The sequence below is a fragment of the Angustibacter sp. McL0619 genome (assembly GCF_049994355.1).
In the GTDB taxonomy this organism is placed as follows: Bacteria; Actinomycetota; Actinomycetes; order Actinomycetales; family Angustibacteraceae; genus Angustibacter.
Map to the genome: position 1 here is coordinate 2039083 of NZ_CP188257.1, position 229040 is coordinate 2268122.

At 71.5% G+C, this 229040-nt stretch carries 210 protein-coding genes, 4 tRNA genes, 2 pseudogenes and 1 riboswitch (2 of these 217 only partly in view); of the genes and pseudogenes, 150 read left to right on the forward strand and 66 right to left on the reverse strand.

Translation table 11 applies throughout. From position 1 onward, the window contains the following. On the reverse strand, positions 1-626 hold the 5' portion of the coding sequence (locus tag ACPPVT_RS09440) for a hypothetical protein (protein WP_426566734.1). It extends 277 nt beyond the left edge of the window; the window shows 626 of its 903 coding nt (coding positions 1-626); the start codon lies at positions 624-626; its stop codon lies beyond the left edge, outside the window. A 217-nt stretch (positions 627-843) separates the two neighbouring features. Between ACPPVT_RS09440 and ACPPVT_RS09445 the strand changes: the two genes are divergently transcribed. Continuing rightward, entirely contained in the window at positions 844-2232 is a 1389-nt protein-coding gene (locus ACPPVT_RS09445; protein ID WP_426566735.1) for a hypothetical protein, read from the forward strand. Here ACPPVT_RS09445 and ACPPVT_RS09450 read toward each other — a convergent pair. From ACPPVT_RS09450 to ACPPVT_RS09460, 3 genes are all read right to left on the reverse strand, one after another. Then, on the reverse strand, positions 2229-4274 hold the full coding sequence (locus tag ACPPVT_RS09450; protein WP_426566736.1) for an MDR family MFS transporter: 2046 nt from the start codon (positions 4272-4274) through the stop codon (positions 2229-2231). The two genes, ACPPVT_RS09445 and ACPPVT_RS09450, sit on opposite strands and share 4 nt — an antisense overlap. Before the next feature lie 161 nt (positions 4275-4435). Next, complete coding sequence (locus ACPPVT_RS09455; protein ID WP_426566737.1) at positions 4436-6595, reverse strand: 3-hydroxyacyl-CoA dehydrogenase NAD-binding domain-containing protein; 2160 nt, start codon at positions 6593-6595, stop codon at positions 4436-4438. Further along, positions 6595-7827: a thiolase family protein gene (locus ACPPVT_RS09460; protein WP_426566738.1), complete on the reverse strand. Its 1233-nt coding sequence runs from the start codon at positions 7825-7827 to the stop codon at positions 6595-6597. Before ACPPVT_RS09460 ends, ACPPVT_RS09455 begins: the two co-directional genes overlap by 1 nt. A gap of 143 nt (positions 7828-7970) precedes the next feature. Here ACPPVT_RS09460 and ACPPVT_RS09465 point away from each other — a divergent pair, with 143 nt between their 5' ends. Continuing rightward, a complete protein-coding gene (locus tag ACPPVT_RS09465; protein WP_426566739.1) occupies positions 7971-9404 on the forward strand; it encodes a protoporphyrinogen/coproporphyrinogen oxidase in 1434 nt (477 codons plus the stop codon). Between the two features lie 34 nt (positions 9405-9438). Here the strand turns inward: ACPPVT_RS09465 and ACPPVT_RS09470 are convergent, their stop codons facing one another. The 3 genes from ACPPVT_RS09470 to ACPPVT_RS09480 all read right to left on the reverse strand — a co-directional run bounded on the left by ACPPVT_RS09470 (position 9439) and on the right by ACPPVT_RS09480 (position 12087). Further along, positions 9439-10698, reverse strand: coding sequence for a ribonuclease D (locus ACPPVT_RS09470; RefSeq protein WP_426566740.1), 1260 nt, complete (start codon positions 10696-10698; stop codon positions 9439-9441). A gap of 40 nt (positions 10699-10738) precedes the next feature. Beyond that, positions 10739-11341, reverse strand: coding sequence for a response regulator transcription factor (locus ACPPVT_RS09475; protein ID WP_426566741.1), 603 nt, complete (start codon positions 11339-11341; stop codon positions 10739-10741). A gap of 155 nt (positions 11342-11496) precedes the next feature. Then, entirely contained in the window at positions 11497-12087 is a 591-nt protein-coding gene (locus ACPPVT_RS09480) for a DUF3000 domain-containing protein (protein ID WP_426566742.1), read from the reverse strand. A 66-nt stretch (positions 12088-12153) separates the two neighbouring features. On the opposite strand from ACPPVT_RS09480, the gene ACPPVT_RS09485 reads away from it, so the two are divergent. Beyond that, the gene (locus ACPPVT_RS09485) at positions 12154-12987 is read left to right on the forward strand and encodes an EamA family transporter (RefSeq protein WP_426566743.1); all 834 of its coding nucleotides are present in this window, start codon (positions 12154-12156) and stop codon (positions 12985-12987) included. Between the two features lie 25 nt (positions 12988-13012). Next, the gene (gene hemE, locus ACPPVT_RS09490; RefSeq protein ID WP_426566744.1) at positions 13013-14086 is read left to right on the forward strand and encodes a uroporphyrinogen decarboxylase; all 1074 of its coding nucleotides are present in this window, start codon (positions 13013-13015) and stop codon (positions 14084-14086) included. On the opposite strand, the gene ACPPVT_RS09495 is transcribed toward hemE, so the two are convergent. Beyond that, positions 14071-15069, reverse strand: coding sequence for a DUF4349 domain-containing protein (locus tag ACPPVT_RS09495; RefSeq protein WP_426566745.1), 999 nt, complete (start codon positions 15067-15069; stop codon positions 14071-14073). The genes hemE and ACPPVT_RS09495 overlap by 16 nt on opposite strands. 124 nt (positions 15070-15193) lie before the next feature. Here ACPPVT_RS09495 and hemG point away from each other — a divergent pair, with 124 nt between their 5' ends. Together hemG and hemQ are read left to right on the forward strand one after the other, a co-directional pair. Next, complete coding sequence (gene hemG / locus ACPPVT_RS09500) at positions 15194-16606, forward strand: protoporphyrinogen oxidase (RefSeq protein WP_426566746.1); 1413 nt, start codon at positions 15194-15196, stop codon at positions 16604-16606. Next, positions 16603-17307: a hydrogen peroxide-dependent heme synthase gene (gene hemQ / locus ACPPVT_RS09505; protein WP_426566747.1), complete on the forward strand. Its 705-nt coding sequence runs from the start codon at positions 16603-16605 to the stop codon at positions 17305-17307. Before hemG ends, hemQ begins: the two co-directional genes overlap by 4 nt. Positions 17308-17310: 3 nt before the next feature. On the opposite strand, the gene msrB is transcribed toward hemQ, so the two are convergent. Together msrB and ACPPVT_RS09515 are read right to left on the reverse strand one after the other, a co-directional pair. Beyond that, positions 17311-17730: a peptide-methionine (R)-S-oxide reductase MsrB gene (gene msrB / locus ACPPVT_RS09510; protein WP_426566748.1), complete on the reverse strand. Its 420-nt coding sequence runs from the start codon at positions 17728-17730 to the stop codon at positions 17311-17313. Between the two features lie 108 nt (positions 17731-17838). Further along, positions 17839-20214 (reverse strand): lamin tail domain-containing protein, encoded by a 2376-nt coding sequence (locus tag ACPPVT_RS09515; RefSeq protein WP_426566749.1) that lies wholly within the window; start codon positions 20212-20214, stop codon positions 17839-17841. Positions 20215-20316: 102 nt separating this feature from the next. Between ACPPVT_RS09515 and ligD the strand changes: the two genes are divergently transcribed. Together ligD and ACPPVT_RS09525 are read left to right on the forward strand one after the other, a co-directional pair. Further along, entirely contained in the window at positions 20317-21357 is a 1041-nt protein-coding gene (gene ligD / locus ACPPVT_RS09520; RefSeq protein ID WP_426566750.1) for a non-homologous end-joining DNA ligase, read from the forward strand. 4 nt (positions 21358-21361) lie between these two features. Then, on the forward strand, positions 21362-21952 hold the full coding sequence (locus tag ACPPVT_RS09525; RefSeq protein ID WP_426566751.1) for a YdeI/OmpD-associated family protein: 591 nt from the start codon (positions 21362-21364) through the stop codon (positions 21950-21952). 43 nt (positions 21953-21995) lie between these two features. Here ACPPVT_RS09525 and ACPPVT_RS09530 read toward each other — a convergent pair whose 3' ends face one another. Further along, positions 21996-22511, reverse strand: a complete 516-nt coding sequence (locus ACPPVT_RS09530; RefSeq protein WP_426566752.1) for a hypothetical protein — start codon at positions 22509-22511, stop codon at positions 21996-21998. A gap of 64 nt (positions 22512-22575) precedes the next feature. Here ACPPVT_RS09530 and ACPPVT_RS09535 point away from each other — a divergent pair, with 64 nt between their 5' ends. Genes ACPPVT_RS09535 through ACPPVT_RS09545 form a run of 3 tightly spaced genes read left to right on the forward strand, consistent with a single transcriptional unit; the run spans position 22576 to position 25307 of the window. Continuing rightward, positions 22576-23649, forward strand: coding sequence for an ATP-dependent DNA ligase (locus tag ACPPVT_RS09535; RefSeq protein ID WP_426566753.1), 1074 nt, complete (start codon positions 22576-22578; stop codon positions 23647-23649). Positions 23650-23697: 48 nt separating this feature from the next. Then, positions 23698-24096, forward strand: coding sequence for a DoxX family protein (locus ACPPVT_RS09540; RefSeq protein ID WP_426566754.1), 399 nt, complete (start codon positions 23698-23700; stop codon positions 24094-24096). After that, a complete protein-coding gene (locus ACPPVT_RS09545; RefSeq protein WP_426566755.1) occupies positions 24093-25307 on the forward strand; it encodes an alpha/beta hydrolase in 1215 nt (404 codons plus the stop codon). The genes ACPPVT_RS09540 and ACPPVT_RS09545 overlap by 4 nt, the downstream gene beginning before the upstream one ends. A 55-nt stretch (positions 25308-25362) precedes the next feature. Here ACPPVT_RS09545 and ACPPVT_RS09550 read toward each other — a convergent pair whose 3' ends face one another. Next, positions 25363-26094: a pyrimidine reductase family protein gene (locus ACPPVT_RS09550; RefSeq protein ID WP_426566756.1), complete on the reverse strand. Its 732-nt coding sequence runs from the start codon at positions 26092-26094 to the stop codon at positions 25363-25365. 40 nt (positions 26095-26134) lie between these two features. Between ACPPVT_RS09550 and zapE the strand changes: the two genes are divergently transcribed. Beyond that, positions 26135-27160, forward strand: coding sequence for a cell division protein ZapE (gene zapE, locus ACPPVT_RS09555; protein ID WP_426566757.1), 1026 nt, complete (start codon positions 26135-26137; stop codon positions 27158-27160). On the opposite strand, the gene treZ is transcribed toward zapE, so the two are convergent. Beyond that, complete coding sequence (treZ, locus tag ACPPVT_RS09560; RefSeq protein ID WP_426566758.1) at positions 27157-28929, reverse strand: malto-oligosyltrehalose trehalohydrolase; 1773 nt, start codon at positions 28927-28929, stop codon at positions 27157-27159. The genes zapE and treZ overlap by 4 nt on opposite strands. 65 nt (positions 28930-28994) lie before the next feature. Between treZ and ACPPVT_RS09565 the strand changes: the two genes are divergently transcribed. Then, a complete protein-coding gene (locus ACPPVT_RS09565; protein WP_426566759.1) occupies positions 28995-29864 on the forward strand; it encodes a PPK2 family polyphosphate kinase in 870 nt (289 codons plus the stop codon). A gap of 85 nt (positions 29865-29949) precedes the next feature. On the opposite strand, the gene ACPPVT_RS09570 is transcribed toward ACPPVT_RS09565, so the two are convergent. From ACPPVT_RS09570 to ACPPVT_RS09585, 4 genes are all read right to left on the reverse strand, one after another. After that, positions 29950-30906, reverse strand: a complete 957-nt coding sequence (locus tag ACPPVT_RS09570) for a hypothetical protein (protein WP_426566760.1) — start codon at positions 30904-30906, stop codon at positions 29950-29952. 184 nt (positions 30907-31090) lie between these two features. After that, positions 31091-33565, reverse strand: coding sequence for a malto-oligosyltrehalose synthase (gene treY / locus ACPPVT_RS09575; RefSeq protein WP_426566761.1), 2475 nt, complete (start codon positions 33563-33565; stop codon positions 31091-31093). Then, on the reverse strand, positions 33562-35727 hold the full coding sequence (gene glgX, locus ACPPVT_RS09580) for a glycogen debranching protein GlgX (protein ID WP_426566762.1): 2166 nt from the start codon (positions 35725-35727) through the stop codon (positions 33562-33564). Before glgX ends, treY begins: the two co-directional genes overlap by 4 nt. A 142-nt stretch (positions 35728-35869) precedes the next feature. Next, the gene (locus ACPPVT_RS09585) at positions 35870-37507 is read right to left on the reverse strand and encodes an acyl-CoA dehydrogenase family protein (protein ID WP_426566763.1); all 1638 of its coding nucleotides are present in this window, start codon (positions 37505-37507) and stop codon (positions 35870-35872) included. A 70-nt stretch (positions 37508-37577) separates the two neighbouring features. Between ACPPVT_RS09585 and ACPPVT_RS09590 the strand changes: the two genes are divergently transcribed. The 5 genes from ACPPVT_RS09590 (at position 37578) to ACPPVT_RS09610 (ending at position 40329) form a co-directional block, all read left to right on the forward strand. Then, positions 37578-38711, forward strand: a complete 1134-nt coding sequence (locus tag ACPPVT_RS09590; RefSeq protein ID WP_426566764.1) for a YihY/virulence factor BrkB family protein — start codon at positions 37578-37580, stop codon at positions 38709-38711. 177 nt (positions 38712-38888) lie between these two features. Then, on the forward strand, positions 38889-40022 hold the full coding sequence (gene rsgA / locus ACPPVT_RS09595; RefSeq protein WP_426566765.1) for a ribosome small subunit-dependent GTPase A: 1134 nt from the start codon (positions 38889-38891) through the stop codon (positions 40020-40022). Positions 40023-40093: 71 nt separating this feature from the next. Next, a tRNA-Gly gene (locus tag ACPPVT_RS09600) sits at positions 40094-40166 on the forward strand. A 19-nt stretch (positions 40167-40185) separates the two neighbouring features. Next, a tRNA-Cys gene (locus tag ACPPVT_RS09605) sits at positions 40186-40256 on the forward strand. 1 nt (position 40257) lies between these two features. Then, positions 40258-40329 (forward strand) — tRNA-Val (locus ACPPVT_RS09610). Positions 40330-40564: 235 nt separating this feature from the next. Here ACPPVT_RS09610 and ACPPVT_RS09615 read toward each other — a convergent pair. Next, entirely contained in the window at positions 40565-41437 is an 873-nt protein-coding gene (locus ACPPVT_RS09615; RefSeq protein WP_426561340.1) for an IS3 family transposase, read from the reverse strand. Then, the gene (locus ACPPVT_RS09620) at positions 41437-41730 is read right to left on the reverse strand and encodes a transposase (RefSeq protein WP_426561342.1); all 294 of its coding nucleotides are present in this window, start codon (positions 41728-41730) and stop codon (positions 41437-41439) included. Before ACPPVT_RS09620 ends, ACPPVT_RS09615 begins: the two co-directional genes overlap by 1 nt. 654 nt (positions 41731-42384) lie before the next feature. Here ACPPVT_RS09620 and ACPPVT_RS09625 point away from each other — a divergent pair. Further along, complete coding sequence (locus ACPPVT_RS09625) at positions 42385-45288, forward strand: BTAD domain-containing putative transcriptional regulator (RefSeq protein WP_426566766.1); 2904 nt, start codon at positions 42385-42387, stop codon at positions 45286-45288. Between the two features lie 320 nt (positions 45289-45608). On the opposite strand, the pseudogene ACPPVT_RS09630 reads toward ACPPVT_RS09625, so the two are convergent. Further along, positions 45609-45802: pseudogene (locus ACPPVT_RS09630) on the reverse strand (ATP-binding protein); the annotation flags it as partial. Positions 45803-45814: 12 nt separating this feature from the next. On the opposite strand from ACPPVT_RS09630, the gene ACPPVT_RS09635 reads away from it, so the two are divergent. Together ACPPVT_RS09635 and ACPPVT_RS09640 are read left to right on the forward strand one after the other, a co-directional pair. After that, positions 45815-46072: a peptidoglycan-binding domain-containing protein gene (locus tag ACPPVT_RS09635; protein ID WP_426567112.1), complete on the forward strand. Its 258-nt coding sequence runs from the start codon at positions 45815-45817 to the stop codon at positions 46070-46072. A 136-nt stretch (positions 46073-46208) separates the two neighbouring features. Further along, positions 46209-47042 carry a trypsin-like serine protease gene (locus ACPPVT_RS09640; RefSeq protein ID WP_426566767.1) on the forward strand — a complete coding sequence of 278 codons (834 nt, stop codon included), beginning with the start codon at positions 46209-46211 and terminating at the stop codon, positions 47040-47042. Between the two features lie 454 nt (positions 47043-47496). On the opposite strand, the gene ACPPVT_RS09645 is transcribed toward ACPPVT_RS09640, so the two are convergent. Then, positions 47497-47811 (reverse strand): tyrosine-type recombinase/integrase, encoded by a 315-nt coding sequence (locus ACPPVT_RS09645; protein ID WP_426566768.1) that lies wholly within the window; start codon positions 47809-47811, stop codon positions 47497-47499. A 115-nt stretch (positions 47812-47926) separates the two neighbouring features. On the opposite strand from ACPPVT_RS09645, the gene ACPPVT_RS09650 reads away from it, so the two are divergent. After that, entirely contained in the window at positions 47927-48481 is a 555-nt protein-coding gene (locus tag ACPPVT_RS09650; RefSeq protein ID WP_426566769.1) for a hypothetical protein, read from the forward strand. 41 nt (positions 48482-48522) lie between these two features. On the opposite strand, the gene ACPPVT_RS09655 is transcribed toward ACPPVT_RS09650, so the two are convergent. The 4 genes from ACPPVT_RS09655 to ACPPVT_RS09670 form a co-directional block, all read right to left on the reverse strand. Next, positions 48523-49317, reverse strand: a complete 795-nt coding sequence (locus tag ACPPVT_RS09655; RefSeq protein ID WP_426566770.1) for an FAD:protein FMN transferase — start codon at positions 49315-49317, stop codon at positions 48523-48525. Continuing rightward, positions 49304-49801 carry a DUF2231 domain-containing protein gene (locus tag ACPPVT_RS09660; RefSeq protein ID WP_426566771.1) on the reverse strand — a complete coding sequence of 166 codons (498 nt, stop codon included), beginning with the start codon at positions 49799-49801 and terminating at the stop codon, positions 49304-49306. Before ACPPVT_RS09660 ends, ACPPVT_RS09655 begins: the two co-directional genes overlap by 14 nt. 107 nt (positions 49802-49908) lie before the next feature. Then, positions 49909-51132: a sensor histidine kinase gene (locus ACPPVT_RS09665; RefSeq protein WP_426566772.1), complete on the reverse strand. Its 1224-nt coding sequence runs from the start codon at positions 51130-51132 to the stop codon at positions 49909-49911. Then, a complete protein-coding gene (locus tag ACPPVT_RS09670) occupies positions 51129-51818 on the reverse strand; it encodes a response regulator transcription factor (protein ID WP_426566773.1) in 690 nt (229 codons plus the stop codon). Before ACPPVT_RS09670 ends, ACPPVT_RS09665 begins: the two co-directional genes overlap by 4 nt. A gap of 155 nt (positions 51819-51973) precedes the next feature. On the opposite strand from ACPPVT_RS09670, the gene ACPPVT_RS09675 reads away from it, so the two are divergent. Beyond that, the gene (locus tag ACPPVT_RS09675; RefSeq protein ID WP_426566774.1) at positions 51974-53437 is read left to right on the forward strand and encodes a ferredoxin reductase family protein; all 1464 of its coding nucleotides are present in this window, start codon (positions 51974-51976) and stop codon (positions 53435-53437) included. Continuing rightward, positions 53434-53931: an FMN-binding protein gene (locus ACPPVT_RS09680; protein ID WP_426566775.1), complete on the forward strand. Its 498-nt coding sequence runs from the start codon at positions 53434-53436 to the stop codon at positions 53929-53931. Before ACPPVT_RS09675 ends, ACPPVT_RS09680 begins: the two co-directional genes overlap by 4 nt. A 219-nt stretch (positions 53932-54150) precedes the next feature. On the opposite strand, the gene ACPPVT_RS09685 is transcribed toward ACPPVT_RS09680, so the two are convergent. Together ACPPVT_RS09685 and ACPPVT_RS09690 are read right to left on the reverse strand one after the other, a co-directional pair. After that, positions 54151-54600, reverse strand: a complete 450-nt coding sequence (locus tag ACPPVT_RS09685) for a hypothetical protein (protein WP_426566776.1) — start codon at positions 54598-54600, stop codon at positions 54151-54153. A 373-nt stretch (positions 54601-54973) separates the two neighbouring features. Then, positions 54974-55945, reverse strand: a complete 972-nt coding sequence (locus ACPPVT_RS09690; RefSeq protein WP_426566777.1) for a universal stress protein — start codon at positions 55943-55945, stop codon at positions 54974-54976. Between the two features lie 192 nt (positions 55946-56137). On the opposite strand from ACPPVT_RS09690, the gene ACPPVT_RS09695 reads away from it, so the two are divergent. The 3 genes from ACPPVT_RS09695 to ACPPVT_RS09705 all read left to right on the forward strand — a co-directional run bounded on the left by ACPPVT_RS09695 (position 56138) and on the right by ACPPVT_RS09705 (position 57999). Next, complete coding sequence (locus tag ACPPVT_RS09695; RefSeq protein ID WP_426566778.1) at positions 56138-57106, forward strand: universal stress protein; 969 nt, start codon at positions 56138-56140, stop codon at positions 57104-57106. Positions 57107-57277: 171 nt separating this feature from the next. Then, positions 57278-57754, forward strand: a complete 477-nt coding sequence (locus ACPPVT_RS09700; protein WP_426566779.1) for a pyridoxamine 5'-phosphate oxidase family protein — start codon at positions 57278-57280, stop codon at positions 57752-57754. Between the two features lie 44 nt (positions 57755-57798). After that, entirely contained in the window at positions 57799-57999 is a 201-nt protein-coding gene (locus ACPPVT_RS09705; protein ID WP_426566780.1) for an SHOCT domain-containing protein, read from the forward strand. A 34-nt stretch (positions 58000-58033) separates the two neighbouring features. On the opposite strand, the gene ppk2 is transcribed toward ACPPVT_RS09705, so the two are convergent. Next, on the reverse strand, positions 58034-58858 hold the full coding sequence (gene ppk2, locus ACPPVT_RS09710; protein ID WP_426566781.1) for a polyphosphate kinase 2: 825 nt from the start codon (positions 58856-58858) through the stop codon (positions 58034-58036). Positions 58859-59155: 297 nt separating this feature from the next. Between ppk2 and ACPPVT_RS09715 the strand changes: the two genes are divergently transcribed. The 4 genes from ACPPVT_RS09715 (at position 59156) to ACPPVT_RS09730 (ending at position 63101) form a co-directional block, all read left to right on the forward strand. Continuing rightward, positions 59156-60169: an aldo/keto reductase gene (locus ACPPVT_RS09715; protein WP_426566782.1), complete on the forward strand. Its 1014-nt coding sequence runs from the start codon at positions 59156-59158 to the stop codon at positions 60167-60169. Between the two features lie 5 nt (positions 60170-60174). Then, a complete protein-coding gene (locus ACPPVT_RS09720; RefSeq protein ID WP_426566783.1) occupies positions 60175-60825 on the forward strand; it encodes an NADPH-dependent F420 reductase in 651 nt (216 codons plus the stop codon). A 9-nt stretch (positions 60826-60834) separates the two neighbouring features. Further along, the gene (locus ACPPVT_RS09725; RefSeq protein ID WP_426566784.1) at positions 60835-62550 is read left to right on the forward strand and encodes a SpoIIE family protein phosphatase; all 1716 of its coding nucleotides are present in this window, start codon (positions 60835-60837) and stop codon (positions 62548-62550) included. 158 nt (positions 62551-62708) lie between these two features. Continuing rightward, a complete protein-coding gene (locus tag ACPPVT_RS09730; RefSeq protein ID WP_426566785.1) occupies positions 62709-63101 on the forward strand; it encodes an SHOCT domain-containing protein in 393 nt (130 codons plus the stop codon). Between the two features lie 61 nt (positions 63102-63162). Here ACPPVT_RS09730 and ACPPVT_RS09735 read toward each other — a convergent pair whose 3' ends face one another. From ACPPVT_RS09735 to ACPPVT_RS09755, 5 genes are all read right to left on the reverse strand, one after another. Further along, on the reverse strand, positions 63163-65529 hold the full coding sequence (locus ACPPVT_RS09735) for a sulfatase-like hydrolase/transferase (RefSeq protein ID WP_426566786.1): 2367 nt from the start codon (positions 65527-65529) through the stop codon (positions 63163-63165). 101 nt (positions 65530-65630) lie between these two features. Beyond that, on the reverse strand, positions 65631-67907 hold the full coding sequence (locus ACPPVT_RS09740) for a transglutaminase-like domain-containing protein (RefSeq protein ID WP_426566787.1): 2277 nt from the start codon (positions 67905-67907) through the stop codon (positions 65631-65633). Further along, on the reverse strand, positions 67904-69052 hold the full coding sequence (locus tag ACPPVT_RS09745) for a DUF58 domain-containing protein (RefSeq protein WP_426566788.1): 1149 nt from the start codon (positions 69050-69052) through the stop codon (positions 67904-67906). Before ACPPVT_RS09745 ends, ACPPVT_RS09740 begins: the two co-directional genes overlap by 4 nt. Before the next feature lie 3 nt (positions 69053-69055). Continuing rightward, positions 69056-70048, reverse strand: coding sequence for an AAA family ATPase (locus ACPPVT_RS09750; RefSeq protein WP_426566789.1), 993 nt, complete (start codon positions 70046-70048; stop codon positions 69056-69058). 63 nt (positions 70049-70111) lie between these two features. Then, positions 70112-72718, reverse strand: coding sequence for an InlB B-repeat-containing protein (locus ACPPVT_RS09755; protein ID WP_426566790.1), 2607 nt, complete (start codon positions 72716-72718; stop codon positions 70112-70114). Positions 72719-72915: 197 nt separating this feature from the next. On the opposite strand from ACPPVT_RS09755, the gene ACPPVT_RS09760 reads away from it, so the two are divergent. The 6 genes from ACPPVT_RS09760 to ACPPVT_RS09785 all read left to right on the forward strand — a co-directional run bounded on the left by ACPPVT_RS09760 (position 72916) and on the right by ACPPVT_RS09785 (position 78125). Further along, positions 72916-74328 (forward strand): Hsp70 family protein, encoded by a 1413-nt coding sequence (locus ACPPVT_RS09760; RefSeq protein WP_426566791.1) that lies wholly within the window; start codon positions 72916-72918, stop codon positions 74326-74328. A gap of 42 nt (positions 74329-74370) precedes the next feature. Beyond that, positions 74371-74712, forward strand: a complete 342-nt coding sequence (locus ACPPVT_RS09765) for an MmcQ/YjbR family DNA-binding protein (RefSeq protein ID WP_426566792.1) — start codon at positions 74371-74373, stop codon at positions 74710-74712. Positions 74713-74795: 83 nt separating this feature from the next. Continuing rightward, complete coding sequence (locus ACPPVT_RS09770; RefSeq protein ID WP_426566793.1) at positions 74796-75698, forward strand: neprosin family prolyl endopeptidase; 903 nt, start codon at positions 74796-74798, stop codon at positions 75696-75698. 35 nt (positions 75699-75733) lie between these two features. Next, the gene (locus ACPPVT_RS09775; protein WP_426566794.1) at positions 75734-76213 is read left to right on the forward strand and encodes a GNAT family N-acetyltransferase; all 480 of its coding nucleotides are present in this window, start codon (positions 75734-75736) and stop codon (positions 76211-76213) included. Between the two features lie 14 nt (positions 76214-76227). Next, positions 76228-77250: a chorismate-binding protein gene (locus tag ACPPVT_RS09780; protein ID WP_426567113.1), complete on the forward strand. Its 1023-nt coding sequence runs from the start codon at positions 76228-76230 to the stop codon at positions 77248-77250. A gap of 23 nt (positions 77251-77273) precedes the next feature. After that, positions 77274-78125: an aminotransferase class IV gene (locus tag ACPPVT_RS09785; protein WP_426566795.1), complete on the forward strand. Its 852-nt coding sequence runs from the start codon at positions 77274-77276 to the stop codon at positions 78123-78125. A 22-nt stretch (positions 78126-78147) separates the two neighbouring features. On the opposite strand, the gene ACPPVT_RS09790 is transcribed toward ACPPVT_RS09785, so the two are convergent. Next, positions 78148-78561 (reverse strand): SsgA family sporulation/cell division regulator, encoded by a 414-nt coding sequence (locus ACPPVT_RS09790; protein WP_426566796.1) that lies wholly within the window; start codon positions 78559-78561, stop codon positions 78148-78150. A 351-nt stretch (positions 78562-78912) separates the two neighbouring features. Here ACPPVT_RS09790 and ACPPVT_RS09795 point away from each other — a divergent pair, with 351 nt between their 5' ends. The 6 genes from ACPPVT_RS09795 to ACPPVT_RS09820 all read left to right on the forward strand — a co-directional run bounded on the left by ACPPVT_RS09795 (position 78913) and on the right by ACPPVT_RS09820 (position 84338). Then, entirely contained in the window at positions 78913-79371 is a 459-nt protein-coding gene (locus ACPPVT_RS09795) for a TIGR02611 family protein (protein ID WP_426566797.1), read from the forward strand. Positions 79372-79451: 80 nt separating this feature from the next. Next, a tRNA-Val gene (locus ACPPVT_RS09800) sits at positions 79452-79523 on the forward strand. Between the two features lie 65 nt (positions 79524-79588). Beyond that, positions 79589-80221 (forward strand): MOSC N-terminal beta barrel domain-containing protein, encoded by a 633-nt coding sequence (locus tag ACPPVT_RS09805; RefSeq protein WP_426566798.1) that lies wholly within the window; start codon positions 79589-79591, stop codon positions 80219-80221. A 108-nt stretch (positions 80222-80329) separates the two neighbouring features. After that, the gene (thrS, locus tag ACPPVT_RS09810) at positions 80330-82318 is read left to right on the forward strand and encodes a threonine--tRNA ligase (RefSeq protein ID WP_426566799.1); all 1989 of its coding nucleotides are present in this window, start codon (positions 80330-80332) and stop codon (positions 82316-82318) included. Continuing rightward, complete coding sequence (locus ACPPVT_RS09815) at positions 82315-82884, forward strand: HIT family protein (protein WP_426566800.1); 570 nt, start codon at positions 82315-82317, stop codon at positions 82882-82884. The genes thrS and ACPPVT_RS09815 overlap by 4 nt, the downstream gene beginning before the upstream one ends. 77 nt (positions 82885-82961) lie before the next feature. Then, positions 82962-84338, forward strand: coding sequence for a DUF222 domain-containing protein (locus tag ACPPVT_RS09820; protein WP_426566801.1), 1377 nt, complete (start codon positions 82962-82964; stop codon positions 84336-84338). 159 nt (positions 84339-84497) lie between these two features. Here the strand turns inward: ACPPVT_RS09820 and ACPPVT_RS09825 are convergent, their stop codons facing one another. From ACPPVT_RS09825 to ACPPVT_RS09850, 6 genes are all read right to left on the reverse strand, one after another. Then, a complete protein-coding gene (locus ACPPVT_RS09825; RefSeq protein WP_426566802.1) occupies positions 84498-85001 on the reverse strand; it encodes a hypothetical protein in 504 nt (167 codons plus the stop codon). Positions 85002-85109: 108 nt separating this feature from the next. Further along, complete coding sequence (locus tag ACPPVT_RS09830; protein ID WP_426566803.1) at positions 85110-85997, reverse strand: hypothetical protein; 888 nt, start codon at positions 85995-85997, stop codon at positions 85110-85112. A 26-nt stretch (positions 85998-86023) separates the two neighbouring features. Then, the gene (locus ACPPVT_RS09835; RefSeq protein WP_426566804.1) at positions 86024-86536 is read right to left on the reverse strand and encodes a hypothetical protein; all 513 of its coding nucleotides are present in this window, start codon (positions 86534-86536) and stop codon (positions 86024-86026) included. After that, positions 86517-87401, reverse strand: coding sequence for an MFS transporter permease (locus ACPPVT_RS09840; RefSeq protein WP_426566805.1), 885 nt, complete (start codon positions 87399-87401; stop codon positions 86517-86519). The genes ACPPVT_RS09835 and ACPPVT_RS09840 overlap by 20 nt, the downstream gene beginning before the upstream one ends. 34 nt (positions 87402-87435) lie before the next feature. Further along, positions 87436-87948: a hypothetical protein gene (locus tag ACPPVT_RS09845; RefSeq protein ID WP_426566806.1), complete on the reverse strand. Its 513-nt coding sequence runs from the start codon at positions 87946-87948 to the stop codon at positions 87436-87438. A gap of 9 nt (positions 87949-87957) precedes the next feature. Next, a complete protein-coding gene (locus tag ACPPVT_RS09850) occupies positions 87958-90126 on the reverse strand; it encodes an elongation factor G-like protein EF-G2 (protein ID WP_426566807.1) in 2169 nt (722 codons plus the stop codon). 111 nt (positions 90127-90237) lie between these two features. On the opposite strand from ACPPVT_RS09850, the gene pgsA reads away from it, so the two are divergent. The 5 genes from pgsA (at position 90238) to pdxS (ending at position 94592) form a co-directional block, all read left to right on the forward strand. Next, on the forward strand, positions 90238-90864 hold the full coding sequence (pgsA, locus tag ACPPVT_RS09855) for a phosphatidylinositol phosphate synthase (RefSeq protein ID WP_426566808.1): 627 nt from the start codon (positions 90238-90240) through the stop codon (positions 90862-90864). Beyond that, on the forward strand, positions 90861-91862 hold the full coding sequence (locus ACPPVT_RS09860) for a phosphatidylinositol mannoside acyltransferase (protein ID WP_426566809.1): 1002 nt from the start codon (positions 90861-90863) through the stop codon (positions 91860-91862). Before pgsA ends, ACPPVT_RS09860 begins: the two co-directional genes overlap by 4 nt. After that, positions 91859-92989, forward strand: a complete 1131-nt coding sequence (locus tag ACPPVT_RS09865) for a glycosyltransferase family 4 protein (protein WP_426566810.1) — start codon at positions 91859-91861, stop codon at positions 92987-92989. The genes ACPPVT_RS09860 and ACPPVT_RS09865 overlap by 4 nt, the downstream gene beginning before the upstream one ends. Further along, positions 92986-93573: a hypothetical protein gene (locus tag ACPPVT_RS09870; protein WP_426566811.1), complete on the forward strand. Its 588-nt coding sequence runs from the start codon at positions 92986-92988 to the stop codon at positions 93571-93573. The genes ACPPVT_RS09865 and ACPPVT_RS09870 overlap by 4 nt, the downstream gene beginning before the upstream one ends. A 170-nt stretch (positions 93574-93743) precedes the next feature. Then, a complete protein-coding gene (gene pdxS / locus ACPPVT_RS09875; RefSeq protein WP_426567114.1) occupies positions 93744-94592 on the forward strand; it encodes a pyridoxal 5'-phosphate synthase lyase subunit PdxS in 849 nt (282 codons plus the stop codon). A gap of 24 nt (positions 94593-94616) precedes the next feature. Here the strand turns inward: pdxS and kynU are convergent, their stop codons facing one another. Further along, positions 94617-96449, reverse strand: coding sequence for a kynureninase (kynU, locus tag ACPPVT_RS09880; protein WP_426566812.1), 1833 nt, complete (start codon positions 96447-96449; stop codon positions 94617-94619). A gap of 109 nt (positions 96450-96558) precedes the next feature. On the opposite strand from kynU, the gene pdxT reads away from it, so the two are divergent. Then, the gene (gene pdxT / locus ACPPVT_RS09885) at positions 96559-97167 is read left to right on the forward strand and encodes a pyridoxal 5'-phosphate synthase glutaminase subunit PdxT (RefSeq protein ID WP_426566813.1); all 609 of its coding nucleotides are present in this window, start codon (positions 96559-96561) and stop codon (positions 97165-97167) included. Continuing rightward, a complete protein-coding gene (locus tag ACPPVT_RS09890; protein WP_426566814.1) occupies positions 97164-97928 on the forward strand; it encodes a YebC/PmpR family DNA-binding transcriptional regulator in 765 nt (254 codons plus the stop codon). Before pdxT ends, ACPPVT_RS09890 begins: the two co-directional genes overlap by 4 nt. Here the strand turns inward: ACPPVT_RS09890 and ACPPVT_RS09895 are convergent. Next, on the reverse strand, positions 97925-98089 hold the full coding sequence (locus ACPPVT_RS09895; RefSeq protein ID WP_426566815.1) for a hypothetical protein: 165 nt from the start codon (positions 98087-98089) through the stop codon (positions 97925-97927). The genes ACPPVT_RS09890 and ACPPVT_RS09895 overlap by 4 nt on opposite strands. A gap of 132 nt (positions 98090-98221) precedes the next feature. Between ACPPVT_RS09895 and ruvC the strand changes: the two genes are divergently transcribed. The 8 genes from ruvC (at position 98222) to ACPPVT_RS09935 (ending at position 107037) form a co-directional block, all read left to right on the forward strand. Beyond that, complete coding sequence (gene ruvC / locus ACPPVT_RS09900; protein WP_426566816.1) at positions 98222-98761, forward strand: crossover junction endodeoxyribonuclease RuvC; 540 nt, start codon at positions 98222-98224, stop codon at positions 98759-98761. Beyond that, positions 98758-99363: a Holliday junction branch migration protein RuvA gene (ruvA, locus tag ACPPVT_RS09905; RefSeq protein ID WP_426566817.1), complete on the forward strand. Its 606-nt coding sequence runs from the start codon at positions 98758-98760 to the stop codon at positions 99361-99363. The genes ruvC and ruvA overlap by 4 nt, the downstream gene beginning before the upstream one ends. Beyond that, the gene (gene ruvB / locus ACPPVT_RS09910; RefSeq protein ID WP_426566818.1) at positions 99360-100493 is read left to right on the forward strand and encodes a Holliday junction branch migration DNA helicase RuvB; all 1134 of its coding nucleotides are present in this window, start codon (positions 99360-99362) and stop codon (positions 100491-100493) included. Before ruvA ends, ruvB begins: the two co-directional genes overlap by 4 nt. A gap of 155 nt (positions 100494-100648) precedes the next feature. Further along, entirely contained in the window at positions 100649-101011 is a 363-nt protein-coding gene (gene yajC, locus ACPPVT_RS09915; RefSeq protein WP_426566819.1) for a preprotein translocase subunit YajC, read from the forward strand. Between the two features lie 9 nt (positions 101012-101020). Next, on the forward strand, positions 101021-102784 hold the full coding sequence (gene secD, locus ACPPVT_RS09920; RefSeq protein ID WP_426566820.1) for a protein translocase subunit SecD: 1764 nt from the start codon (positions 101021-101023) through the stop codon (positions 102782-102784). Further along, a complete protein-coding gene (gene secF / locus ACPPVT_RS09925; protein ID WP_426566821.1) occupies positions 102784-103977 on the forward strand; it encodes a protein translocase subunit SecF in 1194 nt (397 codons plus the stop codon). Before secD ends, secF begins: the two co-directional genes overlap by 1 nt. Then, positions 103974-104507: an adenine phosphoribosyltransferase gene (locus tag ACPPVT_RS09930; protein WP_426566822.1), complete on the forward strand. Its 534-nt coding sequence runs from the start codon at positions 103974-103976 to the stop codon at positions 104505-104507. Before secF ends, ACPPVT_RS09930 begins: the two co-directional genes overlap by 4 nt. Positions 104508-104763: 256 nt before the next feature. Beyond that, a complete protein-coding gene (locus ACPPVT_RS09935; RefSeq protein ID WP_426567115.1) occupies positions 104764-107037 on the forward strand; it encodes a RelA/SpoT family protein in 2274 nt (757 codons plus the stop codon). A gap of 45 nt (positions 107038-107082) precedes the next feature. Here ACPPVT_RS09935 and ACPPVT_RS09940 read toward each other — a convergent pair whose 3' ends face one another. Together ACPPVT_RS09940 and ACPPVT_RS09945 are read right to left on the reverse strand one after the other, a co-directional pair. After that, entirely contained in the window at positions 107083-108729 is a 1647-nt protein-coding gene (locus ACPPVT_RS09940) for a DUF349 domain-containing protein (RefSeq protein ID WP_426566823.1), read from the reverse strand. Continuing rightward, positions 108726-109514, reverse strand: coding sequence for a peptidylprolyl isomerase (locus tag ACPPVT_RS09945; protein WP_426566824.1), 789 nt, complete (start codon positions 109512-109514; stop codon positions 108726-108728). The genes ACPPVT_RS09940 and ACPPVT_RS09945 overlap by 4 nt, the downstream gene beginning before the upstream one ends. A 130-nt stretch (positions 109515-109644) precedes the next feature. Between ACPPVT_RS09945 and ACPPVT_RS09950 the strand changes: the two genes are divergently transcribed. From ACPPVT_RS09950 to ACPPVT_RS09960, 3 genes are read left to right on the forward strand one after another with little or no spacing between them, the layout of a single operon-like run. Then, positions 109645-110349 carry an MBL fold metallo-hydrolase gene (locus ACPPVT_RS09950; RefSeq protein WP_426566825.1) on the forward strand — a complete coding sequence of 235 codons (705 nt, stop codon included), beginning with the start codon at positions 109645-109647 and terminating at the stop codon, positions 110347-110349. A 43-nt stretch (positions 110350-110392) separates the two neighbouring features. After that, positions 110393-111748, forward strand: coding sequence for a histidine--tRNA ligase (gene hisS, locus ACPPVT_RS09955; RefSeq protein WP_426566826.1), 1356 nt, complete (start codon positions 110393-110395; stop codon positions 111746-111748). Beyond that, on the forward strand, positions 111749-112735 hold the full coding sequence (locus ACPPVT_RS09960) for an aldo/keto reductase (RefSeq protein WP_426566827.1): 987 nt from the start codon (positions 111749-111751) through the stop codon (positions 112733-112735). A gap of 1 nt (position 112736) precedes the next feature. On the opposite strand, the gene ACPPVT_RS09965 is transcribed toward ACPPVT_RS09960, so the two are convergent. Next, positions 112737-113432, reverse strand: coding sequence for a PilZ domain-containing protein (locus ACPPVT_RS09965; RefSeq protein WP_426566828.1), 696 nt, complete (start codon positions 113430-113432; stop codon positions 112737-112739). A gap of 189 nt (positions 113433-113621) precedes the next feature. Between ACPPVT_RS09965 and aspS the strand changes: the two genes are divergently transcribed. Continuing rightward, positions 113622-115445 carry an aspartate--tRNA ligase gene (gene aspS / locus ACPPVT_RS09970; protein ID WP_426566829.1) on the forward strand — a complete coding sequence of 608 codons (1824 nt, stop codon included), beginning with the start codon at positions 113622-113624 and terminating at the stop codon, positions 115443-115445. 24 nt (positions 115446-115469) lie between these two features. Here aspS and ACPPVT_RS09975 read toward each other — a convergent pair whose 3' ends face one another. After that, positions 115470-118301, reverse strand: a complete 2832-nt coding sequence (locus tag ACPPVT_RS09975) for an ATP-binding protein (RefSeq protein ID WP_426566830.1) — start codon at positions 118299-118301, stop codon at positions 115470-115472. Between the two features lie 139 nt (positions 118302-118440). Between ACPPVT_RS09975 and ACPPVT_RS09980 the strand changes: the two genes are divergently transcribed. Both ACPPVT_RS09980 and ACPPVT_RS09985 read left to right on the forward strand, forming a co-directional pair. Continuing rightward, the gene (locus ACPPVT_RS09980) at positions 118441-119280 is read left to right on the forward strand and encodes a class I SAM-dependent methyltransferase (protein ID WP_426566831.1); all 840 of its coding nucleotides are present in this window, start codon (positions 118441-118443) and stop codon (positions 119278-119280) included. A 3-nt stretch (positions 119281-119283) separates the two neighbouring features. Continuing rightward, positions 119284-120666 carry an aminotransferase class V-fold PLP-dependent enzyme gene (locus tag ACPPVT_RS09985; protein ID WP_426566832.1) on the forward strand — a complete coding sequence of 461 codons (1383 nt, stop codon included), beginning with the start codon at positions 119284-119286 and terminating at the stop codon, positions 120664-120666. On the opposite strand, the gene ACPPVT_RS09990 is transcribed toward ACPPVT_RS09985, so the two are convergent. From ACPPVT_RS09990 to ACPPVT_RS10005, 4 genes are read right to left on the reverse strand one after another with little or no spacing between them, the layout of a single operon-like run. Next, on the reverse strand, positions 120626-121363 hold the full coding sequence (locus ACPPVT_RS09990; RefSeq protein ID WP_426566833.1) for a GNAT family N-acetyltransferase: 738 nt from the start codon (positions 121361-121363) through the stop codon (positions 120626-120628). The two genes, ACPPVT_RS09985 and ACPPVT_RS09990, sit on opposite strands and share 41 nt — an antisense overlap. Then, a complete protein-coding gene (locus ACPPVT_RS09995; protein WP_426566834.1) occupies positions 121363-123573 on the reverse strand; it encodes an MMPL family transporter in 2211 nt (736 codons plus the stop codon). The genes ACPPVT_RS09990 and ACPPVT_RS09995 overlap by 1 nt, the downstream gene beginning before the upstream one ends. A 38-nt stretch (positions 123574-123611) precedes the next feature. Beyond that, positions 123612-125087 (reverse strand): ATP-binding protein, encoded by a 1476-nt coding sequence (locus ACPPVT_RS10000; protein ID WP_426566835.1) that lies wholly within the window; start codon positions 125085-125087, stop codon positions 123612-123614. Position 125088: 1 nt separating this feature from the next. Next, complete coding sequence (locus tag ACPPVT_RS10005; protein WP_426566836.1) at positions 125089-126783, reverse strand: FAD-dependent oxidoreductase; 1695 nt, start codon at positions 126781-126783, stop codon at positions 125089-125091. A 66-nt stretch (positions 126784-126849) separates the two neighbouring features. Between ACPPVT_RS10005 and ACPPVT_RS10010 the strand changes: the two genes are divergently transcribed. Further along, positions 126850-128181 carry a replication-associated recombination protein A gene (locus tag ACPPVT_RS10010; protein WP_426566837.1) on the forward strand — a complete coding sequence of 444 codons (1332 nt, stop codon included), beginning with the start codon at positions 126850-126852 and terminating at the stop codon, positions 128179-128181. Here ACPPVT_RS10010 and ACPPVT_RS10015 read toward each other — a convergent pair. Further along, a complete protein-coding gene (locus ACPPVT_RS10015) occupies positions 128140-128991 on the reverse strand; it encodes a hypothetical protein (RefSeq protein ID WP_426566838.1) in 852 nt (283 codons plus the stop codon). The two genes, ACPPVT_RS10010 and ACPPVT_RS10015, sit on opposite strands and share 42 nt — an antisense overlap. A gap of 86 nt (positions 128992-129077) precedes the next feature. Between ACPPVT_RS10015 and rpsD the strand changes: the two genes are divergently transcribed. The 26 genes from rpsD (at position 129078) to ACPPVT_RS10145 (ending at position 155513) form a co-directional block, all read left to right on the forward strand. Further along, positions 129078-129701: a 30S ribosomal protein S4 gene (rpsD, locus tag ACPPVT_RS10020; RefSeq protein WP_426566839.1), complete on the forward strand. Its 624-nt coding sequence runs from the start codon at positions 129078-129080 to the stop codon at positions 129699-129701. A 109-nt stretch (positions 129702-129810) separates the two neighbouring features. Further along, a complete protein-coding gene (locus ACPPVT_RS10025) occupies positions 129811-130191 on the forward strand; it encodes a DUF948 domain-containing protein (protein WP_426566840.1) in 381 nt (126 codons plus the stop codon). 6 nt (positions 130192-130197) lie between these two features. Further along, the gene (locus ACPPVT_RS10030; RefSeq protein ID WP_426566841.1) at positions 130198-130548 is read left to right on the forward strand and encodes a hypothetical protein; all 351 of its coding nucleotides are present in this window, start codon (positions 130198-130200) and stop codon (positions 130546-130548) included. A gap of 102 nt (positions 130549-130650) precedes the next feature. Continuing rightward, positions 130651-133326, forward strand: a complete 2676-nt coding sequence (alaS, locus tag ACPPVT_RS10035; RefSeq protein ID WP_426566842.1) for an alanine--tRNA ligase — start codon at positions 130651-130653, stop codon at positions 133324-133326. Between the two features lie 13 nt (positions 133327-133339). Beyond that, positions 133340-133873 carry a Holliday junction resolvase RuvX gene (gene ruvX / locus ACPPVT_RS10040; protein ID WP_426566843.1) on the forward strand — a complete coding sequence of 178 codons (534 nt, stop codon included), beginning with the start codon at positions 133340-133342 and terminating at the stop codon, positions 133871-133873. Between the two features lie 48 nt (positions 133874-133921). Further along, the gene (gene mltG / locus ACPPVT_RS10045; RefSeq protein ID WP_426566844.1) at positions 133922-135109 is read left to right on the forward strand and encodes an endolytic transglycosylase MltG; all 1188 of its coding nucleotides are present in this window, start codon (positions 133922-133924) and stop codon (positions 135107-135109) included. 10 nt (positions 135110-135119) lie between these two features. After that, positions 135120-135956 carry a shikimate dehydrogenase gene (locus ACPPVT_RS10050; protein WP_426566845.1) on the forward strand — a complete coding sequence of 279 codons (837 nt, stop codon included), beginning with the start codon at positions 135120-135122 and terminating at the stop codon, positions 135954-135956. 135 nt (positions 135957-136091) lie between these two features. After that, positions 136092-137756 (forward strand): GspE/PulE family protein, encoded by a 1665-nt coding sequence (locus ACPPVT_RS10055; RefSeq protein ID WP_426566846.1) that lies wholly within the window; start codon positions 136092-136094, stop codon positions 137754-137756. Between the two features lie 102 nt (positions 137757-137858). Continuing rightward, a complete protein-coding gene (locus ACPPVT_RS10060; protein WP_426566847.1) occupies positions 137859-139184 on the forward strand; it encodes a type IV pilus twitching motility protein PilT in 1326 nt (441 codons plus the stop codon). An 11-nt stretch (positions 139185-139195) separates the two neighbouring features. Beyond that, positions 139196-140416 carry a type II secretion system F family protein gene (locus ACPPVT_RS10065; protein WP_426566848.1) on the forward strand — a complete coding sequence of 407 codons (1221 nt, stop codon included), beginning with the start codon at positions 139196-139198 and terminating at the stop codon, positions 140414-140416. A gap of 178 nt (positions 140417-140594) precedes the next feature. Then, positions 140595-141053, forward strand: a complete 459-nt coding sequence (locus ACPPVT_RS10070) for a type II secretion system protein (RefSeq protein WP_426566849.1) — start codon at positions 140595-140597, stop codon at positions 141051-141053. 193 nt (positions 141054-141246) lie between these two features. Beyond that, positions 141247-141663 carry a type II secretion system protein gene (locus ACPPVT_RS10075; RefSeq protein ID WP_426566850.1) on the forward strand — a complete coding sequence of 139 codons (417 nt, stop codon included), beginning with the start codon at positions 141247-141249 and terminating at the stop codon, positions 141661-141663. Beyond that, positions 141657-143003, forward strand: a complete 1347-nt coding sequence (locus ACPPVT_RS10080) for a type IV pilus modification PilV family protein (protein ID WP_426566851.1) — start codon at positions 141657-141659, stop codon at positions 143001-143003. The genes ACPPVT_RS10075 and ACPPVT_RS10080 overlap by 7 nt, the downstream gene beginning before the upstream one ends. Next, positions 143003-143707, forward strand: coding sequence for a PulJ/GspJ family protein (locus tag ACPPVT_RS10085; RefSeq protein ID WP_426566852.1), 705 nt, complete (start codon positions 143003-143005; stop codon positions 143705-143707). Before ACPPVT_RS10080 ends, ACPPVT_RS10085 begins: the two co-directional genes overlap by 1 nt. 1 nt (position 143708) lies before the next feature. Next, positions 143709-145481: a hypothetical protein gene (locus tag ACPPVT_RS10090; RefSeq protein WP_426566853.1), complete on the forward strand. Its 1773-nt coding sequence runs from the start codon at positions 143709-143711 to the stop codon at positions 145479-145481. 73 nt (positions 145482-145554) lie between these two features. Next, positions 145555-146337 (forward strand): prepilin peptidase, encoded by a 783-nt coding sequence (locus ACPPVT_RS10095; protein WP_426566854.1) that lies wholly within the window; start codon positions 145555-145557, stop codon positions 146335-146337. Positions 146338-146433: 96 nt separating this feature from the next. Then, a complete protein-coding gene (gene pilM, locus ACPPVT_RS10100; protein WP_426566855.1) occupies positions 146434-147492 on the forward strand; it encodes a type IV pilus assembly protein PilM in 1059 nt (352 codons plus the stop codon). Then, positions 147489-148181 carry a PilN domain-containing protein gene (locus ACPPVT_RS10105; protein WP_426566856.1) on the forward strand — a complete coding sequence of 231 codons (693 nt, stop codon included), beginning with the start codon at positions 147489-147491 and terminating at the stop codon, positions 148179-148181. Before pilM ends, ACPPVT_RS10105 begins: the two co-directional genes overlap by 4 nt. Positions 148182-148184: 3 nt before the next feature. Then, a complete protein-coding gene (pilO, locus tag ACPPVT_RS10110) occupies positions 148185-148838 on the forward strand; it encodes a type 4a pilus biogenesis protein PilO (RefSeq protein WP_426566857.1) in 654 nt (217 codons plus the stop codon). Between the two features lie 11 nt (positions 148839-148849). Next, on the forward strand, positions 148850-149581 hold the full coding sequence (locus ACPPVT_RS10115) for a hypothetical protein (protein ID WP_426566858.1): 732 nt from the start codon (positions 148850-148852) through the stop codon (positions 149579-149581). Positions 149582-149669: 88 nt separating this feature from the next. Further along, positions 149670-150893 carry a chorismate synthase gene (gene aroC / locus ACPPVT_RS10120; protein WP_426566859.1) on the forward strand — a complete coding sequence of 408 codons (1224 nt, stop codon included), beginning with the start codon at positions 149670-149672 and terminating at the stop codon, positions 150891-150893. Further along, positions 150890-151417 (forward strand): shikimate kinase, encoded by a 528-nt coding sequence (locus tag ACPPVT_RS10125; RefSeq protein WP_426566860.1) that lies wholly within the window; start codon positions 150890-150892, stop codon positions 151415-151417. The genes aroC and ACPPVT_RS10125 overlap by 4 nt, the downstream gene beginning before the upstream one ends. Then, positions 151414-152505, forward strand: a complete 1092-nt coding sequence (aroB, locus tag ACPPVT_RS10130) for a 3-dehydroquinate synthase (RefSeq protein ID WP_426566861.1) — start codon at positions 151414-151416, stop codon at positions 152503-152505. Before ACPPVT_RS10125 ends, aroB begins: the two co-directional genes overlap by 4 nt. Positions 152506-152577: 72 nt before the next feature. Then, positions 152578-153138, forward strand: a complete 561-nt coding sequence (gene efp / locus ACPPVT_RS10135) for an elongation factor P (protein WP_426566862.1) — start codon at positions 152578-152580, stop codon at positions 153136-153138. A gap of 6 nt (positions 153139-153144) precedes the next feature. Continuing rightward, positions 153145-153555 carry a transcription antitermination factor NusB gene (gene nusB / locus ACPPVT_RS10140; protein ID WP_426566863.1) on the forward strand — a complete coding sequence of 137 codons (411 nt, stop codon included), beginning with the start codon at positions 153145-153147 and terminating at the stop codon, positions 153553-153555. Between the two features lie 92 nt (positions 153556-153647). Then, positions 153648-155513 (forward strand): CehA/McbA family metallohydrolase, encoded by a 1866-nt coding sequence (locus ACPPVT_RS10145; protein WP_426566864.1) that lies wholly within the window; start codon positions 153648-153650, stop codon positions 155511-155513. Between the two features lie 7 nt (positions 155514-155520). Here the strand turns inward: ACPPVT_RS10145 and ACPPVT_RS10150 are convergent, their stop codons facing one another. After that, the gene (locus ACPPVT_RS10150; protein WP_426566865.1) at positions 155521-156027 is read right to left on the reverse strand and encodes a transcriptional regulator; all 507 of its coding nucleotides are present in this window, start codon (positions 156025-156027) and stop codon (positions 155521-155523) included. 224 nt (positions 156028-156251) lie between these two features. Between ACPPVT_RS10150 and pyrR the strand changes: the two genes are divergently transcribed. The 14 genes from pyrR to metK all read left to right on the forward strand — a co-directional run bounded on the left by pyrR (position 156252) and on the right by metK (position 170618). Then, positions 156252-156824, forward strand: a complete 573-nt coding sequence (pyrR, locus tag ACPPVT_RS10155) for a bifunctional pyr operon transcriptional regulator/uracil phosphoribosyltransferase PyrR (RefSeq protein WP_426566866.1) — start codon at positions 156252-156254, stop codon at positions 156822-156824. Then, complete coding sequence (locus tag ACPPVT_RS10160) at positions 156821-157792, forward strand: aspartate carbamoyltransferase catalytic subunit (protein ID WP_426566867.1); 972 nt, start codon at positions 156821-156823, stop codon at positions 157790-157792. Before pyrR ends, ACPPVT_RS10160 begins: the two co-directional genes overlap by 4 nt. Next, positions 157789-159093 (forward strand): dihydroorotase, encoded by a 1305-nt coding sequence (locus tag ACPPVT_RS10165; protein ID WP_426566868.1) that lies wholly within the window; start codon positions 157789-157791, stop codon positions 159091-159093. Before ACPPVT_RS10160 ends, ACPPVT_RS10165 begins: the two co-directional genes overlap by 4 nt. Beyond that, positions 159090-159617 (forward strand): hypothetical protein, encoded by a 528-nt coding sequence (locus ACPPVT_RS10170; RefSeq protein WP_426566869.1) that lies wholly within the window; start codon positions 159090-159092, stop codon positions 159615-159617. The genes ACPPVT_RS10165 and ACPPVT_RS10170 overlap by 4 nt, the downstream gene beginning before the upstream one ends. After that, the gene (gene carA / locus ACPPVT_RS10175) at positions 159614-160744 is read left to right on the forward strand and encodes a glutamine-hydrolyzing carbamoyl-phosphate synthase small subunit (protein WP_426566870.1); all 1131 of its coding nucleotides are present in this window, start codon (positions 159614-159616) and stop codon (positions 160742-160744) included. The genes ACPPVT_RS10170 and carA overlap by 4 nt, the downstream gene beginning before the upstream one ends. Further along, on the forward strand, positions 160744-164031 hold the full coding sequence (gene carB, locus ACPPVT_RS10180; RefSeq protein WP_426566871.1) for a carbamoyl-phosphate synthase large subunit: 3288 nt from the start codon (positions 160744-160746) through the stop codon (positions 164029-164031). The genes carA and carB overlap by 1 nt, the downstream gene beginning before the upstream one ends. Next, positions 164028-164924: a dihydroorotate dehydrogenase electron transfer subunit gene (locus ACPPVT_RS10185; RefSeq protein ID WP_426566872.1), complete on the forward strand. Its 897-nt coding sequence runs from the start codon at positions 164028-164030 to the stop codon at positions 164922-164924. The genes carB and ACPPVT_RS10185 overlap by 4 nt, the downstream gene beginning before the upstream one ends. Continuing rightward, positions 164924-165895, forward strand: coding sequence for a dihydroorotate dehydrogenase (locus ACPPVT_RS10190; RefSeq protein ID WP_426566873.1), 972 nt, complete (start codon positions 164924-164926; stop codon positions 165893-165895). The genes ACPPVT_RS10185 and ACPPVT_RS10190 overlap by 1 nt, the downstream gene beginning before the upstream one ends. A gap of 5 nt (positions 165896-165900) precedes the next feature. Beyond that, on the forward strand, positions 165901-166749 hold the full coding sequence (pyrF, locus tag ACPPVT_RS10195; RefSeq protein WP_426566874.1) for an orotidine-5'-phosphate decarboxylase: 849 nt from the start codon (positions 165901-165903) through the stop codon (positions 166747-166749). A 145-nt stretch (positions 166750-166894) separates the two neighbouring features. After that, the gene (gene mihF / locus ACPPVT_RS10200; RefSeq protein WP_426566875.1) at positions 166895-167215 is read left to right on the forward strand and encodes an integration host factor, actinobacterial type; all 321 of its coding nucleotides are present in this window, start codon (positions 166895-166897) and stop codon (positions 167213-167215) included. Next, positions 167212-167781, forward strand: coding sequence for a guanylate kinase (gmk, locus tag ACPPVT_RS10205; RefSeq protein WP_426566876.1), 570 nt, complete (start codon positions 167212-167214; stop codon positions 167779-167781). Before mihF ends, gmk begins: the two co-directional genes overlap by 4 nt. 48 nt (positions 167782-167829) lie before the next feature. Further along, entirely contained in the window at positions 167830-168093 is a 264-nt protein-coding gene (rpoZ, locus tag ACPPVT_RS10210; RefSeq protein WP_426566877.1) for a DNA-directed RNA polymerase subunit omega, read from the forward strand. A gap of 1 nt (position 168094) precedes the next feature. Continuing rightward, entirely contained in the window at positions 168095-169342 is a 1248-nt protein-coding gene (coaBC, locus tag ACPPVT_RS10215; RefSeq protein WP_426567116.1) for a bifunctional phosphopantothenoylcysteine decarboxylase/phosphopantothenate--cysteine ligase CoaBC, read from the forward strand. Positions 169343-169412: 70 nt separating this feature from the next. Beyond that, complete coding sequence (metK, locus tag ACPPVT_RS10220) at positions 169413-170618, forward strand: methionine adenosyltransferase (protein WP_426566878.1); 1206 nt, start codon at positions 169413-169415, stop codon at positions 170616-170618. Positions 170619-170646: 28 nt separating this feature from the next. Here metK and ACPPVT_RS10225 read toward each other — a convergent pair whose 3' ends face one another. Then, the gene (locus tag ACPPVT_RS10225) at positions 170647-171021 is read right to left on the reverse strand and encodes a VOC family protein (RefSeq protein WP_426567117.1); all 375 of its coding nucleotides are present in this window, start codon (positions 171019-171021) and stop codon (positions 170647-170649) included. 116 nt (positions 171022-171137) lie between these two features. Here ACPPVT_RS10225 and ACPPVT_RS10230 point away from each other — a divergent pair, with 116 nt between their 5' ends. Then, positions 171138-172130 (forward strand): helix-turn-helix transcriptional regulator, encoded by a 993-nt coding sequence (locus ACPPVT_RS10230; protein WP_426566879.1) that lies wholly within the window; start codon positions 171138-171140, stop codon positions 172128-172130. Continuing rightward, on the forward strand, positions 172127-174286 hold the full coding sequence (locus ACPPVT_RS10235) for a primosomal protein N' (protein ID WP_426566880.1): 2160 nt from the start codon (positions 172127-172129) through the stop codon (positions 174284-174286). Before ACPPVT_RS10230 ends, ACPPVT_RS10235 begins: the two co-directional genes overlap by 4 nt. 3 nt (positions 174287-174289) lie before the next feature. On the opposite strand, the gene ACPPVT_RS10240 is transcribed toward ACPPVT_RS10235, so the two are convergent. Then, a complete protein-coding gene (locus tag ACPPVT_RS10240; protein ID WP_426566881.1) occupies positions 174290-174511 on the reverse strand; it encodes a hypothetical protein in 222 nt (73 codons plus the stop codon). Between the two features lie 118 nt (positions 174512-174629). On the opposite strand from ACPPVT_RS10240, the gene def reads away from it, so the two are divergent. From def to ACPPVT_RS10255, 3 genes are read left to right on the forward strand one after another with little or no spacing between them, the layout of a single operon-like run. Further along, a complete protein-coding gene (gene def, locus ACPPVT_RS10245; RefSeq protein ID WP_426566882.1) occupies positions 174630-175175 on the forward strand; it encodes a peptide deformylase in 546 nt (181 codons plus the stop codon). Between the two features lie 4 nt (positions 175176-175179). Then, positions 175180-176118 carry a methionyl-tRNA formyltransferase gene (gene fmt / locus ACPPVT_RS10250; protein ID WP_426566883.1) on the forward strand — a complete coding sequence of 313 codons (939 nt, stop codon included), beginning with the start codon at positions 175180-175182 and terminating at the stop codon, positions 176116-176118. Continuing rightward, on the forward strand, positions 176115-177539 hold the full coding sequence (locus tag ACPPVT_RS10255; RefSeq protein WP_426566884.1) for an RsmB/NOP family class I SAM-dependent RNA methyltransferase: 1425 nt from the start codon (positions 176115-176117) through the stop codon (positions 177537-177539). The genes fmt and ACPPVT_RS10255 overlap by 4 nt, the downstream gene beginning before the upstream one ends. Here the strand turns inward: ACPPVT_RS10255 and ACPPVT_RS10260 are convergent. Beyond that, complete coding sequence (locus ACPPVT_RS10260) at positions 177480-178775, reverse strand: MFS transporter (RefSeq protein WP_426566885.1); 1296 nt, start codon at positions 178773-178775, stop codon at positions 177480-177482. The genes ACPPVT_RS10255 and ACPPVT_RS10260 overlap by 60 nt on opposite strands. A gap of 102 nt (positions 178776-178877) precedes the next feature. Between ACPPVT_RS10260 and rpe the strand changes: the two genes are divergently transcribed. The 13 genes from rpe to ACPPVT_RS10325 all read left to right on the forward strand — a co-directional run bounded on the left by rpe (position 178878) and on the right by ACPPVT_RS10325 (position 188285). Beyond that, positions 178878-179561 carry a ribulose-phosphate 3-epimerase gene (gene rpe / locus ACPPVT_RS10265; RefSeq protein WP_426566886.1) on the forward strand — a complete coding sequence of 228 codons (684 nt, stop codon included), beginning with the start codon at positions 178878-178880 and terminating at the stop codon, positions 179559-179561. 20 nt (positions 179562-179581) lie between these two features. After that, a riboswitch (FMN riboswitch) is annotated at positions 179582-179710 on the forward strand. A gap of 138 nt (positions 179711-179848) precedes the next feature. Next, a complete protein-coding gene (ribD, locus tag ACPPVT_RS10270; RefSeq protein WP_426566887.1) occupies positions 179849-180916 on the forward strand; it encodes a bifunctional diaminohydroxyphosphoribosylaminopyrimidine deaminase/5-amino-6-(5-phosphoribosylamino)uracil reductase RibD in 1068 nt (355 codons plus the stop codon). Then, the gene (locus ACPPVT_RS10275) at positions 180917-181543 is read left to right on the forward strand and encodes a riboflavin synthase (protein ID WP_426566888.1); all 627 of its coding nucleotides are present in this window, start codon (positions 180917-180919) and stop codon (positions 181541-181543) included. Further along, a complete protein-coding gene (gene pnuC, locus ACPPVT_RS10280; protein WP_426566889.1) occupies positions 181540-182250 on the forward strand; it encodes a nicotinamide riboside transporter PnuC in 711 nt (236 codons plus the stop codon). Before ACPPVT_RS10275 ends, pnuC begins: the two co-directional genes overlap by 4 nt. After that, positions 182247-183569, forward strand: a complete 1323-nt coding sequence (gene ribA, locus ACPPVT_RS10285) for a GTP cyclohydrolase II (RefSeq protein ID WP_426566890.1) — start codon at positions 182247-182249, stop codon at positions 183567-183569. The genes pnuC and ribA overlap by 4 nt, the downstream gene beginning before the upstream one ends. Further along, complete coding sequence (gene ribH / locus ACPPVT_RS10290) at positions 183566-184063, forward strand: 6,7-dimethyl-8-ribityllumazine synthase (protein WP_426566891.1); 498 nt, start codon at positions 183566-183568, stop codon at positions 184061-184063. The genes ribA and ribH overlap by 4 nt, the downstream gene beginning before the upstream one ends. A 6-nt stretch (positions 184064-184069) precedes the next feature. Next, positions 184070-184333 carry a phosphoribosyl-ATP diphosphatase gene (locus ACPPVT_RS10295; RefSeq protein WP_426566892.1) on the forward strand — a complete coding sequence of 88 codons (264 nt, stop codon included), beginning with the start codon at positions 184070-184072 and terminating at the stop codon, positions 184331-184333. A 66-nt stretch (positions 184334-184399) separates the two neighbouring features. Next, on the forward strand, positions 184400-185245 hold the full coding sequence (gene hisG / locus ACPPVT_RS10300) for an ATP phosphoribosyltransferase (protein WP_426566893.1): 846 nt from the start codon (positions 184400-184402) through the stop codon (positions 185243-185245). A gap of 4 nt (positions 185246-185249) precedes the next feature. Then, positions 185250-185732: a PH domain-containing protein gene (locus ACPPVT_RS10305; protein WP_426566894.1), complete on the forward strand. Its 483-nt coding sequence runs from the start codon at positions 185250-185252 to the stop codon at positions 185730-185732. Beyond that, positions 185729-186295, forward strand: a complete 567-nt coding sequence (locus ACPPVT_RS10310; RefSeq protein ID WP_426566895.1) for a nucleotidyltransferase family protein — start codon at positions 185729-185731, stop codon at positions 186293-186295. The genes ACPPVT_RS10305 and ACPPVT_RS10310 overlap by 4 nt, the downstream gene beginning before the upstream one ends. Before the next feature lie 35 nt (positions 186296-186330). Further along, positions 186331-187020: a DUF5701 family protein gene (locus ACPPVT_RS10315; RefSeq protein WP_426566896.1), complete on the forward strand. Its 690-nt coding sequence runs from the start codon at positions 186331-186333 to the stop codon at positions 187018-187020. 72 nt (positions 187021-187092) lie between these two features. Then, positions 187093-187596 carry a sigma-70 family RNA polymerase sigma factor gene (locus ACPPVT_RS10320; protein ID WP_426566897.1) on the forward strand — a complete coding sequence of 168 codons (504 nt, stop codon included), beginning with the start codon at positions 187093-187095 and terminating at the stop codon, positions 187594-187596. Continuing rightward, on the forward strand, positions 187593-188285 hold the full coding sequence (locus tag ACPPVT_RS10325) for an anti-sigma factor family protein (RefSeq protein WP_426566898.1): 693 nt from the start codon (positions 187593-187595) through the stop codon (positions 188283-188285). Before ACPPVT_RS10320 ends, ACPPVT_RS10325 begins: the two co-directional genes overlap by 4 nt. Before the next feature lie 29 nt (positions 188286-188314). On the opposite strand, the gene ACPPVT_RS10330 is transcribed toward ACPPVT_RS10325, so the two are convergent. The 7 genes from ACPPVT_RS10330 to ACPPVT_RS10360 are packed head-to-tail and all read right to left on the reverse strand — an operon-like array spanning position 188315 to position 196498. Further along, complete coding sequence (locus ACPPVT_RS10330; protein ID WP_426566899.1) at positions 188315-188899, reverse strand: DUF6529 family protein; 585 nt, start codon at positions 188897-188899, stop codon at positions 188315-188317. 33 nt (positions 188900-188932) lie between these two features. Further along, positions 188933-190372 (reverse strand): M28 family metallopeptidase, encoded by a 1440-nt coding sequence (locus ACPPVT_RS10335; RefSeq protein WP_426566900.1) that lies wholly within the window; start codon positions 190370-190372, stop codon positions 188933-188935. A gap of 44 nt (positions 190373-190416) precedes the next feature. After that, positions 190417-191640: a CynX/NimT family MFS transporter gene (locus ACPPVT_RS10340; RefSeq protein ID WP_426566901.1), complete on the reverse strand. Its 1224-nt coding sequence runs from the start codon at positions 191638-191640 to the stop codon at positions 190417-190419. Then, positions 191637-192737, reverse strand: a complete 1101-nt coding sequence (locus ACPPVT_RS10345) for an FUSC family protein (RefSeq protein WP_426566902.1) — start codon at positions 192735-192737, stop codon at positions 191637-191639. The genes ACPPVT_RS10340 and ACPPVT_RS10345 overlap by 4 nt, the downstream gene beginning before the upstream one ends. 22 nt (positions 192738-192759) lie before the next feature. Beyond that, positions 192760-194187: a DUF1116 domain-containing protein gene (locus ACPPVT_RS10350; RefSeq protein ID WP_426566903.1), complete on the reverse strand. Its 1428-nt coding sequence runs from the start codon at positions 194185-194187 to the stop codon at positions 192760-192762. Next, a complete protein-coding gene (locus ACPPVT_RS10355) occupies positions 194184-195695 on the reverse strand; it encodes an FdrA family protein (RefSeq protein ID WP_426566904.1) in 1512 nt (503 codons plus the stop codon). Before ACPPVT_RS10355 ends, ACPPVT_RS10350 begins: the two co-directional genes overlap by 4 nt. Then, complete coding sequence (locus ACPPVT_RS10360; protein ID WP_426566905.1) at positions 195692-196498, reverse strand: DUF2877 domain-containing protein; 807 nt, start codon at positions 196496-196498, stop codon at positions 195692-195694. Before ACPPVT_RS10360 ends, ACPPVT_RS10355 begins: the two co-directional genes overlap by 4 nt. Positions 196499-196533: 35 nt before the next feature. On the opposite strand from ACPPVT_RS10360, the gene ACPPVT_RS10365 reads away from it, so the two are divergent. The 9 genes from ACPPVT_RS10365 to ACPPVT_RS10405 all read left to right on the forward strand — a co-directional run bounded on the left by ACPPVT_RS10365 (position 196534) and on the right by ACPPVT_RS10405 (position 209240). Continuing rightward, positions 196534-198177 (forward strand): PucR family transcriptional regulator, encoded by a 1644-nt coding sequence (locus tag ACPPVT_RS10365; RefSeq protein WP_426566906.1) that lies wholly within the window; start codon positions 196534-196536, stop codon positions 198175-198177. A 154-nt stretch (positions 198178-198331) separates the two neighbouring features. Then, positions 198332-199792: a uracil-xanthine permease family protein gene (locus ACPPVT_RS10370; RefSeq protein ID WP_426566907.1), complete on the forward strand. Its 1461-nt coding sequence runs from the start codon at positions 198332-198334 to the stop codon at positions 199790-199792. A 51-nt stretch (positions 199793-199843) separates the two neighbouring features. Next, entirely contained in the window at positions 199844-200695 is an 852-nt protein-coding gene (locus tag ACPPVT_RS10375; RefSeq protein WP_426566908.1) for an FAD binding domain-containing protein, read from the forward strand. A gap of 28 nt (positions 200696-200723) precedes the next feature. Beyond that, positions 200724-201203 carry a (2Fe-2S)-binding protein gene (locus ACPPVT_RS10380; protein ID WP_426567118.1) on the forward strand — a complete coding sequence of 160 codons (480 nt, stop codon included), beginning with the start codon at positions 200724-200726 and terminating at the stop codon, positions 201201-201203. Next, entirely contained in the window at positions 201200-203635 is a 2436-nt protein-coding gene (cutA, locus tag ACPPVT_RS10385) for an aerobic carbon-monoxide dehydrogenase large subunit (protein WP_426566909.1), read from the forward strand. The genes ACPPVT_RS10380 and cutA overlap by 4 nt, the downstream gene beginning before the upstream one ends. Beyond that, entirely contained in the window at positions 203635-204279 is a 645-nt protein-coding gene (locus tag ACPPVT_RS10390; protein ID WP_426566910.1) for an SRPBCC family protein, read from the forward strand. Before cutA ends, ACPPVT_RS10390 begins: the two co-directional genes overlap by 1 nt. A 1-nt stretch (position 204280) precedes the next feature. Further along, complete coding sequence (locus ACPPVT_RS10395) at positions 204281-205219, forward strand: carbon-nitrogen hydrolase family protein (protein WP_426566911.1); 939 nt, start codon at positions 204281-204283, stop codon at positions 205217-205219. Beyond that, positions 205216-207315 carry a hydantoinase/oxoprolinase family protein gene (locus tag ACPPVT_RS10400; RefSeq protein WP_426566912.1) on the forward strand — a complete coding sequence of 700 codons (2100 nt, stop codon included), beginning with the start codon at positions 205216-205218 and terminating at the stop codon, positions 207313-207315. The genes ACPPVT_RS10395 and ACPPVT_RS10400 overlap by 4 nt, the downstream gene beginning before the upstream one ends. Then, complete coding sequence (locus ACPPVT_RS10405) at positions 207312-209240, forward strand: hydantoinase B/oxoprolinase family protein (protein WP_426566913.1); 1929 nt, start codon at positions 207312-207314, stop codon at positions 209238-209240. The genes ACPPVT_RS10400 and ACPPVT_RS10405 overlap by 4 nt, the downstream gene beginning before the upstream one ends. Here ACPPVT_RS10405 and ACPPVT_RS10410 read toward each other — a convergent pair whose 3' ends face one another. Continuing rightward, on the reverse strand, positions 209241-210095 hold the full coding sequence (locus tag ACPPVT_RS10410) for an alpha/beta hydrolase (protein ID WP_426566914.1): 855 nt from the start codon (positions 210093-210095) through the stop codon (positions 209241-209243). A gap of 242 nt (positions 210096-210337) precedes the next feature. Between ACPPVT_RS10410 and ACPPVT_RS10415 the strand changes: the two genes are divergently transcribed. Then, positions 210338-211111 (forward strand): DUF4184 family protein, encoded by a 774-nt coding sequence (locus ACPPVT_RS10415; protein ID WP_426566915.1) that lies wholly within the window; start codon positions 210338-210340, stop codon positions 211109-211111. Here ACPPVT_RS10415 and ACPPVT_RS10420 read toward each other — a convergent pair. Further along, the gene (locus ACPPVT_RS10420) at positions 211108-211716 is read right to left on the reverse strand and encodes a dephospho-CoA kinase (protein WP_426566916.1); all 609 of its coding nucleotides are present in this window, start codon (positions 211714-211716) and stop codon (positions 211108-211110) included. The genes ACPPVT_RS10415 and ACPPVT_RS10420 overlap by 4 nt on opposite strands. Positions 211717-211765: 49 nt before the next feature. Between ACPPVT_RS10420 and ACPPVT_RS10425 the strand changes: the two genes are divergently transcribed. The 4 genes from ACPPVT_RS10425 to hisF all read left to right on the forward strand — a co-directional run bounded on the left by ACPPVT_RS10425 (position 211766) and on the right by hisF (position 215972). Further along, positions 211766-213013, forward strand: coding sequence for a CaiB/BaiF CoA transferase family protein (locus ACPPVT_RS10425; RefSeq protein ID WP_426566917.1), 1248 nt, complete (start codon positions 211766-211768; stop codon positions 213011-213013). Positions 213014-213094: 81 nt separating this feature from the next. Then, entirely contained in the window at positions 213095-214048 is a 954-nt protein-coding gene (locus tag ACPPVT_RS10430; RefSeq protein ID WP_426566918.1) for a carbamate kinase, read from the forward strand. Positions 214049-214052: 4 nt separating this feature from the next. After that, on the forward strand, positions 214053-215192 hold the full coding sequence (locus tag ACPPVT_RS10435) for a ring-opening amidohydrolase (protein ID WP_426566919.1): 1140 nt from the start codon (positions 214053-214055) through the stop codon (positions 215190-215192). Positions 215193-215201: 9 nt separating this feature from the next. After that, positions 215202-215972: an imidazole glycerol phosphate synthase subunit HisF gene (gene hisF / locus ACPPVT_RS10440; protein ID WP_426566920.1), complete on the forward strand. Its 771-nt coding sequence runs from the start codon at positions 215202-215204 to the stop codon at positions 215970-215972. Between the two features lie 8 nt (positions 215973-215980). Here hisF and ACPPVT_RS10445 read toward each other — a convergent pair whose 3' ends face one another. Next, on the reverse strand, positions 215981-216613 hold the full coding sequence (locus tag ACPPVT_RS10445) for a TIGR03085 family metal-binding protein (RefSeq protein WP_426566921.1): 633 nt from the start codon (positions 216611-216613) through the stop codon (positions 215981-215983). A 79-nt stretch (positions 216614-216692) separates the two neighbouring features. Between ACPPVT_RS10445 and ACPPVT_RS10450 the strand changes: the two genes are divergently transcribed. After that, on the forward strand, positions 216693-218519 hold the full coding sequence (locus ACPPVT_RS10450) for an ABC transporter ATP-binding protein (protein ID WP_426566922.1): 1827 nt from the start codon (positions 216693-216695) through the stop codon (positions 218517-218519). Beyond that, a complete protein-coding gene (locus tag ACPPVT_RS10455) occupies positions 218516-220315 on the forward strand; it encodes an ABC transporter ATP-binding protein (RefSeq protein WP_426566923.1) in 1800 nt (599 codons plus the stop codon). Before ACPPVT_RS10450 ends, ACPPVT_RS10455 begins: the two co-directional genes overlap by 4 nt. Positions 220316-220318: 3 nt before the next feature. Here the strand turns inward: ACPPVT_RS10455 and ACPPVT_RS10460 are convergent, their stop codons facing one another. Further along, positions 220319-220837 (reverse strand): DinB family protein, encoded by a 519-nt coding sequence (locus ACPPVT_RS10460; RefSeq protein ID WP_426566924.1) that lies wholly within the window; start codon positions 220835-220837, stop codon positions 220319-220321. A 15-nt stretch (positions 220838-220852) separates the two neighbouring features. Here ACPPVT_RS10460 and hisI point away from each other — a divergent pair, with 15 nt between their 5' ends. From hisI to gltB, 11 genes and pseudogenes are all read left to right on the forward strand, one after another. Beyond that, positions 220853-221233, forward strand: coding sequence for a phosphoribosyl-AMP cyclohydrolase (hisI, locus tag ACPPVT_RS10465; protein WP_426566925.1), 381 nt, complete (start codon positions 220853-220855; stop codon positions 221231-221233). Beyond that, entirely contained in the window at positions 221230-222771 is a 1542-nt protein-coding gene (locus ACPPVT_RS10470; protein WP_426566926.1) for an anthranilate synthase component I, read from the forward strand. The genes hisI and ACPPVT_RS10470 overlap by 4 nt, the downstream gene beginning before the upstream one ends. After that, complete coding sequence (locus ACPPVT_RS10475; RefSeq protein ID WP_426566927.1) at positions 222768-223364, forward strand: Trp biosynthesis-associated membrane protein; 597 nt, start codon at positions 222768-222770, stop codon at positions 223362-223364. The genes ACPPVT_RS10470 and ACPPVT_RS10475 overlap by 4 nt, the downstream gene beginning before the upstream one ends. A gap of 59 nt (positions 223365-223423) precedes the next feature. Then, on the forward strand, positions 223424-223660 hold the full coding sequence (locus tag ACPPVT_RS10480) for an HGxxPAAW family protein (RefSeq protein ID WP_426566928.1): 237 nt from the start codon (positions 223424-223426) through the stop codon (positions 223658-223660). Positions 223661-223664: 4 nt separating this feature from the next. Next, positions 223665-224096, forward strand: a complete 432-nt coding sequence (locus ACPPVT_RS10485; protein WP_426566929.1) for a DUF2752 domain-containing protein — start codon at positions 223665-223667, stop codon at positions 224094-224096. 69 nt (positions 224097-224165) lie between these two features. After that, a complete protein-coding gene (locus ACPPVT_RS10490) occupies positions 224166-224780 on the forward strand; it encodes an RDD family protein (protein ID WP_426566930.1) in 615 nt (204 codons plus the stop codon). 128 nt (positions 224781-224908) lie between these two features. Continuing rightward, on the forward strand, positions 224909-225718 hold the full coding sequence (gene trpC / locus ACPPVT_RS10495; RefSeq protein WP_426567119.1) for an indole-3-glycerol phosphate synthase TrpC: 810 nt from the start codon (positions 224909-224911) through the stop codon (positions 225716-225718). 30 nt (positions 225719-225748) lie between these two features. Continuing rightward, positions 225749-226999, forward strand: coding sequence for a tryptophan synthase subunit beta (trpB, locus tag ACPPVT_RS10500; RefSeq protein WP_426566931.1), 1251 nt, complete (start codon positions 225749-225751; stop codon positions 226997-226999). Continuing rightward, the gene (gene trpA / locus ACPPVT_RS10505; RefSeq protein WP_426566932.1) at positions 226996-227817 is read left to right on the forward strand and encodes a tryptophan synthase subunit alpha; all 822 of its coding nucleotides are present in this window, start codon (positions 226996-226998) and stop codon (positions 227815-227817) included. Before trpB ends, trpA begins: the two co-directional genes overlap by 4 nt. Next, positions 227814-228626, forward strand: a pseudogene (gene lgt / locus ACPPVT_RS10510) (prolipoprotein diacylglyceryl transferase); the annotation flags it as partial. The gene trpA and the pseudogene lgt, both read left to right, overlap by 4 nt. Before the next feature lie 219 nt (positions 228627-228845). Next, on the forward strand, positions 228846-229040 hold the beginning of the coding sequence (gene gltB, locus ACPPVT_RS10515) for a glutamate synthase large subunit (protein WP_426566933.1). The gene runs 4377 nt beyond the window's last position; only the first 195 of its 4572 coding nucleotides appear in the window; it begins with the start codon at positions 228846-228848; its stop codon lies off the right edge, out of view.

Below are 229040 nucleotides of genomic sequence, written 5' to 3' on the forward strand. Positions count from 1 at the left end.
TGCTTGCGCAGCCAGTGCCCGCTGAGCAGGGTCAGCACGTCGCAGCCGCCGAGCGGCTTGAGGATGCCGCCGCCGTCGGTCTGCAGGCGGTCGGCGGCCAGGACGGCCATCTCCTCGCGATGCTTGGCGATGGCCTTCCACCACGGGCGCGTGTCGATGCCGGCAGCCGTGGCGGCACTCGCGGGCAGCGGCACCGCAAGCTGCTCGTGGTGCTCGGCGTCGGGTGGACGGCGCAGCCCGATCCCGACGTGCAGCACACCACCGAGGACCCGCTCGACGACCCAGTCCTGCCCGGGGTGCAGCGGGTGCCCGACGGGCAGCGCCAGTGCGACGGCCCGGCTCGGCTTGGCGTGCGCACCGCCGTGCAGGGCGGGTAGCTGAGCGAGCGTCACGTAGGCGTTCAGCCAGTCCCGCAGACGCAGCCGGCCGGTCAGCGACTCGGGGTCGGCGCCGTCCACGGCCAGGGCCAGGTCGTGCCAGCCGACCGACGTCCAGGCGTTGCGCTCGTCCCACTGCGAGCCGACGACGACGCCGTCCTCGCGGGGCTCCAGCGGGATGTCGTGCAGGACGCTCGCCGCCAACGTGCCGCGGCGCAGCTTGGCCACGTCCTCCGGCGGGTTCTGCACGGGACAACGGTAGAGGGCGCCGCTGCCGCGGACCACACCGAGGTGCACTGCTGTGACTGGTGGGACGCAGATACCGCCGATCGGCGCACCGCCGCGCCGGCCCGCAGCGGCCGGTGACCGTGCGTGACCGGCGACTCGACCGGCCGCGGCTGGGCCGAGCGGGTACTGCTTCGGGCAGTCGGCCGTGCGGGCCACCGACGGCACCTATCGTTCCTGCGTGAGTGCGAGGGCGCGCGGCGGGCGGTTCGTCGCAGGTGTGGTGGCCGTCGTCGTGCTGCTGGCCGGTTGTACGACCGGGGTGGTGCTGCACCTGCGCCGAGACAGCGACAACCGGGCAGCGTCGCGTCGCGCGGACGCCACGGTGCGCGGCGAAGCGGCGGCAGCCGGCCTCGCGCAGGCCCGGGACAGCGAGCTGCAGAAGCTCCTGGACCGGCACGCGGCCGCCGTCCTGGCCCACGACCAGCAGGCGTTCCTGGCCGACATCGACCCGGCGGCGAGCGAGTTCCGGACCCGGCAGGAGGCGATCTTCCGCGGGCTGCGGCGCGTCCCGTTCCAGGCCTTCGGCTACCGGCTGGTGCCGAACCGGACGTATACCGTGCGGGCGATCACGCAGCGTTGGGGTCCGACCGCGTACGTCGCCGCGGTCGTGGCGACCCACCGGTTGCGTGGGTTCGACACCGGCGACGCGGCCGAGGCGATGGCGTTCACGGTGGTGCACCGCGACCAGGGCTGGGCGCTGGTCGCCGACGACGAGGTGGACGGCTCGCTGCCGGCCCAGGCGCACTCAGCGCCATGGGACGTGGGCGAGGTCTCGGTGGCCCAGGGCAAGCACTCGGTGGTGATCGGCGACGTCCGGGACCGGGCGACGCTGCCCGCGGTGGCGCGTCGCGCCGACGCCGCGGCTGCCGCGGTGGGCAAGGTCTGGCCTGCGGGTGCGGGCCGCTGGCCCGGCTCGGTCGTCGTGTACAGCGCCCGCAACCAGAAGGTGATGTCGACGTACCTGAGCGGCACGCAGGACCCGGCCGCCCGGCCCGCCGCGCTCGCTGTGCCGGTGCTGGACGGCTTCTCCTGGTTCGACTCGCTGACCAAGGCCCCCAAGCAGGTCGGGATGCGCGTCGTGGTCGACGGTGCGGCGTCCAAGGCCGAGGACGACGAGCTGCTGCGGCACGAGGTGACCCACGTGGCGACGACCGCCATCGAAGGCACCGGCACGCCGACCTGGCTGGTCGAGGGGATCGCCGAGTACACGGCCTGGCACCTGACGGGCCTGCGAGACGCCCTGGTGCGGTACGGGGTGGACGAGACGAGCCACCAGGCGCTGGAGAAGCACCGCTACACGTTCACGCTGCCGTATTCGGTCCAGTTCTACGACGATGCGGACACGGTCGACGGCAACTACACCGCCGGCACGCTGGCCTGCGCCTACGTCCGCGAGCGGTGGGGCCAGAAGACCCTGTTCCGGCTGCACGCGAAGCTGTCCCGCTCGGTCGACCCGCTGGACGAGGCGGACAGCCAGGACAAGGTCTTCCGGTCCGTGCTGGGCATCTCCCGCGCGCAGTTCGAGCGGGACGCCGGGAAGGCTATCCAGCAGCGCTGGTTCGGCTAGGCCCCGGCGGCCAGGGCGGGCTGCCGGCGGCTCACCTGGGTCGCGTACTCGTCCAGCAGCTGGTCCGACATGCGCCGCAGCGCCGTGTCGAGCAGCTCGATGTCGGCGGCCGACGGACGGTCCGTCGAGGTGCGCAGCCGGCTCAGCAGCCAGGACTTGAGCTCGGAGCTGAACAGCTCCCACTCACGTTCCGCGCTCTCGGTGACCTGCCAGCTGCTGGGGTCGCCGGTGAGGTAACCGGCGTTCTGGGTCTGCACGAAGGCCGGCAGCAGCACGCTCGCGGGCACGTTCGTGTGCGCCGCGATCGTGTCCAGGTCGGTCGGGACGCTGTGCCGCCCGCGCAGTAGCACCTGGGCCACGCACCAGGTCTCGGCGCCGCCCAGCGCCGTCCCGGAGGCGACCCGGATGGCGGGCAGCTCGCGCTGGCCCTCGCGGCCCATCAGCCGGGCCAGGACGACCTCCAGCGTGCGTTCGGAGTCGGACCCCTCGGCCATGCCGAACCCTTCGCCCAGGTCGCTCGCCCCGGCGCGCGCGGCGTCGCGCAGCGGCACGACCGGCAGGAACAGCGCGAGCACGAACGCGACGATGCCGACCGGAGCGGCGTACAGGAACACGGAGTGCAGGACGTCTGCGTACGCGCTGACCACCGGCGCGATCGCCTCGGCGGGTTGGCTGTGCAGCACGGCGGGGGAGGAGACGGACTCCGGTGGCAAGCCGGAGGCGGCGATCGCCGGGGGCAGCGCCGTCTCCAGCCGACTGGCGTAGATGGCACCGAAGACCGCGGCGCCGAACGAGCTGCCGAGAGTGCGGAAGAACGTCACCCCGGACGTCGCGACGCCGAGGTCGGCGTAGTCCGCCGTGTTCTGCACGATGATTGTCAGGATCTGCATGCACAGGCCCAGACCGACGCCGAGCACCACCATGAACAGCGAGATCCGCGGGAAGCCGGTGTTCTCGTCCATCGTGGACATCAGCAGCAGACCGATCGTGAACAGCGCGGAGCCGGTGACCGGGAAGATCTTGTACTTCCCGGTGCGACCGACGATGGTGCCGGACGCGATGGACGCCGCGAGCAACCCGAGCACGAGCGGAAGCATGCGCAGGCCGGACGACGTCGCCGAGACCCCGTGCACGTACTGCAGGTACGTCGGCAGGAAGGTCATCGCGCCGAGCATGGCGAAGCCGACGACGAAGGCGATCACCGACGACATCGAGAACACGGCGCTCTTGAACAGGTGCAGTGGCAGCATCGGTTCTCTGGCCCGGCGTTCGGCGTAGACGAACGCGACGATGCCCAGGGCCGAGGCCACGAACAGCCCGACGATGAACGGTGACGTCCAGTCGAACTGGGTACCGCCCAGGCTTGTCGCCAGGGTCAGTCCACCGGCGCCGACGGAGATGGCGGCGATGCCGGCGTAGTCGATGGACGGCTTGCCGGCCGCCCGGGTCGACGGCATCGTCTTGGCGGCGATCGCGATCACCAGGATCCCGATCGGCAGGTTGATCAGGAAGCACCAGTGCCACGACAGGTGGTCGGTGAACAGCCCGCCGAGCAGCGGCCCGATCACGGTGGTGACACCGAAGACCGCTCCGAGCGCGCCCTGGTACTTGCCGCGCTCGCGCAGCGGGACGACGTCCGCGATCAGCGCGGTCGCGGTCACCATCAGGCCGCCGGCCCCGACGCCCTGGACCGCGCGCCAGGCCACGAGCCAGCTCATCGTGTGTGCGAGCGCGCACATCGCGGACGCTCCGACGAAGATCCCGGCGCTCAGCTGGAAGATCAGCTTGCGTCCGAACAGGTCGCCGAACTTGCCGGCCAGCACCACCGCGATGGTGTCGGTCAGCAGGTAGGCGGTGACCACCCAGGACACGTGGGCGCCGCCGCCGAGGTCGCCGACGATGGTCGGCAGCGCCGTCGACACGATGGTCTGGTCCAGCGCGGCCAGCAGCATGCCGAGCATGATGGTGGCGAACACGACGTTGATCTGGCGCCGGGTCAGCGTGGGGGCGACGGCGGACGGCGGGGATACCTGGGTGGCCACGGCGCGACTCCTCAGCGCCCCGACCCCTCCCGGGAGGCCCCCGGCTCACGCGAGGCATCACGCAGTATGCCGCGCCGCCTGGTCGCCAGCATCGTGAGGTGACGCAGATGGGGCACCTGGCGCGTGCCAGCTGCCCCATCTGTGCCCAGTGAACGCCTGATTCAGGCGGGCACGCTGGCGACGCCAGTCGCCAGGAACCGCCCGCCCGCTGCCCGCTCGGCGACGCCGGAGCGGTCCAGCAGCGGCGTCAGCCCGCCGTTCCAGAAAGAGAACCCGGCACCGGTGATCATCGCCAGGTCGAGGTCCTGCGGGGCAGCGACGACACCCTCGTCGAGCATCCGTCGCGCCTCGTCCGCCAGCGCGGTCAGCACCTGCTCGCGCACCTGCTCACGGGTCAGCACGACGGGCTCCGCGGGCTGCTCGAGCAGCGCGGCGACCTCGGGGTCCAGGCTGGGCTTGGGGCCGTCCCAGACGTAGAAGCCCGGCTTGCCGGCGGCGACGACCCGGCGCAGGTTCTCGGAGACGTAGAACCGGTCGGGGAACGCCCCGGCCAGCGTCTCGGAGTTGTGCAGCGCGATGGCCGGGCCGACCAGGGCCAGCAGCACGAACGGCGGCATCGGCGCCAGACCTGCGAACGCGCTGTCCGCGACCTCCAGCGGCGTGCCCTGGTCGGTCACCCGCCCGACCTCGCCCATGAACCGGCCGAGCAGCCGGTTCACGATGAAGGACGGCGAGTCCTTGACCAGGATCGAGGTCTTGCGCAGCGTCTTGCCGGTGGCGAACGCGGTGGCCAGCGTGGCGTCGTCCGTCTGCTCGCCGCGGACGATCTCCAGCAGCGGCATGATCGCCACCGGGTTGAAGAAGTGGAACCCGACGACCCGCTCGGGGTGCTCGAGCTCGGCCGCCATCTCGGTGATGGACAGCGACGAGGTGTTGGTGGCCAGCACGCACTCGGCCGAGACGATCGCCTCGACCTCGGCGAACACCTGCTGCTTGACCGACAGCTGCTCGAACACCGCCTCGATCACGAAGTCGGCGTCCGCGAAGCCGTCCTTGGACGTCGAGCCCGCGACCAGGGCCTTGAGCCTGTTCGCTTTGTCCGGGCCGATCCGCTGCTTGGCCAGCAGCCCGTCTATCTCGCGGTGCACGTAGCCGACGCCCTTGTCCACCCGCGACTGGTCCAGGTCGGTCATCACGACCGGCACCTCGAGCCGCTGCGCGAACAGCAGGGCCAGCTGGCTGGCCATCAGCCCGGCGCCGACGATGCCCACCTTGGTGACGGGGCGGGCCAGGCTCTTGTCGGGCGCGCCGGCCGGCCGCTTGGCCCGGCCCTGCACGAGGTTGAACGAGTACACACCGGCCCGGAACTCGTCGCTCATGATCAGGTCGGCCAGCGCGTCGTCCTCGGCCGCGAACCCGGCGTCCCGGTCGGCGGTGCGCGCCTGGCGAAGGATCTCCAGTGCGCGGTACGGCGCCGGCGCTGCGCCGCCGGTCTTCAGGTCGACGAAGCCCTTCGCGGCGGCGAGCGCCGCCTCCCAGACCTGCTCGTCACGGTCCACCTCGGCCCGTTCGACGACCACGTCGGCGCGGACGACGGAGCCGGCCCAGCGCAGCGACTGCTCGAGGAAGTCGGCCGGCTCGAACATGGCGTCGGCGATGCCCAGCCTGAAGGCCTGCGGCCCCTTGAGCATCCGGTTGGTGTTCAGCGGGTTCTCGATGACGACCTTGAGGGCGTCGGCCGGCCCGATCAGGTTGGGCAGCAGGTAGTTGCCGCCCCAGCCCGGGACCAGGCCGAGGAACGTCTCGGGAAGGGCGAGGGCAGGGACGCCGGCCGAGATCGTCCGGTAGGTGCAGTGCAGTGCGACCTCCAGCCCGCCGCCCATCACCGCGCCGTTGACGAACGCGAACGACGGCACGGCGAGCTCGCCGAGACGGCGCAGCGTGTCGTGGCCGAACCGTGCGATGGTCACTGCCTGCTCGCGGTCGCGTAGCGCGCCGACGTCCTTGAGGTCGGCGCCGACGGCGAAGATGAACGGCTTGCCGGTGATGCCCACCGCGGCGATCTCGCCGGCATCGGCGCGCGTCGTCACCGCGTCCAGGGCGGCCGAGAGGTTGAGCAGTCCGCGTGGGCCGAGCGTGGTCGGCTTGGTGTGGTCGAAGCCGTTGTCCATGGTGATCAGGGCGAGCGTGCCGGCTCCGCCGGGCAGGTCGACGTCGCGCACGTGGAAGGACGTGACGCGCTCGTCAGAGCCGCCCTCGGCCAGGACGCGGACGTCGGCCCGCACCTGGGTGGTGTCGTGGCCGGAGGTGGTGGTGGTCATCAGGCTGCCGCTCCCTCGGTCGTGACGTCCTTGCCGTAATCAGCGTGGTGCGGGTTCTCCCAGATCACGGCTCCGCCCATGCCGATCCCGATGCACATCGCGGTCAGGCCGTAACGGACCTGCGGGTTCTCCTCGAACTGGCGGGCCAGCTGGGTCATCAGCCGGACGCCGGACGAGGCCAGCGGATGCCCGGTGGCGATGGCGCCGCCGTACTGGTTGACCCGGGGATCGTCGTCGGCGATGCCGAAGTGGTCCAGGAACGCGAGCACCTGGACCGCGAAGGCCTCGTTCAGCTCGAACAGGCCGATGTCCTCGATGGTCAGGTCGGCCTGCTTGAGGGCCTTCTCGGTGGCCGGCACCGGGCCGATCCCCATCACCTCGGGCTCGACGCCGACGAAGGAGTAGGCGACCAGGCGCATCCGGGCCGGCAGGCCGAGCTCGTCGGCGGTGTCGGCGGAGGCGAGGATGCATGCGGTGGCGCCGTCGTTCAGCCCGGCGGCGTTGCCCGCGGTGACCCGGCCGTGCGGGCGGAACGGGGTCTTCAGCGCGGCCAGCTCCGCCATCGTGGTGCCGGGACGTGGCGGCTCGTCGGCCGTCGACAGCCCCCAGCCGAGCTCGTCGTGACGCGTCGCGACCGGCACCAGGTCGGGCTGGATCTTGTTGTCCGCGTAGGCCTTCGCCAGCTTGTCCTGGCTGCCGACGGCGAACGCGTCCGAGCGCTCCTTGGTGATCTCCGGGAACCGGTCGTGCAGGTTCTCGGCCGTCGAGCCCATCACCAGGGCGGACGGGTCGACCAGCTTCTCGGCGACGATCCGCGGGTTGGGGTCGACGCCTTCGCCCATCGGGTGGTGGCCCATGTGCTCGACGCCGCCGGCGATCACCACGTCGTACGCGCCGAAAGCGATGCCGGACGCCGTCGTGGTGACCGCGGTCATCGCGCCTGCGCACATCCGGTCGATCGAGAAGCCGGGCACGGTCTTCGGCAGCCCGGAAAGCAGCGCGGCCAGGCGCCCGATGGTCAGCCCCTGGTCGCCGATCTGGGTGGTGGCGGCGATGGCGACGTCGTCCACCCGCTCCGGCGGAAGCTGGGGGTTGCGCCGGACCAGCTCGCGGATGCAGTTGATGACCAGGTCGTCCGCGCGGGTCTGCGCGTAGACACCCCTCTGGCCGGCCTTGCCGAACGGGGTGCGGACACCATCGACGAAGACGACGTCGCGAAGAGCGCGGGGCACGGTTCCTCCCAAGCGGGATGGGGTGGCGGCGCCCGAGTGGGCGGACGCCGGGCTGTCTGGTCGATGCTACTCGCCGGTAACCTGGCGCGTCACCCGGCCCCGTGTGACACCACTCACCCCAGGTGGCTCTAGTCTGACGCGTCATGGCTTCGCCGGGGGCAGACACCCAGTCCGTCGACCTCGTGGTGCTGGGTGCCGGCATCTCGGGGCTGACTGCCGCACGCCGTGCCGCAGCCGCCGGGATGTCGGTTCTGGTGCTCGAGCCGGAGGACCAGGTCGGCGGCCGATCGGCCAGCTTCGACGTCGGCGGGGTGCAGGTCGACGTGGGGGCGCGCCGGCTGCCCTCCACCCTGGATGCCGACCTGCTCGACGACCTGCGCGACCTGCTCGGCGATGACCTGCAGATCCGCCCCCAACGCGGTCGGCTGCGGGTGGCCGGGCAGTGGATCAGCTACCCGCTGCGGGCCAGCGACCTGGCGGCCCGGATGCCGCGCCGGCTGACCCTCAGTGGGGCACGCGGGGCGACCCGGACGCCGGCCCGCCGTCGCCACGAGGAGACGTACCAGGGCGTCCTGCGCACCGGCCTCGGTCCGGCCCTGTACGACGCCGTGTACGGGCCCCTCGCCCGCAAGCTCTACGGCCTGGACGGCGACCAGCTCGACCCGGAGCAGGCGCACCGGCTGCTCACCTCCGAGCGTCCGTCCCGGCTCGGCGGTCAACGGCTGCTGCGCGCCCGCGCCCGGCGCGACGTGGCCAGCCCGGCGACGTTCCTCTACCCGCGTGGCGGGTTCGGCCAGATCCCGGTCGCACTGGCCCGGGCCGCTGAGCAGGACGGCGCGAGGATCGTCACCAAGGCTCCGGTCCGCACCCTGCACGCCCGCACCGACGGTGTGCGGCTGCACTGGGACGGCGGCGAGGTGCACGCCGCACAGGCGTTCTCGACGGTGCCGCTGACCGACCTGGGCCGGGTCGCCCGGCCGGCGCCGTCGGCGGAGGTGGTCGCCGACGCCGCGGGCCTGACCTACCGGTCCATGATCATCGTCTACCTGGTGCACGAGGGCGGCCGGTGGACCTCCTACGACACGCACTACGTGCCCAGCCTGGACACGCCCGTCGCGCGGATCAGCGAGCCGACGAACTTCCGCACCAACCCCGAGGACCCGGCGGACCGCTCGGTGATCTGCGCCGAGATCCCGTGCGCCAACGGGGACGACGTGTGGCAGGCGCCGGACGACGTCCTGGCCGACACGGTGATCTCCGCGATCTCGGCGCTCGGCCTGCCAGCGGTCCGGCTCGGTGGGGTCCGGGTCAAACGGATCGCCAAGGTCTACCCGGTCTACGCCTTGGGGTACCAGAGCCGGCTGGCCGGGTTCAGCGGGTGGGCCGAGCGGCTCGCGCACGTGACGGCGTTCGGCCGGGTCGGGCTGTTCGTCCAGGACGACACCCACCACGCGCTGCGGATGGGCTGGGACGCGGCCGACTGCCTACGCCTCGGCGACGACGGCCCGGCCCTGAACCACGTGGCGTGGCAGGCGGCGCGAGACCGGTTCCGCCAGCGCGAGACCGAGCAGGACTGACCGCTCGTCGGTCGGCTGCTCAGCCGTCCTCTGCTCAGCCGTCCGCTGCGGTGTCCGGCTGCGACGCGTCACCGGCGCGCTTGGTCAGGGCCTCGCGCAGGATCGGTCCGACCAGCTCGACCTGCCACGGCCGCGCCCGCAGCTCGGCCAGCCGCTGGTCCAGCTCGGCGTCCGGCGACGGGGTCCACAGCACGCGGCGAACGGTGTCCGGGGTCATCAGGTTCTCCGCCGGGACGGCGAGCCGCTCGGACAGCTCGGCGATGCCCGCGCGGGCGAACGACAGCCTGGCGGCGGCGTCCGGGTCTCGGTCCGGCCACGCCCGCGGCGGCGGCGGGGCGTCGCTGGGCAAGGACTGCAGCGGCAGGTCGCCCTCGTCGGTCCGGCGCCCGCGGGCCAGCGCCTCCAGCCAGCGCTTGCCGTTGCGCCGTGCCGCCGGCCCGGTGAAGCCCGGGAGCGCGACGAGCTCCTCCATGGTCCGTGGGCCGGCGGTCACCGCGGCGACCATCGCGGCGTCCGGCAGCACCCGACCGGGGGAGATGTCCCGCTGGCGCGCCAGGGCGTCCCGGCTGTTCCACAGCTCGCGAAGCATCGCCAGCTGCCGTCGGCTGCGCAGCTTGTGCGTGCCGCTGGTGCGCCGCCAGGGGTCGACCCTGGCCGGCGTGGGCGGCGCCTCGACGAGCGCCTGGAACTCCTGCTCGGCCCAGTCCAGCTTGCCCTGTTCGGCGAGCAGCCCTGCGACCGCGTCGCGCAGGTCCACGAGCACCTCGACGTCCAGCGCGGCATAGCGCAGCCAGTCCTGCGGCAGCGGCCGGGTGGACCAGTCCACCGCAGAGTGCTCCTTGGCCAGCGTCAGCCCGAGCAGCTCCTCGACCACGGACCCGAGCCCGACGCGAGCCAGGCCGGCCAACCGGGCGCCGAGCTCGGTGTCGAACAGCCGGGCGGGTCGCATGCCCACCTCGGCCAGGCAGGGCAGGTCCTGCGAGGCGGCGTGCAACACCCATTCGACGTCGTGCAGCGCCTCGTCGACCGGGGACAGGTCCGGGCAGGCGGCCGGGTCGATGAGCCAGGTCCCCGAGCCGGCCCGCCGCAGCTGCACCAGGTACGCGGCCTGGCCGTATCGGTAACCGGAGGCCCGCTCGGCATCGACGGCCACCGGCCCGCCGCCCTCGGACAATGCCTGTGCCGCCTGCACCAGGCCGCGCTCGGTGGTGACGACGTCAGGGACGCCGTCGCGGGGCTCCACGAGAGGTGTGGGGGCGGCGGCTTCGGTCACAGGTGCCACCGTACGCGTCAAGGAAGTGGCAGTCAGTGACCGCCAGGCCGATCGGCTTCGACTAGTGGATCACGCCAGCGCGAAGGGACAGCATGACCATCTCCGCGCGGTCCCCGGTGCCCACCTTGCGGGCGATCCGGGCCAGGTGGCTCTTGACGGTCAGCGCGGACAGCCCGAGGGCGGCACCGATCTCCTTGTTGGAGCGGCCGTTGGCCACGTGCTGAAGCACCTCGACCTCGCGCTCGGACAGCTGCTCGGCCAAGCCGCTGGAGCCGTGGTCGTGCGAGCTCGCAGCCGGACGACCGGAGACCAGGAAGCAGCGCACGCCCGAGGTCAGTGCGCCACGGACGGTGTACGCGTCGTCCATCGTCGAGACGACGACACCGCGCTGCCAGCCGAGCGCCCGCAGGTCACGCAGCAGGGCGACGCCCGAGCCGTCCGGCAGGGCGACGTCGGTGACGCACAGTGCGTGCGGTCCGAGCAGGCGCGCACGACGGCGAGCCTCCTCGATGGTGCCGGCCTGGACGACGTCACGCGCACCCAGGGAGCGCATCATCCGGCTGACGGTGTCGCGCGGACCCTGCGGCCCGATCACCACCAGCGCGGCGAAGCGACCAGGACGGGCCAGGGGGATGCCTGCAACACGCTCGGCGACCGCAGCCACTAGCGCCTCCTTGATCCGCCTGCACCGGTTCGACCGGTCGGCACACTGGTTTCCCGACGTCGGTTACATCGGCAGGAGGCCCGCGGTCCTGAACCAGAACCCGGAAAGTGGTGCTGGGGTGTTCCCGCACCAGCCGCCGGACGCCCGGGGTGCCCTCAGCGGCGGCGGGACGGCAGCGCGGTGACGCCGTCCGGCAGCGGTGGCAGGCCGGCGACCGTGCACAGCAGGTCCGTCCAGGCACACAGGTGCGGACTGAGGTCGTCGGTGACCGGGGTCCAGGACGCCCGGATCTCGATCTCCACGCCCGAGGGCCGGTCGGCCAGCGCGGCGAAGCTCTCGGAGACCACCCGGGTCACCGTGCCGCCTTCGTGGGTGAACTCGGCGCCGCGCAGGGCGAGCGACTCAGTGAGCCACGACCAGCCGACCTCGCCGAGCATCGGGTCCGAGCCGAGCTCGGCCTCAAGGTCGGCCCGGACGAACGTGACGGCGCGGAACGTGCCGTCCCAGGGCTGCGGCCCGGACGGGTCGTAGAGCAGCACGAAGCGGCCGGTGGCCAGCTCCTCCAGCTCGCCACCGGGACCGTGGTCCACGACGTCGGCGGTGAGGGCGACGGAGTACGGCGCGATGCGACCTGGCGAGGGCGCCTCGGTCAGCACGACCTCGGGGCGCACGACAGCGCTCTTCAAAGCCACGAGCGCCCGCTGGAAGGGCTCAGGGGCGTCGTCCGGCAGGGTCCTGGCGACCATGGGGGAAGCGTACGTCCGTGCGGCCTGGTGCGCGGGGCGGCGCGCCGGTCTGGCTAGCCTTCGGTCGTGGCCGTCGTCCTCGCACTCCTTTCCAGCGTCCTGTGGGGCAGCTCCGACTTCCTCGGCGGCCTCCGCTCGCGGATCCGACCGGCGATGGCCGTGGTGGGTGGTTCGCAGCTGTGCGGCCTGCTCGCCATCACGGGGGTCGCGCTGGCGACCGGCGCCTGGCGGGCCGACACCGGGTGGGTGCCGTGGGCGCTCGCCGCCGGTCTGGCCGGCACCGCGGGGCTGGTCTGCTTCTACGCCGCGCTGGCCGCGGGCACGATGGGCGTGGTCTCACCGATCGCCGCCCTGGGCGCCGTCGTCCCGGTGATCATCGGCATCCTGTCCGGCGAGCGGCCGAGCGCGGTGAGCGTGACCGGCCTGGTCATCGCGCTCCTCGGCGCGGTGCTGGCCAGTGGACCCGAGCTGCGCGGTGGCGCCGGTGCCCGGCCGGTCGCGCTCGCCGCGCTGGCCGGCATCGGGTTCGGCCTGGCCCTGGTGTTCATCGAGCGTGGTGCCCGGTTCGACTCGGTGATGACCCTGACCGGCATGCGGCTGACCAGCGTCACCGTCTTCGTGGTCGTCGCCGTGGCGATGCGCAGCCTGGGCGGGCTGCGGCCCTCGGACGCACTCCCGCTCGCCGTCGTCGGGCTCGGGGACGTCGGCGCCAACCTGCTCTACGCGCTGGCCACCCAGCGCGGACTGCTCAGCATCACCGCGGTCGTCGGGTCGCTGTATCCGGTGGTGACCGTGCTGCTGGCGCGCTTCGTCCTGCACGAGCGACTAGCCAGGATCCAGCAGGTCGGGGTGGGCGCCGCGCTGCTCGGGGTCGCGCTGGTGGCGCTGGGTCGTACGTGAGAGCGCTCGCGAGCTGCGTGCGAGCATGGACGTCGTGAGCACCGCCAGCCCGAACGCCTCGGCCGCGCAGTCGGCTTCGCCGCAGGACTCCACCTTCCTGCGCGCATGCCGCCGTGAGCCGGTGGAGCACACCCCGGTGTGGTTCATGCGCCAGGCCGGACGCTCGCTGCCGGAGTACCGCAAGGTGCGCGAGGGCATCTCGATGCTCGACTCGTGCGCCCGCCCCGACCTGGTCGCAGAGATCACCCTGCAGCCGGTCCGTCGCTACGGGGTGGACGCGGCCATCTTCTACAGCGACATCGTGGTGCCGCTGAAGGCGATCGGGGTGGACCTGGACATCGTGCCCGGGGTCGGTCCGGTCGTGGCGCAGCCCTTCCAAGGCCGCGCCGATCTCGACCGGCTGCCCGAGCTCACCGCGGACGACGTGCCCTACGTCACCGAGGCGGTGCGGCTGCTGGTGGCCGAGCTGGGCCCGACGCCGCTGATCGGCTTCGCCGGGGCGCCGTACACGTTGGCGTCGTACCTGGTCGAGGGCGGGCCGTCGAAGAACCACGAGCGCACCAAGGCACTGATGTACGGCGACCCGCAGCTCTGGCACGCGCTGGCCGGACGGCTCGCCGCGATCGCCGGGGCCTTCCTGCGCGTCCAGGTCGAGGCGGGTGCGAGCGCCGTGCAGCTGTTCGACTCGTGGGTGGGTGCCCTACCGCTGGCGGACTACGTCGAGCTGGTGCAGCCGCACTCGGCCGCCGTGCTGGCCGCCGTCGCCGACCTCGGCGTGCCTCGGATCCACTTCGGCGTAGGCACCGGCGAGCTGCTCGGCGCCATGGGTGAGGCCGGCGCGGACGTCGTCGGGGTGGACTTCCGGGTGGCGCTCGACGAGGCCAGCCGCCGGGTCGGCCCGCAGCGCGCAGTCCAGGGCAACCTCGACCCGGCGCTGCTGTTCGCTCCCGGGCCGGTGCTCGAGGAGCGGGTGCTGGCCGCCGTCGTGGCCGGACGCCGCACCCCGGGCCACGTGTTCAACCTGGGGCACGGCGTGCCGCCCAACGCGGACCCGTCAGTGCTGGCCCGGGTCGTCGAGATCGTTCAGGGCGCCGGCTGAGGCTGCGGCTGGCCCGGGTCGACCGGCGTCGTGCCGGCTGCCCGCGCGGCCCGCTGGCGTCGAGCCCACACCAGAGCGGGGACGCCGAGCAGGGCCAGCAGCACCAGGAACGGCAGCATCGCACCGAGCACGGTGAGCACCACGGTCAGCGACGCCAGCAACGCGGTCCAGCCGGCGGAGAGCCCGCTGAGGAAGCCGGTGTCCTCGTCCTTGCGCGGCGGGACCGGTGCGCCCTTCGGGCTGAGGTCGACGGTCAGCGTGGACAGCGTGGTCTGGTTGTCCAGCGCCTTCAGCTGCGCCTCGAGGGACTCCAGGTCGGCCTCGCGGCGGGACAGCTCGCTCTCGATCTGGACCACCTGCCCGATGCTGGTGGCCTTGGACAGCAGCAGCCGGACCCGTTCCACGCTGGCGGTCTGCGTGCGCACCCGGCTCTGGGTGTCGACGTACTGCGAGGTGACGTCGTCGCTGGACTGGGCCCGGCTGAGCACGGTGCCAGTGCGCGCGACGGCTGCCATCACGGCGTCCAGCGAGTCGTTGGGCACTCGTGCGGTGAGCACCGACTGGGTGTAGCCGGCCTGGTCCTGCTGCGCCCCGGGTTGGGGGTTGCTGGTCGTCTTCTCGTCGGCGATGAAGCCCTTGGCCTGCTGCACCGCGCTGCGCACGGTAGCGGCCGCGGCGTCCACGTCGCCGGTGCGGACGGACATGGCCGCAGTCTTGACGACCTTCTGCTCGGCGACGAAAGCGGCTGCGGCATCGCTGCTTGCCGCGCCGCCGCCGGAGTCGGCCGCAGGGTCGCCGGACTGCGGGGCGGCGGCCTTCTCGCCCAGGCTGCCCGGCTGCGCGACACCGCCGGCGGCGTCGGACTGCGACTGAGCGCCGGACGAGCCGGAGCTGTCCGCGCCGTCCGACGAGCCACCGCAGCCGGTGAGCAGGACAGTGGCCAGCAGTGCGCTGGCGGCCAACACGCTTCGGGTCCTCGTCATGGCTGGCTCCTTCGTCCGTCGATCAGCTCGCCTGTCGATCAGGGCGGCTCTGGGACGTTGCCGGTGATCCACTGCGTTCCCACCCGGTGGTCTCGATCAGGTCACGGTCTGCCAACCTCGGGGGATGGCTTCGGTGGTCGTGGTCGGTGGCGGTGTCTCCGGGCTGGCCGCAGCCTGGGAGCTGGCCACCTCGCGGCCGGGCCTGGACGTCGTCCTGCTCGAGGCGTCGGCCCGGGTGGGCGGCAAGCTGGCGTTGGGCTCGGTCGCCGGGCAGCAGGTGGACGTCGGTGCCGAGTCGATGTTGGCCCGGCGCCCGGAGGCCATCGAGCTGGCCCGCGAGGTCGGGCTCGCGGACGACCTGGAGCCGCCGCGACCGGTCGGAGCGTCCATCTGGAGCCGAGGCGAGCTGACGCCGCTGCCGCCCGGGACCCTGATGGGCGTGCCCTCCAGTGGCACCGGGTTGGCCGGCCTGCTCACCGACGAGGAGGTCGCCAGGGTCGAGGACGAGCCCATGGGTACCTGGCCGCCGCTCGAGCGGGACGTGGACGTCGCGTCCCTCGTGTCCGCCCGGGTCGGCTCGGCCGTGGTGGACCGGCTGGTCGAGCCGCTGCTCGGCGGCGTGTATGCCGGCCGGGCGGCCGACCTCTCGGTGCAGGCGACGGTTCCCGTGCTGTGGGCCGCCGCACACGAGGGCCGGTCCGTGGTGGCCGCGGCGCGCAGCGCCAGCCAGGCGTCGACCGGCGGGCCGGTCTTCGCCGGTCTCCGTGGCGGCGTCGGGCGCCTGCCCAGGGCTACCCGCGAGGCCCTGCTCGGTCGCGGGGTCGACATCCGGACCGGGGTCACGGTCCGCGAGCTCAGTCGGACGCCGTCCGGGTGGCGGCTGGTCACCGGCGCGACCTCGGCGCCCGAGACGCTGACCTGCGACGGGGTGCTGCTCGCCGTACCAGCCGCGCCGGCGGCCAGGCTGCTGCGCGGTGTGGCGCCGGTGGCGGCCGACGGGATGGCCGGGATCGAGACCGCGAGCATGGCGATCGTGACCTTGGCGCTGGACCGGGGCACTGTCCAGGGACTGTCCGGCTCCGGTGCGCTGGTGCCCGTGGTGGACGGCCGGTACGTCAAGGCGGTCACGTTCTCGTCGTCGAAGTGGGGCTGGCTGGACGAGGCTGGCGAGCACGTGGTGGTGCGCGCCTCGGTCGGCCGGCACGGGCAGGTCGGCGACCTGCAGCTGCCGGACGACGAGATCGTCCGGCGGGTGCGGCGCGACCTGGCGGAGCTGCCGGGCGTCCGGCTGGGGGAGCCGGTGGACGCCTTGGTGACCCGCTGGGGTGGCGGGCTGCCGCAGTACGCCGTCGGTCACCCGGACCGGATCGCCGGCGTCCGGGTCGCGATCGAGGCGGTGCCGGGGCTCGAGCTGGCCGGAGCGAGCTTCGACGGCGTCGGCATCGCGGCCTGCGTGGGATCGGGCCGACAGGCGGCACAGCGGATGGTCACCCACCTGGACCGGGCCGGGGCGGGGTACGGGACACTGGGCGCATGAGCGACGACACCGGCAAGCAGCGGGCGCGGGACATCAACGAGACCGTTCGCTACGCGATGTGGTCCGTGTTCGCGGTCCGCGACGGCCTGGGCGACGGCGAGCGCGCAAAGCTGGTCTCCGAGGTCGAGCAGGTGCTCGCCGAGCTGGCCGGCGACGACCTCGTGGTCCGCGGCTGGTACGACGTCGCCGGTCTGCGCGCCGACGCGGACCTCATGGTCTGGTGGCATGCGCCGCGGGTTGAAACCGTGCAGGCCGCCTACCAGCGGCTGCGGCAGACCGGCCTCGGGCGACACCTCGCGCCGGTCTGGTCGAACGTCGCGCTGCACCGTCCCGCGGAGTTCAACAAGAGCCACGTGCCCGCTTTCATGGCAGGTGAGGAGCCGCGCGGGTACATCTGCGTGTACCCGTTCGTGCGGTCCTACGACTGGTACCTGCTGCCCGACGAGGACCGCCGCCGGATGCTCATGGAGCACGGCCTCGCCGCCCGCGGCTACCCCGACGTCCGGGCCAACACGGTGTCCTCGTTCGCGCTCGGCGACTACGAGTGGGTGCTGGCTTTCGAGGCCGACGAGCTGCACCGGATCGTCGACCTGATGCGTGACCTGCGCGCCACTGACGCGCGCCGGCACGTCCGCGAGGAGGTGCCCTTCTTCACCGGTCCGCGGGTGCCGCTCGCCGACCTCGTCGGTCGTCTGCCGTGAGCCCTACGCCTTGGGCTGCAGGGTCAGGCTGATCGAGTTGATGCAGTAGCGCTGGTCGGTGGGGGTGTCGTACCCCTCACCCTCGAAGACGTGACCCAGGTGCGAGCCGCAGTTGCCGCAGCGCACCTCGACGCGCTTCATCCCCAGGGTGCTGTCTTCGATGTACTCGACGCGGTCCTCGGCCAGCGGGCTGTAGAACGAGGGCCAGCCGCAGTGCGAGGCGAACTTGTGGTCGCTGCGGAAGAGCTCGGTCCCGCATGCCCGGCAGGCGTAGACGCCCTCCGTGGTGGTGTCGGTGTACTCGCCGACGAACGGCGCCTCAGTGCCAGCCTCGCGCAGTACGTGGAACTCTTGCGGGCTGAGCTGCTCGCGCCAGTCGGTGTCGTCCTTGGTGATCTGATAGGTGCGGCCGGTGGGCTGCATCGCACGTCCTTTCCAGGGAAGTCTCACGCACCCTTAACACCGGGCCGGCCGGGGAACGTTCCCCGGCCGGCCACCGGTGAGTGCGATGTCACAGCCGCGTGAGAACCGCTAGCTCACGGTCAGCCGCACGACCTGCGGGTCGTGGTCGCTGTCCTGGTCGAAGAACTCCGAGTTGGTGTGCACCGCGTCGTAGTCGTACAGCTTGGTGGCGCCGTCCTTGGCCAGCGAGCCGCTGATCAGGATGTGGTCCAGCACCTGGCTGTTGCCGTCGAACACGTAGGTGTACCGCTCCTTGACCGGCAGCGTCCTGGGCAGGTCGACCAACGGGTTGATCGAGCCCACCAGGATGTCCGCGGTCTGCGAGAACTCGAAGTCGTTGATGTCCCCGAGCACGATGATCTTCGCCGACGAGCTCGCCTGCTGCAGGTTCGAGACGAACTGGTGGATCAGCGTCGCCTGCTGGTGGCGCTGCACCTCGCTGGACCGCACCGGCGGCTGGTACCGCCCGAAGACCGCGTTGTCGCCGCCCTTGGAGTTGAGGTGGTTGGCGATCACGAAGAGCGGCTGGCCGTTCCACTTGAACTGCCCGACCAGCGGCTTGCGACTGGCGTTCCAGGCTGAGTTGCCGGGGTCGATGCGGCCCGGGCTGGCGGACAGGTGGACCTTGGTGCCGACTCCCTCCACCGACACCGGGGTGGTGGAGGTGCCACCGTCGCGCTGGGTGAAGCCGAGGCCGCGGTCGGTTCGGTACAGGAAAATCTGCCGGATGTTGCCACCCGGCTGCCCGCCGTCCGCACCGTCCACTGGGTCGATCCACTGCGACTTGTACCTCGGGCCGCCCGCGGTGCGGATCGCGTCGACCAACTTGCTGACCGTGAGGTCGCTGGCGACGGTGCCGTCGTTTGTGGCGCCGCTGTTGTCCTGGATCTCCTCGACCGCGATCAGGTCGGGGGAGCGCAGGTTGTTCACGATCTGAGCGGCCAGCCGGTCGAACTTGGTCTGCGGGTCCGACGGCGCGAGGTTCTCCACGTTGAACGTGGCGACCGCGAGCTGCTCGGCGGTCGGCGCGGCGGTGACCTCGCGCTGCAGGCCCAGCCGCTTGACGGTCGGCGCCTGCGTGAGCATCAGGTGGAAGTTCGAGAAGTCGTAGTCCATGACGCCGACCGCCTGGTCCTTGATCTTGTCGCCGACGTTCATGGCCGTGACCGACCCGGCGGGCAGCAGTGAGTCGTCCATGATCAGCCGGGCCCCGTTGGGGTGGTCGTAACCGGAGTACAGGACGCCGCCGCGTGGGGTCTTGATCACGTCCGTGCTGTTGCCGGGAACGATCGGTGTCTCACCGAACGCGGTGGCCGTCGGACCGGTCGCGCGCGGCGCGTCGACCGCGACGCGCATGCCCTCCATCGACTCGTCGAAGTCAATCGCGTCCGTGGTCGGCGCGAACGGGACACCGGTGGCCTGCACGTCACCGGGAGCGCCGCTCTTGATCACCTGAGCCGGTGCCACCCGGTCGACGCCGAGCACGACGGGAGCCGGCAGCGCATTCCCGCTGGACTGCACGCTCACCGTGGGCGTGGTCAGCTCGGTGGTGCTCAGCCCGCCGGAGCCGGGGAAGAACTCCGAGACCGTGCCGTCGACGGTGACCGCGTCGCCGACCGCCACGGCTGGTGCGCTGCTGGTGAACACGTACAGGCCCTCGCTGGTGGCGACGTCGTCGTCCGGGGTGGTGGACTGCAGGTAGAAGCCGCGCGGGCCCTTGGCGGTCACCACGCCCTGGACGTCGGTCACCAGCTCACCGGCCAGCGGCGAGGTGTGCGCGGCGCCCTGGATCTGCTCGATCGTGGCCGGGTTGCCGGTCGGCGGGGCGGACGCGCAGGCCGGCTCGGCGGTCGCGGAGTTCTCCGGGGCCGGCGGCGCGGTGGTGAAGTCGGTGGCGTTCTGGTCGGTGTCCGTGCATGGCGCGATCCGCACGTCTGCGGTGGTGTTCGTCGGGGCCGGTGCCGGGCCGCTGCCCTCGAAGGTGTTGGCTGTGGCGCCGTAGCCGACCCGGTCGACCAACGTGGTGCTCGCGTCGGCCAGCTCGACCCGACCCGCCGTGCCGCCCATGGCTGCGGCGCCGACCGCGTCCGGGGTCGGCAGGTCGGCGGTGCCGCCGGCGCCCGCCGCCATCTGGATCAGGTAGCTGCGCCCGGCGGCGATCGTGCCGCTGAGCGTGGTCGTGCTGGCAGCGATACCGGTGCTGGTGGGCGAGAAGTAGGCGACCGTCCACCCCGTCAGGTCGACGGGGGCGCTCGAGGCGTTGAAGAGCTGGACGAAGTCGTTCCTGTACGTGGCACCGGAGTTGCCGCCGCCGCCGTAGACCTGCGAGATCACGACGGATGACGACACGGCTTGCGCGGGTGCTGCCGATGCGACGACGGCGGTGGCACCGACGACCAGCAGAGCGGCTGAACCGGCGACCAGCCGGCTGGGTGTGCGTGGCATGCGGACGCTCCTGACAGATGGGGACGAAGGGTTTCTATCAGGACTGTCCGACATGGGGCATTGGCTAGACATGACGACTTGGTGAATCTGTACGGTCAGGTCATGGCATCCCCAGCAGACTCCCTCCAGGTCGACGGACCGCAGGGCGAGCGCGCCGTGCGGCTGTCCAGCCCGGACCGCGTGCTGTGGCCGGCGGTGGGCGTGACCAAGCGCGACCTGGCCGACTACGTGGTGGCCGTCGGGCCGGCGCTGATCCGGGCGCTGGGTGATCGACCGGTCACCCTCCAGCGGTTCCCGGACGGGGTCGAGGGCGAGGCGTTCTACTCCAAGAACCCGCCGCGGGGCGTGCCGGAGTGGGTGCGCACGGTGGCCGTGACCTACCCGAGCGGGCGCAGCCACCAGCAGCTCGTGCTGGACGAACCGGCCGCCGCGGCGTGGGCGGTCCAGATGAACACGATCACCTTCCACCCGTGGCCGGTGCGGACCGCCGACCTGGACCAGCCGGACGAGCTGCGGATCGACCTGGACCCGCAACCCGGGCGGGGTTTCCCGGACGTCGTGCGGGCCGCGCACCTGCTGCGCGGGCTGCTGCGCGAGCTGGGCCTGACCGGCTTCGTCAAGACCTCGGGCAACCGCGGCGTGCACGTGTTCGCGCGGATCCAGCCGGACCGCGAGTTCCTGGACGTGCGGCACGCGGTGATCGGGATCGGTCGCGAGCTGGTCCGTCGCGATCCTGACCTGCTCACCATGGAGTGGTGGAAGGAGCAGCGCGGCGAGCGGATCTTCATCGACTTCAACCAGTCGAACCGGGACCGGACCATCGCCTCCGCCTACAGCCCACGACCCCTGCCGCACGCGCCGGTGTCCACCCCGCTGCGCTGGGAGGAGCTGGACGACGTCGACCCGACCGTGCTCACCGTGCGCACCGTTCCCGACCGGCTGCGCAACGGCGGCGACCCGTGGGAGGCCATGGACGAGTCCGTCGGCTCACTGGACGCCGCCGCCGAGCTGTGGCGGGCGGACGTCGAGGATCGGGGTTTGGGGGAGCTGAACTTCCCGCCGGACTACCCGAAGATGCCGGGCGAGCCCCCGCGGGTGCAGCCCAGCCGCAAGAACGCCGCCAACTGGGCCGACGAGTCGTGAGCTGATGGCAGCCCGCGCCCGGCTCGATCCGCGTTTCGACGCGTACGTCGACCCGTTGCCCGCCTGGCAGCAGGCGATCTGCCGACGGGTGCGCGAGCTGGCGCTGGCCGCCGACCCCGAGGTCGTCGAGACGATCAAGCGCACCGTGCAGCCCTACTACGTGCTGCAGGGCAACGTCTGCGCCCTGCTCGCCGCTCGCGGCTGGGTCAACGTCTTCATCTACAGCACGCTGTTCGACGACCCGACCGCAATGGTCACCGGTGGCCAGGGCAACGCCACCGGACGCACCATCGCCGTCCACGAGGGTGAGGTGCTGGACGCCGAGGCGTTCACCGCGATCCTGCGTCAGGTGATCGCGAACAACCGGGCCGGTCGCAAGGTCAGCACCACTGGCGACCCGAAGCGCGAGGTGCCGGTGCCGGCCGAGCTTGCTGCCGACCTCGGCACGGCCGGTCTCAGGGCTGCGTTCGACGAGCGGCCGTTCTACCAGCGCAAGCACTGGGTGGACTCGATCACCTCGGCGAAGAAGCGCGAGACTCGCGAGCGCCGGCTGCAGTCGATGGTCGAGGACCTGCGCACCGGCCGGGCCCCCTGACGCTCAGCCCAGCCCGAGCGTGCCGCCGAACCGGCCGCAGACCTCACCCGAGGAAGGTGGTCCCCGCGTAGACGTGCAGCACGGGGACCCCGAGCTCGTCGCGGGCCCGGCTGGCCCAGTCGCGGTGGAAGGTGTCCTCCATCGCGTGCGGCCGGGTCACGACGACGACCTCGCGGGCGTGGTGGGTATCGATCGCCTGCTGCACGGCGGGCAGCGGATCGTCCTGGGTCACCTCCCCGTCCGCCTCGATCCCGTTGCCGCGCAACGCCTCCAGCGAGGAGGCCAACGCATCCGAGGCCGAGGTGCGGGCCTGGTCGGCGCTCGGTTCGCGCCGGCGGACGGCGTCCAGCGCCTTACGCAGCTCGAGCATGCTGAGGTGGTCGATCACGTCCACCAGCAGGTTGCGCTCGGTGTCGGCAGGGACGAGCACGTGGTAGCGCAGCTCCTCACCGCCGTGCAGGTCGGTGATGCGCTTGGCGTCGCCGACGCCCAGCGCCTGCTCGGTGAGGATCACGATGAGGTCGGCCACGACGGACTCCTGGCGGCTGCGTGCGGTCACGGGTCGGCTCGATCCTGGCACGTCGGGGCTGACGGTTGTCGGTGAGGTCGGCTTGAATGGCCGGATGCAGCTGCCCGTGATGCCCCCCGTGCCCCCGATGCTGGCCAAGCCGGCCAAGCAGGTCCCGGCTGGCGCGTTCAGCTACGAACCCAAGTGGGACGGGTTCCGCTCGATCATCTTCCGGGACGGCGACGAGGTCGAGATCGGCAGCCGCAACGAGAAGCCGATGACCCGCTACTTTCCCGAGCTCGTCGAGGCGGTGCTGGCCAACCTGCCCGAACGCTGCGTGGTGGACGGCGAGATCATCCTGGTCGGGGAGTCCGGTGACCGGCTCGACTTCGAGGCCCTGCAGCAGCGCATCCACCCGGCCGCGAGCCGGGTCAAGATGCTGTCCGAGAAGACGCCCGTGCGGTTCGTGGCCTTCGACCTGCTCGCCCTGGGCGACCAGGACTGGACGTCGCGACCGTTCGCCGAGCGGCGGGCCGCACTCGTCGAGGCGCTGGCCGGGGCACGGTCACCAATCCACCTCACGGCCGCCACCACGGACCAGGCGACCGCCGAGCAGTGGTTCCACCAGTTCGAGGGCGCCGGGCTGGACGGCCTGGTCGCCAAGCCGCTGGACGGCCGCTACCTGCCGGACAAGCGCACCATGACCAAGGTCAAGCACGAGCGCACCGCGGACTGCGTTGTCGCGGGCTACCGGGTGCACAAGAGCGGGCCGGACGCGATCGGCTCGCTGCTGCTCGGGCTGTACGACGCCGACGGCGTACTGGCCAGCGTCGGCGTGATCGGCGCCTTCCCGATGGCCCGCCGCAAGGAGCTGTTCGCCGAGCTGCAGCCGCTGGTCACCACCTTCGACGACCACCCGTGGGCCTGGGCGAAGCAGGAGGAGGGCACCCGGACGCCGCGCAACGCCGAGGGCAGCCGCTGGGCCGCGGGTAAGGACCTCTCCTTCGTGCCGCTGCGACCCGAGCTCGTCGTCGAGGTGCGCTACGACCACATGGAGGGCATCCGCTTCCGGCACACCGCGCAGTTCGTCCGGTGGCGCCCGGACCGCGAGCCGGCCTCCTGCGGCTACGAGCAGCTGGAGGAGCCGGTCAGCTTCGACCTGGCCGACGTCCTGGGCGCTCTGGGGTAGCTGTCGGGCGCGACGTCGACGGCCCCGGTCGCGTGCAAGGATCGCGCCATGCCGACACCCGGTTGGAAGCCCCTCGCCGTACTGCTCGCGGCCTCCGGCGTCCTGCACTTCGCCAAGCCGGATCCCTACGCGCGCATCGTGCCGAAGGGCCTCGGCGACGCACATCGCTGGGTCGCCGTCTCCGGTGCCGCCGAGCTCGCCTGCGCGGCCGGGCTGGCGAGCTCGCGGACGAGGCGCGGTGCAGCGCTGGCCGCTGCGGGTCTGTTCGTCGCGATCTTCCCGGCGAACGTGCAGATGGCGGTGGCGGCATGGCGCTCGGACCGAGCCGGTCGCGGCTACCAGGTCGGCACGCTGGCCCGGCTGCCGCTGCAGGCTCCGCTGGTGGCCTGGGCCCTGTCGGTCGGCCGGGCTGCGCGGTCCGCACCGTCCGTGCGGTCGTCGCGATGAGCGGGACCGCCGGCCGGGTCGCGCGCGCCGCCGCGGTCACCGCCGCAGTCGCTGGGGCCGCAGCGGTCAGCGCCGGCGGGTTGGCCGCGTACTTCACCCGCAGGGTGGTCACCCCGGACCACGTCAAGCCGGACGACGTGGAGGTCGTCGCCGTCGACCTGGGCGCCGACCCGGCGTCAGTCACGCTGCGCCGCACGCCGGAGACCCAGGTCGAGGGCCGGTACGGACTCTGGTGGGACGACCGTCGCGGCCACGCGCGGCTCGGCGGCGTGCTCGAACTGGACGACGACACCGTCGTCCGCCGGCTCGAGCAGGTAGAGCATGGCGAGCTGCGGCCCGGACCGGCGCGCTGGAACCAGTACTACTTCAGCGGACCGCCCGCACAGAGCCTCGGCCTGGACTACCAGGACGTCGACCTGGACACCGACCTCGGCCCGATGCCTGCCTGGTTCGTGCCGGCCGGACCCGCGGACGGCCAGCCGCCGACCTCGACCTGGGCGGTGCTGGTGCACGGGCGGGGTGCGACCCGTGAGGAGTGCCTACGCGCCGTCCCGCCGTTGCACGCACTGGGGCTTCCCGTGCTGGTTCCCTCCTACCGCAACGACCTCGGTGCACCGAGTGACCCGAGTGGTCGCTACCACCTGGGGGACAGCGAGTGGCGCGACGTCGAGGCCGCCGTGCTGTACGCGGTGGCGCAGGGCGCGCAGGACGTTGTGCTGCTCGGTTGGTCCATGGGTGGTGCCATCGTGCTGCAGGCCGCGACCCGGTCGTGGGTCTGCGACCGGGTGCGTGCCGTCGTCCTGGACGCGCCGGTGGTTGACTGGCACGCCGTCCTGGACCACCAGTCCCGGGCCAACCGGCTGCCCGCCGTCGTGACACGGTTCGGCCACCAGCTGATGCGTAACTCGTGGGGCCGGCGGCTGATCGGGCTCAAGCACCCCCTCGACCTGCGCCGCCTGGACTGGGTGTCGCGGGCCGCGGAGCTGCAGCTGCCGATCCTGCTGATCCACAGCGACGACGACGAGTTCGTGCCGAACGGGCCCTCGCTGGCGCTTGCCGCGGCCCGCCCCGACCTGATCACCGTCGTGCCGTGGCAGGTCGCGCGGCACACCAAGGAGTGGAACACCGACCCGCAGCGCTGGGATCGCGTGGTGAGCGAGTTCGTCCTCGAGCAGCTCGCCAGCCCGAAGGCGGTCGCGGTCAGCTCGTGAGGTGGTGGTTCACGGTGGCCATGCCGGTAGGGTAGGCGCACCGGAACGTCAGCGATCAGGCTCGCGTCCAGCGGGTCAGAAGTGATCCGTCCGAACGCAGTGCGTGCGCCAGGCGCATCCTGGTCCGCAGTGGAGCGCCGGCGGCAACCCGCGGTCCGTGACCGCCCACCAGCAAGGGCGCCAGGCTCAGGCAGAGCTCGTCGACCAGGTCGGCCCGGCACAGGTCGTTCATCAGCTGAGGGCCGCCTTCGCAGAGCAGCCGGCGCAGCCCGCGTCCGGCCAGCTCCTCGGTGGCCGACACCAGGTCGACGCTGCCGCGACCGGCGCGCAGCACGTTGTGCGGCCCCAGCAAGGCGCCGAGTGCGGACACCGCGCCCGGGTCGGCGTCCTCGGTGGTGAGCACCATCAGCCCGCCGGCGCCCGGTGCGGCGTCCAGGACCTTCTCGGGCAGGTCCAGCGACCGGCTGACCAGGATCAGCAGGGGATGCTCGGCGAGGCCGTGCGCCTCGCGCACATCCGCCCACGCGTCCGGCGTCCGCAGTCGCCCGTAGCCCTCGTCCCGAGCGGTGCCGGCACCGATGACCACGGTGTCGCACAGCGCCCGCAGCGCCTCGAAGACGCGGTGGTCGGCGTCGTCGTTGATGCTGCCCGAGCGTCCGTCGTCCCCCGTGGCGGAACCGTCCAGGGTGGACACGAAGTTGGTCCGGACGACGGCGCTCTCCCCGTTGCCCGGGTACTCGTAGAGGTCCGCGAGCTCTTCGTCGCTGAGTTCGTCGAGGTGGCGCACCCTAGGAAGTCTGCCAGCGCTGACGTCGTAGGGTCGTGCCGTGCCGGGACGACTCGCTGACCGTGACCCGCGCCCCGACCCGCAGCGGCTGCTCGACGACCTGGTGCCGCCGCCGCACTTCGCCGGGGTGAGCTTCGACGGCTACCGCCCGGACCCCGCCGAACCGAGCCAGCTGGCTGCCCTCGAGCGGCTGCGCGCGTTTGCTGGCGAGCTGACGGCCAGTGCCCAGCCGAGCGGACGACGCCTGCTGCGTCGGCCGCCGCGTCGGCCGGACGGGCTGCCCGGTATCTATCTGGACGGCGGGTTCGGGGTGGGCAAGACCCACCTGCTGGCGTCCCTGTGGCACACCGCGCCCGCACCCAAGACGTTCGGCACGTTCGTCGAGCTCACCCACCTGGTGGGCGCCCTGGGCTTCGGTCAGGCCGTCGAACGGCTGTCTACCCGGCGACTGGTCTGCATCGACGAGTTCGAGCTGGACGACCCGGGTGACACCGTCCTGATGTCCACCTTGCTCGCCCGGCTGGTCGAGGCGGGCGTGCGGGTCGCGGCGACGTCCAACACGTTGCCGGACGCGCTGGGGGAGGGGCGCTTCGCCGCGGAGGACTTCCTGCGCGAGATCCAGGCGCTGTCGGCCCGGTTCGAGGTGCTGCGGATCAACGGTGAGGACTATCGGCACCGCGGGCTGGCTCAGGCGCCGGGGCCGGTCACCGACGAGCAGGCGCGTGCCTGGGCGCAGGGTGCGCCTGGGCGGACCTGCGACGAGTTCGACACCCTGTGCGCTCACCTGGCGACGGTCCACCCCAGCCGCTACGGCGCACTGGTCGACGGCGTCCGCGGGGTCGCGCTGACCGGACTGCACCAAGTGAGCGACCAGAACGTGGCGTTGCGGCTCGTCGTGCTGGCCGACCGGTTCTACGACCGCGATGTGCCGGTGGTGGTCAGCGGAGGCCGGTTGGCGGACCTGTTTACCCCGGACATGCTGCGCGGCGGCTACCGCAAGAAGTACCTGCGCACGCTGTCCCGGCTCACCGCGCTGGCTCGCGAGGCCGGCACAGCCCTCGGCTAGGCCGCCGCGACCCGGACCACGGCGACGGCGTGCGGGCCGAGCTCGACGGTGGACTCGTGCAACGTCGTGGTGGCCGGGTCCCAGACGGCGACGGCGTCCATGGGCTCCGCGTCCATCGGGACCTGCTGCGCATGCTCGGCGAAGTTGGCCACCACACGCAGGTCGCCGCGTCGCACGCACAGCCACCCGGCGTCCTCGTCCAGGTCGACCGAGACATCGGCCAGGTGCCCGTCCGTCAGCACAGAAGCCTTGCGGCGCAACGAGATCAGCGCATGGTACCAGTCGAGCATGCGGGCATGGTCGCCGTGCCGCATCTCGTCCCAGCGCAGTACCGAGCGGTCGTGCGTCGAGCGGTCCTGCGGGTCCGGCACCTGCTCCGCCGTCCACCCGTGCTCGGCGAACTCCAAGCGTCGGCCGTCGCGAACCGCGGCGCCCAGAGCTGGATCGGGGAAGTCGGTGAAGTACTGCCAGGGAGTCGAGGCGGCCCACTCCTCACCCATGAAGATCATCGGGGTGAATGCCGACGTCATCACCAGCGCGGCGCCGATGGCCTGCTGCCCGGGGGTCAGCAGCGCGCCGATCCGCTCGCCGAGAGCGCGGTTGCCGATCTGGTCGTGCGTCTGCAGGTAACCCAGGAAGCGCCGTCCGTCGTGCGCCGCCGGGTCGACCGGGTTCCCCCAGTCGGCGCCGCGGAAGGACGACCAGCCACCGTCGTGCCGGAACACCCGGGTCAGGCACTGCGCGACCACCGGCAGCGGCCCGAAGTCCGCGTAGTACCCCTGCCGCTCGCCGGTCAGCGCGGCGTGCAGCGCGTGGTGCAGGTCGTCGCTCCACTGCGCGTCCATGCCGAGGCCGTCCTTCGCAGACGGCTCGACGGTGCGCGGGTCGTTCAGGTCGCTCTCCGCGACCAGCTCGAGCGGCCGCTCCAGCGCGTGCGACAGGATCCGCGTCTCGTCGGCCAGCTGGGCCAGCACGTGGGTGGGTGAGTCGTCGCGCAGCTCGTGCACGGCGTCCAGGCGCAGGACGTCGAGGTGGAAGTCGCGGAACCAGCGCAGCGCGTTGTCGACCAGCCAGCGCCGGACGGCCATGTTGCCCTCGCCGTCCAGGTTGAGTCCCTGGCCCCACGGCGTCTGGTGGTCGTCGGTGAAGTACGGGCCGAACCGGGCAAGGTAGTTCCCGCTCGGGCCGAGGTGGTTGTAGACGACGTCCAGTCCGACGGCCAGTCCGCGGGTGTGGCAGGCGTCCACGAAGCGCTGCAGCGCCTCGGGTCCGCCGTAGGCGTCGTGCACGGCGTAGGGGTGCACGCCGTCGTAGCCCCAGCCCCACTGGCCGTCGAAGGCAGCGACCGGCATCAGCTCGACGACGTCCGCGCCGAGCCCGGCCAGGTGATCCAGGTGCTCGATGGCCGCGTCCAACGTGCCCTCGTAGGTGAACGTGCCGACGTGCAGCTCGTAGATCACCCCGCCCAGCAGCCCCTTGCCGCAACGGGTGCCCCGCCAGGCTTGGTCGTGCCAGGTGTGCTGCTCGGGGTCGAACACCCGGCTCGGCCCGTGCACGCCGTCCGGCTGCCAGGCACTGCGCGGGTCCGGGGTCAGCGGGCCGCCGTCCACCTCGAAGCCGTAGTCGGTGCCGTGCTCTGCCCACGGGCCGTCGTGGCGCCACCAACCGCCTTCGGAGCGAACCAGCGGCTGCGAGTCGCGCGTGCCCTTCGGGTCGGTCACGAGGTCGACGCGTCCGGCGTGCGGCGCCCAGACGGCGAAGCGGTGCATGGGTGCGAGCCTTTCACAGGGCGCGCACCATGGCCCGCAGAGGTCCGCGCTGACATGATCTGGCGATGGTCCCTGAGGCGAGTGGCGACGACGGTCGCGACGGCGTCCGCCTGTCCGACCTGCTGCGGGTCGAGAAGGGCTTCCGGCTTGAGGAGGTCGGCTCACGGAGCACGCCGGGTTTCGCCGGCGGCAAGGCGGCGGGCCGGACGGCGTTGCGGGCGGGCACCGAGCCCTTCGCGGAGCTCCAGGAGCGCCTGTTTGCCGAGAGCCGGTTCGGCGGCGAGCGGTCGGTGCTGCTGGTCCTGCAGGGCATGGACACCGCGGGTAAGGGCGGCATCGTGCGGCATGTCGTGGGTGCGGCGGATCCGCAGGGCGTCCGGCACACGGCGTTCAAGGCGCCCACGAGCGGGGAGCGCGCCAGGGGCTTCCTGTGGCGGATCCGCCGGGCGTTGCCGGAGCCGGGGGAGATCGGGGTCTTCGACCGCTCGCACTACGAGGACGTGTTGATCGCCCGGGTGCAGGGACTGGTGCCACGGGCCACCTGGGTCGCCCGCTTCGACTCCATCAACGCCTTCGAGGCCGAGGTGGCTGCGCGCGGCACGACCATCGTCAAGGTGATGCTGCACCTCGGACGCAAGGAGCAGCGTTCGCGGTTGACCCGGCGGCTCGGTCGCCCGGACAAGTACTGGAAGTACAGCCCCACCGACGTCGATGCCCGGCTGCTCTGGGACGACTACCAGCAGGCGTACCAGGACGCGTTGACGCGCTGCTCGACCGACCTGGCGCCGTGGTACGTCGTGCCGGCGGACCGTAAGTGGTACGCGCGGTGGGCCGTTCAGCAGCTGCTGCTCGAGCACCTGCAGGCACTCGACCCGCAGTGGCCGGCCGCGGCCTTCGACGTGGCTGCGGAACGCGCTCGCCTCGCCGCCACCTGACCCGGCCCCCGCGACATCCACTTGTGATGGGTTGCCGGGGTGTCAAAGGCCTCTGAGACCCCGACAACCCATCATGAGTGGGCGGTCACCAGCGCAGCGGCCGCTTCGGGTCGTGAAACCAGATCGATCGCAGCGTGTTCGGCGCCTCCAGCCCGATGGCCTGAGCCATCTCGTGCAGTGCCCGTTCCCGAGCCGAGTGCCGGGCCACGGTGAAGCGGTCATATCGAAGGACCGGAACCTGGTTGCTCAGCACGATCCGGTTCTCCCGTCGGTTGTCTGCATGCCGCTGCAACGCCTCCTCGTGATAGACCCCGTCGTACTCGACGGCCGCGTCCCGCCTGCCGACCAGGTACAGATCGAGGACGGCGAGAAGCGAGTCCCCGCGGTAGTACGGCAGGTTCACGTACGGCTCCGGAAGCCCGCCCAGCACCGCCACCATCCGCAGGCGCGACTCACCCGGTGACGCCGCGCGTGAGCTCGCGTGCTCGAGACAGCGTCGAACCTCGTCCACCCCGGGCCAACGACGATGGCCGTCGACGTAGGCGTAGAACCACGGAAGCTCCAGCAGTCCGGCCCGGGCGAACGCGTCCGCGACCACGACGGCCTCGACGACGCACGCGCGACGCATCAGCTGGAAGGCAGTGCGCATCGGCGAGGTGCAGCGCAAACCGCGGGCCGTCACGACGTCCGAGGCCTGCAGGACGAGTCGACGGGAGGAGTCGAGGGACGGCCCAGGCCGAGCACGACCGCGTTCGACGGCCCACTGCAGCGGAAGCGGCGCACCCGGCGCGGGCTGCCAGATGCCGTGCGCCCAGGCAGCCAGCAGGTCCGTGGCTACGGCGTCCGCAGGCAGGACGAGCTTGACCGCGGCCAGCCGGACGTCGTCGTCCACCGGCATCGACGCGTGGCAGTAGACGCCACGAAGCAGCCGCGTCCAGGACCGGCCACGCAGCATGTCAGCGGTGACACCAGCCCGTCGGGCCGATGCCACGGTGATCGGGCCGACGAGCAGCTCCGGTGGGACGTGAGGTCTGATCGGCATCAGCCAAGCATGGACACCAACGCCCGAACGGCGCGGCCGTCGTCCACAGGGCTCCACTTGTGACGGGTTTTGGGGGTCTCAGCGCCGCGTGAGACCCCCAAAGCGCTTCACGAGTGCAAGGCCCGGAGGGGAGAGCCCGGAGGGGAGAGCCCGGAGGGGAGAGCCCGGAGGGGAGGGTCGAGTGTCAGGTGCGGAGGAGGAGGGCGACGGGCAGGCCGGCCAGCAGCTCGGCGAGCGGGACGGCGCCGCCGTCCACCTCGCGTCCGGTGAGCACGTCCCGCCACCGGTCCTCGGGCAGGCTCACGGTGTGCGCGCGCCAGCCGCCGTACTGGTGCAGCGAGTCGGCCAGCCGGGTGACCACCGCCACAGCCCGGACCTGATCGCCCGCGCCGCGACCGAAGGCCACCGCGTTGCCGGTGGTGGTCGCCAGCGGGATGTAGGTGGCGTCCGGGCCGACGAACCAGTCCGGGTGCGCGGCCCGCATCCGCAGCGCCCGCGAGGTGACCAGCAGCTTCTCGTCGTCCAGGTCCCTCGGGCCGGACCCGCCGTCCAGTGCGCGCAGCCGCGCGGTGCGGTCGGCATAGTCGACCGGACGCCGGTTGTCCGGGTCGACCAAGGACAGGTCCACCAGCTCGGAGCCCTGGTAGACGTCCGGCACGCCGGGCGCCATCAGCTGCAGCAGCTTCTGCCCGAGCAGCCCGGCCCGGAACGACTCGTGCGTCTGTTCCGCCCACCCGGCGAGCAACGCCAGCACGTCCGGATCGGCCAGCACGCCGTCCACGTAGGCGTGCAGCGCCGACTCGTAGGCCTCGTCCGGCGACGTCCAGCTGGTGCGCGTCTTGGCCTCGCGCGCAGCCTTCTCGACGTAGGCGTGCAGCCGGTCAGCGCTGATCGGCCCGTCGGACGGCGACCAGGTGCCGACCAGGGTCTGCCACACCAGGTACTCCGTGGCGCCGTCCAGCTGTGTCTGCCGGTAGGGCGCCGACGTCTCGTGGAGGTCGCGCACGGTCGCGGTCCACTCGGCCGGCCGCTCGGACACCACTGCCAGCCGCGCCCGCACGTCCTCGGCCCGCTTGGTGTCGTGTGTCGACAGCGTCGTCATGCCCAGCGGCCAGGTTCGCTGCAGTCGCCCCAAGAACGCGTGCAGCTCCTCCGGGGCGACGCCGAAGTGGTCCGGGTCACCGCCGACCTCGTTCAGTCCGACCAGGCGGAACCAGCGGTAGAAGGCGGTGTCCTCGATGCCCTTGGCCATCACCGGACCGCAGGTCTGCTGGAACCGGACGACGAGCTCGGCCCGGCGCGGGTCCGCGCGGGTGGGTTCGGGGCCGCGGCCGAGCACCAGCTCACGGACCAGCTCGAGCGTGTCGTGCTCGTGCTCGGCCAGGTGGGCCCGGGCTCGCTCGGCCGCCTCGCCAAGCGCCGCGACGGACTCGGCGGGCGCGCCGTCGGGGTCTCCCGGGACGACGTACGCGCGGTAGCGGTCCATCGCGACCAACAGCTCGGTGACCGCGTCGAGCAGCCCGCGCCGGGTGTGGTCGCGCATCCGGACGTCGTCGTGGCAGATCGCGGCCAGCAGGTCGACCAGCCGGTGCACCTCCGCGTACTGGCCGCCGGCGACCACCTCGCGCTTGGCCCGCTCGACGACGGCCGGCAGACCGGTGCTGTCCCCGCTCACCTCGGCCAGTAGCGCGGACAGCGGTGCTGCACCCGCAGGGTCGACGAAGATGCCGCCGACCCGCCACAGCACGTCGTAGCCGGTCGTGCCGGCACACTGCCAGTCGCGCGGCAACCGTTCGTCGCCCTCGAGGATCTTCTCCACCACGACCCAGGCGTGCTCGGTGGCGGCGGCCAGCTCGGCCAGGTACCCGCGCGGGTCGGCCAGACCGTCCGGGTGATCGATCCGCAGGCCGTCCACCGCACCCGAGGCGACCAGGTCGAGCAGCAGCCGATGGGTCGCCTCGAACACCTCCGGCCGCTCGACCCGCACGGCGGCCAGGGTGTCCACGTCGAAGAAGCGCCGGTAGTTCAGCTCCTCGTCGGCCACCCGCCAGTGCGCCAGCCGGTACCACTGCCGGTCCACCAGCTCGTCCAGGGGCAGGCCCTCGGTGCCGGGTCGCAACGGGAACTGGTGGTCGTAGTACCGCAGCACCAGCTCGTCGCCGGCCGCGCCGCCGGAGTGGTCGAGTCGCAGCTCTCGGTCATCCAGGACCTGGCCGATCCGCTGGCCCAGGACGGGCATCAGCACCGCGCGGTCCGGCACCGACCAGTCGACGTCGAACCAGCCGGCGAACGGCGATCCCGGTCCGTCGCGCAGCACCGACCACAGCTGGGCGTTCAGGTACGCCGGGGTGGGCACCGTCATGTGGTTCGGCACGACGTCCACGACCGCACCGAGCCCACGCTCGCGCAGCGCCGTGCTGAGCCGGTCGAACCCGGCCCGGCCGCCCGCCTGCGCGCTGAGCCGTGAGTGGTCGACCACGTCGTAGCCATGCGTCGATCCGGGCGCCGCCTGCAGCACGGGGGAGAGGTACGCGTGGGACACCCCCAGCTCGGCCAGGTAACCGGCCTGCGCCGCCGCGTCGTCGAAGCCGAACCCCTCGTGCAGCTGGAGCCGGTAGGTGGACGTCGGGCTGGCCGGCCGGGCGGCGGGCTCGGTCATGACGGGGGCCGCACGCACCGCAGGACGACGACGCTGCGCGACTGCACGAGCAGCTCGGAGTAGGGCGCCTGGCCGAGCGGCTTGGCAGCGCCCTTGCTGTCCGGCAGCTCACCGCGTCGGGCCGGGTCTGCGGTGTCCAGCTCGACCTGCCACACCTCGCCGTACTCCGGGCCGGGCAGCGTGAAGTCCATCGGCTCGTGGTGCCCGTTGATCACCAGCAGGAACGAGTCGTCGACGATCGGCGCCCCCCGCCGGTCCGGCTCGGGGATGGCCGAGCCGTTCCAGAACACCGTCAGCGACCGGGCGTAACCGTTGCGCCAGTGCTCGTTGCCCATGTGCTCGCCGGTCGGGGTGAACCAGGCGATGTCGCCGAGCTCGCTCTCGCCGCCGTGGTCGGCGCTACCGGCGAAGAACCGGCGCCGGCGGAAGACCGGGTGCTCGGTGCGCAGCCGGACCAGCCGCCGGGTGAACTCCAGCAGCTCGAGTTGGGAGTCGTCGAGGTCCCAGTCGACCCAGGCGATCTCGTTGTCCTGGCAGTACACGTTGTTGTTGCCGCGCTGGGTGCGGCCCAGCTCGTCGCCGTGCGCGATCATCGGCACGCCCTGCGAGAGCAGCAGGGTGGTCAGCAGGTTGCGCTGCTGGCGCAGCCGGAGCGCCTTGATCTCGCGGTCGGTGGTCTCGCCCTCGACCCCGCAGTTCCACGAGCGGTTGTGGCTCTCGCCGTCCTTGCCGCTCTCGCCGTTCGCCTCGTTGTGCTTGTCGTTGTAGGACACCAGGTCCCGCAACGTGAAGCCGTCGTGTGCCGTGACGAAGTTGATCGACGCGATCGGCTTGCGGCCGGAGTGCTCGTACAGGTCGCTCGAGCCGGTCAGCCGGGACGCGAACTCGCCGAGGGTCGACGCCTCACCGCGCCAGAAGTCACGCACCGTGTCGCGGTACTTGCCGTTCCACTCGGTCCACAGCGGCGGGAAGTTGCCGACCTGGTAGCCGCCGTCCCCGACGTCCCAGGGCTCGGCGATCAGCTTGACCTGGCTGACCACAGGGTCCTGCTGCACCAGGTCGAAGAACGCGGACAGCCGGTCCACCTCGTGGAACTGGCGGGCCAAGGACGATGCGAGGTCGAACCGGAAGCCGTCGACGTGCATCTCGGTGACCCAGTAGCGCAACGAGTCCATGATCAGCTGCAGCACGTGCGGGTGCCGCATCAGCAGGCTGTTGCCGGTGCCGGTGGTGTCGTAGTAGTGCGCCAGGTCCTTGTCGACCAGCCGGTAGTAGGCGTTGTTGTCGATGCCGCGGAACGCCAGGGTCGGCCCCATCTGGTTTCCCTCGGCGGTGTGGTTGTAGACCACGTCGAGGATGACCTCGATGTCCGCCTCGTGCAGCGCCTTGACCATCGCCTTGAACTCGGTGACCTGCTGGCCGCGGGTGCCGTACGCGGCGTAGGCGTTGTGCGGGGCCAGGAAGCCGATCGTGTTGTAGCCCCAGTAGTTCGACAGCCCCCGGCTGAGCAGGTGCGAGTCCTGCACATACTGGTGCACCGGCATCAGCTCCAGGGCGGTGACCCCGAGGTCGGTCAGGTGCTCGATGACGGCCGGATGCGCGATGCCCGCATAGGTGCCCCGGATCTCGGCGGGTACGTCCGGGTGCTGCTCCGTCAGGCCCTTGACGTGCGCCTCGTAGATCACGCTCTCGTGGTACTCGTGCTCGGGGGCGCGGTCCTGGCCCCAGTCGAAGAACGGGTTGGTGACCACCGAGAGCATCGTGTGGCCCAGCGAGTCCATGGTGTTCTTCGGCGCGTCGCCGTTGGCGTCGGCGTCCTTGAACCGGTACGAGAACAGCGACTCGTCACCGTCGATCTGGCCGTCGATGGCCTTGGCGTAGGGATCGAGCAGCAGCTTGGCGGGGTTGCAGCGGTGCCCGCGCTTGGGGTCGTAGGGTCCGTGCACCCGGAAGCCGTAGCGCTGGCCGGGTTGGACGCCGGGCAGGAAGGCGTGCCAGACGAAGCCGTCGAGCTCGGGCATGTTGACCCGGGTCTCCTTGCCGGCGTCGTCGATCAGGCAGAGCTCGACCCGCTCAGCGACCTCCGAGAACAGGGCGAAGTTGACGCCAGTCCCGTCAAAGGTCGCGCCGAGCGGGTAGGGCTTACCGGGCCAGGTCTGCATCAGGCTCTTTCCGCGAGGGACGAATGGGCGACGTCAGCGTCGCGCGGCGCACCGGCCCATGCTGGCTGGCGGGTGCCGGACCGATTGTGCCCGACCCGCGCCGGCGGTGCCTGGGACAACCGGATTCGTGGCCAGACCGTGGTCAGCCGACCATCGCCCGGTCGACCAGTGCCTGGACGTCGACGCCGGCTGGCAGCGTACCGAAGGTGGCACCTGCCTGGCCGAGCACCCGGGTGCGTACGAAAGCGTCGGACACCGCGGCCGGAGCGTGCCGCACGAGCAGCGAGCCCTGCAGGGCGGTGGCGAGGCGCTGGACGGTCCACCGGGCCCCCGCGGCCTCGTGCACGGTGGCCGGGTCCAGCAGCATGGTCTCGACGTCCTTGGTGGCGCGGTCCAGGTCGCTGTTGGCGCCCTCGGCCCGTCGGATCTCGGTCAGCAGCGCGTCCACGGCCATCGGCTCTCGGGACAGCGCGCGCAGCACGTCCAGCGCGTTGACGTTGCCGGAACCCTCCCAGATCGAGTTCAGCGGCGCCTCTCGGTAGAGCCGGGCCAGGCCGTTCTCCTCCACGTAGCCGTTCCCGCCCAGGCACTCCAGCGCCTCGGCCACCAGCACGGGCGTGCGCTTGCAGACCCAGAACTTGCCGAGCGCCACCGCCAGCCGGCCGAAGTCGCTCTCGCCGTCGTCCACGCTGGCGGCCAGCCGCAGGCCCAGCGCGGTGGCCGCCTCGGACTCCAGGGCCAGGTCGGCCAGCACAGCGGCCATCAGCGGCTGGTCGGCCAACCGGGCACCGAACGCCCGACGGTGCCGAGCGTGGTGCACGGCCCGAGTCAGCGCCTGGCGCATGGTCGCCGCGGAGCCGAGGACGCAGTCCAGCCGGGTGGAGGCGACCATGCTCAAGATCGTGCGGACCCCGGCGCCCTCGTCCCCGAGCCGCACGCCCCAGGTGCCGTCCAGCTCGACCTCGGACGACGCGTTCGAGCGGTTGCCCAGCTTGTCCTTCAGCCGCTGCAGTGCCCACGGGTTGCGGCTCCCGTCGGTCAGCACGCGGGGGACGACGAAGCAGGTCAGTCCGCCCGGTGCCTGGGCGAGCACCAGGAACACGTCGCTCATCGGAGCAGAGCAGAACCACTTGTGCCCGGTCAGCAGGTAGGTCTCGCCACCCTCGACCGGTCCACCGGGGGTGAGTGTCGCGCGGGTGGTGTTCGCCCGGACGTCGCTGCCGCCCTGCTTCTCGGTCATCGCCATACCCGCGACCGAGCCGGACTTGTCGGCCGCGCGGCGCAGCCCGAAGTCGTACTGGCGAGAGGTCAGCCGAGGCTCCCAGACGGCGGCCAGCGCGGGGTCGCTGCGCAGGGCGGGCACCGCCGCGTACGTCATGGAGACCGGGCAGCCGTGCCCGGCCTCCACCTGCGACCAGACCATGAAGCCGGCGGCCCGGGCGACGTGCGCCCCGGTTCCCGGCGGCTCGGACCACGGGGTACCGGCCAGCCCGTTGCCGATCGAGGTCGTCATCAGCTCGTGCCAGGCGGGGTGGAAGTCGACCTCGTCGACCCGGTTGCCGCGGGGGTCATGCGTGACGAGCCGAGGGTGGAACTCGTTTGCCTCCGTCCCCAGGCGCTGTGCGGCTGCGCTCCCGGCCAGCTCGCCCAGCAGGTGCAGCTCGTCCAGGGCGTGGGCGGCTCCGTGCCGGTGCACGCCCTCGAGCAGCGCGGCGTCGGCCGCGAAGACGTCATAGCCCTCGAGCGGTGGCACCTGGTTGGTGACCTCGTGCGTCGTCATGACTGCCACGGTAGGCCGAACCGGGTCGTGTCGGACGGGCAGCCAGCACCGGCGCGGTTACCGTGGGTGCGTGAGCAGTGCGACGTCCCTCGCGGCAGGCGTGTGGTCCCGTGTGGGCGCCGTCCGCCGGTCGCGCTTTGCGCTGGGCCTGTGGGCGCTGACGCGCGAGACGGTTTCCGTCTGCATGAGGTATCGGGTAACCGGGCTGGCTGCCGAGGCCGGCTTCTTCGCGCTGCTATCGCTGCCGCCGCTGATCCTCGGGCTGCTGGGTGGCGTCGGCTACCTCGGCAACGCGCTCGGCCCGGACACCGTGACCCAGGTCAGCAACCAGATGGAGACGTACGCCGAGCGCGTCTTCACGGCCCAGACGGTGTCCAGCCAGATCACCCCGACGATCCAGGACGTGCTGAACCGCGGGCGCCTGGACATCATCTCGATCGCGTTCGCGCTCTCGCTGTGGTCGGGCTCCCGGGTGCTCAACGTCTTCATCGACACCATCTCGATCATGTACGGACAGGGCGGGCGCCGAGGCATCATCCGGACCCGGGCGCTGTCCTTCTCGCTCTACACCGGTGCCGTTCTGGTCGGTGCGATCCTGCTGCCGCTGGTGCTGCTCGGCCCCTCTTTGCTCAGCGAGATGCTGCCGCCGAACGCGGACTTCGTGCTGCACCTGTACTGGCCGGCGATCACGCTGCTGACCGTGGCGAGCATCGCGACGCTGTTCCACCTCGCCACGCCGCACCGGACGTCCTGGCGTCGTGACGTCCCCGGTGCCGTCCTGGCGTTGGTGATCTGGGTCGTCGCCTCGGTCATGGTGCGCAAGGTCATCGGTGCGTCGGTCGGCGGCTCGTCGATCTACGGCCCGCTGGCGGCCACGATCATCGTGCTGATCTGGCTGTACTTCCTGGCGATCGCCGTCCTGATCGGCGCTGCCCTCAACGCAGCGAGCCGTGAGCTGTGGCCGATCAAGGGGGAGTCCCGCTCGCCGCTGGCCAAGATGGAGCGGCGTAGGCACCCGCTGACCCCGATCCGTGAGCCGGACGACGAGATGCCCGGCGCCCGCCGCTTGCTGGACCTGAGCCGCGACGACCTGGCCGACGAGATCCAGGCGACCGGCCCCGGCGACGAGGACGAAGAGCCCGAGCAGGCGCCGCGCACGGAGGCGGCCGATAACCAGGTGACGCGGCCCGGGCAGTCTGCCTAACCTCGTGTAGGTCGGGCCGCTGGGGTCCGAGCTGGTCGACGACGGCGGAGGTGACGGTCTCGATGAGTGACGAGCACCTGCTCACCTACGCCTCGGCCCGATCCGGGGCGCACCTTCCTCGCTGAGCGCGATCTCGTCGTCCGACGAGCTGCCCGGCACCTCCGAAAGGCCCTGCGCATGTCGTCTGACCCCACTTCGCCCCGCCCGATCCTGGGTACGGCGGACCAGCTCGTCCGGCTCGGCTTCGACGGCGCGTGGAGCGCCGCGTTCGACGAGTCCGTAGCCATCGTCCTTCCGGGCGCCCCTGCCTTCCCCGCACGGGTGACCCGGACCGACCGCGGCGCCTGCGACACCGTCGGCGCGGCCGGGCCCGTCCGGGCCACGTGGGGCGCGGAGGTCATCGCCGCCGTCGCCGAGGATCCGCAGGCAGTGCCCAGCACCGGGGACTGGGTGCGCGTGCAGGCGTGGCCGGATGGCAACCAGACCATCGAGGCTGTTCTGCCGCGCCGTTCGAGCGTCGTGCGCGCCCAGGTGCGTGGGACGTCGACCGGCCAGGTGCTGGCCGCCAACGTCGACGTCGTCGCCGTGGTCGAGGCGCTCTTCCCGGACCCGGACCTTGGCCGGATCGAGCGCTTCATGGCACTGGCCTGGGAGAGCGGCGCCCAGCCGCGCCTGGTGCTCACCAAGGGCGACCTCGGCTCGGACGCCGCGGAGCTGGCGGCCGAGATCGGAGCTCAGGTCGCCGCCGGCTGCCCCGTCGACGTGACGGTCGCGCACGACGGCGAGGGGCTGGAGGGGTTGCGGTCCGTGCTCCGCGACGGGGCCACGGTGGCACTGCTCGGCGCGTCCGGTGTCGGCAAGTCCACGCTGCTCAACGCCCTGCTGGGACGCGAGGTGATGCGCACCCAGGCCCTCGGGGCGGTGCAGAAGGGCCGGCACACGACGGTCACCCGCGAGCTGCACCTAGGGCCCGAGGGAGGGGCAGTCATCGATACGCCGGGGCTGCGCAGCGTGGGTCTGCAGGGCACCGAGGGACTGGCCGAGGTGTTCGCCGACGTCGACGAGCTGGCCCGCCAGTGCCGGTTCCACGACTGCGCGCACCAGAGCGAGCCCGGCTGCGCCGTGCTGGCCGCGATCGAGTCCGGCGAGCTCGCTGAGCGCCGGCTGGCGAGCTGGCACAAGCTGCAGCGGGAGGCCGCCTACCAGGAGCGTCGGGTCGATGCTCGGCTGCGGCAGGCCGAGCTCGCGGTCTGGAAGCAGCGCACCATGGAGTACCGGCGGTCCCAGAAGGAGGGACGACGGTCCCGGTGAGGGCCGGTTTGGTTCTCGAGAGGCGCATCGGATACTGTTTCTCGAGCGTCGGGTGAGCAACCCGGGCGCATGCGGACGTGGCTCAGTTGGTAGAGCATCACCTTGCCAAGGTGAGGGTCGCGGGTTCGAGTCCCGTCGTCCGCTCGGAGGCTCAGCGCCTCACGGTGGAGTGGCCGAGAGGCGAGGCAACGGCCTGCAAAGCCGTGTACACGGGTTCGAATCCCGTCTCCACCTCGGGCGATTGGCGCAGTGGTAGCGCGCTTCCTTGACACGGAAGAGGTCACTGGTTCGAACCCAGTATCGCCCACCGGAATCTGAGCACGAATGAGCCCTCTGCGGACGTCGTCGGCGGGGCTCTCAGCGTCTTGAGCGACAAACTGAGCGACATGTCCTTTAGCGGGCGCACCGGATCTGGCTAGGTGTGTCGCAGGGCTGCTCTTGCGGGTGGGACGGCTGGGCTAGCCTGCCCGAAGTGATGGAGAGCAGCCTGTTGCTGGTCGTGGGAGCCTGACCCGGTCTCCCGGACACGTTCGGTGTGTTGATCATGCCGCCGGAGCGGCGGTGGTGTGAAGGGCTTCGTACTCGGCTGGGGCGAGGTCTCCGAGGCTGGTGTGCCGGCGTCGGGGGTTGTACCAGCCCTCGATCCACTCGAAGATCGCCGAGGCGAGCTGTTCCTGGCTGTCCCAGCTGCGGACGTCGAGGAGCTCGCGTTGCATCGTGGACCAGAACGATTCGATCATCGTGTTGTCCACGGAGGAGGCGACCCGGCCCATGGAGCCGAGCAGGCCGGCGGTGCGCAGCCGGTGCCCGAAGACCCACGAGGTGTACTGCGGGCCGCGGTCGGCGTGCACCACGGTTCCCGGTTCGGGGTGGCGCCGCCAGGTGGCCATCTGCAGGGCGTCGACGACCAGCTCGGCGCGGATGTGGTCGGCGATCGACCAGCCCACGATCGTGCGGGAGTACACGTCCAGCACCGCGCAGCAGTACACCTTGCCGGTGCTCGTGGGATGTTCGGTGACGTCGGTGCACCACAGCTTGTCGGGTGAGTCGGCGACGAACCGGCGTTGCACCAGGTCCTCGTGCGGGGCCGGCAGCGGCCGGTGCCGACCCCGCTTGCGGCGGTGGCAGATCCCTTGCAGGCCAGCGGCTCTCATCAACCTGGCGACCCGCTTGCGCCCACACGCCAGACCCAGCCCGAGGCGCAGCTCGGCATGCACCCGCGGCGCACCATAGGAGCACCGCGACATCTGATGGACCTGCACGATCGTGGCGGTCAGCGCAGCATCAGCCACCGCGCGCGGTGATGGCGGGCGACCCAACCACTCGTAGTAGCCCGAACGCGAGACCCTCAACAACCGGCAGGCCACCGCGACGGACACTCCGTCGCCGGCGAGCTCACGGACCAGCCGGAACACTATTTTGGGTTCGGCAGCACGTTCTCTCGAGCGAAGTAGGCCGAGGCCCGCTTCAGGATCTCGATCTCCATCTGGGCCACCCGCAGCTCGCGGCGCAACCGAACCAGCTCCGCCCGCTCGGAACTGGTGACGCCCTCGACGCGGCCGGCCTCGACATCGTCGACCTTCATCCAGCGGCGCAGACACGACTCACTGATGCCCAGATCATGAGCGATCTGAGCCACCGGCTTGTCTCCCTGACGAGCCAGTTCCACCGCCCGACGGCGGAACTCCCGCGGCTTGGCAACAGGCATCCAGACTCCCCTCGAAGGTGACATCGTCACCTCAGATCGGGTGTCCGGGGAAGTGGGTCAGGCTCCCGTGACCCTGTTCGTGGGCGCGTTCGTCGGCGTGTGGGCGACTGAGCTCGTGCGGCGTCCGAGACTCACCCGCGTCGGCTCTGGGAGCGTGGGGCTCGCATCGGACGTCCCGTGCATGTCTATCGCAGTGACGATCCGCAACCCACCCGGAGTGCTGGGCATCCGGCTCCGCGAGACGGTCGTCCACGGTAGAGCCCTCTGGGGAGACATCGCGAAGGGCATGTCGATCCAGCGCAACACGGCGAACCAGTGCAGCGCTGGGCTCTACGACGCGAGCGGCCACCGCGTGGCGACGCTCTGGTGGCAGAAGGTGACGAGCGGACCGTGCCCGCCGCCGCGCTGCCGTGCTTTACGAGTGCGCGGAGTCCGACGGGATGGATGGACGTGCATCAGCGTCGCTCTGGCAGACCCTCAGAACAACCCTCGCGTGCCGGCCGCGCGTATGTGATCGCGGAGGCGGCCCTCGCATCGGTGAGGCCGCCACGGCGGGGGATCGGGCTCCGATTGCAGCCTGCCTGGGTCGACTATGGTGGGGGTTCTGGGCATCCAAGTTTTCCGGGCGTGGCTGCGCCAGGTGGGAGCAAGCCCGTGAGTGCGACGGCGAGTGAGGGTGCGGTCTTTCGCGAGGATGCCGGTGAGCCGGATCTGCAGGTGCGGTTGCTGGGTCCGGTGACGCTGTCGGTGTGCGGGGCGGTGGTGCCGGCGGGTCCTCGTTTGCAGCGCAGTTTGTTGGCGGTGTTGGCGATCAATGCCGGTCTGGCGCTGTCCCGGTCGGTCCTGGTGGACTTTTTGTGGGGTGAGCAGCCGCCGTCGACGGTGAGCCACAGCCTGCACACTCTGGTGTGGTCGTTGCGCCGGCTGCTGGGGTCGGACCGGTTGGAGCGAGTCGGTGACGGGTATCGGCTCAGCCTGGGGGTGGGCGAGTGCGATGTGTTGCGGGTCCGGCAGCTGGCGGAGTACGTGCAGCGCCGGGACACTCCAGCGGAGGAGGCGTTGGCGGGCGCGGAGGCGGCTTTGTCGTTCTGGACCGGTTCGCCGCTGTCCGACGTCGAGGGGGTGGCCGCGGACCTGGTCCGGGCGGAGTTGGAGAACCTGCGCACCCAGCTGGTTGCGGCCCGGGTCGGGTTGTTGATCGAGTTGTCCCGGGCGATGGAGGCGTTGTCCTCGTTGCGGTCCGAGGCGGCCAGCGACCCGCTGAACGAACGGTTCAGCGAGCTGCTGATCACCGCGCTGCACCAGTTGGGTCGCCGGCCGGAGGCGTTGGCGGAGTTCGACCGGGTTCGGCGCGCGCTGCGCGAGGAGCTGGGGCTGGACCCGGGGCCGGGTCTGCGCGCCGCGCACGAGAAGGTGCTGCGTGGTGGCGACCCTGAACGGCCGCCGGACAGGGTGGACACGCGGGTGGCCAAGCCGGTGCCGAAGCCGGCCCAGCTGCCGGCGACCTCGCGGGACTTCATCGGCCGTCATGGCGAGACCGCGCAGCTGGTCGGCTGGCTGACCCAGGACCAGGACGCAGCGAAGGCTGAGGACGAGGAGGCGGCGAAGGGTCGGGCGGGTCCGCGGGTGGTGGTGCTGCATGGTCCGGGCGGGATCGGCAAGACCAGCCTGGGTCTGCGGGCGGCGCACCTGGTGGCGGCCGGTTATCCCGATGGTCAGCTGTACGCCAGTCTGCGCGGCTTCGACCCGGCGCACCCGGCGCTGGTGGCCGCTGACGTGCTGCCGGGCTTCCTGTGGGCGTTGGGCGTGCTGGACGAGGACATGCCCGCGGCGGCGGCCGATCAGAGCGCGATGTTTCGCACGGTGCTCGCCGAGCGCCGGATGCTGCTGTTCCTGGACGACGCGCCCTCGGGGCAGGTGGTCCAGGATCTGCTGCCCGGGACGGCGGGCTGCGCGGTGCTGGTCACCAGCCGGCAACGGATGGGCGGCCTGGTGGCTCGCGAGGGGGCCCGCCGGCTGGATGTTCGCCCGATGGCCGACGCCGAGTGCGTCGAGCTGATGTCGCATCTGCTCGGTGCCGAGCTGGTGGCCGGCCAGCCGGACCAGGTCGGCCAGCTGATCGAGCTGTGCAGCCGCTGGCCGCTGGCGCTGCGGATCGCGGCCGAGCAGGTCCTCGAGCACGACGACGGCGCGCTCGGACTGGACGAGGTCTGCGGTCAGCTGTCCCGGGCCGGTGACCGCCTGCTGGATCGGTTGGGCACCGCCGAGGAGGACCCGGCGATGATGATGGGCGAGGTCCTGTCCTGGTCCTACCAGCGCCTGTCCGCCGCCGACCCGCGGGCAGCCGCGCTCTACCGGTTGCTCGGCGCGGGCCCGACGGTCCACTTCGACCAGCACTCGGCGGCCCGGCTGCTGGACTGCCCGCCGGACCAGGCGCACCAGCTGCTGCGCGCCTTGGCGGCCCGGCACATGCTCGAGCCGGACGGCGTGCAGCACCGGATGCACGACCTGGTGCGCCAGCACGCACGCGCGCAAGCCGACCTGCAGGACAGCCCGGCAGTGCTCGGCGCGGCGGTGGACCGGGTGCTGGCCTGGTACGCCGCGGCCTCCAGCGCCGGGCGGGTGGCCCTGGGCACCCCCCTGAAGGTGGGTATGGCCGCACCGGGTGAGGCCGCCGAGCAGCTCGGGCTCGGCGATGCCGACGCAGCAACTGCCTGGTTCAGCCGGTCCCTGGACGACCTGATGGCCTGCGTCCAGGTCGCCGCCGACCGCGGCCACCCGGCGGCCTGGCAGATCCCGCTCGGCCTCATCGGCTACCTGGAGCTGGCCAACCTGGGCGAGACCCGGGCCCACGAGATCAGCCACCGCACCGGGGCAGCAGCCGCCGCCAAGGCCGGTGAGCACTTGGCCGAGGCCGCGCTGCTGAACAACCTGTCAGTCCTGTACGAGCGGCTCGATGACCCCCAGGAGGGCGTCAAAGTGGCGCGACGGGCCGATGCTGCCGCCGCCCGGGCCGGTGCACCGTTCCGGGTCGTCACGATGCTGAACCTCGCCGACTGCTTGGTCGACGTCGGTCAGCATGACGAGGCGCTCGCCGTGCTCGACGAATCGCTGGCACTGGCCACCGAGCTCGGTGATGACGCCTGGCTCTCGGTCTCCTACGTCATGCTGTTCAGGGCCCACTGGGCCACCGGCCAGGTCGAGCTCGCCGACCGGGAGCTCGAGCAGGCGGTCGAGGTGGCTGAGCGCGGCGGCGCGTTCGAAGCCGCCAGCTTTGCGGCGGAGAGCGCGGCGAAGACTCTGATGGACGTGGACCCCGCCCGGGGCGGCGAGCATGTCCGTCGGGCGCTCGATCGCTTTGGTGACGCCTTGCTGCCGTACGACCACGCCTGCCTGCTCTCCTGGCTCGCGCAGTCCGAGCAGGCCACCGGGGACCGCGCGTCGGCGCTCCAGCACGCCCGGGCCGCGGTTGCCGCATTCGAGTCCTTGGAGAGCTTCGAGACCAAGCAGTTCCGGTCCGCCAGGGCCCTGCTGACGGCGAAGCAGGACGCGCGCTGACCCTGCGGCTCGTACGAGATCGGCGAGGGGCTCACCACCGGCCACGCCAACCACTTCGCGGTGCTGGACGTCCCGGGCGCACTGGTGGTCGAGCGGCTGCGACCTGCCTCGGGTCGGGGCCACGCCGCACCGGCCTGGAACACTCCTGCCGCTGCACTGCACGGCAGTGGGCAAGGCCTTGCTCGCCTTCGCAGACCCCGAGCTGCGCCGATCCGTGCTGAGTTGATTGATGTCGCTTGCCAGCGTGATGGGACCACCCCGTCGCCACGAGCATGGGACCACCTGGAGGTGTGAGTGAGCATCAGGTGGCCCTCGCCCTCGGTGTGTGCTCCGGAGGTGAGCCAGTAGATGGCGGATTGGGCGAGCAGCGCGTCGCTCATCATGGTCAGCCACTCAGACGGTCCCGGTTCGAGGTCACGATGGTGCTCGACTTGCCGTGCCTTTCCACGACGAGCTCGTAGAAGTCGTTGGCCTCGGTGGCGTCGAGTGCCCTGAGTTCGAAGTCATCGAGGATAGGGACGAAGCCATGCCAGGATCGCTCGGTCCGTGGCCGCTCGTGCGCCAGGAGGACCGTGACCGTCCAGTCCGAACCTTGCATGACCTCTTGCGACAGGGCTACCCGGTGACCGTCGACGGCATCTTCGGGCCGAAGACCGAGGCGGCGGTGCGTGGGTTCCAGCAGGCTCTCCACGCGGACATCCCGTCGGTCGTGGTTGACGGCATCGGGTCCGATGACGTGGCAGGCGCTCGTGAGCGGCATGCTCTCGTTCTGGCCCACCAGTAGGGGGCCGAGGGCTGCCGCGGTCGACGGCACCCCTGCTCTCGAGAACCACTGTCGCTCGTTTGTCCGACTGGCCATTGCACCCCTCGAAGACCGTAGCGATACTGCGAGAGAGGGTCCTCGACTGAGGAGTTGCGCGATGAGGCGTTTTCGGAATGGGCGTCTGGGTGCAGTGTTCGGCGGGTTGGTGCTGGCCACCAGCGTGGTGATGACCGCGCAGCCGGCCGCGGCGATAACGGATGGGCAGCGCGACGAGGTGCACACCAACGTCGGGGTCGTCCTGTTTAGCACCGAGTCGGGCCGGTTCCAATGCACCGGGACGCTGATCTCGCCCACGGTCGTGCTCACCGCGGGCCACTGCACGAGGGACACCGCCAGCAGCGCGGCCACAAACGTGTATGTCTCGTTCAACACCGACCTGCCACTCGACCCGCTGGCAGCCGGCATCACACCGGCGGAGAGGGCAGCCCGCGCCGCGAACTACATCACCGGCACGGCGCACCCGGATCCCGGCTGGACGGGCACCTTGTCCATTTCCAAGCAGCACGACCAGGGTGTGGTGGTGCTGGACACCCCAGCCGCCACCAAGTGGCCGGGAATCTCGCCGGCTCCTCTACTGCCGGTCGGCACGCTGGACGGCAACCAGGGCGCGCTCAAGAACCAGACGTTCACGCTGGTCGGCTATGGCGTTGACATCGGCGCGAAGAAGTCACAGATCGACGTGACGGAGCGGCGCTCAACCACGTCATTCCTCAAGAACGTGCAGGACGAGGTCGTCACCTTCCAAATCAACGACCAAGACTCCAAGGCCGGCGGCGGCTCGTGCTCCGGCGACTCCGGCGGGCCGACGTTCCTCGGGCAGTACGTCGTGGGTGACGCTTCCTTCGTGAACTCGTCTTCGTGCAACGCGACCGGTGCTTACCAGCGAGTCGACACGGCCTATGCACGGGCCTTCTTGGAGCAGTTCCTCTGACGGTGTCCGCACACGGGTGGCCGGCCAGGCCACCCGTGCCGGTGGTGGGAGGGTCACGCCGAAGCCGGCCACGGCTAGACGCAGCACCACCTGACCTGGCGCCAGCAGGTCGGCGATACGGGGCGGCCCTGAGCACTTCGAGTTCGGCCAGCCGCGCGGCATTCACCAGCTCCACCAGAGGATGTTGCAGGCCCAGGCTGAGGCAGCCGGGGCCGGGTAGCGCTGCTCTTCGGAATCTGGGAGAGGCCGACGGAGAGGGTGGGGAGGCGCAGCGACGGGAACCAGTCGGCTCAGACGTAACTCCCGTCCTCCAGCGCACCCGAAGCCTCATCCAGATTGCCCCTGGGCGGGGTCGCCACGATACGCAGTGCAGCCAACGGGTCCCTAGTACGACCCCACCCAACGAGCGTGGCTGCCACCGGGTCACCCACCCGCCACTCACCGAGATCCCGCGTCACGCCTCGGGTAAACCAGGATCCGGCAGCGACGCTTCGAAGATCTTGTCCATCAACACCGCTCCAGACTGGACTACTGGGCGCAGCTGCTTCCGGTACACGAGCTCGGTGACCTGCGTCGAGCGGTGGCCGACCCGTCGGCTGATCTCTTCGAGCGGAAGGCCGCTGTCCGAGAGCAGCGAGACGAAGCTGTGCCGCAGCTCGCGCGGAGTCCACCTCGTCTCGTCGACTCCCGGCACGTCCCGGAGGGCGTCGCGGAACGCACGGCGGACGTCAGCGGCATCGAGCGGTGTGCCGAGACGAGTCGAGAACACGAGGCCGTGAGCCTCCCACCGAGCGCCGGCTGCCAAGCGCGCGGATTCCTGGTGCTCGCGCTCCCAGAGCAGCGCGGCGGTTGCGAGCTGGGGAAGAGCCAGGGTTCGGCGAGACTTGCGCGTCTACTCGCTGTTCCGCAAGTACCTCGCCCGGGCGCGCAACGAGGCCGGCGTCGACTTCAGCCCACTGGGGCAGAACGAGAGGGATGGCGGCCAGCCGCTGTCCGTCGACGGGGAGCAGTTGGCGTGGCTGAGGTTCGACTACGACGCCCAGCGCGTACCGCATTCCCACATCCACGTGCACGGCCAACGCGGCGCGCTGTCTCATCTTCTCGCGCGCACCGGTCACCGCAGCCCTCACCGAATGTCTGCCCTACACCTACCTACCGGCGGCTCCCGGTTCAGGCCGGACTTGGAGGACGTCATCCAGTTCCTGATCAGCGACTGCGGCTTTGACTCTCTCCCCGGATGGCAGTCAGCGGTTGACTCGGTGCGGACTGACTTCCGCCTCATCCAGGCCCGAGCCGTCACTCGGGCGATGGCGTCCGAGGCCGCCGGCGAGCTCGAGCGCCTGGGGTACACGATTACGCCGCCGCCCGGCGGACATCCGAGCTGGGTCGCAGGGCGCGGTTCGAGTGGTAGCAGCACGGGAGGTTCCGGATCTGGGTGATCTGATCCGATACCTGGCGGGTCCACTTGCTGTTGAACGGCTCAGCCGTTGAGCGGCCAGCCCGGCGTGGCGGACAGGGACCCGTCCAACTGCACGACCAGGCCCTGGTACCCGACCTGCGCTTGGAGCCACTCGGTCGCGTCTGGCCCGCGCACGAACGCTGCAGTTGCGAGCACATCGGCCCACATCAGCGAGGGCCCGGTCACACTGACCTGCGCCAGCGCCAGGGCGGGCCTTCCGATGCGCGGGTCGACCAGGTGAGCGCCTCTCGCGCCGACACCGGAAGTCGCTACCGCACCTTGGTCCAGCGGCAGCACCGTGAGCACACCACCGCCGCCGGGCCGCTCAATCCCGACCTGCCACGTCCTTCGATCCTCTTCGGGGCCAGTGCGCGACGTCCGCACGACGACGTCCCCACCGGCGTTCAGGCAAACGTCGTCGGGTAGTACCCGCATCATGGCGAACGCGCGTTCGGCCGCCCAACCCTTGACGATGCCGGACGGGTCGAACCTGACTCGGCCTCGCGCGTCGGGCAGGTGCACCCGGAACAGTCCGTTGGTGCGCTGCTGAGCCAACAGTGCCAGGGCGTGTACGTCGGCGAGGTCGGGGTCGGCGTCCTCGAGCGTCAGCTCGCCGCGCCCGATCCGTGAGACGTCGCTGTCTGGCCGGTATGTGCTGAACACGGCGTCGATCCTGTGCAGCTCGGTGAACGCCTCTCGGACCAGAACCGCCGTGTCTGCCCGTCGGGCGTTCGGCCCGCGAACGTGAACGCTCCACGGCATGCCCATGACCTGCTCGACGTACGCCGCTCGATCGAGGGGATCAGTGTCCGGCACCAGGGGGCTCCAGGCTCTGTGCCGTGCTCGCAGAGGTCTCCGACCACGCAGCCTTGGCTCCGCTGTGACCGATTCGCACAACCTGGACGACCGTGCCGACCACTCCGACGGCCGCCAGCACACTGATCGCGACGGTGACCAGGGCCCGCCTCGGCAGTTTGGAGGTTCTGTCCTGCCAGTACAGCCCGGCCGCGGCTACGGTCAGGATGATGACCCAGACGAGCAGCCCGTCTGCCATCTCGGTGTGCTGTCGCAGCAGCTCGGTCTCGGGGACGTGACGCTCCAGCGACTCGCCGGAGCTGGTCGACAGCGGGACGAGAAGCAGCGCGACCACTGACAGCAGCAACGGCAGGAACCCGGCCCAGCGGCGGAACCGTGGCCAGCAGGCGGCCAACGCGATGGAGAGGGCCGCGGTCGGGACCACCACCACGGTCGCGTGCACCACGAGCGGGTGCATGGGCAGGCCGAAGATCGTGTCGAACATGGAGTTCCCCTCCTCGCGGCAGACGTCGGATCGCCCACCTGCTCTGCTCGGCCAGCATTGGAGGGTGCTCTGAGAGCTTTCTCAGAGCGTGGCGCGCTCGCGCCGATTTAGGTCTCGGGATGTGAGCGCGGCAGGCGCAGCGTGAACGTCGCGCCACGGCCGGGCTCACCGTCCACGAGCAGGCTGCCGCCATGGGAGCGGGCGACCTCGTCGACCAGGGCGAGTCCGAGGCCGAAGCGGCGGCCGGCGTCTCCCGAGGTGCCGCGGCTGAACCGCTCGAGCAGCCGGTGCGCCTCGGCCGGGTCGAGGCCGTCACCCTGATCCGCGACGCTCAGCAGCACGTGGTCGGGGTGGATCAGGACCTGCACGGTCACCTCACCGCCGTCCGGAGTGTGGGCGATCGCGTTGTCCAGCAACGAGGTCAGGGCGCGGCGTAGTGCCGCTCCGGCGCCGCGGACGGCTGCCGGCCCGTCGGCCGAGGCGACGGACAGCCGGATGGCGCGCGCGTCGCCCAGTGCTTGCAGGCTGGCGCTGACGTCGACGGCGAGTGCGCCGACGTCGACGTCCTCCCCACGCTGCGGGCGGTGGTCCAGCTCCGCCGAGAGGAGCAGATCGTTGACCACCCCACCAAGGTTGCGTGCGTCGTCCACCAGGCGGTCGAGCTCGGCTGCGCGTTCTGTTGGGACGGTGCCGTGGAGGTGTCGGCGCAGCAGTTGGGCGCGGGTGAGCAGCACTGTCAGGGGAGTGCGCAGCTCGTGGCTGGCGTCGGCCACGAAACGTCGTTGAAGGGTCATTGCCTCAGCCAGCGGGCGCACGGCGCGTCGTCCAATGACCGCGCCGATCGCGGCTGCGCCCACGACGCCGACGATCGCGGCCACACCGAGCGAGACGACCAGTCGGCGTTCCTCGAGCTCACGTGCCGTCAGGTCGTAGACAGCGCTGACCCGTCCAAGAGACTTCTCTCCGGTGTACACGACGAGCTCTCGGTCGTCCCGCACGATCCTGATGATCCCGTCGGGCAGCGCTGCTGGATCGAGCGCGGCCACCTCGGGCGGAGCATCAGAGGTCGTCTGTCGGTCACCGCCAGGGGGGAGCACGAGCAGCCAGGTGCCCTGCGGGGGGTCGCTGACGTCGTCGGCGCTGGCCCAGGCGGTGCGGACGCTGCTATCGGCCTGCTGGTGCTGTTGGCGCTCATCCAGGAGCAGGACCGAACCCGCCATTACGAGCACCACGAGGGCGACGGCTGCCGCGGTCTGCACCGCGACCGTGCGCGCGGCGCGCCGCAGCATGGCGGCGTCCGGGTCGGTTCTCCGAGGCCCGCGCTCGTTCATGTGGTGCCGATCTGGTAGCCGGTCCCACGCACAGTGCGCACTGCCTCCCTGCCCAGCTTGCGACGCAGGTAGTACACGTAGGTGTCGACCGAACCGGGCGTGTCGGCGTCCTCGAACACCCGCTCCAGCAGCTCCTCACGGCTGAAGACTCGACCTGGTCGTCGCGCCAATACCTCAAGCAGCGCACACTCACGTTGGGACAGGTCGACACGTTCCCGGTCGGGGGAGAGCACGCATCGCTGGGCGACCAGCAGTCGGCCGGCGCCGATCGGGAGCTCGTCCGCGTCCTCGCTGTGGCGTCGCAGCAGCGACCGCAACCTCGCTAACAGCTCATCGACGTCGAACGGCTTGACCAGATAGTCCTCGGCACCAGCGTCCAACCCCTCGATGCGGTCGCGGACCGTACCGCGTGCGGTGAGGATCAAAACCGGCACCGAGACACCCTGGCGACGCAGCCTGCGGACCAGCTCGACGCCCTCGATCGCGGGCAGGCCGCGGTCGACGACCAGGACGTCCGGCGGGCGGGTGAGGGCGAGGTGCAGACCACGCTGACCGTCCAGAGCGAGATCCACCTGATACCCCTCGTCGGTCAGCAGCTCGCCCAGCAGCCGGGACAGCTCGCGGTCGTCCTCGACGACGAGCACGTGCGGTCCCGCGTCAACCGTCGGCTCGATCGCGTCGTCCACCCGCCGATCGTGGCACGGCCCGTCTCAGAGCCTGATCTGAATGATCCGTCGACACGTCCAGATCGTGTGCTCCCGTCGCGGGTGGACTCCGAGAAGCCTCTGAGGTGAGTCCCGCACCGTGGGGTGAGATGCAGGCCCGAGCAGGGAGGCGAGTAGTGACCCCGACCGACACCGCAGCGGTGCGGACCCGAAGGTCGCGCACCCCAGTTCTGCCTGGCGCGCGTCAGCGCACGCTCGCCCGCCGCCGGCTCGCCGACCTGCTCGAGGGCTCCGGCGTCGTCGTCGTCGTGGTGACAGTGATGATCTTCCTGTTGGACGGCGGCGGACAGTCCCTGGCCACGGGGACAGCGGCGGACCGGCTGGTCGGGCTGGGCCGGATCACCGGACTGGTCGGCACCGCGCTGCTTCTGCTTCAGCTGCTGCTCTCGGCGCGCCTGCCCTGGGTGGACCGCACCTACGGACACGACCGCGCTCTTGTCGCGCACCGGAGGCTGAGTCGAGTGGCGCTGCCGCTGCTGCTGGCTCATGCCGCCGCCATCATCCTGGGGTACGCGGCTCGCGACCACCTGTCGCCGCTGGTCGGTTGGCTGGTCGAACCGGTGCGGTTGCTCGGTGGTGCCGTGCCGGACATGCTCACCGCGTTCCTTTCGATGGTGTTGCTGGTGGTGGTCGCGGTGACGTCCGTGCAAGCTGCCCGTCGGCGCACCCGTCATGAGACCTGGCACGTTGTACACCTCACCGGTTACCTCGCCGTCGTGCTGTCAGTGCCGCACCAGCTGTCCACCGGGACGGACATCGCAGGGCACCCGCTCGCACGTGCTTGGTGGTTGATGCTCTACGTCGGGACGGCCGGAGCGGTGGTCCTGTTCCGAGTGCTGACTCCGCTGTGGCGCTCGCTGCGGCATGCGCTGGTGGTGCAGGAGGTCGTCCAGGAAGGCCCAGGCGTGGTGTCGGTGGTTGTGACCGGCCGTGACCTGGAGCACATGTCGGTGCGCGCGGGTCAGTTCCTGCAGTGGCGCTTCCTCAGCCGCGGCCTGTGGGCGGCCGCTCATCCCTGGTCCCTCTCGGCAGCTCCGGACGGAAAGCGGCTACGGCTGACCGTGCGCGACCTCGGCGACCACTCCCGGCGCGTGGCCGGGCTCCGGCCCGGAACACGGGTGCTGGTTGAAGGGCCGTACGGCGCGTTCACCACTGACCGTCGCACCCGTACCAAGGTGCTGCTGGTCGCGGCCGGCATCGGGATCACACCGGTGCGGGCCCTCGCCGAAGAGATCGCGCACGCCTCGCACACCGCGCCGGGCGATGTCACTGTGCTGTACCGCGGAAACGACGAGGCGACGATGGTGCTGACCGGCGAGTTGGACCTGATCGCTGCCGGCACGGGCATGCGGGTGGAGCTGCTGGTCGGGCCGCCGGTGCCGGGAACCTGGCTGTCGCCGGACCTGGCGGGCCCAAGTCCGGCGGCCGACGTCGAGACGCTGCGCCGACTGGTGCCGGATCTGCGCCAGCACGACGTCTACGTGTGCGGACCGCCGGCCTGGATGGCCCTGGTCCGGCGGTCGACGCGAGCTGCCGGCGTGCCAGCCGATCGGATCCACGACGAGCGGTTCGGCTGGTGAGAGCGCCAACGGCTCTGGTCACAGTGGTGGCGACGGCGGCACTGCTCGGCACTGCTTGGCAGATCGGGTCGCGGCACTCCGTCGGCCAGGTCGACGGCGTCCACGTGATCTCCGCCCCGCCGTCGCCGGGCTCCTCGAGCCCGACCAGCCGCGCCGGCCGCAGCCCCACCAGACCACCTCGACCCGCAGGTGCGGCCACGAGCGACCCGAAGACGATCCAGGTCGACGGAGCCGTCGTCGGCACTCCCTACGGGCAGGTGCAGGTTCGCGCCGTGCTTCGCGGCAGCACCTTGCTCGACGTCCAGGCGCTGCACCTGACCGACTCGGGGGGGCACTCCCGCGACCTGAGCGCCATGGCCGCCCCGACCCTTCGCAGCGAGGCCATCGCAGCCCAGTCCGCCAAGATCGACACGGTCAGCGGCGCGACCTACACCAGCGAGGGATACCGGCAGTCGCTCCAGGCCGCACTCGACGCCGCGCACGCAGCGGGCTGACTGGCTAATCGTTCCAGAAGGCAGACGGAGGGTCAGTGGCCAGGTAGCACGGCCCAGCCAACCGCGGCCCAGCCAACCGCGGCCCAGCCAACCGCGGCCCAGCCAACCGCGGCCCAGCCAGGCCGCAATCCACCATCGCGCGATGGGAACCGTGGTCTATCAGAAACTTGCTGCCGGTCACGGTGCCCGTGCCGCCCATGAACGCCAGAGTCGTGGTGGTCATCTTGTCCTCCGATGACGTAGGCGGTGTAGCGAGGCGCCGGCCACGACCGCGCCGGCGACGAAGCAGACCGGTTGCAGCCACAGGCGCATGGTCGGCAGCAGGACGAGCTGCAGCGCGATCCACCCCATCAGCAGTGACCCGGCAACGAGCGAGGCCAGCCCGGCCTTGGGGTGCGCCCAGGTTTCCAGCCACGCCGCAGTGAGCATCGGAACGGCGACCACGACCACCAGGGATAGGCCCGGGAGTGTCCAGCCATTCAGTATTGGAAGGCGCTGCAGCGCGCGCCGATCCAGGTCCCAGACACCGAGGACCAGGCTGATGCCGCCGTACACGGCCTGCACCGCGACGAATGTTTCCAGCACGATCAACCACCACGGCCGCTGCGCGGACGGATAGCTGACCGGTGCCAGTGTCGGACGGTCTGGCTCATGCATTACCGGTGCCATGACAGCCTCCTCGGGGCCACAACTGGCTGGACGGTGGGCTGTGCCCGTAGCAGACGTGCCCACCAAGGGCGCTTCGACGATGTCTGCGCGGCGATATGGACGCCGCGGGGCAGCGATCGCTGGCCGCGCACACTGACCCAGCCGCCTGGTCCCATGGAGACGTGGCCCACCTGCGGGCGACCACGACGTAGTGCCCGCGCGGTGGCAGCCGCCGCAGCGCCGCGCAGATCAAAGACCCCGACGGTGCGAGGGATCCCGTGCTCGAGGCGTGTGACAGGCAGGATGCTGTGGTCGTTCGCTTGGGTCTGATCCGTGTGTGCGGGTGCGTGGCCGTGCCCTGACTGGGCGGGCCGGCGCCGCAGTGTGGCGTCTGTCATGTCTTCCTCCCGTTCCGACTCGCCGTCGTGATGGGCGTCTCTGCCGGTATGACTTGAGTTGCCCGTGGTGCGGGACGGTCCGCGTGCCGGGTGGTGAGGGAAGCGGAGTGCCGCTCGGGGACGAGGACTACCGGGCAAGGGGCTGTCCATAGCTCGAAGCGCTGGTGCCGGTCGTGGATGCCGAGGACGACGAGGTCCTCTGCGGTCAGCCGCGCAGCCACGACGTCGGGTCGACCCTCGAGGAGTTCGGTGGTGATGTCCGCGAGTGGCGCCAGTCCGCGGATGACGGCAACCAGATCCGCGTGCCATTCCTCGGCCTGACGGGCGCGGAGCTGTCGTGCTGGCTCGTCTACGAGACTGGGCGTTGTCCAGGTTGTCCAGGTCTCCACGGTGTCGATGATGTGCATCCGTGCTGTCGCGGACTGGTTGGCCCGCTCAACGGCCCAGGACAGCACGGATGGGGCGATCTGCGAGTCGGTGGCGGTCACGACGATCCGCTGCTCGGTCTCGACGGCCGAGTCCGGACCCACCAACGACACAGGAACCGTGCTGTGGCGAGTGACGTAGCGGGCCGTGCTGCCGATGAGCGCCCCGACGATGCCGAGATGGCTGTGCGTACCCAACACCACCATGAGGGCGCCGTGCGATCGACGGACCAGCAACCTCCCGGCCGATCCTCGGTGGTGGGTCAGCCTGGCGTTGACCTGAGGGTCGATCCGATGTGCGAGTCGCAGAGCTTCACGGCCGAAAGCAGCTGTCCGCGCGTATTCGGTCTGGCTGCCGTAGTGGTCGGCGGCAGGGTGCCGGGCCCGCCAGGCAACGACGATCTCCAGGATCGCGTCCAGCCTGTGTGCCTCTCGGACTGCCCAGCCCAGAGCGCGGACGGCGACTGCGGAGTCGTCGTATCCGATGACCACCCGCGGCTGATCGAGGACGAGCCTGCGCACGTGGGCGCTGATGACCTCCATCACCGACCTCCGAAGGTGACGACACCCATGTCAGAACGCCTGTTGTTCGTCAGTCTCTGGCGGTGCGCGTGGCATCGTCAGGGTCGAAGGTCCCCACGGCGCATGCGGAACTATGTCGGGACCAAGGGCCTCTGCGCGCCAACCGTCGGCTGCCACGCTTGAGTCCGGGCAGTCGACTCCGGGAGTGGGCAGATGGGCCAGGACCAGCAGCGTCGACGCGTGGTGGTCGGCTACGAGGACGCCTCCAGCGACGTCGCCGTTCGGTGGGCTGCCGCCGAGGCGCTGCGTCAAAGCACCGGCTTGACCGTGGTCCACGCCTACCGGCGGGAGATGGCATTTCCATGGGGGCATACCCCCTGGTACGCCGACCTGGACATCGCCGACGTGACCGAGCGGGTCAGGTCCAGCGCGCTCAGCGCCAGCCGTCACGGAGTCGAACTGGCCCGTGCCCAGGCACCTGGCCTCGAGGTGACCGAGACGGTCGTCGGCGCGAGCTCGGGGGCTGCCCTGGTGATTGCATCCGAGTGCGCGTCGGTGTTGGTTCTCGGCTCGCGACCCCCAACTGCTGTGGATCACGAGCGGGTCGGCGGGTCGGTGGCAGCCAGTGTTGCCGAGCACGCTGCCTGCCCAGTCGTCGTCGTCCCCGAACCCGATGGTCAACGCTCCAACTCAGCGACGACGCCTGTTGCTGCACAGGGGGCTGGCGGGGTCGTGGTCGGCGTCGACGACTCCCCCGAGTGCACCGACGCCATCGGCTTCGCCTTCGGACAGGCGGCATCTCGGGGCGCTTGGCTGACTGCGGTGCATTGCACCTGGGTCGACCCGGAGGCACGGCCCACCGCATCCGGGCCTGAGCGCCTTGAGGCGGGCCCTGAGCAGCTGGAGGCGATGAACCCGGAGCTGGCGCGGTGGGCTCGTCGCTACCCCGAGGTGCCCGTGCACCTCGTGCTCGCAAAGGAGCCCGTTGCCGCGTCCCTGGCCGAGGTGGCCGGCGACGCCCAGCTGTTGGTCGTCGGGTCTCGGGGGAGAGGCAGTATCGTCAGCAGGTTGCTCGGCTCGGTTAGCAGGCGGCTGGTGCTGGCCCCGCCGTGCCCGGTCGCCGTCGTGATCCGCGGCCAACTGGAAGCGGTCACGGATAGCGCGCCACATGTCGAAGCCTGACCTGCGCGGAGCCGCGCAAGCGTCTGGTGGTCAACGCTGGGGCCGGCAGCTGCAAGCTGCAGGTCCTCGGGCCGGACCAGGCTCAACTGCTGATGATCGGGACCTCTGGCCCTGGCTGTGCTCCGACGAGGAACGCATCCTGGGTTGATAGGTCGACCAGGGAGGCCACCGATGGACACCCAGGCAGCACCGAAGGTGGAGGAACTCCGTGAGCACGAGTCGTGGCAGCTCGTCCGCGGTACCGCGGTCGGCCGCCTCGCAGTGATCGTCGATGCCCGGCCGGAGATCTTTCCGGTCAACCACATCGTCAACCATGCGGAGATCGTGTTCCGCAGCGCGCCAGGCACCAAGCTCAGCGGCGCGGACGGGAGCCTGGTGGCCTTCGAGGTCGACGGCGTCGACCTCGACTCCGGCCTGGCCTGGAGCGTGGTCGCCAAAGGCCGTGCCCACGTGATCCGCAAGCTCCAAGAGGTCGTTGACACCTTCGGAATGGAGCTCACGTCGTGGCAGAGCGGCGAGAAGCCGATCTTTGTTCGGATTCAGGTCGACGAGATCACCGGCCGTCGGTTCACCCCTACATGGCGGCGTCCGCAAGTCACCGGCGACGGGACGCGCGAACCAGGGGCCGACGTGGGGAGTGCGCCATGATGGGCTGGCATGGCGGGGGGTTCTCTGCCTCGGGCTGGATGGTCATGAGCTTGTCGATGCTGGTGATCTGGGCGCTGTTGGTCTACCTCGGTTACCTGCTGGGTCGCGCCAGCCGCTCTGCCCAGACTCAGCCGCATGACCTGACCCCGGCGGTGCAGGTGCTGGACGACCGGCTCGCGCGTGGCGACATCGACCCCGACGAGTACTCCCGACGTCTGAGCGTTCTGAGCCAGCCGCGTCGCTGACCCACTCAGCCGCCGCGGCCCTTATGTGGGGTGCTCAGCTGCGCTGAGGATCGGCGGTCAGCCGCGTCGCGACGTCCGGCACATACGTCTGGACGTCTCGCGGGGGCCGCTCGTATCCGCGGCTCGCCGGCCTCGGCGGGATCTCGATCGTCGGTGGTGTCCCAGGCGTGAACGGGATGCTGTCCAGCAGGTGGCTGAGCATGTTGATCCGCGCCCGCCGCTTGTCGTCCGCCTCGACGACCAGCCACGGCGACTCCGGGATGTCGGTGTGCACGAACATCTCGTCCTTCGCGCGCGAGTAGTCCTCCCACCGCTTGATGGACTCCAGGTCCATGCCGGACAGCTTCCAGTGCCGCATCGGGTCACCCAGCCGGGACGCGAACCGGCGTTCCTGCTCCGCGTCGCTGACCGAAAACCAGTACTTGCGCAGCAGGATGCCGTCCTCGATCAGCAGCCGCTCGAAGATGGGGCACTGGTGCAGGAAGCGCTGGTACTCCGCCAGAGTGCAGAACCGCATCACCCGTTCCACACCGGCCCGGTTGTACCAGCTTCGGTCGAACAGGACGATCTCCCCAGCGGCCGGCAAGCGTTCCACATATCGCTGGAAGTACCACTGCGTCTGCTCCCGTTCGGTCGGGGCCGGCAGCGCCACGATTCGCGCGACCCGCGGGTTGAGGTACTCGGCGACGCGTTTGATGGTGCTTCCCTTGCCGGCCGCGTCCCGACCCTCGAACACGACGACGACGCGCTGCTTCTCGCGCTGCACCCACTCCTGCATGGCGACCAGCTGGGTTTGCAGTCGACGCAGCTCAGCCTCGTAGACCCCCCGCGGCAGCCGCGGGGATCGTGATGTCCCCATGACGGCACGCTACGGCTGCAAGGACCGCAGTGACAGGACGAACGGCCCGCGTTGTTCGCGCTCGTCTGCCGGCCGCCCGATCTGAGGCCGGCTGTCACAGCGGTGTCGCGGCTGAACGACGGCGCTATGTGCTACCACGCTCACTGTCCCGGGACGTACACTTGTCGCCGGGTACCGGCGGTGGCGCACCATGCAAGTTTGGGCACTTGCGCTGGGTTCCCGGCGGCGAATCGAGCAGTGGCGAACGAATTGGTGGCTCGAGGCTATGCACTCGCACCTGAGGGACAAGTTCGTGCGATGACCATGTCCCCCCGGCCGCTCGGGCGCACCGGCCTGATGGTCAGCCCGCTGACCCTCGGCACGATGGAGTTCGGCGGCAAGACCGACCAGGACGACGCCAGAGCGGTGTTCGGCGCGGCGCTGGATGCCGGCATCAATGTCGTGGACACCGCGAACGTCTACGGACGGGGGATCAGCGAGGAGATCGTCGGAGCCCTGATCAAGCCGCTGCGCGACCGCCTTCTGCTCGCCACCAAGTTCTCGGTGCCGATGGACGATCGCGACCCGAACTCCGGGGGCACTTCCCGGCGGGCGGTGATCGCGGCCTGCGAGGCCAGTCTGCGAAGGCTTGGCACGGACCACATCGATCTGTACTACATCCACCGACCCAGCACCCAGACCGCGATAGACGAGACGCTGCGGGCTCTCGACGACCTGGTGCGCGCCGGCAAGATCAGGTACGTCGGCACCTCCGGATTCTCCGGCTGGCAGGTGGTGGAGGCGCTGTGGTGCGCGCACGACCTGCGGATCGCCAGACCGGCGGTGGAGCAGGTCGCCTACCATCTGCTCGACCGCCGTGCTGAGCGGGACCTCGTTCCGGCGGCCCTCTCGCACGGCACTGCGCTCACCGTGTGGTCGCCGCTGGCGGGGGGCCTGCTCACGGGCAAGTACCTCGATGGCCAGCAGAGCCTCGGGTCGCGGTTGACCCCTGACAACCCTTGGGGCGCCAAGCACTTCACGCCGGCGGCCGACACCGCGGTGAGGGCGTTGGCGGAGGTGGCCCGCGGTGTCGGCGTGCCGCTGACCGCGCTCAGTCTCGCCTGGACCCTGCAGCGCCCTGGCGTCGCCAGCTTGGTCATCGGGCCGCGCAGCGTCGAGCAGCTGGGGGGACTGTTGGAGGCGGTGGACGTGGTTCTCGCCCCGGACGTGTGCGCCGCTATCGACGAGATCGTGCCGCCGGGCGGGGTCACCGTTCCCTACTACCTCGACGACGACTTCGCCGACTTTCGACCGCAGCCCTACGGGTGGTGACGAGGATGGGCACCCGAGCGCCGATCGGCATCTTGGGCTCCGGCACGGCCGCCCAGACGCTCGGCCTGGGGTTCTTGCGGCAGCGGCATCCGGTGATGCTCGGGTCCCGCGACCCCGGCAAGCTCCAGTCGTGGCTCGCGAGCGCCGGGGCCGATGCAAGCACGGGCAGCTTCCAGGACGCTGCCCAGTTCGGCGACGTGGTCGTCATCTCCGTGCGCGGCGCTGCGGCAGAGAACGTCGTCCGGCTGGCCGGCCCGGCGAGTTTCGATGGCAAGGTCGTTATCGATGCCAGCGACCCCTTGGACTTCTCGTCCGGTCGCCCAGGTCTGTTTGTCGGCACGACCGACTCGCTGGGCGAGCGCATCCAACGCCTGCTGCCGACGGCCCGAGTCGTGAAGGCGCTCAACACCGTCGCCGCCGACGTGATGGTGGATCCTTCCCTGTGTGCCGGCGATCCGGACATGTTCGTCGCCGGCGACGACGAGCGCGCCAAACGGACAGTCACCGACCTTCTCGAGGACTTTGGCTGGCCGGTCATCGACATGGGCGGGATCGAAAGCGCTCGCTGGCTGGAGGCGATCAGCCTCGCCTGGGTCGTCTACTCGCAGCGCACGGGCAGCACCCACCACGCGTTCAAGCTCGTCGGACGCTTGTAGGGTCTGCTCATGCAGGACCTTGGCGGCGATGGCCCCACGGTGCAGGACGCCGAGGGTCTGTCGGATGACCTGCCCGAGGCTGTGCGGCAGGCGCTGCTGACGCTGCGGATCTGCCTGGACTCAGCACCCGCCATGATCACCGTGACGTGGGGGTCGCAGCACCGGCTGGCCTACCAGAACGCCGAGTCGGTCCGCGTGCTTGGCCGCCGAGTTCTCGGCCTGCCTGTGGTGGACGCGTTCTCCGACATGCCGGCTGACCGATGGGTCCGGCTGGATGACGTGCTGGCCAGCGGACGGCCGATCGACGTCCCGCGGACCCGGCTCGACCTGCTCGACGCCCACGGGTCGCAGCTGGTGCTGCGATACGTGATGGCGCCGCTCGGTGAGCATCCGCCGTACGCCGGAGTGGTGCTGACAGCCGTGGACGCCTCGGCCGAGGCACGCGCCGAGCAGGCCGCGGACCGGGGCCAGCTGCTGGCCATCGTCAGCGAGCAGATGAACGCCGCCGCGGACCCCGACTCCGCGTTGCAGGCGCTGACCGACGCCCTGGTCCCTGCCATCGCGGATGTCGCCGCCGTGTACGTGCTGAGCGAGGCCGGCATGGCGGCCTCGTCCGGCAGCACGCCGTCAGCGATCACTGTCAGCAAGCCGGTGCTCGACCTGGCCGGACCGACGCCGCCGGCGCAGTCGCGTGACGAGCCGTCGCCGTGGGCGGCCGCGCTGGCCGCCGGGGAGACGGTGCTGATCGACGTGGAGGGGGCAGCCGACCGAGCCGAAGTGGCCTCCGGTGTGACCGCTAGCTGGCTCGCCGCGGCCGGGGGCCGCAACCTCGTGGTGGTGCCGCTGCTCGTCGCCGGCGACATGGTTGGGGCTCTGGTGCTGTTGGCGACTGGTCCGCGGCCGAGGTACGAGCGTCGCGACTCGGCCTTCTTCGAGGACGTCGCCGCCCGGGCCGGTGCGGCCGTCGGGCACCTGCGCAGCTATCAGCAGCAGCGGGACATCGCGCTGCAGCTCCAGCGAGCCCTGTTGCCGGCCATCCTGCCCCGACTGCCCGGGCTGGAGGTGGCAGGCCGCTACGTCGCCGGCAGCGCCGACGTCGAGGTCGGAGGCGACTGGTGGGACGTTCACCACCTGGGCGCCGGACGGATCGGTCTCGGTGTGGGCGACGTCTCCGGCCGCGGAGTTCCCGCAGCCGTGCTGATGGGTCAGGCCCGAGCCGGCATGCACGCGGCCGCGCTCGCCGACCCGTCGCCGGTGCGGGTCCTCACTGTGCTTGATGAACAGGTCAGCGACCTCGTCTCGCCCACCCGGCCAGACCCCGAGCACCGGCTGCCGGCGAAGTTCGCGACCGCCCTGTACGCGGTGCTCGAGCCCGCGGCCCAAGTGCTGCGAGTGGCCAGCGCCGGGCACCCGCCAATGCTGTTGCGCGAGCCCGGTGGCCGCGTGCTGCCAGTGGAGCCGGAGCCCGGAGCACCGCTCGGCCTCGGGGTAGGCGGGTACACCGAACTGCTCGTGCCCTGCCCACCTGGCTCTGTGTTGGTGGCGTTCACCGACGGACTGGTCGAATCCCGCACCACGGACGTCGAGACCGGGATCGCCGCGGTGGCTGGCGTGCTGTCCGCGATCGACGACCGAGCCCCTGTCGAAGAGATCGCCGACCGGCTGCTGCTGCTGGCCGACGGCACGGACGACACCGCCCTCGTGGTCTGCCGGGTCCTCGGCTGACCACGCAGTCGGCGGACAGGCCGGTCTTGATGATGCCGGCCCGGCGCTGCCGTATCACCCGCTTCGGATGAGGACATCACCTCGCGCACGGCGCTAGCGTCCCGAGCACACAGCGTGGTCCCGCCGACCGGCGCCCACGCAACCGGGAGAGGGATGACATGAACAACATCACGACGGACTTCGGGGACGTTCTGCTCTGGAGCTTCTGGTTCTTCATCTGGATCGCCGCGCTGATGGTGTGGTTCCGCTGCCTCTTCGACATGTTCAGCGACAGCTCGCTGAGCGGCTGGGGCAAAGCCGGCTGGGCCATCCTGCTCATCTTCGTGCCGTGGTTCGGTGCGCTGATCTACCTGATCGTCCGGGGTCGCAGCATGAACGAGCGCCAGGTGGCCGAGCTCCAGAGGCGCCGGGCCGCCCAGGACGACTACATCAAGCAGGTCGCCGCCCCGTCAGGTCCGACGGAGCAGATCGCCAACGCCAAGTCGCTGCTGGACTCCGGCACCATCACCCAGGCCGAGTTCGACGCGCTCAAGGCCAAGGCGCTCGCCTGATCTCACCCGGTGACGGGCCGCGTGCCAGCACGGCGCGCGGCCCGTTCCGTCGTCGTCCCGGCTACTGGCGCGCCATGGCGACGCGCATCCGTTCCTCAGGGTCGATGAAGTGGTCGTGGTCGTCGTCCCCGACGTCGATCTGGACCCAGTGGATCCGCCCGGTGAAACGGCTCGTCGCAGGCGTGTAGTCGTCGGTGACCGTCGTGCCCGTCTCGTTCCCGATGTCCGTCGTCTCGTCCGCGGAGAAGATCATGGGCTGGGTGGCCGCGGCCCGCCCGCTGCCAACCGCCGTGCCGTCGTAGTACAGCGTCACGTCCCCGCCCTTGGCCAGGCCGCCGCCGTCGTAGGCGAACTCCATCCGCACCTGGTGGGTTCCCTCGGGGACGGCCGTGTCGGCCACCGTGGTGAACAGGTGGATCCCCAGGACGTTGTAGGCGAACGTTGCTCGCCCGTCCTTGAGGTAGACCGCCCAGCCACCGAACCGGCCACCCTGGGCGATCAGTACGCCTCGGGCTCCGCCCGGCGGCACGTCCACCTCCGCCGTCACCGAGAACGACTTGTTCTTGATGCTGACGACGCTGTTCTCCGAGAGCCGGCCCATGCCGGGGTAGAACAGCTGGGAGTTTCCGTGGATCAGCGTGGGGCGCCCCGCCAGCTCCGGGTTCAACCGCTCACCGGAGCGGTCGTCCATTGGCAGGGCGTTGTACTTGGCCGCCTCGATCAGCCAGAGCCGCTGTAGGCCGGCGAGCCGCTCGGGCTGCTGCGCCGCCAGGTCGTCGGCCTGGCTGAAGTCACTGCTGCCGTCGTACAGCTCCCACACGTCGGCGTCGAACGGACCCATGTGAGGGTCCAGGATCATCCACGGCGTCTTGTGCTTGGTCACCGCGCTCCAGCCGCGGTGGTAGATGCCGCGGTTGCCGAACATCTCGAAGTACTGCAGGTCGTGCCGTTCGGGGGCGTCGGCGTCGTTGAGGCTGTACAGCATGCTCGTGCCTTCCATCGGCGACTGCAGCACGCCGTTGACCATCGTCGGCTCGGGCAGCCCGGCGGCCTCCAGGATCGTCGGCGCCACGTCGATCACGTGGGTGAACTGCGAACGCAGGCCGCCGCGCTCGGTGATACCCGAGGGCCAGTGCAGGATCGTGCCGTTGCGCGTGCCACCCCAGTGCGAGGCCACCTGCTTGGTCCACTGCAGAGGCGTGTTCATCGCCCAGGCCCAACCGACCGAGTAGTGGTTGTAGGACGTCGGCGAGCCGAAGTCGTCCATCTTGCTGCGCATGAACTCCGGGGTCTCGAGCGCTGCCATCCCGTTGAAGTTCGCCAGCTCGTTGAAGGCGCCGTTCATGGTTCCTTCGGCGGAGGCGCCGTTGTCGCCGATGATGTAGTAGATGATCGTGTCGTCCAGGACGCCGAGCTCGGTCAAGGTGTCGACGAGCCGGCCGACCTGGTGGTCGGTGTGCTCCAGGAACCCGGCGTAGACCTCCATCTGGCGCGCCAGAACGGGTTTGAGGTCGTCCGGCATGTCGTCCCAGGCGGTGATCTCGTCGTGCCGTGCGGTCAGCCCGGCGTCGGCCGGGATGACGCCGAGCTCCTTCTGCCGGGCGAAGATGCGCTCGCGCTGGACGTCCCAGCCGTCGTCGAACTGACCGGCGTACTTGTCGGCCCACTCCTTGGGCACGTGGTGCGGTGCGTGCGTCGCACCGGGCGCGTAGTACACGAAGAACGGCCGATCGGGCATCAGCGCCTTCTGCTGGCGCATCCAGCTCACCGCGTGGTCGGTCAGGTCCTCAGTGAGGTGGTAGCCCTGCTCTGCCGTCGCCGGGGGCTCGACGGGGGTCGTGCCGTCGTACAGAGCCGGGTCGTACTGGTTGTTCTCGCCGCCGATGAACCCGTAGAAGGTCTCGAACCCACCGCCGCCGGAGGGCCAGGCGTCGAACGGGCCCATCGGGGAGGACTGCCACACCGGCACCTCGTGGCACTTGCCGAACTGGGCCGTCGAGTAGCCGTTCAGCTTGAGGGTCGTGGCCAGCGGCGCTTTGGTGTTCGGCCGCACCGAGCTGTTGCCGGGTGCGGAGGTGGCGGTCTCGGTGATGCTGCCCATGCCGACCGAGTGGTGGTTGCGGCCGGTCAGCATCGCCTGCCGGGTCGGCGCGCACAGGGCGGTGGTGTGGAACCGGTTGTACCGCAGCCCTCCGGCGGCGAGCCGCTCGGCGACCGGGGTCTGGCAGGGTCCGCCGAACGCGCTCGAGGCCCCGAAGCCGACGTCGTCCAGCAGGATGATCAGCACGTTCGGTGCGCCAGCGGGTGGCAACAACGGCTCGATCGGTGGGAACGCGGTGTCCGGGTCCTTCGCGTCGTACGTGGTCAGACCGGGCCGCGGCCGGTCGGGGATGGGCAGCATGGTGCGCGCGTGCCGGTCGGGGGTCATGGCGGTCCTCCGCACTGCGGCGAGGTGGCTGGGGTGTGGCCGAGTTTAGGTCTGTGGTCTCGGACCGCACATCACCCTCATCGGGTGGTCCGGACGGCTCGCTAGCGCCGCTCGGACACCGCATCCCTGCGCCGGCGGGCGGCCAGGTCAGCCAGGACGGACCGGTTCAGCAGCGGCCGTGGGTCGACCAGGGTCAGCGCCTTGCGATGGGGCCGGCGTCCCTGCTGCAGGTCTGCCCTGAGCTGGCGTTCGATCTCCCAGGCCCGGTCCGCGGTTGCCTGCACCGGGGGCGTCGGCGCGAACAGCGCGACGTCGACCAGGGGCACGAGCTGCCTGATCGCGAGTGCGGGTGCCCCGAGCGCGGTCACGGCGCTGTCCGTCGTCTCTGCCGGGCTCCACGATCGGTGCGGGACGACGCCGCGCTCGACCAGGCGGTCCTTAGCCTCAGACCAGGCGCCCAGCACCTGGCGGGCCGGGGTGGGCGCGCGGATCCGGGCCATCCGACGCCGCCACTTCTCGATGACGACCCCGGCGGCGACCAGCAGCGTGAGAACGGCGATGGCGAGCAGTGACGTGATCCCACCGTGCAGCACGGTTGCGGCCAGCCCGTGCTGGCCCGCGGTGCCTGCAGCCGTTCCCTGGTCGGCACCTGGCCGGCTCTGCGCCGGGCCGGCGCTGGTGTCCGGGGCGGCGATGACGTCGTGGGACCGGATGCGAGGCGCAGCAGTACGTGCGAGGTCGACCGTCTCGAACGGCACCCACCCGTAGCCCTGGAAGGGAACCTCGCCCCAGGCGTGGGCGTCCGCCGTGGTCACCTGCACCTGCCGACCGGCGGCCAGCGCCTTGCTGTCCACTAGGTACCCCACGCCGACTCGTGCGGGGATGCCAAGCAACCGGGCGAGGATGACGAACGCCGAGGCGTGCTGCTCTGCGAAGCCGTTCTGGTCCTCGGGCTTCGCGTGGACGAGCATCCGCGTCACGGCACCGTAGGAGTGGCCTGGTGGCGCGTCAGGGTCGTAGGGCAGCGCCTTGAGCATGGTCGAGATCAGCAGCAGCTGGTCGTACGGTGAGGTGGCGCGCTGCGCGATCTGCGTCGCGATCTGCTGCAGCGCGCGAGGGGGCGTCGGGAGCGCGAGGTAGTCGTGGATCGGAGCGGGTGAGCCGATGGCAGCCGCCGCGCTCAGCGTGGTGTAGGGACGGAACCGACAGGTGAGCTGGTAGTGACCCGGGCTCGTCGTTCCCGCCTCGGCAAGGGTGCCCGAGCGCGCGCTGAAGCCCAGCCCGCTGGCGTCCAGGCGGAGCGGTCTTCCGCACTGTGGAAGGAACGCGTTCTCGGGGGCGACCACGTCGACGGTCAGATGCGTCTCGGCGGACCCCGAGACGAGCCCGTCGTCGGGCAGAACGCTTCCCGCGGGCCGGAACTCGTCATCGGCCGCGGACCAGGTCGACCCGTCGAAGGTGTCGAGGGCCGCGACGCGCACCCGGTCCAGTGTCGACCCGCGCGCCGAAAGCCGGAACAGGGTTCGCGGCGGCTTGTCGGCCAGCTGGCTCTGCACGGTGGCCAGTGGCGTGATCTCCGGGGCGACCCGGAACGGCGGGGTCACCAGGTCACGGACGTCGTAGCGCTGGCTGCCGTCCGCGATCGGCAGCGCAGCGGCAGCCGCGGCGCCGAGCGTGACGACGAGCAGCACGACGGGAACGCCATAGGCCATCCTGCCGAGCACGGCACGCCCCTGCTCCGCGACGAGGTGCGAACCGACCGCGTCGGCCGCCTGCGTCGAGACCTGCTCGTCCGGGTGGTTCGAGCGAACGAGGACGTAGCTGAGCGCCAGCAAGGCCCAGCCCAGAGCCAACCCGGGTGCAGGTCGCAGCAACGGAGCACCGAGACCGAGGGCCACCACGAGAGCAACAGTCGCCGGCAGCAGCGGCAGCATCGTCGAGCGCAGCCGCGTCGCCAGCCAAGGCCCGCCCCAGGCCGACCACCACGCCACCAGGGCCGGGCAGAGCAGCAGTGCCGGTGTGACGTCGGCGGGCGCGGGTGTCGTGAGCAGCCTCCGCCAGCCGCCGACCAGGCCGGTGTGCAGTGCCGTCCAGGTCTGCCCACGGGGAAGGCCCGCCACCAGCGTGGTGTGCAGCAGGCCGAAGGTGACGAAGGCCAGGAACCCGACCAGCGCGATGCTCATCGCCAGCCGGGTGCTCCAGCCCCGGTGGGCACCGAGCAGGGCCAGCGCGCCCCCAGCCGCGCTGGCCGCGAACAGCGGCCAGAGGTAACCGCGGCCGCTGAAGGCGCCGGAGTAGAACGCTGTCGGGAGGGCTGCCGCGGCCACCAGGAGGATCCGCTCGAGCCAGGCGAGCACGGTCCACACCGAGGGCTTCATGCGGCTACCAGCGCGTTCCACTGACGTGCGAAGTCGGCGCTGTCCATACACGACACGGACAGGACGCCCTGCAGCTGCGGCAGCTGGAACGAGCTGTGCCGCACCGCCCCGACCTGGATCAGGCTCGCCATCAGATAGCTGGGACGCACCTGCGACACCACGCTCAGCACGGCCGGGTCCGGGTAGCCGGTGACCACGCCCAGGCTGACGGTTGCCCGGCCGGGACTGATCGCTGCCAGGGATGACAGTCCCGGGTCGTCGGCCGACGTACGGACTCCCGCGAGCAGGTCCAGGACATCGGCCTCGCCCAGTCGGCCCTCGCACACCACGACGTCCCCTCCCGTCGTCCGAAGCTGCAGCGGGTAGCCGCCGGAGGTCCCAGCAACCGCCAGCGAGACCGCGACGCGCACGGCGTCCTCGAAGGCGTCGCCCTCGAACGACGCGGCGCAGGTGTCCAGGACCACCATCAGACTCGGCTCGTCCGGGACGACCTTGTGGCAGACCAGAAGCTGGCCGGTCTGAGCGCTCTTCTTCCAGTGCACGTCCCGCAGCGAGTCCCCTCTCTCGTACGGGCGGATGCTGTGGAAGGCGATGCCACCGCGTGGCGAACTGGCGGAGGTCGGTCCTTCCATGTCGCGGTTGGTGCCGGTCGGCAACGGTGCGACGGCGTGAACGTGCGGGTGCACCACGAGCTGCGTCCGCGAGGTGTACGAACGGCTCGCGGAGAGCAGTCGAAGCGGATCGGTGTGGCCGAAAGTGAAGGGACCGACGTCGTAGATCCCGCGGCGCTCGGTCGGCAGGGGGTAGGTGCTGTGGTGCGTCTCCCGCGCTGCCAGGCTCGGCACCGGGACGGACACGCTGCTCGTGCCCACCCGTTCGGTGGCGAGGATCGGAGGACTGCGCCGACGACCCTGGTTGCGCACGAGCAGCAAGGCGCGCGCGGGCTCAGCCTCCGGAACGCGCGGGGGCTCGATGTCGCGTACCGCGATCAGCTCGGGACGCAGCAGCATCCAGAGCAGGGCCTGGAGCAACGCCGCGACGCCGACCAGCCCGATGATCATCAGCTCCGGGCTGCCCGCCGCGGCACCGGCTGCCAGAGCGGTCGCCGAGGCTGCGCCGATCACCCAACCTGCGCTGGTGACCATGTCTCACACCCGCGCTGGCTCTCGTGGTACCGGGAGCTCGAGGAGGACGTCGTCCAGCAGCGACTGCGCGGTCTGGCCCTGGATCGCGGCCTCGGGTCGCAGCAGGAGCCGGTGGCAGAACGCCGCAGGCACCAGCACCTTCACGTCGTCCGCTGTCGCGAAGTGCCGGCCCTGACTGGCGGCGCGGGCCTGGACGAGCTGGGCGAGCTGCACCACAGCTCGGCTGCTCGAGCCCAGCCGGAGATCGGGAAGCTGGCGGGTGCGGGCGGCGATGTTCACCATGTACTCGACCAGGGTCGGCGCCACGAAGACACCGGCTATCGCGGAGTGGATCTCGTACAGCTCGGAGGCAGAGATCACGTGCTGCAGGTCCTCTGGTTCGCGCCGCGACATCCCGTCGTTCACGATCTGCATCTCGTGGGCGAAGCCGGGGTAGCCGATCGACGTGCGGATCGTGAAGCGATCCAGCTGGGCCTCCGCCAGCGGATAGGTGCCCTGCATCTCGACGGAGTTCTGGGTGGCTAGCACCAAGAACGGTTTCGGCATCGGGTACGTCGTCCCGTCGACCGTCGTCTGCCGTTCGGCCATTGCCTCCAGCAGAGCCGACTGGGTCTTAGGAGAGGCTCGGTTGATCTCGTCGGCCAGCACGATGTTCGCGAACACCGCACCGGGCCGGAACTCGAACTCGCGGCGCTCGGGGTGGAAGATCGGCACCCCGGTGACGTCCGAGGGCAGCAGGTCAGGCGTGAACTGGATCCGGCTGAAGGACCCGTCGATCGAGCGGGCGACCGCCTTGGCCAGCCGCGTCTTCGCCGTGCCGGGGTTGTCCTCGATCAGCACGTGCCCGCCGGCCAGCAGGCACTGCAGCACCAGCGCGACCGTGTCGTCCTTGCCGACGACCATCGAGCGAACGTTGTCGAACACCGCTTGGAAGCGGCTCTGGACCCACGCGGCCTGCTCCGGCCCGAACTCTTGCGACGGCGGGTGATCCGACATGTTTCCTCACTCTGTTGAGGACGGTTGGGTTCGAGACGGTCAAGACCAGTGATGACCCTCGGCTTATCCTTCAAACCTCGCGGTCACGTAGAACTGGATACCTGGCCCTCCCAGCCAGCACGGGGCACCGATGTGGACGGTGACATCGACCGCCGCGCCGTTGGGGTGCGCTGCATCGATGCGTCGAGTGATGGTGTCCAAGGGGCGATCAGTGATCACCGTGACCTCCGGTGTCTGCCCGTCCCAGTGGTACCCGGCGCGAGGCGGAACCACCTGGACGTCGTACTCCGCCCTCATGTCACCACAGACTCCCCACTTGTCCGCCGTGATCACGTCGGAGTTGTTGAGCCGCCCCACGGGTGCCAAGACATGCACGGTAAAACTCCCCGGCGTGGTGTTGCCGGCAGCATCGCTCGCTGTGCAGTTCACCCTCTTGTCGCCTTGCGTGAAGAAGGTCCCTGAGGCTGGCGAACAGCTCACCGTCGGCCGCGGGTCACGGTCGTCCGTCACTCCTGGCGTCGCGTAGCTCACGGTCATTCCATTCGTGCCGGCCGGTCGTATCTGCCGGATGTCGGGGAGGGGGTCCTTCGTGAAGCGCGGAGCGACCGTGTCCGGGGCAAGGTCAATGCGGGCATCCACGTCGTGTGCCGTGTCCATGGTCAGCGGACAGGAACCGCTACCGGCGCATGTGGTCCATTGCGTCAACACCGAGTCGGCGTCGGGGGAGGCGGTTAGCGTGACGACAGCTCCCTCCGGGAAGTCGGCGTCACAGGTTCCGGGGCAGGTGATCCCGGCTGGATCACTCGTGACGCTCCCGGTGCCGTCACCGCTGATGCTCACGTGCAGCCGATGGGTCACGGCGGTGAAGGTGGCGGCCACCGTGGTGTCCGAGCTGACGGTCGGCGTACAGGGCGTGATGGATGCCGGGCAGTCACCGCCGGACCAGGACGCGAAGGACTGGCCCGGTCCGGGCTGCGCGATGAGGGTGACGAGGCTCCCGGCTAGCACCGACATCGTGCACTGCCCGGGGCAGTCGATCCCCGCTGGAGCGCTGGTCACCCTGCCGTTGCCCACCGTGCTGACGGTGAGCATGGCCTTGGTCTGGGGCCCGACGAAGGTCGCGGTCACCTGGCCGCCGCCGGGCGGCACGACGCAGTTCGCCGACGTGCCGGAGCACCCGCCGGACCAGGTCACGGAGGACCCTGCGACCGTCGGGACAGCCGTCAGCGTGATCGACGTTCCACCGGGAAAGACTGCTCCGCAGGCGCTGGGACAGTTGATCCCGGCCGGCGTGCTGAACACCCGCCCTCCGCCAACGGCCGTCACCCGCACCGTCTGCTTGCCGGACGGGGCCGTGCCCGGGCCGTTGCCAACCGTGCTGTCTTGACCAGGATTGCTTGCGTCGAGACCCTCGCGGTTCGGCTGCGAGAGATCCGTCGGCTGCTCCTGGTTCAGCGGGTGCTGGGCCGGGGCTGTGTCTGGCTTGGTGCCCGGCAGGTTGCGCGGTGCCTCGGCCTTCGTTGCCGGGCCGTCCAGGCCCGCCCGAGGATTGCCGGCGTCGTACTTGGTGACGGCGGTGAACGTCCCGTCCCAGTGCAGCACCCCGGCTCGCTGCGAGCTGACGTCGTTGTAGAACAGCTGCTTGTCCTGCGTGCGCAGGGTGAAGCGGGCGGCCGGCTTCAGGATCCTGACCTCGCTGAGCTCCTGGCTGCGCGCGGGGGCGATCAGGTGCACGCTGCCACGGCTGAGGTCCGGGACGAAGTAGCGTCCCGACAGCTCGATGGCAGGCCCGAAGCTGCCACCCGCCCCGCCGAACGTGTGGGCCTCCGCGTCGCATCCGTCCTCGCGACAGACCTTGAGGACGCCGCGAGAGGGGACGACGACGAGCAGACGCCCGTCCGCCGTCCCGGAGACGACGGCCTGCTCCTGCGCCGGGAGGTGCAGGTCGACCTCGGCGGCCGCGGAGCCGTCGTCATCGAGCCACTGCGCGCGTCCGTCGCCGACCAGCACTGTCCTCGAGCCGGCGTCCACCAAGGTGCCGCCGGCGGACACCGCGTGGGCACGCCGTCCCGACCCGTGGCCCAACCACTCGAGGTCACCGGTGCGGTCCTCGATCGCCCACAGGCGGCCTTTCGAGTCCACGATCGCCGCCCCTGGTCGGACCGACGCCTCCAGCGAATGTGCGGGTCCGCGCTCGGCCAACGTGCGGGCATCCACCTCGTGCACGATGCCGCGGGCTCCGTCCAGGACGAAGACCGCCCCCGCGCCGGTCAGCAGCTGCAGCTGGTCACCGTCGGCGGTTGCGAACTGGACTCGCGGCGTCACCTCGAAGGTCGCGCCGTCCACCCGACGCACCGTTCCGTCGCCGTGGTTGACCACGTAGGCGTTCGTCCCAGCGTTGACCACCTCGAGGTCCGAGGGATTCGGCCCGACCGCGATCGCCGCCACGCGCCGTCCGGACGCGCCGGAGATCAGGGCCGCCTGGCCCACCGAGGATGGCAGCCACGTCGAGCCGGCGAGAAGGTCGAAGCGAGACCCCTTGACGCTGCCGCCGAGCATGCTGGCCAGAAGCAGCAGCGGCAGCCCTACGGCTGCCAGCCCCATCGATCGGGTGCCGCGCCACCGCGGTCGGCGAATAGTGCTGAGCGCTCGCCGAACGGGGCCGTTCATGGCCCCACCGGGCTGGGAAATCTGCTCGCGCGACGTCCTCGAGTACAGCCAAACATGATGCCCTCCCCATTGCGGCAACAATCGTAGCGACGTTGGAGGCACGAAGCGCCTGGTTTATCGACATTCGCGCGGGTACTCGGCGATGTCGCTCGTGATCGGGTTCGGTCGGAATCGAACGTTGGCGGCAGACTGAGCGCGTGAGCTTCGGCCTGGGGATCGACGTCGGCACCACCTTCACCGCTGCCGCGACCTGGCAGGACGGCCGTGCCAGCGTCCTGCCGTTGGCGCAGCGCTCGGACGCCGTCCCCACCGTCGTCTACGTCCCGGCGCAGGGAACGTGGGTGGTGGGGGACGCTGCGGAGCGGCACGCACACGACGATCCGACCCGGCTGGCCCGCGCCTTCAAGCGCCGGATGGGCGATCCCGTTCCCCTGCACCTCGGTGACCGTCAGGTCATGCCGGTCGAGCTGACCGCCCACATGCTGCGCTGGGTCGTCGCCCAGGCGACCGAGCGCGAGGCCCTCGCGCCGAGCCAGGTGGTGCTCACGGCGCCCGCCGAGTGGGGCGACTACCGGCTGGACGTGCTTCGCGAGGCGGCGGACACAGCCGGGATCGGCGCGGTCGAGCTGGTGCCTGAGCCGGTGGCAGCGGCCGTCTACTACGGGTCGCAGCATCGCATCGCGACCGGAGACACCCTTGGGGTCTTCGACCTCGGAGGCGGCACGTTCGACGCGGCGTTGGTGCGTCGCGCCGCCGTCGGGTACGAGGTTCGGGGCAAGCCGATCGGTGACCCCTCCCTGGGTGGGCTCGATCTCGACGACGAGATCCTCGCCCACGTGCGCGAGAACGTGAACTGGCATCAGGTGGACGAGCAGGCGCCGCAGACGCTGGCCGCCCTCGCGGCGCTGCGGGCGCAGGCGGTCCTGGCCAAGGAGGCGCTGTCGGTCGACGTCGACACCTCGATCCCGGTCCTGCTGCCGGGGGCCGCCGGGACGATCCGGCTCACCCGGCGCGAGTTCGAGCTCCGGTCCGAGCCCTACGTGGATCGCGCGGTGGCGACCTTCTCCGAGATGCTGCGACGCGCCGACCTGAGGCCCACCGATCTCGCTGCGGTTCTGCTGGTCGGGGGCGGCAGCCGGATGCCGCTGGTCGCCGAACGACTGACGTCCAGCCTGGGGCTGGCCGTCGTGGTGGACACCCACCCGAAGTATGCGATCTGCCTGGGCGCGGCGGTGCTGGCCGGTTCGCGACTGTCCGGTTCGGCCTCGCCGACCCTCTCGCCGACCCTCTCGCCTGCGCTCTCGCCTGCCGAGCAGCGGCCCAAGGCTGAGGCGGGAACTGCTGTCCCAGCGGCACCCGAGGCCGAGTCGCCCGCCAGGATCAACACCACAGTCGGTGAACCGCACCGTCGCGGGAGTCGGGTGAGCATCGCTGCTGACCTCGCGGAGGCAGGACTGGTGCCGAGCGGCAGTTCGCTGCCGGGCTCCCGCAGGGACGACCCGCTTGTCGTGCAGACCGGGGGGCAGGGCTCGTGGCTGTCGCCAAAGCTCTTGGTCGTCCTGCTCGCCGTCGTGGCGCTCGCGGCGGTCGGACTGGCCCTGGCCCGGTAGCGCCGTGCCCGCGTTGTCGGTGCACCCGACGACGATGAACCGATGGTGAGTGTTGACGACGTCCGGGCTGTGCTGGCCGACCTGCCGCGCAGCTATGAGGTGATCGTGTACGACCGGGTGAAGTTCCGGGTGGGCCAGATCGTGTTCGTGGCGTTCTCGCGGGACGAGACCGAGATCGGCTTCGGCTTCCCGAAGGAGGAACGGGCGGCTCTCGTGGCCTCTCGGCCGGACACGTTCTTTCTGCCACGCCCCAGTGACCTTCGGTTCAACTGGGTCGAGGCGTGGCTCGAAGCGCTCGACCCGGACGAGATGCGTGAGCTCGTTCTGGACGCCTGGCGGATGGTCGTGCCCAAGCGCGTCGCTGCCGAGTACCTCGGTAAATGACAACCCAGCCCCTTGACCTGGCCGGTCCTGGCGCGATACCACCTGGTTCAGCCCGAGTACGAGGTCCAGGCAAGGGAGTCTGCATGCGACAGCGACCGCTTCGACGACACGTGCTGGCCGCTCTTGCAGCGGCCGGTCTGCTGCTCGGGATCGTCCCGACCGCCGCGGCCGACGCCCCGTCGGGCAGGTCGGGTGCAGCAGCACCGGCACGGGTCTCCGTGCCGCCGGGCTCTGTGGTCGTCGGCCGCGGCAGAGTCGCATCCGCATCCGCATCCGCAGCCGCGGCCGCCGACGGCACGGTCTGCAACTTCGGCGCCTGCTACGACTACGTCGCCGGGCGGCAGTACGCGGACGCGTCCGGCGCTGCCGTGAAGCTGAAGATCGTCCGCCCCGAGCTCGACCCGGCCGACCTGTCGTCCCACTCGCTGCACGAGCTCGCCGTCGAGTCCGCCGACGGCAGCCAGATCGTCGAGGTCGGCTGGACGGCCGATCGCGGGCTCAACGGGGACGCCACCCCGCACCTGTTCGTGTACCACTGGGTCGACGGGCAGCCCACCTGTTACAACGGCTGCGGCTTCGTCTCGACGTCCAGCACGGTCCGCCCGGCGATGACGCTCCCGGTCGGCACCCAGCGCACGTTCCAGATCAACCACGTCGGCACCCAGTGGCGGCTGGCGCTGAACGGCAAGGTCTTCGGCTACTTCCCCGACTCGCTGTGGGGCGGCCGGTTCAGCAGGCTGGGCCTGGTCCAGGCGTTCGGCGAGGTCGCGTCGACTACAGCTCCTACCTGCTCGGACATGGGCAACGGGCAGTTCGGCAAGTCGGCCAGCGCCTCGTTGATCAGCGGCTTCAAGCTGCTGAACTCCACGACCCCGGTCGCGTTTTCGATGCTGGCGACAACGCCGCGGCTGTACTCCGCGGCGAACATCACCTCGACCTCGTTCCGCCTCGGTGGGCCGGGCTCCGGTCGGTGCGCTGCGGCCTGAACGCGGTGCACGAAGACCTGGGTACGCTCGCGCCCATGACTGACGACCTGCAGCTGCTGGACCTCGTCGGCGACGACCTCGCCGGCTACCTCGTCCACCTCGAGAAGTCCTACGCCGAGGACATGAGCCGGCTGGGCGGCGCGCCCCTCGAGGAGGCCCGGGAGCGGGCCAAGCGCAGCATGCTCGAGCTCTTCCCGGACGGCCAGCCCGCGGAGGGCAACCAGCTGTGGCGGGCGCAGGACGGCGACGGTCGGGCGGTCGGCATCCTCTGGTTGGCGCGTCGCGACGACGGGGCCGGCGAGCCCTACGCCTGGATCTACGACATCGAGGTCGAGCCGGACCGGCGCGGTCAGGGCTGGGGGCGCAAGCTGATGGTCGAGGCCGAGCGGATCAGCCGCGAGTGGGGACTGACCAGGTTGCGGCTCAACGTGTTCGGCGACAACGAGGTAGCCCGCAGCCTGTACCGCAGCCAGGGCTTCCGGGAGCAGGCGGTAGTCATGGGCAAGGACCTCTGAGCGGTTCGGTGTCGATCGCCTGGTTCGGCGGACGGCTGGCCACGGACGTCGTCGACGTCGTCCGCGCCGAGACCGCCGACGATGCCGCCGTCGTCCTGGAGCGGGTCGAGCGGGCGGGTGGTTGGTGGGCTCTGGTCGCCGACTACGAGGGTGGGCTGGTCGCGGCCCGGTTCGCCGACGTGCGGACCGCGCCGCTACCGGCTGCGCCGCAATGGCCGGGGCTCGCCACCGCCGGCTGGCGCTCGTCGATGACCAGGGACGAGTACGTGGCAGCGGTGCGCGAGGTCCGCGCGCGTATCGAGGTGGGCGAGGTCTACCAGGTGAACATCTGCCGGGTGCTGGAGCAGCCGCTGCCCGAGACAGCGGACGTGCTGTCCCTCGCCAGGCTGCTGCAGGACGGCAACCCGGCGCCCTACGCCGGGGTGGTTCGACTGCCCGACGTCGAGGTGGTCTGCGCGTCGCCCGAGCTCTTCCTGCGTCGCGAGGGCCGGCTGGTCACCACCGGACCGATCAAGGGCACCGCTCCGACCGCAGATCTGTTGCTGCCCAAGGACGTCGACGAGAACGTGATGATCGTCGACCTTGCCCGCAACGACCTGTCGATCGTCTGCGCACCCGGCACCGTCGAGGTCATCGACCTGCTCGCCGTCGAGGCCCACCCTGGCCTGGTGCACCTGGTGTCCCGGGTCCGCGGACGCTTGGCCACCGGCAGCACCTGGGCCAAGCTCTGGTCCGCGACCACCCCGCCGGCGTCCGTGACCGGCGCGCCCAAGTCCAGTGCACTCCGGGCGATCGCCGACCTCGAGGCGGGCGCCCGTGGTCCGTACTGCGGTGCGGTGGGCTGGATCGACGTCGACGCCGAGCGGGCCGAGCTCGCGGTCGGCATCCGGACGTTCTGGACGGCCCGGGACGACGCCGGACGTCGGGTGCTGCGGTTCGGGGCCGGAGCCGGCATCACCTGGGGCTCGGACCCGCAGGCCGAGTGGGACGAGACGGAGCTGAAGGGGTCCCGGTTGCTCGCCGTCGCGGCCGGCTGAGCAGGCTCTGCGAGGATGGAGCCATGACGGACGACGGTCTGCGGGCCTGGGTCAACGGGTCGCTGGTCGACCCGGGCGCCCCCTCGCTCGCTGCGCTGGACCACGGCCTGACCGTGGGCGACGGAGTCTTCGAGACGCTGAGGGTCGTCGACGGCGTCCCGTTCGCGCTCACCCGGCACCTGCGGCGGCTGGCGTCGTCCGCCGGTGGCCTGGGACTGGTCCCACCGGACGCCGACCGGCTCCGGGAGGGCATCGACCAGGTGCTGGCTGCGGCCGAGCCACTGGCTCGCGGTCGGCTCAGGCTGACGATGACCGGGGGAGTCGGGCCGTTGGGCTCGGGTCGAGCCGATGTCCCGCCCTCCTACGTCGTGGTGGCGGGTCCGGTCGGGCCGCACGAGGAGGCCACGACGGTCGCTGTCGTGCCCTGGACCCGCAACGAGCGCAGCGCGGTCGCTGGCCTGAAGACGACGTCCTATGCAGAGAACGTGGTCGCCCTGGCCTACGCGAGCGCCCGCGGTGGCACCGAGGCGTTGTTCGCGAACACCCGCGGACAGCTGTGCGAGGGCACCGGGTCCAACGTCTTCCTGGCGGTCGGCGCGCGGCTGCTCACCCCGCCGCTGTCGTCAGGCTGCCTGGCCGGGATCACCCGCGAGCTGCTGATCGAGTGGGCGATCGCCGACGGGGTCGACGTGGCCGAGGCCGAGCTGGGGCTTGACGACCTGCGGGCCGCCGACGAGGTCATGCTGACCTCGTCGACGCGAGACGTGCAAGCCGTAGCCGGCGTGGACGACCGTCGGCTGGACGCTCCGGGCCCACTGACCCGCCGGATGGCCGAGCTGTTCGCTCGCCGGGCGGCGGATGACCTCGATCCGTGAGGGCGGCTCCGGCCAGCAGGGCTCAGGCCAGCAGCTGGACGATCGCGCTGTCGACGTCCAGGTGGTCGCCCTCGTAGCCGAGCGGCACCGCGTCGTAGGTGCGGGCCAGGAAGCCCTCAAGCCCGTCGGCGTCCGCCGCGAGCAGGGCTGAGCCGTCCGGCGAGCTCAGCTGGAGCATCACGACCGTGTGGCCGTCCTCCACGGTCGGCCACACGTGCACGTCGCCCTCGCCGCACTCGCTCTGCAGGCCGTCGCTGAGCAGGTCCCTGCCCAACACCCAGGAGATCGCCTCCTCGCCGGCGCGGAAGGTCGCTTCCACGGCGTACGGGTCGGACGCCTCGTACCGCAGGGTCGCGGTGAGGAGCAGTCCCTCGTCACCGGGGACGACCAGCCGCAGGTCGACATCGTCCACGACAGACACGGGGGGCTGGAGCATGGTGATCCTCCTGGGTGGGGGCGGGGTCGGCCCTTGTCGTGGCTAATGTGCCCCACCTCCAGGCGCCTCAAACCTCGGTGTCCGATATCCGACGAAAGTCGTCCGCTTTGTCCGATCCTCTTGTCTCGCAAGGTAAAACGTTGGTCAAGCCGCGTCCAACGACCGCAAAAGACGCGCGGGTGGAGGCGCGCCGCGGACACGCCAGAGGTGGTTCGCGGTGCAACCAGGCGTGTCGAGTTCGTGGCCTGGTGCGGCCGTGGACGGACCCCTGGGGCTAACGCGTGCGCCCGACGACAGACGCCGAACCCTGTTGCGGTCGGGTCTGCGCCTGGACCCACGTACGCTGTGCGGGTGAGTTCGACGGAGTCGCCGGCAGGGGCGCAGCAGCAGGCGCCGGGGGCCGACGAGGGCGGGAGCGACGACTGGGCGTGGCGAGCCCGGATCAGGGCACACCCGACCGGCTACCGGGTCTACCGGACCGTCGTCGGCGTGGTCGGCCTGGCCATCGTCGGGCTCGGCATCATCGCCATCCCCGCGCCCGGCCCGGGCTGGGCGATCGTCTTCGTCGGCCTGGCCATCCTGGCCAGCGAGTTCGAGAAGGCCGACCGGCTGCTGCAGTTCGCCCGCCGGCACGTGCACCGCTGGACGGTCTGGGTGTCCGAGCGGGCCTGGTGGATCCGGGTGCTGCTCGCGCTGGCGACGCTGCTCCTGGTCCTGGCGATCTTCTGGACCTACTTCGACCTGATCGGGGTGCCGACCTGGTTCCCGGACGTCGTCGAGGACCCCCTGCACGACGTCCCCGGCCTGTGATCGGTCGATTTCGGGACCGCGTCACCGATCGGGTAATGTTGTGCCCCGCGCCGCCGGTGGTGGCGCGGCCGTACGAGTACGGGCGATTGGCTCAGTGGTAGAGCGCCTCGTTCACACCGAGGAGGTCACTGGTTCGAACCCAGTATCGCCCACCGACACCACCGCAGACCGAGCCCTTCCCGTTCGATCGGGAAGGGCTTCGTCGTAGGCTCGGGCCGTGAGCGAGACGACAGCGGTGGGACGGGTCTCGGGGCTGCGTTCCTACCCGGTCAAGTCCCTGGACGCACCGAACCTCGACCAGGTGCAGGTGCTGGCCGGCGGTCTCGAGCACGACCGGGGCTGGGCGGTGGTCGGTGCCGACGGCGACGTCGTCACCGGGCGTCAGGTCCCGAGCCTGAGCGAGGTGCGCGCGATGGCGCCGTCCGGTCCGAGTCCGGCACCCACCCTGCTGCTGCCCGGCGCCGATCGGCACCTGGCCGACGAGGAGGCGGTGCTCGCGCTGTCCGAGGTGGTCGGCCGGAGCGTCACGTTGCAGCCGGCGTCCGGTGCTGGACCGGGTTTCAACGAGGTCGCTGCGGTGCACCTGGTCAGCCGACAGGCGGTTGAACGTGCAGCCGCGGACGAGGGAACCATCCTCGGCGACCCGGCGTGCAGCGTCGAGCAGCCACGCGCGAACGTCGTCGTCGAGCTGGACGGCGAGGAGCTGGAGACCTCCTGGGTCGGGCGCGAGGTCAGCCTGGGCGAGGTGGTGCTGCGGATCAGCAAGCAGCCCAAGCACTGCCTCGGCGTGTACGCGGACGTCGTGCGTCCTGGCCTGCTGCGAGTCGGGGACGGCGTCCGGCTCGGCTGACCCGCCGGCCGCGAAACCCGCTCGGCCGCCCGGACCCGACGTCGATACGATCAGGCGGACCGGCACCTGTCCGGCGCACCACCCACCGAGCAAGCCCAGGAGGCCTCCGTGTCCGCCCAGATCACCGTGTCCGTCGCCGGGAGCGAGCGATCGGTCGCGGCGGGGACGACGGCTGGCGAGCTGCTCGACGGGGCGACCAGCGGGCCGCAGGCCGTGGTGGTCGCCCGGGTCGGCGACGAGCTGCGCGACCTCGCGCACGTGCTCGCGGACGGTGACGTCGTCGAGCCGGTCACCATCGACAGCGAGGACGGGCTGGCCGTGCTGAGGCACTCGGCTGCGCATGTGCTGGCGCAGGCGGTGCAGCAGATCAACCCCAAGGCGCGGCTCGGCATCGGGCCGCCGGTGCGGGACGGCTTCTACTACGACTTCGACGTCGAGGTCCCGTTCCACCCCGACGACGTGAAGGCCCTCGAGAAGGCGATGCAGCGCATCATCAACGAGGGGCAGACCTTCAACCGCCGCGTGGTCACCGACGACGAGGCACGCGCCGAGCTGGCCGACGAGCCGTACAAGCTCGAGCTGATCGGGCTCAAGGGTGGTGCGGCGGAGGCGGCCGAGGGGGCCGGCTCGGAGGTCGGCGGCGGTGAGCTGACCATCTACGACAACCTGCGCAAAGACGGCTCGCTGGCCTGGAAGGACCTGTGCCGGGGACCGCACCTGCCCAGCACCAAGCTGATCGGCAACTCCTACAAGCTGATGCGCACCGCGGCCGCCTACTGGCGCGGCAGCGAGAAGAACCCGCAGCTGCAGCGTGTCTACGGCACCGCATGGCCGTCCAAGGACGACCTCAAGGCGTACCTCGACCGCCTCGCCGAGGCGGAGCGGCGCGACCACCGCAAGCTCGGCGCCGAGCTCGACCTCTTCTCGTTCCCCGACGAGCTGGGCTCGGGCCTGGCGGTGTTCCACCCCAAGGGTGGCGTCATCAAGAAGGTGATGGAGGACTACGTCCGGCAGCGCCACCTTGAGGAGGGGTTCGACTTCGTCGGCACCCCGCACATCACCAAGCAGGGGCTGTTCGAGACCTCGGGACACCTGCCCTACTACGCCGACACGATGTTCCCGCCCATGGAGATGGAGGGTGCGAACTACTACCTCAAGGCCATGAACTGCCCGATGCACAACCTGATCTTCAAGTCTCGCGGACGCTCCTACCGTGAGCTGCCGTTGCGGCTGTTCGAGCTCGGTTCGGTGTACCGGTTCGAGAAGTCCGGCGTCGTGCACGGCCTGACCCGGGTGCGCGGGCTGACCATGGACGACTCGCACTCCTACGTCATGCCGGAGCAGGCGTCCGCCGAGGTCAAGCACCTGCTGGCGTTCCTTCTCGGCTTGCTCAAGGATTTCGGGCTGGACGACTTCTACCTCGAGCTGTCGACTCGAGACCCCCTGTCGGACAAGTTCATCGGCTCCGACGAGGAGTGGGAGGTCGCGACGAACCTGCTCGAGAGTGCGGCCACCGAGACCGGCCTCGAGCTCGTGCCCGACCCGGGTGGAGCCGCGTACTACGGGCCGAAGATCTCGGTGCAGGCCAAGGACGCGATCGGCCGCACCTGGCAGATGTCGACGGTGCAGTACGACTTCAACCAACCGGCCCGGTTCGGGTTGGAGTACCAGGCTGCGGACGGCACACGGCAGCAGCCGGTGATGATCCACTCCGCGAAGTTCGGCTCCATCGAACGCTTCCTCGGCGTGCTCGTCGAGCACTACGCCGGGGCGTTCCCAGCGTGGCTGGCGCCGGTGCAGGTCATCGGGATCCCGGTTGCCGACGCGCACGTAGAGTACCTGCAGGACGTCGCGGCGAGACTGCGCGCCGAGGGCATCCGGGTCGAGGTCGACGTCGCGGACGACCGGTTCCCCAAGAAGATCCGCAACGCGCAGAAGGCCAAGGTGCCGTTCATGCTGATCGCCGGGGACGAGGACGTCAGCAACGGCGCGGTGTCCTTCCGGTACCGCGACGGTTCGCAGAACAACGGGGTGCCGATCGCGGACGCCGTCGCCGAGATCGTCGACGCCGTCCGGACCCGAGCCCTCACGCCGTGAGCGAAGCGGCCGGGGACGAGGTGGTAGGAGAGCGGCCCGCCGACTTCGCTGGTGAGCCGGACGGGTTCGAACGACTCTGGACGCCGCACCGGATGGTCTACCTCGACGGTGAGAACAAGCCGGTCGACGACAGCGTGGCACAGTGCCCGTTCTGCCGTGCCCCGAGCCTGGACGACGAGACGTCGCTCGTCGTTCGCCGCGGCGAGACGGCGTACGCCGTGCTGAACCTTTACCCGTACAGCCCCGGCCACCTCATGGTCTGCCCGTATCGTCACGTGTCCGACTACGTCGACCTCACGGGCGACGAGACCCATGAGGTGGCCGAGCTCACCAAGCAGGCGATCCGCACTCTCGCAAAGGTTTCCGGACCGCACGGCTTCAACCTGGGGATGAACCAGGGGACGGTTGCCGGGGCGGGAATCTCTGCGCACCTGCACCAGCACGTGGTGCCCCGCTGGGGCGGCGACTCGAACTTCCTGCCGATCATCGCGCGCACCAAGGCGCTTCCAGTGCTCTTGGGCGACACCAGGGCCCGCCTCGCGCAGGCCTGGGTCGATGCGCCATAACTAGCGTGTATGGCTCGTTGTCCACAGATCTGTTGCGGGACAGTCGTTCTGTCGGTGGGCTCGATTAGGTTCGAGACATGTCAACCACTCCGGCCAGCCCGACCAGCGAGGCGTCTGCCGCGCTGACGCAGGTGCTGTCCGGGCTGGCTCGGTTGACCGCGGTGGCGTCGTGGCAGGTCTCGGACGACGACCTGGCCGACTCGGTGGCGGTGCTCGACCAGGTGTCCCGGCTGGCGCTGGCACAGTCCTCGCGGCTGCTCGCCGAGGCCGGTTCGCGTGGCCTGCCTGGCCAGGGTGGCCACGGTCGGTTGGAGCACTGGCTGCGCGCGAAGGTCCCCACCAGCAGCCCGCGGACGGCGGCGGCTCTGGCCCGTCGATCCGAACGCCTGTTCACCAGCGCGCTCGCTGCCGAGCTCCAGCCGACCCGTGAGGCGCTGCTCTCAGGTGCAGTCAGTGCCGAGCAGGCGGACGTGGTGGCCGGGGCGGTCGAGGCGCTGCTGCCGCCGACCGTGCCAGCAGGCGTGGTGCCCGACGACGCGGTCGTTCAGGGCCAGACGTTCCTGCTGGAGCAGGCCGCTCACTTCGATCCCGTCCAGCTGCGTCGCCTGGCCACCCACCTGCAGCACCGCCTCGACCCAGAGGCGGACGCGCGGCTGGCCCGAGACGAGGACGCGCAGACCCGTGCCCGGGCGTTGACGCTGGCCACCACGGGCGGCATGGTGCACGTCGACGGGCTGCTGACCCAGCAATGCGGTGCCGCCCTTCGTACGGCCCTCGATGCCTTGACGGCACCTCAGCCCGCCACGGACGGCACACCCGACCCGCGCTCAGCGGCGCAGCGACGGCACGACGGCTTGCAGAAACTCGCCGAGCAGGCCGTCACCAGTCCGGACCTGCTTCCGACTACGCATGGCAGCCCGTATCGGATCGTGGTCACCGTGCCGCACGAGACCCTCGCGGCGACGCTCGACGGTTCCGCAGTCGCCGGTCTGCCGCCGGCGATCCTGCCGGACGGGACGCCGGTCAGCTCCACGACGCTTGCGACCGTCGGCTGCACCGCTGACCTGCTGCCCGTCGTGCTCGACGGTGCCGGCAACCCGCTGGACGTCGGTCGCACCCAGCGCTCCTTCACCGCCAAACAGCGCCATGCCCTCGCGGTCCGCGACCGTGGCTGCACCTGGCCGGGCTGCGGCGCGCCACCCGAGTGGACCGATGCCCACCACCTGGTGCCGTGGTCCGAGGGCGGGCCTACTGACCTTCAGAACGCCGCCTTGCTCTGCGGCCGCCACCACCGCTACGTACACGGCACGAGCCAGACCGGCCGCCTCGTCGACGGCGAGGTCACCTGGGACACCGGCCCACCCGACACGCCGCCCGGCGGGCCACCTCGACCCACCGTCACCCGCGCCACCCGACTCCTCGACGCCCTCACCCGCCGCTGGCGCCTGTCATGACCCAGCACATTGCCGTTGCGCGGACGGGTGTCCTGGCCGGTCCGACCCGTGCCGAGTGTCGACGTGGCTCGGACTGCCTCCAATCAGGCGGACCAGTTGCGAAGGCGGACCAGTTGCGAAGGCGGACCAGTTGCGAAGGCGGTCTAGGTGCGAGGCGGTCTAGGCTCGCGGCCCGGCCCCGCGCTGGAAGTCAACCTTTCGAAGTTCATCGTCAGCGCGCGGACCGACGTCCTCCCGCGCAGCGTCCACGAATCGATCGACGCCTTGCCAGATCGCCGATGACGCAGCCGTGGCGGCCGCGCTGTCCTCGGCTCGATTCAGCATGGCGAAGCCTCGCTGGATGTCGTCCGTCGCGGCGATCGTCGCGTCGCTCCCGTAGAGCCGGATACGGATCGCGGCCAGGTTGAATGGCTTGCTGAACCTCTCGACGACGTCGTAGTCCGAAGCGGCCGTGGTCGAGTCCCAGGCCCAGTTGCTCACCGCGTCGAGTACCGCCTCATAGGTCGCCTGGCGCTCACGCCGCCGCAGGACGGCCCGGTCGATCTCGGCGCGACGGTTCTCAGCACGAAGGGACCGGCGGCTCGTGATGGCTTCGAGGGCAGCCCCGCTGAGGCCCACTATGCCGGTGATCGCCGCCGCCCAAATGACTGTCGCATCGACCATGGCGACTCCTTCCTCACCCCAAGCCCAGCACGTCTGGGGCGATCGCACCACAGTTGTCTGCCGACGACAGCCCACCGCAATCACCAGACTGCGTCGAGATCCTCCCAGTCAGACGAGCTTGCGAGTGCCGCCCCAAGGAGTCCGCTGGCCACGCGCCGCCCGCGTGGACGCAGACGCCGGCACCAGGCGCTCGAGCGGCAGGAACGCCAGCAGGCAGATCACCAACGGCAGGAAGTGAATCTTCAGCAGCAGGTACGTGCTCAGGTGGAAGAGACCGAACACCGCGATCGCCAGGTACAGCACCTTGCCGCGCAGGAACAGCAGCACGGGTGACAGCGTCTCCAGGATGATCAGTGCCCACTGGGAGGCGACCACCAGGAACGGGTAGTCCAGCATCCGTTGCGCCAGAGGGGTTCCGCGGCGCACGAACGCCCAGGTGAAGATCGCGCTGCTCGGCCAGCCCCAGCCGCCGAAGCGGATCTTGGCCGCGGCCGACAGGAAGTACGTCGCGACGACGCCGATCTGGATGCACCGCAGGGCCCAACCGGCCGACTCACTGAGCTCGGTGTCCCGGTACCGCGCTCTCCCGACGGTCGGCAGCACCAGCAGCGCGATCATCAACGCAGTGTGGTCGTGGTCGATCTTGCCGTACGAGAAGTTGTTCGACACCCAGTCGAGCATCCCGGCAGCGCACACCCATCCGGCCAGCCGCGGCAACTTTCCGGTGGCTGCCACCAGCGCGCTGACCACGATGACCACGGCGAGCACCCGCACGTAGTCGTGGCTGGGCACCGGCAGGTGGAACAGCTTGCGGATCCCCAGCGGCTGGTACAGCTGCACCGGGGTGTCGCCGTGGCTGAACGCACCGTTGGAGATCTTGGCGATGTCGAACAGCACGAACAGGTAGATCGCGGTGCGCAGCACAGCCACTCGGGCCAGCGGTACGGCGGGCGCGGCCCACTGCCGCACCGCACTCATCACCCTGTCCGCTCTCACGCCGACCTCGTTCACGCCGACCGCGTTCATGGCGTCCCCACCGGTTGCGGGTGCTCGGGGTCGACCACGTCCCAGGTCGCGAGCACGTCGTGCGAGGTACCGGCCACCCTTCCTTCGCGCAGGTGGGTGACGTCGTCCACCACGCGCAGCGTGCGGTAGCGCGGCCAGTTCGGGTGCCGGGCGGCGGCGGCCACCGCGATCGCCTGCAGCCGTGACGGATCGCCCTGGATCAGGTGCTGCTGAGCCTCGACCTCAGCCCGGCGCACGCCCACCCCGCTCGGCGTCAGCGGCACCTGCACGGTCTGCCCGTCGACCGTGTCGGCCTCGACCCCGGGGGAGTGCACGTCACCGTCGTCCGGCACGGAGAACGCGTACTGACCCATCGAGCCGAACGGCCACTCCAGGTCGCTGCCGACGGTGGTGCCCAGCACCAGCGCCACGCTGCCCACCGCCATCAGCGTCAGCCGCCAGGCCAGCGACCGCCCGCCGAGCCTGCGCGTCGTCGCCCAGTTCACTGGCTCACTGCGCCGCGACGTCATCGCCGACCGGCACCTGCCCGCGCGAGCGCCACCAGCCGACCAGCCGGTCGCGGTACCCCTCCAGCGGCAAGAAGGCCAGCATCATCACCAGATGCGGCCAGAACGCGATGGTGATCGTCGCGTAGACGGTGGCGTGGAACAGGTACCAGCCCAGCACCATCAGCCGCCGCCACCGCTCGGGCAGGATGAAGATCGTCCAGGACAGCAGCTCGGCCGTCATGATGAACCACTGCCCGGCGTGCAGCACCCAGGGCGTGTGCAGGAACATGTCACCGATCGGCGTCCCGCGGCGCACAACGGCCCGAACCAGGGTGGCCGAGTTGACCCACTCCGGTCCCCCGAAGCGCAGCTTGGCCACGCCGGACAGGAAGTACGTGGCGATCGCCCCGAGCTGCACGGCGCGGATCGCGAAGCCCGCGGCCTCGCTCAGCCGCTTGTCGTTCAGGTGCGCCGTGCCGACTGTCGGCAGCAGCAGCAGAGCCAGAACGAAGTCACCGCGGTCGTGGTCGACCTTGCCGTACGCGAACGCGACGTACTGGTACCAAGCCCAGGTCAGGGCGACGAACCAGCCGGCGGCCCGTGGGTAGCGTCCGGTCATGGCGACTACCGCCCCCGCCACCGACCCCCATTTCAGCAGCTCGACCAGCAGGACCGTCGCCGCCGGCAGGTGGAAGATCGTGCCTGCGTGCAGCGGCTGGTACCAGACCGGGTCCGCCCACCCGTGGTAGAAGCCCGAGGTGTGCAGGAACAGCACGTCGATGATGACGAACGCATAGACCGCGAGCCGCAGCAGCGCCACCCGCTCCATCGGCACTGGTGCGAACAGCCAACGGCGCACCGGACTCATCACGGGCTCGGGACTCATCACGGGCTCGGGACTCATCACGGGCCGGGACTCATCACGGGCTCCGCCAGACCGCGATCTCGGCCTGCCGCACCTCACCGGTCGGCACCCGGTCGGCCAGCACGGTCTCGCGCCGCACCAGGCGGACGGCCGCCCAGGGCTCGTCGTCCGGTCGCAGCCGGGCGTGGCTGGCAGCGAGCGTCCCGAGCATCTGCGGGTGCGCCTCGATCTGTCCGCTGCGACCCTCCACCTCGGCCCGGTTCAGTCCGATGGACGCCGGGCTCAGACCGACGTCGTGCCACTGCGGCTGCTGCTCGGTCTGGACCTGGACGGCGAAGGCGATCACGGCACCGCTGGGCGCCGACGACGTCGCGAACATCCGCCACGGCCCGAACGGCCACCAGTCGTCCTGACCGACCACCGAGCCGAGCAGGAACAGCACGGCCAGCCCGCCGAGCAGGCCGACCCGCCAGGCCCGGCGCCCCGAGCTGAGCAGCAGCGGTGGCGCTGGGCGCTGCGCCGGATCCGCGCCGGTCGCGGCCGGGTCAGGTTTCGGCCGGGTTCGCACCCGCCGATGCTAGCCGTGCGAGCTGCTCTGGACCGGCGCATCCGCGGTCTCGGCGAGTATCCGTTCGGCCACGTTTGCCGGGACGGAGTCGTGCCGGACGTACGCCCGGGTGAACACGCCGGTGCCGTGCGCGACGGACCGCAGCTCGATGGCGTAGCGGGCCAGGGACGTCGCAGGGACGTCGGCGCGCACCCGGCTGCGCCCGTTCCCCAGCGGTTCAGTGCCGGTGACCCGACCCCGGCGCGAGGACAGGTCGGTCATCACGGCGCCGACGTACTCGTCGTCCACGGTGATCTCGACCTCGTCGACCGGCTCAAGAAGCCGCAGCCCGGTGCTTGCGGCGTCTTCCAGGGCCATCCCGCCGGCCTGCGCGAACGCGGCGTCGCTGGAGTCGACGGAGTGCGCCTTGCCGCCGGTCAGTGTGACCTTGACGTCGGTGAGCGGGTACCCGGCCATCAGTCCGCGCTCGGCTCGTGCCCGGATGCCCTTCTCCACGCTGGAGATGTACTGGCGCGGCACCGACCCGCCGACCACCTTGTCGACGAACTCCAGCCCGGTGCCGGCCGGCAGCGGCTCGACCTCGATCTCGCAGACCGCGAACTGGCCGTGCCCGCCGCTCTGCTTGACCAGCCGGCCCCGACCGCTGCTGGCGGACTGGAACGTCTCGCGCAGGGACACCCGGTGCGCGATCGCCTCGACCTGCACGCCGTAGCGGTCCTTGAGCCGGTCCAGCACCAGCGCGACGTGTGCCTCGCCCATCGCCCACAGCACCAGCTGCTGGGTCCGGGCGTCGTGCTCGATGCGCACCGTCGCGTCCTCGATGGTCAGCCGGGTCAACGACTCGGCCATCTTCTCCTCGTCGGACGGCGACGCGGCCCGGATCGCCACCGGCAGAAGCGGTTCGGGCAGCAGCCAGGGCTCGACCAGCAGCGGGTCACCGACGTCCGAGAGGGTGTCGCTGGTCTCGGCCCGGGTCAGCCGCGCGACGGTGCAGATGTCACCCGCGATGCAGCGGCCGGTCGGTCGCAAGGTGGCGCCCAGCGGGCTGGTCAGCACGCCGACCTTCTCGTCGACGTCGTGGTCCTCGTGGTTCTCCAGCGTCATCCCGGCGAACCGCTCGCTGTGCCCGGACACGTGCACCGCGGAGTCCGGATGCAGAGTGCCGGAGAAGACCCGCACTAGGGACACACGCCCGACGTAGGGGTCGGTGGTGGTCTTGATGACCTCGGCGACCAGTGGGCCGTTCGGGTCGCAGGAGATCGGGCCGCGAGGGTCGCCGTCCGGCGTGGTCACCGCGGGCAGGGGGTGCTCAAGCGGCGACGGGAAGCCCTCGGTCAGGATCTCGAGCAGCTCGTGGATGCCGACTCCGGACTGCGCGACCACGGGCAGCACCGGGAAGAAGGAGCCACGTGAGACGGCCCGTTCCAGGTCGGGCACCAGGATCTCCAGGCCCACCTCCTCGCCGGCCAGGTAGCGGTCCATCAGGGCGTCGTCCTCGGACTCCTGGATGATCGCCTCGATCAGGTCCGAGCGGCGCGCGTCCACGAGCTCGCGGTGCTCGGGGTCGGCGTCGCGGGTCTGCGGCTTGGTCCGGCCGCTGTAGTCGTACAGCTGCAGGGACAGCAGCCCGATCAGGCCGACCACCGCGTCGTCCGCGCCACCCCTGCCCTCGTCGTGCAGTGGAAGGTAGAGCGGGACGACACCCTCTCCGAAGACGCGCTGGCAAACCGCGACCGACTCCTCGAAGTCGGCCCTGGGCTGGTCCAGCTTGGTCACCACGACCGCTCTGGGCATGCCGATCGAAGCGCACTCGTCCCACAGCAGCGCGGTCGCGCCGTCCAGCCCGTCCACCGCCGAGACCACGAACAGGGCCGCGTCGGCGCCCCGCAGCCCGGCCCTCAGCTCGCCGACGTAGTCCGGGTGCCCAGGGGTGTCGATCAGGTTCAGCTTGATGCCCGCGTGCTCGCAGCTCGCCACTGCGACAGACACGGACCGGTGCTGCTTCCTCGCCTGCTCGTCGAAGTCGGTGACGGTCGTGCCGTCTTGCACCGACCCGGGTCGTGAGACGGCACCGGTCGCGGCCAGCACGGCCTCGACCAGTGTCGTCTTGCCGCCGCCGGTATGACCGACGAGCACGACGTTGCGGACCCGCTCTGGCGCGGTGGCCTCGTGCGCCATGCATCCTCCAGCCCGAGCACGCTGCGTTGGTGACCTGTCCCACCCTGGCCCGGACGACCCCCGGACACAAGCGCTCGTACCGGACGGCCCCAGGCTGGATACCATCGGCCGGTGCTGAACCGCTTCGCTCGTGCCCTGTTCACCAAGCTGCTGACCCCGGTGGCCAACCTCTTGCTGCGCCTGGGCATCAGCCCGGACGTCGTCACGCTGGTCGGCACGCTGGGCGTGAGCGCCGCCGCGCTCGTGCTCTACCCGACCGGTCACCTGCTCGCCGGCACCCTCGTCATCACGGCCTTCGTGTTCAGCGACACCGTGGACGGGATCATGGCGCGTGCCTCCGGACGCTCCAGCTCCTGGGGTGCCTACCTGGACTCCACGCTGGACCGGGTGGGCGACGCGGCGGTCTTCGCCGGCATCGTGCTCTGGTTCTCCGGCGGCGGGGACGACCGGCTCACCGCGGTGCTGGCGCTGGCCTGCCTCGCCCTCGGCGCGATCGTCTCGTACGCGAAGGCACGGGCCGAGGGCCTCGGCATGACCGCCAACGTCGGCATCGCCGAGCGGGCGGACAGGCTGGTCGCGGTGCTGGTGGCCACCGGCTTCGTCGGCCTCGGGCTGCCGGTGTGGGTCCTCACGGTCGTGCTCGGGCTGCTCGCACTGGCCAGCCTGATCACAGTGGTCCAGCGGATGCTCGAGGTTCGTCGGCAGGCCCTGCGCACCCCGCCGCCGGCCAGCCCGTGACGGGCGACCGGCTGAGCTACCTTGCCTACCGCGCCGGCTGGCGGCTGGTGCGACTGCTGCCCGAGACCACCGCGTACCGGCTGTTCGACTTGATCGCGGACGTCGCCTGGCGCCGTCACGGCGACGGGGTTCGCCGTCTGGAGGCGAACCTGGCGCGCGCCCGCCGCGGCCTGGACGACGAGCAGACCCGCGCGTTGTCCCGCGAGGCGATGCGGTCCTACCTGCGCTACTGGTGCGACAGCTTCCGGTTGCCGGACTGGGACGAGGCCCGGATCACCTCGACCGTCCGGGCGCAGGGGGACGAGCCCGTGCGCGCCGCCCTCGCCTCCGGGCAGGGGGTCGTGATGTTCCTGGGGCACCTCGGCAACTGGGACCACGCGGGTGCCTGGGCGACGCTTCGCCTGCAGTCCGTCACGACGGTGGCCGAGCGGCTGCGGCCGGAAGAGCTGTTCGACCAGTTCGTGGGCTTCCGCGAGCGGCTGGGCATGACGATCCTGCCGCTGACCGGTGGGTCCGACGTCTTCCGGAGCCTGATCAGGGCGTTGCGCGGCGGCGGTTTCGTCCCGCTGCTGGCCGACCGCGACCTGACCTCCGGCGGAGTCGAGGTCGACTTCCTCGGTGAGCGGGCCAGGATGGCGGTAGGCCCGGCGGCGCTCGCCCAGGCGACCGGCGCGGCGCTGTTCACCGTGAGCATCCATTACGAGCGCCGCGGACGTCGCGGCCACGGCATCGTGATCACCTGGCACCCGCAGGTGGTCACCGACGACGTCCCGGCCGGACGCGCGGGCGTCACCCTCCTCACCCAGCGCTGCGCAGACCAGCTCGCCACCGCCATCGTCGAGCACCCGCAGGACTGGCACATGCTGCAGCGGGTCTTCACCGCGGACCTCGACCCCGCACGCAGTTCCAGCGGTGCCGGCGGGGCGACCGGGACGACCGGGACGACCGGGACGACCGGTACGACCGGTTCGACCGGTACGACCGAGGAGACCGAATGAGGATCGGCATCGTCTGCCCGTACTCCTTCGACGTCCCCGGCGGAGTGCAGTTCCACATCCGCGACCTGGCCGAGCACCTGATCGGCCAGGGGCACGACGTCGGCGTCCTGGCACCCGCCGACGAAGACACGCCGGTGCCGGACTACGTGACGGCGTCCGGCCGGGCGGTTCCGGTGCCCTACAACGGATCCGTGGCCCGGGTGAACTTCGGTCCGGTGAGCTCGCGGCGCACCCGCAAGTGGCTCGAGGCCGGCCGCTGGGACGTCGTGCACATCCACGAGCCGGTGACGCCCAGCCTGTCGCTGCTCGCGTTGTGGGCCTGCGACGGACCGATCGTCGCGACGTTCCACACCTCGAACCTGCGCTCTCGGGCCATGCAGGCCGCCTACCCGCTGGTCCGCCCGAGCCTGGAGAAGATCAGCGCCCGGATCGCGGTCAGCGAAGACGCCCGGCACACGGTCACCACCCATATCGGCGGCGACGCCGTGGTGATCCCCAACGGGGTGTTCGTCGACCGGTTCGCCGACGCGCCGGTACGTCCGCAGTGGCAGGGCACCGAGGCTGCGCCGACGGTGGCCTTCGTCGGCCGGCTGGACGAACCGCGCAAGGGGCTGCCAGTGCTCTGCCAGGCGATCCCGGCGGTGCTGGCCAGCCGGCCAGGAGCGCGCTTCCTGGTCGCCGGCCGCGGCGACGAGCAGGAGGCCGCCGAGCTGCTGCCCGAGCAGCTGCGCGGGTCGGTCGAGTTCCTCGGCATGGTCAGCGACGAGGACAAGGCGAGCCTGCTGCGATCGGTGGACCTCTACGTGGCACCGCACACCGGCGGCGAGAGCTTCGGCATCGTGCTGGTAGAGGCGATGAGCGCAGGAGCACCGGTTCTGGCCAGCGACCTGGATGCCTTCCGCCGGGTGCTGGACGACGGCGCCCTCGGCGAGCTCTTCACCGCCGCCGACGCCGACTCGCTGTCGACCTCGCTGCTCGCCCTGCTCGCCGACCCGCCACGGCGGGAGGCGTTGCGCACCAAGGCCGCCGTCGCCGTCCGACGCTACGACTGGTCGGTGGTGGCCCAGGACGTGCTCGCGGTGTACGAGACGGTCCTCGGCGGCGACCGGGCCGGGTGGACGACGTGAGCCTGCCGACGCTGCTCGCCGTCCTGCTCGCGCTGGCGCTGCTGGCCTGGTACGTCTCGTTCTCGGCGAGCCGGCTGGACCGGCTGCACCACCGGGTCGAGGGGGCCCGCAACGCGCTGGACGCCCAGCTCGTCCGCCGTGCCGAGGCATCGATCGAGCTGGCCACCTCGGGCGCGCTCGACCCGGCGTCCGGGCTGCTGCTCGCCGACGCCGCCTCGAATGCGCTCGAGGCCGGCGAGTCCGACGCGCACGTGCCTGTGGACCTCGCCGGCCTGGACCCGGACGGGACCCGCGGCGACCGGGAGGCGGCCGAGTCGGACCTGTCCCGCGCGCTGCGCGCAACCCTGGACGGCGACGTCACAGCCGCCCTGACCGCGGACCCGCGGTTCGGACCGCTGCTGGCCAGGCTGGGCGCGGCGACCCACCGCGTGCGACTGGCTCGGCGCTTCCTGAACGGGGCGGTCACCGACGCCCAGCGGGTACGTGGCAAGCGGCTCGTGCGCTGGACGCGGCTGGCCGGCCGGGCCGCGCTACCGCGCACCTTCGAGATGGACGACGACCCACCGGCCGACCTGGCGCACTGACGCTGACGGGGTGGCAGGGCGGCGCCGCGACGGGCTACAGCCTGGGTGTCACCCGGCGGCGGGCGCGGCCGTACGATGGGGACGTCGAGCCGTTTCCACACCTTGTGAGGTCTTCCGTGTCCAGCGACACCACCGCGCCCGTCACCGGCACCGCCCGCGTCAAGCGCGGCATGGCCGAGATGCTCAAGGGCGGCGTCATCATGGACGTCGTCAACGTCGAGCAGGCGAAGATCGCCGAGGACGCCGGCGCCGTGGCCGTGATGGCCCTCGAGCGCGTCCCGGCCGACATCCGCGCCCAGGGCGGGGTGTCCCGGATGAGCGACCCGGACATGATCGACGGCATCATCGAGGCGGTCTCGATCCCGGTGATGGCCAAGGCCCGCATCGGGCACTTCGTCGAGGCGCAGGTGCTGCAGTCCCTCGGCGTCGACTACGTCGACGAGTCCGAGGTGCTCACCCCGGCCGACTATGCCAACCACATCGACAAGTGGCAGTTCACCGTGCCCTTCGTCTGCGGCGCGACCAACCTCGGCGAGGCGCTGCGCCGGATCACCGAGGGCGCCGCGATGATCCGCTCCAAGGGCGAGGCCGGCACCGGTGACGTCTCCAACGCCACCACTCACATGCGCCAGATCGGCGGCGAGATTCGCCGGCTGACCACGCTGTCCGAGGACGAGCTGTACGTCGCCGCCAAGGAGCTGCAGGCGCCGTACGACCTGGTCCGCGAGGTCGCCGAGAAGGGCAAGCTGCCTGTCGTGCTGTTCACCGCCGGCGGCATCGCCACCCCGGCGGACGCGGCCATGATGATGCAGCTCGGCGCCGAGGGCGTCTTCGTCGGCTCCGGCATCTTCAAGTCGGGAAACCCGGCCCAGCGCGCCGAGGCGATCGTCAAGGCCACCACGTTCTTCGACGACCCCGACGTGCTGGCCAAGGTCTCGCGCGGCTTGGGCGAGGCCATGGTGGGGATCAACGTCGACGAGATCCCGCAGCCGCACCGGCTTGCTGAGCGCGGCTGGTAAAGGCCCGCTCGCTCGGGCTGAAGGCTACGTGACGGTGGAGCGGGTCGCGTAGCGGGCGTCCAGGTGCTCCTGGCCGTCGAGCACGGCGGCCAGGTGCTCGGCCGCGCGCAGTGCGTCCGCGTGCGAGAGGTACAGCGGCGCGAAGCCGAGCCGCACGATGTTCGGCTCGCGGAAGTCGCCGACCACACCACGCTCGATCAGCGCCTGCACCACCCCGTACGCCTGCGGGTGTCGCAGTGCGATCTGGGAGCCTCGCGCGCCGTCGTCCAGCGGAGTGGCGATGTCCGAGCCGGGCACCAGCTCCTCGAGGCACTCGACGAAGAAGCCGGTCAGCGACAACGACTTCGCCCGCACGTCCGACATGTCGAGCCCGTCGTAGGCGTGCAGCGCCTCCTCCAGCGCGAGCATGGACAGCAACGGGGGAGTGCCGACCCGGGTGCGGGTGATGCCGGCCGCCGGCTCGAAGCTGCCCTCCATAGCGAACGGCCGGGCGTGCCCGTGCCACCCGGTCAGCGGCTGGTCGAACGAGTCCTGGTGGCGAGCCGCGACGTAGATGAAGGCCGGTGCACCCGGTCCACCGTTGAGGTACTTGTAGCCGCAGCCCACCGCAAGGTCGACCTCGTTCGCGTCCAAAGCGACCGGCAGTGCACCGGCCGAGTGGCACAGGTCCCACAGCGACAGCGCGCCCGCCGCATGGGTGGCCCGAGTGATGCCCGGTAGGTCCCACAGCTCGCCCGTGCGGTAGTCCACGTGCGACAGCGAAACCAGCGCGACCTCGTCGCCGCGCTCGAGCAGCACGTCGAGCACGCCGTCCGGGCGCGAGTGCACGATCTCCAGCCCGGCCAGGGCTGCGGCTCCCTCGAGCACGTACTGGTCCGTCGGGAACACGCCCGGGTCGCTGACCACCAGCCCCCGCCCGGGGCGCAGCCGGGCCGCCGCCACGTAGCACTTGAACAGGTTCACCGACGTGGTGTCCCCGACGCTGACCTGGCCCTGGGCGGCGCCCACGAGCGCCGCGACCGCCTCGCCGATCCGGGTCGGAGCACCCCACCAGTCGTGCAGGTTCCAGGACGCGATCAGGTCGCTGCCCCACTGCTGGCGGACGACGTCGGCCACCGCCGCCGGGACGCTCGCCGGCATCGCACCCAGCGAGTTGCCGTCCAGGTAGATGACACCCCCGGGCAGGTCGAACCGGTCGCGGGCGTGGGCGACTGGGTCCGCCGCATCGAGGGCAGCGGCGCGATCGGCGAGGTTGCTCCTGGCGGGGTTGCTCATGGCGGAACCGTACCGATCGTCGTCCGGACGACAGGACCACACGTCGCGGCTGATCGCGTAGAGCACGTGTCGCTGGCCGTGCCAGCCGGGCGTGCGGGGATGGTCGAAGTCGCGCTCGGGACGGTGGGTGAGCCCCAGCTTGGTCATCACCCGCCGAGACCTGGCGTTGGCGGTCGTGGTGAAGGAGACCACCTCGTCGAGGCCGAGCCCGTCGAAGCCGACCTCCAAGGCGGCGCGGGCGGCCTCCGGTGCGAAGCCCTGCCCCCAGTGGGCCCGCGCGAGCCGCCACCCGACCTCGACGCACGGCGACGGCGGCAGGTCGTCCGCCGGGCTCAGGCCGGTGAAGCCGATGAAGTCCCCGGTGTCGAGGCGCTCCACCGCCCACAGGCCCCAGCCGCGCTCGTCCAGGGCACTCTCCAACCGGTCCACCATCGCGTCGCTCGACGCGCGGTCCAGCGGGTGCGGGAAGTGGCGCATCACCTCGGGGTCGGCGTTGAGCGCGGCGTACGGCCGGCGGTCGGCGTCCGTCCAGTGCCGCAGCAGCAGCCGGGAGGTGCGGAGCTCGTCGAATCTCGGGGCCACCCCAGCACCGTACGACCTGCCCCGAACGAGCTTGCGGCACGCGGACTCCCCGGTGCACTGCACGCCCGCCTCGCAGCTCGGTCTGAGCCGGCACCTACGCTTGGCCACTGTGACCTCAGATCCCGTCATCGGCGTCCTGGCCCTGCAGGGTGACGTGCGCGAGCACCTGTCCGTGCTGGCGTCCTGCGGAGTGCTGGCTCGGCCGGTCCGCCGCCAGTCCGAGCTCGAGGACCTGGACGGCATCGTGCTGCCCGGCGGCGAGTCCACCACCATCGACAAGCTGTCCCGGATCTTCGAGGTGCGCGAGCCCCTTGTCGCGATGCTCCGGGCCGGCTTGCCCGCCTACGGCGCGTGCGCCGGGATGATCATGCTCGCCGACCGGATCCTGGACGGCCGTTCCGACCAGCAGACCTTCGGTGGGCTGGACATCACGGTCCGGCGCAACGCGTTCGGTCGACAGGTCGCCTCGTTCGAGGAGGACCTGCACCTGGACGGCGTGGACGGCGGACCGGTGCGCGCCGTGTTCATCAGGGCGCCGTGGGTGGAGCAGGCGGGCGATGGGGTCGAGGTGATCGGCCGCGTCGAGGGGGGGCCGGCCGAAGGTAGGATCGTCGCCGTCCGCCAGGGCGGGCTGCTGGCGACGTCGTTCCACCCCGAGGTGACCGGTGACGCCCGCGTGCACGAATTGTTCGTCGAGATGGTGAGGGAGCGTTCATGAGCGGCCACTCCAAGTGGGCGACCACCAAGCACCAGAAGGCCGCCAAGGACGCCAAGCGCAGCAAGGTGTTCGCCAAGCTCATCAAGAACATCGAGGTCGCCGCGCGCACCGGCGGTGGCGACCCAGGGGGCAACCCGACCCTCTACGACGCCATCCAGAAGGCGAAGAAGACCTCGGTCCCGAACGAGAACATCGACCGCGCGGTCAAGCGCGGCTCAGGGGCCGAGGCAGGCGGTTCGGACTGGCAGACGATCATCTACGAGGGCTACGGCCCCGGTGGCGTCGCGTTCCTCGTCGAGTGCCTGACCGACAACAGGAACCGTGCCGCGATGGAGGTCCGGACCGCGCTGACCCGCGCCGGCGGCAGCCTGGCCGACCCCGGCAGCGTCTCCTACCTGTTCTCCCGCAAGGGCGTGGTCCTGCTGGACAAGAGCCAGGACGGGCGCGAGCTGACCGAGGACGACGTGATGGAGGCGGTGCTGGACGCCGGCGCCGAGGAGGTCAACGACAACGGCGACACCTGGGAGGTGGTCAGCGAGCCGACCGACCTGGTCGCCGTCCGGACCTCGCTGCAGGACGCCGGGATCGACTACGAGTCGGCCGAGGCCCAGTTCGTGCCGAGCACCCAGATCGAGCTGGACGTCGACGGCGCCAAGAAGGTCTTCAAGCTGATCGACGCGCTCGAGGACAGCGACGACGTGCAGAACGTCTTCGCGAACTTCGACGTGTCCGACGAGACGATGGAGCTCGTGGACGCCTAGAAGGCAGCCGGCGCGAAGTACAGCTCCGGCGGCAGCGGCGGCTCCTGCTCCGGCGGCGGCGGGCTCGCCGGCACGGAGGTGGACCAGCTCTCCGGTCCCGGAGCATCGGGCAGTCGGCTGAAGTCCCGCACCAGCTCCTGCGCCTGTGACGTCGGTGCCATGTGCGTCAGTGTGCGTGCTGGTGCGGCGTCTGTCGAGAGCTGAGCGGGTGTCCGGCGCGCCGCCCACCCCTTCTCGCGCGCGCTGTGTAGCGTTGGCGCCCGAACAGGTGTTCGGATGGCTGGAGGGCTGCAGTGCGCGTGCTGGGCGTGGATCCCGGGTTGACCCGCTGTGGTGTCGGCGTCGTCGACGGCGCCCCCGGGCGCCCGCTGCAGCTGGTCGCGGTCGACGTGCTGCGCACCCCGCCCACGCTGGACGTGGCCCGTCGGCTGCGCCAGCTCGAGGAGGGTCTGGAGCAGTGGCTGTCGGCGACGTCACCGGACGTGGTGGCCGTCGAGCGCGTGTTCAGCCAGCACAACGTGCGCACCGTGATGGGCACCGCCCAGGCCTCCGCGGTGGCCATGCTGGTCGCCGCGCGCCGCGGGCTGCCGGTCGCGCTGCACACCCCGAGCGAGGTCAAGGCGGCGGTCAGCGGCAACGGCCGGGCCGACAAGGCGCAGGTCGCGGCGATGGTCACCAGACTTCTGCGGCTGGACGCAGCACCCAAGCCCGCCGACGCCAGCGACGCGCTGGCGCTGGCCATCTGCCACGTCTGGCGAGGCGGGTCGGCGGCCCGGATCGAGGCCGCGCTGGCCAAGGCCGCCCAAGGATCGGCCCAAGGAGCAGCCCGATGATCGCGTCGGTGAGCGGCGTCGTCCGTCAGGTCCGGCTGGACGCGGCCGTCATCTCGGTCGGTGGCGTCGGGATGCTGGTCCAGGCCAGCCCGCGCACCCTGGCCGGACTGCGCGAGGGCAAGCCCGCCGAGCTGGCTACCTCCCTCGTCGTCCGCGAGGACTCGCTGACCCTGTTCGGGTTCACCGACGACGACGAGCGGTCCACTTTCGAGGCGCTGCAGTCCGTCTCGGGCATCGGCCCGCGGCTCGCGCTGTCCCTGCTCGCGGTGCACGAGCCCGAGGCGTTGCGCCGCGCGATCGCCACCGACGACCTGGCGGCACTTCGCAAGGTGCCGGGCGTCGGGCTGAAGAGCGCACAGCGGATGGTGCTGGAGCTCAAGGGCAAGCTCGGGCTGCCCGGTGCACCGGGCTCGGCCCCGGCCGCCGCGCCCGAGCCGGACGACGAGAGCTGGCGCGGGCAGGTCCGGGACGCACTCGTGGGACTGGGCTGGGCTGCCAAGGCCGCCGACGACGCCATCACCAAGGTGGCTCCGCCGGCCGGTGAGCCCGTCGACGTCCCAGCCGTTCTGCGCGCCGCCCTGCAACGTCTGGGCCGGGCATGAGCCCCGAGCTGAGCGACGACTTCGACATGCCGCCGCGGGTCGTGACCGGCGACGCGGACGCCGACGAGCGGGCGGTCGAGAGCGCCCTGCGACCGACCCGGCTGGACGAGCTGGTCGGCCAGGTCCGGGTGCGCGACCAGCTCGACCTCGTGCTGCAGGCGGCGCGCCGGCGCGGCACGGCTCCGGACCACGTGCTGCTGTCCGGGCCGCCCGGGCTGGGCAAGACCACGCTGGCGCTGATCATCGGCGCCGAGATGTCGGCGCCGGTGCGGGTGACCAGCGGGCCGGCCATCCAGCACGCCGGTGACCTGGCCGCGATCCTGTCCTCGCTGGCCGAGGGTGAGGTGCTCTTCCTCGATGAGATCCATCGGATGTCCCGCCCCGCGGAGGAGATGCTCTATCTGGCGATGGAGGACTTCCGGGTCGACGTCGTGGTGGGCAAGGGGCCTGGTGCCACCGCCATCCCGCTGGAGCTGCCCCGGTTCACCCTCGTCGGCGCCACCACCCGTTCCGGCCTGCTGCCGGCACCGCTGCGCGACCGCTTCGGCTTCACCGCTCACCTCGACTTCTACAGCCCCGAAGAGCTGGACCAGCTGCTGCACCGCTCGGCCAGGTTGCTCGGCCTCGAGCTGCACCAGGCGGCGTCCACCGAGATCGCCGGCCGCTCGCGCGGCACGCCGCGGATCGCCAACCGGCTGTTGCGCCGGGTGCGGGACTGGGCGCAGGTGCACGGCGAGGGAGTCATCGACCTGGCCGCCGCGCGAGCGGCACTCGAGCTGTACGACGTGGACGAGGCCGGCCTGGACCGGCTGGACCGAGCGGTCCTGCAGGCGTTGTGCACCCGGTTCGGTGGTGGCCCGGTCGGCCTGGCCACGCTGGCCGTGTCCGTGGGGGAGGAGACCGAGACGGTGGAGACCGTCGTCGAGCCCTTCCTCGTGCGCGAGGGGCTGCTGCTGCGGACTCCCCGCGGTCGGGCGGCCACCCCGCAGGCCTGGGCACACCTGGGCCTGACGCCGCCGCGGCCCGCTGCCGGCACGTCGGCGCAGCTCAACCTGCTCGAGGAGTCCGCCGATGGAACCTTGGGGGTGGACGTCGACGTTCCCCCTTCGGGCAGCGATCGATTCCGCTGACCTGTACCCATTCGTTGCCATTCCGTGTCCGCACGGTTTTGGCGCCTCGGCGAGGCTCACATAGACTCGCCTGTTGGCCCAGCAGTCCAAGAAGGACGAACGGGACGTACCCGACATTGACCGGTGCAGAGCACCGGCGGAAGGAACCTGGGCGCGTGAAACTCACCGACCTGCTGATCTTCGCCTTGCCGGTGATCCTGCTGGTGTTCCTCTTCCAGTCGCAGCGCAAGCGCCAGCGGACCTTCTCCAATCTCCAGGACCAGCTCGCCGTCGGCCAGGAGGTGCTCACCACGGCCGGGCTGTACGGCCGGATCGTGACCCTGGACGAGCGCGTCGTCGTGCTGGAGACGGGGCCAGGCCAGACCGTTCGCTGGGACCGCCGCGCGATCGCGAGCGTTGTCCCGGACTCCTCGGCGAACACCACACTGATCGTCCCCGACAGCCTGGCGGACGACGTCCCGCCGGCACCCAAGCCCCCTGCTGACCCGGCGTCCGACGCCCAGAACGACGAGAAGTGAGCGCCTGACGTGGCTGGACCCAAGAAGCGACACGGCAGCGCCCGTCGCCCCCTGCTGGCCCTGGTCGGGCTCATCCTGGTCCTGGGCGGCATCATCGCCGCCCAGGTCAAGTTCGCCGACGGCCAGTGGACCCCTCAGCTCGGCCTTGACCTCGAGGGCGGCACCCAGATCGTCCTGACGCCGGTGATCGCCGGCGGCGGCAAGGTCGACGCTGCGACCCTGCAGCAGTCGGTCGACATCATCCGTGCCCGCATCGACGGCTCGGGCGTCAGCGAAGCCGAGATCACCACTGAGGGCGGCCGCAATATCATCGTCGCGGTCCCCGGCAAGGTGAGCGAGGCGCAGCGCAAGCTGATCACCCAGTCCTCGCAGCTGCGCTTCCGCCCGGTCCTGGCCGTCGCTCCGGCCACGACCACGCCCACGCCGACGTCCACGTCCACCCCGAGCGGCACCGCGACGGGTACGGCAACCCCCTCGGTGACGCCGTCGGCGACGGCCAGCGCGACGCCGAGCAGCCAGCAGGCCGGCGTGCCTCAGGCTCTGCTCAAGTCGGGCAGCACTGCGACGCCGAGCGCCACCCCGTCCCCGGCAGCCACCCCGGCGCCCACCCCGACCAGCCCGAGCGACCTGAACCAGATCACTCCCGAGATCGAGGCGCAGTTCGAGGCACTCGACTGCACCGACACCACGAAGCTGCAGGGCGGCACGGACGACCCGAAGAAGCCGCTGGTGACGTGCAGCATCGACCACGACGCGAAGTACATCCTCGGTCCGGTCGAGGTCGACGGTAGCGACATCAAGAGCGCCAGCGCCGGCCTGAAGCAGCTGCAGGGTGGCGGCACCTCCACCGAGTGGGAGGTCCAGCTGGCCTTCACCAATGAGGGGACCAAGAAGTTCGCCGAGACCACCACGCGGCTGTACACCCTGCCGCCGCCGCAGAACCAGTTCGGCATCGTGCTGGACGGTCTGGTCATCTCGGCGCCCAGCGCCAACGAGCCGATCACCGGCGGTACGGCGTCGATCACCGGCAACTTCACCCAGAAGTCGGCGCTCGAGCTCTCCAACCAGCTCAAGTACGGTGCGTTGCCGCTGTCCTTCACCAAGCAGACCGAGGAGCAGATCAGCCCGCTGCTCGGCAGCGAGCAGCTCAAGCGTGGCCTGCTGGCCGGCGTGATCGGTCTGCTGCTGGTCGTGCTCTACTCGCTGCTGCAGTACCGCGCGCTGGGCTTCGTCACGGTGGCGTCGCTGGGGATCGCGGGACTGCTCACCTACGAGATGGTCGTGCTCCTCGGCAACTCCGCCGGGTTGCGCCTGACCCTCGCCGGCATCACCGGCCTCATCGTGTCCATCGGTGTCACCGCCGACTCGTTCATCGTCTACTTCGAACGCGTCCGGGACGAGGTACGTGAGGGGCGCACCCTGCGCTCGGCCGTCGACACCGGGTGGAAGCGGGCGCGGCGGACGATCCTGGCCGCCGACTCGATCAACTTCCTGGCCGCCGTCGTGCTGTACGTCCTGGCCGCCGGCGGGGTGCGCGGCTTCGCGTACACCCTGGGTCTGGCCACGATCATCGACGTCGTGGTGGTGATCCTCTTCACCCACCCGCTGCTCACCGTGCTGGCCCGTACCAAGTTCTTCGGCCAGGGCCACCGCTGGTCCGGCCTCGACCCGAACCGGCTGGGTAGTGGGACGGCCATCGGCGTCAAGGCCAACCTCGGCACCATCGCCTCGCGCCGCGCAGCCGCCGCCGCCACGACCTCCCGGGACGCCTGATGCCCAGCTTCGCCAACTTCGGCAACCAGCTCTACACCGGCGAGCGGTCCTTCGAGATCGTCCGCAAGCAGAAGGTCTGGTACATCGTCTCCGCCCTGCTGCTGATCGTCTCGACGGTCGCGCTGTTCACCCGGGGCCTGACCCTCGGCCTGGAGTTCACCGGCGGTACGGAGTTCCGCGTCGTCTCGGTGCAGACCACCGACGACATCCCCGGCGTCGACGCGGTGAACAGCGTCGTGCCCGGGGCCAACGCCAACGTGACCAAGGTCGGCACGAACTCGATGCGCGTCCAGACGGACGAGCTCACCGACGACCAGGCGGACGCCGTCGGGGCCGCCCTCGCGAAGGCCTACGGCGTCTCCCAGTCGGACAACGTCACCGTCTCCTCGGTCGGCCCGTCGTGGGGGGAGACCGTCTCGAAGAAGGCGCTGCAGGGTCTGCTCGTCTTCCTGCTGCTGGTCGCCCTCGTCATCTCGGCGTACTTCCGCACCTGGAAGATGGCGGCGGCCGCGATCATCGCGCTGCTGCACGACCTCTTCATCACCGTCGGCATCTACGCGCTGGTCGGGTTCGAGGTCACCCCTGCGACTGTGATCGGCTTCCTGACCATCCTCGGGTACTCGCTCTACGACACCGTCGTCGTGTTCGACAAGGTGCGCGAGAACACCGACCACCTCACCACGCAGACCAAGCGCACCTACTCCGAGGCCGCGAACCTCGCGCTCAACCAGACGCTGGTCCGCTCCATCAACACCTCGGTGGTGGCGCTGCTGCCGATCGCATCCATCCTGTTCATCGGTGCGTTCGTGCTCGGTGCCGGGACGCTGAAGGACCTGTCGCTGGCACTGTTCGTGGGCGTCGCCATCGGCACCTACTCCTCGATCTTCATCGCCACGCCCGTGCTCGCCGACCTGCGCGAGCGCGAGCCGGAGATGGCCGCCCTGCGCAAGCGGGTGCTCGGCCGCCGCTCGGACGCCGCGGCCGCAGCGCCGGGTCGGGCCGCTCGAGGGGCCTCGACCAGCGGGTCGGCAGGCACCTCGACCGCCGTCCTCGATCGGGACAGGACGCAGGCCGACGATGCGGCTGAGGTCGCTGGCGGGGTCTCCGACGACCCGGCCACGTCCGGTGGCGCCCGCCCGCGCCAGACGGGTCCGCGCAACCAGCCGAAGCGGAAGAACAACCGACGCAAGTGAGCGCTGACGGCTCGGTCGCGGACCTGCTGTCCCGGCACGTCCGGGACGTGCCGGACTTCCCGACCCCAGGCGTGGTGTTCAAGGACATCGCGCCGCTGCTCGCGGACGGTCCGGCCTTCGCGGCCGTCATCGCCGACCTGGCGGACCGGTACCGGGGTCGGGTGGACGCGGTCGTGGGTATCGAGGCCCGCGGCTTCGTGCTCGCCGCGCCGGTCGCCGTCGCCCTCGGGGTGGGCTTCGTCCCCGTCCGCAAGGCCGGCAAGCTCCCCGGCCCGGTCTGGGGCGCCGAGTACGACCTCGAGTACGGCAGCGCGACCATCGAGGTGCAGCAGGACGCCTTCGGAAGCGGACGTCGGGTGCTGGTGCTGGACGACGTCCTGGCCACCGGGGGTACGGCTGAGGCGACCTGTGAGCTGGTCGAGCGGGCCGGGGCCGAGGTGGTCGAGGTGGCCGTACTGATGGAGCTGTCGTTCCTGCGCGGTCGAGACCGGCTTCCGGGCCGCACGCTGCACCCGCTGCTGACCATCTGAGCGGGCCGACGGGTGCCGTTGTCCACAGGCTGACGGCGGCATACCTGAACGGGCTCCGCGGTTCCGTAGACTGAAGACTCCGGGGGCCCACCCGGGCCGACAGCGAGGAGGTCCCGTGTCCGACCCCACGCGCACCGCAACGAGTGCCAGCAGCTCCGCGGACGACGAGTCCGCGCGGGGTTCTGCCGCGCCCGCTGGGGGGCCGACCGGGTCGGTCGACGCGGGCACCGAGGACGAGACGTTCCACACGGGTTCGATCCCGACGTCCAGCAGGGTCCGGGCGCGCCTGCACCGGCTCGGCGGTCAGCGCTCGGCGAGCAGCCCGGTGCTCGAGCCGCTGCTGCGCGCCGTCCGCTCCACCCACCCCAAGGCCGACGTCAGCGTCATCGAGCGGGCGTACGCGGTGGCCGAGCTGGCTCACCGCGGCCAGCAGCGCAACAGCGGCGACCCCTACATCACGCACCCGCTGGCGGTCGCCACCATCCTCGCCGAGCTCGGGATGACCGAGGGAACGCTGGCTGCTGCCCTGCTGCACGACACGGTGGAGGACACCGACTACACGCTGGATACGCTGCGCGCCGACTTCGGCGACGAGGTCGCCATGCTGGTGGACGGGGTGACCAAGCTCGACAAGGTCACCTACGGCGAGGCCGCCCAGGCCGAGACCGTGCGCAAGATGGTCGTCGCGATGGCGCGCGACATCCGGGTGCTGGTGATCAAGCTGGCCGACCGGCTGCACAACGCGCGCACCTGGCGCTACGTGTCGGTGGAGTCCGCGCAGCGCAAGGCCCGCGAGACGCTCGAGATCTACGCGCCGCTGGCCCACCGGCTGGGTATGAACACGATCAAGTGGGAGCTCGAGGACCTCAGCTTCGCCACGCTCTACCCCAAGGTGTACGACGAGATCGTCCGGCTGGTCAGCGAGCGCGCCCCCGCCCGCGAGGAGTACCTCGCCAAGGTGCGCGAGCAGGTCACCGCCGACCTGCGCGGCGCCAAGCTGAAGGCGACGGTCACCGGCCGGCCCAAGCACTACTACTCGATCTACCAGAAGATGATCGTCCGAGGCCGCGACTTCGAGGACATCTACGACCTGGTCGGGGTGCGCGTCCTGGTGGAGTCCGTGCGGGACTGCTACGCCGCGCTGGGCGCGCTGCACGCGCGGTGGAACCCGGTCCCGGGCCGGTTCAAGGACTACATCGCGATGCCCAAGTTCAACATGTACCAGTCGTTGCACACGACGGTGATCGGGCCTAGCGGCAAGCCGGTCGAGATCCAGATCCGGACGTTCACCATGCACCGCCGGGCCGAGTTCGGCGTCGCCGCGCACTGGAAGTACAAGGAGCAGCCGTCGGCCAGCACCCCGGCTGAGGTAGAGGCCGGCGCGACCGACATGGCTTGGCTGCGCCAGCTGTTGGACTGGCAGCGGGAGACGTCGGATCCCGGGGAGTTCCTGGACTCGCTGCGGTTCGAGATCAACGCCCGCGAGGTGTACGTGTTCACGCCCAAGGGCGACGTCGTCGCGCTGCCCGCCGGCGCGACCCCGGTCGACTTCGCCTACGCGGTGCACACCGAGGTCGGCCATCGCACGATCGGTGGCCGGGTGAACGGCCGGCTGGTCCCGTTGGAGTCGACGCTGGAGAACGGCGACGTCGTGGAGGTGCTGACCTCCAAGGCGGCCACCGCCGGACCGAGCCGGGACTGGCTGGCGTTCGTCAAGAGCCCGCGGGCCCGCAACAAGATCCGGCAGTGGTTCAGCAAGGAGCGTCGCGAAGAGGCGATCGACCGCGGCAAGGACGAGATCGCCAAGGTGATGCGCAAGCAGCACCTGCCGTTGCAGCGCCTGATGTCCCACGAGTCGCTGCTCGCGATCGCGACCGAGCTGCGTTATCTCGACATCGACGCGCTGTACGCCGCGATCGGTGAGAGCCACGTCTCCGCGCAGAGCGTGGTTGCCAAGCTGGTGCAGTCGCTCGGCGGCGAGGAGGGCGCCAGCGAGGACCTCGCCGAGGCCACGCTGCCCAGCAGGGTGTCCCGCCGCCCGCGCAGCGGCGACCCCGGGGTCGTGGTCAAGGGGGTCGACGACCTGTGGGTCAAGCTGGCCCGCTGCTGCACGCCGGTGCCCGGTGACCCGATCATCGGCTTCGTCACGCGCGGCAGCGGTGTGTCCGTGCACCGCGCCGACTGCACCAACGTCTCGGGACTGCTGGCCGAGCCCGACCGCATCGTCGAGGTCGAGTGGGCGCCGTCATCCGCGACCGTCTTCCTGGTCCAGATCCAGGTCGAGGCGCTGGACCGCTCCCGTCTGCTGTCGGACGTGACGCGGGTGCTCTCCGACGCCCACGTCAACATCCTGTCGGCGAGCGTGCAGACCTCCCGCGACCGGGTCGCGATCTCCCGGTTCTCCTTCGAGATGGGTGATCCGGGGCACCTCGGTCACGTGCTGAACGCCGTCCGGCGGGTCGACGGGGTGTTCGACGCCTACCGGCTCACCGGCGGACGACCTACTCCCACGCAGGGTGTCGGCGCCTAGCACCAACCAGCTGTTCGGGATCGCTGACCGGCTGTTCGGGATCGCTCAGTCGCCGAAGTCCGAGAGTGCCTGACGGGCCTGCGCCAGCCACTGCTCGCGGGCCTCGAGGGAGGCCTCCAGATCCGCGACCCGGGATGCCTTGCCGGCCGTCCGGGCCTTGTCGATCTGCTCCCTGAGGTCGGCGATCGTCACCTCGAGCTGGTCTACGGCGCTCTGCGCGCGTGCCCGTGCCTCGGGGTTGGTGTTCTTCCAGCGGTCGTCCTCGGCCGACCGCACCGCCTGCTCCACAGCCCGCATCCGGCGCTCGATGCGGTCCATGTCAGTGCGCGGGACGTGGCCGGCGCCCTCCCACCGGTCCTGGATGTCGCGCAGCTTGGCCCGCGCCGTGGTCAGGTCGGTGACCGGCACCAGCTGCTCGGCCTCGGCCAGCAGCTTCTCCTTCAGTTCCAGGTTGGCACCATGCTCGGCGTCCTGCTCGGCCTGGACGGCGTGCCGGGCGGTGAAGAACGCGTCCTGGGCGCCGCTGAACCGGCTCCACAGCTCGTCGTCGTCCTTGCGTGCGGCGCGTCCGGCCGCCCGCCAGCGGTCCATCAGCCGCTTGAACGCGGCCGCAGTCGGCCCCCAGTCCGTGGACGACTGCAGGTCCTCGGCCTCCTTGACCAGGGCCTCCTTCTCCGCACGTGCCTCCTCGTGCTGCTCGTCGAGGTGGGCGAAGTGCTGGCGACGCTTGCGGTCGAAGGCGGTCCGGGCGTGGCTGAACCGCTTCCAGAGCTCGTCCTCGGACTTGCGGTCCAGCCGCACGAGCGGAGCCTCGCCTCCGGGGTGCGTCGCGGGGTGGCCGGCGGAGTGGGTGGCGGAGTGGCCAGCCGGGTGGCTCGCGCCACGACCGGCCGCCTTCTGTTCGGCCCGCCAGGTCTCGAACAGCTGCTTCATCCGCAGCCCGTCCGCGCGCCATTGGGTGCGCTCGGCCGGCACGGCCGCGATCGCCTCCGCCTCCTCGACGAGCGCGGTGCGCCGGGCGCGCGCCTCGTCGCGGGCTGCCGTGCGAGCCTGCTCGTCGTGCTCGCGACGGGCTGCGACCGCGGGCGCCAGCGCCTCGATCCGGGCCTCCAGTGCCACCAGGTCACCGACACCATGCGCATCGGCCGCTGCCTCGCGCAGCTTGGCCACGCCGGCCTCGATCTCGGCGGCGGGAACGTCAGCCGTGGCCAGCCGCTGCTCGAACAGCTCGACCTGCGCCACGATCTCGTCGTACTTGCGCCCGTAGTAGGCCAGTGCCTCGTCGGGGGTCGCACCCGGGTACGAGCCGACCTCGCGCTCGCCGTCCGTGGTGCGCACGAACACGGTGCCGTCCTCGGCCACGCGCCCGAACTGCGTCGGGTCGGACGACGGCACCGGCGCACTCGCCGGGACGGCCTGGGTCGGCGGGTGCGGGCGCGGAGCCGCTGGCTTGGGCACGGCTGGCTTGGGCACGGCGGGTGTGGGCACGGCGGGTGTGGGCACGGCGGGTGTGGGCACGGCGGGTGCGGGCACGGCGGGTGTGGGCGCGGCGGGTGTGGGCGCGGCGGGTGGTGGCTCTTCGGTTGTCGGCTGTTCGGTTGTCGGCTGCTCGTCCGGCTGCTCGACTGGCTGCTCGACTGGCTGCTCGACTGGTTCGGGTGCCGGCTGGGCCGGTATCTGCTCGTCGCTCACTGCTTCTCCACCGTGATGTTCTTGATGGTCACGGGCTCGGCGGGGGGACCGTCGCCCGTTCCGTTCGAGGTGCCCTTCGCGGCCACCTGCTGCAGGACGTCCAGCCCGTTGGTGACCTTGCCGAAGATCGAGTACCCGCCCGAGTCGGTGGGCAGCACGGTGTCCTTGTAGACCATGAAGAACTGGCTGCCGTTGCTGCCCGGATCACTGCCGCGAGCCATGGCCAGCGTGCCTGCGGGGTACTTGCCGTCCTCGGGCGCGTTCTCCATCCCGTACTGGTAGCCGGGACCGCCGGTGCCCGTGCCGGTGGGATCGCCACACTGCAGCACGTAGATGCCCTCGGTGGTCAACCGGTGGCAGCTGGTGTCGTCGTAGTACCCGTCCTTGCTCAGAAAGATGAACGAGGACACCGTCTGCGGAGCCTTGTCGCCGTAGAGCTCCATCGTGATGTCGCCCGCGCTGGTCACCATCGTGGCGTTCCAGGTGGCGCCCTCGGCCAGCGACTTCGGCGGCGCGCTCGGGTAGGACTTGGCGGTCTTGGTCGGCGCCGACGCGGGGCCGCTGGCGTTGGCCGACGGCGACGACGTCGCACCGGTCGAGGAGCTGTTCGAGTCGTCCGGCAGCAGCTGGGTGAGCAGCACGACGCCGGCGGCGACCAGCAGCACGGCGACCACGGCGCCGATCACCTGCTGGTTGCGCTTCTTCTCGGCGGCGCGCTCGGCAAGCTTCTTCTGCCGCCGGGCATATCGACGCTTGGCTCGTTCGCGGTCGCGCTCGATCGGCACGCCGGCCCTCCTGCTCTGTCCGGGTCGTCCTCAGGCTCCCTGAGGCGGTCAGTCTATGGATGTGCGACGGCTGGTCGACTCGCTGGCGGTCACGAAGCGGTCACGAGCCCCCACTGGGTAGGCTCTCCCCGTGCTTGTGACCGGGTTCCCCAGTGCCGTGTTCGGCACCAACTGCTACGTGCTCGCGCCCGGCGCCGGGCAGGAGTGTCTGGTGGTCGATCCGGGCATCGAGGTGCTGGCTCAGCTGTCCGAGGTGCTGCGCGAGCACCGACTCAAGCCGGCCGCCGTCCTGCTCACCCACGGCCACGTCGACCACACCTACTCGGTCACCCCGGTGTGCGGTGCACATGGCGTCGCCGCCTACGTGCACACCGACGACCGCGAGCGCCTGGTGAACCCGCTGGAGGAGTTCGCCTCGACCGGCCTGCTCAGCATGCTCGAGCAGCAGTTCGGCCGCGCGGCCACCTGGGCCGAGCCGACGGACGTGGTCGAGGTCGGCGCCGACGCCGTGCTGGAGCTGGCCGGGCTCCGGGTCCGGGTCGAGCACGCCCCCGGCCATACCGAGGGGTCGGTGATGTTCGCCCTGGAGGGCGCCCCGGTCGGAGCGCCGGACGACGTGTCGCGGTCGCTGCTGAGCGGGGACGTGCTGTTCGCCGGGAGCATCGGACGCACCGACCTGCCGGGCGGCGACCACGCGGCCATGCTCGCCTCGCTGCGCGACCGCGTGCTCACCCAACCGGACGACACCCTCGTCCTGCCCGGCCACGGACCCCTGACAACCATCGGCCGCGAGCGCGCCACCAACCCGTACCTTCGGGAGCTGCTGGCGTCTTGAGCGGCCGCGGTCCCGCCGACCGCCCACGACCCGAAGGAACCGCATGGCCCGTCCCACCCCGTTGTCCGGCTACCCCGAGTGGCTGCCCGCCCAGCGCGCCGTCGAGCAGCAGGTCATCGACGTCCTGCGTCGCACGTTCGAGCTGCACGGCTTCGCCGGCATCGAGACCCGCGCCGCCGAACCGATGGAGCAGCTGCTGCGCAAGGGCGAGATCGACAAGGAGGTCTACGTCCTGCGCCGGCTGCACGCCGACCCGGACGAGGCCGACGACTCCCGCTCGCTTGGCCTGCACTTCGACCTCACGGTTCCGTTCGCCCGCTACGTGCTGGAGAACGCCGGCAAGCTGGAGTTCCCGTTCCGGCGCTACCAGATCCAGAAGGCCTGGCGCGGCGAGCGACCGCAGGAAGGCCGGTACCGCGAGTTCTGCCAGGCCGACATCGACGTGGTGGACGTCGGCGAGCTGCCGTTCCACTACGAGGTCGAGGTCGCCGAGGTGATGGCCGACGCCTTCGCCGGCCTTCCGCTGCCGCCCCTTCGCCTGCAGGTCAACAACCGCAAGGTGGTTCAGGGGTTCTACGAAGGGCTCGGTATCGCCGACGTGGCCGGTGTGCTGCGCACGGTCGACAAGCTGGACAAGATCGGCCCGGCCGCCGTGCGCTCGGCCCTGGTCGACGAGGTCGGGGTGTCCCCGAGCGCGGCGGACGCCTGCCTGCGGCTGGCCGAGATCAGCGGCCCGGACAGCGCGGTCGTCGACCGGGTGCGCGCCCTCGGCGTCACCTCGGACGGTCTCGACGAGGGGCTGCACGAGCTGGCCCTGCTGCTGGACGGCATGCAGGCCGCCGTCCGTCCGGGGTTCGAGGTGGTGGCCGACCTGAAGATCGCCCGCGGGCTGGACTACTACACCGGCACCGTCTACGAGACGCAGATGGCCGGCTACGAGCACATCGGCTCGATCTGCTCCGGCGGCCGGTACGACGCGCTGGCGACTGACGGCAAGACCACGTACCCCGGAGTCGGTATCTCGTTCGGCGTGACCCGCGCACTCGGACCGTTGCTCACCCGCGGCCTGCTCACCGCGTCCCGTTCGACGCCGACCTGCGTGCTGGTCGCGCTCGCGGACGACGACTCCCGCTCGGCCAGCCGCGCGGTCGCCGCCGCGCTCCGTGCCCGCGGAGTCCCGGCCGAGGTGGCCCCGAACGCGCAGAAGTACGGCAAGCAGATCCGGTTCGCGCAGCGACGCGGCATCCCGTACGTGTGGTTCCCCGCGGGGGCGTCCGCGGACGGTGTGGCGGCCGTGCGCGACATCCGCAGCGGTGAGCAGGTCCCGGCGGACGACGCGAGCTGGCTGCCGCCGTCCGAGGAGCTGCGGCCCGCGGTTGTCTTCGAGGAGGTGGGCTAGATGCGTGCACGGGTGCTGGGCCGCACCGGACGGCAGGTCAGCGAGGTCGGCCTGGGGTGCTGGCAGCTCGGTGCGGACTGGGGGCAGGTCAGCCCGGAGGACGCGATGGACACGCTGCGCGCTGCCGCGGACGCCGGGGTGACGTTCTTGGACACCGCGGACGTGTACGGCGACGGGCGCAGCGAGCAGCTGGTCGGTCGGCTGCTGCGCGAGCGCTCGGATGACGGGCTCTTCGTCGCGACGAAGATGGGCCGCCGGGCCGACCCGCACGTGCCGGAGTCGTTCACCGGCGTCAACCTGCGCGCCTGGAACGACCGGAGCCGGCGCAACCTCGGCATGGACACGCTCGACCTGGTGCAGCTGCACTGCCCGCCGACCGCGGTGCTGTCCGACGACCGGCTGTTCGACGAGCTGGACGCGATGGTCTCCGAGGGTCGGATGCAGGCGTACGGCGTGTCGGTCGAGACCGTCGACGAGGCGCTGACCGCGATCGCCCGCCCGCACGTGGCCAGCATCCAGATCATCCTGAACGTGTTCCGCCGCAAGCCCTTGGAGGCGGTGCTGCCGGCTGCCGAGCGCGCCGGCGTCGGGATCGTCGCCAGGGTGCCGCTGGCCAGCGGCCTGCTCAGCGGCGCCTACGACGAGCACACCACGTTCGCCGCGGACGACCATCGCAGCTACAACCGGTCAGGGCAGGCGTTCGACGTGGGGGAGACCTTCGCCGGGGTGCCGTTCGAGGTGGGCGTCGCCGCCGCCCGCGAGGTTGCCGCGTTGACGCCCGCCGGCGCGAGCACCGCCCAGCTGGCGCTGCGCTGGGTGCTGGACCAGCCAGGGGTGAGCGTCGTCATCCCCGGTGCGCGCAACCGCCAGCAGGCCCAGGCGAACGCAGCGGCGGCCGAGCTGGCCGCCACGGACGAGGCCACCTCGGCGGCCCTGCGGTCGATCTACGACAGGCGGATCCGCGAGCACGTGCACGCTCGCTGGTGACTCACCAGTCGCGAGCGCGTCCCGGCGGTCGGCCGCTCGCGGTCTTGACCTCGGCGCGTCGGCTGCGCATCGCCAGCTGAGCGCGCTCCTGTGCGAACACCAGCCGCGCGAACCGCTCCGCGTGCACGTGCGGGAGGTCGACGAACGATCCGCGCAGCCCGAAGTTGCCCACCGCGATCACCTGCAGCTTGACCGGCACCCGGCCGGCCGACTCGGGCAGCTCGACGTCGATGCCCAGCACCGTGCCTTCCTCGACGGTGCCGGCCGTGCCGAAGTCCAAAGTGGCCAGCATCCCGCCGGCCGAGATGTTGCGGGTGCGTCCGCGGACCACGACCGGCCCGAGGTCCGGGTTCTCCGGCGGGGCCGGCAGCGTGACGTGGATGGTGAGCTCGAGCTCACCGCGGACCTCGTTCCGTCGCTGGGTCGGCGGGGTGGGCGGCGCGCCGAGCGCGAGCACCATGCCCCTGCCGTCGTCGACCACGCGGGCCGGCAGCGACAGCAGACCGGCCGGGGTCGAGAGCTGGGCCTCTCCCGGCCCGAGGCCGAGAGCCTCGCTCGGTCCGATGACGGGGACGCGGGCGCCCGCCCCGGCACCCCCGGCGGAGTCCAGCGAGGCGTCGGCCAGGGTCTTCAAGGTGACCCGCTGGCCTGCGGCGCGCAGCGTGAGCGTCGAGCCCGCTGCGATCGTGACGTCCATCCCCGGTGAGCCCTCCACAGCGCTCTTGCTCCTGGTAGCAGCACGCAACAGTGCTCCTCGACGTCCTATCGGCCGCCGAGGAGCAGAACGGAGACAATCACCCCACGGCAAACTCGTGCGGGACGACGTGCCAGTGCACCGTAGGATTCACCGGGTCAGCCGAATCCGATCACCCCAAGGGGGAACTCCGTGTTGCGCACGCACGAGGTGGGCACGCTGCGTGCCGACCACGCCGGACAGACCGTCACGCTCGCCGGATGGGTGGGTGGACGGCGCGATCACGGCGGTGTGGCGTTCCTGGACCTGCGCGACTCCAGCGGCGTCGCCCAGGTCGTCGTCCGGGACGAGGTGCTGGCGTCCTCGGGCGCGCACGGGCTGCGCAACGAGTACTGCGTGCGGGTGACCGGCCCGGTCGGCCTGCGACCCGAGGGCAACCAGAACCCCAACCTGCCGACCGGTGAGATCGAGGTCACTGCGATCGAGCTCGAAGTGCTGAGCGAGTCCGCCGCGCTGCCGTTCCAGATCGACGAGCGCGTGGAGGTCGGCGAAGAGGCCCGGCTCAAGCACCGCTACCTGGACCTGCGCCGGCCGGGGCCGGGGGCGGCGATCCGGCTGCGCAGCGAGGTCAACAAGAGCGCCCGTGCGGTCCTCGACGAGCGCCGCTTCGTCGAGATCGAGACCCCGACGCTGACCCGCTCGACGCCGGAGGGTGCCCGCGACTTCCTGGTGCCGGCCCGGCTGCAGCCGGGCAGCTGGTACGCGCTTCCGCAGAGCCCGCAGCTGTTCAAGCAGCTGCTGATGGTGGCCGGCATGGAGCGCTACTACCAGATCGCCCGCTGCTATCGGGACGAGGACTTCCGGGCCGACCGCCAGCCGGAGTTCACCCAGCTCGACATCGAGATGAGCTTCGTCGAGCAGGACGACGTCCTCGAGCTCGGTGAGGCGGTCGCCGTGGCGCTGTGGAAGCTGGTCGGCTACGACCTGCCCACCCCGCTGCCCCGGCTGACCTACGCCGACTCGATGCGACGCTTCGGCACCGACAAGCCCGACCTGCGTTTCGGCAACGAGCTGGTCGAGTGCACCGACTACTTCGCCAGCACCCCGTTCCGGGTGTTCCAGGCCGAGTACGTCGGCGCCGTGGTGATGCCCGGTGGTGCGAGCCAGCCGCGCAAGCAGCTCGACGCCTGGCAGGACTGGGCCAAGCAGCGCGGTGCCCGAGGGCTGGCGTACGTGCTGGTCGGGGAGGACGGCGAGCTCGGCGGTCCGGTCGCCAAGAACCTCTCGGAGGACGAGCGTGCCGGTCTGGCAGCGCAGGTCGGCGCCCAGCCGGGGGACTGCGTGTTCTTCGCCGCTGGTGCGACGAAGTCCTCGCGCGCACTGCTCGGCGCGGCCCGACTGGAGATCGGCCGGCGCTGTGGGCTGGTCGACGAGTCGGCCTGGGCGTTCGCCTGGGTGCTGGACGCGCCGCTGTTCGAGCCGTCCGCCGAGGCGACCGCCTCGGGCGATGTGGCCCTCGGCTACAGCGCCTGGACTGCGGTGCACCACGCCTTCACCTCGCCGAAGGCAGAGTTCCTGGAAACCTTCGACACCGACCCCGGCTCGGCCTTGGCCTACGCCTACGACATGGTGTGCAACGGCAACGAGATCGGCGGCGGGTCGATCCGTATCCACCGGCGCGACGTGCAGGAGCGCGTGTTCAAGGTGATGGGGCTGAGCGAGGAGGAGTCCCAGGAGAAGTTCGGCTTCCTGCTCGACGCCTTCGCGTTCGGTGCGCCGCCGCATGGTGGCATCGCGTTCGGCTGGGACCGGATCTGCGCCCTGCTGTCGCGCACCGACTCGATCCGTGACGTGATCGCCTTCCCCAAGTCCGGCGGCGGCTTCGACCCGCTGACCGAGGCGCCGGCGCCGATCACCGCCCAGCAGCGCAAGGAGGCCGGTGTGGACGCCAAGCCGAAGGCTCCGGCGGCCGACAACCCGGACCTGTCCCTGGCTGAGGTCCCCACCGCCCGCTGAGCAGCACCGTTGCAGCTGCCACGATCAGGTCCGACCGGCCGCGGCAGCGTCCACCGTGAGCAGCACGACGAGGTCGGACCGGCTGGACACCCCGAGCTTGCCGAAGGCGTGCGTCAGATGGGTCTCGACGGTGCGGCGCGTGATGTACAGCCGTTGGGCGATCTCCCGGTTGCCATGACCTTGCGCGGCGAGGTCGGCCACCTGCCGCTCCGACGGCGTCAGTGATTCGATGCCGGTGAGTGCGGTGCGCCGCGGCCGTGCCCCAGCCGCCTGCAGCTCGTGCCGAGCGCGATCGGCCAGCAGCCGCATCCCACCGCGCTGAGCCTGGTCGAGCGCCCGCCGCAGCGGCTCTCGCGCGTCCCCGCGGCGGTTGGCGCGGCGAAGCGTGGCCCCGAGCGCGACGAGTGCCCTGGTGTGTTCCAGCCGGGTGGGACCGGGCTCGAGCAGAGCCACCGCACGTTCCAGGAGCTCGACCGCCTGCACCGGCTCCTCAGTCAGTGCCAGTGCCCGCAGCCCGGCGGCCCGCGGCTCGGGCAGGCCGGTGCGCTCGGCCAGCTCCAGATGGGCTACGGCCAGGTCCCGGGCTGCCCGCCGATCACCGAGCGCGACGAGTGCTTCGGCGTCGATGACTCGCCAGGCGGCGGCTGCGGGGTGCAGGATGTGCAGCCGCTGCCACCAGCCCGCCGCTCGCACCAGGTCCGCGTGCGCCTCGCCATAGCGTCCCTGCGCCATCCGCAGCTGGGCGCGGCGCTCGAGGAGGTAGGCACCTGACAGGCACGCCTCGGGCGGGTCACCGTTGGGTAGGCCGGCCTCGAGCGCTGAGTCGGCCTCGTCGAGCTCGCTCAGCTCGGTCAGTGCTTCCACCAGCGGGAAGAGCGACCAGAGGAGCGCGGCCGGCGGGCTGTTGCCCAGCTTGAACCGGAACGAGACCTCCGCGTCGGCGCGGGCGTCGTGGACCCGACCGAGGTGCATCAGGACGATCGCCCGGACGAAGCTGCCATGGGCCAGCGCGATCAGCCATCCCTGTGGCCTGGCCAGCTCGACCACGCCGTCGCAGAGCCGGCGCGCCGCGTCGAAGTCGCCGTTGGCGATCAAGATGAACTTCGCCCACGTGCTGACCAACGAGTCCGTCCCCCGTGGCGGCGTCACGGCGTCCATCGCCGGTTCGAGAAGCCTGCGGACGTCGTCCGCGCAACCACCCTTCGCCGCCACCGCCTGCCACGCCAGAGGCACCCGCCACAGGCTGTCCTGATCCGCGCTGGAGTGCCTGCGGACGCGTTCGTACCCCTCCTCGACGGTGTCCGCCGAGAGCATCATCGAGCAGACCATCTCGAGCTCGAGCTGTCCGCCAAGGTCTTCGTCGCCGGGCTGTTCGGCGAGGCCGCGACGCGCTATCTCGATGGCGTCGTCGAACTCGCCGGCCAGCCCCAGGGCCCGGCACCCCGACAAGGCGATCCGCAGCCGTTGCTCCGGCGTCACCGCGAGCGTCACCGCCTCATGCAGGTGCTCGCGGGCGCCGGGTTGCACCTGAGCCGCGAGCTCGAGCCCGAGCTCGCTGTGCAGGTCCGCGACGAGCTCGGGCTCGGCCGGCGGTTCTGCGAGGGCGCGGCGAAGGAACGTGGCCGCCGCTTCCGGAGCCCCGCGAACGTGCGCACGCCCGGCGGCCGCGTGCAGTCTGGTCACGGTCAGTGGATCAGCGGCGGGTTCGGCATGGGCCAGATGAAGTCCGACGGCCTCCACGTCCGCTTGCTCTGCGGCCAGCAGATCGGCCGCGCGCCGGTGCAGCAGCGATCGCTCACCGGCCGGCAGGCCTCGGTAGAGAGCGCTTTCCACCAGTGGGTGGGTCAGTGCGTGGCCAGCACCCTCAACGCCCAGGATCCCGACCGCGGCCAGCCGATCGGCGAGCAACTCGGCCTGGGCGATCTCGAGCTCGGCCAGCCGTGCCGCCTGGCGCAGCAGTGCTCCGCGCCCCAGCACTGCGAAGGCGCGCGCCAGCTGGGTCGCACCGGTCGGGAGCCGGGCGAGCTGGAGCTGGACGGTGCGGCCCACCTGCTCGGGGCCGAACGTCGTCAACCGCGCAGCCACGTCCGCGGTCGGCTCGAGCCCCTGGGCGAGCAGCTCGTCGATCAGCGCCCCGAGCAGGAACGGGTTGCCGGCGCTGGCCGCATGGCAGGCGTTCGCGAAAGCCGCATCGGCGGTGGGCAGCCGCTCGGCGACGATCACCTCGACGGCGTCCGGCCCCAGCGGACGCGGTCGAATGGGTGGCTCCGGGGCTGCCGCGAGCAGCTCGTCGAGCAATGCCGGTGCCACCGACTGCTCCCCGGTTCGAACGGCGCAGAGCACCCCGAGGTGCAGGTCCGGCAGCTGACGCGTGAGCTGGACCAGCCAGCGCAGCGAGGGTGCGTCCGCCCAGTGCACGTCGTCGACCACGAGTACGGTCGGCGTGCTCTCGGCCAGCTCGGCGGCCAGGCAGGTCAACCCGTACGACGCCGCGTGCATCGCGTCACCGGTGGGCGCCGGTGCGATCGGATCGGGGTCGAGGACGCGCTTGGCCAGTCGCGCGGCGCCGGCGTCCAGCGCCTTCCGCTCGGGGTCGTCCACCGCACCGGCGACCGGCCCGAAGAGCTGTCGGGCGATGCCCCAGCCCGCCTGCTGCTCGAAGGGGGTCGCCCAGGCGCGCAGGACGCGCAGACCCAGCTCGTCCGCGACCTGGGCGACCGCTCGCAGCAGGCTGGACTTGCCGACGCCGGGCGGCCCCTCGACCACCGCTACGCGGCCCGAACCTGCACGCACCTCGTGCAGGTGCCGGCCGAACGCTGCGAGCTCGGTGTCCCGCTGCAACAGGCTCCGGGCCATGGCTCAGTCTCGGCCGCGGGCGCGCGCCTTGTCCATCGTCACGGGAAACCTCGTGGTATCCACCACGATTCGCCGGCCTCTGTTAGTGGTGAGCATGGCTGTGGCGCCAGCTACGCGCCGGGCAGCCTGGGAGGACACCGTGACGACAGCTCAGACAAGCGCCGCCGAAGGCACGCAGTACGCCCTCGGCCGCACGAGGCAGGAGTACGAGCGGCTGCGTCGCCAGGCTCAGCAGTGGGAGGGCGCGACCGAGCGCGTGCTGGACCGGGTCGGCCTTCCGCTCGGTGCCCGATGCCTGGACGCAGGCTGCGGCCCGGGCGAGACGATGCGACAGCTGGCTCAGCGTGTGGGACCGCGGGGGCGCGTCGTCGGCATCGATGTGGACGAGACGCTGGGCGGGCTCGCCGTCGACCGGCTCCAGCGGGACGGGCACCAGCAGTGCAGCTTCGTCGCGCACGACCTGGTCGAGGGTGGACCGATCCTGGAAGGGCCGTTCGACCTGGTCTACGCGCGGTTGCTGCTGTTCCACCTTCCGAGTCGGGTCGAGGTGCTCGCCCGCCTGTGGGACGCGGTGGCGCCGGGCGGCTACCTGGTCGTCCAGGACTACGACATGTCCGCCGTGGGGGCGGCACCACCCCTGGCCGGTGCTGACCGCGTGGGTGAGCTGATCATCCGGTCCTTCGGAGCCGCGGGCTGCGAGATCCGCGTCGGATCGCTGCTCCCGCGCCTGTTCATCGAGGCCGGCGTCGGCGTGCCGGACGGGACCGACGTCTCCGGACGGCTGGAACGGCTGGCCGACGCTTCGCTGATGCTGGAGGCGGTGTTGCGCAGCCTGCTTCCGCTGGCCGTCAGCCGGCAGATCGTGACCGAACCCGACGCGGAGTCCCTGCTGGTGGAGCTGCGCCGCGAAGCCGTCGCCGATCCTGAGCACCCGGTCCTGTGGCCGTTGCTGATGGGCGCCTGGCGGCGGAAGGCGTAGGCCGTGGACGTCGACCGGGTGCGGTCGCACTTCGCCTTTCCCGACCTGGGCCGGGTGGCCACCAACAACGCGGCGACCTCGCAGCCACCACGGGAGCTGCTCCGGCTGCTGGAGTCGCTGACGGAGGACTACGACAACGTCCATCGCGGACAGTCCAGCGCGTCGCGGCGCACGAGCGAGCGGTTCGAGAGCGCCTACGACACCTTCGCCCAATGGCTCAACGCGCCGAGCCGTCGAAGCATCGCCACGTACCGCAACACGACCGAGGCCATCAACGCCGTGATGTACATGCTGCTCACGCAGTTCCGGGACGGCGACAACGTGGTGACCACGATGATGGAGCACAACTCCAACTTCGTGCCGTGGTACGGGATGTGCCACGAGATCCTGCCCGCCTTCGGGCGCCGGGTCGAGTGCCGCGTGGCCCGGTTCGACCACGCGACCGGGGCGCTCGACCTCGAGCACCTCGCCGAGCTGGTCGACGAGCGGACCAAGCTGGTCTGCGTCACCGGTGCCTCGAACTTCCTGGGCACCAAACCGCCGCTGCGGACCATCCGAGCCATCGCGGATCGCAGCGGGTACGTCCGCGACGACGGGCGGACCGGGTCACTGCTGCTGGTCGACGCGGCCCAGCTCGTGCCCAGCAGCTTCGTCGACGTGCAGCAGCTGGACGTGGACTTCCTGGCCTTCTCGTGCCACAAGATGCTGGCACCGTTCGGTGTCGGGGTGCTCTACGCGAAGGAGCAGCTGCTGGCTGCTGGTCGGCCGTTCCTGTACGGCGGGGACATGGTCGCCGAGGGCGGGGTGAGCGTCGATCGCGTCGACTACAACGATCTCCCGTGGAAGTACGCCGCCGGCACCCCGAACATCCTCGGGGTCATCGCCTCGGCGCGCGCCCTGCGCCTGGTGGTCGACCTCGTCAGCCCCGAGGGTGCCCCGCGGTGGTTCGACGACGACCGGCCACTGCCGCGGTCAGTCGTCGCGCAGGCGATGCACCGGGTGGGCGGGCATACCCGGTCGCTGACCGAGCTGGCGATGCAGGAGGCGATGACCATCGACGGCCTGCGCTGGTACGGGCCGGCCCTCGGGACACCGCGGGCGCCGCTGCTGGCGTTCACCGTCGACGGTGTGGACCCGATCCGGCTCGCCGAGGGTCTGAACCTGGAAGGCGTCGAGGCCCGGGCCGGCTGTCACTGCGCGACCTTGGCCCACCGCGACCTCGGCCTGAACCCGCCGGCCACCTGTCGACTCAGCTTCGCCCTCTACACCAGCGCGGACGACGTCGCCCTGGCGATGGACGCGGTGCGCCGCGTGGTCCGAGACCTTCGGCCGCTGGCGCCGCGCGCTACCGGAGCCGGCGGCTGGACCAGCGGTGGTCGCAGCTGAAGCCGAGGCGGTGGTACATCCGCCGGGCGACGTCGTTGTCCGAGTACATGCCGAGGGTGACGACCGCACTGCCCGCGTCGAACGCCGCTCGCGCCGCCGCCGTCGTCACCGCGGCCCCGAGCCCGCGACCGCGGACGGCAGGGTCGGTGGCGACGGACGCCAGGGACGGCACCCCCGGCACGTCCTCGGTGTGCGCGGCGCAGGCCACCAGCCGGCCGCCGTCCCAGATGCCCCACCAGGCAACCACCGGGTCCTGCACCGTGGTGCTGTGCCGAGGGCTCGCCCTGGCGAGCAGCTCACGCACGTCGTCCAGCTGGTCGGGTGGCACGACCACGGCGGGCCGGCCGGCCGGCGGGGGAGTTCGGGTCATCATCCACTCCCAGTCGTCGCCCGCACGCGGCACGACCCGGGCCGCCAGCTCGGGCGGCAGCAGCTCCAGCGAGCCGAACGGGAGGGTGACCCGGGTGATGTCCGGGACGACGGACAGCAGCTCGGCGAGCTGTGCTGCAGCGGCCCTCGGGCTCGTCAGGACGGTCACGGTGGTGGCGTAGGAGTGGGTACGACGCAACCAGGCCACGCCGTCGTCCAGCGCCCAACCGCGCACCGGGCCGGCCGGGTCGACCATCCAGCGGGCGAACGGGTCGTTCCCGCTGGCCTCGACGAGCTCCTCGTAGGACGAGAGCGGACGCACCGCCATCAATGCGTCCCGATGCCGATCCGCTCGTGCAGGCGACGCAGCGGCGCGGGGGCCCACCAGTTCCACTCGCCGAGCAGGGTCATGGTGGCGGGCACCAGCAGCATCCGCACCATGGTCGCGTCGATCGCCACGGCGACGCACAGCGCCACCCCGGTCTGCTTCACCACCAGCACCTTGGCGGCGATCAGGCCGGCGAAGACGATGATCACCAGCAGCGCGGCCGAGGTGATGATCCGCCCGGAGCGCTGCAGCCCTGCCGCCACGGCCTCGTCGTTGGGCAGCCCGGCGTCGCGCTGCTCCTTGATGCGGGACAGCAGGAAGACCTCGTAGTCCATCGCCAGGCCGAACCCGAAGGCCAGCACCAGTGGGGGAATGGTCGTCTCCACGCCGCCGGTCGAGGTGAACGACAGCAGCCGCTCCAAGTGACCGTCCTGGAAGATCAGGGCCACGACGCCGAGCGCGGCACCCAGCGAGATCAGGTTCATCAGGAGTGCCTTGACCGGCACCAGCACCGAACCGGTCATCAGGAAGAGCAGGACGAACGTGGCCAGCACGACGAGCCCGATCGCCCAGGGCGCTGTGCGGGCGAGCGAGGCGCTGAAGTCGAGCTGGCCCGCGGCCTGGCCGACCACCCAGGTGGCGAAGTCCGGCCGCTCGGCGTGCAGGTCGCGGACCACCTGCGTCGCTACCTTGCCGCCGGCGTCCCCGCCCTCGACCCGGACGCCCAGGGTGACCAGCGAGCCGTCCGTCTTCGGCGGGTCGACGGACGAGACGCCGTCGATCTTGGCGACGTCCGCGGACCAGGCCAGGACCTGGTCGGTGCTGCCCTCGGTGACGACGAGGACCTCGGGTCCGGCCAGTGCCGGCCAGCGCGCGTCGACCGTCTCGAACGCCGTCCGCTGCGGCGTCCCCACCGGCATCAGGTCGGGCCCGGACGAGCGCAGCTGCATGCCCAGCGCCGGGATGGCGGCCAGCAGCAGCACCGCGGTCACGCCGATCGCGACCGGCCAGGCCATCCGCTGCACCCGACGCGCCAGCCGGGAGAACACTCCTTCCGGTGGCGCGACGTCGCCCAGCCTGGCCATCAGCCGGCGCAGCAGGGGCACCCGCGCAGGCAGGCCGGGGCGGACCAGCCGGGTTCCCGCCAGGGACAGCAGGGCGGGGATGAAGCCGAGCGCGACGAGCAGTGCGACGACCACGACGCTCACGCCGGCGGCTCCGACGGCCCGCAGGATCTGCGCCTGGAACAGCATCAGCCCGGACAGGCTGATGGCGACCACCAGCCCGGAGAACAGCACGGTCCGTCCGGCAATGGCCACCGTGCGCCCGACCGCCGCCTCGACCTGGTCGGCGCTGGCCTCACCTTCGACCCATGGCAGGTCGCGCAGCTCCTCGCGGAACCGGCTGACCACGAGCAGCCCATAGTCGATGCAGAGCCCGAGGCCGAGGATGGTCACGACGTTGACCACGGTCGCGTCGAGGTCGATGAAGTGCGCGAAGCCCCACAGCGACGCGAGCCCGCCGGCGATGGACGCGATGGCACCGGCCAGTGGCAGTCCTGCGGCCAGGAAGCCGCCGAACACGATCACCATCACCACCAGGCTGACCGGCAGTGCCACGCCCTCGCCCGCACGCAGGTCGAGCTCGACCTGGTGGGTGATCTCGTCGACCAGCTGCGGGAGGCTGGACGTCGAGCTGACTGCGCCGGGCAGCTGCGCCGCCGTCGCCGCGACCTGTTCGTCGATCCAGGCCGCGCGCTCGGACTCCTGCGCGCGGGACAGGTCCGGCGCGAGCTTCACGGTGACCGCGACCCCCTTGCCGTCGTTGGCCACGAGCGCACGCCCGGCGGGGCCGCTCGGCCCGCCCGGGACGGTGTAAGGGCTGGCCACGCCCTCGATCGCCGCTCCGCCGTCGAGCACCGGCACCAGTCGCTCGACCGCGGCCACAGCGGCCGGCGACGACGGGTCGACCTGGTCGATCAGGGCGACGACCTGCGGGCCGTCCGCGTGCTGGGCGCCGAGCAGGTCGCGGCCGTCGCGGGACTCCCCGGGCACCACCGGCTCGCCGTTGGTGAGCCGGTCGAACAACGAGTCGCCGCCGAACGCGCCCAGCGCCAGGCCGAACGCGACCACGATGGCGGCCACCCAGCCGAGCGCCACGAGGCGGGCGTGGCGCGCCTCGAAGCGGCCGAGTCTGTCCAGCAACGTCACGGGGGCAAGCCTTCCAGGCCCCTCGGTGCGCTCCGACGTCAGGCCTGGTCGGTCACCTGACCGGTCCGGACGGCGTCCTCGAGGGTGGGCTCGACGAGCGGCAGCCGGACCTCGAAGCGGGTGTCGCCCGGCTCCGACAGCACCTGGATGTCGCCGCCGTGCTTGCCGGTGACGACGCGATAGCTGATGTCGAGGCCGAGACCGGTCCCGGCGCCGACCGGCTTGGTGGTGAAGAACGGCTCGAAGATCCGGCTGCGCAGCTCCTTCGGCACCCCGGGGCCGTCGTCCCCGACGCTGACGAGGACGTGGTCGTCCTCGACCCGGGTGCGCAGCGTGATGGTGCCGCCCTGACCCGTCGCCTGCGCGGCGTTGTCGATCAGGTTGGTCCAGACCTGGTTCAGCTCGGCCGGGTAGCCGGGGACCAGGGGCAGGTCGTCGCAGTAGTCGCGGACGACGGTGATGCCCTTGAGCTTGGCGCTGAGCATGACCAGCGTGGACTCCAGACCTTCGTGCAGGTCCGTCTGCTGGAACGGCGCCCGGTCCAGCTGCGAGTAGTTCTTGGCTGCGCCGACGAGCTGGCTGATGCGCTGCACCGAGTCGGTGATCTCGCGCATCAGGGAGTCCGTCTCCAGCGAGTAGGCGACCCAGGCGAAGCCCGTCTGCCGGTCGTCCGCGTGCAGGGTCCGGTAGACCTTCTCCGCCCACGACACGTCCAGCCCGGCCGCGACGTAGATGCCGGCCAGGTCGAAGCCACGCTGGATGTCGTGCTCCTCGAGCCAGTCACCGAGCTCGTCCTCGGCGTCGCTGCGTTCCATCGCGCTGCGCCGGGGGGCAGTCTCGGACAGCGCCAGGGCCTCGTTCTGCAGGTTGACCAGCTCGTGCAGGACGTCGGCCGGGATGTGCCCGTCGGCCAGGTAGTCCAGCTTGCTGCGCATGTGCTCGACGCGGGTTCGCAGCTGGTCGACCGCGCGCTCGGCCGCTGACGCAGGGTTGTTCAGCTCGTGGGTCAGCCCGGCGGAGAGCGCACCGAGTGCCTGCAGCCGCTGCTGGTCGCCGACCCGCTCCTGAGTGCGCCGCATGCCGGCCGCGATGCCGTCCAGCAGGTGCACGGCGATCGGGAAGTGCTCGTGCATGAACGCGGCGAACTCGTCCGCCGGCACCGCGAGGAAGGTCGCGTCGGTGGCGGCGCGCACGCTGGCGACGTAGATCGACGGCCGGTCGGCCTGCTTGATCCAGGACGCGGTCGCGCCGCCGTACGCGCCACGGAAGTCGGTACGGGTGACCTCGACCTCGACCGAGCCGACCCGACGGGTCATCACCATCGTGCCGGTCAGCAGCTGGTAGAAGCACTCGGCCGGCTCGCCCTCGCGGGTCAGGTACTCGCCCGCCGGGATCCGGGTCCGCCGTCCGTTCTCCACGAACCAGGCGAGCTGCTCGTCGTCCAGGCTCTCCAGCAGGAACAGCGTGCGCAGCTCCTGCGCGCTGACCCGGTCATCGGGTGTGGTGCTGGTCATCTCACAACCTCTCCAGGTACTGGTGCACGAGGGTCACAGCCAGCGCGCCCTCACCGACCGCTGACGCGACCCGCTTCACCGACGTCGAACGGACGTCTCCGGCCGCGAACACGCCGGGCACCGAGGTCTCCAGCAGCCACGGGTCGCGAGGCAGCTCCCAGCCTTGCGGGCGAACGCCGGACTGCAGCAGGTCCGGCCCGGCCAGCACGAAGCCACGCTCGTCGCGCAGCACCACGCCGTCCATCCACTCGGTCAGCGGCTGTGCGCCGATGAACACGAACAGGTGCGCCGCGTCCACCGTGGACTCCTGTCCGTCGTCCAGGTTGCGCAGCGTGACTCGCTCGAGGTGCCCGTCGCCGTCCACGCAGCCGATCGCGGTTCGGGTTCGCACCTCGACGTTGTCGATCTCGGAGATCTGTTCGATCAGGTAGTGCGACATGGACGAGACCAGCGACTCGGCGCGGACGACGAGCACCACCTTGGACGCGAACCGGGACAGGTAGACGGCCGCCTGGCCGGCCGAGTTCGCGCCGCCGACCACGTAGACGACCTCGTCGGCGCAGTCGGCGGCCTCGGTGAGCGCCGCGCCGTAGTAGACGCCGTTGCCGACGAACTGCTCGACCCCGTCGGCGCCCAGCAGCCGGTACTGCACGCCGGTGGCCAGCACCAGGCAGTGCGCCTGCAGGCAGGAGCCGTCGGCGAACCGGACGCCGCGCCGGGCGCCGACCACCTCGATGCCGACGACCTCCCGGGTGGTCACGATCTCGGCGCCGAAGCGGACGGCTTGGCGTCGGGCCCGGTCGGTCAGGGCGGCGCCGGAGACGCCGTCCGGGAAGCCGAGGTAGTTCTCGATCCGCGAGCTCTGGCCGGCCTGCCCGCCGGTGGCCTGCCGCTCGACCACGACGGTGCGCAGCCCCTCGGACGCGGCGTACACGGCCGCACCCAGCCCGGCCGGTCCGCCGCCGACGATCACCAGGTCGTAGAAGTCGGTGGCCGGGTTGGTGGGCAGCCCGACGTGCTCGGCCAGCTCGGCGACCGATGGCGACAGCAGCGGCTCGCCACCTGGAGGCAGCACCACTGGGACGTCGCTGTCGGTGGCTCCGCAGGCGCCGAGCAGCCGCTGGCCCTCCGGCTCGTCGGCGCCGACCCACAGGTACGGAACGCCGTTGCGGGCCAGGAACTCGCGCACCTCGTGCGAGTGCGCCGACCAGCGGTGTCCGACGATCCGGATCACCTCGACCGGCGCGTCGCCCGAGGCGCGCCAGGCGGCGAGCAGCTCGTCCACGACCGGGTACAGCAGCTCCTCCGGGGGGCTCCACGGCTTGAGCAGGTAGTGGTCCAGGTCGACGGCGTTGATGGCGGTGATCGCCGCGTCGGTGTCGGCGTACGCGGTGAGCAGCACCCGCCGGGCGTGCGGGAACAGGTCCATCGCCTGCTCGAGGAACTCGACCCCACTCATCTGGGGCATCCGCTGGTCGGCCAGCAGCACGGCGACCCGCTCGCCGCGAGCGGCCAGCTCGCGCAGCGCCTCGAGGGCCTCGTCACCGGACTCGGCACGCACCACCCGGTACTCCTGCCCGTACTGGCGACGCAGGTCCCGGGCGATGGCGCGCGAGACTCCGGGGTCGTCGTCCACCGTCAGCACTACGGGCCGGCGGGCGCTGGAGTCGGTGCTCGGGTCCGACACGCTGGTCATGTCCGTAGCCAACCACCCGGACGGCCCTTTCCATACCCCGTCAGCGGTCGCGGGTAGGTTCGGGCCGTGAGCGACCTGTTCAGCGTGGACGACGCGCCGGACCGACCCAGCGCGCCGCTGGCGGTACGGATGCGTCCGCGCACCCTGGACGACGTCGTGGGGCAGGGTCACCTGCTCGAGCCCGGTTCGCCGCTGCGCCGGCTGGTCGACCCCACGCAGGGTCCGGCCGGCCCGGCATCGGTGGTGCTCTGGGGGCCGCCCGGCACCGGCAAGACCACGCTGGCGCACGTGGTCTCGGGTGGCACCGGCGGCCGCTTCGTCGAGTTGTCCGCGATCACCGCCGGGGTGCGAGACGTGCGCGCCGTGATGGACGCAGCGCGTGACGACCTGGCGCTGCACCACCGGGCGACTGTGCTCTTCCTGGACGAGATCCACCGGTTCACCAAGGCCCAGCAGGACGCTCTGCTGCCCGGGGTGGAGAACCGCTGGGTGGTGCTGATCGCGGCGACCACCGAGAACCCGTCGTTCTCGGTGGTCGCACCGCTGCTGTCCAGGTCGTTGGTGCTGACCCTGCGTCCGCTGGACGACGACGCGGTGCGCTCGCTGATCGAGCGCGCGGTCACCGAGCCGCGCGGGCTGGACGGCCAGGTCGAGCTGACGCCGGATGCGTTGGAGCACCTGGTGCGGCTGGCCGCCGGCGACGCCCGGCGGGCCCTGACCGCGCTCGAGGCGGCCGCCGGTGCGGCGCTGCACGCGCAGGAGCGCGAGGTGACGACCGAGCACGCGGAGCGCGCGATCGACGCCGCGGTGCTGCGCTACGACCGCGAGGGTGACCAGCACTACGACGTGGCCAGCGCGTTCATCAAGTCCATGCGCGGTTCGGACGTGGACGCCTCGCTGCACTACCTGGCCCGGATGCTGGAGGCGGGAGAGGACCCGCGCTTCGTGGCGCGCCGGATCGTGATCGCGGCGTCCGAGGACGTCGGGATGGCCGACCCGACCGCGTTGCTGACCGCGGTCGCCGCGGCGCAGGCCGTCCAGCTGATCGGCATGCCGGAGGCGCGGATCGTGCTGGCGCAGGCCGTCGTCCACCTGGCCACCGCGCCGAAGTCGAACGCCGCCTACCGCGGCATCGACGCCGCCATCGCGGACGTCCGTGCCGGGCATGCCGGCACCGTGCCGGCGCACCTGCGCGACGCGCACTACCCCGGGGCGGGCCGCCTCGGGCACGGCAAGGGCTACGTGTACTCCCACGACGAGCCGCACGGCGTCGCCGAGCAGCAGTACCTGCCGGACTCGCTGGTCGACCGGGAGTACTACCAGCCGACCGACCGGGGTGCGGAGCGGGAGATCAGCTCACGGCTCGAGCGGCTGCGACGCATCCTGCGCGGTCGCTGAGGCGCGGGCGCTGCTGCGGCAGCCGGCCTGCGAGACGATCTCGGTGCTGATGCTGGCCCAGGCGTCCTCCTCGGCCCCGATCGGGCGGCCGAACGGGAGCCGAAGCAGGTGGCGGCGGTCCTGCGGGTCGCGGCACTGCACGGTCAGTCCGTAGCGGTCGACGGCGACCGGACGCGCCTCGAGGGTCTGGTCGAGCTCGACGCCGCGCCCGTCCGGCAGCGGCAACCGGCCCAGCCCCTGGACCAGCGCCAGCAGCCGCGGGGACAGCAGCGCGCGGATCCGGTCGAGCAGGTCCGCCTCGTCGAGCCACAGCGGGTCCGGGTCGGCGGAGCGCACGTCGTCGCCGTCAACGGTCACGCACCCACCGACCCAGTGCAGCTCGCCCTCGGCGACCTCGACCAACAGCAGGTCGTAAGCCTCCAGCGAGTCCAACGGCCAGGCCCGGCGAAGCGCGTCCTGCGCGGGCTGCACGTCGGCCGGGCCCGGGTAGCGCGCCCAGCCGAGCACCTCGAGGTGTGCCCGCGGGACGGTCAGGTCGGGCAGGGCTGCCTCAGCGCGCACGCACAGCGAGACCGCCCAGTCGTCGTTTGCGGTCGGCGAGCCTGGCCCCGGAGCGGCGGCCACAGTGCGTGAGCGCGAGTCGCGCGGCACGGCCAGCACCAGGTCGCCGCAGCCCAGCGCCGCGTGCAGCGCGGGCACCGCGTGCGCGTCGCCGAGCGGACCGGCGAGCGAGGCCGAGCCGAGGCCTTCCAGCAGGGTGCGGGCGACCTCGGCGGACGACGGGAGCTGTCGTGGGTGGACCAACGGCACGGTTTCCTCCGGGGCGGCGGTGTCACGGGCGTCTGGTGAGATAAGGTAAGGCTATCCTTACTATCCCTGACTACTCAAGGAGAACGATGACCGCCCACGCCTCACGTCGCGTCGTCCGGCGCTCGCGCGCTCTCGGCATCGCCCTGACGCCGAAGGCCGTCAAGTACTTCGAGAAGCGTCCCTACCCGCCGGGCGAGCAAGGGCGCGCGCGGCGTCCAAGCAAGAGCGACTACTCCTCGCAGCTGCTGGAGAAGCAGCGGCTGCGGGCGCAGTACGGCCTGCGCGAGGCGCAGCTGCGTCGAGCCTTCGACGAGGCACACCGCCGCTCCGGGCGTACCGGCGAGGTGCTGGTCGAGCTGCTGGAGACCCGTTTGGACGCCGTGGTGCTGCGCTCGGGCATCGCCCGGACCATCGCCCAGGCGCGCCAGGTCGTCGTGCACCGGCACGTCGAGGTCGACGGCCGCCTGGTGGACAAGCCCTCCTATCGGCTGCGACCCGGTCAGGTCGTCTCGGTCCGCGAGCGCAGCCGTGCGATGACCCCGTTCGTGGTCGCCGCGGCCAATGGGCATCGCGACGTCCTGCCCGCCGTCCCGGCCTACCTCGCGCTCGGCTCCGACGGGCTCTGCGCCCGGCTGGAGCGCGAGCCGCGCCGCGCGGAGGTGCCGGTCATCTGCGACGTGGCGCTGGTCGTGGAGTTCTACGCGCGATAGCGCGCGACGGGCTCGCCTCGGGCCGGGTAGGGTCGGTGCGCTGCCGTCGCTCCGGTCAGCGCCCGGCGCCGCCGGGACCGCGCGGAGCCACCGGGGAGGGATGCGTCGGATGTCGGCTGGAGACATCGCGGGACTCATCGCCGCCGTCGCCTTCGTGGCGCTGGTGGCGTTCTTGGCCGTGCCGATCCTGAAGCTCGGGAAGCTGATCGACGACACCCGCGGCACGGTGCAGGGCGTGACGCAAGAGACCATCCCGCTGCTGCATGAGGTCACCACGACCGTCACCACCACCAACGGCGAGCTCGAGCGCGTCTCGGCGATCACCACGAACGTCCAGCAGGTGACGACCAACGTGTCTGCGCTGACCGCGCTGTTCGCTGCCACGCTCGGTTCGCCGGTGATCAAGGTCGCGGCATTCACCTACGGGGTGCGGCAGGCACTGAGCGGGCGGCAGCCGTCGTCCGGTGGCCGTCGCCGGCGAAGGAGCTGATCGAGAGTGCGACGCATCTTCTGGGTGGCCCTCGGTGCCACCGCCGGCGTGCTGGTCGTTCGCAAGGTGACCAAGACCGCGCAGGCCTACACGCCCGAGGGGATGGCCCGGGGACTGTCCGGCCTCGGCGAGGGACTGCGCGAGATGGCGCAGGTCGTCCGTGAAGCGATGCAGGAGCGCGACGCCGAGCTGAGGCTGGCGCTCGGGGTCGACGAGGGGGTCATCGACCCGGACCAGGCGCGCGCCCTGATCGAGCGGCCGACGGCCGACCACGCCGACCCGTTCGGCGGCCAGCCGGGGCCGCCCGACTTCGACCGGCCGAGCAACCCGGCGCACCGAGGTGCGCGAGCTTCGTAGGGGCGATCGCCCCCGCCTTCGCGCCCCTCGCACGCCGAGGGCCGAGCGCCGGTGCCTGCACCGCGCACCAGCACGGCCCAACCCCACGACAGGAAGATCCCCATGGAGACGGCCGAGATCCGTCGTCGCTGGCTGAAGTTCTTCGGCGACCGAGACCACATCGTCGTTCCGAGCACCCCGCTGCCGTTCGACGACCCCAACCTGCTGTTCGTCGCGGCGGGCATGGTGCCGTTCGTTCCCTACTTCATCGGGCAGCAGAGCGCGCCGTACAAGCGGGCCACCAGCGTGCAGAAGTGCGTGCGCACGCTGGACATCGAAGAGGTCGGCCGCACGACCCGGCACGGCACGTTCTTCCAGATGAACGGCAACTTCAGCTTCGGCGACTACTTCAAGGAAGGCGCCATCGAGCTCGCCTGGGACCTCGTGACCCGGTCGCAGGGCGACGGCGGCTTCGGCCTGCCCGAGAAGGACCTGCTCGTCACCATCTACCAGGACGACGACGAGAGCTACCAGCTGTGGCGGCGGATCGCCGGCCTGCCGGACGAGAAGATCGTCCGGCTGGGCAAGAAGGACAACTACTGGCACATGGGAATCCCCGGCCCCGCCGGCCCGTGCTCGGAGATCCTGATCGACCGCGGGGCCGAGTTCGGCCCTGAGGGTGACGTCGAGAAGGCCGGCGACCGGTACCTGGAGTTCTGGAACCTCGTGTTCATGCAGGAGGAGCTCAGCGAGGTCCGCAGCAAGGCCGACTTCGACATCCGCGGGCCGCTGCCGAGCAAGAACATCGACACCGGCATGGGTCTGGAGCGGATGGCCTTCCTGCTGCAGGGCGTCGACAACATCTATGAGATCGACGAGGTGTACCCGGTCATCGAGCGGGCCGCCGACCTCGCTGATAAGCGCTACGGCGCGAACCACGAGGACGACGTCCGGCTGCGCGTCGTCGCCGACCACGTGCGCAGCGCGCTGATGATCATCTCGGACGGCATCACGCCCGGCAACGAGGGTCGCGGCTACGTGCTGCGCCGGCTGATCCGTCGCGCCGTGCGCTCGATGCGGCTGCTCGGGGTCGACGCCCCGACCATGCCTGAGCTGCTACCCGTGAGCCGCGACCGGATGAGCGGCAGCTACCCCGAGGTCGAGCGGGACTTCGGCCGGATCAGCCAGGCCGCCTACGGCGAGGAGGAGGCGTTCCGGCGCACCCTCGCCGCCGGCACCACGATCCTGGACACGGCGGTCAAGGACGTGAAGGACGGCGGGCGCACGACGCTCGGCGGCGACAAGGCCTTCCAGCTGCACGACACCTTCGGCTTCCCGATCGACCTGACCCTGGAGATGGCCGCCGAGCAGGGCGTGGACGTCGACGAGGTCGGGTTCCGCCAGCTGATGACCGAGCAGCGCGAGCGGGCCAAGGCCGACGCGCGGGCCAAGAAGACCGGCCACGTGGACACCTCCGCCTATCGCGGCCTGGCGGACGGCCTCGGCCGCGACGTCGAGTTCACCGGCTACGACGAGGTGACCAGCGAGGCCACGGTCAGCGGACTGCTGGTCGGCGGCGAGCCGGCCCGCTCCGCCGTCGAGGGTGACGAGATCGAGCTGGTGCTGGACCGCACCCCGTTCTACGCCGAGGGCGGCGGGCAGCTCGCCGACGCCGGCCGGATCGTGCTGGACGGCGCGGTCATCGAGGTCACGGACGTGCAGAAGCCGCTCGGCTCGTTGATCGTGCACCGCGCCAAGGTGCTCAACGGTGCGGTCGAGGTGGGTGCGAGCGCTCAGGCGCTGGTCGACGTGCAGCGCCGCCGCGCGATCAGCCGCGCGCACACTGCCACGCACATGGTGCACAAGGCGATCCGTGAGGCGCTGGGGGAGACGGCCACCCAGGCGGGCTCGGAGAACGCGCCGGGCCGGTTCCGGTTCGACTTCAGCGCGAACGCCGCTGTCCCGCCGTCCGTCCTGCACGACGTCGAGGCGCGGGTCAACGCGCTGCTCGCCGAGGACCTCGAGGTGCACGCCGAGGTGATGACGCAGGAGCAGGCGATCGAGGCCGGTGCGATGGCTCTGTTCGGCGAGAAGTACGGCGACGAGGTGCGGGTGGTCTCGGTCGGCGACTGGGCCCGCGAGCTGTGCGGCGGTACGCATGCGCAGCGCTCGGGCCAGCTCGGCCTGGTCAGCCTGCTGGGCGAGGCGTCGATCGGGTCCGGCGTACGCCGCGTCGAGGCGCTGGTCGGCAGCGACGCCTACGAGTACCTGGCCCGCGAGCACGCGCTGGTCGGTCAGCTCACCGAGGCGCTGAAGGTCCGCCCGGACGAGCTGCCGGACCGGGTCGGCTCGATTCTGGCCCGGCTGCGCGAGGCCGAGAAGCAGATCGCCGCGATGCGCCAGCAGCAGGTGCTGGCGGCTGCCGCCGGGCTCGCCTCGTCCGCCCGGGACGTCTACGGCGTGTCGTTCGTCGGCCACGACGCCGGCGAGGACGTGGACGCGGACGGGCTGCGCACGCTGCTGCTCGACGTCCGCGGCCGGATCACCGGACGTCCGGTCGTGGTGGCCGGCACCGCGGTCGCCAAGGGCCGTCCGGTCGTCGTGGTCGCGACCAACGACGAGGCCCGCCGCTGGGGGGTCAAGGCCGGTGAGCTGGTCCGCGAGGCGGCCAAGATCCTCGGTGGCGGCGGCGGCGGCAAGGACGACGTCGCCCAGGGCGGCGGCACCGATGCCGACCGGACCGGTGAGGCGCTGGCCCGGATCGAGCACCTGGTCGGCGAGCGGGTTACCGCCCGGTGAGGGACGGCGGTCGATGAGCGAGCCGACGTCCCGTCGCGGGGTGCGCCTCGGGGTGGACGTCGGCGCCGTCCGGGTCGGCCTCGCGGTCAGCGACGTGCACGGGATGCTCGCGACCCCCGTCGAGACGCTGCGCCGGGACGTCGCCACGGACTCCGACCAGGACCGCATCGTGCGCGAGGTGGTCGAGCGCGAGGCGCTCGAGGTGGTGGTCGGCCTGCCGCGCTCCCTGTCCGGCGCCGAGGGTGCGGCGGCCGCCACCGCACGTGCGTACGCCGTGGGGTTGGCCGGCCGGCTGCGCGCGGCGGGTCTGGACACGCCGGTACGGCTGGTCGACGAGCGGTTGTCCACGGTCGAGGCCCACCGCTCGCTGCGTGCCTCCGGGGTCGCCGGGCGCAAGCAGCGGTCGGTGGTCGACCAGGTGGCGGCGGTCCTCGTGCTCCAGCAGGCCCTGGACACCGAGCGGACGAGCGGCGCTGCGGCGGGGGAGGCGGTTGAACCTGTATCCTCTACCGGTGGCGGGGGCACGGCGGCCGACCCGACCGCCTGAACGCGACCGAAGGCTGTCCCACCCTGATGAGCGAGCCGAACGAGCCTGATGCCTGACCGCCAAGACGACCACCCGCTGGGCGCCGTGATCGCTGACGCCCACGAGCACCCAGACGACGCCGAGGGCTACCCGACGCGCTCCTCGCGGCGTGCGGCGCGCAGCCACCACCAGCGGCGCAAGCGCCGCCGCGGACGCCGCAGCATCGTGATGCTGGTCGCGCTCGTGCTGGTCGCTGCCGGTGCGTTCGGCGCCTACAGCGTGCTGCGGCCCTTCGTGTCCCAGTTCACGGCGAGCGACGACTACGCCGGATCTGGAACTGGTCGGGTCTCGGTGACCATTCCCGAGGGAGCCAGCGGCACGAGCATCGGCCACGTGCTCGAGCACGCCGGCGTCGTCAAGAGCAGCAAGGCGTTCGTCGAGGCGGCCAAGACCAACCCCAACTCGGGGTCGATCCAGCCCGGCCAGTACACGTTGCACAAGCAGATGGCTGCTGCGAGCGCCCTGACGATGCTGCTCGACCCGACCTCGCGCAGCGCGGACAAGGTCACCGTGCGCGAGGGGCTGCGGGCCAGCGAGATCCTGCCGCTGCTGGCCAAGTCCACCGGGCAACCCCTCGCGGACTACCAGGCAGCCCTGAAGAACCCCGAGGCGCTGGGCATCCCGGCCTCCGCCAAGGGCAAGGTCGAGGGCTGGCTGTTCCCGGACACCTACGAGTTCGGCACCGAGAAGACGGCCGCCCAGCAGCTGGAGACGATGGTTGCCCGCACCCACCAGGTGCTCGACGACCTCGGCGTCAAGGACGCCGACGCCCAGCGCTTGCTGACCGTCGCGAGTATCGCCGAGGTCGAGGCGGGCTCCAAGGCGGACTACGCCAAGGTCGCCCAGGTCCTCGACAACCGGCTGGCCAACCAGCTGCACAACGGCGGCAAGCTGCAGCTGGACTCGACGGTCAGCTACGCCGTGGGCAAGCGTTCCCTCACCACCACGGCTGCGGAGCGCGCGGTCGACTCGCCCTACAACACCTACCGCTACGCCGGGCTGCCCGCGGGGCCGATCTCCAACCCCGGCAAGGCCGCGATCGACGGTGCGCTGCACCCCAAGGCCGGTCCCTGGCTGTTCTTCGTGACCGTCGACCCGGTCACCGGCGAGACGAAGTTCGCGGTCACCGCAGCCGAGCACGCGAAGTACGTCAAGGAGTTCCAGTCTTGGTGCCAGGCGCACCCGGGCAAGTGCTGACCCACCGGTCATGACGCTCGCGCGTCAGGCGGCCGTCCTGGGTTCGCCCATCGAGCACTCGCTGTCGCCGGTGCTGCATCTGGCCGCCTACAGATCGCTCGGCCTCGTCGGATGGACCTACCGCGCGGTCGAGGTGTCGACGCACTCCGGGCTGGCCGACTTCGTGGGGGCCTGCGACGGCAGCTGGGCCGGGCTGTCGCTGACCATGCCGCTCAAGCGCTGGGTGCAGCCGCTGCTGACCGCGCAGTCCGAGCTCGCGACGGCCACCGGGGTGGTCAACACGGTGGTCCTGGACGGCGTCGGTGGGCGGGTGGGGCACAACACCGACGTGCACGGCATCGTCGAGGCGCTGCGCGAGCGGGGGGTACGGGACCTGAGTTCCGCCGTGGTGCTCGGCGGCGGCGCGACCGCCTGCTCCGCGGTCGCCGCCCTGGCCCACCTGGGCTGCCGCCGGCCACAGGTCGTCGTCCGGTCTCCGGAGCGAGCCGCGGACCTGGTCGCCGCCGGGCGGGCACTCGGCCTGGACGTCGTCCTGGCCGGCTGGGCGCAGGCCGGCCCGCTGCTCGCGGCCGCTCAGGTCGTGGTGAGCACGGTGCCCGCGCCGGCCCACGACGAGGTGCGCCGGCTGCTCGAGGGGACGTCGGTGCCGGGGCTGATGCTGGACGTGACCTACCACCCGTGGCCGAGCGTGCTCGCGACGAGCTGGCAGGGTGCCGGCGGGACCGCGCTGGGCGGATTCACCATGTTGGTGCACCAGGCCGCCGAGCAGGTCCGGCTGATGACAGGCCGTGAGCCTGACGACGCCGCGATGCGCGCTGCGGGTGAGACGGAGCTGGCCGGGCGGTGACGGTCCGCGACGACGCTCACGGATCGTGATCGTGGGCGGCCTCAGCGGGTCACGATCGCTGCTCAAGGTGACCCCCCTCGCGGTCGATGACCGGACCGACAACGGATCACGGCAAAAGGGGAGCGTGCTCGACTCATGCAGCTTGCCGAAATCCTGCTCTCCGACGGTCTGGTCAGCGAGGGTCAGCTGGCTGCCGCTTTCGAGGAGCACCAGCGGGCCGGGCGCAGCCTTGGCCGCGTGCTGGTCGAGCAAGGGGTGCTCACCGAGACCCAGCTGGTCGCGGCGCTTGCCCAGCAGATCGGCCTGCCCTTCGTCGACCTCACCGACTACCCGGTAGACGGCTCCGCGACCGCCCGGGTCGCCGGTGCGGTGGTCAGGCGGCACAACTGCCTGCCGATCGGCTACACCGACGACGGCAAGCTGCTGATCGCGATGGCCGACCCGGGCAACGTGTTCGCGCTGGACGACATCCGGTCGATGACCGGGATGGACGTGCGACCCGCGGTGGCCACCCGCACGGACGTGATCGCGGCGATCGACCGGTTCTACCGCGCGGACGCCGACCTCGACGACATCACCTCGGCCATGGATATGGTCGACGAGGACGAGGACCTGAACAAGGTCAAGGAGATCACCGAAGACGCTCCGATCGTCAAGTACGTGAACCTGCTGATCACGCAGGCGATCCAGGACCGCGCCTCCGACATCCACCTCGAGCCAACCGAGCACGACCTGCGGGTTCGGTACCGGATCGACGGTGTGCTGCACGAGATCATGCGCTCGCCCAAGGCGATCCAGAGCGGGGTCATCTCGCGGCTGAAGATCATGGCGGACATCAACATCGCCGAGCGCCGCATCCCCCAGGACGGCCGGCTGTCGGTGGCCGCCAACGGCAAGAAGATCGACCTTCGGGTGGCCACGCTGCCGACGGTGTGGGGCGAGAAGATCGTCATGCGCATCCTGGACAACTCCACGGCTCGGCTCACGCTGAACGACCTCGGCTTCTCGCGGGGCAACTACGAGCGCTTCAGCGAGAGCTTCGTCAAGCCGTACGGGATGATCCTGGTGACCGGCCCGACCGGTTCGGGCAAGTCGACGACGCTGTACGCGACGTTGAACATCGTCAGCAAGCCCGAGGTGAACGTGATCACCGTCGAGGACCCGGTCGAGTACCGGCTCCCCGGGATCAACCAGGTGCAGGTCAACAACAAGGCCGGCCTGACGTTCGCCGCCGCCCTGCGCTCGATCCTGCGTTCTGACCCGGACATCGTGCTGATCGGTGAGGTCCGCGACCACGAGACCGCGCAGATCGCCGTCGAGGCGGCGCTCACCGGCCACCTGGTGCTGACCACCTTGCACACCAACGACGCGCCGTCCGCCATCACCCGGTTGACCGAGATGGGCATCGAGCCGTTCCTGGTGGGTTCCGCACTGGACTGCGTTCTGGCGCAACGCCTGACGCGCCGTCTGTGCAGCAAATGCAAGGAAGCGTTCGAACCGGAGCCGGCCGACCTGGAGCGGGTCGGGTTCCCGTGGACGCCGGGGGAGGAGCTGCCGGTCCTGTTCCGTCCGGTGGGCTGCTCGGCGTGTGCAAAGACCGGCTACAAGGGTCGGGTCGCCCTGCACGAGGTGATGAAGGTGTCCGAGCAGATCGAACGGCACACCGTGGAGCGGGTCTCGGCCGCGGTGATCGGGGAGACCGCGCGGGCCGAGGGGATGACCACGTTGCGGATGGACGGCTGGCTCAAGGTGATCGACGGGGTCACCTCGATCGAAGAGGTCCTGCGCGTCGTCGTCTGAGCCCAGATGGCTCAAGGCGCCGCCGGGGCGTGCCGATAGCGGCTGAGAAGTGATCCAGCTCGACAGCCATGCAGGCGACGAGCCTGCCATGAGGGGAGTGCCGTGAGCACTGTCGGAGAGCCGTACGTGCCGGAGTTCGCTTACCAACCGGCTCAGGACAGCTACGCAGCACCGGTCGCACCGGCCGCACCGGCGCCGGTCGCAGCTGCGCCCGCCTACGCCGCGCCGGCCCCGGTGGCCGCGGCGCCGGCCGCAACACCGGTCCCAGCGCCGGTGAGCCCGCCGACCGCGAACGCCCCTGTGGTGTCCGCGTCCCAGGGGCAGACGGCCCCCGTCCGCGTGAACACCGAGGTCTTCGAGGGCGACCTGCACATCAACGAGCTGCTGATCGAGATGATCGAGACAGGCGCCAGCGACCTGCACATCACGTCCGGGGCCCAGCCGATGATCCGGCTCCGCGGCGAGCTGCGTCCCATGGGGGAGCACACCGTGCTCACGCCCCCGGTGCTGATGCGGGCCATCTACGCGATGCTGTCCCAGAAGCAGCGCGAGCGCTTCGAGACCGAGCTCGAGCTCGACTTCGCCTACTCCGTCCCGGGCCGCGCCCGGTTCCGCGTGAACGTGTACCGGCAGCGCGAGGCGCTCGGTGCCGCGTTCCGGCTGATCCCCTACGAGATCAAGCCGCTGGAGGCGCTGGGCATCCCGCCGGCCGTGAACAACTTCGCCGGCCTGCCGCGAGGCCTCGTGCTGGTCACCGGCCCCACCGGTTCGGGCAAGTCCACCACCCTTGCGGGTGTCGTCGACCTGGCCAACCGCACCCGGCACGAGCACATCATGACGGTCGAGGACCCGATCGAGTTCCTGCACCGCCACAAGGGCTGCCTGGTCAACCAGCGAGAGGTCGGGGAGGACACCAAGTCCTTCGGCAACGCGCTCAAGCACGCACTGCGCCAGGACCCCGACATCATCCTGGTCGGCGAGATGCGCGACCTGGAGACGATCTCGGTGGCGCTGACCGCGGCCGAGACCGGTCACCTGGTCTTCGCCACGCTGCACACCCAGGACGCCGCCCAGACCATGGACCGCGTCATCGACGTGTTCCCCTCCGAGCAGCAGCAGCAGGTCCGCGTGCAGCTGGCCGGCGCTATCCAGGGCGTCGTCTGCCAGACGCTGTGCAAGACCCGGGACGGCAAGGGCCGGGTCGTGGCCACCGAGGTCATGGTCGCCACCCCCGCCATCCGCAACCTGGTCCGCGAGGGCAAGACGCACCAGATCTACTCGGCCATGCAGGCCGGGGCGAAGCACGGAATGCACACCATGGACCAGCACCTCGCAGAGCTGGTGCGCACCAACCAGATCACGTACGAACACGGTCTGGAGAAGTGCCACCACGTCGAGGACTTCAACCGCTTGCTCGGCCGGATCTGAGGAAACCCAACATGGCGACGATGACGTTCGAGTACGCCGTCCGCGACCGCGACGGCAAGCTGGTCAAGGGAACTCTGGATGCAGAGAACCAGGGCCAGGTGGTGCAGAAGCTCAAGACGCTCGGCTACGCACCGGTGAGCATCACCCAGGCGAACTCGGGGATGAAGAAGGAGCTGACCATCCCCGGGTTCGGCGGGAAGGTCAAGCTCAAGGACCTCGCGGTCATGTCGCGCCAGTTCGCGACGATGATCAACTCGGGCCTGTCCCTGCTGCGCGCCCTGACGATCCTCGCGGACCAGACTGACAGCAAGACGCTGCGGTCGGCGCTGTCCACGGTGCGCGCCGACGTCGAGACCGGACAGTCGCTGTCCGCCGCCCTGGCCAAGCACCCCAAGATCTTCCCGCCGCTGCTGGTCAACATGACCCGTGCCGGCGAGGTCGGCGGCTTCCTGGACTCCGTGCTCCTGCAGATCGCGGAGAACTACGAGGCCGAGGTCAAGCTCCGCGGCAAGATCAAGTCCGCCATGACCTACCCGGTCGTCGTGTTCGTGATCGCGGTCATCGCCGTGATCGGCATGCTGCTGTTCATCGTGCCGATCTTCGCGAAGATGTTCACCGACCTCGGCGGCGAGCTGCCGGCGCCCACCCGCGCGCTGGTCTTCATGTCGCACGCCATGAAGTTCCTCGCCCCGATCATCCTGGTCACCGTGGTCGTCGGCCCCATCGTGTGGGCCCGGATCAAGAACGACGAGCGGGTGCGCAGCGTCGTCGACCCCGTCAAGTTCAAGGTCCCCGTCTTCGGCAACCTGTTCCGCAAGGTCGCGCTGGCCCGCTTCTCCCGCAACCTCGGCACGATGATGAGCTCCGGTGTGCCGATCCTGCAGGCCCTGGACATCGTGGGTGAGACCACCGGCAACATCGTCCTGGAGCGGGCGGTCATGCAGGTGCGCGAGAGCGTCCGTCGTGGTGAGGCGCTGGCCAAACCGTTGGCCGACCACCCGGTGTTCCCGTCGATGGTCGTGCAGATGATGTCCGTCGGTGAGGACACCGGTGCGTTGGACACCATGCTGGCCAAGATCGCCGAGTTCTACGACCAGGAGGTCGAGGCGACCGCGGAGGCGCTCACGGCGCTGATCGAGCCGCTGATGATCGCGGTGATCGGCAGCATCATCGGTGGCATGATCATCGCTCTGTACATGCCGATCTTCAAGGTGTTCGACCTCATCAAGTAGTCCACCGGCAAGCACGATGGCGGTCCCTTCGGGGGCCGCCATTGCGCTGTTCGGAGGAATCTCAAAATGCTGCTAAAGCCAGGCCCCGCAACGCCGAAGAACTATTTGTCATCGAGCCACCGACCCGACACAGGATGCGGGAGAACAAGGTCGGCTCAGCAACGAAGGGGAGCAGCAGATGCTCGCTCGCATCCGTAAGTCCGCCGAGGAGAAGGACCAGGGCTTCACCCTGATCGAGCTCCTCGTCGTCATGATCATCATCGGCATCCTCGCGGCCATCGCGATCCCGGTGTTCCTCAACCAGCGCAAGAAGGCCGTGGACACCGCTGCCAAGTCGGACGTGTCGACCATCGGCAAGGAGATCGCGACCTACTACGTGGACAACACCGTCGACCCGACCATCGGTCTCAACGCCGCGAACACGCGCTACACCCTGACCCCGGGCGCACCGGCCGCCGCACCGGCGCAGGACATCGGCAAGCAGAGCAACAAGATGGGCACGCCGACCCTGACCTACCCGGGCACCGGCACCCACGACGTCGCCTGGTGCGTCACCCTGCCGATCACGGCAAGCGCGGGCACGCTGACCAGCGTGTTCTACTCCGCAGCCAACGGTCTGTCGACCACCAGCTGCTGACAACCGCACTGCACGGCAGCGGCCGTGAGGGTTCTCCCTCACGGCCGCTGCTGCGTTTTCTGGCCGACAGAAGCGCACCCGTTCGGAGCACACCGAGTCGCTCAAGCGGGTGCGTGCGGTGACCGATGCAGCATCAGCAGATCTTCTGCGAGACAGAGCGAGGAAGGCGGCGACCGTGCGAAGACTCCGTGACATGCTCCGGTCCGACCGGGGCTTCACGCTCATCGAGCTTCTCGTCGTGATGATCATCATCGGCATGCTTGCCGCGATCGCCATCCCGATCTTCATCAGCCAGCGCGCGAAGGCGCACGACACCGCGACCAGGTCCGACGTCTCGAAGCTGGGTCGCGAGCTGAGCACCTACTTCATCGACGGAACCGGGCCCGTTTCGCTCGACTTCAGCGCGCAGCCGGGGAACGTCCTGGTCACGGACACCGCTGGGTACACGGCCCAGCTCAGGCTGACCAGCGGCACGACCAACCCGTCGTCCGGAGTCTCCACGAACCTGGGCGATCCCGAGGCCTGGTGCGTGGCCCTGACCAACGACCACGGTCTTCGCAAGGACTTCCGTTACGGCGCCGCCGGCGGGCTAGAGGAGGGCACATGCTAAGCAGTGTCGGCATCGCACGAGTGCGACGACGCCTGGATCGGGTGAACGACGACAGCGGCTTCTCGATGATCGAGGCCATCGTCGCGTTCGGCGTTCTGAGCGTCTTCGCCATCGCGCTGGGGGTCACTCTGGTCAACGCGATGGGGGTGTCGAAGTCCGCCCGCGAGCGGGTCGCTGCGGCGAACCTGGCGGCGCGTGAGATCGAGATCGTCCGCAACAAGTTCGCCACCTCCGACACCGACGCCATGGCCGTCGCCAACGCCGGGACGGTCACGAACGGCAGCCCGCTGGCCGGGTCGAGCAACGTCGTCGACGGCGTCTCGTACACCGTGCGCCGCGAAGTGCAGTGGATGCCCATCGGCAACGGGGCGAGCGCTTGCGACGGCGGCAGCCTCGTCAGCTACCCGAGCCTGCGGGTCTCGGTGGAGGTCAGCTGGCCGAACATGGGCAGCACCAAGCCGGTGGTCAGCCAGTCCATGCTCACCCCACCCAAGGGCACGCTGGACGACGTGACGCTCTCCTACGTCGCGGTCAAGGTCACCAACGCCGCCGGCGGTCCCTCGGACGGCGTCCTGCTGACGATCGCCGGCCCGGGCGGCACCTTCAACCAGTCGACCGACGCCAGTGGCTGCGCCGTGGTCCAGGTCGGTTCGGCCGGTACCTACAGCGCGACGGCGGACATGGCCGGCTGGGTCGACCAGACCGGCGTCCAGCGCTCCGTGCTGACGCCGATCACCGTCTCGGCCGGTGCGATGCAGCGGGTCGCCATGACCTACGACGTGGCCGCAACCCTCGACGTGACCGTGAGCAACATCGACCCCGCCACGTACCGGATGCCGGCGACCATCGGCCAGATCAGCTACACGCAGCCCAACGTGCCGGCGATCGGCTCGCAGCGCGTCCTCCCGCTCACCGGTGGGACCGCCACGATGACCGGGCTGTGGCCGACCACGAGCGGGTACTCGCCGTGGGGCGGCGGGTGCAGCGACTCGGACCCGGCGGCCACCACCGGGGTGTCGCGCATCACCCCGGTGGTCGTGCCACCGGGGGCCCGGCGCGCGGCAGTGGCCAAGCTCGCCGCGGTCAAGGTCACCACCATGGTCGGAAGCACGGTCACCGGTGGCGCGCGGGTCACGGCGACGAGCATCACCTGCCCGAGCCAGCCGGTGCTCGACCTGGGCACCAGCGACAGCGTGACCGGGCTGCTGCTGACCTCGGTCCCCTACGGTCAGTACCGGCTGGACGCGGTCTGGCCGGCGCCGATCAACAAGTCGGTGACGAAGACGCCGTGGAACGCGACCAGCACCGTGCCGACGACCGTGCTCTTGAAGGCCAGCTGATGCGCGCGCTCAGGGGCCGGGCGGACGCCGGCAGTGACCGCGGCGCCGCGTCCCTCGTCGAGATGCTGCTGGTCATGATGGTGCTGGGCATCCTGCTCTCGGCCTGCATGATTCTGTACACGGGTGCGATGCGGACCACCAACGGGACCCAGGCCAGGCTCAGCGACCTGACCGACAGCCGGATCGCGGTCTCCGCGATGGGCAAGTCGCTGCGGACGGCGATCCTGCCGAACCAGCTGCCGGACTCCTCGTCCACCGACACGGCGGCGTTCATCGAGGCGACCCCCTTCTCGATCCGCTTCTTCGCCAACATCAACAACGACGAGAACGCTGTCGGCGCTAGCAAGGTCAGCTATGCGGTGACCGCCGGCGTGCTCTCCGAGTCGATGCAACAGCCTCTGCCCCCTGTGGCCGGGGACACCACGGTGCGGTACTGCGCGCCCGGACCCGGCTGCGTGGTGCGGACCAAGATCCTCGCCCGGGGCGTGGTCGTGACGGGAACCGCCTTGTTCCGCTACTACGACCAGCTCGGCAACCCACTGACCGGCACGAGCCTGACGATGGATCAGATGGAGGACGTCGACTCGATGGACATCCAGGTGACCACGAAGGGCTCGACGGGCTCGCGCAACGGCAGCACGTACGTGTTGCGGGTGGCGCTGCCCAACCACGACGCGGTACTGCGCAACGGCGAGGAGAGCTGACATGGGAACTCGATCTGTGTTGCGCGCACGGATGCCGCAGGGCGACGACGGCATCGGCCTGCTGTTCGTGATCACGGCGATGATGATGGCGACGTTGGTCGCCTTCAGCGCTCTGGGGTACGCACTGAACACCCAGCGCTCATCGCGCACGAACCAGGACTGGAACGGTGCGCTGGCAGCCGCCCAGGCCGGGGTGGACGACTACATCGGCTACCTGAACCGGAACGACAACTACGCGCGCAACGGCGACGACTGCACCAACCTCGCGCTCAAGGGCTCGCGGACGCCGGCCAACACCTGTTCCCCCGCATGGACTTCGACCACCGCTGCGGGATGGAAGCCGATCGAGCCCGGTGACCCCAACGGTGCGGCGTTCCACTACGACATCGACTCGAGCAGGCTCGACAGCACCGGTGTGGTCCTGGTGACCTCCAGCGGCCGAGCCCGCCCGACGGGTCCGGTGCGGACCTTGCAGGTGGGTGTTGGCCGTGGAGGCTCGACCCAGTTCCTGTACTACACCGACCACGAGGACGCTGACCCGGACAACAAGGCGGTCTACCCGTCCGGGATGAACGCGGGGTGTTCGAAGTACTGGTGGCAGCCGACCCGCGGACGTGCGGGCAGCCTGAACTGCGTGGAGATCACCTTCTACGGCGGCGACGTCCTGGACGGCGCCGTGCACACGAACGACACGCCGCTGATGACGAACAACGGCAGTCTGAAGCCGAAGTTCCTGCAGGGGCTGGAGACCAGCGACCCGAACTGCAAGAGCGCGGTCCCGGGCAACGTCGCTACGTACACCAACTGCGACCGCAACGGCAACGGCGCGGACTACGGAACCAAGTGGCCGGTCTACGCCGACCCCAAGGACCTGGTGGACAACAGCGACCAGTTCGCGACCTTCCCGGGCTGCCAGTACAAGGGCGCGACCCGGATCAAGTTCACGTCGGACGGCAAGATGCAGGTCTGGAGCAAGGAGTCCGCGACGACCGCTGCCTGCGGCGGGACGAGCCCCATGGGGACGACGGTGAACGTGCCGACCGACCAGGTCATCTACGTCACGGACGGCACCGCCGGCGAGCACATGTGCGCGGGCGGGGAGATCGGGGACGGACTTCCGCTCGGTACCTACACGGGCGCTGCCACCGGTAACCAGACCTACGACGCCAACATGAAGCTCGCGACGCACAACTGCGGCAAGGGCAACGTCTACGTCGAGGGCGTCCTCAAGGGCCGGGTCACGGTGGCCGCGAAGAACTCGGTGATCGTCACCGGTGACCTCGTGATGGCGGGCGGACTGGCTGGCAGCGACATGCTGGGTCTGGTCGCCACCAACTCGGTCGAGGTCTACCACCCGGTGCTGGACACCTGGGAGTGCCAGGCCTGGAACAGCAGCCACACGCGCTGCAATACCTGGGGCTGGGACGGCAACACCGACGAGGTGGCCGGCTGGCCGCACCGTTACCCCGACCCCGACCACTCGAGCGCGGCGTTCCCCGCGACCGGCGTCCAGCTGACGGCATCCATCCAGACGCTGCAGCACAGCTTCCTGGTGCAGTCCTACAAGGCCGGCACCCAGCAGGGGCAGCTGTACGTGAAGGGTTCGCTGGCCCAGCGCTGGCGCGGCATCGTCGGTCAGGGCAACTCGACCGGCTACCTGAAGAACTACTCGTACGACAAGCGGTTGCGCTATGCCTCACCGCCGTACTTCCCGCAGTGGACCAATGCGGTCTGGGCGGCCAACTACACCGGCGAGATCCAGCCGGCGTACTGATTCCGGTCCCGGTGGTGCGGCACGTGCGTGCCGCACCACCGGTCGGCTCTGACCGCTGTCTAAGGTGTTCCCCGTGCTCTGGCTCCTGAGTTTCTGCTGTGCCCTAGTCGGTCTGGCGATCGGCTCCTTCCTCAATGTCGTCATCTGGCGGGTGCCGCGCGGGGAGTCGGTCGTCAGCCCGCCGAGCCACTGCCCCCAGTGCGACCACGCGATCCGCCAGCGGGACAACGTCCCGGTCCTGTCGTGGGTGCTGCTGCGCGGTCGTTGCCGGGACTGCGGGCACCGCATCAGCGTCCGGTACCCGGCGGTGGAGCTCGCGACCGCGATCCTGTTCGGCGTGGTGGCCTGGCGCTTCGGCGCAGACTGGCAGCTGCCCGCCTACCTCTACCTCGCTGCGATCAGCGTCGCACTCACCCTGATCGACATCGACGTCAAGCGTCTGCCGGACCGCATCGTGCTGCCGTCGTACGGCGTTGCCGCAGGACTCCTGCTGCTGCCTGCGATCCTCGACGACAGCTGGGGCAGCCTGCTCCGGGCGATCGTTAGCGGCGCGGTCCTGTTCGCCGGCTACTTCCTGCTCGCCTTCATCAACCCGCGCGGGATGGGCTTCGGTGACGTCAAACTCGCTGGTGTGCTTGGCATCTACCTCGGCTGGCTCGGCTGGGGAGTGCTGCTGATCGGAGCCTTCGGTGGCTTCCTGCTGGGAGGTGTGTTCGGCCTCGCGCTGATGCTCGCCGGCAGGGCTGGTCGCAAGACCGCTATCCCGTTCGGGCCGTTCATGTTGGCCGCGGCGATGGTGGCTGTCCTGGTGGGCGAGCAGATTGTGGACGCCTATCGGGGAATGTTCCAAATCTAGGGCTCAAGTTCGGACCACCCCAGCCCGATTCTCCCTGTGACACGGCCCCGCGTAGAGGGCCGCCAGGCGGCTGCGCCGCATGGAAGGGGTACCGAGGTGGCTGGACGATCCGCGATTGGTCTCGACATCGGGACGTCGGGGGTGCGCGCTGCTGAGCTCTCGTTCGGCAAGCAAGGCGTGACGCTCGAGAAGTTCGGGCAGGTCGCGCTGCCCGAGGGTGCAGTGCGTGACGGCGAGGTGGTCGACGTAGTCGCCGTCTCCCACGCCCTCAAGCAGCTGTGGGCCCACACCGGCTTCTCCCACAAGGAAGTTGTGCTCGGCGTCGCCAACCAGCGCGTGATCGTGCGCCAGGTGGAGCTGCCGGCCCTTCCCGAGAAGGAGCTCAAGGCATCTCTCGCCTTCCAGGTGCAGGACTTCCTGCCCATGCCGGTGGAGCAGGCGGTGCTCGACTTCCACCCCGTCGAGGAGTACGGCGACGCCGGCCAGCCGCGGATGATGCGCGGACTGCTGGTCGCGGCCGTCCGCGAGATGGTGCTGTCGAACGTCAACGCCGTCCAGCGCGCGGGGCTTCGGGTCACCTCGGTGGACCTGACGTCGTTCGCGGTGCTGCGCTCGCTCGGCTCCTTCGGTGCCGCTGACTCCGACGCGGTCGCCCTGGTGGACGTCGGCTCCCGGGTCACCAACATCGTCGTGCACCGGGCCGGCGTTCCGCTGTTCGTGCGCATCCTGCTGATGGGTGGCCAGGACGTGACCGACGCGGTCGCCGACACGCTGGGCATGACCCGCCAGCAGGCCGAGGCGCTCAAGCAGGCCCCTGGTCTGAGCGGAATCGACCACGAGCAGCAGCTGAACGCCGGTCGCGCGCTGGAGGCCACGGCCGCCAGCTTCGTCGACGAGGTGCGCAGCTCGCTGGACTACTACGCATCGTCCGCACCGGCTGGCGGGACCCTCAAGCGGGTCGTGCTCAGCGGGGGTGGCTCACGCCTGCACGGCCTGGCGCAGCGACTCGAGGCCGCCACCCGGCTGCCGGTGTCGGTGGGCAACCCGCTCAGCAGCGTGTCCATCGGGCGGACCGGCCTGTCCGATGAGCAGATCGAATTCGTCCAGCCCCTGGTCGCCGTGCCGGTGGGTCTCGCGTTGGGAGCTGACCGATGAGCCAGACCGAGCAGACCCACGCCGTGGGTCTCGACGTCGTGTCCACCACCGGCCTTCGGCTGGCGCGGGTCAACCTGTTGCCGCCGGAGATCGAGCAGGGCCGCAAGCTCAAGCGGACGCAGGCCCTGCTGGGCGTTGGTCTGGCCGCCGTCGTCGTCGTCATGGCCGGGGTCTACCTCACCCAGGTCAGTGACCGGCAGAAGGCCGAGAACGAGCTTGCCTCAGCCAAGGCGGAGACGGTGCGACTGCAGGCCGAGCAGACCAAGTACGCCGACGTCCCGCACACCATCGAGGCGATCGACGCGGCCGAGACCGCCCGGTCCACCGCGATGGCGCAGGACGTCGAGTGGTACCGCACGTTGAACAACCTCTCGCTGACGCTGCCCGCGCACGTGTGGATGACCAGCCTGAACGTCTCGGTGGCCGCACCGACCACCGCGGCGGCCGGTGCGACGGTCACCCCCACCACGACCGGCATCGGCTCCGTCAGCATCCAGGGCGTCGCGATGGACCACCCGGACGTCGCGACCTGGCTCGACGTGCTGGGCCGCCAGCCCGGCATGAGCGACGCCTACTTCTCGACCTCGGCCAAGGGCCTGATCGGCGAGACCTCGGTCGTCAACTACAGCTCGACCGCGACGCTCACCCAGGACGCGCTTTCCCACCGCTACGACCGGAAGCAGGGCTGACCGATGTCCAAGACACGCGCATGGAGCGCGGGCGCCGCCGTGGTCGGGGTGCTGCTGATCGTCGCCGCCTGGTTCCTGCTGATCTCCCCGCAGCGCTCCGAGGCCGCCTCGCTGCGTGACCAGGTGACCCAGCAGGAGAACACCAACGCCACGGTCCGTCTGCGGACCCAGCAGCTCAAGGCGCAGTTCGCCTCGCTGCCGGCACGTCAGGCGCAGCTGGCCGAGATCAAGCGGCAGATGCCGGACAACCCCGCGCTGCCCTCGCTGGTCCGCGACCTGGCCAAGTACGCCAAGGCCGCCGACATCACGCTCGTCAGCGTGGCACCGGCGGTTCCGGCGCCCTTCGTCGCGGCCGGCACCACCGCCACCACGGGCCAGGTGTCCTCGACGCAGCAGATCCAGACCACGATCGTGGCTCAGGGTACCTACGCCGAGCTGACCCTCTACCTGCAGAAGCTTCAGGCGCAGATGCGTCGCGCCATCCTGGTGGAGAACATCCAGCTGGCCGAGGACAAGACCACCAACGCCCCGCCCGGGTCTCTGCAGATGACGCTGGCCGGCAAGGTGTTCATCCTCGACACCAGCGTGCCCCAGGCTTCCACTGCGGGACAGGCGACTGCCCCGGCCAACCCTGCCGCCTCCGGCACCGCGAACTAGGCGAGGTCCAGATGAACCTGCGTAAGAGTGCACCGACCGACGACTCGGTCACGCCGCTCGAGGTGACCAGCCGCAAGCCGCTGCTGATCGCCGGTGGCGTGGCCGCGGGACTGGCCCTCGTCGGAGCCATGTCCTATTTCTTCCTGTTCTCCGGGGACGACACCACCACCACCAGCGCCGGCGCACCGCCGCCGGCGGCGGCGGCGCGGGTGGCCGTGCCGACCACGACGCCCACCGCGGCGCCGGCGATCAAGAAGTACTCCGCCAAGACGGCCCGCGACCCCTTCAAGGCGCTGGTGGTCCTGGCCACGGCGACCGCGGGATCGGCCACGGACTCGGCGACGGGTACGACGACCGGTTCGACCACGGGTACGACGACCGGTTCGACGACTGGTTCGACGACCGGTTCGACCACCGGTTCGACGACGGGTTCGACGACGGGTTCGACGACGGGTTCGACGACGGGTTCGACGACCGGTTCGACCACGGGTTCGACCACCGGTTCGGACAGCCCCGGGCCGACGTCCCAGAAGCCGGTGAAGGTCACGTTGGTGTCGGTCAAGGCCGACGACACCGCGGCGGACTTCATGGTGGACTCGAAGTCCTACAAGGCAGTCAAGCCGCTCGACGTGTTCGGCACGTACTTCGGGCTGTTCAACCTGCGCAGCGGCAAGTGCGGCACGATCCTGTACGGCGACGTCACCTTCGAGCTCTGCGAGGGCCAGTCCGTCACCGTGCGCTGAGCACCGCACCGGCCAGGAAGGCCCGCACCCTGTCTCAGGGTGCGGGCCTTCGCCGTCCCAGCCGGAAGGCACCTGACAGACTTCCTCCATGCTGCGTTGGTTGACTGCGGGTGAGTCGCACGGTCCCGCGCTCGTTGCCGTGATGGAGGGGCTACCGGCCGGGGTCGCGGTGACCTCGGACGACCTGGCCGAAGCCCTCGCCCGGCGCCGGCTGGGCTTCGGCCGTGGCGCCCGGATGAAGTTCGAGCGGGACGACGTCGAGGTGCTGGGCGGGTTCCGGCACGGCCTGAGCATCGGCTCGCCGGTGGCGATCCGGATCGGCAACACGGAGTGGCCCAAGTGGCGGACCGTGATGAGCCCGGACCCGGTTGACGAGGCCGAGCTCGCGGCGGCCGACGACGTCGGCGCGCCGCAGGAGCAGGCGCGCAACCGGGCGCTGACCCGGCCCCGCCCCGGGCACGCCGATCTGGTCGGTATGCAGAAGTACGGCTTCGAGGACGCTCGGCCGGTGCTCGAGCGAGCCAGCGCCCGGGAGACGGCGGCCCGGGTTGCGCTGGGCGCGGTGGCCGCGGCGTTGCTGGAGCAGGCCTACGGCATCCGGCTGGTCTCGCACACCGTGTCCATCGGCACGGCCGTGGTGGACGACGACGCCGCGCTGCCGACGCCGGACGACGTGCAGCGGCTGGACGACGACCCGGTCCGCACGCTGGACCCGAGCGGGTCGGCGGCGATGGTGGCCGAGGTCGAGGCGGCCCGCAAGGACGGCGACACCCTCGGGGGGGTCGTCGAGGTGCTCGCCTACGGCATGCCGCCGGGGCTGGGTTCGCACGTGCACTGGGACCGCCGGCTGGACTCGCGGCTGGCCGGGGCCCTGATGGGCATCCAGGCCATCAAGGGGGTCGAGGTGGGCGACGGCTTCCGGACCGCCGGCCGTCGCGGTTCGGTGGCGCACGACGAGATGGAGCACGACGAGGCGGGCGTGGTCCGCCGGCGTACCGGCCGGGCCGGCGGCACCGAGGGCGGCATGTCCACCGGTCAGGTGCTGCGGGTCCGGGCCGCGATGAAGCCGATCTCTACGGTGCCGCGCTCGCTGGACACCGTGGACCTCGCGACCGGCGAGGCGGCGAAGGCGATCCACCAGCGGTCCGACGTCTGCGCGGTGCCGGCCGCAGGTGTCGTGGCCGAGGCGATGGTGGCCCTGGTGCTGGCCGAGGCGTGCCTGGAGAAGTTCGGCGGGGACTCGCTGGCCGAGACCGCCCGCAACCACGCCGCCTACCTGGCGGCCGTCCCGACGGCGCTGCGCACGTGGTGAGCGGCCCGAACCGTCCGCGGCTGGTCGTGGTCGGGCCGCCGGGAGCCGGCAAGTCCACGGTGGGGCTGCTGGTGGCCGAGCAGCTGCAGGAGCCGTTCGTGGACGTCGACGACGTGGTCGAGCTGCGGGCCGGCCGCACGATCTCGGACATCTTCGTGGACGACGGCGAGGCCGCCTTCCGCGAGCTGGAGCGCGAGGTCTGCGCCGAGGTGCTGGCGGCCGGCGACGGCGTCGTCTCGCTGGGCGGTGGGTCGGTCCTCGACCCGCGCACCGAGCAGGACCTGCAGGGTTTGGTGGTGGTCTTCCTGGACGTGGCCATCTCGGACGCCGCCAAGCGGATCGGGTTCGCGCAGAGCCGGCCGCTGCTGTCGGTGAACCCACGAGCGCAGTGGACCCAGCTGATGACGGCCCGGCGTCCGGTCTACCAGCGGGTGGCGACGTTCGTCGTCGACACCGCGGGTCGCGGCGCCGACGAGGTCGCTGCGGACGTGGTGGCCGGCCTGCGCGCGGCGGAGGCGTCGTGAGCGCGCCGACCAGGATCACCGTCGCCGGCGACCAGCCCTACGACGCGGTGGTCGGCACGCACCTGCTCGACGAGCTGCCCGCGCTGCTCGGGCAGGGCACCCAGCGGGTGCTGGTGGTGCACCCCAAGGCGTTGCGCCGCACCGGCGAGGGCGTCCGGGACGCGTTGGCGCAGGCGGGCTTCGAGGCGTTCGTCGCCGAGGTGCCGGACGCCGAGGAGGCCAAGACCGCCCAGGTCGCCGCATTCCTGTGGGGGGTGCTCGGGCAGGCCGGGTTCACTCGCACGGACGCCGTGGTCGGGCTGGGCGGGGGAGCGACCACCGACCTGGCCGGCTTCGTGGCCGCGACCTGGCTGCGCGGCGTGCGGGTGGTCCAGGTGCCGACGACGCTGGCCGCGATGGTCGACGCGGCGGTCGGTGGCAAGACCGGGATCAACACCGCGGAGGGCAAGAACCTGGTCGGCGCCTTCCACCCGCCGGCCGGCGTGCTCTGCGACCTGACCACGCTGGAGACGCTGCCGCGCAACGACTTCGTGGCGGGCCTCGCCGAGGTGGTCAAGTGCGGTCTGATCGCCGACCCCCGGATCCTGGAGCTGGTCGAGGCCGACCCGGCTGCGGCGACGTCCTGGGACGCGGCCATCACCCGTGAGCTCGTCGAGCGCAGCATCCAGGTCAAGGCGCACGTCGTCGGACAGGACCTGCGCGAGTCCGGGCTGCGCGAGATCCTCAACTACGGGCACACGTTCGGCCACGCGGTGGAGCACGTCGAGCGGTTCGGCTGGCGACACGGCGCGGCGGTCAGCGTGGGGCTGGTCTTCGCCGCCGAGCTGGGTCGGCTGGCCGGGCGGCTGGACGACGACACCGCGGACCGGCACCGCGCGGTGCTCGAGTCGCTTGGTCTGCCGACGACGTACCGCCAGGACCGTTGGGAGCAGCTGCTGGTGGCGATGCGCCGGGACAAGAAGACCCGCGGCGACCTGCTGCGCTTCGTGGTGCTGGACGGCCTGGCCCGGCCGAGCCGGCTGGAGGGTCCGGACCCGGCGCTGCTGCATGCGGCGTACACGGAGCTGGCTGCGGACCAGGCCGGGTAGCATGGTCGCCGGTCCGGACGGGCCTCGACCTCGGCAGGCGCCGAGCAGACTCCCAAGCAGAGAGCGACGGCTGTGGCATCGACGAACGACCTCAAGAACGGCATGGTGCTCAACCTGGAGGGCCAGCTCTGGTCCGTGGTGGAGTTCCAGCACGTCAAGCCCGGCAAAGGCCCGGCGTTCGTGCGCACCAAGCTGAAGGCCGTCCTGTCCGGCAAGGTCGTCGACAAGACGTTCAACGCCGGCACCAAGGTCGAGACCGCCAACGTCGACAAGCGTGACATGGAGTACCTGTACAAGGACGGCGACGACTTCGTCTTCATGGACGGCGACACCTACGACCAGATCCACGTCAACGCGGCAACGGTCGGCGGCGCCTCCGACTTCATGCTGGAGAACCAGTCCGCAGTGGTCGCGCTGCACGACGGCACCCCGCTGTACGTCGAGCTGCCGACCTCGGTCGTGCTGGAGATCACCTACACCGAGCCGGGTCTGCAGGGCGACCGCTCGACCGGCGGCACCAAGCCGGCCACGCTCGAGACGGGTGCGCAGATCGCCGTCCCGCTGTTCCTGGAGGCCGGCACGAGGGTCAAGGTCGACACCCGCTCGGGTGACTACCTCGGCCGGGTGAACTGAGCCCAGGTGGCAGCGCGTACCAAGGCCCGCAAGCGCGCGGTCGACGTCCTGTTCGAGGCGGACCAGCGACGACGTGACCCGGTGACCCTGCTCGCCGAGCGGATCCAGCTGGCTGACCCGCCGGTCAACGAGTACACGGTGACTCTCGTCGAGGGCGTCGTGGCCCAGCGCGAACGGCTGGACGAGCTGATCTCCACCCACGCGCAGGGCTGGGCGATCGAGCGGATGCCCGCGGTCGACCGGGCCCTGCTGCGGCTGGGAATCTGGGAGATCCTGTTCAACGACGACGTGCCCGACGCGGTGGCGGTGTCCGAGGCGGTCAACCTGGCGACGTCGCTGTCCACGGACGACTCACCGTCCTTCGTCAACGGGCTGCTCAGCCGCATCCTTGAGCTCAAGCCCACCATCGCGCTCTGAGGCCTGGCGGGAGCGGTCTGGGGACGTCGCGCGTTCGCCGAAACCCGGATGAGGTACGGTCGCGGTCGTATCCTCGGGCGTGGAGGTCCGCCATGGCGACGCACTCGCACTCGCACGACGTGCCCGCAGCGGGGACCGAGCCCCCCGCGGACGAGTCCGGCCAGCACCCGCCCGGCTGGACCAGGCGCCAGGTGCTCGCCGCCGGAGCCGCCGCCGTGGCGGTGCCGGCCCCCATGCTGGTGCCGCAGACCGCCGCGGCGGCGACGAGCCTGCTGCTGGGCACCAACGGGTACAGCCTGGCGATGCACGTGCACGGCAGCTGGTCCGAAGGTGGCGGCAGCTGGGAGGCACAGTTCGACCAGGCGGCCAGCACCGGCATCGACGTCCTGTACATGTCCGACCACGACACGCACGCGACCGCGCGCGGCTACCTGACGTCGTTGATCGGGATCAAGTGGGTACGCAGCACGAGCGGTTCACTCTCACAACAGGCGTCGACGGCAACGGCCGGATCGCTGCGACTGCTTGCGGAGAGCCGGAACAGCTCGCCCGCATCGGTGACCATGGCGGTGCAGCCCAAACCGATGGCGTTCAACCAGCTCCGGACGTCGATCTCCGGGCACACCCTCGTGCACACGGTGACCTCCGCGCAGTTGACCGGCGGGGCCCGGTACGAGATCCGGGTCGACCTGAGCTATCACCCGGCGGCGAGCGGTCGACCGGCCGGGCAGTACCGGCTGGTCTACCGGTTCGGTGGCACGACGAGCGGCCGCTTCACCGAGGACGGCGGGTTGACCGGGGTGGTCACAGCGCCGGCTCCTGCGGCCGGCTCGGTGCAGCGACTGGTGCCGCAGGCTGACGTCGCCGCGCTGTGGCCGAGCATGCTCGCCCTGGACAACGGCTTCCTCGGCCTATCGTTCACGGTGCGCAGCCCGCGGTCGGGGGACGTCGCGGACGTCCGGGTCGCTTCGGTGGAGCTGCTGCGGACGCGGAGCACGCCGGCCGCGGTATCGGCCGACCAGGCGCAGCTCGTCAGCGAGTACCAGTCCACGTTCCCTGCGCTGGCGGTCCGCCAGATCACCGAGATCAGCGGCGCGGCGCCGCACATGAACCCCTTCGGTGTGCCGCAGTACTTCCCGGACTACGCCGCGCTGTCCAGCAACCCGCGGATCTGGCATACCCAGGCCACCGACCAGGTGCACGCCCAGGGCGGCCTGATGTCGTACAACCACCCTTTCGGTACCAACGCGGGGCCCCTGCGCAGCGCGGCTGCTCGGACGACCAAACGGCGCCAGGTCTTCGCCGACCTTCAGTCCGTGAACCTGCACCACGCGGACCTGATCGAGGTGGGCTATCTGCTGCGGGGCAACGTGGACGCCGCCACCCACCTCGACCTGTGGGACACGTTCTCCCGCAACGGGAACTTCCTCACCGGCAACGGCACCATGGATGACCACAGCGGGCAGAGGTGGCGGCAGCAGAAGAACGGCTTCGTCACCGGTGCCTGGGCGGCGAGCCGTTCTGAGGCCGACCTGATCGCCGCGATGGCGGCGGGACGGATGTACGTCAACCACCTGGGCAAGTACTTCGGCGGTCAGCTCGACCTGCTGGTCGACGGCGTCGTGCCGATGGGCGCGGTGTCGGTGTCCAGCAAGACGTCCCGCCAGCTGACCATCCAGGCCACCGCGCTGCCGGCCAACGCGCGGGTGCTGCTGCTGACCGGGCCGGTGGACTACGCCGGGGCGCAGGATCCGGGCACCGTGGTGACCCGCACGCTGGCCGCGAGTGCGTTCTCCGGCGGGACGACGAGCGTGTCGGTCTCCACGACCGCGTCCACCTTCGTCCGCACCCAGGTGCTCGCGGCCGACGGCACGATCATCGGCGCGAGCAACCCCGTCTGGCTGCTGCGCGAGCAGCCACCTGGTGGGATCCCGGCGGCCCGCCGGGTCAGCGCCTGACCCGCGTTCAGAGCCGGTCGGTGCCGCCCTCGACGGCGCGGCGGGCGTCCGGGTCCAGCACGCCCCAGCTGATCAGCTCCTCCGCCAGCATGGCCGGCGGCATGTCGTAGATGACCGCTAGGGTGCGCAGGTCGTCCTGACGGATCGAGAGCACCTTGCCGTTGTAGTCGCCGCGCTGGGACTGGATGGTCGAGGCGTAGCGGGCCAGCGGCCCGGCACGCTCAGCCGGCACGTTCCCGAGCCGCTCGAGGTCGATCACGAGTCGCGGCGGTGCCTCGACCACTGAGGAGCTGCCGGCGTCCGGCAGCAGGGCGGAGACCGGGACGCCGTAGAAGTCGGCGAGCTCGGCCAGTCGCTGCACGGTTACGGCGCGGTCACCGCGCTCGTAGGAGCCGACCACGACGGCCTTCCACTTGCCCTCGGACCGCTCCTCGACCCCGTGCAGGGAAAGGCCCTGCTGGGTACGGATCGCGCGCAGGCGCGAGCCCAGGGATCGGGCGTAGTCCGTCGACATCGGCTCTCCTTGCTCTGACCCGGCTGATCCTCGGCGCCGCTGACGCCGGATCGTCAGCTGCCTCCATATGGTCACGGAGCGTAACCGATTGCGTCAAGTCTGACACGGACAATCGAGTGATTCATACCCCGAAGGGCCCAACGCCGGAACGGCCCCCAGGGTGCGATACCGTGACGTCGCCATCCTTTAACGACCCGTCCTGTGAGGCGGGGAAGGAGACTGCAATGACCCATGCCGAGGAATCGGCCGTGCTCGAGGCAACGGTCCTCGAGGCACCGGAGATCCGCCGGGTGCTGACCCGGATCGCCCACGAGGTGCTCGAGCAGAACAAGGGCGCCGACGGTCTGGTGCTACTAGGGATCCCCACCCGCGGCGTCGCGCTCGCCCACCGCCTGGCCCGGCGCATCGCGGAGGTCGAGGGCAGCGAGGTGCCGGTCGGCGCGCTCGACGTCACGATGTACCGCGACGACCTGCGCCACCACCCGGTCCGCGCACTGGAACGCACCGAGCTCCCGCCGGACGGCGTGGACGGCCGCACCGTCGTCCTGGTGGACGACGTGCTGTTCTCCGGGCGCACCGTGCGGGCCGCCCTGGACGCGCTGGCCAACCTCGGTCGGCCCCGCGCCGTCCGCCTCGCGGTGCTCGTCGACCGCGGCCACCGCGAGCTGCCGATCCGCGCCGACCACGTCGGCAAGAACCTGCCGACCTCACTCGCCGAGCGGGTCAGCGTGCTGCTCGAGGAGCACGACGGCTGCGACGAGGTGCGGATCAGCCGACCGGTCGGAGGGACCCGATGATGCGTCACCTGCTGTCCGCCGCCGACCTGGACCGCGACCAGGCCGTCCAGGTGCTCGACACCGCCGAGGAGATGGCGCAGACCCAGCACCGCGAGATCAAGAAGCTGCCCACGCTGCGCGGGCGCACGGTGATCAACCTGTTCTTCGAGGACTCCACCCGCACCCGCGTCTCGTTCGAGGCGGCGGCCAAGCGGCTGTCCGCCGACGTGATCAACTTCTCCGCCAAGGGCTCGAGCGTGTCCAAGGGCGAGAGCCTGAAGGACACCGCACTGACCCTGCAGGCGATGGGTGCCGACGCCGTGGTCATCCGGCACGGCGCCAGCGGCGCACCGCACCGGCTCGCGACGTCGGGCTGGATCGACTCGTCCGTGGTCAACGCCGGGGACGGCACCCACGAGCACCCCACCCAGGCACTGCTGGACGCCTTCACGATGCGTCATCATCTGGTCGGCGGCCGCGAACCGGGTGCTGCGACCGGTCAGGACCTCAAGGGCAAGCGGGTGACCATCGTCGGCGACGTGCTGCACAGCCGGGTGGCTCGCAGCAACGTGCTGCTGCTGCACGCACTCGGCGCCGAGGTCACCTTGGTGGCCCCGCCGACCCTGCTCCCGCAGCGGGTGGACACCTGGCCCTGCGCGACGTCCTACGACCTGGACGCCTCGCTCGGCGAGGCGGACGCGGTGATGATGCTGCGCGTCCAGCAGGAGCGGATGAACGCGGCCTACTTCCCGAGCGCCCGCGAGTACTCGCGCCGTTACGGCCTGGACGCCAGGCGGCTCAGACTGCTGCAGGACCACACGATCGTCATGCACCCCGGCCCAATGAACCGCGGCCTGGAGATCTCGGCCGACGCCGCCGACGGCCACCGCTCGACCATCGTCGAGCAGGTCGGCAACGGGGTCTCGGTCCGGATGGCGGTGCTCTACCTGCTGCTCGCCGGTGGCGAGCGCGAGGAGGTCTCCCGATGAGCTCGTACCTGCTGCGCGGCGTCCGGCCGCTCGGAGGCGACCCGACCGACCTGCTGCTGCGCGACGGTGCTATCGCCGAGATCGGCCCCGGCCTGGTGGCGGACGACGCCACCGTGGTCGACGGCGACGGGATGGTCGCGCTGCCCGGCCTGGTCGACCTGCACACCCACCTGCGCGAGCCCGGCCGCGAGGACGCCGAAACCGTGCTGTCCGGCACCCGGGCCGCCGCGGCCGGCGGTTTCACTGCGGTGCACGCGATGGCCAACACGTCCCCGGTGGCCGACACGGCAGGGGTCGTCGAGCAGGTCTGGCGACTGGGCCGCGAGGCCGGCTGGGTGGACGTCCGCCCGGTAGGCGCGGTCACCGTCGGGCTGGCCGGCGAGCGGCTCGCCGAGCTCGGCGCGATGGCCGACTCGGCGGCCCAGGTCCGCGTCTTCAGCGACGACGGGCACTGCGTCGACGACGCCGTGCTGATGCGCCGTGCGCTGGAGTACGTGAAGGCCTTCGACGGGGTGGTCGCCCAGCACGCGCAGGAGCCCCGGCTCACCGCGGGCGCGCAGATGCACGAGGGCGTCGTCAGCGGCGTCCTCGGCCTGGCCGGGTGGCCGGCGGTCGCAGAGGAGGCGATCATCGCCCGCGACGTCCTGCTGGCCGAGCACGTCGGCTCGCGGCTGCACGTGTGCCACGTCTCCACGGCCGGCTCCGTCGAGATCCTGCGGTGGGCGAAGTCCCGCGGCGTCGACGTCACAGCAGAGGTCACGCCGCACCACCTGGTGCTCACCGACGAGCTGGTCCGCACCTACGACCCGCGGTTCAAGGTCAACCCGCCGCTGCGCTCGTCGTCCGACGTCCAGGCGCTGCGCGAGGCGCTCGCCGACGGCACCATCGACGCCGTCGCCACCGACCATGCGCCGCACGCCAGCGAGGACAAGGACTGCGAGTGGCTGGCCGCGGCCATGGGCATGACCGGCCTGGAGACCGCGCTGTCCGTGGTGGTCGAGACCATGGTCGAGACCGGGCTCCTGGACTGGGGCGGCGTGGCGGACCGCATGTCGGTGCGGCCGTCCCGGATCGGCCGGGTCAGCGAGCACGGGCGTCCGCTCGAGGTCGGTCAGCCGGCCAACCTCACGCTGGTCGACCCGGCTGCCCGCTGGACCGTCGACCCCGCCCGGCAGCAGACCGCCAGCCGGAACACGCCCTTCGCCGGGCGTCAGATGCACGGCCGGGTGGTCGCGACCTTCCTGCGCGGCCGGGCCACGGTGCTGGACGGGCAGCCGATCCAGCTGCAGGAGCTCGTGTGAGCCGCGGTCCGGCTGTCGCGGTGGTCCTGGTTCTGGTGCTGCTCGCCTGGGCCGGGATGTGGTGGGGCTGGCGCGGCCGCACCCGCCGACAGCAGGGGCTGGCCGCGCCCCAGGTGCTTCCCGCTGCGCTCGCCGACCGGGCCGCCGCCGAAGGCATCGAGGCGACCTACGTGTCCACCACCGCCGCACGCGACTGGCTGGACCGCATCACGGTGCACGGGCTCGGCGTCCGCAGCGAGGCGCGGGTGCTCGCGACCGACGACGGCGTCGCCGTGCTGCGCGTCGGGGCGCCGGACCTGCTGGTCCCGGCCGCAGACCTGCGCGACGTCCGCCGTGAGAGTGTCCGCGCTGGCAAGGCGGTGACCGGTCAGGGCCTGCTCGTCTGGGACTGGGACCTCGGCGACGCCCTGGTCAGCACCGCCGTGGCCCCTCGGTACGACGCCGACCGGGACGCCCTGCAGGCCCGGATCCAGGCGCTGATCGAGCACGACTCCCCGTTCCACGAGCAGCAGGAGGCGAAGTGAGCGAGGCCCTGCTCGTCCTGGAGGACGGCCGTACCTTCCGCGGCGAGCCCTACGGCGCCGTCGGCCGGTGCGTCGGCGAGGCGGTGTTCTCGACCGGCATGACCGGCTACCAGGAGACGCTGACCGATCCCAGCTACCACCGCCAGGTCGTGGTGCAGACCGCACCGCACATCGGCAACACGGGGGTCAACGACGAGGACGGCGAGTCCAGCCGGATCTGGGTCTCCGGCTACGTCGTCCGCGACCCCTCGCCGCGGCCGTCGAGCTGGCGCTCGCGGCGCAGCCTCGGCGACGAGCTGGCCGCCCAAGGCGTGGTCGCCATCGCTGGTGTCGACACCCGGGCGCTGACCCGGCACCTGCGCGAGCGCGGCGCGATGCGGGCCGGGGTGTTCTCCGGCCCGGACGCCGCACTGCCGGTGCCGCAGCTGCTGGACGTCGTCCGGTCGGCTCCGCAGATGGCTGGCTCGGCCCTCGCCGAAGAGGTCTCTACCGAGCGGCCGTACCTGGTGGAGGCGTTGGGGGACAGGCGGTTCACCGTCGCTGCGATCGACCTCGGGATCAAGTCGATGACCCCGCAGCGGATGGCCGAGCGGGGCATGGCGGTGCACGTGCTGCCAGCCAGCTCGACGCTGGACGACGTGCTGGCGGTCAGCCCGGACGGTGTCTTCTTCAGCAACGGCCCCGGCGACCCGGCCACCGCGGACGACCAGGTCGCGCTGCTGCACGAGGTGCTGGACCGGCGGATCCCGTTCTTCGGAATCTGCTTCGGCAACCAACTGCTCGGCCGGGCCCTTGGCTTCGGCACGTACAAGCTCGGCTACGGCCACCGGGGGATCAACCAGCCCGTGATGGACCGCACCACCGGCAAGGTCGAGGTCACCGCGCACAACCACGGGTTCGCGGTCCAGGCGCCGCTGGACGGCGAGGTGTCGACACCGTTCGGCCGGGCCCGGGTCAGCCACGTCTGCCTGAACGACGACGTCGTCGAGGGCCTGGAGTGCCTGGACGTCCCGGCCTTCTCGGTGCAGTACCACCCGGAGGCCGCGGCCGGGCCGCACGATGCCGGCTATCTGTTCGACCGGTTCGCCGACCTGATGACCGACGCCCGCGACGGGAAGGACGCCTGATGCCGCGCCGCACAGACCTCAAGTCGGTGCTGGTCATCGGGTCCGGCCCGATCGTGATCGGCCAGGCCTGCGAGTTCGACTACTCCGGTACCCAGGCGTGCCGGGTGCTGCGCGAGGAGGGCCTGCGCGTCGTCCTGGTGAACTCCAACCCGGCCACGATCATGACCGATCCCGAGTTCGCCGACGCGACCTACGTCGAGCCGATCACCCCCGAGGTGGTCGAGGCGATCATCGCCAAGGAGCGTCCGGACGCGGTGCTCGCCACCCTGGGCGGGCAGACCGCGCTGAACACCGCGATCGCGTTGCACGAGAACGGGGTCCTGGAGAAGTACAACTGCCCGCTGATCGGGGCGAACGTCGAGGCGATCCAGCTCGGCGAGGACCGCGAGGCGTTCAAGGGCGTCGTCGAGCGCTGCGGTGCCGAGTCCGCCCGCAGCGCGGTGGCGCACTCGATCGACGAGTGCTTGACCATCGCCGAGGACCTCGGCTACCCGGTGGTGGTCCGGCCGTCCTTCACGATGGGCGGCCTGGGCTCGGGCTTCGCCTACGACCAGAGCGACCTGCGGCGCATCGCCGGTGCCGGACTGCACGCGTCGCCGACCACCGAGGTGCTGCTCGAGGAGTCCATCCTCGGGTGGAAGGAGTACGAGCTCGAGCTGATGCGGGACACCGCGGACAACGTCGTGGTGGTCTGCTCGATCGAGAACCTCGACCCGATGGGCGTGCACACCGGCGACTCGATCACGGTGGCGCCGGCCATGACGCTTACCGACCGTGAGTACCAGCGGTTGCGGGACATCGGCATCGCGGTGATCCGCGAGGTCGGCGTGGACACCGGCGGGTGCAACATCCAGTTCGCCGTCGACCCGGTCGACGGCCGGGTCATCGTGATCGAGATGAACCCGCGGGTGTCGCGCTCGTCGGCGCTGGCCAGCAAGGCCACCGGCTTTCCGATCGCCAAGATCGCGGCCAAGCTCGCCGTCGGCTACACCCTCGACGAGGTGCCCAACGACATCACCCACGAGACCCCGGCGTCCTTCGAGCCGGCGCTGGACTACGTGGTGGTCAAGGTGCCGCGGTTCGCGTTCGAGAAGTTCCCGGCCGCCGACCCGACGCTGACCACGACGATGAAGTCGGTCGGCGAGGCGATGGCGATCGGCCGCAACTTCACCGAGGCCCTGCAGAAGGCGCTGCGCTCGGCCGAGCGTAAGGGGTCGACGTTCCACTGGGACGGCGAGCCCGGCGACGCCGACGCGTTGCTGGAGACCTCAAAGGTGCCGACGGACGGTCGCATCCTGACCGTCCAGCAGGCGATGCGGGCCGGCGCGAGCGTGCAGCAGCTGCACGATGCGACCGGGATCGACCCGTGGTTCCTGGACCAGATCGCGCTGATCGAGGAGCTCGCCGCCGACCTGCGCGCGTCGGCCGAGCTGACCCCGGCACTGTTGCGCAAGGCCAAGCGGCACGGCTTCAGCGATGCCCAGCTCGGCGCGCTGCGCTCGATGCCCGAGGCCGTCGTCCGCGGAGTCCGGCACGCCCTCGGCGTTCGGCCGGTCTACAAGACGGTGGACACGTGCGCGGCCGAGTTCGCCGCCCAGACGCCGTACCACTACTCCAGCTATGACGAGGAGAGCGAGGTCGCGCCGCGCGAGCGGCCGGCGGTACTGATCCTCGGCTCCGGTCCGAACCGGATCGGCCAGGGCGTCGAGTTCGACTACTCGTGCGTGCACGCCAGCTTCGCGCTGCGTGAGGCCGGGTACGAGACCGTGATGGTCAACTGCAACCCCGAGACGGTCTCCACCGACTACGACACCTCGGACCGGCTGTACTTCGAGCCGCTCACCCTGGAGGACGTGCTCGAGGTGGTGCACGCCGAGACGCAGGCCGGACCGGTTGCGGGAGTAGTGGTCCAGCTCGGCGGGCAGACGCCCCTCGGTCTGGCTCAGGCGCTGTCCGAGGCCGGGGTGCCGATCGTGGGCACCAGCCCGGCGGCGATCCACCTGGCCGAGGACCGTGGCGCCTTCGGCCGGGTCCTGGACGAGGCCGGACTGCCCGCGCCCCGGCACGGCATCGCCTACTCCGCCGCCGAGGCGATCGAGGTGGCGCGCGAGATCGGCTACCCGGTGCTGGTGCGGCCGTCGTACGTGCTGGGCGGGCGCGGGATGGAGATCGTGTACGACGACGAGACCTTGTCCGGCTACGTGCAGCGCGCCACCGACGCCTCGCCCGAGCACCCGGTGCTGGTGGACCGCTTCCTGGACGACGCGATCGAGATCGACGTGGACGCGCTGTTCGACGGCGAGGAGATGTACCTCGGCGCCGTGATGGAGCACATCGAGGAGGCCGGCATCCACTCCGGCGACTCGGCCTGCGTGCTACCGCCGGTCACCTTGGGGCACAGCGAGATCGACCGGGTGCGGGCCAGCACCGAGGCGATCGCCCGTGGGGTCGGAGTCCGGGGCCTGCTGAACGTCCAGTTCGCGCTGGCCTCCGACGTGCTCTACGTCCTCGAGGCGAATCCGCGGGCCAGCCGGACGGTGCCCTTCGTGAGCAAGGCGACGGCGGTCCCGCTGGCCAAGGCCGCAGCCCGGGTGATGCTCGGGGCGAGCATCCAGGACCTGCGTGACGAGGGGATGCTGCCCCGGGAGGGCGACGGCACCCATATGCCCGCGCACGCACCGGTCTCGGTGAAGGAGGCGGTCCTGCCCTTCAAGCGGTTCCTCACCCGTGAGGGTCTGGTGGTGGACTCGGTGCTCGGGCCCGAGATGCGGTCTACCGGCGAGGTGATGGGCATCGACGAGGACTTCGGCACCGCGTTCGCCAAGAGTCAGTCCGCGGCGTACGGCGGGCTGCCGGACCGGGGGACGGTGTTCGTCTCGGTGGCCAACCGGGACAAGCGCGCGATGATCTTCCCGGTCAAGCGGTTGGTGGACCTCGGATTCACCGTGCTGGCCACCGAGGGGACCGCAGAGGTGCTGCGCCGCAACGGGGTCGAGAGCACCGTGGTCCGCAAGTACAGCCAGGGCGAGGGACCGGACGGCGAGCCCACGGTCGTGCAGCGCATCCTGGCCGGCGAGGTGGACATGGTGGTCAACACTCCGTCCGGGCGGGACGCCCGCGCGGACGGCTACGAGATCCGGGCGGCCACCACCAGCATGGACCGCCCGATCATCACCACGGTGCAGCAGCTCGCGGCCGCGGTGCAGGGCATCGAGTCCGCTCGTACCCGGCCGATCAGCGTGCGGTCGTTGCAGGAGCATGCCGCGGCTCTGGCGGCGTCCCGGTGACCGTTCCCACGCCACGTCGGCCGGGCGGGCCGGTACAGGTCGCCGGAAAGATCATCGCGGTCCGCCGGGTCGGCGCCTACCAGCACCTGACGATCCTGGCCCCCGGCGTCGCCGAGACGGCTCGGCCCGGCCAGTTCGTCGCGCTGGCCGTCGGCGGCGAGCGCACCGGGATGCTGCTGCGCCGGTCGTTCTCGATCCACAAGGTCTCGCCTACCGGTGTCTACGGCGGGACGGTGGACGTGGTGGTCGCGGACGCCGGGCGCGGCACGCACTGGCTGACCACTCGCGACGTCGGGGAGCCGGTCGACGTGGTCGGCCCGCTGGGTCGGGCGTTCCCGCTGCCGAAGACGCCGCAGTCGTGCGTGCTGGTCGGCGGCGGCTACGGCACCGCGCCATTGTTCTGGCTGGCAGACGTGCTGCGCGAGCGCGGCTGCCGGGTGGACATCGTGCTCGGCGCGGCCAGCCAGGACCGGCTCTTCGGCGTCCTGGAGGCCCGCCGGTCGGCGACCACCTCGACCGTCACCACGGACGACGGTTCGGCCGGCACGAAGGGCCGGGTGACCGACGTCCTCGGCGAGGTGATCGACCGCGCGGACGCCGCGGTGGTCTACGCCTGCGGCCCGATGGCGATGCTCCGCGCGGTCACCGACGTTGCGGCGCTGCACGGCGCCGTGGCGCAGGTCGCGGTCGAGGAGTCGATGGCCTGCGGGGTGGGCATCTGCATGACCTGCGTGATGCCGGTCGAGGGCTCGGACGGCGTGACCCGGATGCTGCGCTCCTGCGTCGAGGGCCCGGTGTTCCGCGGGGACACCGTGCGCTGGGAGACCTGGCAGGACGGCATCGGGCGGGTGCCGGACGACTGCGTCGGCGCCGCGGCGATGAGGAGCCACTGATGAGCCTGGACGTCGCGACGCTGGACATGACCACCCGGATCGGCGCGCTGACCCTGCCGAACCCGCTGATGACCGCGTCCGGCTGCGCAGCCGCCGGTCGTGAGCTGCACCAGTTCTTCGACGTCGCCGAGCTGGGTGCGGTTGTCACCAAGTCGGTGATGTCGGCGCCGCGCTCGGGACGCGACACCCCACGGATGGCCGAGACCGACAGCGGGATGCTCAACTCGATCGGCCTGCAGGGCCCCGGGATCGACGCGTTCGTGGAGAAGGACCTGGCCTGGCTGCGCGAGGTGGGTGCGCGCGCGGTGGTGTCCATCGCCGGCAGCAGCGTGCAGGAGTTCCGTGACCTGGCCGCCCGGCTGGCGCAGGAGCCCGGGGTGGCCGCGATCGAGGTGAACATCTCCTGCCCGAACGTGGCCAACCGCGGCCTGGTGTTCGCCTGCGAGCCCACGTCGGCGGCGTCCGTCGTGTCGGCGGTGCGCGCGGTGACGCCGCCGAGCATCCCGGTGCTGGCCAAGCTCTCACCGGACGTCACCGACATCGTGGAGATCGCGGCGTCCTGCGTGTCCGCCGGCGCCGACGCGCTGACCATGATCAACACGCTGCTCGGGGTCGTCATCGACACCGACCGGATGCGACCCCGCCTGGCCGGGCTGACCGGCGGGCTGAGCGGGCCGGCGGTGCGGCCGGTCGCGGTGCGGTGCATCTGGCAGGTGAGCGCGGCCATGCGCTCCGGTCGGCTGCCGACCGTGCCGATCGTCGGGGTCGGGGGTGTGCGCACGGGTCTGGACGCCCTCGAGCTGGTGCTGGCCGGCGCCTGCGCGGTGCAGGTCGGCACGGTGGCGTTCCACGACCCGAGCGCACCGCTGCGGGTGCGCGACGAACTCGCAGCAGCCTTGCAGGAGCGAGGGTTCAGCCGTTTCAGCGATGCCGTCGGCCACGCCCACCGGGTGCTGGCAGAAGGGAAGTGAGCGAGATGATCGCACCGTTCGGGGTCCGGCTCCGCAACGCGATGCGCAAGCGCGGGCCGCTCTGCGTGGGCATCGACCCGCACGCGGAGCTGCTGGCCGCCTGGGGACTGACCGACGACGTGGCCGGGCTCGAGCGGTTCGCGATGACCTGCGTCGAGGCGTTGGCCGGCGAGGTCGCGGTGCTCAAGCCGCAGTCCGCGTTCTTCGAGCGGCACGGTTCCGGCGGCATCGCGGTGCTCGAGCGCGTCGTGCAGGAGGCGCGCCAGGCCGGTGCGGTGGTGATCACCGACGCCAAGCGCGGCGACATCGGCTCGACCATGACGGCGTACGCGCAGGCCTACCTGGACCAGTCCAGCCCGCTGGCGACCGACGCGCTCACCGTCAGCCCCTACCTGGGCTACGAGTCGCTGCGCCCGGCCCTGGAAGTCGCTGCGGCACAACGGGCCGGGGTCTTCGTGCTGGCCCTGACGTCCAATCCGGACGGCGCGCAGGTGCAGCACGCGCGGTCCGCCGACGGGGCCTCGGTGGCGGCCGCGATCGTGGCGGGGGTGGCCCGAGACAACCAGGACAGCAACGACCTCGGCGACGTGGGGCTGGTGGTCGGCGCGACCATCGGCGACGCCGTCGCCGAGCTGGGCATCGACCTGGCGGCCAGCCACGCGCCGCTGCTCGCCCCGGGCATCGGCGCCCAGGGTGCGGGGGCCGCCGAGCTCGAGCGGGTCTTCGGTGCCGCGCGGGGCAACGTGCTGCCGTCGTCCTCACGCGAGGTGCTCGGTGCGGGACCGTCGGTGACCGCCTTGCGGGACGCCGCGGCACGCACCGTCGACAGCTGCCGAGCGGTGTTGCACGCCTGACTTGTCTGGCTGCCAGGTATCACCAGGCCCCGCAGGCGACTCCAATCGCCGGGTCTCGTTGCCGCAGTGGCGCGGGACTCGCTAGGTTCTGACCCTGCCCGCAGCAAATCCTGGGGGCTCCGACCGACGCTCGAGGTGACGCATCGTGGCCCTGCCGCCCCTGACACCGGAGCAGCGTCAGGCTGCGCTCGAGAAGGCCGCAGCCGCGCGGCGGGAGCGGGCGGAGGTCAAGAGCCGGCTCAAGCACGCGCAGGGCTCACTGGCCGACGTGATCAGCGAGGGCCAGCGCAACGACGTCATCGGCAAGATGAAGGTGTCGGCGCTGCTCGAGGCCATGCCCGGCGTCGGCAAGGTCCGGGCCCGGCAGATCATGGACGAGCTCGCCATCTCCGACAGCCGGCGGGTGCGCGGGCTGGGCTCGAAGCAGGCCTCGGCGCTGGTGGCACGCTTCTCGACCGGGTCGTGAGCGAGGTCGCTCGTCGTCGGTTGACGGTGCTGGCCGGTCCGACGGCCGTGGGCAAGGGGACGGTGTCCGCCTTCGTGCGCGACCAGTACCCCCAGGTGTGGCTGTCGGTGTCGGCCACGACCCGCAGGCCACGGCCTGGCGAGGTGGACGGCGTGCACTACCACTTCGTGGACGACACCCGGTTCGACGAGATGGTCGCCGGCGGCGAGCTGCTGGAGTGGGCGGTGGTGCACGGGCAGAACCGGTACGGCACCCCTCGTGGCCCGGTGCAGGAAGCGCTGGACGAGGGCCGGGCAGCCCTGCTGGAGATCGACCTGCAAGGTGCCCGGCAGGTGCGCGAGAGCATGCCGTCCGCCCGGTTCGTCTTCCTCGCCCCGCCGAGCTGGGACGAGCTGGTCCGGCGACTGGTGGGCCGCGGGACGGAGTCCGAGCAGGAGCGCGAGCGTCGGCTGAGCACCGCACGCGAGGAGCTCGCGGCCGAGCCGGAGTTCGACGTGACCATCGTCAACGACGACGTGCAGCGGGCCAGCGCAGCGCTCGTGCAGCAGATGGGTCTGGTCATCTGACACAATGGACGGTGGATCCTCCTGTACGTCGACGAAACGAGACCATCCGTGTCCGGCACCACCGCAGTTCCTGAAGGCATCACGAACCCCCCGATCGACGACCTGCTGAAGATCGCCGACTCCAAGTACGCCCTGGTCATCTACGGCGCCAAGCGGGCCCGCCAGATCAACGCGTACTACTCCCAGCTGGGCGAGGGTCTGCTGGAGTACGTCGGCCCGCTGGTCGAGACGCACGTGCACGAGAAGCCGCTGAGCATCGCGCTGCGCGAGATCAACGACGGCCTGCTCACCTCCGAGCCCACCGAGGCGTGAGCTGAGCGAGGCCGGCACGTCCCCCCACGTCGTCCTCGGCGTCGGGGGCGGCATCGCCGCCTACAAGGTGGCTCAGCTGCTCCGGCTGCTGACCGAGAGCGGCCACCAGGTCCAGGTCGTCCCGACTCGTGCTGCGTTGCAGTTCGTGGGTGAGCCCACGTGGGCCGCTCTGTCGGGTCGTCCGGTGCACACCGACGTCTGGCAGGACGCGCACGAGGTGCCGCACGTACGGCTCGGTCGCGAGGCCGACCTCGTGGTGGTCGCCCCGGCGACCGCCGACCTGCTGGCCAGAGCCGCGCACGGCCTGGCCGACGACCTTCTGACCAACACCCTGCTCACCGCACGCTGCCCGGTGCTGATGGCGCCGGCCATGCACACCGAGATGTGGGAGCACCCGGCCACCCAGGCCAACGTGGCGACCCTGCGAGCGCGGGGCGTCGTCGTCCTCGACCCAGCCTCCGGCCGGCTGACCGGTGCCGACACCGGTCCGGGGCGGCTGCCGGAGCCTGAGGACATCTACGCCGCCAGCCGCGCGCTGCTGGAGCAGGACGCACCCGACGAGGCAGCGGCCGGCGACCTGGCAGGGCGCACGGTGCTGGTCACCGCCGGGGGCACCCGAGAGCCGCTGGACCCGGTCCGCTTCCTGGGCAACCGCTCCTCGGGCAAGCAGGGCTACGCCATCGCCGCCGTCGCGGCGTCGCGCGGCGCGCAGGTCGTGCTGGTCACGACGTCCTCGCTGCCGGACCCGGACGGCGTCCAGGTGTTGCGGGTCGAGACCGCCGAGCAGATGCGCCAGGTTGTGCTGGACCGCGCCCCGGCGGCCGACGTGGTGGTGATGGCGGCGGCGGTCGCAGACTTCCGCCCGGCCGACGTCGCCGACCACAAGATCAAGAAGACCGACGACGACACGCCGCCACCGATCGTGCTGGTGCGCAACCCGGACATCCTCGCCGAGGTCGCCGGCCACCGGGCCCGGCCCGGGCAGGTCGTGGTGGGTTTCGCCGCCGAGACCGGCGACTCCACCTCCGCCGTGCTGGACTACGCCAGGGCCAAGCTGGCCCGCAAGGGCTGCGACCTGCTGGTCGTCAACGAGGTTGGCGTGGACAAGACGTTCGGCGCGGACCACAACACGGTCGTCGTCCTGGACCGGGACGGCGGCGAGCACCCGATCGCCCGGGGCACCAAGGCCGACGTGGCGCAGGGTGTCTGGAATATGGTCTTGTCCCGTCTCGCTCCGCGAGCCGGATAGAATCGTCCGACGGGCCCGCCGGTCAGGTGCGGGCCGCCAGCCAGCAGCCGCTGCATTCTGAGGAGAGACCTTGCCATCCCTGCGCCTGTTCACGTCCGAGTCGGTCACCGAAGGTCACCCGGACAAGATCTGCGACCAGATCAGCGACTCGATCCTGGACGCGATGCTGACGGAGGACCCGCACAGCCGGGTCGCCGTGGAGACCATGGTCACCACCGGGCTGGTGCACGTCGCGGGTGAGGTGACGACCAGCGGGTACGTCGACATTCCGAAGATCGTCCGCGAGACGGTGCTGCGGATCGGCTACGACTCCTCGACCAAGGGGTTCGACGGCCAGTCCTGCGGCGTGGAGGTCTCGATCGGTGCGCAGTCCAAGGACATCGCCCAGGGCGTCGACGACGCGTACGAGCACCGCACGGAGGGTGGCGTCGACCCGCTGGACCTGCAGGGCGCCGGCGACCAGGGCCTGATGTTCGGCTATGCGTGCCAGGACACCCCTGAGCTGATGCCGCTGCCGATCTTCCTGGCGCACCGGCTGGCGGAGCGGCTGACCGCGGTCCGCAAGTCGGGCGACCTCGCCTACCTGCGCCCGGACGGCAAGACCCAGGTGACGATCGGCTACGACGGTGACCGCGCCGTCCGCCTGGACACCGTGGTGATCTCGACCCAGCACGCGGCGGACATCTCGCTGGACGGCATGCTCACGCCCGACATCGAGGCGGACGTCGTCAAGCCGGTCCTGACCCAGCTCGACGTCGACCTGGACACGTCCTCGACGCGGCTGCTGGTCAACCCCACCGGCCGGTTCGAGATCGGCGGCCCGATGGGTGACGCCGGCCTGACCGGTCGCAAGATCATCGTCGACACCTACGGCGGCATGGCCCGCCACGGCGGCGGTGCCTTCAGCGGCAAGGACCCGTCGAAGGTGGACCGCTCAGCCGCCTACGCCATGCGCTGGGTCGCCAAGAACGTCGTCGCGGCGGGCCTGGCGAACCGGTGCGAGGTGCAGATCGCCTATGCGATCGGCAAAGCGCACCCGGTCGGCCTCTACGTCGAGACCTTCGGCACCGAGACGGTCGACCCGGGCCGGATCACGGACGCGATCAAGAACGTCTTCGACCTGCGGCCGGCCGCGATCATCCGCGACCTGGACCTGCTGCGCCCGATCTACGCGCGCACGGCGGCTTACGGGCACTTCGGGCGCACCGACGCGGACGGCTTCACCTGGGAGCGCACCGACCGGGTCGACGCGCTCCGGTCCGCCGTCGGCGCCTGAGCCTGCCCCTGAGCCGGCTCGCCCGCGCTCAGTCGAGCTTCGGGATCACGAGCTCCTGCAGTGACCAGGTGTTCCCGTCCGGGTCGCTGAAGTAGACGAACCGTCCCCACGGCTGGTCGTCGACCGCACTGACCTCGATGCCGCGCGCGAGCAGCTCCTCGCGCGCGGCATCGGCGTCCGCGATCACCATCTGCAGACCCCGCAGGCTGCCCGGCTCCATCTCGGTCAGTCCCAGCCCGAGACAGATCGAGCACGCGGACCCCGGTGGGGTCAGCTGCACGAAGCGCAGCCCCGGGTGCACGGTCTGGTCGTGGTCGGCGTTGAAGCCCACCCGGACGTAGAACTCCTTCGCCCGGTCGACGTCCGTGACCGGCACCGGGACCAGCTCGAGCTTCATCTCCAGCGTGCTGCTCATCTGCTACTCCTTGCTCGTCTGCGTGTTCGGGGTTCTCAGGTCGGTTCCAACGCTACGAGTGATAGAGGTCAGGTTCTGTCCTCTATCGCGACTAATCTCGGAGCATGTCGACCAGCGCGCGGATGCTCCAGCTGCTGTCGCTGCTGCAGACGCACCGGTACTGGCCGGGCGGCGAGCTCGCCCAGCGGCTCGAGGTGAGTCCGCGGACGCTGCGCCGCGACGTCGAGCGGCTGCGCGATCTCGGGTACCCGGTGGACGCGGGTCGAGGCGTCGGCGGTGGCTACCAGCTGCGGGCCGGTGCGCAGCTGCCGCCGATGCTGCTCGACGCGGACGAAGCCGTGGCCGTGGCCGTCGCGCTGCGAACCGCCGCCGGTGGCTCCGTCACCGGTATCGAGGACGCGGCGCTCGGGGCGCTGGCCAAGATCGTGCAGGTCATGCCGCCCGCCCTGCGCCGCCGGGTCGACGCGTTGCAGGAGTTCACCGAACCGGTCGCCATGCCCGCGGCGCGCGGTGGGTCGGCGGTGCACGCGGGCGACCTGACCGTGCTCGCCCAGGCCTGCCGGGACGGTGAGCGGGTGCTGTTCGAGTACCGGGCCAGGCAGCGTCGTCCGGTCCAGCGCTCGGTCGACCCGCACCGCCTGGTCGCTCTGGGACGACGTTGGTACCTGGTGGCCTGGGACGTCGACCGGGCCGACTGGCGCACCTTCCGGGTGGACCGCCTGTCCGGCTGTCAGCCGAGCGGGGCGCGGTTTCGTCCGCGCGAGATCCCCGGCGGCGACGCGGCGACCTTCGTCCGGACGTCGATCGAGACCCGCCCGCGGCACGCCGTCCTGGTCGAGCTGGCCGCGCCGGCCCACCAGGTCCGGCAGGCGCTCGGCGGCTGGGGGACGCTCGAGGTGGTCGACGAGGTGACCTGCACCTTGCAGGTGCAGGCCGACTCGTTCGACTGGGTGGTGCTGATGCTCAGCGTGGCCGGCGCAGAGTTCACCGTGAGGCGCCCGCCCGAGCTGGTCGAGCACCTGGCCCAGACCGCGCACCGGCTGCTGCGCGGAGCCAACCGACCAACCACCGGACCAGCGACCACCCCGGCGCCATGACGGTGGCTTCCGGTAGGAATGGGACCGTGAGCGAGCACTCCGCAGGAGCGGACGACGAGCAGCTCGTGCTCGTCCCCGGCTCGCCCCGCACGGCGGCGCGGGCTGCGGCACGCAAGCGGCCGGCGAAGGCGCCACCCGGCCCGGCCGAGCACGACCCGGTTGCCGAGGTCGTGGTGGACGTCTCGCTGCCCCACCTCGACCGCCGGTTCGAGTACTCGGTGCCGGCCCCGCTGGCCGACACCGCGGTGCCCGGCGCGCGGGTCAAGGTGCGCTTCGCCGGCCAGGACCGGGACGGCTTCATCACCGCGCGCAAGGCCCACGCCGACCACGAGGGCCGGCTGACCTCCCTGCGCCGGGTCGTCTCCGCCGAGCCGGTGCTGTCGCCCCAGCTGGAGCGGCTGTGCCGGGCGGTTGCGGACCGCTGGGCCGGCACCTTCGGGGACGTGCTGCGGCTGGCGGTACCACCCCGGCACGCCCAGGTGGAGTCCCGGACGGCCGAGCTGGACGAACCGCAGCCGCCGCCGTCAGCCCGGCCGCCGGCCGGCGTGTGGGCGGCCTACCCAGGCGGAGTCGCATTTCTGGACCGGCTCAGCAGCGGCGCGGCACCCCGCGCGGCCTGGACGGCGGTCCCGTCCGCCCGGGTCGCCGACCACGACTGGCCGCAGGCGATCGCGGTCGCGGTGTGCACCGCGCTCGCCGCCGGGCGCGGCGCACTCGTGGTGCTGCCGGACGCCCGGGACGTGGCCCGGGTGGACACCGCGCTACGCGACCTGGCGCCCGACGGGGCGCACGTCGTGCTGACGGCCGACCTCGGGCCGAAGGAGCGCTACCGGGCCTGGCTACGCGCTCGGCGCGGACAGGCCAGAGCCGTGGTCGGCACCCGTGCCGCGATGTTCGCGCCCGTGCAGGACCTCGGCCTGGTGGTCTGCTGGGACGACGGCGACGACCTGCACGCCGAACCGCACGCGCCCTACCCGCACGTCCGCGAGGTGCTCGCGATCCGGGCCGGTCAGGACGACGCGGCCGCCCTGTTCGGCGGGTTCGTGCGCACCGCGGAGGTCGAACGGATGGTGCGAGGCGGGTGGGCCAAGGCCATCGAGGCGCCGGCCGCGCAGCTACGCCGAGGCGCGCCGCGGGTCGTGCTGGCGGCCGAGGGGCACGAGCCGGAGCGTGACGCGGGGGCGGCCTCGGCCAGGCTGCCCTCGGTGGCCTGGCGCGCGGCCTCCACGGCACTGGCCTCGGCTCCGGTGCTGGTCCAGGTGCCTCGGCGTGGCTACGTGCCGGCACTGGCCTGCCAGAACTGCCGCACGACCGCCCACTGCCGCACCTGCCACGGGCCGATGTCGCTGGTCGACGGGAAGGCCGCGCCGGTCTGCCGGTGGTGCGGCCTGACCGACCCTGGCTGGTTCTGCCCGGAGTGCGACGACCGAAGGCTGAGGTCGGTGGTGGTCGGTGCGCGCCGTACCGCGGAGGAGCTCGGCCGTGCCTTCCCGGGCGTGCCGGTGGTGACCAGTGGCGGCGGCAACGTGGTCGGCTGGGTGCCGGACCGTCCGGCCCTGGTGATCGCGACGCCGGGCGCCGAGCCGGTCGCGCAGGCGGGCTACGGGGCGGCGCTGTTGCTGGATCCCTGGGCTCTGCTCGGGCGCAGCGACCTGCGAGCAGGGGAGGAGGCCCTGCGCCGCTGGATGAACGCGGCCGCGCTGGTCCGCGGCAGCCAGGAGGGTGGCGTGGTGGTGGTCGGCGGTCCGGGCGGACTGCCGGCGGTGGAGGCGCTGGCCCGGTGGGCACCCGGATGGCACGCGGCGCGAGAGCTCGAGTCCCGGCTCGCCCTGGGCTTCCCGCCGGCCCGCACCGTAGCCACGCTGACCGGGACGTCGACCGCGGTGCACGAGCTCGTCGCCAGCGCAGACCTCCCAGCCGGCGTCGAGGTGCTGGGCCCGGTCACGGTGCACGAGTCGAGCAGCGGGCCTGGACGCCGGGGCTACGGTCCGGCGCGGTCGGACGGGGACGAGCCCACCGTCCGACTGCTGCTGCGCGCCAGACCCTCGCAGCGCGACCAGCTCAGCGCCGCGCTACGGGCCGCTGCGGCCGTGCGCAGTGCACGCAAGCGGCCCGGTTCGGTCCGCGTCCAGGTCGACCCGCTCGATCTGGTCTGACGTTCAGGTCGGCGGCTGCGGCGGGGCCGGGCAGACCATCCGCCGACGCCCGGCGTCCAGCGTCCAGGTGTGCTCGGACATCGGGTGCTCGCAGACCGGGCAGCTGAACTCGGGGTCCGGCGCGGCGGTCGGGAGCTCGCTGCTCGACCCGAGCTGGGCCGGCCCCAAGAACCGGAACAGGAACGCGTAGACCCTCGCCCCGACCCACGGCTTGCCCTCGCTCACCAGCACTCCCACTCTTCGTCCGCTGGGTCGAGTGTGCCAGGGCCCCGCCACTACACTGACCGGGCCGAGACCTGGCGCGGTGTCGGTCCACCCGCCGCAGAGACGAGGGAATCCCAGAGTGTCGATCCAGGACATCCGCCTGTTCGGCGATCCGGTGCTGCGCACCCCGGCGGTCGAGGTCACCGACTTCGACAAGGAGCTGCGCCAGCTGGTCAAGGATCTCACCGACACGATGTGCGACGCGCCCGGAGTCGGCCTGGCGGCACCGCAGATCGGGGTCGGGCTGCGGGTGTTCACCTACTGGGTTGACGACGAGCTGGGTCACCTGGTCAACCCGAGCCTTGACCTGTCCGCGGAGCTGCAGGACGGCGACGAGGGCTGCCTTTCGCTGCCGGGCCTGGCCTTCGACACCCCGCGGGCGATGCGCGTGGTCGCCAAGGGGCAGAACATGTTCGGCGAGCCCGTGGTGCTGGAGGGCTCGGAGCTGCTGGCCCGCTGCATCCAGCACGAGACAGATCACCTGGACGGCATTCTGTTCATCGACCGGCTGGACCGCGACCAGCGCAAGCTCGCCATGAAGGCCATCCGGGACGCGGACTGGGCCGGGCTGGCCTCACCCGTGCTGAAGGTCAGTCCGCACGCCACCTTCGGCAAGGCGCTGTAGCCGCGTGCGCGTCGTCTTCGCCGGTACCCCTGACGCGGCCGTGCCCGCGCTGCGTGCGGTGCTCGCGTCGTCCCACGAGGTGCTCGCCGTGCTCACCCGCCCGGACGCCCCGGCCGGCCGCGGACGCCGGCTCGTCGCCTCACCCGTCGGCGAGCTGGCGGCCGAGCACGGCATCGAGGTGCTCAAGCCGCGCCGTCCGTCCGAACCGGACTTCGTGCACCGGCTGACCGCGCTGGCGCCGGACTGCTGCCCCGTAGTCGCCTACGGCGCGCTGCTTCCGCAGCAGGTGCTGGACGTCCCGACGCACGGCTGGGTGAACCTGCACTTCTCGCTGCTGCCGGCCTGGCGCGGCGCCGCGCCGGTCCAGCGCGCCGTGATGGCCGGCGACCAGGTCACCGGCGCGACCACCTTCCGGCTGGACGCCGGGATGGACACCGGCCCCGTGTACGGCCTGATGACCGAGACCGTGCGCCCGACCGACACCAGCGGCGACCTACTGGCCCGGCTGGCCGAGGCCGGTGCCGGGCTGCTGGTCGCGACGCTGGACGGGATCGCCGACGGTTCGCTCGACGCGGTGCCACAGTCCGCCGCGGGGGTGAGCCTGGCGCCGAAGGTGGAGGTGGCGCACGCCCAGGTGGACTGGTCCGCCCCGGCGGTACGGATCGACCGGCTGGTGCGCGGCTGCACGCCGGCCCCCGGTGCCTGGACGACGGTCGACGGGGAGCGGCTCAAGCTCGGCGCCGTGCTGCCGGTCGAGCGCGCCGACGGTGCCGCCCCGCTGGCACCGGGCGGGCTGGAGGTCGGCCGCCGCGAGGTGCTGGTCGGCACCGGCACCGGGCCGGTCCGGCTGAGCACCGTGCAGCCGCAGGGCAAGCGGCCGATGCCGGCCGCCGACTGGGCCAGGGGAGCGCGCAAGCAGTCCGGCGACGAGGTCGGCCGGTGAACGGGCCGCCACCCGGCAGGCGCTCGGCCCAGCGACCGTCCGAGCGGGCCCGGCGCGCGGACCCGGCTCGGCAGGCGGCCTTCGACACGCTTCGCGCAGTGGCCAGCCAGGACGCCTACGCCAACCTGGTGCTGCCCGCGCTGCTGCGCGACCGGCGGATCACCGGCAGGGACGCGGCCTTCGCGACCGAGCTGGCCTACGGGACGCTGCGCATGCGCGGCCTCTACGACGCCGTGCTGGCCAGCTGCGTGAACCGCAACCTGGCCGAGCTCGACGAAGGCCTGCACGACGCCCTGCGCCTCGGCGTGCACCAGCTCGTCGGCATGCGCGTGCCGCCGCACGCCGCGGTGAGCGAGACGGTGGCGCTGGTCCGGCACCGGGTCGGCCATGGCCCGGGCGGTCTGACCAACGCCGTGCTGCGCAAGGTCGCCGAACGGGACGTCGAGGAATGGGTCGCGGCCGTGGCGCCCTCGGCCGACACCGATCCGCTCGGACACCTCGCAGTCGCGCGCAGTCACCCGCTCTGGGTGGTCCGTGCACTGCGCGAGGCCCTCGCCGGTCGCGGGGTGCCGGCCGAGCAGCTGGACGACGAGCTCACCGCACTGCTCGCGGCCGACAACGCCGCCCCGCAGGTCACTCTCGTCGCCCGACCCGGGCTGGTGGACCCGGCCGAGCTGGTGGCGGCGGGTGGGCAGCCCGGGCGCTGGTCGCCGTACGCGGTGGGCTGGCCGGCCGGCGACCCGGGGCAGCTCGCCGCGGTGCGCGACGGTCGGGCGGCCATCCAGGACGAGGGCAGCCAGCTCGTCGCGACCGCGCTGGCGGACGCGGAGCTGAACGGCCCCGACGAGCGGTGGCTCGACCTGTGCGCCGGTCCCGGCGGCAAGGCCGGACTCCTCGGTGCGCTGGCGGCCCCGCGTGCCGCGCGGCTGACCGCCGTCGAGCAGGCGCCGCACCGGGCGGACCTGGTGCGGTCCGCGGTCGCCGCGCTCGGCGACACCGTGCAGGTGCGCACCGCGGACGGCCGGCTGGTCGGCGAGCAGGAGCCAGCCTCGTACGACCGGGTGCTGGTGGACGCCCCGTGCAGCGGGCTGGGCGCGCTGCGCCGACGTCCCGAGGCGAGGTGGCGGCGCACGCCCGCCGACCTGGCCACGCTCGCCCCGCTGCAACGAGCCCTGCTCAGCAGTGCCCTGGACGCCGTCCGGCCAGGCGGCGTGGTCGCCTATGTCACCTGCTCGCCCCACGTGGCCGAGACGCGGCTGGTGGTGGACGACGTGCTGCGCCGCCGTCCGGACGCCGCCCGGCTGGACGCCTCGGCGCTGGTGCCGGTGCCCGACGCTTCCGACGATTCAGGGACCGTCCAGCTATGGCCGCACCGGCACGGCACCGATGCCATGTTCCTGGCGCTGATCCGTCGTCACTGACGGCCGCAGCACGGTGCTGGCCAGGACCCCGAAGACCAGGTAGCCCACGCCCTGCCAGGCGATGACCGCGACGATCCCGGTCGAGCCGCCGAGCAGGGCCGGCAGCGTCCCCCCGAGGGCCGCCCCCAGGAGCACCCCTGCGGACTGGATGGCCATCACCGTGCCCAGCACCCGGCCGCGGTGCGCGTCCTGAGTGGCGTGCTGCAGCAGGGTCGTCTCGCCGGCGACCACGGCCGCGCCGGGCACGCCGACCACGACCATCAGCACCACCGCCGGCGCCAGGTGCGCCCAGGCCAGCGGGTAGAGGAACAACGTCAGGTCGATCAGGCCGAAAGCGGCGGCGCCCCAAGCGAACAGGCGTGCCGGGCGCCAGTGGGCGCCGTACGCGGCCACCAGCAGGCCGCCGGCGATGCCACCGATGGCCTGGACGCCGACCACCAACCCGTAGCCCTGCGGGCCGCCGTGCAGCACGTCCAGCACGAACGGCGCGAACAGCGTGCCCATCACGCCCTCGCCGACCGCGGTGACGCCGGTGAAGGCGATCAGGATGCGCAGCGTGCGGTTGCCGGCGGCGATCCGCAGCCCGGCCCGCCACTCGTGCCACCAGGCCAGCTGCTCAGCTGCCGGCGGGTCGGACGCCGACTCGAGGGCGCTGCGGCCGGGCGTCCGGACGGCGGCGACCAGAGCCGCGGCGACGACGAAGGTCGCCGCGTCGAGCACGGTGACTGCGGTCAGCCCGCCCCACGCGGCGACCACCCCGCCGGCACCGGCACCGACCAGCCGAGCGACCGCTGCGGCCTGCGCATTCATCGCGTTCGCCGAGATCAGGCGCTCGTCGGGCACGAGCAGCGGAACCAGGGCCCGCTCGGCCGGGACGCTGAGCAGCTCGAGCAGGGACTGGCCGGCGGCGACCAGGTAGACCAGCCAGAGCGTGCCGCTGCCGCGCACCGCCAGCAGGGGAACCAGGGCCGCGGCGTGCGCGAGGAACGCGACGGTCAGGATGCGGCGTCGGTCCCAGCGGTCGACCAGGACGCCGGCCGGGGACGCGAGCAGTACCTGGGGAAGCACCGCCACGACCAGCGCGCCCGCAGTCGCCAGCGTCGACCCGGTCAGGTCGTAGATCAGGTACATCAGTCCGACCGTGAGCACGTAGTCGCCGAGCTGGGACACCAGGCCGGCGCTGAGCAGCAGCCGGTAGTCCCGCTGGTCCACGACGAGCCGCCAGATCGTCCGCACGGGAGCGCCTCCTTCGAGATATATCGCGTTGACGAAGTCAAGATATATCGCGAGTCGCCCCATCAGGCAAGAGACATGCCGCAGGCTCGCTAGGCTCGCCGCGTGGCCCTGCAGATCTCGCCCAGCATCCTGAACGCCGACTTCGCCAACCTCGAGTCCGAGCTCGCCCGTATCGCGGACGCGGACTGGGCGCACGTCGACGTGATGGACAACCACTTCGTGCCCAACCTGACGCTGGGCCTGCCGGTCGTCGAGGCGCTCACCAAGGTGAGTCCCATCCCGGTCGACGTCCATCTGATGATCGCCGACCCAGACCACTGGGCCCCCGGCTACGCCGAGGCCGGCGCCGCGTCCGTCACCTTCCACGCCGAGGCCGCCGGCGCCCCGATCCGGCTGGCCCGCGAGCTGCGCCGGCTCGGCGCACGCGCCGGGCTCGCGCTCAAGCCGGCCACCCCGATCGAGGCGTTCGTCGACCTGCTGCCCGAGATCGACATGCTGCTGGTGATGACGGTCGAGCCCGGGTTCGGCGGCCAGACGTTCCTGGACGTCTGCCTGCCGAAGATCCGGCGAGCCCGGCAGGCTATCCGGGACAGCGGCCTGGACGTCTGGCTGCAGGTCGACGGCGGCGTCACCACCGAGACGATCGAGCGCGCCGCGGACGCCGGCGCCGACGTGTTCGTCGCCGGTTCGGCCGTCTACGGCGCACCCGACGCGGCGGCGCAGATCGCCGAGCTGCGCCGCCGTGCCGCGGATCACAGCCACGGATCCTCCGCCGCGGTCGGTTAGGGCTAGACTCACGGCAGCACACGCGTGCTCCGGGGTCGGTGAAATTCCGAGCCGGCGGTGACAGTCCGCGACCCGTCCGCAGCCAGCGGTCGGTTGACCTGGTGGAACTCCAGGACCGACGGTGAGAGTCCGGATGGGAGGAGACACGCGGCGTCGCAGGTGCAGTTGGCCGGTGGCGCCGTCGCTGGGTCGGCCGACACGGCCGGCGCGGTGACGTGGCGACGAGGGTCCAGCCTTCGTCGTCGACCCCGGAGCCCGCCCGAGAGGCGAGGCGAGAGGGGTCGAGGGTGGTCGGTCCAGACGCGACGAGCCTTGCTGTCGTCGACTCTGCAGGCATCGAGTCCGCGATGGCGCGCGCCCTGCTGCTCGCGCGCAAGGGTCCGCCGAGCGACCCCAACCCGCGGGTGGGCTGCGTGGTCCTCGACTCCTGCGGCCGGGTGGTCGGCGAGGGCTGGCACGAGGGGGCCGGAACGGCGCACGCCGAGGTCGCGGCGCTCGCAGCCGCCGGCACCGCCGCGCACGGCGGCACGGCCGTGGTGACGCTGGAGCCCTGCGGGCACACCGGCCGGACCGGTCCGTGCACCGCCGCGCTGATCACCGCCGGGGTCGCTCGGGTGGTCTTCGCCCGGGCCGATGCCACCCCCGATGCCGGCGGCGGCGCGCAGCGACTGCGCCAGGCGGGCATCCAGGTCGACCAGATCGCGTCGCCCGAGCTGCGCTCGCACGCCACCGAGCTCGTCGCGCGCTGGCAGCTGGCCCATGACCTCGGCCGCCCGGTCGTCACCTGGAAGCTGGCCGCCACGCTGGACGGGCGGGGTGCGGCGGCGGACGGCAGCAGCCATTGGATCACCGGACCGTTGGCTCGGCACGACGTGCACGACCTGCGAGCCGACGCCGACACCATCCTGGTCGGCACCGGCACCGCCTGGACGGACGACCCGCGACTGACCGTGCGCGACCGGCGCGGGAACGACCGGCCGCGCCAGCCGAGACGCGCCGTGATGGGCCTGCGCGGGCTGCGTCCGGGCAGCAACCTGGACTGCCCGACCACGATCGTGCTGGCCACCCGTGACCCGCACGAGGCGTTGGCCACGCTGTGGGCACTGGGCAGCCGGCACGTCTGGCTGGAGGGCGGGGCGACGCTGGCGGCCGCGTTCTGGCAGCACGGCCTGGTCGACAACGTGGTGGCCTACATCGCGCCGGCCCTGCTCGGGCTGGGTGCGCCCTCGGTGGCGGACCTGGGCATCGGCTCGATCGCCGACATCGCCCGACTGCGCCTGGACGACGTGACCCGGCTCGGCGACGACATCCGGCTCACGCTCACCCCGACCGTCGAACCCCGTGGGAGGGACTGAATGTTCACCGGCATCGTCGAGGAGCTCGGTGAGGTCCTCGACCTCGAGCACGGCACCGAGTCGGCTCGGCTGACGGTCCGCGGCCCGCTGGTCACAGCCGGTGCCCGGCACGGCGAGTCCATCGCCGTCAACGGGGTGTGCCTGACGGTGGTGGGCCAGCCGGCCGACTCCGCGTTCACCGTCGACGTGATGCTCGAGACGTTGCAGCGCAGCGCCCTCGGCGCACTGGCCCCCGGCGCGCGGGTCAACCTGGAGCGCGCGATGCGGGCCGACGGCCGGTTCGGCGGGCACGTCGTCCAGGGGCACGTGGACGGCACCGGGACGGTCGTGCGGCGCGAGCCGGGCGAGCGCTGGGAGGTCGTGACCATCACCGTCCCGGCCGAGCTGAGCCCGTACCTGGTGCACAAGGGATCGGTGACCGTGGACGGAGTCTCGCTGACTGTGAGTGCGCTAGACGACGCGGCCGGCACGTTCTCGGTCTCGCTCATCCCGACGACCCTCGAGCTCACCACCCTGGGACGCCGCGCAGTCGGTGAGCCGGTCAACCTCGAGGTGGACGTCCTGGCCAAGTACGTGGAGCGGCTGCTCGCCGCCCGCGAGGAGTCGACGAAGGTGGAGCGTTCGTGAGCGTGATCAACTGGTTGTTCGAGTCGCAGCTGACCATCCACGGTCAGGCGATCCTGTGGCGCGAGATCATCGGGAACCTGTTCGGCCTGGCCTCCGCCATCCTCGGGATGCGCCGCAAGGTGTGGGCCTGGCCGGTCGGGATCATCGGGAACGCCCTGCTGTTCACGGTTTTCCTCGGCGTCGCCTTCACGAACCCGCAGGGCGCAACGCTCTACGGGCAGGCGTTCCGGCAGGTGTTCTTCATCCTCACCAGCATCTACGGCTGGTGGCGGTGGCAGCAGAACACGCACTCGGACGCCAGTGGTGCCGCCGTCGAGCCGCGCTGGGCGACCGGCCGGGAGCGGGCGATCTACATCCCTGCGGCCCTGGTCGCCGTCGTGGCCTGCTTCGTCATCTTCCGCGAGGTCGGGGCCGGGTTCCCCGCGCCCTGGTGGTACTACCTCGCCGACGCGTGGATCTTCGTCGGCTCCATGCTGGCGACGTACGCCATGGCCCGAGGATGGGTCGACTTCTGGCTCTGCTGGATCGCGGTGGACCTGGTCGGCGTCCCCGAGCTGCTGCACTTCAAGTTCTACCCGTCGGCAATCCTCTACGCGGTCTACGCCGGCTTCGTGATCTGGGGCTTCTTCGTCTGGCTCAAGCTGGCTCGCACCTCGCAGGCGGCCGCTGCCGCGCCCGCGGACCCCGCGGCCCAGGTGTCGTCATGACGAGGCCGGGGGCCGGGCGGGAGCTGGCCGGTATCGAGCAGGCTCTTGACGAGCTGCGGCTGGGTCGACCGGTGCTCGTGGTGGACGACGCGGAGCGAGAGAACGAGGGCGACGTCGTGCTCGCCGCCCAGCACGCCACGCCGGAGTGGCTGGCGTGGACGGTCCGGCACACCTCCGGCTACCTGTGCGCGCCGATGCCGGTGCAGTGGGCGGACCGGCTGGGGCTGCCGCTGATGGTGACCGACAACCAGGACACCCTGCGCACCGCCTACACCGTGTCCGTCGACGCGCGCGAGGGCGTCAGCACCGGGATCAGCGCCGCGGACCGGGCACGGACCCTGCAGGTACTGGCCGACCCGTCGTCCACGGCGCACGACCTGGTCCGGCCCGGGCACCTGCTGCCGCTGCGCGCGCGATCCGGCGGGGTGCTCGAGCGGGCCGGGCACACCGAGGCCGCCACCGACCTGTGCCGGCTGGCGGGGCTGTCGCCGGTGGCCGTGATCGGTGAGGTCGTCCAGGACGACGGGGAGATGATGCGCCTGCCCGGGCTGCTCGAGCTCGGCGCTGAGCACGGCCTGGTCACGGTCAGCATCGCCGACCTCGCCGCCTGGCGGCTGGCGCACGACGACGCCGCGCCGGACGAAGCGCCGGACGAAGCGCCGGACGAAGCGCCGGACGAAGCGCCGGACGAAGCGCCGGACGAAGCTCAGCCTGACGCCCGGGTGCGTCGCGAGGCCACCACGGTGCTGCCGACCCGGCACGGCCAGTTCACCGTGCACGGCTACCGCGACCTGGTCTCCGGCGCGGAGCACGTCGCCCTGGTCAGCGGCGACCCCACCTCGGCGAAGGCGGTCACCCGGCTGCACTCGGAGTGCCTGACCGGCGACGCCTTCGGGTCCCTGCGCTGCGACTGCGGCGGCCAGCTGGACGCCGCGATGGCCCAGGTCGGCGAGCACGGTGGCGTCGTGGTGTACCTGCGCGACCACGAGGGTCGCGGCATCGGGCTCCTGGCCAAGCTCGCCGCCTACGCCCTGCAGGACGGCGGCCGCGACACGGTGCAGGCGAACCTCGACCTCGGGCTGCCCGCGGACGCGCGCGACTACTGGGCGGGCGCTGCGATCCTGGCCGACCTCGGTATCGACACGGTGCGGCTGCTCACCAACAACCCCGACAAGGTGCACGCACTGGAGCGGGCCGGGGTGCGGGTGGCCGAGCGGCTGCCGCTGCGCGCTGGCTGGTCCCGGCACAACGCCGCTTACCTGGACACCAAGCGCCGCCGGTTCGGGCACGACCTGCCGCCGCGCCGGGAGTCCGCATGAGCGGGCACGGCGCGCCCACTCTCGAGGTGGACGTCGCCGATCTCAAGGTCGCCGTGGTCGCGGCCAGCTGGCACGAGCAGGTGATGGACGGACTGCTGGACGGCGCACGACGTGCTCTGGCGGCCGCCGGGGTGCAGCAGCCGCTGGTGCTGCGCGTTCCCGGCACCTTCGAGCTGCCGGTCGCGGCGGCGCGGCTGGCCGGCGCAGGATTCGACGCGGTGGTTGCCCTGGGCGTCGTCGTCCGGGGCGGCACGCCGCACTTCGACTACGTCTGCCAGGCGGCGACGGCCGGTCTGACCGACGTGGCCGCGCGCACTGGTGTCCCGGTCGGCTTCGGGGTGCTCACCTGCGACGACGACGAGCAGGCGCTGGACCGGGCGGGGCTGCCCGGCTCGAGCGAGGACAAGGGGTTCGAGGCGGCGACCGCGGCGGTGGCCACGGCGATCACGTTGCGAGACGCCATCGGTGCCACCGGCACGCGCACCGTAGGCTGACCGACCGTGAAGAGCTTCGACGCCCTGTTCGACGAGCTGAGCGACAAGGCACGGACCCGACCGCAGGGTTCGCGCACCGTCGCCGAGCTCGACGCCGGCCTGCACTCCATCGGCAAGAAGGTCGTCGAGGAGGCCGCCGAGGTCTGGATGGCCGCCGAGCACGAGTCGCCCGAGCGCGCCGCGGAGGAGATCAGCCAGCTGCTGTACCACCTCCAGGTGCTGATGCTGGACCGCGGTCTGACCCTGCAGGACGTGTACGCGCATCTGTGAGCGGCGGCCCCGCGCCTTCCGCCCACCGCTCAGATCCGCCCACACCCTGCCCGCAAGGAGCACGTGATGCTGCGCATCGCCGTACCGAACAAGGGTTCGCTGTCCGAGTCCGCCACCGACATGCTGCGCGAGAGCGGCTACCGGCAGCGATCGAGCTCGCACGACCTGGTCCTGTCCGACCCGGACAACGACGTCGAGTTCTTCTACCTGCGCCCCCGCGACATCGCGGTGTACGTCGGGTCCGGCACGCTCGACGTCGGACTGACCGGTCGTGACCTGCTGCTCGACTCCGGCGCGCAGGCGCAGGAGATCCTCCAGCTCGGCTTCGGCCGGTCGACGTTCCGGTTCGCCGGGCCGCCGGGGGTGGCCGGCTCGGTCACCGACCTGGGCGGGCTGCGCATCGCGACCTCCTACGCCGGTCTGCTGGAGCACCACCTGAGCGCGAACGGCGTCCAGGCGGACATCGTCCGGCTGGACGGCGCCGTCGAGTCCTCGGTGGGGCTCGGCGTGGCGGACGTCGTGGCGGACGTCGTGCAGACCGGCAGCACGCTGCGGGCAGCGGGCCTGGCGCTGTTCGGCGATCCAGTCCTGGAGTCCGAGGCGGTGCTGATCCGCCGGGTCGACGCTCCGGCCGACCCCGCGGTCGGCGTGCTGACCCGACGGCTGCAGGGTGTGCTCACGGCCCGTCGCTACGTGATGATGGACTATGACGTTCGCGTCGAGCTGGTCGAGCAGGCCTGCGCGCTGACGCCCGGGCTGGAGTCGCCGACGGTCAGCCCGCTGCACGACAAGGGATGGGTGGCGGTGCGCTCCATGGTCCCCAGAGCGACCACGAACCAGGTGATGGACGACCTGTACGACCTCGGTGCCCGCGCCATCCTGGTCACCGACATCCACGCCTGTCGCCTGTGACGCGATGACGGCTACCCCGGACCCGTACGCGACCTTCCGGCCGCGTCGTGGCCGCACCGTCGCCTGGGCGTTCGCGGTGGCCGCCCTGCTGGTCTTCGCCGGACTCGCGCTCATCATGCCGAGCACCGGCTACCGGGGCTGGACGGCCGCGGACTCGCTGATGGTGCTCGGGTTCGGTGTCGTCGTCGCAGCGGCCATGTGGCGGTTCGCCAGGATCCGCGCGGTGCCGGACCAGGACGGCGTAGTCGTCCGGAACGTCCTGCTGACCCGCCGGCTGAGCTGGGCGGAGATCTCGCGCGTGCGCTTCTCCGGCGGCGACGCCTGGGCCTGGCTGGACCTCGAGGAGGGCGACGAGGTCGCCGTGATGGCGATCCAGCGCTCGGACGGCGAGTACGCGCGCCACGAGGCGGCCCGGCTCGTGGCGCTGCTGCAGGTCAGCAGCCAGGGCGGTCAGCGGGGCGGTCGGCGGGGCGGTCGGCGGGAATGACCGGCCAGGCCGTGGGCATCGTGCTGGCCGCCGGGGCCGGACGGCGCTTCGGCAGCGCCAAGGCACTCGCCCTGCTGGACGGCCGGCGCCTGGTCGACCGGGCGGTGCAGACCCTGCGCGAGGGCGGCTGCGCCGACGTCCTGGCGGTGGCCGGCGCGGTGCCGCTGCGCGACGTGGACGCGCGGGTGGTCACCAACGTGAACTGGCCGACGGGCATGGCCTCGTCGCTGCGGGTGGGGCTGACGGCGGCTCAGGCCGGACCGTGGACCACAGCCGTGCTGCTGCTGGTCGACCAGCCATGGATCGGTGCTGACGCGGTGCGCCGACTGCTCGAGGCGATGCCGGACGGGGGGACCTGCGCCCAGGCGACCTACGGCGGGCTGCCCGGGCATCCGGTGGCGTTCGCCCGGTCGACCTGGGCGGACGTGGCAGGTGCCGCGCGCGGCGACCAGGGTGCCAGGGTCTGGCTGCGCACCCACCCGCAGGACGTCGATCTGGTGGACTGCGACGGCACGGGTCACCCACGCGACGTGGACCGTCCGGAGGACCTGCTCGGAACGTGAGCCGATTTCCAGTCGTCCACCGAAGGAGCGCGAGCGTGCGGACCGGAGCCGAGCCGGCGATCGAGGTGCAGGTCGAGGCCGAGATCGACCGGCAGCTGGATGTGTTGGTGGACAAGGGGTATCCGGCCTTGGCCGAGATGGGGGAGGGTGCGTTGCGGGCGCTGGCCGAGCCGGTCCGGGCCGCCGTCCTCGGGGCGTTCGCCCAGGCCGGGCGGTCCAGCCTGGACCTCTCCCGGGTCGATCGGGGCCACGTGCCGCTCCTGGTGGTCACCCGGCGCGACGTCGTCCGGGCCGAGCAGGCGATGCCGCTCACCGCGTTGCCGGGCAGCACCCGGACGGGCGTGGTGGACCGCAACCACGCGGAGGGTGACCTCGCGGGATACCTACCGATCGACGCACTCACCGTCCCCACGGCCGCGATGTATGCCGTGCTGGACGTCGAGCGCGGGGAGGAGTTCTGCGACGTGCGGCCGCGCGACGCCCTGCGCGTCGTGCTCGGACGCGGTCGTACGCCGTTGACCATCGAGGAAGGCGTCGCGCTGGTCACCCAGTTCCCGCAGGTGCTGGCGAAGAACAAGTGCTTCATGTTGTCCGGGTCCCGCCGCCATGACAAGCGGGTGCCGGCGATGTGGATCGGCCAGGGCGCGCCGAAGCTGGGATGGTGCTGGGACGGCAACCCGCACAGCTGGTTGGGTACGGCGTCCGCCGGCGGCCGAGCAGGGTGAGCCGCCACACACGGTGAACTGAACGGGCTCTGCCATCGTGGTGCAGTCAGGGACAGTGGACCAGGAGAGGGCATGGCACAGACGGACGCTGAGCTGATGCGCGCGCTGCACGACGAGCACGCGGGCGCGCTGTGGGGGTTCGTCGTGCGTCTGACCGGCGATCGGATGCAGGCCCAGGACATCGTCCAGGAGACGCTGCTGCGTGCCTGGAAGCATCCGGAGGTGCTCGATCCCGAGCGCGGTTCGCCCCGCGGCTGGCTGTTCACGGTGGCCCGCCGGCTGGTGGTCGACGACTGGCGGACCAAGCGTTCGCGGGTCGAGACGCTCCCGGGATCGCTGCCTGAGCACGGTCAGGACGACACGGACCAGATGCTGCAGTCCTGGATCGTGGCCGACGCCCTGCGCCAGCTCAGCGACGACCACCGGGCGGTGCTCGTCGAGTGCTACTACCGGGGACGGTCCGTCGCCGACGCGGCACGGGTACTCGGGATCCCGGAGGGCACGGTCAAGTCCCGTGCGCACTACGCACTGCTGCGACTTCGGGTCGCACTTCAAGAGATGGGGGTGAGCCGGTGAACGACACCTACGAGACCTGGGCGGGACCGTACGTGCTGGGTGCGCTTTCACCGGCCGAACGAGACGAGTTCGCCCGTCACCTGACCGAGTGCTCCGCGTGCCGGACGGCGGTCGAGGAGCTGGCCGGGCTGCCGGGTCTGCTGTCCCGCGTCCCCGCCTCGGTGCTGGACGAGCTGGCCGACGGCGTCGAGCCCGTGCCGGTGCCCCCGCTGCCGGACACCCTGCTGCCCAGCCTGCTTCGGTCGGCACGTCGGCGCCGACGCGGCCTCGCGGTGGCGCTCGCCGCCGGTGCGGCGGCCGCGGTCGCGCTGGTCCTGGGCCTGACCGTGCTCGGCGGCGACGACGGCAGCGCAGGCAGGCCACCGACCCGACCGACCGTGGTCGCGGGAGCGCCCATGCGGGTGATCGGCCAGGCGCCGATCTCGGCCAACGTCGCCGTGACCTCTGTCGGCTGGGGGACCAAGCTCGACCTCACCTGCCAGTACGTGGGCTACGAGCGTGGCGAAGCTCCGTACGCCCTGGTCGTGGTCGACCGGGCCGGTGGGACCGAGCAGGTCGGGACGTGGAATGCCGTGCCCGGAAAGCAGATCCGGATGAGCGCGGGAACCGCGCTGCGCCGGGCGGACATCCGGTCGGTCCAGGTCCGCACGCTGACCGGGCGCACCGTGCTGGACCTCGACCTGACGTAGGTCGAGGCTTCACCCGTCGATGCGCGAGGTCAGTAGCCGCCTGACTGAGGCCAGCCCTTCGCGTTGATGTACCAGACGGCTGAGGTCAGCACGACGAGAACGAGCAGCGCGAAGAGCAGGCCACCGGCAACCGGCAGGAACCAACCTGGTGCGCGCTTCGACTTGACCGCGACCACCTTCACCAGCGCTGCACCAAAGACGGCGCAGCCGAGGACTCCGTGCACAACCGTCCGGGTCGGCACGCTTTCCCCGTCCGCCAGGGTGCCGCTCTCCAGGCCCAGGGCCCACAGACAGTGGTAGGCGACGAACGTCGACAGCCCGAGAGCGAGTATCCCGGAAGTCCGATGCGCCGTGCCCAGCCAGGACGGAGCCTTGATCCCGAGCTTGCCGTACATCCAGAGCGCGCCGAGGAGCTGGAGCACGACGAGCACCCCGATGACCGTCGTGATCACGACCTTCATCTGGATCACCGAGTGGAAGCCGAGGGTGGTCGTGCCGTTGAGCGTCGGGTCGTGCACCTTGCCGAACACCCCGAGCAGAAGCGCGAGGACCGCGCCGGCCCCGAACGCGGTCAGGGGGACGGCCATGCTCTTCTGGGACGTGGTGTCTTCCATGGGTTCAGAGTCCTACGGGCCCTGGGGTTGTCGCTAGCCCGGCGCGGGGAAGCCCGCCGGGCTGTGATGGCCCTTCGTGTCGAGGGCGCGTACCCCGAACTGCACGTTGTCCTTGGAGATGTCGAGCGTCACCTCGGTGGCGTTGCCAACCGGGACCGTGCGCTCCCACTCGTGCTGAGTGCTCTCCCGCCACACCACCTGGTAGCCGGAAAGGTCGCCAGCCGTGTCAGCGGTCCAGGTCAGCGTCGAGTCGTTCGTGAGTGCGGTGGTGTCGATCCGCACGCCCGCAGGTGTGCCGGGGGAGTTGGCCAAGGACCAGAAGGTCGCCAGGTTGACCCGTGCGACTCCCGCGATGTAGTTGACGTCGCAAAACTCGATCAGGTCGCCGAACTGCACACCGTCCTCGACCCGGACGTCCTGGTGCTCGTGCGCGAAGTTCTCGGCCTCCTCGGTCAGCCGCACGGCGGGATAACCCTGCTGCAGGAACGAGACGTGATCGCTCGAACGCAGGTACCGGTCGCGCCGGTAGATCGTCCGGACGTCCATCCCCGTGGCGTCGTTGTCGGCAACCTCGCGGATGAACCTCGCCAGCTGCCTCGACGGCCCGTCGTTCTCGCCTCCGATGGCCTGGCGGATCGCCGCCTGCTGCGTCGTCTCCGACGTCGGGACACCCTCCGCGAAGAGGCGTACCAGATGCTTGTACCGGGTGCCGTCGTCCGCGGTGCTGCTGCCGACGATGTCGTTGCTGATCATGCCCTGGACGTCGACGCCGGCGGCCTTCAGCTGCGCCGCCATGAACGCTGAGCCGAAGAGCCCTTGCTCCTCGCCCGCGACCGCGGCCATCACGATCGTCGCCTCCGGCTGGCGGGCGGCGGACAGGATGCGGGCCAGCTCCAGGACCACAGCCACCCCGGATCCGTCGTCGTCGGCCCCAGGCGCGTCGCTGGTGGCGTTCAGGACGTCGGTGACACGTGAGTCGTAGTGCCCGGTCACGACATACGTGCGGTCCGGCTCACTGGCTCCTCGAAGCGTGGCGATCACATTGGTGATCTGCGTCGGCGTCGGGACTCGCGGGCCGGGCGGCTGGATGAACGACTGCTTCTCGACGATGAGCCGTCCGCCCGAGGCCGCCGCGTATCCCTGCAGGGTCGCGAAGAGCCAGTCCCGAGCGGCTCCGATGCCGCGGTTCGGGTCGTCCTGCGAAGAGAGCGTGTGCCGGGTCCCGAACGAGACGAGCTTCTCGATAGTCGCCCTGATTCGTGCTGGGTCCACCTGCCTGAGCAGCGCGCGGAGCTCCGCGTCCGGCCGCTGCGCCGTCGGCGGGGGAGGCAGGTCCGGCGGCCGGACCTCTGCCTGGGCGGGCGCGGCCAGCGCTGTGCCGATCAACGGAGCTGCCGCCCCGGCAGATGCAGCCGCGATCGCGGTGGAAAGGAAGACGCGCCGACTGGGACCGGCGGTTGTCGCGGGATCCATCCCAGCGTTTTACGCCTCTTTGCCGTCATTGTCCATATTGGCCGTCAGGGCGTGCGGGTGCGGCCGGGGCGTAGCAGGGCGGCGGCCACGCCCTGCGGGATCAGCAGCACCAGCAGCAGCGCGAAGGGCAGCGTGAAGCTGCCGCTGGTGTCCCGCAGCGTGCCGATCACCGTCGGCCCAGCCGAGGCGACCGTGTACGAGACCAGGAACACCATCGCGGACAGCCGTGCGCTGGCCGGCGGGCTGAGCGAGTAGTCCGCGAACAGCACCAGACCCAAGGCGAAGCCGGCACCCAGACCGAGACCGAGCATGCCCACCCACACCCACGCGGCGGCGTCCGGGGCGAACAGCATGCCGGCCATGCCGATGGCAACCGCCAGCACCGAGGCGAGCAGCATCGGACGTCGGTCGGCCAGGTGGTGGGCCACCACCGGTGCGGCGACGCCGGAGACCACCTGGGTCGCGCTGAACACCGACAGCAGCAGGCCGGCGTCCGTGGCGGACCAGCCGTGCGACTCGTAGAAGGGCGCGATCCAGGCCAGCTGGCTGTAGAACTGCCAGGACTGCAACGTCATGAAGGCCACCACCAGCCAGGCGGTCGCGTAGCGCCAGGGTAGGGGCAGCCGGATCTCGGCGGGTTCGCGCTGGTCGCGTCGGTGCTGGTTGGCCCGGCGTCCGACCGGCCAGCACACGGCGGCTGCGAGGGCGGCGAACGGCGCCCAGAACGCGAGCGACTTCGGCCAGGAGCCGAACGCGTCGGCCAGCGGCACGCTGACCGCGGACGCGATGGCGGCGCCACCCATCATGGCCAGCATGTAGCCGCCGGTGACCAGGGCGATGTGCTCGGGGAAGTACTCCTTGATGATGCCGGGTGTGATGGTGCCGCCGACCGCGATGCCGAAGCCGGCCAGCAGGGTGCCCAGGTAGAGCAGCGGGACGTGCTCGCCACCCAGGCGCAGCGCGGTGCCGACCACCAGCACGGTCAGCGCAGCAGCAGCCGCGCTCTCGCGTCCCCAACGGTGCGCCATCCGCTGCGCGACCGGCGCGAACACACCCATGCAGAGCACCGGGAGGGTCGTCAGCGCGCCGGTCCACGTCCGGTTCAGACCCAGGTCCGAACCGATCTGCTCGACCAGCGGCGGCACGCTGGTGATGGCTAGCCGCAGGTTCAGCGCGATCAGCAGCACCGTCGCCAGCATCAGAACCGAGCCGTGCAAGGCGGCGCGCTGCCCGGTCGCCGCGGGGGCTCCGGTCACGGGACGGCTCACCGTTCGAGCCTAGGCGTGGACGGTGGCTCGCCCTCGGCGGGTGGGACCGCGGAGCGGGCCGCATCGTTGTCCACCCCGGTGAGCTCGAGCAGGTCGACCACCATCGACCGCAGCAGCGCGAGCACCACGTCACCGGACAGCGACACCCCGGTGGGGATCTGCGCCGAGTCCTGGGCCACCTGCTCGAGCTGGCGCCGCGAGATCTGCGGCTCCCGGCGGGCCTGCAGCTCGGTGGCGATCTGGTCGATGGTGTCGGCCAGGGCGTCGAGCAGGGCGAGAGTGCGCTCGTCCAGGGTCTCGCCGCGGCGGACGACGACGGTGATGCGGCGGAGCAGCACCCGGCCGTTGCGCACCGCACGGTCGAGCAGGACGGAGAGCCCGGCCACGGCGAGCAGGTCGCTGCGGTGCCCGCGCCGCCAGGGCGAGGAGCGGGCGATCGACAGGCCGTCGATCGCGGCAGCCTCCACGTCGGCGAGCTGCTGCTCGCTGTCCCGGGCCCGGTCGAGGGTGGCATAGGCGAGCTGCTCGTCGCCCTTGGAGACCGCGCGGTGCGCGTCCCGGCACCAGCCGGCCAGCTCGCGCAGTACGGCCGCAGCCTCCTGGCGTGGGCGTCGCAGCGGCGACCCGGGTACGACGGCGGCTGCGACGAGCGCGACGAGGCCGCCGCACACGGCGTCCAGCCAGCGCCCGAGGCCCGCGGTCGGGCCGGGTGCGAGCGTGGCGATGATCGCGGACTGGACGCCGGCCTGGGTGACCAGCAGGGGACCGGCGTCCAGCAGCAGCGCCAGCGACATGGCGACGGCGACCACGAAGGTCACCTGCACCGCGCCCGTGCCGAACACCTCGACGAACGCGTCGCCGATCAGCACCCCGAGCGCGACACCGACGGTGACCTCGGCCACCCGGCGCAGCCGCTGGCGGTAGCTCAGACCCAGGCTGACGATCGCGGCGACCGGGGCGAAGAACGGCTGCGGGTGGTCGAGCACCACCTTGGCCAGCTCCCAGGCGACCCCGGCCGCGACCGCGCACTGCGCGATGTGCCAGCCGTACCGGCGCAGCAACCCGACCCGGTCGGACCAGCTGTCGAACCGTTCCATGGCAGCAGCCTGCCAGGGCCGGTCAGGTTCGCGCGCGCTCGGCCAGCGCGGCCAGCGCCTGGGTGAAGCACTGCTCCGGTGGGCTGACCAGGCCGGCGCCGACCTGGCCGGTGCCGGCCACCCGGCCGGCCATCCCGGTGTTGATCACCGGCAGGATCGACGTCCGGACGACGGCCGTGACGTCGATCCCCGTCGGCGTCCCGCGGAAGCCCAGCACCGGCACCTGGTAGGCCGGGTGCTCGCCGAGCGTGATGTCGTACATCCGGCGGGTGGTGGCCAGCGCGTCCTCGGCCTCGCCGCCGACGAAGCGCACGATCGCCGGCGCCGCGGCCATCGCGAAGCCGCCGATGCCGCCGGTCTCGGTGATCGCGGAGTCGCCGATGTCCGGGTTGGCGTCGTCCGGGCCGTAGTCGCCCAGGAACAGGCCCTGCGGGGTGTTCGCCGGCCCGGTGAACCACTGGTCGCCGGTGCCGGAGACCTGGATGCCGAAGTCGGTGCCGTTGCGCGCCATCGCGACGACCAGGCTGGAGCCCGGCACGTCGCGGCCGGCATCGAGAGCGAGCTTGCAGGCGGGCATCACCAGGTTGAGGAAGAAGTGGTCGTTGCCGTTGCAGAACCGCACGACGTCGGCGACGTCGGACGTCGGCGCGCCCAGGTCGAGCAGCTCGGGCACCAGCTCGCGGACCAGCATCATGGTGCCCGCGCGGTTGCGGTTGTGACCCTCGTCGCCCATCTGCAGCATCTGCGCGACGATCTGCCGGATGTCCAGCGGTCCCTCGCGCTCGACCCGGCGGCGCACCGCCTTCTGCAGCAGGGGCCCGAGCACCGCGGCCATCCAGCGCAGCCGCTCGATCACCTCTGGTCCGTAAGCGCCGTAGCGCAGCACCTTGCCCAGACCTTCGTTGAGGGTGCAGAAGGCCGTCCCGCCGTGCACCGGGTCACGCAGCACGAAACCCCACTGGGACGGCGAGATCACCCCGGCCATCGGTCCGACCGCGCCGTGGTGGTGGCACGGCGACAACGTGATCCCGTCACCGGCCTCCAGCCGCCGCTGCGCCGGCTCGGGGTCGTCGGCCAGCCCCTCCAGGACCATGGCGCCGATCAGGGCGCCGCGCAGCGGCCCGGACGCCCGGTCCCAGCCGATCGGCGGCCCGGCGTGCAGGAAGGTGCCCGGCGCCAGCGCGAGGGCCTCGGACGCCGGGACGACGTCCACCAGCTCGGCGCCGGCGCTGAGCACCCGCTCGAGGGCGGTGGCGTTGGCGGCGGCCCGACGGGGGTCGGTGAGCACCGCGGTGAGGTCGGCGGCGGACGCCGGACCGCCCAGCGGCGGCCGCCAGTCGACCCGCTGCACCCGCACCGCCTGCGCCTCCAGCGGCTCGGCCAGCAGCTCGACCCCGGCGGTGACCACACTGGTCGGTGCCGCACCCAGCAGCCCGTGCAGGTCGCTCACGACGCCTCCCCGGTGCTCACGAGGGCCGCAGCGGCCCGCGCCGCCTCGGCGTTGGAGAGATAGACGTCGGCGCCCGCGGCGGCCAGCCGGGCCGCCTGGTCGTCGCGTCCCTGCGGGTCACCGATGGTGCCGGTGAGCGAGACCACCACGCCGAGGTGTCGACCCTGGTCCAGGGCGGCCCGCCTGGCGGCAGTGATGGCCGGAGCCAGCTCGCCGGCCGGGTCGGCGTGCGACCCGTGACCGAGCACGACGTCCAGCAGCACCGCACCGACCGCGGGATCGGCCGCCTCCCTGGCCAGCCGCTGGTCGCGCAGCGACGGGTCGATCATCGGATGCGCGCGGCCGCTGGTCAGCGCGTCGTCGCCGAAGTCGACCATCGCGTGGTCGGTGCCGCCGTCCCAGCCGCCGTCGCCGCGCACGTCCAGCGCCAGGTCCGGCGACAGCGGGATGTTGGACCGGATGGCGCCGAGCTGCCGGCCAGCGACCAGCATCGCCTCGTCGCAGAGGGTGCCGCCGCAGAACAGCCCGCGCAGCGCCCGGCCGGGCGAGCGCGGCTGTGGTTCGGCGGCCGGCCAGTGCGGCCACCTCACCTCGGCGACGCCGACCCGGGCCAGCACCGCCTGCGCCGCCTCGCTCAGGTCGGGACGACCGGACCCGAGCGTGGCCCACTGCACCGCCACCCCGAGGTCGGCGACCAACGCCTCAAGCTCGGCGAGCACGCCCGGGTCGGCCGGCTTGCTGACCACCACCACGAGCTCGGACTCCTCGTCGTCCGCCAGCGCGGTGAGCGCCTGGCGGGCCGAGCGTCCTGCGACGGCCGCCGACAGGTCGCGGCCGCCCACGCCCAGGCAGTGCCGCACGCCGACGCCGGCGTGGTCCAGCAGGGCCAGCAGGTGCTGGGCCCCGGTGCCGGACGCCGCGACCAGCGACACCGGTCCGGGCCGCACCACGTTGGCGAAGCCGAGTCCCACGCCGCCGACCACCGCGGTGCCGCAGTCGGGCCCCATCACCAGCACGTCCTGGGAGGCCGCCGCGTCCTTGAGCGCGACCTCCTCCTCGACGCTCACGTTGTCGCTGAACACCATCACGCTCGACCCGGCCGCGATCGCGTCCATCGCCTCGGCCGCCGCGGACGGGCCGGGAACCGACACCAGCACCAGCGGCGCGGGCTCGCGGCGCAGCGCCACCCCGGTGGTCCGCGGCGGCTCCAGGACGCTCGGCCCGGACGAGCTGGTGGCCGGGGTCAGCGCCACCACCAGGGCGGCCAACGCGGCCTCGACCGCGGCGTCGTCGTCCGCCCGGACCGCCACCATCAGGTCGGATGGTCCGGCCTGCTCGGGTACCGCGAAACCCATGCCCTGCAGCACCTCGACGTTCAGCGGCGTGGCCATCGCGACCTGCGCGGCCAGCACCCCGTCGACATCGGCGACCGCGCGGCTGACCTGCAGCAGGGTCACCGAGTCGTGGTAAGCGCCGGTGCGCAGCTCGACGTGCTCGACCGGGCTCATGCCGCGGCCCCCTGACGGTCCAGCTCGGCGTCGGCCAGGTCGATCCCGGCGAGCAGAGCGGCACCCGACGTCCCGCCGAGGGCCAGCACCCTGGCCCGGCTCGCGGCGGTCGGCCGCAGCACCGCCGCCACCACGGTCTGGGTCGCCACCCCGGTCGCAGCGTGCCGCAGCAGCTCGGCCGACAGCGCCGTCGTGCGGTCTCGGGCGCGTTCGGCGATCCGCGTTGCAGCCTCGTCCAGGGCGGCAGCGTCAGCCGGTGCGGTCCTGGCGCGCAGCGCCAGCAAGAGCCCGGCCACCGCGTCGTCCGCGGCCGGTGTGGACCCCGGGCCACTGCCCAGGACGGTGTCGACGTCCGCCACCGCGGCGTCCACGTCCCCGGCCGACACGGCCCGGACGGCCCAGGCGAGCACCCCGCCCAACGGGTGAGCGAGCGGCGCTGGGCGAACCGTCCCAGGCGACCGCACGGGTGCGCCCGCGCCGGTCTGCACCCGAGCCGGTGACCACCAGCGCACCAGCGGCACCCTCCAACCCTCGCCTCGCAGTCCCGCGCAGGACAGCTCGACCGGCTCGCCGACCCGGCTCGCCCACCTGCCCGTACCCAGCGGCAGCGACGGCGTCAGCACCGAGCAGGGCAGCGAGTCGGGGCCGGGGCGAGCGTCCAGCACCACCAGCCGCCCCGGTCCGACCAGGATCGCCACCGACCGGTCGGACGTGTGCACGACCCGACCGTGCGAGGCCCCGGCGGAGGCTGGCCCGAACAGGTCCCACAAGGCGGTGCAGGGCGCCCCCGCAGACATGGCCATGACGTGACGCTACCCAGGCACCTAGGCTGCCCCCCATGACGAGAGTTGCCGAAGATCGCCCTGTCCTCGGGTCCGGCTTGCCGACAGCCGGGACGGCGCCGGGTCGCAACCAGCAGCAGCTCGTCGCAGCGTCGGCGACCTACGGGATCTCCCTTCGGGACGCGCTCCGGCTGCCCGCCCTGTCCGGCGCCCAGGTGCTCGCCGGCCACCAGGGCCTGGACCGGCACGTGTTGCGCCTCGGCGTCTGGGAGACCCCTGACGTGCTCCCGTTCACCCGTGAGGACGAGCTCCTGGTGACCACCGGATACCCGCTGCTGGACCGCCCGGACCAGCTCGCCGACCAGTTCGCGGCGCTGGCCCAGCACGGGGTGGTCGCGGTCGCGGTCAAGCTCGGCGCCTACGTCGAATCCCTGCCGGACGACGTCCTGCAGCGGGCGGACCGGATCGGCCTGCCGGTCCTCGCCCTGCCCGGCGACGTGTCCCTGGACGACGTGCTGAACCAGGTGCTCAGCGCCGTGCTGGGCCGCCAGGCCGCGCTGCTGGCCAGGAGCGAGGAGATCCACCGGGCGCTGGTCCAGGTGGTCCTCGGCGGCGGCGGGCTTCCCGAGGTCGCCAACGCGCTGGCGCACGGGCTGGACCTGGCCGTGCTGGTCACCGGACCGTCCGGCGACGTGCTCGCCCGGGCCGGCGAACCGGCGACCCCGGACGAGCGCGAGCACGAGGTCGTCGTCCCGATCGTGGCCGGCGGCGTGGCCCACGGCAGCGTCGTGGCGTCGTCCCGCAGCGGTCCGATCGCCCCACCCGACGTGCACGCGCTGGAGCGCGCCGCGGTCGTCTGCGCGCTGGTCGCCGTGAAGCAGCAGGCCGTCAGCGCCGTCGAGGAGCGCTACCAGGCGGACTTCCTGCGCGACGTCCTGCTCGGCCGGGTCGAGGACGCCGAGTCGGCCGTCCGGCACGGCGCCTCGCTGGGCTGGCAGCTGGACCGCCCGCTCGTGGTCGTCATCGCGCAGCCGGACTCCGACCAGCGCAGCACCTCCGGCCGCGAGCCGGTCACCGACCGGATGGCCAGCGCCTGGCGCTCGCAGCTGCGCACCCGCGACCCGCGCGCGGCCGTGTGCGGGTTCGCCACCGAGGTGGTTGCGCTGGTCGGCGTTCCGCCGGACGGCGACCTGGAGCGGCTGGCCCGCGAGCTCACCGCCGCCGTCCGCGAGCCGGGGCAGGCCACCGGCGCCCGCCGCGGGTTCACCGTGGGCGTCAGCCGCGTCGCGCCGGGCATCGGAACGCTGGCGACGGCGTACGAGCAGGCCCGCACCTGCGTGCGGGTGTCCCGCCAGGTGCACGGCCCGGGCGGCGTCGCACACTTCGACCGGCTCGGCGTGCACCGCTTGCTCAGCCTGGTGCCGGACAGCTCCGAGCTGCGCACCTTCCTCGACGAGACGCTCAAGGAGCTGGCCCGGTCGACGCCCGAGGCGCGGGACCTGCGCCGCACCCTCGAGGTGCTGCTGGACACCAACCTCAACGTCGCGGAGACCGCGCGCCGGCTGCACTTCCACTACAACACGCTGCGCTACCGGATCGGAAAGCTGGAGCGGATCCTCGGTCCGTTCACCGAGGACGCCGACCTGCGGCTGGACCTCGCACTGGCGCTGCGGATCATGCCCATGCGCGGTCTGGGCTGACCTGACGCCAGCGGTGCACAAGCCCGCCCGAAATGCCTGTCAGTCCGTGCCGGTGCCGCCTCCCACACCCGGCCCTAGCCTCGCGCCATGCTGACCACAGTGACGCGGGTCACATGACTCGCGTCGTCCGGTCACGGCCCGAGAGGACACGCGCATGGCGATCGGATGGACTCTGCACGGCGACGGCAAGACGTTGGCTCCAGGTGAGGTCGTCGCACCCAACGAACGACTGTCCTGGGGGCGCACCGTCGGCCTAGGGGCCCAGCACGTGGTGGCGATGTTCGGTGCCACGTTCGTCTTCCCGTTGATCATGGGGCTGAACCCGCAGCTCGCGATCCTGATGAGCGGCGTGGCGACGATCTGCTTCCTGCTCATCGTCAACGGCAAGGTGCCCAGCTACCTAGGCACGTCCGCCTCGTTCGTCGGTGGTGTGGCGGCCATCCGGGCCCAGGGCGGTAGCTCCGCCCAGGTCACCGGCTCGATCCTGGTGGCCGGCGCCGTTCTCGCCCTGGTCGGGGTGATCATCCACTTCGCCGGGTCGCGGGTGATCTACAAGGTGCTGCCACCGGCGGTGACCGGCGCCGTCGTCATGCTGATCGGGTTCAACCTGGCGCCGGTCGTGGCAAATATCTACTGGCCCCAGGACCAGTGGATCGGGTTGATCGTGATGACCGCGGTGATCGCGATGAGCGTCGGGCTGCGCGGGTTCGCCGGCCGCATCTCGATCTTCCTCGGCCTGGTCATCGGCTTCGTGCTGTCCTGGCTGTTCGACAAGGGCTTCGGGCAGATCACCTCCTACGACGCGGCCGCCGGAAAGATCACCACCCACTGGCGGGTGAACCTCGACAACGTCGTGTCGTCGAACACCCACTGGTTCGGCTTCCCGCCCAAGTCGGACACCGCGGCGGGCATCGTCGGCTACCACCTGCCGGAGTTCAAGTGGGCGTTCGTGCTGCTGGTGCTGCCCGCGGTGATCGCACTGGTCGCGGAGAACACCGGTCACGTCAAGGCGGTCGCCGAGATGACCCGCACCGACCTGGACCCCATGATGGGCCGGGCCATCGCCGCGGACGGCTTCGGCACGGTCCTCGCCAGTGCCGTCGGTGGCAGCCCGACCACCACCTACGCGGAGAACATCGGGGTCATGGCGGCGACCCGGGTCTACTCCACCGCCGCCTACTTCGTGGCGGCGGCGGTGGCGATCCTGTTCGGCTTCTCACCGAAGTTCGGAGCCTTGGTCTCGGCGACACCGGGCGGCGTGCTCGGCGGGATCACCGTCGTGCTCTACGGCATGATCGGCCTGCTCGGCGCCAAGATCTGGACCGAGAACCGCGTCGACTTCGGCAACCCGATCAACCTCGTCCCGCTCGCGGCCGGCATCATCATCGCCATCGGTGACGTGAGCCTGAAGATCACCGACACGTTCACGCTGTCCGGCATCGCGTTCGGCACCATCGTCACGATCCTGGCCTACCACCTGGCCCACGCCCTGGCGCCGGAACACCTGCGCGAGGCCGCCGACCACGGGCAGTCCATCGACGAAGGCCCGTCGCTGGTGCTCAACGACCCGGGCATGTACGTGGAGGGCGATGACGACGGACGTCACCGCGAGTGATCGGCAACACCTGACGACGATGCGGGCCGTCGCACAGGGCAGGATCGGCCCATGAAGCCCGCGCCGTTCACCTACCACCGGCCGGCCGGCCTGGACGAGGCGCTCGACGTCCTGGCCCAGGTCGGCGCGGACGGCAAGGTGCTGGCCGGCGGGCAGAGCCTGCTGCCGCTGCTGTCGATGCGGCTCGCCTCGCCGGCGCACCTGGTGGACATCAACCGCGTCCCCGGCCTGGACGTCGTCGAGGTCACCCCGGACGTCGTCCGGGTCGGCGCCCTGGTGCGGCACAGCGACCTGCTGCACCACTCCGGCGCGCGGACCGCCCAGCCGATGCTGGGCCGGGCTCTCGAGCACGTCGCCCACGCGACCATCCGGAACCGCGGAACCACCGTCGGCAGCATCTGCCACGCCGACCCGGCGGCGGAGATGCCTGCGGTGACCGTGCTGCTCGGCGGCACCCTGGTGGCACGCTCGATCCAGGGCGAGCGCCGGATCCCGGCCGAGGAGCTGTTCGCCGGACCGCTGGAGTCGACGCTGCGACCGGACGAGCTCGCGGTGGCCATGGAGTGGCCGGTCGTGGTGCCCGGCGAGCTCAGCGCAGTGGTCGAGGTGTCCCGCCGGCACGGCGACTACGCGGTCTGCGGGGTGGCCGCGCGGCTGCTGCTGGAGCCGGACGGTGCCGTGCGCTCGGCGCGCGCCGCCTACGTGTCGATGGGCCTGACGCCGCCCGTCCTGGACCTCGGCGAGTCCGTTGCGGGACAGCGGGTCCAGGACGTCGACTGGGCCGTCGTCGGTGCCGCGGCGGCCGACCAGCTGGACCCGGAGGGCGACATCCACGCCAGCGCCGACTACCGCCGGCACCTGGCCGGCGTGCTGACCAGACGAGCCTTCGAGGAGGCACGGTGAGGCACCAGTGAGCGAGCAGGTCGTCCCGATCCGGTTGCGGGTCAACGGCGTCCCGCGGGAGGTCACCGTCCCGGCGCGCCGGTTGCTCAGCGACGCCCTGCGGCACGACCTGGGACTCACTGGCACGCACGTCGGCTGCGAGCACGGCGTCTGCGGCGCCTGCACGGTGCTGCTGGACGGCCGCCCGGTCCGCTCCTGCCTGCTGCTCGCGGTGACGGTGGACGGGCAGGACGTCACGACGGTGGAGGGCCTGGCCGCGCACGACGGCACCTTGCACCCGGTGCAGCAGGCGTTCCAGGACTGCCACGGCCTGCAGTGCGGCTTCTGCACGCCGGGATTCCTGACCACCATCGCGGCCTACCTGGAGGAGAACCCGGACCCGACCGAGGACGACGCGCTGGAGGCGATCTCCGGGAACCTGTGCCGCTGCACCGGTTACCAGAACATCAAGGCGTCGGTGCTGCGCGCCGCGGAGCTCAAGCGCCAGGGCGCGCCGGGGGCGCCGTGACGACCAAGCTGTTCGGCGAGCGGGTCGCCCGGGTCGAGGACCCGAGGCTGCTGACCGGCGGCGGCCGCTACCTGGACGACCTCGGTCGCGGTGCCCTGGCGGCCGCGTTCGTGCGCAGCCCGCACGCGCACGCCCGGGTGCTGGACGTCGACGTGACCGGCGCGCTGGACGTCGAGGGCGTGGTGGCGATCTACACCTGGGAGGACCTGGCGGCGGCGGACGAGGTAGAGGGCACCCGGGTCGCCGAGCCGCTGCCGCTGCTGATACCGCATCCCGCGCTGCACGCGGGTCGCACCCCGTACGCGCTGGCCAAGGACGAGGTCAACCACGTCGGCGAGGCGGTGGTGATGGTGGTGGCGACCGACCGCTACGTCGCCGAGGACGCCTGCCAGGCGATCGACGTCCGGTACGAGTTCCTGGAGCCCGTGGTCGGCATCGACACCTCGCGCCGGGCCGAGCGTCTCGTGCACGACGACGTGCCGGACAACGTCGCCGCGCACCTGGTCCAGCAGAACATGGGTGACGACGAGCTGCTCGAGTCCACCATGGCCGCCGCCCCGCACCTGCTCGAGCTGGACCTGGAGATCGAGCGCAGCGCGTCGATGCCGATGGAGGGCAAGGGGGTGCTGGCGCGCTGGGACGCCGAGGAGCAGAGCCTGCGGGTGCACACCTCTACCCAGGCCTCGACGTCCGTGCGCGCCGCGGTCGCGGCCAAGCTCGCGCTGCCGCTGACCAAGGTGCACTGCATCGCCCCGGACGTGGGCGGCGGCTTCGGGGTGAAGATCGTGCACCCGTGGCCGGAGGAGGTGCTGGTCCCGTGGGCGGCCAAGCGGCTGGCTGCGGCAGGGCTCGGCGACAGCGTGAAGTGGGTCGAGGACCGCCGCGAGCACTTCATCTCCAGCGCACACGAGCGCGGCCAGCTGCAGCAGGTCCGGGTCGGTTTCGACGACGACGGTCGCATGCTGGCGCTGGACGTCAGGTTCTGGCACGACAACGGCGCGTACACGCCGTACGGGATCATCGTGCCGATCATCACCTCGACCCAGCTGCTCGGGCCGTACAAGCCGGGCGTGTACCGCTGCGAGTTCTGGTCGATGTACACCAACACGGTGATCGTCACGCCGTACCGGGGCGCGGGGCGCCCGCAGGCCGCGTTCGCGATGGAGCGGACCATCGACGCGATCGCGGCCGAGCTCGGTCTGGACCGGACGCTGGTGCGCGAGCGCAACTTCATCCAGCCGGACGAGATGCCCTTCGACCACCACCTGATTTTCCAGGACGGTCGCCCGTTGGTGTACGACTCCGGCGACTTCCCGGCGTCGCTGGCCAAGCTCAAGGAGCTGGTGGGCTGGGACGACTTCGCGGCGTACCGGGATCGGCTGCGCGAGCAGGGCCGCACGGTCGGTCTGGGGCTGGCCTGCTACGTGGAGGGCACCGGGGTCGGGCCCTACGAGGGTGCGCACGTCGTGGTCGAGACCAGCGGGCAGGTCAAGGTCGCAACCGGGCTGACGACGCAGGGTCAGGGGCACTACACGGCGTTCGCGCAGATCGTCGCGGACGAGCTCGGCGTGCCGCTGTCGGACGTCGAGATCGTTACCGGCGACACCCGCCGGTTCCCGTACGCGGTGGGCACGTTCGCCTCGCGGGCCGCGGTGATGAGCGGGTCGGCGATCGCCAACGCCTCCCGGCTGGTCCGGGCCAAGGCTCTGCGCATCGCCGCCGAGGCGCTCGAGGTGGCCGAGGACGACCTCGAGATCGTGGACGGCGTGGTGCGCGTCAAGGGCGCGCCGGCCACCCGAATGCCGCTCGGCACCGTGGCGGTGCTGTCCAACCCGTTGCGGTACGCCTTCGACGAGGCCTCGCAGGCGGCCACCCAGTTCGCGGTCGGCACCGCCAACAAGGTGCCGGTACCCGAGGGCGAGGAGCCGGGGCTGGAGGGCACCGCCTACCACTCGCCGGAGCGGTCCACCTTCGCCAACGGCATGCACGCCGTGATCGTGGAGACCGACCCGGACACCGCCGAGATCCGGATCCTGCGCTACTGCGTGGTGCACGACTGCGGCAAGCTGATCAACCCGCTGATCGTGGAGGGTCAGATCCACGGCGGGGTGGCGCAGGGCGTGGGCGGTGCGTTGTACGAGCGGATGGAGTACGACGAGTCCGGCCAGCTGCTCAACGCCTCGTACATGGACTTCCTGATGCCGTACGCGACCGAGGTGCCGCGCCGCATCGAGATCGACCACCTCGAGACGCCGTCCCCGTTGAACCCGTTGGGGATCAAGGGTGCGGGCGAGGCCGGCGTGATCCCAGGGTCCGCGGCCATCGCCGCCGCGATCGAGGACGCCGAGGGGATCGTGATCCACCGCATGCCCATCAGCCCGAGCGAGCTCTTCGCGCTGCGTCAGGCTCGCACCGATCGAGAGGACACCTGATGAAGGTCAACGGCTCCGCTGTCCTGCACGCGGACCGGCAGCGGGTGTACGAGGCGCTCAACGACCCCACGGTGCTGGCCGGCGCGATCCCCGGCTGCCAGTCCCTGGTGCCGCTGGGCGAGGACAGCTACCGGATGAGCGTGCTGGCGGGGGTGGCCTCGATCAAGGGCACCTACGACGGCGAGGTGACCCTCAGCGAGCAGCAGCCGCCGATGTCGTTCACCATGCGGGCCAAGGGATCCGGCGCCCCCGGCACGGTGGACGCCACCTGCCGGGTCACCCTCACCGAGGAGGCGAACGGCACGACCCGGCTGGACTACGACGCGGATGCGGTGGTCGGCGGCGTCGTGGGGGGAGTCGGGCAACGGATGCTCACCGGGGTGTCCAAGAAGATGGCCGGGCAGTTCTTCGGCAACGTCGACGACGTGCTGACCGGGCGCCGACCGGCGGTCGTGGCCGCCGAGCCGGTCGCGACCGGTGCCGTCGCTGCGACCGGCAGCCCTGGGGCGCCGCCGTCCGCCGTGACCGTTGCGCCGCAGCAGGTCGCCGCCTCGCGCACCTCGCCGCTGGCCGCAGCCCTGGTCGGCGCCGCGATCGCCCTCGCCGGCGTCCTGCTCGGCTGGGCCATCGCGCGGGGACGCTGACGTGCGCGCCTTCACCGCGGCCGCCGTCCAGCTGGCACCCGACCCCGCACCGCTGACGTCCGAGACGATCGCCGGCAACGGCGCCAGGGCGGCCGGGTGGGTGCGACGGTGCGTCGACGCGACCGGCGCCGAGCTGGTCGTGCTGCCCGAGACGGCGTCCACCGGCTTCACCCCGGGCATCGGGCCGCAGGCCCTGTGGGACCTGGTGTCCGCCGTCCCCGGCGAGGTCACCGAGACGCTGCAGGAAGCCGCCCGAGCCACCGGGGCGCACGTCGTCTGGGGCAGCTACGAGCGCGGCGCCGAGCGCGGCACCGTCTACAACGCCTCGGTACTGATCGGCCCGGACGGCGCGGTGCTGGGCACCTACCGCAAGACCCAGCCGTTCTGCACCGAGGACGTCTCCCGGGGCGGGTGGGTCACCCCCGGTGACTCGGTCACCGTCGTCGACACCGACCTCGGCCGGATCGGGATGGCCATCTGCTTCGACGGCGACTTCCCCGAGCTCTGGCGGATCCAGGCCGTGCAGGGTGCGGAGCTGATCGTCCGTCCCTCGGCGCTGCTGCGGTCGGCGGACATCGCCGAGCTGACCAGCCGGGCCCGCGCCTACGACAACCACGTGTACGTGGTAGCCGCCAACGCCACCGGCACCGACCCGGCCGGCGTGCACTACTTCGGCAACAGCCACATCGTCGACCCGACCTCGCACACGGTCGCTCGGGCGGCCAGCCACGAGTGCTGGATCTCGGCCCGGCTCGACCCGGCCACCGCGATGGCCTCGCTGACCCCCGGCAGCTCGGTGCCGCAGTCGTTCGACCACCTGGCCGAGCGGAACCTCGCGGTCATCCGGCGCTACGCCGACGACCTGGCCCGGCCGGCCCGAACCGGGTTCCCGCACGGCACACCGCACCCGGCCGACGACGACCCGGCGGACAGGCCGTGAGCCCCGGCGCGCCGGAGGGGGCACACGTCCGGATCGGCATCGACACCGGCGGCACCTTCACCGACGTCGTCGCGGTGGACGAACGCTCCGGACGGGTGGTCACCACCAAGACGCCGTCCACGCCGGCCGACCCGGCCGAGGGCTTCCTGGCCGGTATCGACAAGGTCCTGGTCGCGATGGGCCTGGACGGCACCGCGGTCAGCGCAGTCAGCCACGGCACCACGGTGGCCACCAACAAGCTGCTGGAAGGCAAGGTGGAGAACCTCGGCTTCATCACCACCGAGGGCTACCGGCACGTGCTGGAGATCGCCCGCCAGTCGGTGCCGGACGGCTACGGCAACTCCTACTTCTGGGTCAAGCCGCCGCGGATAGTGCCGGCCGACCGGGTGCGCACGGTGGGCGGCCGGCTGGCGGTCGACGGCAGCGAGGTGCGCCCCTTCGACGAGGCCGAGGCCGTCGCCGCGGCCCGGTTCTTCCGTGACCTGGGCATCTCCACCATCGGGGTCTGCTTCCTGCACTCCTACGCGGACCCCGGCCACGAGCTCGCGATGCGTGAGGTGCTCACCCGCGAGCACCCGGACGCCACGGTCAGCATCTCCAGCGAGGTGCTGCGCGAGTACCGCGAGTACGAGCGCAGCGTCACCACGCTGGTGGACGCGGCGGTCAAGCCGAACATCCGGCGGTACGTGCAGAACATCGCCGCCCGGCTGGCCGACTACGCCGGCGGGGCCAGCGTCCCGTTCTACGTGATGAAGTCGAACGGCGGCGTGCTGTCGGCGGCCGAGGTCGTGCACCAGCCCATCACCACGGTGCTGTCCGGGCCGGCGGCCGGCGCGCTGGGCGCTGCGGTGGTGGCCCGCGCGGCCGGCGTGGACCGGGTGCTGACCTGCGACGGCGGAGGCACCTCGACCGACGTCACGGTCGTGGTGAACGGCCGACCGGCGCTGACCACCGAGGGCACCGTCGGGGCCTACCCGAGCAAGATTCCGATGATCGACGTGGTGACCGTCGGGGCCGGCGGCGGTTCGATCGCCTGGGTGACCCCGGAGGGCACGCTCAAGGTCGGCCCGCAGTCGGCCGGCGCCGACCCCGGGCCGGTCTGCTACGGCCACGGCGGGAGCGAGCCCACCATCACGGACGCCCACCTCGTGCTCGGGCGCATCCCACCGCACCTGCTGGGCGGCGAGGTGCCGTTGGACGCCGAGGCCGCTCGTGCCTCGGTCGCCGCGCTGGCCGACCGGCTCGGCATCGAGGCGTCGGCCTGCGCGAACGGGATCCTGGAGATCTCGGCCTGGAACCAGGCGAACGCGCTGCGCCAGATCTCGGTCAAGCGCGGGCTGGACGTCCGAGACTTCACCCTGGTCACCTTCGGCGGGTCCGGTTCGTTGCTGGCCTGTCGGCTGGCCGACGTCCTCGGACTGGACGGCGTGCTGGTCCCACCCGACCCGGGCAACCTGTCGGCGTACGGGCTGCTGACCGTCGACGTCCGCAACGACTACGTGCGCACCCTGGTCGCTCGGCAGAGCCGGCTGGACCACCCCCGGATGGCCGGCGTCGTCGCGGAGCTGACGGCGCAGGCGGACGCGGCCCTGGAGCGAGAGGGGTTCGCGGCGGCGGACCGGCGGTTCGAACGCACCGCCGACGTGCGCTACTACGGCCAGGCCTTCGAGGTCCGGGTGCCGGTCCCCGACGGCCCGATGGACGCGCTCCTGACCGACCTGGTCGCGCAGGCGTTCCACGACGAGCACCGCACCCTGTACGGCTACGACCTGCGCTCGGACCCGCGCCAGGAGGTCGAGTGGGTCAACCTGCGGGTGACCGGCGTGGGACCGATCCGCACGCCCCAGCTACCGCCGGCTACCAGCGGCACCGGCGCGCAGGCCGCGCGCACAGGCACCCGGCGGGCGGACTTCGGCGACGGCTGGTGCGAGGCCGCGCTGTACGACCGAGCGCTGCTGGGTGCCGGCGACGAGGTGGACGGCCCCGCGGTGGTCGAGGAGTTCGGGTCCACGGTCCCCGTGCACCCCGGCTTCCGCGTCGTGGTGGACGGCCACCGGAACCTGCGGATCACCCGGACCGACCGGAGGCCGTCATGAGAGGCATGCCCCAGCACCCGTACGGCTACCGGCTCACCAAGGTGCCGGCGTCCGACGTCGACCCGGTGCTGGTCGAGATCGTCGAGGGCTACCTGGCCAGCGTCGAGCTGGAGGTCGAGACCGCCATCGCGCGGACGTCCCGCTCGCCGATGATCCGGGACGCGCACGACTTCCGGGCCGGCATCCACGACCGCAACCTGCGCAAGCTCACGGGTCGCTCGTACTCGGCGCTGGTTCACCCGGTGGCCAGGGACTTCCCGCCGGACTCCATGCGGCCCGGCGACGTGTTCTTCCACAACGACGTGTACGAGTCCGAGGGCGGCATCGGTCACCTGCCCGACCTGTGCGTCACGGTCCCCGTGTTCGCCGGCGGCGAGGACGGCGAGTCGTCCGTGGTGGCGTTCGTGCAGGCGTTCGGCCATCACGACGACATCGGCGGTGCGGTCCCCGGCTCGATGCCCTCGCACGCCACCAGCGTGTTCGAGGAGGGCCTGATGGTGCCGCCGATCCGGCTGTGGGACGCAGGTGTGCCCAACGCCGCCGCGCTGCGCATCATGACCCGCAACTCGCGCATGCCGGAGTCGCTGGCCGCCGACCTGGACGCCGAGTGCAGCGCCTGCCTGATGGGAGCGCGCCGCCTCGGCGAGCTCTTCGACCGCTACGGGGTGCAGACCGTGGAGGCCGCGTTCGACGCGATCCTGGACAACACCACGACCACCTACCGGCGCGAGATCCTGTCCAAGATCCCGGTGGGCAGCTACGTGTGGGAGGACTATGCCGAGCACGACGGCGTCGACGAGCCGATGCTGCACACCCAGCGGATCACGTTGACCCGCACCGCCGAGGACGACGCCGGCGGCGAGCGGCTGGTGATCGACTTCGACGGCACCGGTCCGCAGGCGCGCGGCCCGATCAACCACTGCGGCGACTTCGCCGAAGGCACCTTCCTCAAGAAGTGGCTCGCGCCGATCCTGCGCAACCTCGCCGACACCCCGCAACGGATGGCTGAGCTGGACGTCAACGAGGGCGTCGTCCCGCTGATCGAGATGCGCTTCCCGGAGCCCGGGACGCTGCTCACCCCGGTCTTCCCCGCGCCGACCAACGCCCGCACCTTCGTGATCCTGCGGCTGCTCGGAGTGCTGGCCGGGGTCGTGGCCAAGGCGGTGGACGGCCAGATGCCGGCCGACCAGGAGACGATCCGCTACACCGGCGTCTACGGGCGCGACCTCGAGGGCAACCCGTACCTGATGCGCGAGGTGCTCGGCGGCGGGTCGGGCGGGCGGCCGCACGGCGACGGCGAGGACACCATCCACGTCGTCCCGGACAGCCGCAACCTGCCCACCGAGTTCACCGAGAGCCGCTTCCCGTTCCGGGTCGAGTCGCTCGGCCTGGCCGTCGACTCGGGCGGAGCGGGGCTGCACCGCGGCGGCCTCGGCTACGACAAGCAGATCCGGATGCTGCGCGACGGTCACTTCATGTCCATCGCGGACCGCTCGATCCTGGCCTGCTGGGGGGTGCGCGGCGGAAAGGCCGGGCAGCCGTTCTCAGTGACGATCGACCCTGGCGGGCCGGCCGAGCGCGAGGTGGACGCCCTCGCCGACGCCGAGCCGGTGCAGGCCGGTGAGCTGATCAGGGTCCGGACGACGGGCGGCGGGGGCTGGGGCGACCCGCTGGACCGCCCGTACGGGGACGTCGTGCGCGACGTCCGGTGGGGGAAGGTGTCGCTCGAGGGTGCGGAGCGCGACTACGCGGTGGTGCTCACCGGGACCGTCGACGAGCCGCGGCTCGACGAGGCGGCGTCCGACGGGTTGCGCCAGCAGCGAAGGCTGGCGCAACCCGTCGACGACGCGTTCTTCGACCGCGGGCCGGGCTACGCGCGGCTGAGCGGTGGCGCGTCGAACCCGGACGTGGACTGGGTCCGCTAGCTAGGCGAACCGCTTCACGAACTCCAGCGCGGTGTCGGCGACCTCGCGCCAGCCGTTGTCGATGGTCAGGGCGTGCCCGCGGGCCGGCATCTCGACGATCTCGGTGACGCCCTCGTTGCGCTTCTGCTTCTTGTAGGCCGCGTTGGAGATCGCGTGCGGGACGGTGTGGTCGCGCTCGCCGCCGATGATCAGCAGCGGCCCGCGGTCGGGGTTCTTGCTCTTCACCTTGGCCTGCGTCCAGGGGTTCAGGTTGGCGCTGGCCGCCTGGAACAGAGGTGCGCCCGGAGCCGGCACGGCGTAGGTGTCGTAGAGCTCCTTGGCCTCGTCCTCGCTGACCGCGTTGGCGAACGCGTACCGGAACTGCTCGAAGGTCAGCGGCACCGCGCGGTGCTTGTTGGCCGGGTTCGTCAGCACCGGGCTGGAGGCCCGCAGCGCCGAGATCGGCAGCGGCAGCACGCCGCGGAAGGGCGCCGGCGAGATCGAGACCGTGACCGCGGACAGCCCCCGGCCGGCGACCATCTGCGCGAGCAGCCCGCCGAAGGAGTGCCCGACCACCGCGGGCTTCTGGTCCAGCTCGGCGATCACGGCCGCGTAGTGGTCGGCGACCTGGCCGACGGTCTTGTTGGCGAAGACCTCGGGGTGGGCGTTGGCCTCGGTGACGGTCTGCGGGTCGTCCGGCCAGCCCGGGGTCAGCGGCGCGTAGCCGGCCTCGTCGAACACGGCGGCCCACCTGTCCCAGCTGCTGGGCAGCAGCCACAGGCCGTGGATGAAGACCACGGGTCGGCGGCCGGAGGCGTTCGCCGCCGCCACCTGCTCGCGGGTCTCGTCGGGGATCTCGGGGGCGGGACTGGTCATGGCAACGGCTCCCGTTGTTGGTGAAGGTGCGCGACTCGCGTGCTGCGGACGTTAGTTGCGCAAGCACAACCACGCCAGGGGTCGTCCACCTGATGATCGCCACCTCCCCACTTGTGGTGGGTTGTGGGGGTCTCAACGTCCGTTGAGGCCCCCACAAGCCATCACTAGTGGGGGCTGTGAAGATGCGGTGACGTCGTCCGGAAGCGGTGAGCCGGACCCGCGCCGGCCGTCATCATGGGTCCGTGCCGTTCACCGTGTCCCACGTCGCCGCCGTCCTGCCGTTGAGGTACGGCCGCGCCGGCCTGCTGCTCGCCACGCCGCCGCTGGTCATCGGGTCGATGGCGCCGGACACGCCGTCCGTGGTCGGCGCGCGCCAGTTCCGGGACCTGACCCACACGCTGGTTGCGTCGATGACCGTGGACGTCGCGGTCACCGGGGTCGGTTGCCTCGTCTGGGCCTTCGTGCTGAGACCGGTGGTGGCGGACCTGGTGCCGGGACTCGCCGCGCGGTGGGGGCCGTTGCACCGCAGCGAGCGGACCTGGCCCACGCGGGCCGCGCTCTGGTACCTGGCGGCCGCGATCGGATGCTTCACGCACGTCCTCTGGGACGCGTTCACCCACGCCGGTGGTGCCAGCCGATCGTGGATCCCGTTTCAGCGGATCGACGTCTGGATCTTCGAGACCCTTCAGGTCGTCTCCAGCATCGTCGGGCTCCTCATTCTGCTGTGGTGGTCGGTGCGTTGGTGGCGCTCACATCCACCGGTGGGGCGGGAGTGGCACGACCACTCACCGGCGCGCACAGTTCATCGACGCCGGATGGGCCTCGCCGTCGGAGTGGTGCTGGGCGCGACCGTGTGGGCGGCGCTGGCCAGGGTGCTGGACAGCAGCCAACCGATCGAGCCGTTGCGGGTCCTGGTCAACCTCGGCTTCGGTGCGCTGGCCGGTGCCCTGGTCAGTGCGCTGCTCGTCGCCGTGGTCTACCGGTTGACCCTGCTGCGCCACGTGCCGTCGGCTTAGCCGGCCGTCGAGCCGTCCGCCGGGTCGGCGGCGTTCCAGAGCCACAGGTCCGCTCGGGCGGCGGTGCCCTCTCGGGCGAAGTGCGCGTCCTCCTGCGCCGCCCAGCGACGCCAGTGCGGCCGGTACGCGTCGCCGTCGCGGGCCATCGCGCGGTCGTGGCGAGCGGTCTGCGGGGCGTCCACCCAGACCAGCGCGCTCAGGAACGGGGAGCACATCCGGGCGCCGGCGCCGCAGCCCTCGAGCAGCACCACTGCAGCGGCCGGGACGTCGTAGCAGTCGCCGTCGACGCCCAGGACCCAGTCGTGCCGGCGCAGGGTCGCACCCTGCCCGCGAGAGAGCGGCTCCAGCACCCCCATCAGGACGCGCCGGACGCCGTCCTCCAGGCCGTCCCATCCTGGGTAGACGTCGTCCAGCCGGACGACCGGTGCCGGTCTCCCATCGCCACCGAGCGCGGTGGACAAGCGGGCCGCGAAGGTCGACTTGCCCGCGCCGCTGGGTCCGTCGATCGCGATGACCCGGGTGTCGCCCGCGAGAGCCGGCCGCTGAGCGACCAGCGCCCGGACGAGCCGCACCGCCTCGGCTATGTCACTGACCTGCTGCGGCATCGGGTCAGCGTGCCACGGCGTCGTCGACCCTGCGCACTAGGCTCGCCCGATGCAGATCCCCGTGCCGTCCGGACCGTTGGCCGGACTCGTCGTCGTCGACCTCACCCGAGCACTGGCCGGCCCGCACGCGGCCATGATGCTCGGCGACCTCGGAGCCAGGGTGATCAAGGTGGAGGTCCCCGGCACCGGTGACGACACCCGGGGGTGGGGTCCGCCGTTCGTGTCCCCGGACGACGACCCGCAGGCCCGGCAGTCGACGTACTTCCTGTCCTGCAACAGGAACAAGGAGTCGATCGCGCTGGACCTGAAGTCCGACGAGGGGCGCGCGACGCTCACCGAGCTGGTGCGCCGGGCCGACGTGCTGCTGGAGAACTTCCGCACCGGAGTGCTGGACCGCCTCGGCTTCGCCCCCGAGCGGCTGCTCGAGCTGAACCCCGGCCTGGTGGTGCTGTCCATCAGTGGGTTCGGCCACGACGGCCCCGAGGGTGGGCGCGCCGGGTACGACCAGATCGCTCAGGGCGAGGCCGGCCTGATGTCGTTGACCGGCGCCGGCCCCGAGGACCCGCAGCGCGTGGGCGTGCCGATCGGTGACCTGCTCGCCGGGATGTGGGGTGCCTACGGCGTGCTGGCCGCGCTCGTCGAGCGCGACCGCACCGGTCGCGGCCAGGTGGTCCGGACGTCGCTGCTGGCCGGCATCGTCGGCGTGCACGCCTTCCAGGGCACCAGGTTCACCGTGGCCGGCGAGGTGGGCCGGGCGGCCGGCAACCACCATCCGTCCATCTGCCCCTACGGCCTGTTCCACTGCGCCGACGGCGCCGTCCAGATCTCGGTCGGCAGCGAAGGTCTGTGGCAGCGGCTCTGCGCCGAGTTCGGCCTGGACCCTGCCGCCGCGGGGATGGCCAGCAACGCCGAGCGGGTGCACCACCGCGAGCAGGTCATCGCCGCCATCGAGGCGGCTTTCGAGACCTTGGACGCCGAGGCCCTGCTCGCCCGGCTCGCGGTCGCCGGCATCCCGGCCGGACGCGTGCGCGACCTCGGCGAGGTCTACGACTGGGAGCAGACCCGCAGCCAGGGCCTGCTGGTCGACGTCGAGCACGCGACCCTCGGGTCGATCACCCTGCCCGGGCCGCCGCTGCGGTTCTTCGCCGCCGACGGCGAGGAGGTCACCAAGCGGGTGCACGCCGCCCCGCCGGTGCTGGACGCCGACGGCGACGTCATCCGGCAGTGGCTCGACCGGACCCAGCCCGAGCCTGCTGGCGAAGGTGACCTACCGCTGCACGGCAAGCACCGGCCGTGAGCGAATCCTGACCAAACGCCGGTCACGGGCTGGCGACTGCTCGCCATGACGGGGTGCCGCGCTGTCGCCTAGGTTCGCGGTGTGCGGGTCCTGGTCGCCCTCGGGGGCAACGCGATGACCTCCGCGGACGGCTCTGCTAGCCCGGAGGCCCAGATCGCTGCCATCAGCAAGGCGATGGAGCCGGTGGCCGAGCTGGTCTCGCTCGGGCACGAGGTGGTGCTGACCCACGGCAACGGTCCGCAGGTGGGCAACCTGCTGGTGAAGAACGAGCTCGCTGCGTCGGTCGTCCCGCCGGTGCCATTGGACTGGTGCGGCGCGCAGACCCAGGCGACCGTCGGCTTCGTCGTGCTGGACACCCTCGAGGTCGCACTTCGTCGTCGCGGGCTGCGTCGCCCGGCCGCCGCCCTGGTGACCCGGACCCTGGTCGACCGCGACGACCCCGGTTTCACGAACCCGACCAAGCCGATCGGCCGCTACCTGCCCCAGCCCGAGGCCCAGGTCCTGGTCGACCACGGCCAGACCTGGCAGGACCGCGGTGAGCGCGGGTGGCGGCGCGTGGTCGCCTCGCCCGAGCCCCTCGAGATCCTGGACGCCGACAGCGCCCGTGCGCTGGTCGATGCGGGCTACGTGGTGGTGGCCGGCGGTGGCGGTGGCATCCCGTGCGTGCGGGACCCGGACGGTTCGGTGCGTGGCGTGGAGGCGGTCATCGACAAGGACCTGTCCGCCGCCGTGCTCGGGCGCGCGCTGGACGTCGACGTCCTGGTCATCGCGACCGACGTCGAGGCCGTGGCCACCGGCTGGGGGACCCCTGCGCAGCGCGAGCTCGGTGTGGTGAGCGTCGCCGAGCTGCGAGACCTCGCGGCTGCGGGGGAGTTCGCCAGCGGCTCCATGGGCCCCAAGGTCGAGGCCGTCTGCCGCTTCGTCGAGGCCGGCGGCACCCGCGCCGCCATCTGCGCCCTCGACCGGATCGCCGCCGCCGCGCTCGGCGAGGCCGGCACCGTCGTCCGTCCGTCTGCACCGTCAACCGAGGAGTGAGCGAATGCCGCAGGCCATCGAGGTCCGCAAGGTGCCCATCCTGTCCGTCAGCGACGCCAGCGGCCTCGCCCAGCTGATCGACGACGGGGTGATGGAGGCCGACCGGGTGGTCGCCGTGATCGGCAAGACCGAGGGGAACGGCGGCGTCAACGACTACACCCGGATCATCGCCGACCGCGCGTTCCGCGAGGTGCTGGTGGCGAAGGGCACCCGCACCACCGAGGAGGTCCGCCAGGTCCCCATCGTCTGGTCCGGCGGGACCGACGGGGTGATCAGCCCGCACGCCACCGTGTTCGCCACGGTGCCGGACGGCGCCGTCGACCAGACCGACGAGCCCCGGCTGACCGTCGGGTTCGCGATGAGCGAGGTGCTGGCCCCCGAGGACATCGGCCGGGTCGCGATGGTGACCAAGGTCGCCGACGCGGTCCGGGTGGCCATGGAGCGGGCCGGAATCACCGACGTCGCCGACGTGCACTACGTGCAGACCAAGACCCCGCTGCTGACGATCCACACCATCCGGGACGCCAAGCAGCGCGGGCAGACCGTGTGGACCGAGCACACCCACGAGTCCATGGACCTGTCCAACGGCTGCACGGCACTGGGCATCGCGGTCGCCCTCGGCGAGATCGAGATGCCGACCGACGCCGACGTGATGCACGACCGATCGCTCTACTCCTCGGTGGCATCCTGCTCGTCCGGCGTCGAGCTGGACCAGGCCCAGGTCGTGGTGGTCGGCAACGCGCGCGGCGTCGGCGGCCGATACCGGATCGGCCACTCGGTGATGCGCGACGCGCTGGACGCCGACGGCATCTGGGCGGCGGTCAAGGACGCCGGTCTGCGGCTGCCGGACCGCCCGCACTCCAGCGACCTTGACGGTCGGCTGGTGAACGTCTTCCTCAAGTGCGAGGTGTCCCAGGACGGCGAGGTCCGTGGGCGGCGCAACGCCATGCTGGACGACTCCGACGTGCACTGGCACCGGCAGATCAAGTCGTGCGTCGGTGGCGTCACCGCCGCGGTGACCGGCGACCCAGCCGTGTTCGTCTCCGTCTCCGCGGCGCACCAGGGACCGGACGGCGGCGGCCCGGTCGCGGCCATCGTCGACCTGGGGGAGGAGCCCACCGGCTACCGGCCGCCCGCTGGCTAGGCTTGGCGGGTGAGCCTTGCCGTCCGAGTCATCCCCTGTCTCGACGTGGACGCCGGTCGCGTCGTCAAGGGAGTGAACTTCCAACAGCTGCGTGATGCCGGTGACCCGGTCGAGCTGGCCCGTCGTTACGACGCCGAGGGCGCCGACGAGCTGACCTTCCTGGACGTCACCGCGTCCAGCGACGACCGCAGCACCACCTACGACGTGGTCTCCCGCACGGCCGAGCAGGTGTTCATCCCGCTGACCGTCGGCGGCGGCGTCCGCTCCGTCGCGGACGTCGACCGGCTGCTGCGCGCCGGAGCCGACAAGGTGGGGATCAACACAGCCGCGATCGAGCGGCCGACGCTGGTGGCGGAGGTGGCGGACCGGTTCGGCGCGCAGGTCCTGGTGCTCAGCGTGGACGCCCGGCGCTGCCGTCCTGGAACGCCCACCGAGTCCGGCTTCGAGGTGACCACCCACGGCGGCCGACGCGGCACGGGTCTGGATGCCGTGCAGTGGGCCGCCACGGCGGCCACCCTCGGCGCGGGCGAGATCCTGCTCAACGCGATGGACGCCGACGGCACGACCAAGGGCTTCGACCTGGAGCTCATCGCGCTGGTCCGCGCGCGGGTCGACGTCCCGCTGGTCGCCAGTGGTGGCGCCGGCGCACCCGAGCACTTCGTCGAGGCGGTCCGGGCCGGCGCGGACGCCGTGCTGGCCGCCAGCGTCTTCCACTTCGAGCAGGTACGGATTCGCGAGGTGAAGTCGGCGCTCGCCGGCGCCGGGTTCGCCGTTCGCTGAGCGTCGGCTCAGAGCCCGGACGGGGCCTGGCGAAGCGCGTCGACGGCCTCGTTGGGTCCATCCAGCGAGACCTGCGCGACGTCCCGGCGCCCGAAGCAGAACAGCAGCAGCTCGGCCGCAGGCCCCTCGACGCGCACGCTCGGGTGGCCCCGCTTGACGGTGGTCCGGCCGAGGCCGGTGGCGACCAGCTCGACCCCCACATCGGCCCGGCGCATCCCGAGCCGGCCGGTCATCGCGCAGTTTCGCCACAGCGCGGCCTCGAGGTCCGGGTGCAGGTCGCGTGGCTCCCAGCCCGGCTGAGCCCGCCGGACGTCCTCGTGGTGCACGAAGAACTCGGCCGTGTTGGTCAGCTCGTCCAGCACGCCCCAGCGCATCGGGTTCCAGACCGGCGGTCCGCCGCGCAGCCGTTCGACGAGCTGCTCCCAGGGCAGTGCGGCCAGCTGCTGCTGCACCGAGGTGGCGTGTCCGGAAAGCGGTGGAAGGTAGATCCCGACCTGCGCGTCCGGACGGCTCTCGCGCAGCACCAGGTGCGCGGCGAGGTCGCTCGTGTCCCACCCTTCGCACAGTGTGGGCGCCGACGGACCGGTCAACAGGAGGGTCTCGCACAGAGCGGCGCGCTCCGCACGGGCATGATTGCTCATGCACCGATCCTCGCATCCGGTGCTGTCGGCCGCTCATGAGAGGCTGAGCCGTCCCTGATTCCCAGCTGGAAGTGAGCACGTGGAGACCCGTCCCTACACCCTGCGTCGCGGTCTGTTCGTGCTCGGCCAGGGGATCCGTCGCGTCCCCGGGATCTTCGCGGTGGCCGTCGTCGGCAGCGCGCTCTACGGAGTGATGACCGCCGGCACGGCCTGGGCCCTGGGCAAGGTGATCGCGAACGTGATCGGGCCCTCCTTCGAGTCGGGGCAGATCGACGTCAGCGAGCTGGCCAAGGGGGCCGGGCTGATGGCCGGGGTCGCCGTGCTGCTCACCACGGGTGTGATCCTGCGGCGGGTCGCCGCCGGGTACGCGGTGTACGACCTCGGGGCCCAGTTCCGTCGACGGGTCACCGCGCAGTACCTGCGGCTGCCGCTGTCCTGGCACGGACGGCACCCCACCGGTCAGCTGCTCTCCAACGCCAACGCAGACGTCGAGGCGACCTGGCAGGTGTTCGCGCCGCTGCCGATGGCGATCGGCGTGATCGTCATGCTCGTGGTCGCGGCGGTCTCGATGGTGCTCGCGGACCCGGTCCTCGCGCTGATCGGGTTCTGCGTCTTCCCGCTCGTCTTCCTTGTGAATGTCGTGTTCCAGCGCTGGATGTCACCGCGGGTCACCCGCGCCCAGCAGCTGCGCGCCGAGGTGTCCGACGTCGCGCACGAGAGCTTCGACGGAGCGCTGATCGTCAAGGCCATGGGCCGCGAGCAGGCCGAGACCCAGCGCTTCGCCGACCAGTCCTTGGCTCTGCGCGACGCGAACATCTCGGTGGGGCGCACCCGAGGCGTGTTCGACCCGATCATCGAGGCCATCCCGAACCTCGGCACCCTGGCCGTGCTGGCCGTCGGCACCGCGCAGGTTTCCTCGGGCGCCACGACAGCAGCGACGGTCGTGCAAGTCGCGTACCTCTTCTCGTTGCTGGGCTTCCCGGTGCGGGCGCTGGGCTGGGTGCTCGGCGAGCTGCCGCGCAGCGTCGTCGGGTGGGACCGCGTGCAGTCCGTGCTGGAGGCCGAGGGCGGCATGACCTATGGCGACCGCGAGGTCGCCAAGGACGGCGCCGCCACGCTGGAGCTGCAGCGGGTCGACTTCGCGCACGTCGACGGGTCGGGCGAGGCCGTCCCCGTGCTTCGTCACGTGAGCCTGGTCGCCGAGCCCGGCCGCACCCTTGCCGTGGTCGGCGCCACCGGCTCGGGCAAGTCGACGCTGACCACCTTGGTGGTCCGGCTGGCCGACCCGGACGCGGGCTCGGTGCTGCTGGACGGCGTGGACGTCCGTCAGACCCGCGAGGGCGAGGTAGCCCGGCACATCGCCCTGGTGCCCCAGCACACGTTCCTGTTCGACGACACGGTTCGCGGCAACGTGACCCTGGGTGACACCGACCTGGAGGACCCGGACGACCGCCGGGTATGGGCGGCCCTGCGGCTCGCCCAGGGGGACGGTTTCGTCGCGGCCCTGCCGCACGGGCTGGACACCCACGTCGGTGAGCGCGGCACCACCCTGTCCGGTGGTCAGCGCCAACGCATCGCCCTCGCGCGGGCGCTGGTGCGCCAGCCAAGGCTGCTCGTGCTGGACGACGCGACCAGCGCCGTGGACCCACGCGTCGAGTCCGCGATCCTCGCCGGGCTGCGCAAGGCCTCGGACGGGACGACCGTGCTGGTGGTCGCCTACCGGAAGGCGACCATCGCACTGGCCGACGAGGTGGTGTTCCTGGTGGACGGCACAGTGGCCGACCGCGGCACCCACGCCGGCCTGACCGCGCGCAACCCCGAGTACCGCAACCTGGTGGACGCCTACGAGCGCGAGGCCGCCGAGCGTGAGCTGCTGGAAGCCGAGAACGAGGAGGCGTCGGCGTGAGCACCTCCACGATCGCCGGCCGGGGCGAGCACGACACCCAGGCCACCGCCCTGCACACCCTCCGTCGCGGGGTCGAGCTGTCGCCCGAGCTGCGTCACGGTCTGGTCTGGACCCTGCTCCTGGCCGCCGTCGCCACCCTCGGCCGCGTCGTGGTGCCGTTCGCGGTGCAGCAGACCATCGACCGCGGCGTGCTGGCGGCCGGCGGGCCCGACGTGGCCAACGTCAGCCGGCTGCTGGCGCTCGCCGCCTGCGTGGTCGCCGTCACCGCCGTCGCGGCGTACGCGGTCAACATCAGGTTGTTCCGGGCCGCCGAGGGCGGTCTGGCGACCTTGCGGATAGGTGCCTTCCGGCACGTGCACGACCTGTCCGTGCTCACCCAGAGCAGCGAGCGGCGCGGCTCACTGGTCTCGCGGGTCACCAGCGACGTCGATACGATCTCGAACTTCGTGCAGTTCGGCGGCCTGATGCTGATCCTGTCGACACTGCAGCTCACGGTCGCGACCGGGCTGATGCTGGCCTACTCACCGCTGCTCACCGCCGTTGTCTGGGCCTGCTTCCTGCCGGTGTTCTTCCTGGCCAAGCCGATGCAGCGCCGCGTCTCGATCGCCTACGCGCAGGTGCGCGAGCGGGTGGGTGGCGTGCTCTCGGCGGTCTCCGAGTCGGTGGTCGGGGCGGCCACGATCCGGGCGTACGCCGTCGAACGTCGGACCGCCGAGCGGGTGGACGACGCCGTCCAGCAGCACCGGGACGCCGCGGTCCGCGCCCAGGTACGGGTGGCAGCCAGCTTCTCCCTAGGCGTGCTGGTCAGCGGCCTGGTGAGCGTGGTGGTGGTCATCGTCGGGACGTGGTGGGGCGTCAAGGGGCACCTGAGTGTTGGCCAGCTGCTGGCCTTCCTGTTCCTGGTGCAGCTGTTCACCGGGCCGGTCCAGATCGGCACCGAGGTGCTGAACGAGATGCAGAACGCCATCGCGGGATGGCGGCGGGTGCTCGCGGTGGTCGACACCCCGGCGGACGTGGCCGATCCGGGGGAGGCCGGCCAGGTCCTGCCCCGCGGCCCGATCACGGTGCGCTTCGACCACGTGTCCTACGCCTACCCCGGCGGCCCGACGGTGCTGCACGACGTCGACCTGGAGATCGCCCCGTGCAGCCGGGTGGCGGTCGTCGGCGAGACCGGCTCGGGCAAGACCACGTTCGCCAAGCTGCTCACCCGCTTGATGGACCCGGCCACCGGTTGTGTGCAGGTGGACGGCGTCGACCTGCGTGAGGTCCGGTTCTCGTCGCTGCGCGAGCGCATCGTGATGGTGCCGCAGGACGGCTTCCTGTTCGACGACACCTTGCTGAGCAATGCGCGCTTCGCCCGTCCGGACGCCACCCGCGAGGAGGTCGCCCTGGCCTTCACCGAGCTCGGCCTCACCGAGTGGCTGGAGGGTCTCGCGCACGGGCTGGACACCCGGGTCGGTCAGCGGGGCGAGTCGCTGTCCGCCGGCGAGCGCCAGCTGGTGGCGCTGGCCCGGGCGTACCTGGCCGACCCCGACCTGCTGGTGCTGGACGAGGCGACCTCGGCGGTGGACCCAGCCACCGAGGTCCGGATCCAGCGTGCGCTCGACAGCCTCTCCCGCGGCCGGACCTCGATCGCGATCGCGCACCGGCTGTCCACCGCCGAGGCCGCCGACGAGGTGCTCGTGGTGGATGCCGGCGTGGTCGTCGAGCGCGGGCCTGCGGCCGAGCTGGTCGAGCAGGGCGGCGTCTACGCTGCCCTGCACGAGAGCTGGATCTCCCAGCAGCGCCTCGGGTAGCCGTCAGCCGCGCACGTCCCACTGGTGGTGGACGATGTCGTGCGCGTAGTAGCGAGCCAGCGAGGCGACGGTGAACACCGATCCGTTGGACCGGCGTCCGGGGCGCTTCCACTGCCGGCCGTGCACCGCGTCCAGGGTGCTGGCGACCACCTCCGCGCAGGTGGCCAGGTCCAGCGCGACCTGCGCCGGGTCCCGGGTGGCGTAGTGCCCGTCCAACGCGCTCTGGTCCTGGTCCCAGTTCTCGAACGTCGGGTCGTCCTCGCTGAGCATGAGGTCGAAGCGCCGTCCGAACACCTGGTGCACGTCGACCACGTGGCAGGCGTACTCCAGCGGGGACCAGGTCGATTGGTCCGGTCGACGGCCGACGTCCTGCCGGGTCAGCACCGCCTGCCAGGCGGCGGCGTTCTCCCGCACCAGCTCGGGCACGTCCGCGGCGTCCAGCTCGGCGGCGTCGAAACCACAGTCGGGGCAGCGGCGGTCGATCACCCAGGTCCAGTCCTTGGTGTCTGCAGAGATCGGCATAGGCACAATGGTGCCGTGCCCGCACCCGAGACCCCGTCTCCGCTCCCGTCCGATCTGGCTGCCCGGCTGAAGCGGGACGGTGACGGACTGGTCTGCGCCGTCGTCCAGCAGCACGACACCGGCCAGGTCCTGATGGTCGGCTGGATGGACGACGAGGCGGTGCACCGCACCATGACGACCGGCCGGGTCACCTTCTGGAGCAGGAGCCGCCAGGAGTACTGGCGCAAGGGCGACACCAGCGGCAACGTCCAGCTGGTCAAGGGCCTCGCCCTTGACTGCGACGGCGACGCGCTCCTGGTGCGGGTGGTCCAGGTGGGCGCCGCCTGTCACACCGGTACCCACAGCTGCTTCGACGGTCGCGAGCTCGACGCCGTGGTCAGCGGGGCCGGCCGGTGAGCGGTCAACCGACGCCCGACCTCACCTTCGGCCGTACCTGGCCGGACCGTGACACGTTCCGGCTGCTGGCCGGCGACCGGCGGGTCATCCCGGTCGTGCGCCGGCTGCTGGCCGACGCGGAGACCCCGCTCGGCGTCTACCGCAAGCTCGCCCAGGACGCGCCGGCGACCTTCCTGCTGGAGTCGGCCGAGCACGGCGGAGTGTGGTCGCGGTACTCGATCATCGGCGCGCACTGCTCGGCCACGTTGACCGAGGTCGACGGCGAGGCGTACTGGATCGGCGAACCGCCGGTCGGTCTGCCCACGTCCGGGGACCCGACCCTCGCGCTGCGCGACACCGTTGAAGCACTGCGCACTCCGGCGCTGGGCGGGCTTCCGCCGCTGACCGGCGGCCTGGTCGGCGCGCTGACCTACGACGTCGTGCGCCGGTGGGAGCACCTGCCGGACGACAACACGGACGACCTGGGGCTGCCCGAGCTCACGATGATGCTGGCCACCGACCTCGCGGTGCTCGACCACGCGGACGGTTCGATCCTGCTGGTGGCCAACGCGGTCAACCAGGACGACACCGACGAGCGGGTCGACGAGGCGTGGGCCGACGCGGTGAGCCGGTTGGACCGGATGGTCGAGCGACTGAGCAGACCGGCGCCCAGCACCGTCGCGGTGCCTAGCGACGACGAGCCCAAGGTGCGCAGCCAGCTGTTCGACACCGAGTACGGCCAGATGGTCGAACGCGCGAAGGAGGCCGTCCGCGCCGGGGACGTCTTCCAGGTCGTGCCGTCCCAGCGCTACGAGATCGACTGCCCGGCGGACGCGCTGGACGTGTACCGGGTGCTGCGTGCTTCCAACCCCAGCCCGTACATGTACCTGCTGCGGCTGCCCACGCCGGACGGCGGCACCTACGACGTGGTCGGCTCGAGCCCGGAGGCGCTGGTCAAGGTCGACGGCCGGCAGGTCATGACGCGCCCGATCGCCGGCACCCGCCCGCGCGGCGCCACGCCCGAGGTCGACGTCGCGCACGCGGAGTCCCTGCTGGCGGATGAGAAGGAGCGGGCCGAGCACCTGATGCTCGTCGACCTGGCCCGCAACGACCTCTCGCGGGTGTGTGACGCCGGTTCGGTGGAGGTGCTCGACTTCATGCAGGTCGAGCGGTACAGCCACGTGATGCACCTGGTCTCCACGGTCGTGGGCCGGCTGCGCGCGGACCGGACGGCGTTCGACGCCCTGGTGGCGACGTTCCCGGCCGGCACGCTCAGCGGGGCGCCCAAGGTGCGCGCGATGGAGCTGATCGACGAGATGGAGACGACGCGCCGCGGCCTGTACGGCGGGACCGTGGGCTACCTGGACTTCGCCGGCGACCTGGACATGGCCATCGCCATCCGGACCGCGGTCATTCGCGACGGTCTGGCGTACGTGCAGGCCGGCGGTGGCGTGGTCGCGGACTCCGATCCCGTGGCCGAGCACCAGGAGTCGGTGAACAAGTCGATGGCCGTGCTGCGCGCGGTCGCGGCCGCGGCGACCCTGCGGGCAGCCACGTGAGAGCGGCACGGCTGGACGGACCCGGACCGGCCGCGGTGCTGGCCATGGTGGGCGGCGCGCTGGGACTGCTGGCCGCCTCGCGACCCTGGGTGCACGCGGTGGTCCAGGACCCGGTGCTCGGCCGGACGAGCGTCACGGCGTCCGGGCGGCAGGCCGCGGCCGTCGTCCCGGCTGTCGCGCTGGTGGCGCTGGCCGGTGGGGTGGCCCTTCTGTTGGCCCGCACCCTCGGACGGCGGGTGGCGGGGTTGCTGCTGGTGCTCGCCGGTGCGGCGCAGCTCGCCGCGGCGCTGGCGGTGGTGCGCTCGCCGGAGTCAGGCGTCAGCGACGTGGTGGCCCGCGCCGTCGGGGCGGTGGGCACGACGGACGTCCACGTGCAGGTGACCGGGTGGCCGTGGCTCGCAGTGGCCAGCGGGGTGCTGGTCGCCGCCGCGGGCGCCCTTGCGGTGCTGCGCGCCCGGCACTGGGAGGTCCGGACCACCCGCTACGACCCGCCGGGGCCGCCCGGCTCTCCAGCCGAGGACCCGGCGCCCGAGGACGCCGCGGCGCCGGACACGTGGGACGCGCTGAGTCGCGGCGAGGACCCCACCCGCTAACCTCGGTGCAGGCAGATTCACCCCCGTCATCGCATGCACCAGCACAGGAGGGCCGGCAGATGGCCGAGCACGGTCACGACAGTCACGGCAACACGGTTGCCGCATGGTCCTGCGTGGGCCTGCTGATGGTCGGCTCGTTCATCATGTGCCTGGCCGTCGTGCTGGCCTCCGTGCCGGTGTTCGTGGTCGGTGGTGTGGTCGCCGTGATCGGGCTGGTCGTCGGCAAGCTCCTATCGCTCGCCGGCTACGGCGCACCTCGGCCGGCCGAGAGCCGCGTCCCCGCCGACGCGAACTGAGCGCATGACCGCGGCGCTGTCGGTTCAGCGCCCGAGACTGCTGGCGCGCACGGCTGCCCCGCTGGGCACCGCGGCGCTGCTGGTGGGATCGGCGGCGGCGCTTGCTCTGCGCGACCCGCACGCCATCGGGTCCTGGGGGTACTGCCCGTTCCTGGCGCTCACTGGTCTGCCGTGCCCGTTCTGCGGGGGCCTGCGCGCGGTCTGGGACCTGGAGCACGGGGACCTGACCGCAGCGGTGCGCTCGAACCTGCTGGTGGTACTGGTCCTGCCGGTGCTGGTCGTCGCGGTCCTCACCTGGCTTCGACGCCGAGTCCGCGGGGACGGCAGCGAAGGTCCGCCGGCCGCGACCGGGCGGGTCGCAGCGCTCGGACTGGTCGTCCTGCTCGGCTTCGGGCTTCTGCGCTGGTTGCCGGCCATGGCGTGGCTCACCCCCTGAACCGACGTTCGCCGCTAGGGTCTCGCCCCATCGGCACGCCAGTGACGCCGCGAGAGCTAGGGGCCAACCATGACTCAGCACCCCGACCAGGAGGGCCAGAGACCCGAGCCGCCCGCTCAGCAACCCTTCCAGCCGCCGGCTCCACCGGCCGACTACGGCGAGCCACCGCAGTACGGGGCGCCGCCCCCCTACGGCAACGCGCCACAGTACGCAGGCGGCTACGGCCCGCCCGCTCCAGGCGTGGGCCCGGAGTCGCACCTGATGGGAAAGCGGTTCCTCGGGCGCATCCTCGACGGCCTGATCGGCCTGGCGATCGGCCTGGTCATCGCCATCCCGCTCGGGTTGTTCAGCGCCACCACGGGCAGCCGCGGCATGTACAGCGGCGTCCAGCTCGGCACGACCGGCATCATGCTGGTCATCTGGGGCGCGTACGAGATCTACCTCGTCGGGTCCCGGGGCCAGACCCTGGGGATGATGGCCGCGGGCATCAAGCTGGTCAGCACCGACACCGGCCTCAAGCCGGACTACGGCAGTGCCGCCCTGCGCTGGATCATCCTCGCCGCCGGTTACGCCATCTGCTTCATCCCGTTCCTGCTGATCTGCTTCTCACCGATGTTCGACGGTTCGGGACGCCAGCAGGGCTGGCACGACAAGGCGAGCAAGACGCAGGTTGTCCTCGCCTGACCAGCGAGCAGGCTGCGGTGCGCCCGTGACGGCGTAGGGCGTGGTGCAGGACCCTCCACCGAGACGGTCCGCACCACGTCCTACGATCGAGGTTGCGGGGTCATCGCGAACGAGCTGGGGTGAGACGGCTGAGCGTCTTGGACGACATCATCGTCGGCGTGCGTGCGGACCTGGCGACCCGCGAGGCGGCCATCCCGCTGGGGGCCGTGCGCGAGCGCGTCGAACGGGCCGAGCCCGCGCGCGATGCGTACGCCGCGCTCGCGGCGGGCGGCGGTGTCAAGGTGATCGCCGAGGTCAAGCGGTCCAGCCCCAGCAAGGGTGCACTCGCGGCGATCGGTGACCCGGCCGGACTGGCCACCGACTACTCGAGCGGTGGGGCCAGCTGGATCAGTGTGCTGACCGAGCAGCGCCGGTTCGGCGGCAGTCTGGACGACCTGGACGCCGTGCGGCTCGCGGTCGACACTCCGTTGCTGCGCAAGGACTTCGTGGTCTCCAGCTACCAGCTGTGGGAGGCCCGCGCACACGGCGCGGACGCCGTCCTGCTGATCGTCGCGGCGCTGGACCAGCAGGCGTTGGTCTCGCTGCAGGAGCGCGCCTGGTCGCTCGGCATGGCCGTGCTGGTCGAGGTGCACGACGAGGCCGAGCTGACCCGGGCCATCGACTGCGGCGCCAGGATCATCGGCGTCAACGCCCGCGACCTGCGCACCCTGGAGGTCGACCGGGGCACCTTTGCCCGACTCTCGCCGTCCATCCCGGACGGCGTCGTGCGGGTGGCCGAGTCCGGCGTCCGCGGTCCGCACGACGTGCTCGAGTACGCCCGGCACGGCGCCGACGCGGTCCTGGTGGGGGAGAGCCTGGTCACCGGCGGCAACCCGCGCGCCGCAGTGGCGGACCTGGTCGCGGCCGGAGCGCACCCGGCCCTGCGTCCCAGCCGCTGACCCGCGGCAGCGACCTGAGAGACTGGCCGCATGACCGTGTCCGGCAGCCTGCCGCCCTCCTCCGCGCCGCCGACGTCCGCGCCGGACCTGCTCGGTGACGGGCGGTTCGGCCCGTACGGCGGCCGCTACGTCCCCGAGGCGCTGGTGGCCGCGCTGGACGAGCTCGCTCAGGCGTTCCGCTCGGCGATGATCGACCCGGGGTTCCTGACCGAGCTGGACACGCTGCACCGCAACTACTCCGGCCGGCCGAGCCTGCTCACCGAGGCGCCTCGGTTCGCCGTGCACGCCGGCGGGGCACGAATCCTGCTCAAGCGCGAGGACCTGAACCACACCGGGTCGCACAAGATCAACAACGTTCTCGGTCAGGCGCTGCTGACGAAGCGGATGGGCAAGACCCGGATCATCGCCGAGACCGGCGCCGGCCAGCACGGAGTGGCGAGCGCGACGGCCGCTGCCTTGATGGGCCTGGAGTGCAGGGTCTACATGGGCGAGGAGGACACCCGTCGCCAGGCCCTCAACGTCGCCCGGATGCGGTTGCTCGGCGCCGAGGTCGTTCCGGTCACCACCGGGTCGCGCACGCTCAAGGACGCGATGAACGAGGCGATGCGTGACTGGGTCACCAATGTCGATGACACCCACTACCTGATCGGCACGGTCGCTGGTCCGCACCCGTTCCCGAGGATGGTGCGGGAGTTCCACCGGGTGATCGGCGAGGAGGCCCGGGCCCAGGTACTGGAGCTGACTGGCCGCCTGCCGGACGCGGTGCTGGCCTGCGTCGGCGGCGGCTCGAACGCGATCGGCATCTTCCAGTCGTTCATCGACGACGTCGGCGTGCGGCTGGTCGGCCTGGAGGCGGGCGGCGACGGAGTCGCCAGTGGACGGCATGCCGCGAGCATCACCGGCGGCAGTCCCGGCATCCTGCACGGCGCACGCTCCTACATCCTTCAGGACGAGGACGGCCAGACCGTCGAGAGCCACAGCATCTCCGCCGGCCTGGACTACCCGGGCGTCGGCCCCGAGCACGCGTGGCTGCACGACACCGGCCGCGCGACGTACGAGCCCGTCGACGACGCCGAGGCGATGGAGGCATTCCGGCTGCTGTGCCGCACGGAAGGCATCATCCCGGCCATCGAGAGCGCGCACGCGCTGGCCGGCGCGCTGCGTCTTGGCCGCGAGCTGGGTCCGCAGGCGGTGCTGCTGGTCAACCTGTCGGGCCGCGGCGACAAGGACGTGGACACGGCCGCGCACTGGTTCGGTCTCCTCGAGGACGGCGGGTCATGACCTCCGTGCAAGCCGTACTGGCCGCGACGCGTGAGCAAGGACGCGCGGCGCTGATCGGCTACCTGCCCGTCGGGTTCCCGGACGTCGCCACGTCGGTGCTCGCGATGCAGGCCATGGTGCGGGCCGGCGCGGACATCATCGAAGTCGGTGTCCCGTACACGGACCCCCTGATGGACGGGCCGGTGATCCAGCGCGCGGCAGACGCGGCCCTGCGCGCGGGAGCGCGAACCGACGACGTGTTCACGGCGGTGCGTGCGGTCGCAGAGGCTGGGGCGTCCGCGCTGGTGATGACCTACTGGAACCTGGTCGACCACCGGGGAGTCGATCGCTTCGCCGCTGAGCTGGCGAACGCCGGCGGTGCCGGCCTGATCACCCCTGACCTGATCCCGGACGAGGCCGACGAGTGGCTCGCGGCGGCCGAGCGGCACGACCTGGACCGCGTCTTCCTGCTGGCGCCGAGCTCCACCGACGCGCGCGTGCGATCCACCACGCAGGCTTGTCGGGGCTTCGTCTACGCGGCCAGCACGATGGGCGTCACCGGCGCCCGCGACGCCGTGGGCAGCGGCGCCGAGCGGTTGGTCGAGCGGATACGTGCGGTCAGCGACATTCCGGTCTGCGTGGGGCTCGGCGTGTCCACCGGCGACCAGGCGGCGCAGCTCGCCGCCTTCGCGGACGGCGTGATCGTCGGGTCCGCTTTGGTGCGCTGCCTGGCCGACGCCGCCGACGTCCGCGCCGGGATCGCGGCCGTGGAGTCGCTCACCAGCGAGCTGGCCGACGGCGTCCGCCGGGCCGCACGCACGAGTGGGGCGACGCGTTGAGCTCCGCCTTCCCAGCCACGATCCCCAGTCCCGCCCAGGGCGTGTGGTGGCTCGGCCCGTTGCCGGTGCGCGCGTATGCGCTGTGCATCCTGATCGGCATCGCGCTGGCCGTCTGGATCGCCGGCAAGCGGTGGCGGGCTCGCGGCGGCGCCGACGGCATCGTGCTGGACATCTCCGCCTGGGCCGTCCCGTTCGGCATCGTCGGGGCCCGGATCTACCACGTGGCCACCAGCTGGCAGCCGTACTTCGCCAGCGGGGGACACCCGTGGGACGCGCTGAAGATCTGGAACGGCGGCCTGGGCATCTGGGGCGCCGTGGCCGGTGGGGCGCTGGGTGCGTATATCGCCTGCCGGCGCAAGAACGTCTCGTTCCTGATGTTCGCGGACTGCGCAGCGCCGGGGGTCGCCGTCGCGCAGGCCTGCGGCCGGATCGGCAACTACTTCAACAACGAGATCTACGGCGGGCGGACGAGCCTGCCGTGGGGGCTGCAGGTGCACGAGTGGAACCCCAGCACCGGCGAGGCGCTGCGGGACGCCAGCGGGCAGCCGATCCTGCTCCCCGGCGCTTACCACCCGACGTTCCTGTACGAGGCGCTGTGGTGCCTGCTGCTGGCCGGGGTCATCGTCCTGCTGGACCGGCGGTTCACCCTCGACCGAGGTCGGACGTTCGCCCTCTACGTGATGTTCTACACAGCGGGCCGGCTGGCCATCGAGACCCTGCGCACCGACACGGCAAACCTGATCCTGGGTCATCGCCTGAACGAGTGGACCAGCGTGCTGGTCTTCCTCGGCGGTCTGGTGCTGTTCGTCGTGCAGACTCGAAAGGCTCGGCGAGCGCGCACGCCGTCTCAGGATGCGGACGACGTTCCCGAGCCGCAAGACGTGTAACGCGGTCGAAACGTCCGCTAGAGTTCCCTCAACCCCGCGGGCCAATGCCGTCCACGGCGGGGGTTGTGCCGGTGATCCCGGCGCATAGTTGTGCACACGACGGGCCCGGTTCACCGGGCCTGGAGCGATGGGACGGTGAACATGGGCTTGAGCAGCTTCTCCGCGCGTCCGCTGGCGACCGGCCTGTACGACGGTCGTCACGAGCATGACGCCTGCGGGGTCGCGTTCGTCGCGACGATGCGCGGCCACGCCGGGCACGACATCGTCGAGCACGCCCTCACCGCGCTGCGCAACCTGGACCACCGCGGCGCCACCGGCGCCGACCCCAGCGTCGGC

What these genes read in the sequence shown, in the direction of transcription:
- ACPPVT_RS10405 (WP_426566913.1), top strand. Translation starts at nt 207,312, where the DNA reads ATGAGAGGCATGCCCCAGCACCCGTACGGCTACCGGCTCACCAAGGTG.
- ACPPVT_RS09825 (WP_426566802.1), bottom strand. Translation starts at nt 85,001, where the DNA reads ATGGTCGATGCGACAGTCATTTGGGCGGCGGCGATCACCGGCATAGTG.
- ACPPVT_RS10145 (WP_426566864.1), top strand. Translation starts at nt 153,648, where the DNA reads ATGGCGACGCACTCGCACTCGCACGACGTGCCCGCAGCGGGGACCGAG.
- ACPPVT_RS10335 (WP_426566900.1), bottom strand. Translation starts at nt 190,372, where the DNA reads ATGGATCCCGCGACAACCGCCGGTCCCAGTCGGCGCGTCTTCCTTTCC.
- trpA (WP_426566932.1), top strand. Translation starts at nt 226,996, where the DNA reads ATGACCTCCGTGCAAGCCGTACTGGCCGCGACGCGTGAGCAAGGACGC.
- ligD (WP_426566750.1), top strand. Translation starts at nt 20,317, where the DNA reads ATGGCATCCCCAGCAGACTCCCTCCAGGTCGACGGACCGCAGGGCGAG.
- ACPPVT_RS09515 (WP_426566749.1), bottom strand. Translation starts at nt 20,214, where the DNA reads ATGCCACGCACACCCAGCCGGCTGGTCGCCGGTTCAGCCGCTCTGCTG.
- ACPPVT_RS09455 (WP_426566737.1), bottom strand. Translation starts at nt 6,595, where the DNA reads ATGACCACCACCACCTCCGGCCACGACACCACCCAGGTGCGGGCCGAC.
- ACPPVT_RS09535 (WP_426566753.1), top strand. Translation starts at nt 22,576, where the DNA reads ATGCAGCTGCCCGTGATGCCCCCCGTGCCCCCGATGCTGGCCAAGCCG.
- ACPPVT_RS09660 (WP_426566771.1), bottom strand. Translation starts at nt 49,801, where the DNA reads ATGTTCGACACGATCTTCGGCCTGCCCATGCACCCGCTCGTGGTGCAC.
- ACPPVT_RS09765 (WP_426566792.1), top strand. Translation starts at nt 74,371, where the DNA reads ATGGTGAGTGTTGACGACGTCCGGGCTGTGCTGGCCGACCTGCCGCGC.
- ACPPVT_RS10365 (WP_426566906.1), top strand. Translation starts at nt 196,534, where the DNA reads ATGACGAGAGTTGCCGAAGATCGCCCTGTCCTCGGGTCCGGCTTGCCG.
- ACPPVT_RS10330 (WP_426566899.1), bottom strand. Translation starts at nt 188,899, where the DNA reads ATGGAAGACACCACGTCCCAGAAGAGCATGGCCGTCCCCCTGACCGCG.
- ACPPVT_RS09700 (WP_426566779.1), top strand. Translation starts at nt 57,278, where the DNA reads ATGGACACCCAGGCAGCACCGAAGGTGGAGGAACTCCGTGAGCACGAG.
- alaS (WP_426566842.1), top strand. Translation starts at nt 130,651, where the DNA reads ATGGAGACGGCCGAGATCCGTCGTCGCTGGCTGAAGTTCTTCGGCGAC.
- ACPPVT_RS09975 (WP_426566830.1), bottom strand. Translation starts at nt 118,301, where the DNA reads ATGGCCCGGAGCCTGTTGCAGCGGGACACCGAGCTCGCAGCGTTCGGC.
- ACPPVT_RS09745 (WP_426566788.1), bottom strand. Translation starts at nt 69,052, where the DNA reads ATGGTCACCAGCGCAGGTTGGGTGATCGGCGCAGCCTCGGCGACCGCT.
- ACPPVT_RS10485 (WP_426566929.1), top strand. Translation starts at nt 223,665, where the DNA reads ATGACCGCGGCGCTGTCGGTTCAGCGCCCGAGACTGCTGGCGCGCACG.
- hemE (WP_426566744.1), top strand. Translation starts at nt 13,013, where the DNA reads ATGGACGTCGTGAGCACCGCCAGCCCGAACGCCTCGGCCGCGCAGTCG.
- ACPPVT_RS09820 (WP_426566801.1), top strand. Translation starts at nt 82,962, where the DNA reads ATGTCAACCACTCCGGCCAGCCCGACCAGCGAGGCGTCTGCCGCGCTG.
- ACPPVT_RS10230 (WP_426566879.1), top strand. Translation starts at nt 171,138, where the DNA reads ATGTCGACCAGCGCGCGGATGCTCCAGCTGCTGTCGCTGCTGCAGACG.
- ACPPVT_RS09635 (WP_426567112.1), top strand. Translation starts at nt 45,815, where the DNA reads ATGCCAGGATCGCTCGGTCCGTGGCCGCTCGTGCGCCAGGAGGACCGT.
- carB (WP_426566871.1), top strand. Translation starts at nt 160,744, where the DNA reads ATGCCGCGCCGCACAGACCTCAAGTCGGTGCTGGTCATCGGGTCCGGC.
- ACPPVT_RS09495 (WP_426566745.1), bottom strand. Translation starts at nt 15,069, where the DNA reads ATGACGAGGACCCGAAGCGTGTTGGCCGCCAGCGCACTGCTGGCCACT.
- ACPPVT_RS10070 (WP_426566849.1), top strand. Translation starts at nt 140,595, where the DNA reads ATGCTCGCTCGCATCCGTAAGTCCGCCGAGGAGAAGGACCAGGGCTTC.
- ACPPVT_RS10425 (WP_426566917.1), top strand. Translation starts at nt 211,766, where the DNA reads ATGCAGATCCCCGTGCCGTCCGGACCGTTGGCCGGACTCGTCGTCGTC.
- mltG (WP_426566844.1), top strand. Translation starts at nt 133,922, where the DNA reads ATGCCTGACCGCCAAGACGACCACCCGCTGGGCGCCGTGATCGCTGAC.
- ACPPVT_RS09640 (WP_426566767.1), top strand. Translation starts at nt 46,209, where the DNA reads ATGAGGCGTTTTCGGAATGGGCGTCTGGGTGCAGTGTTCGGCGGGTTG.
- ACPPVT_RS09960 (WP_426566827.1), top strand. Translation starts at nt 111,749, where the DNA reads ATGCGTGCACGGGTGCTGGGCCGCACCGGACGGCAGGTCAGCGAGGTC.
- ACPPVT_RS10360 (WP_426566905.1), bottom strand. Translation starts at nt 196,498, where the DNA reads ATGGCCATGTCTGCGGGGGCGCCCTGCACCGCCTTGTGGGACCTGTTC.
- ruvX (WP_426566843.1), top strand. Translation starts at nt 133,340, where the DNA reads ATGAGCGAGCCGACGTCCCGTCGCGGGGTGCGCCTCGGGGTGGACGTC.
- ACPPVT_RS09990 (WP_426566833.1), bottom strand. Translation starts at nt 121,363, where the DNA reads ATGGCGGTGCGTCCGCTCTCGTCCTACGAGGAGCTCGTCGAGGCCAGC.
- ACPPVT_RS10105 (WP_426566856.1), top strand. Translation starts at nt 147,489, where the DNA reads ATGAGCCAGACCGAGCAGACCCACGCCGTGGGTCTCGACGTCGTGTCC.
- hemG (WP_426566746.1), top strand. Translation starts at nt 15,194, where the DNA reads ATGGCTTCGGTGGTCGTGGTCGGTGGCGGTGTCTCCGGGCTGGCCGCA.
- aroC (WP_426566859.1), top strand. Translation starts at nt 149,670, where the DNA reads ATGCTGCGTTGGTTGACTGCGGGTGAGTCGCACGGTCCCGCGCTCGTT.
- ACPPVT_RS10085 (WP_426566852.1), top strand. Translation starts at nt 143,003, where the DNA reads ATGCGCGCGCTCAGGGGCCGGGCGGACGCCGGCAGTGACCGCGGCGCC.
- pilO (WP_426566857.1), top strand. Translation starts at nt 148,185, where the DNA reads ATGTCCAAGACACGCGCATGGAGCGCGGGCGCCGCCGTGGTCGGGGTG.
- treZ (WP_426566758.1), bottom strand. Translation starts at nt 28,929, where the DNA reads ATGCACCGCTTCGCCGTCTGGGCGCCGCACGCCGGACGCGTCGACCTC.
- ACPPVT_RS10160 (WP_426566867.1), top strand. Translation starts at nt 156,821, where the DNA reads ATGATGCGTCACCTGCTGTCCGCCGCCGACCTGGACCGCGACCAGGCC.
- ACPPVT_RS09835 (WP_426566804.1), bottom strand. Translation starts at nt 86,536, where the DNA reads ATGACGTCGCGGCGCAGTGAGCCAGTGAACTGGGCGACGACGCGCAGG.
- ACPPVT_RS09725 (WP_426566784.1), top strand. Translation starts at nt 60,835, where the DNA reads ATGCAGGACCTTGGCGGCGATGGCCCCACGGTGCAGGACGCCGAGGGT.
- ACPPVT_RS09705 (WP_426566780.1), top strand. Translation starts at nt 57,799, where the DNA reads ATGAGCTTGTCGATGCTGGTGATCTGGGCGCTGTTGGTCTACCTCGGT.
- ACPPVT_RS09545 (WP_426566755.1), top strand. Translation starts at nt 24,093, where the DNA reads ATGAGCGGGACCGCCGGCCGGGTCGCGCGCGCCGCCGCGGTCACCGCC.
- ACPPVT_RS09585 (WP_426566763.1), bottom strand. Translation starts at nt 37,507, where the DNA reads ATGACGACGCACGAGGTCACCAACCAGGTGCCACCGCTCGAGGGCTAT.
- ACPPVT_RS10090 (WP_426566853.1), top strand. Translation starts at nt 143,709, where the DNA reads ATGGGAACTCGATCTGTGTTGCGCGCACGGATGCCGCAGGGCGACGAC.
- ribH (WP_426566891.1), top strand. Translation starts at nt 183,566, where the DNA reads ATGAGCGGGCACGGCGCGCCCACTCTCGAGGTGGACGTCGCCGATCTC.
- ACPPVT_RS09850 (WP_426566807.1), bottom strand. Translation starts at nt 90,126, where the DNA reads ATGGCGCACGAGGCCACCGCGCCAGAGCGGGTCCGCAACGTCGTGCTC.
- ACPPVT_RS09785 (WP_426566795.1), top strand. Translation starts at nt 77,274, where the DNA reads ATGACGGACGACGGTCTGCGGGCCTGGGTCAACGGGTCGCTGGTCGAC.
- pyrF (WP_426566874.1), top strand. Translation starts at nt 165,901, where the DNA reads ATGATCGCACCGTTCGGGGTCCGGCTCCGCAACGCGATGCGCAAGCGC.
- ACPPVT_RS10190 (WP_426566873.1), top strand. Translation starts at nt 164,924, where the DNA reads ATGAGCCTGGACGTCGCGACGCTGGACATGACCACCCGGATCGGCGCG.
- ACPPVT_RS10320 (WP_426566897.1), top strand. Translation starts at nt 187,093, where the DNA reads ATGGCACAGACGGACGCTGAGCTGATGCGCGCGCTGCACGACGAGCAC.
- ACPPVT_RS10050 (WP_426566845.1), top strand. Translation starts at nt 135,120, where the DNA reads ATGACGCTCGCGCGTCAGGCGGCCGTCCTGGGTTCGCCCATCGAGCAC.
- ACPPVT_RS10420 (WP_426566916.1), bottom strand. Translation starts at nt 211,716, where the DNA reads ATGCCGCAGCAGGTCAGTGACATAGCCGAGGCGGTGCGGCTCGTCCGG.
- ACPPVT_RS10075 (WP_426566850.1), top strand. Translation starts at nt 141,247, where the DNA reads ATGCTCCGGTCCGACCGGGGCTTCACGCTCATCGAGCTTCTCGTCGTG.
- hisG (WP_426566893.1), top strand. Translation starts at nt 184,400, where the DNA reads ATGCTGCGCATCGCCGTACCGAACAAGGGTTCGCTGTCCGAGTCCGCC.
- ppk2 (WP_426566781.1), bottom strand. Translation starts at nt 58,858, where the DNA reads ATGGGGACATCACGATCCCCGCGGCTGCCGCGGGGGGTCTACGAGGCT.
- ACPPVT_RS10065 (WP_426566848.1), top strand. Translation starts at nt 139,196, where the DNA reads ATGGCGACGATGACGTTCGAGTACGCCGTCCGCGACCGCGACGGCAAG.
- pyrR (WP_426566866.1), top strand. Translation starts at nt 156,252, where the DNA reads ATGACCCATGCCGAGGAATCGGCCGTGCTCGAGGCAACGGTCCTCGAG.
- ACPPVT_RS09570 (WP_426566760.1), bottom strand. Translation starts at nt 30,906, where the DNA reads ATGCCGATCAGACCTCACGTCCCACCGGAGCTGCTCGTCGGCCCGATC.
- rsgA (WP_426566765.1), top strand. Translation starts at nt 38,889, where the DNA reads ATGTCGTCTGACCCCACTTCGCCCCGCCCGATCCTGGGTACGGCGGAC.
- ACPPVT_RS10310 (WP_426566895.1), top strand. Translation starts at nt 185,729, where the DNA reads ATGACCGGCCAGGCCGTGGGCATCGTGCTGGCCGCCGGGGCCGGACGG.
- ACPPVT_RS09965 (WP_426566828.1), bottom strand. Translation starts at nt 113,432, where the DNA reads ATGGACGTCACGATCGCAGCGGGCTCGACGCTCACGCTGCGCGCCGCA.
- ACPPVT_RS09720 (WP_426566783.1), top strand. Translation starts at nt 60,175, where the DNA reads ATGGGCACCCGAGCGCCGATCGGCATCTTGGGCTCCGGCACGGCCGCC.
- ACPPVT_RS10355 (WP_426566904.1), bottom strand. Translation starts at nt 195,695, where the DNA reads ATGAGCCCGGTCGAGCACGTCGAGCTGCGCACCGGCGCTTACCACGAC.
- secF (WP_426566821.1), top strand. Translation starts at nt 102,784, where the DNA reads ATGCCCAGCTTCGCCAACTTCGGCAACCAGCTCTACACCGGCGAGCGG.
- ACPPVT_RS09740 (WP_426566787.1), bottom strand. Translation starts at nt 67,907, where the DNA reads ATGAAGCCCTCGGTGTGGACCGTGCTCGCCTGGCTCGAGCGGATCCTC.
- hisS (WP_426566826.1), top strand. Translation starts at nt 110,393, where the DNA reads ATGGCCCGTCCCACCCCGTTGTCCGGCTACCCCGAGTGGCTGCCCGCC.
- ruvA (WP_426566817.1), top strand. Translation starts at nt 98,758, where the DNA reads ATGATCGCGTCGGTGAGCGGCGTCGTCCGTCAGGTCCGGCTGGACGCG.
- msrB (WP_426566748.1), bottom strand. Translation starts at nt 17,730, where the DNA reads ATGCAGCCCACCGGCCGCACCTATCAGATCACCAAGGACGACACCGAC.
- ACPPVT_RS09665 (WP_426566772.1), bottom strand. Translation starts at nt 51,132, where the DNA reads ATGAACGAGCGCGGGCCTCGGAGAACCGACCCGGACGCCGCCATGCTG.
- ACPPVT_RS09755 (WP_426566790.1), bottom strand. Translation starts at nt 72,718, where the DNA reads ATGAACGGCCCCGTTCGGCGAGCGCTCAGCACTATTCGCCGACCGCGG.
- ACPPVT_RS09685 (WP_426566776.1), bottom strand. Translation starts at nt 54,600, where the DNA reads ATGGCACCGGTAATGCATGAGCCAGACCGTCCGACACTGGCACCGGTC.
- ACPPVT_RS10460 (WP_426566924.1), bottom strand. Translation starts at nt 220,837, where the DNA reads ATGCCGATCTCTGCAGACACCAAGGACTGGACCTGGGTGATCGACCGC.
- ruvB (WP_426566818.1), top strand. Translation starts at nt 99,360, where the DNA reads ATGAGCCCCGAGCTGAGCGACGACTTCGACATGCCGCCGCGGGTCGTG.
- ACPPVT_RS09790 (WP_426566796.1), bottom strand. Translation starts at nt 78,561, where the DNA reads ATGCTCCAGCCCCCCGTGTCTGTCGTGGACGATGTCGACCTGCGGCTG.
- trpB (WP_426566931.1), top strand. Translation starts at nt 225,749, where the DNA reads ATGACCGTGTCCGGCAGCCTGCCGCCCTCCTCCGCGCCGCCGACGTCC.
- ACPPVT_RS10165 (WP_426566868.1), top strand. Translation starts at nt 157,789, where the DNA reads ATGAGCTCGTACCTGCTGCGCGGCGTCCGGCCGCTCGGAGGCGACCCG.
- ACPPVT_RS09750 (WP_426566789.1), bottom strand. Translation starts at nt 70,048, where the DNA reads ATGTCGGATCACCCGCCGTCGCAAGAGTTCGGGCCGGAGCAGGCCGCG.
- ACPPVT_RS10375 (WP_426566908.1), top strand. Translation starts at nt 199,844, where the DNA reads ATGAAGCCCGCGCCGTTCACCTACCACCGGCCGGCCGGCCTGGACGAG.
- ACPPVT_RS09690 (WP_426566777.1), bottom strand. Translation starts at nt 55,945, where the DNA reads ATGGAGGTCATCAGCGCCCACGTGCGCAGGCTCGTCCTCGATCAGCCG.
- ACPPVT_RS10490 (WP_426566930.1), top strand. Translation starts at nt 224,166, where the DNA reads ATGACTCAGCACCCCGACCAGGAGGGCCAGAGACCCGAGCCGCCCGCT.
- ACPPVT_RS10150 (WP_426566865.1), bottom strand. Translation starts at nt 156,027, where the DNA reads ATGTCGACGGACTACGCCCGATCCCTGGGCTCGCGCCTGCGCGCGATC.
- ACPPVT_RS10305 (WP_426566894.1), top strand. Translation starts at nt 185,250, where the DNA reads ATGACGGCTACCCCGGACCCGTACGCGACCTTCCGGCCGCGTCGTGGC.
- ACPPVT_RS09465 (WP_426566739.1), top strand. Translation starts at nt 7,971, where the DNA reads ATGGCTTCGCCGGGGGCAGACACCCAGTCCGTCGACCTCGTGGTGCTG.
- ACPPVT_RS09565 (WP_426566759.1), top strand. Translation starts at nt 28,995, where the DNA reads ATGGTCCCTGAGGCGAGTGGCGACGACGGTCGCGACGGCGTCCGCCTG.
- ACPPVT_RS10445 (WP_426566921.1), bottom strand. Translation starts at nt 216,613, where the DNA reads ATGAGCAATCATGCCCGTGCGGAGCGCGCCGCTCTGTGCGAGACCCTC.
- ACPPVT_RS09480 (WP_426566742.1), bottom strand. Translation starts at nt 12,087, where the DNA reads ATGGTCGCCAGGACCCTGCCGGACGACGCCCCTGAGCCCTTCCAGCGG.
- hemQ (WP_426566747.1), top strand. Translation starts at nt 16,603, where the DNA reads ATGAGCGACGACACCGGCAAGCAGCGGGCGCGGGACATCAACGAGACC.
- ACPPVT_RS10055 (WP_426566846.1), top strand. Translation starts at nt 136,092, where the DNA reads ATGCAGCTTGCCGAAATCCTGCTCTCCGACGGTCTGGTCAGCGAGGGT.
- ACPPVT_RS09620 (WP_426561342.1), bottom strand. Translation starts at nt 41,730, where the DNA reads ATGCCTGTTGCCAAGCCGCGGGAGTTCCGCCGTCGGGCGGTGGAACTG.
- treY (WP_426566761.1), bottom strand. Translation starts at nt 33,565, where the DNA reads ATGACCGAGCCCGCCGCCCGGCCGGCCAGCCCGACGTCCACCTACCGG.
- ACPPVT_RS10025 (WP_426566840.1), top strand. Translation starts at nt 129,811, where the DNA reads ATGTCGGCTGGAGACATCGCGGGACTCATCGCCGCCGTCGCCTTCGTG.
- ACPPVT_RS09540 (WP_426566754.1), top strand. Translation starts at nt 23,698, where the DNA reads ATGCCGACACCCGGTTGGAAGCCCCTCGCCGTACTGCTCGCGGCCTCC.
- ACPPVT_RS09715 (WP_426566782.1), top strand. Translation starts at nt 59,156, where the DNA reads ATGACCATGTCCCCCCGGCCGCTCGGGCGCACCGGCCTGATGGTCAGC.
- ACPPVT_RS09770 (WP_426566793.1), top strand. Translation starts at nt 74,796, where the DNA reads ATGCGACAGCGACCGCTTCGACGACACGTGCTGGCCGCTCTTGCAGCG.
- ribA (WP_426566890.1), top strand. Translation starts at nt 182,247, where the DNA reads ATGACGAGGCCGGGGGCCGGGCGGGAGCTGGCCGGTATCGAGCAGGCT.
- glgX (WP_426566762.1), bottom strand. Translation starts at nt 35,727, where the DNA reads ATGCAGACCTGGCCCGGTAAGCCCTACCCGCTCGGCGCGACCTTTGAC.
- ACPPVT_RS09695 (WP_426566778.1), top strand. Translation starts at nt 56,138, where the DNA reads ATGGGCCAGGACCAGCAGCGTCGACGCGTGGTGGTCGGCTACGAGGAC.
- ACPPVT_RS10115 (WP_426566858.1), top strand. Translation starts at nt 148,850, where the DNA reads ATGAACCTGCGTAAGAGTGCACCGACCGACGACTCGGTCACGCCGCTC.
- ACPPVT_RS10370 (WP_426566907.1), top strand. Translation starts at nt 198,332, where the DNA reads ATGGCGATCGGATGGACTCTGCACGGCGACGGCAAGACGTTGGCTCCA.
- ACPPVT_RS10275 (WP_426566888.1), top strand. Translation starts at nt 180,917, where the DNA reads ATGTTCACCGGCATCGTCGAGGAGCTCGGTGAGGTCCTCGACCTCGAG.
- ACPPVT_RS10005 (WP_426566836.1), bottom strand. Translation starts at nt 126,783, where the DNA reads ATGACCAGCGTGTCGGACCCGAGCACCGACTCCAGCGCCCGCCGGCCC.
- ACPPVT_RS10435 (WP_426566919.1), top strand. Translation starts at nt 214,053, where the DNA reads ATGCCGCAGGCCATCGAGGTCCGCAAGGTGCCCATCCTGTCCGTCAGC.
- ACPPVT_RS10480 (WP_426566928.1), top strand. Translation starts at nt 223,424, where the DNA reads ATGGCCGAGCACGGTCACGACAGTCACGGCAACACGGTTGCCGCATGG.
- ACPPVT_RS10390 (WP_426566910.1), top strand. Translation starts at nt 203,635, where the DNA reads ATGAAGGTCAACGGCTCCGCTGTCCTGCACGCGGACCGGCAGCGGGTG.
- pdxS (WP_426567114.1), top strand. Translation starts at nt 93,744, where the DNA reads ATGGCCGAGATGCTCAAGGGCGGCGTCATCATGGACGTCGTCAACGTC.
- ACPPVT_RS09865 (WP_426566810.1), top strand. Translation starts at nt 91,859, where the DNA reads ATGAGGATCGGCATCGTCTGCCCGTACTCCTTCGACGTCCCCGGCGGA.
- ACPPVT_RS09890 (WP_426566814.1), top strand. Translation starts at nt 97,164, where the DNA reads ATGAGCGGCCACTCCAAGTGGGCGACCACCAAGCACCAGAAGGCCGCC.
- ACPPVT_RS10000 (WP_426566835.1), bottom strand. Translation starts at nt 125,087, where the DNA reads ATGACCAGCACCACACCCGATGACCGGGTCAGCGCGCAGGAGCTGCGC.
- ACPPVT_RS09775 (WP_426566794.1), top strand. Translation starts at nt 75,734, where the DNA reads ATGACTGACGACCTGCAGCTGCTGGACCTCGTCGGCGACGACCTCGCC.
- rpsD (WP_426566839.1), top strand. Translation starts at nt 129,078, where the DNA reads ATGACCGCCCACGCCTCACGTCGCGTCGTCCGGCGCTCGCGCGCTCTC.
- ACPPVT_RS09525 (WP_426566751.1), top strand. Translation starts at nt 21,362, where the DNA reads ATGGCAGCCCGCGCCCGGCTCGATCCGCGTTTCGACGCGTACGTCGAC.
- ACPPVT_RS10410 (WP_426566914.1), bottom strand. Translation starts at nt 210,095, where the DNA reads ATGACCAGTCCCGCCCCCGAGATCCCCGACGAGACCCGCGAGCAGGTG.
- ACPPVT_RS10345 (WP_426566902.1), bottom strand. Translation starts at nt 192,737, where the DNA reads ATGGAACGGTTCGACAGCTGGTCCGACCGGGTCGGGTTGCTGCGCCGG.
- ACPPVT_RS10080 (WP_426566851.1), top strand. Translation starts at nt 141,657, where the DNA reads ATGCTAAGCAGTGTCGGCATCGCACGAGTGCGACGACGCCTGGATCGG.
- ACPPVT_RS09730 (WP_426566785.1), top strand. Translation starts at nt 62,709, where the DNA reads ATGAACAACATCACGACGGACTTCGGGGACGTTCTGCTCTGGAGCTTC.
- ACPPVT_RS09735 (WP_426566786.1), bottom strand. Translation starts at nt 65,529, where the DNA reads ATGACCCCCGACCGGCACGCGCGCACCATGCTGCCCATCCCCGACCGG.
- ACPPVT_RS09840 (WP_426566805.1), bottom strand. Translation starts at nt 87,401, where the DNA reads ATGAGTCCCGAGCCCGTGATGAGTCCGGTGCGCCGTTGGCTGTTCGCA.
- ACPPVT_RS09895 (WP_426566815.1), bottom strand. Translation starts at nt 98,089, where the DNA reads ATGGCACCGACGTCACAGGCGCAGGAGCTGGTGCGGGACTTCAGCCGA.
- ACPPVT_RS10235 (WP_426566880.1), top strand. Translation starts at nt 172,127, where the DNA reads ATGACGGTGGCTTCCGGTAGGAATGGGACCGTGAGCGAGCACTCCGCA.